206 protein-coding genes and 2 riboswitches (1 of these 208 cut by a window edge) are annotated in these 225,028 nt (G+C 71.5%); of the genes, 104 read left to right on the plus strand and 102 right to left on the minus strand.

The features are described from left to right. The 5 genes from AC2XR2_RS05895 to betA all read right to left on the minus strand — a co-directional run. Positions 1-156: the beginning of an ABC transporter substrate-binding protein gene (locus AC2XR2_RS05895; RefSeq protein WP_381301433.1), read on the minus strand. 810 nt of this gene lie to the left of the window's left edge; only the first 156 of its 966 coding nucleotides appear in the window; the start codon lies at positions 154-156; its stop codon lies off the left edge, out of view. A 17-nt stretch (positions 157-173) separates the two neighbouring features. Beyond that, positions 174-2,183 (minus strand): ABC transporter permease, encoded by a 2,010-nt coding sequence (locus tag AC2XR2_RS05900; RefSeq protein WP_381301432.1) that lies wholly within the window; start codon positions 2,181-2,183, stop codon positions 174-176. Then, positions 2,183-3,271: a quaternary amine ABC transporter ATP-binding protein gene (locus AC2XR2_RS05905; protein WP_381301430.1), complete on the minus strand. Its 1,089-nt coding sequence runs from the start codon at positions 3,269-3,271 to the stop codon at positions 2,183-2,185. The genes AC2XR2_RS05900 and AC2XR2_RS05905 overlap by 1 nt, the downstream gene beginning before the upstream one ends. A 20-nt stretch (positions 3,272-3,291) precedes the next feature. After that, a complete protein-coding gene (locus tag AC2XR2_RS05910; protein ID WP_330268458.1) occupies positions 3,292-4,761 on the minus strand; it encodes an aldehyde dehydrogenase family protein in 1,470 nt (489 codons plus the stop codon). Positions 4,762-4,945: 184 nt separating this feature from the next. Next, positions 4,946-6,616 (minus strand): choline dehydrogenase, encoded by a 1,671-nt coding sequence (gene betA, locus AC2XR2_RS05915; RefSeq protein ID WP_491514499.1) that lies wholly within the window; start codon positions 6,614-6,616, stop codon positions 4,946-4,948. Positions 6,617-6,856: 240 nt separating this feature from the next. Between betA and AC2XR2_RS05920 the strand changes: the two genes are divergently transcribed. Then, complete coding sequence (locus AC2XR2_RS05920) at positions 6,857-7,339, plus strand: MarR family winged helix-turn-helix transcriptional regulator (RefSeq protein WP_491514500.1); 483 nt, start codon at positions 6,857-6,859, stop codon at positions 7,337-7,339. A gap of 24 nt (positions 7,340-7,363) precedes the next feature. Here AC2XR2_RS05920 and AC2XR2_RS05925 read toward each other — a convergent pair whose 3' ends face one another. The 7 genes from AC2XR2_RS05925 to AC2XR2_RS05955 form a co-directional block, all read right to left on the minus strand. Continuing rightward, entirely contained in the window at positions 7,364-8,515 is a 1,152-nt protein-coding gene (locus AC2XR2_RS05925) for a PP2C family protein-serine/threonine phosphatase (protein WP_381301425.1), read from the minus strand. A 142-nt stretch (positions 8,516-8,657) separates the two neighbouring features. After that, positions 8,658-10,403, minus strand: a complete 1,746-nt coding sequence (locus AC2XR2_RS05930) for a PP2C family protein-serine/threonine phosphatase (RefSeq protein WP_491514501.1) — start codon at positions 10,401-10,403, stop codon at positions 8,658-8,660. Further along, positions 10,400-11,833, minus strand: a complete 1,434-nt coding sequence (locus AC2XR2_RS05935; protein ID WP_491514502.1) for a SpoIIE family protein phosphatase — start codon at positions 11,831-11,833, stop codon at positions 10,400-10,402. The genes AC2XR2_RS05930 and AC2XR2_RS05935 overlap by 4 nt, the downstream gene beginning before the upstream one ends. Beyond that, positions 11,830-12,276, minus strand: a complete 447-nt coding sequence (locus tag AC2XR2_RS05940; protein WP_330268453.1) for an ATP-binding protein — start codon at positions 12,274-12,276, stop codon at positions 11,830-11,832. Before AC2XR2_RS05940 ends, AC2XR2_RS05935 begins: the two co-directional genes overlap by 4 nt. Beyond that, positions 12,276-12,695 (minus strand): STAS domain-containing protein, encoded by a 420-nt coding sequence (locus AC2XR2_RS05945; RefSeq protein WP_330268452.1) that lies wholly within the window; start codon positions 12,693-12,695, stop codon positions 12,276-12,278. Before AC2XR2_RS05945 ends, AC2XR2_RS05940 begins: the two co-directional genes overlap by 1 nt. Then, the gene (locus AC2XR2_RS05950) at positions 12,692-13,582 is read right to left on the minus strand and encodes an STAS domain-containing protein (protein ID WP_491514503.1); all 891 of its coding nucleotides are present in this window, start codon (positions 13,580-13,582) and stop codon (positions 12,692-12,694) included. The genes AC2XR2_RS05945 and AC2XR2_RS05950 overlap by 4 nt, the downstream gene beginning before the upstream one ends. Positions 13,583-13,697: 115 nt before the next feature. Then, positions 13,698-14,891 (minus strand): PP2C family protein-serine/threonine phosphatase, encoded by a 1,194-nt coding sequence (locus AC2XR2_RS05955; protein WP_381301422.1) that lies wholly within the window; start codon positions 14,889-14,891, stop codon positions 13,698-13,700. Between the two features lie 198 nt (positions 14,892-15,089). Between AC2XR2_RS05955 and AC2XR2_RS05960 the strand changes: the two genes are divergently transcribed. Beyond that, positions 15,090-15,521 (plus strand): MarR family winged helix-turn-helix transcriptional regulator, encoded by a 432-nt coding sequence (locus AC2XR2_RS05960; protein ID WP_330269796.1) that lies wholly within the window; start codon positions 15,090-15,092, stop codon positions 15,519-15,521. A 344-nt stretch (positions 15,522-15,865) separates the two neighbouring features. Here AC2XR2_RS05960 and AC2XR2_RS05965 read toward each other — a convergent pair whose 3' ends face one another. After that, positions 15,866-16,705 (minus strand): RNA polymerase sigma factor SigF, encoded by an 840-nt coding sequence (locus AC2XR2_RS05965; protein ID WP_381301421.1) that lies wholly within the window; start codon positions 16,703-16,705, stop codon positions 15,866-15,868. Between the two features lie 215 nt (positions 16,706-16,920). On the opposite strand from AC2XR2_RS05965, the gene AC2XR2_RS05970 reads away from it, so the two are divergent. Both AC2XR2_RS05970 and AC2XR2_RS05975 read left to right on the plus strand, forming a co-directional pair. Further along, positions 16,921-18,117, plus strand: a complete 1,197-nt coding sequence (locus AC2XR2_RS05970) for a phospholipase D-like domain-containing protein (protein WP_381301420.1) — start codon at positions 16,921-16,923, stop codon at positions 18,115-18,117. A gap of 137 nt (positions 18,118-18,254) precedes the next feature. Next, positions 18,255-19,001, plus strand: coding sequence for an IclR family transcriptional regulator (locus AC2XR2_RS05975; protein WP_449348654.1), 747 nt, complete (start codon positions 18,255-18,257; stop codon positions 18,999-19,001). On the opposite strand, the gene AC2XR2_RS05980 is transcribed toward AC2XR2_RS05975, so the two are convergent. The 9 genes from AC2XR2_RS05980 to AC2XR2_RS06020 form a co-directional block, all read right to left on the minus strand. Then, positions 18,989-20,116, minus strand: a complete 1,128-nt coding sequence (locus AC2XR2_RS05980) for an aromatic ring-hydroxylating oxygenase subunit alpha (protein WP_491514504.1) — start codon at positions 20,114-20,116, stop codon at positions 18,989-18,991. The genes AC2XR2_RS05975 and AC2XR2_RS05980 overlap by 13 nt on opposite strands. 89 nt (positions 20,117-20,205) lie before the next feature. Further along, a complete protein-coding gene (locus tag AC2XR2_RS05985) occupies positions 20,206-21,366 on the minus strand; it encodes an NAD(P)/FAD-dependent oxidoreductase (RefSeq protein WP_491514505.1) in 1,161 nt (386 codons plus the stop codon). Continuing rightward, positions 21,363-21,725 (minus strand): bifunctional 3-phenylpropionate/cinnamic acid dioxygenase ferredoxin subunit, encoded by a 363-nt coding sequence (locus tag AC2XR2_RS05990; RefSeq protein ID WP_491514506.1) that lies wholly within the window; start codon positions 21,723-21,725, stop codon positions 21,363-21,365. Before AC2XR2_RS05990 ends, AC2XR2_RS05985 begins: the two co-directional genes overlap by 4 nt. 148 nt (positions 21,726-21,873) lie before the next feature. Further along, the gene (locus AC2XR2_RS05995; protein ID WP_491514507.1) at positions 21,874-22,959 is read right to left on the minus strand and encodes an S-(hydroxymethyl)mycothiol dehydrogenase; all 1,086 of its coding nucleotides are present in this window, start codon (positions 22,957-22,959) and stop codon (positions 21,874-21,876) included. A 289-nt stretch (positions 22,960-23,248) separates the two neighbouring features. Continuing rightward, positions 23,249-25,624 carry an ATP-binding cassette domain-containing protein gene (locus tag AC2XR2_RS06000; RefSeq protein ID WP_491514508.1) on the minus strand — a complete coding sequence of 792 codons (2,376 nt, stop codon included), beginning with the start codon at positions 25,622-25,624 and terminating at the stop codon, positions 23,249-23,251. Positions 25,625-25,678: 54 nt separating this feature from the next. Beyond that, positions 25,679-26,026 carry a VOC family protein gene (locus AC2XR2_RS06005; RefSeq protein ID WP_330268442.1) on the minus strand — a complete coding sequence of 116 codons (348 nt, stop codon included), beginning with the start codon at positions 26,024-26,026 and terminating at the stop codon, positions 25,679-25,681. Between the two features lie 53 nt (positions 26,027-26,079). Then, positions 26,080-26,679, minus strand: coding sequence for a TetR/AcrR family transcriptional regulator (locus AC2XR2_RS06010; RefSeq protein ID WP_491514509.1), 600 nt, complete (start codon positions 26,677-26,679; stop codon positions 26,080-26,082). A 24-nt stretch (positions 26,680-26,703) separates the two neighbouring features. Next, entirely contained in the window at positions 26,704-28,755 is a 2,052-nt protein-coding gene (locus AC2XR2_RS06015; protein ID WP_449348628.1) for a galactose-binding domain-containing protein, read from the minus strand. 156 nt (positions 28,756-28,911) lie between these two features. After that, positions 28,912-30,561, minus strand: coding sequence for a cellulase family glycosylhydrolase (locus AC2XR2_RS06020; RefSeq protein WP_491514510.1), 1,650 nt, complete (start codon positions 30,559-30,561; stop codon positions 28,912-28,914). Between the two features lie 204 nt (positions 30,562-30,765). Between AC2XR2_RS06020 and AC2XR2_RS06025 the strand changes: the two genes are divergently transcribed. Beyond that, entirely contained in the window at positions 30,766-31,932 is a 1,167-nt protein-coding gene (locus AC2XR2_RS06025) for a bifunctional class I SAM-dependent methyltransferase/NUDIX hydrolase (RefSeq protein ID WP_491514511.1), read from the plus strand. An 87-nt stretch (positions 31,933-32,019) separates the two neighbouring features. On the opposite strand, the gene AC2XR2_RS06030 is transcribed toward AC2XR2_RS06025, so the two are convergent. Then, on the minus strand, positions 32,020-36,996 hold the full coding sequence (locus tag AC2XR2_RS06030; protein ID WP_491514512.1) for a LamG-like jellyroll fold domain-containing protein: 4,977 nt from the start codon (positions 36,994-36,996) through the stop codon (positions 32,020-32,022). A 349-nt stretch (positions 36,997-37,345) separates the two neighbouring features. On the opposite strand from AC2XR2_RS06030, the gene AC2XR2_RS06035 reads away from it, so the two are divergent. From AC2XR2_RS06035 to AC2XR2_RS06050, 4 genes are all read left to right on the plus strand, one after another. Further along, entirely contained in the window at positions 37,346-43,870 is a 6,525-nt protein-coding gene (locus AC2XR2_RS06035; RefSeq protein ID WP_491514513.1) for an RHS repeat domain-containing protein, read from the plus strand. After that, positions 43,870-44,139, plus strand: coding sequence for a hypothetical protein (locus tag AC2XR2_RS06040; RefSeq protein WP_491514514.1), 270 nt, complete (start codon positions 43,870-43,872; stop codon positions 44,137-44,139). The genes AC2XR2_RS06035 and AC2XR2_RS06040 overlap by 1 nt, the downstream gene beginning before the upstream one ends. Positions 44,140-44,206: 67 nt before the next feature. After that, positions 44,207-44,593 carry a DUF779 domain-containing protein gene (locus tag AC2XR2_RS06045; RefSeq protein WP_381301408.1) on the plus strand — a complete coding sequence of 129 codons (387 nt, stop codon included), beginning with the start codon at positions 44,207-44,209 and terminating at the stop codon, positions 44,591-44,593. Positions 44,594-44,665: 72 nt separating this feature from the next. After that, entirely contained in the window at positions 44,666-45,904 is a 1,239-nt protein-coding gene (locus AC2XR2_RS06050; protein ID WP_491514515.1) for a phosphodiester glycosidase family protein, read from the plus strand. 12 nt (positions 45,905-45,916) lie between these two features. On the opposite strand, the gene AC2XR2_RS06055 is transcribed toward AC2XR2_RS06050, so the two are convergent. The 5 genes from AC2XR2_RS06055 to AC2XR2_RS06075 form a co-directional block, all read right to left on the minus strand. Then, the gene (locus tag AC2XR2_RS06055) at positions 45,917-46,111 is read right to left on the minus strand and encodes a hypothetical protein (protein ID WP_123759253.1); all 195 of its coding nucleotides are present in this window, start codon (positions 46,109-46,111) and stop codon (positions 45,917-45,919) included. A gap of 131 nt (positions 46,112-46,242) precedes the next feature. Continuing rightward, positions 46,243-47,100: a phosphatidylinositol-specific phospholipase C/glycerophosphodiester phosphodiesterase family protein gene (locus tag AC2XR2_RS06060; protein ID WP_491514516.1), complete on the minus strand. Its 858-nt coding sequence runs from the start codon at positions 47,098-47,100 to the stop codon at positions 46,243-46,245. Positions 47,101-47,281: 181 nt separating this feature from the next. Further along, complete coding sequence (locus tag AC2XR2_RS06065; RefSeq protein ID WP_491514517.1) at positions 47,282-48,355, minus strand: acyl-CoA dehydrogenase family protein; 1,074 nt, start codon at positions 48,353-48,355, stop codon at positions 47,282-47,284. Then, a complete protein-coding gene (locus AC2XR2_RS06070; RefSeq protein WP_449348634.1) occupies positions 48,352-49,533 on the minus strand; it encodes an acyl-CoA dehydrogenase family protein in 1,182 nt (393 codons plus the stop codon). The genes AC2XR2_RS06065 and AC2XR2_RS06070 overlap by 4 nt, the downstream gene beginning before the upstream one ends. Beyond that, positions 49,530-50,498, minus strand: coding sequence for an NADPH:quinone oxidoreductase family protein (locus AC2XR2_RS06075; protein WP_491514518.1), 969 nt, complete (start codon positions 50,496-50,498; stop codon positions 49,530-49,532). Before AC2XR2_RS06075 ends, AC2XR2_RS06070 begins: the two co-directional genes overlap by 4 nt. A 204-nt stretch (positions 50,499-50,702) precedes the next feature. On the opposite strand from AC2XR2_RS06075, the gene AC2XR2_RS06080 reads away from it, so the two are divergent. Together AC2XR2_RS06080 and AC2XR2_RS06085 are read left to right on the plus strand one after the other, a co-directional pair. Continuing rightward, complete coding sequence (locus AC2XR2_RS06080; RefSeq protein ID WP_449348636.1) at positions 50,703-51,131, plus strand: SRPBCC family protein; 429 nt, start codon at positions 50,703-50,705, stop codon at positions 51,129-51,131. Positions 51,132-51,216: 85 nt separating this feature from the next. Then, positions 51,217-51,780: a CGNR zinc finger domain-containing protein gene (locus AC2XR2_RS06085; protein ID WP_491514519.1), complete on the plus strand. Its 564-nt coding sequence runs from the start codon at positions 51,217-51,219 to the stop codon at positions 51,778-51,780. Between the two features lie 112 nt (positions 51,781-51,892). Here the strand turns inward: AC2XR2_RS06085 and AC2XR2_RS06090 are convergent, their stop codons facing one another. Further along, a complete protein-coding gene (locus AC2XR2_RS06090; RefSeq protein ID WP_330268426.1) occupies positions 51,893-52,087 on the minus strand; it encodes a hypothetical protein in 195 nt (64 codons plus the stop codon). 198 nt (positions 52,088-52,285) lie between these two features. Here AC2XR2_RS06090 and AC2XR2_RS06095 point away from each other — a divergent pair, with 198 nt between their 5' ends. Both AC2XR2_RS06095 and AC2XR2_RS06100 read left to right on the plus strand, forming a co-directional pair. Then, positions 52,286-52,660, plus strand: coding sequence for a VOC family protein (locus tag AC2XR2_RS06095; RefSeq protein WP_330268425.1), 375 nt, complete (start codon positions 52,286-52,288; stop codon positions 52,658-52,660). Positions 52,661-52,716: 56 nt separating this feature from the next. Beyond that, positions 52,717-53,262: a GNAT family N-acetyltransferase gene (locus tag AC2XR2_RS06100; protein ID WP_491514520.1), complete on the plus strand. Its 546-nt coding sequence runs from the start codon at positions 52,717-52,719 to the stop codon at positions 53,260-53,262. On the opposite strand, the gene AC2XR2_RS06105 is transcribed toward AC2XR2_RS06100, so the two are convergent. After that, positions 53,252-54,694 (minus strand): aldehyde dehydrogenase, encoded by a 1,443-nt coding sequence (locus tag AC2XR2_RS06105; protein ID WP_491518415.1) that lies wholly within the window; start codon positions 54,692-54,694, stop codon positions 53,252-53,254. The genes AC2XR2_RS06100 and AC2XR2_RS06105 overlap by 11 nt on opposite strands. 141 nt (positions 54,695-54,835) lie before the next feature. Here AC2XR2_RS06105 and AC2XR2_RS06110 point away from each other — a divergent pair, with 141 nt between their 5' ends. The 3 genes from AC2XR2_RS06110 (at position 54,836) to AC2XR2_RS06120 (ending at position 57,422) form a co-directional block, all read left to right on the plus strand. Beyond that, positions 54,836-55,882, plus strand: coding sequence for an alpha/beta fold hydrolase (locus tag AC2XR2_RS06110; protein ID WP_449348637.1), 1,047 nt, complete (start codon positions 54,836-54,838; stop codon positions 55,880-55,882). A 73-nt stretch (positions 55,883-55,955) separates the two neighbouring features. Further along, entirely contained in the window at positions 55,956-56,807 is an 852-nt protein-coding gene (locus AC2XR2_RS06115) for an alpha/beta fold hydrolase (RefSeq protein ID WP_491514521.1), read from the plus strand. Positions 56,808-56,933: 126 nt separating this feature from the next. Beyond that, entirely contained in the window at positions 56,934-57,422 is a 489-nt protein-coding gene (locus tag AC2XR2_RS06120) for a TetR/AcrR family transcriptional regulator (RefSeq protein WP_330269793.1), read from the plus strand. Here AC2XR2_RS06120 and AC2XR2_RS06125 read toward each other — a convergent pair. The 3 genes from AC2XR2_RS06125 to AC2XR2_RS06135 all read right to left on the minus strand — a co-directional run bounded on the left by AC2XR2_RS06125 (position 57,339) and on the right by AC2XR2_RS06135 (position 60,669). Further along, positions 57,339-58,268 carry a prephenate dehydratase gene (locus AC2XR2_RS06125; protein ID WP_381301387.1) on the minus strand — a complete coding sequence of 310 codons (930 nt, stop codon included), beginning with the start codon at positions 58,266-58,268 and terminating at the stop codon, positions 57,339-57,341. The genes AC2XR2_RS06120 and AC2XR2_RS06125 overlap by 84 nt on opposite strands. A gap of 61 nt (positions 58,269-58,329) precedes the next feature. Next, positions 58,330-59,997 (minus strand): dolichyl-phosphate-mannose--protein mannosyltransferase, encoded by a 1,668-nt coding sequence (locus tag AC2XR2_RS06130; protein WP_381301385.1) that lies wholly within the window; start codon positions 59,995-59,997, stop codon positions 58,330-58,332. A gap of 99 nt (positions 59,998-60,096) precedes the next feature. Then, complete coding sequence (locus AC2XR2_RS06135; RefSeq protein ID WP_449349713.1) at positions 60,097-60,669, minus strand: helix-turn-helix domain-containing protein; 573 nt, start codon at positions 60,667-60,669, stop codon at positions 60,097-60,099. Positions 60,670-60,733: 64 nt separating this feature from the next. On the opposite strand from AC2XR2_RS06135, the gene AC2XR2_RS06140 reads away from it, so the two are divergent. From AC2XR2_RS06140 to AC2XR2_RS06165, 6 genes are all read left to right on the plus strand, one after another. Next, positions 60,734-61,657, plus strand: coding sequence for an NAD(P)/FAD-dependent oxidoreductase (locus AC2XR2_RS06140; protein ID WP_491514522.1), 924 nt, complete (start codon positions 60,734-60,736; stop codon positions 61,655-61,657). A 29-nt stretch (positions 61,658-61,686) separates the two neighbouring features. Beyond that, a complete protein-coding gene (locus tag AC2XR2_RS06145; protein ID WP_491514523.1) occupies positions 61,687-63,225 on the plus strand; it encodes an ATP-dependent DNA ligase in 1,539 nt (512 codons plus the stop codon). Then, positions 63,222-63,683: an NUDIX hydrolase gene (locus tag AC2XR2_RS06150; protein WP_491514524.1), complete on the plus strand. Its 462-nt coding sequence runs from the start codon at positions 63,222-63,224 to the stop codon at positions 63,681-63,683. The genes AC2XR2_RS06145 and AC2XR2_RS06150 overlap by 4 nt, the downstream gene beginning before the upstream one ends. A gap of 71 nt (positions 63,684-63,754) precedes the next feature. Continuing rightward, entirely contained in the window at positions 63,755-65,140 is a 1,386-nt protein-coding gene (locus AC2XR2_RS06155) for an NADP-dependent succinic semialdehyde dehydrogenase (protein ID WP_491514525.1), read from the plus strand. A gap of 25 nt (positions 65,141-65,165) precedes the next feature. Next, positions 65,166-65,402: a DUF6213 family protein gene (locus AC2XR2_RS06160; RefSeq protein WP_007380390.1), complete on the plus strand. Its 237-nt coding sequence runs from the start codon at positions 65,166-65,168 to the stop codon at positions 65,400-65,402. Positions 65,403-65,591: 189 nt separating this feature from the next. Beyond that, positions 65,592-66,779 carry a cytochrome P450 gene (locus AC2XR2_RS06165; RefSeq protein WP_491514526.1) on the plus strand — a complete coding sequence of 396 codons (1,188 nt, stop codon included), beginning with the start codon at positions 65,592-65,594 and terminating at the stop codon, positions 66,777-66,779. Between the two features lie 34 nt (positions 66,780-66,813). Here AC2XR2_RS06165 and AC2XR2_RS06170 read toward each other — a convergent pair whose 3' ends face one another. Continuing rightward, positions 66,814-68,043 (minus strand): acyl-CoA dehydrogenase family protein, encoded by a 1,230-nt coding sequence (locus AC2XR2_RS06170; protein ID WP_123759272.1) that lies wholly within the window; start codon positions 68,041-68,043, stop codon positions 66,814-66,816. A gap of 171 nt (positions 68,044-68,214) precedes the next feature. On the opposite strand from AC2XR2_RS06170, the gene AC2XR2_RS06175 reads away from it, so the two are divergent. Then, entirely contained in the window at positions 68,215-68,859 is a 645-nt protein-coding gene (locus AC2XR2_RS06175) for a TetR/AcrR family transcriptional regulator (RefSeq protein ID WP_123759273.1), read from the plus strand. An 89-nt stretch (positions 68,860-68,948) separates the two neighbouring features. Here the strand turns inward: AC2XR2_RS06175 and def are convergent, their stop codons facing one another. Next, entirely contained in the window at positions 68,949-69,494 is a 546-nt protein-coding gene (gene def, locus AC2XR2_RS06180) for a peptide deformylase (protein ID WP_491514527.1), read from the minus strand. A gap of 112 nt (positions 69,495-69,606) precedes the next feature. Here def and AC2XR2_RS06185 point away from each other — a divergent pair, with 112 nt between their 5' ends. From AC2XR2_RS06185 to AC2XR2_RS06215, 7 genes are all read left to right on the plus strand, one after another. Next, complete coding sequence (locus AC2XR2_RS06185; protein ID WP_330268412.1) at positions 69,607-70,845, plus strand: MurT ligase domain-containing protein; 1,239 nt, start codon at positions 69,607-69,609, stop codon at positions 70,843-70,845. Between the two features lie 16 nt (positions 70,846-70,861). Then, positions 70,862-71,590: a type 1 glutamine amidotransferase gene (locus tag AC2XR2_RS06190; protein WP_020140434.1), complete on the plus strand. Its 729-nt coding sequence runs from the start codon at positions 70,862-70,864 to the stop codon at positions 71,588-71,590. 191 nt (positions 71,591-71,781) lie between these two features. Next, positions 71,782-72,807, plus strand: coding sequence for a 6-phosphofructokinase (locus AC2XR2_RS06195; RefSeq protein ID WP_330268411.1), 1,026 nt, complete (start codon positions 71,782-71,784; stop codon positions 72,805-72,807). 180 nt (positions 72,808-72,987) lie between these two features. Continuing rightward, complete coding sequence (locus AC2XR2_RS06200) at positions 72,988-73,938, plus strand: cytochrome c oxidase assembly protein (protein ID WP_381301367.1); 951 nt, start codon at positions 72,988-72,990, stop codon at positions 73,936-73,938. 88 nt (positions 73,939-74,026) lie between these two features. Beyond that, positions 74,027-75,400, plus strand: coding sequence for a DUF6777 domain-containing protein (locus AC2XR2_RS06205; RefSeq protein ID WP_491514528.1), 1,374 nt, complete (start codon positions 74,027-74,029; stop codon positions 75,398-75,400). Between the two features lie 43 nt (positions 75,401-75,443). After that, complete coding sequence (locus AC2XR2_RS06210; RefSeq protein ID WP_491514529.1) at positions 75,444-77,327, plus strand: serine/threonine-protein kinase; 1,884 nt, start codon at positions 75,444-75,446, stop codon at positions 77,325-77,327. A 13-nt stretch (positions 77,328-77,340) separates the two neighbouring features. After that, on the plus strand, positions 77,341-77,514 hold the full coding sequence (locus tag AC2XR2_RS06215; protein WP_123759281.1) for a hypothetical protein: 174 nt from the start codon (positions 77,341-77,343) through the stop codon (positions 77,512-77,514). Between the two features lies 1 nt (position 77,515). Here AC2XR2_RS06215 and AC2XR2_RS06220 read toward each other — a convergent pair whose 3' ends face one another. From AC2XR2_RS06220 to AC2XR2_RS06235, 4 genes are read right to left on the minus strand one after another with little or no spacing between them, the layout of a single operon-like run. Then, positions 77,516-78,721: a sensor histidine kinase gene (locus AC2XR2_RS06220; RefSeq protein WP_381301361.1), complete on the minus strand. Its 1,206-nt coding sequence runs from the start codon at positions 78,719-78,721 to the stop codon at positions 77,516-77,518. Further along, the gene (locus tag AC2XR2_RS06225; RefSeq protein WP_491514530.1) at positions 78,718-80,430 is read right to left on the minus strand and encodes a sodium/solute symporter; all 1,713 of its coding nucleotides are present in this window, start codon (positions 80,428-80,430) and stop codon (positions 78,718-78,720) included. Before AC2XR2_RS06225 ends, AC2XR2_RS06220 begins: the two co-directional genes overlap by 4 nt. Next, positions 80,427-80,789, minus strand: a complete 363-nt coding sequence (locus AC2XR2_RS06230; RefSeq protein WP_330268405.1) for a hypothetical protein — start codon at positions 80,787-80,789, stop codon at positions 80,427-80,429. The genes AC2XR2_RS06225 and AC2XR2_RS06230 overlap by 4 nt, the downstream gene beginning before the upstream one ends. A 1-nt stretch (position 80,790) precedes the next feature. Continuing rightward, on the minus strand, positions 80,791-81,540 hold the full coding sequence (locus AC2XR2_RS06235; protein WP_020140443.1) for a LytR/AlgR family response regulator transcription factor: 750 nt from the start codon (positions 81,538-81,540) through the stop codon (positions 80,791-80,793). 78 nt (positions 81,541-81,618) lie between these two features. Here AC2XR2_RS06235 and AC2XR2_RS06240 point away from each other — a divergent pair, with 78 nt between their 5' ends. From AC2XR2_RS06240 to AC2XR2_RS06270, 7 genes are all read left to right on the plus strand, one after another. Then, positions 81,619-82,107 (plus strand): Lrp/AsnC family transcriptional regulator, encoded by a 489-nt coding sequence (locus AC2XR2_RS06240; protein WP_123759286.1) that lies wholly within the window; start codon positions 81,619-81,621, stop codon positions 82,105-82,107. A 150-nt stretch (positions 82,108-82,257) separates the two neighbouring features. Continuing rightward, positions 82,258-83,070 (plus strand): dimethylargininase, encoded by an 813-nt coding sequence (gene ddaH, locus AC2XR2_RS06245; RefSeq protein ID WP_330268403.1) that lies wholly within the window; start codon positions 82,258-82,260, stop codon positions 83,068-83,070. Next, a complete protein-coding gene (gene rocD / locus AC2XR2_RS06250; RefSeq protein ID WP_491514531.1) occupies positions 83,067-84,287 on the plus strand; it encodes an ornithine--oxo-acid transaminase in 1,221 nt (406 codons plus the stop codon). Before ddaH ends, rocD begins: the two co-directional genes overlap by 4 nt. A gap of 155 nt (positions 84,288-84,442) precedes the next feature. Further along, the gene (locus AC2XR2_RS06255; RefSeq protein ID WP_491514532.1) at positions 84,443-86,968 is read left to right on the plus strand and encodes a SpoIIE family protein phosphatase; all 2,526 of its coding nucleotides are present in this window, start codon (positions 84,443-84,445) and stop codon (positions 86,966-86,968) included. A gap of 84 nt (positions 86,969-87,052) precedes the next feature. Beyond that, positions 87,053-88,282, plus strand: a complete 1,230-nt coding sequence (locus AC2XR2_RS06260; protein ID WP_449348645.1) for a PP2C family protein-serine/threonine phosphatase — start codon at positions 87,053-87,055, stop codon at positions 88,280-88,282. Positions 88,283-88,734: 452 nt separating this feature from the next. Next, entirely contained in the window at positions 88,735-89,460 is a 726-nt protein-coding gene (locus AC2XR2_RS06265; RefSeq protein WP_123759291.1) for a lysophospholipid acyltransferase family protein, read from the plus strand. A 74-nt stretch (positions 89,461-89,534) separates the two neighbouring features. Beyond that, the gene (locus AC2XR2_RS06270; RefSeq protein WP_491518416.1) at positions 89,535-90,557 is read left to right on the plus strand and encodes an NAD-dependent epimerase/dehydratase family protein; all 1,023 of its coding nucleotides are present in this window, start codon (positions 89,535-89,537) and stop codon (positions 90,555-90,557) included. Positions 90,558-90,614: 57 nt separating this feature from the next. On the opposite strand, the gene AC2XR2_RS06275 is transcribed toward AC2XR2_RS06270, so the two are convergent. The 8 genes from AC2XR2_RS06275 to AC2XR2_RS06310 all read right to left on the minus strand — a co-directional run bounded on the left by AC2XR2_RS06275 (position 90,615) and on the right by AC2XR2_RS06310 (position 97,795). Beyond that, the gene (locus AC2XR2_RS06275; protein ID WP_381301349.1) at positions 90,615-92,225 is read right to left on the minus strand and encodes an alpha/beta hydrolase; all 1,611 of its coding nucleotides are present in this window, start codon (positions 92,223-92,225) and stop codon (positions 90,615-90,617) included. 129 nt (positions 92,226-92,354) lie between these two features. Continuing rightward, on the minus strand, positions 92,355-93,131 hold the full coding sequence (locus AC2XR2_RS06280) for an urease accessory protein UreD (RefSeq protein WP_491514533.1): 777 nt from the start codon (positions 93,129-93,131) through the stop codon (positions 92,355-92,357). Continuing rightward, the gene (gene ureG, locus AC2XR2_RS06285) at positions 93,119-93,796 is read right to left on the minus strand and encodes an urease accessory protein UreG (protein WP_491514534.1); all 678 of its coding nucleotides are present in this window, start codon (positions 93,794-93,796) and stop codon (positions 93,119-93,121) included. The genes AC2XR2_RS06280 and ureG overlap by 13 nt, the downstream gene beginning before the upstream one ends. A 111-nt stretch (positions 93,797-93,907) precedes the next feature. Beyond that, entirely contained in the window at positions 93,908-94,582 is a 675-nt protein-coding gene (locus tag AC2XR2_RS06290; protein ID WP_491514535.1) for an urease accessory protein UreF, read from the minus strand. Between the two features lie 13 nt (positions 94,583-94,595). Then, complete coding sequence (locus AC2XR2_RS06295) at positions 94,596-96,317, minus strand: urease subunit alpha (protein WP_330268395.1); 1,722 nt, start codon at positions 96,315-96,317, stop codon at positions 94,596-94,598. Beyond that, positions 96,310-96,621, minus strand: a complete 312-nt coding sequence (locus AC2XR2_RS06300) for an urease subunit beta (RefSeq protein WP_123759297.1) — start codon at positions 96,619-96,621, stop codon at positions 96,310-96,312. The genes AC2XR2_RS06295 and AC2XR2_RS06300 overlap by 8 nt, the downstream gene beginning before the upstream one ends. A 9-nt stretch (positions 96,622-96,630) precedes the next feature. After that, positions 96,631-96,933 carry an urease subunit gamma gene (locus AC2XR2_RS06305; RefSeq protein ID WP_351993385.1) on the minus strand — a complete coding sequence of 101 codons (303 nt, stop codon included), beginning with the start codon at positions 96,931-96,933 and terminating at the stop codon, positions 96,631-96,633. A gap of 232 nt (positions 96,934-97,165) precedes the next feature. Further along, positions 97,166-97,795: a TetR/AcrR family transcriptional regulator gene (locus AC2XR2_RS06310; protein WP_491514536.1), complete on the minus strand. Its 630-nt coding sequence runs from the start codon at positions 97,793-97,795 to the stop codon at positions 97,166-97,168. A gap of 100 nt (positions 97,796-97,895) precedes the next feature. Here AC2XR2_RS06310 and AC2XR2_RS06315 point away from each other — a divergent pair, with 100 nt between their 5' ends. Then, positions 97,896-98,882 carry an ABC transporter permease gene (locus AC2XR2_RS06315; protein ID WP_491514537.1) on the plus strand — a complete coding sequence of 329 codons (987 nt, stop codon included), beginning with the start codon at positions 97,896-97,898 and terminating at the stop codon, positions 98,880-98,882. 63 nt (positions 98,883-98,945) lie between these two features. Here AC2XR2_RS06315 and AC2XR2_RS06320 read toward each other — a convergent pair whose 3' ends face one another. Next, the gene (locus AC2XR2_RS06320) at positions 98,946-99,224 is read right to left on the minus strand and encodes a type II toxin-antitoxin system Phd/YefM family antitoxin (RefSeq protein WP_381301339.1); all 279 of its coding nucleotides are present in this window, start codon (positions 99,222-99,224) and stop codon (positions 98,946-98,948) included. Between the two features lie 70 nt (positions 99,225-99,294). Here AC2XR2_RS06320 and AC2XR2_RS06325 point away from each other — a divergent pair, with 70 nt between their 5' ends. The 3 genes from AC2XR2_RS06325 (at position 99,295) to AC2XR2_RS06335 (ending at position 101,232) form a co-directional block, all read left to right on the plus strand. After that, positions 99,295-99,930: an ATP-dependent Clp protease proteolytic subunit gene (locus tag AC2XR2_RS06325; RefSeq protein ID WP_449348651.1), complete on the plus strand. Its 636-nt coding sequence runs from the start codon at positions 99,295-99,297 to the stop codon at positions 99,928-99,930. Between the two features lie 7 nt (positions 99,931-99,937). Continuing rightward, positions 99,938-100,243, plus strand: a complete 306-nt coding sequence (locus AC2XR2_RS06330) for a hypothetical protein (RefSeq protein ID WP_330268390.1) — start codon at positions 99,938-99,940, stop codon at positions 100,241-100,243. A gap of 332 nt (positions 100,244-100,575) precedes the next feature. After that, positions 100,576-100,755, plus strand: a riboswitch (cyclic di-AMP (ydaO/yuaA leader). 3 nt (positions 100,756-100,758) lie between these two features. Next, positions 100,759-101,232: a C40 family peptidase gene (locus AC2XR2_RS06335; RefSeq protein WP_330268389.1), complete on the plus strand. Its 474-nt coding sequence runs from the start codon at positions 100,759-100,761 to the stop codon at positions 101,230-101,232. A 526-nt stretch (positions 101,233-101,758) separates the two neighbouring features. Here the strand turns inward: AC2XR2_RS06335 and AC2XR2_RS06340 are convergent. Next, positions 101,759-102,217: an ATP-binding protein gene (locus tag AC2XR2_RS06340; protein ID WP_330268388.1), complete on the minus strand. Its 459-nt coding sequence runs from the start codon at positions 102,215-102,217 to the stop codon at positions 101,759-101,761. A 213-nt stretch (positions 102,218-102,430) separates the two neighbouring features. Here AC2XR2_RS06340 and AC2XR2_RS06345 point away from each other — a divergent pair, with 213 nt between their 5' ends. Next, positions 102,431-103,294 (plus strand): helix-turn-helix domain-containing protein, encoded by an 864-nt coding sequence (locus tag AC2XR2_RS06345; RefSeq protein WP_330268387.1) that lies wholly within the window; start codon positions 102,431-102,433, stop codon positions 103,292-103,294. A 9-nt stretch (positions 103,295-103,303) separates the two neighbouring features. Further along, on the plus strand, positions 103,304-103,525 hold the full coding sequence (locus tag AC2XR2_RS06350; protein ID WP_330268386.1) for a DUF397 domain-containing protein: 222 nt from the start codon (positions 103,304-103,306) through the stop codon (positions 103,523-103,525). Between the two features lie 39 nt (positions 103,526-103,564). Here the strand turns inward: AC2XR2_RS06350 and AC2XR2_RS06355 are convergent, their stop codons facing one another. Continuing rightward, the gene (locus AC2XR2_RS06355) at positions 103,565-104,692 is read right to left on the minus strand and encodes an 8-amino-7-oxononanoate synthase (protein WP_381307142.1); all 1,128 of its coding nucleotides are present in this window, start codon (positions 104,690-104,692) and stop codon (positions 103,565-103,567) included. Between the two features lie 148 nt (positions 104,693-104,840). Between AC2XR2_RS06355 and bioB the strand changes: the two genes are divergently transcribed. From bioB to bioD, 3 genes are read left to right on the plus strand one after another with little or no spacing between them, the layout of a single operon-like run. Further along, the gene (gene bioB / locus AC2XR2_RS06360) at positions 104,841-106,043 is read left to right on the plus strand and encodes a biotin synthase BioB (RefSeq protein WP_381307140.1); all 1,203 of its coding nucleotides are present in this window, start codon (positions 104,841-104,843) and stop codon (positions 106,041-106,043) included. After that, the gene (locus AC2XR2_RS06365) at positions 106,036-107,319 is read left to right on the plus strand and encodes an adenosylmethionine--8-amino-7-oxononanoate transaminase (protein ID WP_491514538.1); all 1,284 of its coding nucleotides are present in this window, start codon (positions 106,036-106,038) and stop codon (positions 107,317-107,319) included. Before bioB ends, AC2XR2_RS06365 begins: the two co-directional genes overlap by 8 nt. Before the next feature lies 1 nt (position 107,320). After that, a complete protein-coding gene (bioD, locus tag AC2XR2_RS06370; protein WP_491514539.1) occupies positions 107,321-108,037 on the plus strand; it encodes a dethiobiotin synthase in 717 nt (238 codons plus the stop codon). A 377-nt stretch (positions 108,038-108,414) separates the two neighbouring features. Here the strand turns inward: bioD and AC2XR2_RS06375 are convergent, their stop codons facing one another. Continuing rightward, positions 108,415-109,452 (minus strand): LacI family DNA-binding transcriptional regulator, encoded by a 1,038-nt coding sequence (locus AC2XR2_RS06375; protein ID WP_381307133.1) that lies wholly within the window; start codon positions 109,450-109,452, stop codon positions 108,415-108,417. Between the two features lie 469 nt (positions 109,453-109,921). On the opposite strand from AC2XR2_RS06375, the gene AC2XR2_RS06380 reads away from it, so the two are divergent. From AC2XR2_RS06380 to AC2XR2_RS06405, 6 genes are all read left to right on the plus strand, one after another. Next, entirely contained in the window at positions 109,922-111,277 is a 1,356-nt protein-coding gene (locus tag AC2XR2_RS06380; RefSeq protein WP_491514540.1) for an ABC transporter substrate-binding protein, read from the plus strand. A gap of 97 nt (positions 111,278-111,374) precedes the next feature. Next, positions 111,375-112,367, plus strand: a complete 993-nt coding sequence (locus AC2XR2_RS06385) for a carbohydrate ABC transporter permease (protein ID WP_381307128.1) — start codon at positions 111,375-111,377, stop codon at positions 112,365-112,367. Continuing rightward, the gene (locus tag AC2XR2_RS06390; protein WP_449348605.1) at positions 112,364-113,266 is read left to right on the plus strand and encodes a carbohydrate ABC transporter permease; all 903 of its coding nucleotides are present in this window, start codon (positions 112,364-112,366) and stop codon (positions 113,264-113,266) included. The genes AC2XR2_RS06385 and AC2XR2_RS06390 overlap by 4 nt, the downstream gene beginning before the upstream one ends. Before the next feature lie 45 nt (positions 113,267-113,311). Continuing rightward, positions 113,312-114,817, plus strand: coding sequence for an arabinosylfuranosidase ArfA (gene arfA, locus AC2XR2_RS06395; protein WP_491514541.1), 1,506 nt, complete (start codon positions 113,312-113,314; stop codon positions 114,815-114,817). Positions 114,818-114,920: 103 nt separating this feature from the next. Then, positions 114,921-116,966: an RICIN domain-containing protein gene (locus tag AC2XR2_RS06400; protein ID WP_491514542.1), complete on the plus strand. Its 2,046-nt coding sequence runs from the start codon at positions 114,921-114,923 to the stop codon at positions 116,964-116,966. Between the two features lie 129 nt (positions 116,967-117,095). After that, entirely contained in the window at positions 117,096-117,785 is a 690-nt protein-coding gene (locus AC2XR2_RS06405) for a class I SAM-dependent methyltransferase (protein WP_491514543.1), read from the plus strand. A 1-nt stretch (position 117,786) separates the two neighbouring features. Here the strand turns inward: AC2XR2_RS06405 and AC2XR2_RS06410 are convergent, their stop codons facing one another. Further along, positions 117,787-118,161, minus strand: a complete 375-nt coding sequence (locus tag AC2XR2_RS06410) for a fic family toxin-antitoxin system, toxin component (RefSeq protein WP_330268374.1) — start codon at positions 118,159-118,161, stop codon at positions 117,787-117,789. Beyond that, positions 118,158-118,391, minus strand: coding sequence for an antitoxin (locus tag AC2XR2_RS06415; RefSeq protein ID WP_330268373.1), 234 nt, complete (start codon positions 118,389-118,391; stop codon positions 118,158-118,160). The genes AC2XR2_RS06410 and AC2XR2_RS06415 overlap by 4 nt, the downstream gene beginning before the upstream one ends. A gap of 177 nt (positions 118,392-118,568) precedes the next feature. On the opposite strand from AC2XR2_RS06415, the gene AC2XR2_RS06420 reads away from it, so the two are divergent. The 10 genes from AC2XR2_RS06420 to mug all read left to right on the plus strand — a co-directional run bounded on the left by AC2XR2_RS06420 (position 118,569) and on the right by mug (position 129,206). Next, positions 118,569-119,399 (plus strand): ABC transporter ATP-binding protein, encoded by an 831-nt coding sequence (locus AC2XR2_RS06420; RefSeq protein WP_491514544.1) that lies wholly within the window; start codon positions 118,569-118,571, stop codon positions 119,397-119,399. Between the two features lie 4 nt (positions 119,400-119,403). Further along, the gene (locus tag AC2XR2_RS06425; RefSeq protein ID WP_491514545.1) at positions 119,404-121,971 is read left to right on the plus strand and encodes an FtsX-like permease family protein; all 2,568 of its coding nucleotides are present in this window, start codon (positions 119,404-119,406) and stop codon (positions 121,969-121,971) included. Between the two features lie 49 nt (positions 121,972-122,020). Then, positions 122,021-122,950, plus strand: coding sequence for an LLM class F420-dependent oxidoreductase (locus AC2XR2_RS06430; RefSeq protein WP_449348599.1), 930 nt, complete (start codon positions 122,021-122,023; stop codon positions 122,948-122,950). Positions 122,951-123,006: 56 nt separating this feature from the next. Then, the gene (locus tag AC2XR2_RS06435) at positions 123,007-123,432 is read left to right on the plus strand and encodes a GNAT family N-acetyltransferase (protein WP_330268369.1); all 426 of its coding nucleotides are present in this window, start codon (positions 123,007-123,009) and stop codon (positions 123,430-123,432) included. A 49-nt stretch (positions 123,433-123,481) separates the two neighbouring features. After that, the gene (locus tag AC2XR2_RS06440) at positions 123,482-124,948 is read left to right on the plus strand and encodes a hemolysin family protein (RefSeq protein WP_491514546.1); all 1,467 of its coding nucleotides are present in this window, start codon (positions 123,482-123,484) and stop codon (positions 124,946-124,948) included. After that, on the plus strand, positions 124,945-125,958 hold the full coding sequence (locus AC2XR2_RS06445) for a hemolysin family protein (protein ID WP_330268367.1): 1,014 nt from the start codon (positions 124,945-124,947) through the stop codon (positions 125,956-125,958). The genes AC2XR2_RS06440 and AC2XR2_RS06445 overlap by 4 nt, the downstream gene beginning before the upstream one ends. A 68-nt stretch (positions 125,959-126,026) precedes the next feature. Then, entirely contained in the window at positions 126,027-126,800 is a 774-nt protein-coding gene (locus AC2XR2_RS06450) for an SGNH/GDSL hydrolase family protein (protein WP_381307111.1), read from the plus strand. A 6-nt stretch (positions 126,801-126,806) separates the two neighbouring features. Beyond that, complete coding sequence (locus tag AC2XR2_RS06455) at positions 126,807-127,148, plus strand: DUF4326 domain-containing protein (protein ID WP_449348596.1); 342 nt, start codon at positions 126,807-126,809, stop codon at positions 127,146-127,148. 59 nt (positions 127,149-127,207) lie between these two features. Then, the gene (purB, locus tag AC2XR2_RS06460; protein WP_491514547.1) at positions 127,208-128,644 is read left to right on the plus strand and encodes an adenylosuccinate lyase; all 1,437 of its coding nucleotides are present in this window, start codon (positions 127,208-127,210) and stop codon (positions 128,642-128,644) included. A gap of 13 nt (positions 128,645-128,657) precedes the next feature. Continuing rightward, entirely contained in the window at positions 128,658-129,206 is a 549-nt protein-coding gene (gene mug, locus AC2XR2_RS06465) for a G/U mismatch-specific DNA glycosylase (protein WP_449348595.1), read from the plus strand. A 4-nt stretch (positions 129,207-129,210) separates the two neighbouring features. On the opposite strand, the gene AC2XR2_RS06470 is transcribed toward mug, so the two are convergent. Genes AC2XR2_RS06470 through AC2XR2_RS06480 form a run of 3 tightly spaced genes read right to left on the minus strand, consistent with a single transcriptional unit; the run spans position 129,211 to position 131,378 of the window. Further along, complete coding sequence (locus AC2XR2_RS06470; RefSeq protein WP_381307102.1) at positions 129,211-129,657, minus strand: hypothetical protein; 447 nt, start codon at positions 129,655-129,657, stop codon at positions 129,211-129,213. A gap of 58 nt (positions 129,658-129,715) precedes the next feature. Beyond that, on the minus strand, positions 129,716-130,456 hold the full coding sequence (locus AC2XR2_RS06475) for an ABC transporter permease (protein ID WP_491514548.1): 741 nt from the start codon (positions 130,454-130,456) through the stop codon (positions 129,716-129,718). Position 130,457: 1 nt separating this feature from the next. Further along, complete coding sequence (locus tag AC2XR2_RS06480) at positions 130,458-131,378, minus strand: ABC transporter ATP-binding protein (protein WP_491514549.1); 921 nt, start codon at positions 131,376-131,378, stop codon at positions 130,458-130,460. A gap of 108 nt (positions 131,379-131,486) precedes the next feature. Between AC2XR2_RS06480 and AC2XR2_RS06485 the strand changes: the two genes are divergently transcribed. From AC2XR2_RS06485 to AC2XR2_RS06495, 3 genes are all read left to right on the plus strand, one after another. Continuing rightward, the gene (locus AC2XR2_RS06485) at positions 131,487-132,656 is read left to right on the plus strand and encodes a sensor histidine kinase (RefSeq protein ID WP_491514550.1); all 1,170 of its coding nucleotides are present in this window, start codon (positions 131,487-131,489) and stop codon (positions 132,654-132,656) included. 14 nt (positions 132,657-132,670) lie between these two features. After that, positions 132,671-133,333, plus strand: coding sequence for a response regulator transcription factor (locus AC2XR2_RS06490; RefSeq protein ID WP_381307093.1), 663 nt, complete (start codon positions 132,671-132,673; stop codon positions 133,331-133,333). 157 nt (positions 133,334-133,490) lie between these two features. Continuing rightward, positions 133,491-134,648, plus strand: coding sequence for an ROK family transcriptional regulator (locus tag AC2XR2_RS06495; RefSeq protein ID WP_330268357.1), 1,158 nt, complete (start codon positions 133,491-133,493; stop codon positions 134,646-134,648). A 60-nt stretch (positions 134,649-134,708) separates the two neighbouring features. Here AC2XR2_RS06495 and AC2XR2_RS06500 read toward each other — a convergent pair whose 3' ends face one another. Together AC2XR2_RS06500 and AC2XR2_RS06505 are read right to left on the minus strand one after the other, a co-directional pair. Further along, positions 134,709-135,470, minus strand: a complete 762-nt coding sequence (locus AC2XR2_RS06500; RefSeq protein ID WP_381300725.1) for a GntR family transcriptional regulator — start codon at positions 135,468-135,470, stop codon at positions 134,709-134,711. A 239-nt stretch (positions 135,471-135,709) separates the two neighbouring features. Next, a complete protein-coding gene (locus tag AC2XR2_RS06505) occupies positions 135,710-136,594 on the minus strand; it encodes an RNA polymerase sigma-70 factor (RefSeq protein WP_381300726.1) in 885 nt (294 codons plus the stop codon). Between the two features lie 154 nt (positions 136,595-136,748). Between AC2XR2_RS06505 and AC2XR2_RS06510 the strand changes: the two genes are divergently transcribed. From AC2XR2_RS06510 to AC2XR2_RS06530, 5 genes are all read left to right on the plus strand, one after another. After that, positions 136,749-137,579 carry an alpha/beta fold hydrolase gene (locus AC2XR2_RS06510; protein ID WP_330268354.1) on the plus strand — a complete coding sequence of 277 codons (831 nt, stop codon included), beginning with the start codon at positions 136,749-136,751 and terminating at the stop codon, positions 137,577-137,579. A 260-nt stretch (positions 137,580-137,839) separates the two neighbouring features. Next, entirely contained in the window at positions 137,840-139,426 is a 1,587-nt protein-coding gene (locus AC2XR2_RS06515; protein ID WP_491514551.1) for an alkaline phosphatase D family protein, read from the plus strand. Between the two features lie 129 nt (positions 139,427-139,555). After that, positions 139,556-140,995 carry an SWIM zinc finger family protein gene (locus AC2XR2_RS06520; RefSeq protein WP_491514552.1) on the plus strand — a complete coding sequence of 480 codons (1,440 nt, stop codon included), beginning with the start codon at positions 139,556-139,558 and terminating at the stop codon, positions 140,993-140,995. Next, entirely contained in the window at positions 140,992-143,670 is a 2,679-nt protein-coding gene (locus tag AC2XR2_RS06525) for a DUF7824 domain-containing protein (protein WP_491514553.1), read from the plus strand. Before AC2XR2_RS06520 ends, AC2XR2_RS06525 begins: the two co-directional genes overlap by 4 nt. 149 nt (positions 143,671-143,819) lie before the next feature. After that, a complete protein-coding gene (locus tag AC2XR2_RS06530) occupies positions 143,820-145,220 on the plus strand; it encodes a GNAT family N-acetyltransferase (protein ID WP_491514554.1) in 1,401 nt (466 codons plus the stop codon). Here AC2XR2_RS06530 and AC2XR2_RS06535 read toward each other — a convergent pair. After that, positions 145,217-146,377: a trans-sulfuration enzyme family protein gene (locus AC2XR2_RS06535; protein ID WP_391193972.1), complete on the minus strand. Its 1,161-nt coding sequence runs from the start codon at positions 146,375-146,377 to the stop codon at positions 145,217-145,219. The two genes, AC2XR2_RS06530 and AC2XR2_RS06535, sit on opposite strands and share 4 nt — an antisense overlap. Before the next feature lie 60 nt (positions 146,378-146,437). Between AC2XR2_RS06535 and AC2XR2_RS06540 the strand changes: the two genes are divergently transcribed. Further along, on the plus strand, positions 146,438-146,932 hold the full coding sequence (locus tag AC2XR2_RS06540) for an Lrp/AsnC family transcriptional regulator (protein WP_330268350.1): 495 nt from the start codon (positions 146,438-146,440) through the stop codon (positions 146,930-146,932). A 33-nt stretch (positions 146,933-146,965) separates the two neighbouring features. After that, positions 146,966-148,657, plus strand: a complete 1,692-nt coding sequence (locus AC2XR2_RS06545) for a DUF885 domain-containing protein (RefSeq protein WP_491514555.1) — start codon at positions 146,966-146,968, stop codon at positions 148,655-148,657. A 184-nt stretch (positions 148,658-148,841) separates the two neighbouring features. On the opposite strand, the gene AC2XR2_RS06550 is transcribed toward AC2XR2_RS06545, so the two are convergent. Both AC2XR2_RS06550 and AC2XR2_RS06555 read right to left on the minus strand, forming a co-directional pair. Then, positions 148,842-149,357: an immunity 21 family protein gene (locus AC2XR2_RS06550; protein WP_381300736.1), complete on the minus strand. Its 516-nt coding sequence runs from the start codon at positions 149,355-149,357 to the stop codon at positions 148,842-148,844. Positions 149,358-149,428: 71 nt separating this feature from the next. After that, entirely contained in the window at positions 149,429-149,914 is a 486-nt protein-coding gene (locus tag AC2XR2_RS06555; protein ID WP_381300738.1) for a rhodanese-like domain-containing protein, read from the minus strand. 94 nt (positions 149,915-150,008) lie between these two features. On the opposite strand from AC2XR2_RS06555, the gene AC2XR2_RS06560 reads away from it, so the two are divergent. Next, positions 150,009-150,455, plus strand: coding sequence for an Lrp/AsnC family transcriptional regulator (locus AC2XR2_RS06560; protein ID WP_330268346.1), 447 nt, complete (start codon positions 150,009-150,011; stop codon positions 150,453-150,455). Positions 150,456-150,457: 2 nt separating this feature from the next. On the opposite strand, the gene AC2XR2_RS06565 is transcribed toward AC2XR2_RS06560, so the two are convergent. From AC2XR2_RS06565 to AC2XR2_RS06585, 5 genes are all read right to left on the minus strand, one after another. After that, entirely contained in the window at positions 150,458-153,451 is a 2,994-nt protein-coding gene (locus AC2XR2_RS06565; protein ID WP_491514556.1) for an AAA family ATPase, read from the minus strand. Further along, the gene (locus tag AC2XR2_RS06570) at positions 153,448-154,611 is read right to left on the minus strand and encodes an exonuclease SbcCD subunit D (RefSeq protein WP_491514557.1); all 1,164 of its coding nucleotides are present in this window, start codon (positions 154,609-154,611) and stop codon (positions 153,448-153,450) included. Before AC2XR2_RS06570 ends, AC2XR2_RS06565 begins: the two co-directional genes overlap by 4 nt. Before the next feature lie 104 nt (positions 154,612-154,715). Then, positions 154,716-155,342, minus strand: a complete 627-nt coding sequence (locus AC2XR2_RS06575) for a YigZ family protein (protein ID WP_491514558.1) — start codon at positions 155,340-155,342, stop codon at positions 154,716-154,718. Positions 155,343-155,467: 125 nt separating this feature from the next. Continuing rightward, positions 155,468-156,007, minus strand: coding sequence for a SixA phosphatase family protein (locus tag AC2XR2_RS06580; protein ID WP_381300744.1), 540 nt, complete (start codon positions 156,005-156,007; stop codon positions 155,468-155,470). Then, complete coding sequence (locus tag AC2XR2_RS06585) at positions 156,004-156,774, minus strand: hypothetical protein (protein WP_491514559.1); 771 nt, start codon at positions 156,772-156,774, stop codon at positions 156,004-156,006. The genes AC2XR2_RS06580 and AC2XR2_RS06585 overlap by 4 nt, the downstream gene beginning before the upstream one ends. Before the next feature lie 202 nt (positions 156,775-156,976). Between AC2XR2_RS06585 and AC2XR2_RS06590 the strand changes: the two genes are divergently transcribed. From AC2XR2_RS06590 to AC2XR2_RS06600, 3 genes are all read left to right on the plus strand, one after another. Next, positions 156,977-157,384, plus strand: coding sequence for a CoA-binding protein (locus AC2XR2_RS06590; protein WP_449348582.1), 408 nt, complete (start codon positions 156,977-156,979; stop codon positions 157,382-157,384). Between the two features lie 150 nt (positions 157,385-157,534). Then, positions 157,535-159,175: an APC family permease gene (locus AC2XR2_RS06595; RefSeq protein WP_491514560.1), complete on the plus strand. Its 1,641-nt coding sequence runs from the start codon at positions 157,535-157,537 to the stop codon at positions 159,173-159,175. 91 nt (positions 159,176-159,266) lie between these two features. Then, complete coding sequence (locus tag AC2XR2_RS06600; RefSeq protein ID WP_449348580.1) at positions 159,267-160,478, plus strand: 4-hydroxybenzoate 3-monooxygenase; 1,212 nt, start codon at positions 159,267-159,269, stop codon at positions 160,476-160,478. A 4-nt stretch (positions 160,479-160,482) separates the two neighbouring features. Here AC2XR2_RS06600 and AC2XR2_RS06605 read toward each other — a convergent pair whose 3' ends face one another. Beyond that, positions 160,483-160,842 (minus strand): ArsR/SmtB family transcription factor, encoded by a 360-nt coding sequence (locus AC2XR2_RS06605; protein ID WP_391193989.1) that lies wholly within the window; start codon positions 160,840-160,842, stop codon positions 160,483-160,485. Positions 160,843-160,903: 61 nt separating this feature from the next. Here AC2XR2_RS06605 and AC2XR2_RS06610 point away from each other — a divergent pair, with 61 nt between their 5' ends. Beyond that, a complete protein-coding gene (locus tag AC2XR2_RS06610) occupies positions 160,904-161,944 on the plus strand; it encodes a cation diffusion facilitator family transporter (RefSeq protein ID WP_449348579.1) in 1,041 nt (346 codons plus the stop codon). A 2-nt stretch (positions 161,945-161,946) separates the two neighbouring features. On the opposite strand, the gene AC2XR2_RS06615 is transcribed toward AC2XR2_RS06610, so the two are convergent. Further along, a complete protein-coding gene (locus AC2XR2_RS06615; protein WP_449348578.1) occupies positions 161,947-162,504 on the minus strand; it encodes a YbaK/EbsC family protein in 558 nt (185 codons plus the stop codon). 20 nt (positions 162,505-162,524) lie between these two features. Next, a complete protein-coding gene (locus AC2XR2_RS06620; RefSeq protein WP_330268334.1) occupies positions 162,525-163,097 on the minus strand; it encodes a helix-turn-helix domain-containing protein in 573 nt (190 codons plus the stop codon). Between the two features lie 93 nt (positions 163,098-163,190). Here AC2XR2_RS06620 and AC2XR2_RS06625 point away from each other — a divergent pair, with 93 nt between their 5' ends. Then, the gene (locus AC2XR2_RS06625) at positions 163,191-164,048 is read left to right on the plus strand and encodes an EamA family transporter (protein ID WP_491514561.1); all 858 of its coding nucleotides are present in this window, start codon (positions 163,191-163,193) and stop codon (positions 164,046-164,048) included. Positions 164,049-164,151: 103 nt separating this feature from the next. Here AC2XR2_RS06625 and AC2XR2_RS06630 read toward each other — a convergent pair whose 3' ends face one another. After that, a complete protein-coding gene (locus AC2XR2_RS06630) occupies positions 164,152-164,907 on the minus strand; it encodes an acyltransferase (RefSeq protein ID WP_330268332.1) in 756 nt (251 codons plus the stop codon). A 106-nt stretch (positions 164,908-165,013) separates the two neighbouring features. On the opposite strand from AC2XR2_RS06630, the gene AC2XR2_RS06635 reads away from it, so the two are divergent. Next, entirely contained in the window at positions 165,014-165,547 is a 534-nt protein-coding gene (locus AC2XR2_RS06635) for a gamma carbonic anhydrase family protein (protein ID WP_491514562.1), read from the plus strand. Between the two features lie 3 nt (positions 165,548-165,550). Here the strand turns inward: AC2XR2_RS06635 and AC2XR2_RS06640 are convergent, their stop codons facing one another. Next, complete coding sequence (locus AC2XR2_RS06640) at positions 165,551-166,213, minus strand: DedA family protein (RefSeq protein WP_381300765.1); 663 nt, start codon at positions 166,211-166,213, stop codon at positions 165,551-165,553. 169 nt (positions 166,214-166,382) lie between these two features. Beyond that, on the minus strand, positions 166,383-168,230 hold the full coding sequence (locus tag AC2XR2_RS06645) for an RICIN domain-containing protein (protein WP_491514563.1): 1,848 nt from the start codon (positions 168,228-168,230) through the stop codon (positions 166,383-166,385). 505 nt (positions 168,231-168,735) lie between these two features. Between AC2XR2_RS06645 and galU the strand changes: the two genes are divergently transcribed. After that, entirely contained in the window at positions 168,736-169,704 is a 969-nt protein-coding gene (gene galU / locus AC2XR2_RS06650; RefSeq protein ID WP_491514564.1) for a UTP--glucose-1-phosphate uridylyltransferase GalU, read from the plus strand. 43 nt (positions 169,705-169,747) lie between these two features. Here the strand turns inward: galU and AC2XR2_RS06655 are convergent, their stop codons facing one another. After that, positions 169,748-170,185, minus strand: a complete 438-nt coding sequence (locus AC2XR2_RS06655) for a DUF4442 domain-containing protein (RefSeq protein WP_330269791.1) — start codon at positions 170,183-170,185, stop codon at positions 169,748-169,750. 142 nt (positions 170,186-170,327) lie between these two features. On the opposite strand from AC2XR2_RS06655, the gene AC2XR2_RS06660 reads away from it, so the two are divergent. Further along, on the plus strand, positions 170,328-171,626 hold the full coding sequence (locus AC2XR2_RS06660; RefSeq protein WP_449348573.1) for an MFS transporter: 1,299 nt from the start codon (positions 170,328-170,330) through the stop codon (positions 171,624-171,626). On the opposite strand, the gene AC2XR2_RS06665 is transcribed toward AC2XR2_RS06660, so the two are convergent. Both AC2XR2_RS06665 and tuf read right to left on the minus strand, forming a co-directional pair. Next, a complete protein-coding gene (locus AC2XR2_RS06665) occupies positions 171,588-172,433 on the minus strand; it encodes a spermidine synthase (protein WP_491514565.1) in 846 nt (281 codons plus the stop codon). The two genes, AC2XR2_RS06660 and AC2XR2_RS06665, sit on opposite strands and share 39 nt — an antisense overlap. Before the next feature lie 110 nt (positions 172,434-172,543). Further along, positions 172,544-173,713, minus strand: coding sequence for an elongation factor Tu (tuf, locus tag AC2XR2_RS06670; RefSeq protein ID WP_330268325.1), 1,170 nt, complete (start codon positions 173,711-173,713; stop codon positions 172,544-172,546). A gap of 328 nt (positions 173,714-174,041) precedes the next feature. On the opposite strand from tuf, the gene AC2XR2_RS06675 reads away from it, so the two are divergent. Then, complete coding sequence (locus tag AC2XR2_RS06675; protein WP_330268324.1) at positions 174,042-174,806, plus strand: TVP38/TMEM64 family protein; 765 nt, start codon at positions 174,042-174,044, stop codon at positions 174,804-174,806. 80 nt (positions 174,807-174,886) lie between these two features. On the opposite strand, the gene AC2XR2_RS06680 is transcribed toward AC2XR2_RS06675, so the two are convergent. Further along, the gene (locus tag AC2XR2_RS06680) at positions 174,887-176,056 is read right to left on the minus strand and encodes a thiolase family protein (RefSeq protein WP_491514566.1); all 1,170 of its coding nucleotides are present in this window, start codon (positions 176,054-176,056) and stop codon (positions 174,887-174,889) included. A 93-nt stretch (positions 176,057-176,149) separates the two neighbouring features. On the opposite strand from AC2XR2_RS06680, the gene AC2XR2_RS06685 reads away from it, so the two are divergent. The 6 genes from AC2XR2_RS06685 (at position 176,150) to lnt (ending at position 181,375) form a co-directional block, all read left to right on the plus strand. Further along, a complete protein-coding gene (locus AC2XR2_RS06685) occupies positions 176,150-176,620 on the plus strand; it encodes a winged helix-turn-helix transcriptional regulator (protein ID WP_491514567.1) in 471 nt (156 codons plus the stop codon). Between the two features lie 123 nt (positions 176,621-176,743). Then, on the plus strand, positions 176,744-177,619 hold the full coding sequence (locus AC2XR2_RS06690) for an undecaprenyl-diphosphate phosphatase (protein WP_330268321.1): 876 nt from the start codon (positions 176,744-176,746) through the stop codon (positions 177,617-177,619). Positions 177,620-177,734: 115 nt separating this feature from the next. Further along, positions 177,735-177,914, plus strand: coding sequence for a hypothetical protein (locus AC2XR2_RS06695; RefSeq protein ID WP_491514568.1), 180 nt, complete (start codon positions 177,735-177,737; stop codon positions 177,912-177,914). A 102-nt stretch (positions 177,915-178,016) separates the two neighbouring features. Further along, complete coding sequence (locus AC2XR2_RS06700) at positions 178,017-179,189, plus strand: FAD-dependent monooxygenase (RefSeq protein ID WP_491514569.1); 1,173 nt, start codon at positions 178,017-178,019, stop codon at positions 179,187-179,189. A 79-nt stretch (positions 179,190-179,268) separates the two neighbouring features. After that, the gene (locus AC2XR2_RS06705) at positions 179,269-179,748 is read left to right on the plus strand and encodes a nuclear transport factor 2 family protein (RefSeq protein WP_449348570.1); all 480 of its coding nucleotides are present in this window, start codon (positions 179,269-179,271) and stop codon (positions 179,746-179,748) included. Positions 179,749-179,809: 61 nt separating this feature from the next. Then, on the plus strand, positions 179,810-181,375 hold the full coding sequence (gene lnt / locus AC2XR2_RS06710) for an apolipoprotein N-acyltransferase (protein ID WP_491514570.1): 1,566 nt from the start codon (positions 179,810-179,812) through the stop codon (positions 181,373-181,375). On the opposite strand, the gene AC2XR2_RS06715 is transcribed toward lnt, so the two are convergent. Continuing rightward, positions 181,299-182,204, minus strand: a complete 906-nt coding sequence (locus tag AC2XR2_RS06715) for a Gfo/Idh/MocA family protein (protein ID WP_381300785.1) — start codon at positions 182,202-182,204, stop codon at positions 181,299-181,301. The genes lnt and AC2XR2_RS06715 overlap by 77 nt on opposite strands. Before the next feature lie 100 nt (positions 182,205-182,304). Here AC2XR2_RS06715 and AC2XR2_RS06720 point away from each other — a divergent pair, with 100 nt between their 5' ends. Together AC2XR2_RS06720 and AC2XR2_RS06725 are read left to right on the plus strand one after the other, a co-directional pair. Then, positions 182,305-182,817 carry a DinB family protein gene (locus AC2XR2_RS06720; RefSeq protein ID WP_381300786.1) on the plus strand — a complete coding sequence of 171 codons (513 nt, stop codon included), beginning with the start codon at positions 182,305-182,307 and terminating at the stop codon, positions 182,815-182,817. A gap of 198 nt (positions 182,818-183,015) precedes the next feature. After that, positions 183,016-183,507, plus strand: a complete 492-nt coding sequence (locus AC2XR2_RS06725; protein WP_449348567.1) for a hypothetical protein — start codon at positions 183,016-183,018, stop codon at positions 183,505-183,507. A gap of 49 nt (positions 183,508-183,556) precedes the next feature. Here the strand turns inward: AC2XR2_RS06725 and AC2XR2_RS06730 are convergent, their stop codons facing one another. From AC2XR2_RS06730 to AC2XR2_RS06760, 7 genes are all read right to left on the minus strand, one after another. Further along, on the minus strand, positions 183,557-184,078 hold the full coding sequence (locus AC2XR2_RS06730; RefSeq protein WP_491514571.1) for a hypothetical protein: 522 nt from the start codon (positions 184,076-184,078) through the stop codon (positions 183,557-183,559). A 610-nt stretch (positions 184,079-184,688) separates the two neighbouring features. Next, positions 184,689-185,372, minus strand: a complete 684-nt coding sequence (locus AC2XR2_RS06735; protein ID WP_381300790.1) for a uracil-DNA glycosylase — start codon at positions 185,370-185,372, stop codon at positions 184,689-184,691. A gap of 91 nt (positions 185,373-185,463) precedes the next feature. Next, positions 185,464-187,044, minus strand: coding sequence for an ABC transporter substrate-binding protein (locus AC2XR2_RS06740; RefSeq protein ID WP_381300791.1), 1,581 nt, complete (start codon positions 187,042-187,044; stop codon positions 185,464-185,466). Positions 187,045-187,235: 191 nt separating this feature from the next. Continuing rightward, positions 187,236-188,000, minus strand: coding sequence for an SDR family oxidoreductase (locus AC2XR2_RS06745; RefSeq protein WP_381300792.1), 765 nt, complete (start codon positions 187,998-188,000; stop codon positions 187,236-187,238). A 12-nt stretch (positions 188,001-188,012) separates the two neighbouring features. Next, positions 188,013-188,774 carry a 3-oxoacyl-ACP reductase FabG gene (gene fabG / locus AC2XR2_RS06750; RefSeq protein WP_330268310.1) on the minus strand — a complete coding sequence of 254 codons (762 nt, stop codon included), beginning with the start codon at positions 188,772-188,774 and terminating at the stop codon, positions 188,013-188,015. Between the two features lie 132 nt (positions 188,775-188,906). After that, a complete protein-coding gene (locus AC2XR2_RS06755; protein ID WP_381300796.1) occupies positions 188,907-189,356 on the minus strand; it encodes a DUF3037 domain-containing protein in 450 nt (149 codons plus the stop codon). Beyond that, complete coding sequence (locus AC2XR2_RS06760) at positions 189,353-190,117, minus strand: HipA family kinase (RefSeq protein ID WP_491514572.1); 765 nt, start codon at positions 190,115-190,117, stop codon at positions 189,353-189,355. The genes AC2XR2_RS06755 and AC2XR2_RS06760 overlap by 4 nt, the downstream gene beginning before the upstream one ends. 155 nt (positions 190,118-190,272) lie before the next feature. Between AC2XR2_RS06760 and AC2XR2_RS06765 the strand changes: the two genes are divergently transcribed. Beyond that, a complete protein-coding gene (locus tag AC2XR2_RS06765) occupies positions 190,273-190,761 on the plus strand; it encodes a Rieske (2Fe-2S) protein (RefSeq protein WP_449348565.1) in 489 nt (162 codons plus the stop codon). Here AC2XR2_RS06765 and AC2XR2_RS06770 read toward each other — a convergent pair. Beyond that, a complete protein-coding gene (locus tag AC2XR2_RS06770) occupies positions 190,748-191,404 on the minus strand; it encodes a cysteine hydrolase family protein (protein ID WP_381300801.1) in 657 nt (218 codons plus the stop codon). The two genes, AC2XR2_RS06765 and AC2XR2_RS06770, sit on opposite strands and share 14 nt — an antisense overlap. A 135-nt stretch (positions 191,405-191,539) precedes the next feature. Between AC2XR2_RS06770 and AC2XR2_RS06775 the strand changes: the two genes are divergently transcribed. Then, complete coding sequence (locus AC2XR2_RS06775; RefSeq protein ID WP_330268305.1) at positions 191,540-192,007, plus strand: pyridoxamine 5'-phosphate oxidase family protein; 468 nt, start codon at positions 191,540-191,542, stop codon at positions 192,005-192,007. Positions 192,008-192,080: 73 nt separating this feature from the next. Here AC2XR2_RS06775 and AC2XR2_RS06780 read toward each other — a convergent pair whose 3' ends face one another. Both AC2XR2_RS06780 and AC2XR2_RS06785 read right to left on the minus strand, forming a co-directional pair. After that, entirely contained in the window at positions 192,081-192,983 is a 903-nt protein-coding gene (locus AC2XR2_RS06780) for a LysR family transcriptional regulator (protein ID WP_491514573.1), read from the minus strand. Positions 192,984-192,988: 5 nt separating this feature from the next. After that, on the minus strand, positions 192,989-194,338 hold the full coding sequence (locus AC2XR2_RS06785; protein WP_449348562.1) for an aminotransferase class I/II-fold pyridoxal phosphate-dependent enzyme: 1,350 nt from the start codon (positions 194,336-194,338) through the stop codon (positions 192,989-192,991). A gap of 35 nt (positions 194,339-194,373) precedes the next feature. Between AC2XR2_RS06785 and AC2XR2_RS06790 the strand changes: the two genes are divergently transcribed. Both AC2XR2_RS06790 and AC2XR2_RS06795 read left to right on the plus strand, forming a co-directional pair. Then, a complete protein-coding gene (locus AC2XR2_RS06790) occupies positions 194,374-195,057 on the plus strand; it encodes a pyridoxamine 5'-phosphate oxidase family protein (protein WP_491514574.1) in 684 nt (227 codons plus the stop codon). Then, on the plus strand, positions 195,057-195,689 hold the full coding sequence (locus AC2XR2_RS06795; RefSeq protein WP_491514575.1) for an FMN-binding negative transcriptional regulator: 633 nt from the start codon (positions 195,057-195,059) through the stop codon (positions 195,687-195,689). Before AC2XR2_RS06790 ends, AC2XR2_RS06795 begins: the two co-directional genes overlap by 1 nt. A gap of 38 nt (positions 195,690-195,727) precedes the next feature. Here AC2XR2_RS06795 and AC2XR2_RS06800 read toward each other — a convergent pair whose 3' ends face one another. From AC2XR2_RS06800 to AC2XR2_RS06810, 3 genes are all read right to left on the minus strand, one after another. After that, a complete protein-coding gene (locus AC2XR2_RS06800; RefSeq protein WP_449348559.1) occupies positions 195,728-196,666 on the minus strand; it encodes a DMT family transporter in 939 nt (312 codons plus the stop codon). A 191-nt stretch (positions 196,667-196,857) separates the two neighbouring features. Further along, the gene (locus AC2XR2_RS06805; RefSeq protein WP_491514576.1) at positions 196,858-197,856 is read right to left on the minus strand and encodes an EamA family transporter; all 999 of its coding nucleotides are present in this window, start codon (positions 197,854-197,856) and stop codon (positions 196,858-196,860) included. Between the two features lie 77 nt (positions 197,857-197,933). Continuing rightward, positions 197,934-198,536, minus strand: a complete 603-nt coding sequence (locus AC2XR2_RS06810; RefSeq protein ID WP_491514577.1) for a Clp protease N-terminal domain-containing protein — start codon at positions 198,534-198,536, stop codon at positions 197,934-197,936. Positions 198,537-198,734: 198 nt separating this feature from the next. Between AC2XR2_RS06810 and AC2XR2_RS06815 the strand changes: the two genes are divergently transcribed. Together AC2XR2_RS06815 and AC2XR2_RS06820 are read left to right on the plus strand one after the other, a co-directional pair. Beyond that, positions 198,735-198,923, plus strand: a complete 189-nt coding sequence (locus AC2XR2_RS06815; RefSeq protein ID WP_381300858.1) for a hypothetical protein — start codon at positions 198,735-198,737, stop codon at positions 198,921-198,923. Between the two features lie 98 nt (positions 198,924-199,021). After that, complete coding sequence (locus AC2XR2_RS06820) at positions 199,022-199,450, plus strand: type II toxin-antitoxin system Rv0910 family toxin (RefSeq protein WP_381300813.1); 429 nt, start codon at positions 199,022-199,024, stop codon at positions 199,448-199,450. A 78-nt stretch (positions 199,451-199,528) separates the two neighbouring features. Here AC2XR2_RS06820 and AC2XR2_RS06825 read toward each other — a convergent pair whose 3' ends face one another. Beyond that, entirely contained in the window at positions 199,529-200,158 is a 630-nt protein-coding gene (locus tag AC2XR2_RS06825; protein ID WP_028810074.1) for a PadR family transcriptional regulator, read from the minus strand. A gap of 160 nt (positions 200,159-200,318) precedes the next feature. On the opposite strand from AC2XR2_RS06825, the gene AC2XR2_RS06830 reads away from it, so the two are divergent. Continuing rightward, positions 200,319-201,215: an aminoglycoside phosphotransferase family protein gene (locus tag AC2XR2_RS06830; protein WP_491514578.1), complete on the plus strand. Its 897-nt coding sequence runs from the start codon at positions 200,319-200,321 to the stop codon at positions 201,213-201,215. Positions 201,216-201,227: 12 nt separating this feature from the next. On the opposite strand, the gene AC2XR2_RS06835 is transcribed toward AC2XR2_RS06830, so the two are convergent. From AC2XR2_RS06835 to AC2XR2_RS06850, 4 genes are all read right to left on the minus strand, one after another. Next, entirely contained in the window at positions 201,228-202,193 is a 966-nt protein-coding gene (locus AC2XR2_RS06835) for a DUF1152 domain-containing protein (RefSeq protein ID WP_491514579.1), read from the minus strand. A 125-nt stretch (positions 202,194-202,318) separates the two neighbouring features. Beyond that, a complete protein-coding gene (locus tag AC2XR2_RS06840) occupies positions 202,319-203,215 on the minus strand; it encodes an alpha/beta hydrolase (RefSeq protein WP_491514580.1) in 897 nt (298 codons plus the stop codon). A gap of 82 nt (positions 203,216-203,297) precedes the next feature. Then, positions 203,298-204,200, minus strand: a complete 903-nt coding sequence (locus tag AC2XR2_RS06845) for an RNA polymerase sigma-70 factor (protein ID WP_330268293.1) — start codon at positions 204,198-204,200, stop codon at positions 203,298-203,300. Between the two features lie 30 nt (positions 204,201-204,230). Further along, positions 204,231-205,430, minus strand: a complete 1,200-nt coding sequence (locus AC2XR2_RS06850; RefSeq protein ID WP_491514581.1) for an NAD(P)/FAD-dependent oxidoreductase — start codon at positions 205,428-205,430, stop codon at positions 204,231-204,233. Positions 205,431-205,618: 188 nt separating this feature from the next. Between AC2XR2_RS06850 and AC2XR2_RS06855 the strand changes: the two genes are divergently transcribed. Further along, positions 205,619-206,431: a PhzF family phenazine biosynthesis protein gene (locus tag AC2XR2_RS06855; RefSeq protein ID WP_491514582.1), complete on the plus strand. Its 813-nt coding sequence runs from the start codon at positions 205,619-205,621 to the stop codon at positions 206,429-206,431. Positions 206,432-206,448: 17 nt separating this feature from the next. On the opposite strand, the gene AC2XR2_RS06860 is transcribed toward AC2XR2_RS06855, so the two are convergent. Next, positions 206,449-207,249, minus strand: a complete 801-nt coding sequence (locus AC2XR2_RS06860) for a CPBP family intramembrane glutamic endopeptidase (protein ID WP_381300825.1) — start codon at positions 207,247-207,249, stop codon at positions 206,449-206,451. A gap of 189 nt (positions 207,250-207,438) precedes the next feature. On the opposite strand from AC2XR2_RS06860, the gene AC2XR2_RS06865 reads away from it, so the two are divergent. Then, positions 207,439-209,223: a substrate-binding and VWA domain-containing protein gene (locus tag AC2XR2_RS06865; protein ID WP_491514583.1), complete on the plus strand. Its 1,785-nt coding sequence runs from the start codon at positions 207,439-207,441 to the stop codon at positions 209,221-209,223. Between the two features lie 39 nt (positions 209,224-209,262). Here the strand turns inward: AC2XR2_RS06865 and AC2XR2_RS06870 are convergent, their stop codons facing one another. Further along, positions 209,263-210,780 carry a glutamate-cysteine ligase family protein gene (locus tag AC2XR2_RS06870; protein WP_491514584.1) on the minus strand — a complete coding sequence of 506 codons (1,518 nt, stop codon included), beginning with the start codon at positions 210,778-210,780 and terminating at the stop codon, positions 209,263-209,265. 526 nt (positions 210,781-211,306) lie between these two features. Here AC2XR2_RS06870 and AC2XR2_RS06875 point away from each other — a divergent pair. The 3 genes from AC2XR2_RS06875 (at position 211,307) to AC2XR2_RS06885 (ending at position 213,668) form a co-directional block, all read left to right on the plus strand. Then, positions 211,307-211,873 carry a hypothetical protein gene (locus AC2XR2_RS06875; protein WP_330268287.1) on the plus strand — a complete coding sequence of 189 codons (567 nt, stop codon included), beginning with the start codon at positions 211,307-211,309 and terminating at the stop codon, positions 211,871-211,873. Between the two features lie 348 nt (positions 211,874-212,221). After that, positions 212,222-212,419: a DUF5999 family protein gene (locus AC2XR2_RS06880; protein ID WP_330268286.1), complete on the plus strand. Its 198-nt coding sequence runs from the start codon at positions 212,222-212,224 to the stop codon at positions 212,417-212,419. A 211-nt stretch (positions 212,420-212,630) separates the two neighbouring features. Further along, the gene (locus tag AC2XR2_RS06885; RefSeq protein ID WP_491514585.1) at positions 212,631-213,668 is read left to right on the plus strand and encodes a LacI family DNA-binding transcriptional regulator; all 1,038 of its coding nucleotides are present in this window, start codon (positions 212,631-212,633) and stop codon (positions 213,666-213,668) included. 768 nt (positions 213,669-214,436) lie between these two features. On the opposite strand, the gene AC2XR2_RS06890 is transcribed toward AC2XR2_RS06885, so the two are convergent. The 4 genes from AC2XR2_RS06890 to AC2XR2_RS06905 are packed head-to-tail and all read right to left on the minus strand — an operon-like array spanning position 214,437 to position 218,651. Beyond that, positions 214,437-215,477 carry a glycoside hydrolase family 10 protein gene (locus AC2XR2_RS06890; RefSeq protein WP_491514586.1) on the minus strand — a complete coding sequence of 347 codons (1,041 nt, stop codon included), beginning with the start codon at positions 215,475-215,477 and terminating at the stop codon, positions 214,437-214,439. Positions 215,478-215,535: 58 nt separating this feature from the next. Then, on the minus strand, positions 215,536-216,300 hold the full coding sequence (locus tag AC2XR2_RS06895) for a carbohydrate ABC transporter permease (protein ID WP_330269790.1): 765 nt from the start codon (positions 216,298-216,300) through the stop codon (positions 215,536-215,538). 50 nt (positions 216,301-216,350) lie between these two features. Continuing rightward, complete coding sequence (locus tag AC2XR2_RS06900; protein WP_449351163.1) at positions 216,351-217,349, minus strand: carbohydrate ABC transporter permease; 999 nt, start codon at positions 217,347-217,349, stop codon at positions 216,351-216,353. Between the two features lie 6 nt (positions 217,350-217,355). Beyond that, positions 217,356-218,651: an extracellular solute-binding protein gene (locus tag AC2XR2_RS06905; RefSeq protein WP_449351162.1), complete on the minus strand. Its 1,296-nt coding sequence runs from the start codon at positions 218,649-218,651 to the stop codon at positions 217,356-217,358. 615 nt (positions 218,652-219,266) lie between these two features. On the opposite strand from AC2XR2_RS06905, the gene AC2XR2_RS06910 reads away from it, so the two are divergent. After that, positions 219,267-221,219 (plus strand): APC family permease, encoded by a 1,953-nt coding sequence (locus AC2XR2_RS06910; RefSeq protein ID WP_330268281.1) that lies wholly within the window; start codon positions 219,267-219,269, stop codon positions 221,217-221,219. 60 nt (positions 221,220-221,279) lie between these two features. Beyond that, positions 221,280-221,699, plus strand: a complete 420-nt coding sequence (locus AC2XR2_RS06915; RefSeq protein WP_491514587.1) for a TOBE domain-containing protein — start codon at positions 221,280-221,282, stop codon at positions 221,697-221,699. A gap of 58 nt (positions 221,700-221,757) precedes the next feature. On the opposite strand, the gene gcvP is transcribed toward AC2XR2_RS06915, so the two are convergent. Next, positions 221,758-224,643: an aminomethyl-transferring glycine dehydrogenase gene (gene gcvP, locus AC2XR2_RS06920; RefSeq protein ID WP_491514588.1), complete on the minus strand. Its 2,886-nt coding sequence runs from the start codon at positions 224,641-224,643 to the stop codon at positions 221,758-221,760. 178 nt (positions 224,644-224,821) lie between these two features. After that, a riboswitch (glycine riboswitch) is annotated at positions 224,822-224,917 on the minus strand. Between the last annotated feature and the right edge of the window lie 111 nt (positions 224,918-225,028).

Below are 225,028 nucleotides of genomic sequence, written 5' to 3' on the forward strand. Positions count from 1 at the left end.
CCAGGGGTTGACCGCGAGGTTGAAGGTGCCGCACTTGCCGGAGCTGCCCGAACCGCCGGCCTCCGAGGAGTCACCGACCTTCGCGCCTCCGCAGGCCGTGAGGGTGAGGCCGAGGACGGCCAGGCCGGCCGCGCCGGCTCGCCAGTGTCTTGCCATCGTGGAGTGCTCCTTATTCATGCGCTGGTGCGGCGAGCCGCTGCCTGAGTGATCCGGTCGAACATGACGCCCAGCAGGACGATGGCGAGTCCGGCCGCCAGGCCCTTGCCGTACAGCTGTCCCTGCGAGAAGCCGGCCACCACGTCGTAGCCGAGGGCGCCCGCGCCCACCAGGCCGCCGACGACGACCATCGACAGCACGTAGATCAGGCCCTGGTTGGTCGCGAGCGTCAGGGCGCTGCGGGCCATCGGGAGCTGGACCTTGGTGATGATCTGCCAGGTGTTGCACCCGGTGGAGGTGGCCGCCTCGACGGTGGTCGCGGGGACGGTCCGCACCCCGTCCGCGATGATCTTGATGGCGACCGGGGCCGCGTAGACGATCGCGGCCACGATGGCCGTGAACCGGGTCGCGCCGAACAGGGCGAGGAACGGCACGAGGTAGACGAACGGCGGCATGACCTGGGCCGCGTCGAGGGTGGGCCGCACGAGTCGGTCCACCAGCGCGCTGCGGCCCATCCACACCCCGAAGACCACGCCGAGCAGCATGACCAGCACGGTCGCCACGACGGTCGACGCGAGGGTGGTCATGGCGTCCGACCACAGGCCGGTGGCGACCAGCAGGCCCACGCACACGGCCGTGGTGATCCCGGCCCGCCAACCGCCGAGGACCACGGCGATCCCGATCAGAGCGACGCCGACGAGCCACCACGGGGAGTCGGTCAGCAGGGTCTGGAAGGGGTTGAGCAGGCCGTTGGTGAGAGCGTCACGGAAGGCGTTGGTCAGCCCCGACAGGTTGTCCTGCGCCCAGGTCGTCACGTCGTCGGCCGCCTTGGCGATGTTGCTGCCGGTGCTGCCGTCACCCGGGAACTCGGCCGCCCACACATAGGTGTGCGACAGATAGACGAGGACGGCCGCCACCGCTCCCCCGGCCACGAGCAGGTGCCTGCGCCACTTGAGCAGGGGGTTGCCGGACCGCCGGGCCGCCTCCGCGCGTCCGCTCGCCGCGGTGGTGACCCGGTCCAGGACGATCGCCAGGACGACGATCGCGAGGCCCGCGTTGAACGCCGTGCCCACGTCGAGGGACTGGAGGGCCTGGACGACGGTCTTGCCGAGCCCGGGGGCGTCGATCAGGGCGGCGATGGTCACCATGGCGAGGGCGGCCATGATGGTCTGGTTGACGCCCATCACCACGGTCCGCTTGGACATGGGCAGCAGCACCTTGAGCAGCGACTGCCCACGAGTGGCGCCCATGGACTCGGCCGCCTCGACGGTCGTCGGGGGCACCGAGCGGATGGCGTGCGCGGTGATGCGGATGGCCGGTGGCGCCGCGTAGACGACGGTGGCGATGGTCGCGGAAGCGCCGCCGATGAGGAAGAACAGGGTGAGCGGCGCGAGGTAGACCATGGTCGGCATCGTCTGCATGAAGTCCAGGAACGGTGTGACGATCCGGTTGACCCGCTCCGACAGGCCGGCCCACACGCCCAGCGGGATCGCGAACAGCAGCGCGACGAGGACCGCGGAGAGCGTCAGCGCCAGGGTGTCCATGCTCTCCTGCCACAGGCCCTGGAGCCCGAGGAAGGTGAAGCCGGCCACGGCCAGCAGCGCGACCCGCCAGTTGGCCACCGCCCAGGAGACGTATCCGGCCAGGCCGACCACCCCGAGCCAGCCGATCTGCGGCAGCGGACGGTCGCCGGAGGGCTGCGAGATGAGGTCCTGGACGAAGGTCACCAGGTTGTCGATGACCAGCCGGATCTCGTTGAAGAAGTACAGGAAGAGCGGGTTGGAGTTGCGGTCGGCGCCGATGGAGTCGTTGACGTCGTTGAGCCAGCGGTGCAGGTCGGTGAGGTCGGCCGCGGCCAGGGTCAGGGTCTGCTTCCCGCGCAGTACGGCGAACAGGACGAGCCAGACGACCACGATCCCGGCGATCACCATGGACCGGCCGATCCGGCGCTCGGGGGCGACCGGCGGGGGCGCCGGGGTCCGCTGTTCGTCCCCCGATGTCTCGGGTTTCTCCATGGCGACGGTCATCACGCGTCGCCTTCCTGACCGGCGACCACGGCGAGGATCTCCTCGTCGCCGACGATGCCGAGCAGTTCGCCGTTCTCGACCACCTTGACGGGCTTCTCGGCGGCGAGCACCGCCCGGGTGGCTTCCTTGACGACGACGTCCGGGCCCAGCTCGGGCCCGTCCAGCGGGTCTTCGGGGGTCGCCGGGCGCATGATCCAGCGCAGGGTGAGGACGTCGCCGCGGGCCACGTCCTTCACGAAGTCGCGGACGTAGTCGTCGGCGGGGGCGCCCACGAGTTCGTCGCCGGTGCCGCACTGGACCATCTTCCCGTCGCGCATGATGAGGATGCGGTCGCCGAGCTTGAGGGCCTCGGACAGGTCGTGGGTGATGAACACCATGGTCTTGCCGACCTCGTGGTGCAGCCGGATGACCTCGCTCTGCATGTCACGGCGGATCAGCGGGTCCAGCGCGGAGAACGGCTCGTCGAACAGGAGCACGTCCGGATCGCCCGCCAACGCCCTTGCCAGGCCCACGCGTTGCTGCATACCGCCGGAGAGCTGGTCGGGGTAGGAGTTCTCGTAGCCCGCGAGGCCCACGAGTTCGACGACCTCGAGCGCCCGGCGGGTGCGCTCGGCCCTGCCCATGCCGCGGATCTCCAGCCCGAACGCCACGTTGTCGACGACGCGGCGGTGGGGCAGCAGACCGAAGTGCTGGAAGACCATGGAGAACTTGCTGCGCCGCAGTTCGCGCAGCCGCTTCTCGTCGGCGTCCCGGATGTCCTCGCCCTCGAAGACGATCTCGCCGGCGGTGGGCTCGATCAGCCGGGTCAGACAGCGCACCAGGGTGGACTTGCCAGAGCCGGACAGTCCCATGACGACGAAGACCTCGCCGGGCGCGACCTCGAAGTTCACGTCCCTTACGGCGGCGGTGCAGCCGGTGCGCTCCATGAGTTCGCGGCGGCTGAGTCCGCACAGCTCCTCGGATTCCGGCACCCGCTCGGCCTTCGGCCCGAACACCTTCCACAGCCCGCGCACGGAAATCACCGGTGTCGGGGCCGCGTCCTCGGGGGTGCCGCGCCGCGGCGGCACCTCGGTCTTGGTGGGGGTCATGGTCGACCTCTTCTCGGCGTTCAGCCGCGGAACCAGTGCTGCGGCCGGGGTTGGATGTTCTGCCAGACGTGCTTGGGCTCGCGGTACTCGTCGAGGCCGGTCGGTCCCAGTTCCCGGCCCACACCGGAGTGCCCGAAGCCACCCCATTCCGCTTGCGGCACATAGGGGTGGTAGTCGTTGATCCACACCGTGCCGTGCCGCAGCCGCCGGGCGACCCGCTGGGCCTTCCCGGCGTCCTGGGTCCACACGGCGCCGGCGAGTCCGTACTCGGTGTCGTTGGCGATGCGGACGGCGTCGTCCTCACCGGTGAAGCGCTCCACGGTGAGCACGGGCCCGAAGGACTCCTCGTGCACCACCCGCATGTCCTGGGTGCACTCGTCGAGGACGGTGGGCGGGTAGAAGTGGCCGTGCGCGAGGGCCGGGTCGGTGGGCCGCTCGCCGCCGCAGCGCAGCACGGCGCCCTCCGCGAGGCCGGCCGCGACGTACGCCTCGACCTTCTCCAGGTGCTGTGCGGAGATCAGCGCGCCGGTCTCGGCCTCGGGGTCGAAGGGGCCGCCGAGGCGGATCAGGCGGGCGCGCCGGACGACCTCGTCGACGAAGCGGTCGTGCAGCGAGTCCTCGACGATCAGCCGGGCACCGGCCGAGCAGACCTGCCCGGAGTGCAGGAAGACGGCCGTGAGCGCGAAGTCCACGGCCGTCTCGAAGTCGGCGTCGGCGAAGACGACGTTGGGGTTCTTGCCGCCGAGTTCCAGGGCGACCTTCTTCACGGTCGCTGCGGCCGTCGCCATGATCCGTCTGCCGGTGTCCACGCCTCCGGTGAAGGAGACCATGTCGACGCGGGGGTCCTCGGAGAGCGGGGCGCCCACCTCGGGCCCGGCGCCGAGGACGAGGTTGGCGACCCCGGCCGGCAGTCCGGCCTCGGCGAGTGCCCGGATGAGCAGGATCGAGGTGGAAGGGGTGAGCTCGCTGGGCTTGAGGACGATCGTGTTTCCGGCCACAAGGGCCGGGGCGACCTTCCAACTCGCTTGCAGGAGGGGGTAGTTCCAGGGTGTGATCAGTCCGCACACACCGACCGGCTCGTAGCCGACCCGGCTGACGGCGTCGTCCCGGCCGGTGTCGATCACGCGGCCCGCGTCGGTGCCGCCGAGCCCGCCGTAGTAGCGGAGACAGGAGACGACGTCGGCGATGTCGTACTCGCTCTCCACCAGCCGCTTGCCGGTGTCGAGCGACTCGGCGCGGGCGAACTCCTTGGCGTCGCGCTCGATCAGGTCGGCGGTGCGCAGCACCAGGGCGCCGCGCTCCCGCTCGGGGGTGTGCGGCCAGGGCCCCTCGTCGAAGGCCCGGCGGGCGGCGGCGACGGCCGCCTCGGTGTCGGGGCGGGTGCCCTCGGACACGGTCGCGGAGAGCGTGCCGTCGGCGGGACATCGGATCTCCCGGCGGCCACCGGCCACCGGCTCCCGCCATTCACCGTCCACATACAGGTCTGCCACGTCGGGAGCCCTTCGAGCGATTCCGTTGCGCATCGCGCACCGCATTGCTTGTGGTGGAACACTCTGGAGAATGCGTGAACCCACGTCAAGGGGTTGGGGCATGACGGTTTGGGCACGCGGACGCGTGGTGCGCAACCGGCTGGCGGCGGGTTTCCGGGACAAGCGGCCCCGCGAAAAATCCGCGTTACCCAGCCTGTGTCCGGGCGTCGCGATGGCGGTAGTACACGGCCTCGGAGGGGGCCAGTGGCTGCTTGCCGAGGATGAGGTCGGCCGCCTTCTCCGCGATCATCATCACCGGCGCGTAGATGTTGCCGTTGGTGACGTACGGCATCACGGAGGCGTCCACGACCCGCAGCCCCTCGACCCCGTGCACGCGCATGCTCGCGGGGTCCACGACGGCCATGTCGTCGGTGCCCATCTTGCAGGTGCAGGAGGGGTGCAGGGCGGTCTCGCCGTCCTTGGCGACCCAGTCGAGGATCTCCTCGTCGGTCTCCACGGACGGACCCGGTGAGATCTCCCCGCCGTTGAACGGAGCCAGTGCGGGCTGGTTGAGCAGCTTGCGGGCGACCCGGATCGCCTCGACCCACTCCCGGCGGTCCTGTTCGGTGGACAGGTAGTTGAAGCGCAGCGCCGGGTGCTCCTCGGGGTTCTTGCTCCTGATCTTCACCGAGCCGAGGGCGTCGGAGTACATGGGTCCCACGTGCACCTGGTAGCCGTGTCCACCGGCGGGCACGGAGCCGTCGTAGCGGACCGCGATCGGCAGGAAGTGGAACATCAGGTTGGGGTAGTCCACGTCGTCGTTGCTGCGCGCGAAGCCGCCCGCCTCGAAGTGGTTGGTGGCGGCCGGGCCCTTGCGGAAGAGCCATTGCAGGCCGATGAAGGGGGCGCGCCATTTCGCGAGGTACGGCTGCATGGAGACGGGCTGCTTGCAGGCGTACTGGATGTACACCTCCAGGTGGTCCTGGAGGTTCTCGCCGACGCCCGGCAGGTCGTGGACGACGTCGATGCCGAGGGCGCGCAGTTCCCCGGCGTTGCCGACGCCGGAGAGCTGGAGCAGCTGCGGGGAGTTGATGGCGCCGCCGCAGAGGATGACCTCCTTGGCGCGGACCTGCTGGAGCCCGCCCTTGCCGCGCCGGTACTCGACGCCGACGGCCCGCTTGCCCTCGAACAGGACGCGGGTGACGAGCGTGCGGGTGCGGACCGTGAGGTTGGGGCGTCTGCGGACGGGTTTCAGATAGGCCTTGGAGGCGGAGAGCCGGCGACCGCGGTGGACGTTGCGGTCGAACTTGGCGAAGCCTTCCTGCCGGTAGCCGTTGACGTCGTCGGTGGGCGCGTACCCGGCCTCCTCGGTGGCCTTCTGGAAGGCGGTGAAGAGCGGGTTCGTGGCCGGGCCGCGCTCCAGGACGAGGGGGCCGTCGTGACCGCGGAACTCGTCGTCGGGGTCGGCCGCGAGACAGTTCTCCATGCGCTTGAAGTACGGCAGACAGTGCGCGTAGTCCCAGGTCTCCATGCCGGGATCGGCGGCCCAGCGCTCGTAGTCCATGGGGTTGCCGCGCTGGAAGATCATGCCGTTGATGCTGCTGGAGCCGCCCAGCACCTTGCCGCGGGCGTGGTAGACGCGCCGGCCCCCCATGTGCGGCTCGGGCTCGGACTCGTACTTCCAGTCGTAGAAGCGGCTGCCGATGGGGTAGGTCAGCGCCGCGGGCATGTGGATGAAGACGTCCCAGGGATAGTCGGGCCGGCCGGCCTCCAGGACCAGTACCTGGTGGCCCGGGTCGGCGGACAGGCGGTTGGCCAGTGCACTGCCGGCCGATCCACCACCGACGATGACGAAGTCGTACTGCTGAGGAGCCATGGTCCCTCGTCTCGCTCGCGCCGTAGAGATGCGCGGCATGGTAGTACGAGTATCGCTATGCGCACCAGGTTGCGATCGACGCAACCTGGCGGGGTCATCCGGGGCGAAAACGCGTTTCCCGTTCGGCCGGGCTTCCTACGATGGCCCGGTCCGCGGTGCTTGCTCGACGTCGCTTCGGGTACCGCGTTTGAATGAGGGTGGCATCTGTATGGGCAGGCGATTACTGAAAGCGATGTGTTCGTGACGCGTCTCAGTGGCTCCGGGGACGACCAGGCAAGCGGGTCGGCCGAGGATCCCATGGCCCTCGCGCGGGAGATCTCCGACGCGGTGGACCGCCTCACGACCCTCTGGTCCGTCGCAGCCCAGGGAGCGCGCCTTCGTCTGTCACCGCACCAGTTGCGGGCCCTGCGGATCCTGGAGGCCGCGCCGGGCCTCAATCTCACCGCACTGTCCGAGAACATGGACATAGGTCTGCCGACCGCGAGCCGGCTCTGCGACCGGCTGGAGGCCGCGGGGCTGCTGGAGCGGGTGCTGCATCCGCAGAAGCGGCGCGAGGTGCGGCTGAGTCTCACCGGGCACGGCCGGCAGGTGCTCGGCGAGGTGAGCGCCCGCAGATCACAGGCGCTCGCCTCGGTGCTGGCGACGATGGACACGGCCGAGCGCTCGGCCCTGAGCCGGGGCCTGCGGGGGTTCCAGGCAGCCCAGGACACACACGAACACTGACCCGTGTGCCCCGCGGGGGCGCCGTCAGCCCTGGCGTCCTTGCCAGTCCAGGCAGATGACGGCCGCGTCGGACATGAGTTCCCGGCTTCCGTAGTGCTCGACCAGGCCCGCCACGACCGCGCGTGCCGTCTCGTACGTCGGAGTGGACCGGGTCGCGCCGAGGATCTGGCGCAGGGCCCGCTCGCCGAAGAGGTCGCCAGCCGCCGAGCGGGCGCCGTGCACCCCGGTGCTGACCACGATGAGGCGGTCGCCGGGCTCGACCTGGAAGGTCTGCTCGTCGTACGGCGTCTCCTCGAACATGCCTAGCGGCAACTGCGCGTCCAGCTCGACGCGTTCGGTGTGGTCCCCGCGCTGCCGGAACAGCTGCGGGGATCCGGCGTCGACGGCACGGACCGTGCCGGTGGCGAGATGGAACTCCAGCAGCAGCGTGGAGGCGTACACCTTGCCGCCGTACTGGGCGAAGACCGCCTGGTCGGCGAGGCAGGCCTGGTCGGCGAGGCCTATCCCGGCGCGGCGGGCGTTGCGCAGGGCGCCCACCGTCAGGCTGGTGAGCAGGGAGGCGTGGATCCCCTCGCCCATGCCGTCGGTGACGGACAGGACGAGATGGTCGGCGCTGGTGGACCAGTCGAAGTTGTCGCCGCCGATGGAGTAGGCGGGTTCGAGATGGGCGCCGATGGCGTACTCCTCGCGGGCGCACCCCCGGCCGGGCAGCAACTGCCACTGCATCTCGGCGGCCAGGGTGAGCCGGCGGGTGCGGCGGGCCTGGAGGTAGAGGTCGGTGTCGCGTCCGGCGGTGGTGACCTCGTGGCCGAGTGCCGTCGCGAAGTCGCCGAGGCGCAGGACCGTTTCGGGGGCCGCCGTGCCCGCGGGCAGCCGTACGGACAGCACGCCGAGGCGGTCTCCGCGCACGGTGATGGGCAGGTGGACCAGGTGGCCTGCCGGGTCGCGCAGGACCTCGACCACGGGGCTCTGGTGGGTGAAGGCGCTGCCCGCCGGGCCGTCGTGGGCGGACACCGGCTCCTCGGTGTGCGGCAGATGGGAGACCGGCTGGAGCACGGCCAGCCCGTAGTCGGCCAGCAGGAGGGTCACGTCCTGGGCGCCGGCCCGCTCGGCCAGCAGACGGCGGGCGGTGGCGACCAGCGCGTGCGGAGGAGCCGCGCGCAGCTGGGCTTCCATGGATGGAAGCGACTCAAAGGCTTTCACGACATCCACCCTTTCACCCTGGGTCCTCCACGCTATCGCGCCGCCGGCCCGCCCCGGGGGCCAGGTGGTCACAGGGTTCCGTGCTCAGGGGGCGGTTGCCCGGGGGGCTGCGTGCTCAGGAGGTCGGGTGCGTGACGGTGTGGCACAGCAGCAGGCAGACGTCGTCGTCGCGCTCGGAGTCGTGCAGGAGGGGTTTCAGCAGGGCCTCGGCGGCCGCGTCCAGGTCCTGTTCCAGCTCCGGGGCGCTCAGCCCCGCGAGCGCCTGGCGGAGCCGCTCGATGCCGGGGTCGATGCCCTGCGCCCGGCGCTCGACCAGTCCGTCCGTGTACAGCACCAGGGAGGAGCCGGGCGGGAGCTGGGTGACGTGGTCGGCGTAGGTGCAGGCGATGGGGACGCCCAGCATGACGCCGGGAGCGGCGTCCAGTATCCGCACCGAGCCGCCGGTGTCGCGCACCACGGCGGGCGGATGCCCGGCCGACGCCCAGACCACCTCCGGGTCGCCGGGCCGGAAGCGGGCGATCATCGCGGTGGCGTACAGCTGCGGTTGCAGATGGCGGAGCATGCGGTGCAGGTGCGTGAGGATCTCGGCCGGGGTCTGGTTCTCGACGGCGTAGGCCCGCAGTGCCGTGCGCAACTGGCCCATGACGACGGCCGCGTGCATCCCGTGCCCGGTCACGTCCCCTATGACGGCCAGCAGGCTCCCGTCGGGCTGGAGGAAGGCGTCGTACCAGTCGCCGCCGATGTTCATGCCCTGGGTGGCGGGGAGGTAGCGCGCGGCCAGGAGCAGGCCGTCGGGGTCGGGCAGGTCGGTGAGCTGGGCGCGCTGGAGGGCCTCGGCGGTGTCGCGGTGCTGCTCGTAGCGGCGGGCGTTGTCCAGCGCGACCCCCGCCCGGCGACCGAGTTCGACGAGCATCAGACAGGTGTCCGCGTCGAAGCGGGGGCCGGGGGCGATGAGGGTGAGCACGCCCAGCAGACGGTGGGTCATGAGGGGGATGGCGAGCAGCGGCCGGTCCGGCGACATGGCGGCGGGCGGAAGGTCGTCGGTGCCCGGCAGGTTCCCGGGGTGTGCGGCTGCGTGCTGGGGGCGGCCGGTGCGCGCGGCGACCACCGCGGCCCGGGAACGTTCCGGCACGGGACCTGACTCCTCGTCGCCCTCCTCCTCGTCGTCGAGGAGCCAGACGTCGAGACGTGCCGCGTGGTCCGGTACCAGCAGGTCGGTCAGCCGGCGCAGGACCTCGATGGGGCTGAGGGAGGAGGTGATGGCGGCGCTGGCGTCGGCGAGGAAGTTCAGCAGGCGCCGGGCCCGCTCCACCTCGGCCCGCGCGGACCGCTCGGCCTCCAGCAGCTCCCGCTGGGCCAGTGCGGCGGCCTCCAGGTCGGAGTGCAGGGCCAGCACGCCCTGGTTGGTCTGGTGCAGCTCGTCCCGGTGCAGCTGGACGAGTCGTTCCTGCTCGTCCAGGAGGTGCAGTACGGCGGCGGTGTCCTCGTCGGCGGACAGCAGGGCGTGGGACGGCGAGGCGTCGACGGGGGCGCCGTCCCGCGCGGGCGGGTTCGGGAGGGGGCAGCTGAGGGTCGGCTCGGAGGCCGGGGGCCCCTCGCCGGCGGTCGTTCCGTCGAAGGGCCGTAGCCAGACGTCGAGTCGGCACTCCTGGTCGGGAGTGGTCCGACGGGTGAGCAGGTGGAGCTCCCACGTGCCGCCCTGGTCGAGGCGGTCGCGCAGCCGGGCCGACAGGGAGGTGAGGAAGCGGGCGCGGTCCACTGGCGGGGTCCCGGCCGCGACGACGAGGGCGGCGACGGCGGCACGGGCGCCGGCCGCGTCGGCCTCGGACGCGATCTTCCAGATGCCGGTTTTCTCGGTCATCGGGCGGCACCCCCGGTCGCGGGGGTCAGGACGGCCACGCTGGTGTCGTCCCGCAGGGGCCGCGCGGCACTGCCGGAGTCCCGCAGGACGACCGCGGCCACCACGGCGGGATCGTGGGCGAGGAGCAGGGGGTCGAGGGGCGGCACCCAGCGGCTCGGCAGTCCGTCGCTGTGCAGGACCAGCAGGCTGTCCGGCTGCCAGGCAGCCCGGCGCAGCGGCACGGTGGCGGGGAAGTGGGCTCCTACGATGCCCGGGTGCGAGATGAGCGGCTGCCAGCCGGTGCCGGTGCGCAGCCTGGCACCGATGTTGCCGACCCCGGCGAAGGACAACTGGCCGCTGTCCTCGTCGAGTTGGGCGACCCCGACGGCCGCGCCGCGCGTCGTCCGCAGCGCGGTGTGCAGGCGCCGCAGGAGGTCGGCCGGCGGCAGGTCGGCACCGCGGTGCAGTTCCTCCACGGCGACGGTGGACGCCTCGGCCGCCTTCTCCCCGTGGCCGAGGCCGTCGGCGAGCAGCAGGGTGACACGGGCACCGGAGCGCACCCAGCCGAAGGCGTCACCGGAGTGCTCGGCGTGGGCGTAGGAGGCGGTGATCCCCCCGACCCGCACACCGCCCCCTCCGGCCCGGACGCCTTCCCTGGCCCGCCCGCTCTCCCCGACCCGACTGCTCCCCTCGGCCCACACGCCTCCGGCGGCCCGATCACTCGCCCCGCCCCGCCCACTCCCGTCGCCCCAGGTTCCTGGCGCCGCCCGGTCGCCCCCGCGGCCTTGGTCGCTCGCCCCGGTCCATGCGCTCCCCGCAGCCCGATCGCTCCCGCGCTCCTCATCGCTCGCCCCGGCCCACCCGCTCCCCGCGGCCCGGTCGCTCTCCCCGCCGCCCGACACCCCTCGCGCGGCCCCGTCGCTCCCCCGGCCCCGATCGCCCGCCCCGCTCCACACGCTCCCCCCGGCCCGGTCGCTCCTCCCGCCCCGCACACCCCCGTCGGCCGCCCCCGAGCCCGCCGGGCGCGGTGTCCGCTTCGGGCTGATGCGGGCGACCGCGACGGTTCCCTCGCCGGGGCGGCTGTGCAGGTCGAAGTCGTCGGAGACGCGGCGGCAGGTGCCCAGGCCCGCGCCCAGCGAGGAGGCGGCGGTCGTGTAGCCGTCCTGGCTGGCCGCCCGGACGTCGCCGATGCCGGGTCCGTGGTCGAGCGAGACGATCTGGACGCAGGGCGCGGCCCCCGCGCGGGGGTCGGCGGGGCTCACCAGGTTGATGACGACACGGCCGCCGCCCGCGTGCTTGACCAGGTTGGTGGCCAGTTCGGTGGCCACCAGCGCCGCGACCGCCGTCCCGTGGGCGTCGAGCGACACCTCGGCACAGGCGGCCTCCGCCGCCACACGCACGTCCCGGACCCTGGTGCTCTCCTGGACCGGGATGTCCCAGACCCTGCTCACGGCGCCCCCGTGCGGGGCGCGGGCAGCCCGGCGGCGGCCCAGTCGGTGACGGTGACGGTGGTGCCCTCGCCGGGTCTGCTGTCGAGCACGAACTCCTGGACCAGCCGCTTGGCCCCGCTCAGGCCCATGCCCAGGCCGCCCCCGGTGGTGTAGCCGTCGGTCATGGCGAGTTCGACGTCCCGGATGCCGGGGCCGGCGTCGACGAAGGACAGGCGCAGCCCGCGACCGGCGCCGTCCTCCAGCTTCGTCATCTCGACGTGCCCGCCGCCGCCGTGCACCAGGGTGTTGCGGGCGAGTTCGCTGGCCGCGGTCACCAGTTTCGTCTGCTGGACCAGGCCGAAGCCGAGGTCGGCGGCGGCCCGGCGCACCTGCTGGCGCACCCAGGCCAGGTCCGCGTCCGAGGCGATGGGCAGGCGGGCGGTCGGGGCGGGTGGGGCATGCATCAAGCATCCCCTTCCGGGTGTGCGGGGGCGGCCGCCGAGGGGGCACGCCCGAGGAGGGACAGCGCCCTGTCGACGTCCAGGGCGGTCACCAGGTCGGGCAGGGTGAGGCCCAGTTCGACCAGGGTGATGGCCACGGCGGGGCGCATGCCGGCCACGACGGTCCGGGTGGCCAGCAGGCGGGCGTTGGCCGCGATCTCGGCCAGGATGCGGCCGAGGAAGGAGTCGACGATCTCCACCCCGGAGATGTCGATGACGACTCCGCCCACCGGCACCGGGTGGTGCGCGATGCGGTGGGTGATGTGGTCCTGGAGCTGCTCGGCCGTGGCGTCGTGCAGCTCTCCCTGCAGGGTGACCAGCAGGACGTCTCCCAGTGCCAGGACCGGCACCGAGGAGGCGGGGGTGGCGGGGAGGCCGCTCACCGCGGGCTCCCTCCCTGGGCCGGGCCCTGGGAGACGACGATGCCCTGTTCGGTGAGCGCGTAGGCCAGGGCGTCCGCGAGGCCGGCCCGGGTGATGATCGTCCCGAGGTCGATGCCGAGGTGGACGATGGTCTGCGCGATCGCGGGACGGATCCCGGAGACGATGCACTCGGCGCCCATCAGGCGGGCCGCGGCGACCGTCTTCATCAGGTGCTGGGCGACCAGCGAGTCCACGGTCGGCACACCGGTGATGTCGAGGATGGCGTACCGGGCCCGCTGGTCCACGATGGCCTCCAGCAGGCTCTCCATCACGACCTGGCTGCGGGCGCTGTCCAGGGTGCCGATGAGCGGGACGGCGACGATGCCCTCCCACAGCTTGATGACCGGGGTGGCCACCTCGAGGAGCTGGAGCCGCTGCCGGGCGATCAGTTCCTCGCCCGCGCTCACGCTCGTCTCCATGACCACCAGGCGGAGCGTGCCCATCAGGACGGTCAGCGCGAGCAGGCACGCCTCGGTGTGCTCGGCGGACGCCTCCTCCAACTCCGCCCGCAGCAGCGCTGTGGCCGGCTCCCGCAGACCCGCGACCTCGCCGGCGATGTGGGAGGAGCTGAAGCCGGCCCGGGTCCGGGAGGCGGCCATCCGGCCCAGCTGGTCGCGCACGGCGCCGAAGCCCGGTGCCTGCACGTCCTCGAGCCGGCCGGAGCGGGCCACGTCGGCCAGGGCGTCCACCACGGCCTTGCAGGCCTCGACCGCCTCGTCCCGGGAGACGGTGAAGGCGGTACGGAACAGGGGCGCGTCCGCCCAGCGCTGGGCGATCTGCTCGCGCCTGCGTTCCAGGAAGCCCCCGAGCTCCTTCGCCACCTCGTCGGCCGTGTCGTCGTCCGCCACCTGCGTCGTCTCCCTACCGCTGTCCAGTCAACCCACCTCGCCGCGGGTCCATCGAGCAATTATTGCCTTATGACAAACATTATCGTCGCTGTCAGAGGCAACCAACACGCGATCGTCACATTCGCGTCGGCCGGTCGTCCTCGGGGCCGGGCCGGCCGTGCCAGTCCAGGCAGACGATCAGGGCGTCGTCGTCCGCGACGGCCTCGCCGCGATGGCCGGTCAGCTCCCGCAGGATCGCGCGCGGCACCTCGGCGGCGGGCAGCAGCCGGGTGGCGTGGATGGCCCGCGAGAGGGCCGCGTCACCGTACGCCTCGCCGCGCGGGGAGGCCACGGTGTGCACCCCGTCGCTGACGAAGACGAGCCGGTCGCCGGGCTCCACCTGGAAGTCCTGGGCGACGTAGTCGGTCTCCTCGAACATGCCCAGGGGCAACTGGGCGTCGAAGTCGACGCGTTCCACGGTCCCGGCGCGCAGCCGCAGCAACTGGGGTGAGCCCGCGTCCACGACGCTCGCCCGGCCGGTGGCCAGGTCGAAGTCGAACATGAGGACCGACAGATAGCAGCGCCCCCGGTAGTGGGCGTACACGGCCTGGTCCGCCAGCGCGGCCTGGTCGGCGATGGGGATGTCGGCGCGCCGGGCGTTGCGCAGGGCGTTGATGGCCAGGTTCGTCAGCAGGGAGGCCTCTATGCCCTCGCCCATGCCGTTGGTCACGTAGAGCATCAGATGGTCGGCGGTGGCGGACCAGTCGAAGTTGTCGCCGAAGATGGCGTACGCCGGTTCCAGCTGGGCCGCGAGTTCGTACTCGGGGCGCGAGCAGGAGCGCCCGGGCAGCAGCTGCCACTGCATCTCGGCGGCCAGGGTGAGCCGGTCCTTGCGGCGCGCCTGGAGGTAGAGGTCGGTGTCGCGCTCGGCCACGACCACCTCGTGCCCCAGCACGTCGGCGATCTCGGCCAGCTCGGACTCGTACCGGCGGGCCTCGTCGGCCGTGGGCAGCGTCACCGAGAGCACTCCGAGGCGGTCGCCGCGCACGCTGACCGGCAGGTGCAGGCGGGCGCTGCCGTCCCGGAGGTCCTCACGGTACGGCCGCTGGGAACCGAAGGCCCGGCCCGCCGGGCTGTTGTGCACGGACACCGGATCCAGCGTGTGCGGCAGCACCGAGACCGGCTGAAGCACCGTCAGGCCGTAGTCGGCCATGAACAACTCGACGGACCGGGCGCCGTACCTCTCGACGAGCACGGCACGCACGGCGTCGGGGAGCTCGTGGGGAGCCGCTGTCCGCAGGGCGCGTTCAGCGGCCTCGAATCTGTTCACGATGAGCAATACACCAATCTTTCGCAGGGGAACGTAGGGACCTCGCCCGGGAGGCCGACCGTGTGCAAGGACTGTGTCGGTCACGGCGGCCCACCCGGGGGCCGGGCCCGCGCCTAGTACGCTGACAGGCACCCCAGTGCCTGCGAGAGTGTGACCGTGACTGCCTTCCGCCGCCCCGCGCCCGACGAGGTCGCGCGCGTGACCACGACGGCCGCCGAGCTGCTGGAGGTCGTGTGGGGCAGGGCCTCGACCGCGCCCACCTCCGCGTCCCAGCTGCGGGTGCTGCACATCCTCGAGCACCACGACGGCATCAACCTGCGCACGCTCGCCGAGTCCCTCGCCTCGACGCCGCCGTCCACGAGCCGGCTGTGCGACCGGCTGGTGGCCGCCGGGTTCGTCGAGCGGGTGGTGGGCGCCCACGACCGACGGGAGGTGCGGCTGCACCTCAGCGGCCGGGGCCGGACGTTCCTCGCGGATCTGCGGGCGCGCCGGGAGAAGGAGTTGAGCAGGGTGCTGGCGGACATGCCGGCCGCCAAGCGGGTCGCGCTGCTGGAGGGGCTGGAGGCGTTCTGTGCCTCGGCGGCGACGCAGCTGCACGACGCCCCCGGGTCCGACAGCCGGACCGCCTGAACCGCTGTCCGCGGCACCGGTGCCACCGTCACCCCTCGGCGACGGCGCCCCACGCACGGAGCGGTCTCCGTCAACCGGAGCATTCCAGGTCCTTCCCCGCGCACGTCCGACACGGCCACTTTGTTGCCTCCTGACTATTGTTGTCAAACGGCAACAGTGCGCTTTCGCGGCCCTTACTCCGACTCGGTTACCCCGAAACGGCGCGAACTGTGATGGTTGTGTGCCATCTCTCTCGAACGGGGGGTACCGGGTCCCGTCAGGGATCTGGTGTACGACCGCGCACGCCCGCGGCGAGGGGCGTGAAGGCAGGGTGAAGACCCGGAGCGCCGACCGCGCGGCCGGGCTCAGCGGGTGCTGAGCATGCCCTCGCGCAGTCGGCCCAGCAGACGGGCGATCAGCCGGGAGACGTGCATCTGGGAGACCCCGAGGCGTTCGGCGATCTGGGCCTGGGTGAGTTCCTCGACGAAGCGCCAGTGGATGATCCTGCGGTCGCGGTCGTCGAGTTCGGCGATCATCGGCGCGAGGGCGTGGAAGTCCTCGACCAGGCCGAGCGCCGGGTCCTGGCCGCCGATGAAGTCGGCGAGCGCGCTCTCCCCGTCCTCGCTGCCGCCGATCGCCGCGTCCAGGGACGCCGACCGGTAGGCGTTGGAGGCCAGTTGCGCCTCGACGACCTCCTCCTCGGGCAGGCTCATCAGCTCGGACAGCTCCGCGGTGGTCGGCGTACGGCCCAGCCGGCTGCCCAACTCCTCGCTCGCGCGGGCCAGTTGCACCCGGGCCTCCTGCAACCGCCGGGGCACGTGCACCGCCCAGGAGGTGTCGCGGAAGAACCGCTTGATCTCGCCGACTATGTAGGGCACGGCGAAGGAGGTGAACTCCACCTCGCGGGACAGCTCGAACCGGTCGATGGCCTTGATCAGTCCGATCATGCCGACCTGGACGATGTCCTCCTTCTCCTCCGGCCCGCGGCCGCGGAACCGGCCGGCCGCGTAGCGGACCAGGGAGATGTTCATCTCGATCAGCGTGTTGCGCGCGTACTGGTACTCGGGGGTCCCCTCCTCCAGCACCGCGAGCTTCTCGAAGAACAGCTTCGACAGTTCCCGAGCGTCCTTGGGAGCGACCTGGGACGGGTCGGTGATCTCCGGCATGTCCACCGTCTGTCCGGCGGTCCGCACGGTCGTCGCCATGATGTGCCCCTCCCACTGTGTCGCCATTCCTGAGCCGGTCCGGCGACCGACGATCAGCCGTCTACCCCCGCCCCTCACGCATATGCCGGTGCTTTCCGGATCTTGCGCGAACGGGGTACGGCACCCGGGAGTGAGCCCGGGTCGGCCGGGCATCCGCTCTCCGGGCCCGCCCGGCGGCCCGCCACCGACCGACCTACCCCCACGGGAGATCCGGCGTGATCCTCGATGACAGACCCGCGACCCCGGCTTCCGACGCGGAGGCCCGCAAGCGTCGGCTGCGGCGCCGCCTGGAGCGGCTGATCGGCGTCGCCGCCACCGAAGGCAACGAGCTGGTCCCCCTGCGCAACGGCGACCGGATCTTCCCCGCGATGCTCGGGGCGATCCGCTCGGCGCGGCACACGATCGACATGATGACGTTCGTCTACTGGCGCGGCCAGATAGCCCGCGACTTCGCCGCCGCGCTCGCCGACCGCGCCCGCGCGGGCGTCCGGGTCCGGCTGCTGCTCGACGGTTTCGGCGCCAAGGAGATCGAACCGAGTCTGCTGGAGCTCATGGACACCGCCGGTGTGCAGGTGGCCTGGTTCCGCAAGCCGGTCTGGCTGTCGCCGTTCAAGCAGAACCACCGCTGCCACCGCAAGGCCCTCGTGGTCGACGAGCACACCGCCTTCACCGGCGGCGTCGGCATCGCGGAGGAGTGGTGCGGTGACGCCCGCGACCCCGGCGAGTGGCGGGACACCCACGTCCAGGTGCGCGGCCCGGCCGTGGACGGCATAGCCGCCGCGTTCGCCCAGAACTGGGCCGAGTGCCATGACGAACTCTTCGACGACCGCGACCGGTTCACCGAGCACCGCCAGGCCGGCTCGTCGGTCGTGCAGGTGGTGCGCGGCTCCGCCAGCATCGGCTGGCAGGACATGCAGACCCTGATCCGGGTGATGCTCACCTCCGCCGAGGAGCGCTTCCGGCTCGCCACCGCGTACTTCGCGCCCGACACCTACTTCGTCGACCTGCTGTGCGCGACCGCCCGGCGGGGCGTGCGCGTGGAGATCCTGCTGCCGGGCCCCCACACCGACCAGCGCGCCTGCCAGCTCGCCGGTCAGCAGCACTACCGGCGGCTGCTGGAGGCGGGGGTGCGCATCCGGCAGTACCAGCCGACGATGATGCACGCCAAGATCATCACCGTGGACTCGGTGGCCTCCCTCATCGGCTCCACCAACTTCAACCGCCGCTCCATGGACCACGACGAGGAGGTCATGCTCGCCGTCCTGGACGAGACGTTCACCGCCGCACTCGACCAGGACTACGAGGCCGACCTGGAGCACAGCGTGGACATCGAACTCGCCCGGTGGAAAAGGCGGCCGGCCCTTCAGCGCGCCAAGGAGGCCGCCGTCACCCCGATCCGGCGCTTCCTGTGAACGGCCCCGCCGCAGGCCGGGAACCCGGGAGCCGACGGAGTCGCGGTCGCAAACACGCCGTATCGCAGGGTGCGTATAGTTGCGTTGTGAGCAACTACAACCCGGACAACGAATCGACAGGGTCGTCGAGCGGTGGAGTGCAGTCCGTCGACCGGGCCATTCACGTACTGGAGATCCTGGCCCGTCGGGGCGAGGCCGGCGTCAGTGAGGTCGCCGCGGAGATCGACGTCCACAAGTCCACGGCGTTCCGGCTCCTGGGGGCCCTGGAGGCGCGTGGCCTGGTGGAACAGGCGGGCGAGCGCGGGAAGTACCGGCTCGGATTCGGGATCGTGCGGCTCGCCGGCGCGGTCACCGGGCGCATCGACATCACCCAGCAGAGCCGCCCGGTCTGCGAGGACCTGGCCGAGGAACTCGGCGAGACCGTGAACCTCGCGGTGCTCCAGGAGAGCTACGCGGTCAACCTCTACCAGGTGCGCGGCCCCGGCGCCGTCACCGCACAGAACTGGGTCGGCCAGCTGACCCCGCTGCACGCCACGTCGAGCGGCAAGATCCTGCTGGCCCACCTGTCCGAGAAGGAGCGCTCCGCGCTGCTGACGGAGACCGGCCTGAAGAAGGTCACCCCGCGCACCATCACCGCGAAGACCAAGCTCGAGCGGAACCTCGCCGAAGCCCGGGAGCGCGGGTACGCCTGGGCCCTGGAGGAGCTGGAGCTCGGTCTGCACGCCATGGCGGCGCCGGTGCGCGACCGGGACGGCGAGGTCATCGCGGCGCTCAGCGCCTCGGGGCCCGCGTACCGGCTCTCCGAGGAGCGCCTGCACGAGCTCGCCCCGGTCCTGGTCAAGGGCGCGCAGGAGATCAGCCACCGCATGGGTTACCTGGGCTGACCGCCCAGCCGGGCCTGCACCCAGTCGTGGAACTCGCCGATGTGGTGCTCGCTGGGCACGAGGACGCCGCCCTTGGCGTAGAGCCGTGAGCTCATCCCGGGCTGGGTGCGCTCGCAGGCGTCGAAGTCCTGCCGGTTGACCCGGTCGAACAGCTCCACCGACCGGCTGACGTCCTTGCCGCTCTCGACGACGTGCGGAAGGTACAGCCAGTCGCACTCGACGACCGTCCGGTCCACGGCCGTCGGGTACATCCGGTGGACGATCACGTGGTCGGGCACCAGGTTGACGAACACCTGCGGCCGCACCGTGATCGCGTAGTAGCGGCGGTCCTGGTCCTCCGAGACACCGGGCAGCCGGTCCAGGCCCTCCGAGCCGTCCACGGTGAAGCCCCGGACGTCCTCGCCGAACTCGGCGCCGTGTCCCACGTAGTACTGGGCGGCATAGCCGTCGGCGAACTCCGGGAGCACCTCGGTGAGTTCGGGGTGGATCGTCGCGCAGTGGTAGCACTCCATGAAGTTCTCGATGATCAGCTTCCAGTTCGCCTTCACGTCGTAGACGATCCGCCGGCCGACGCTGAGGTGGTCGAGGTCGTAGCGCTCGATCGACTCGGTGTCGCCGAGCCGGGTGATCACGTCCTGGATCACCTCCTCGAAGGGCGGCGGGTCCTCGGCGAGGCACACCCAGACATAGCCGAGCCACTCGCGCACGGCCACGCTCGCCAGGCCGTACTCGGTGCGGCCCACGTCCGGCATCTTCGTCAGGTTCGGCGCCGCGACGAGCTTGCCCGTCAGGTCGTACGTCCAGGCGTGGTACGGGCATTGGAAGGCCCGCTTGACCTCGCCGGACTCCTCGGTGCACAGCTTGGCGCCCCGGTGCCGGCACACGTTGAACCAGGCGCGGATCGAGTTGTCCCGCGCGCGGGCGACGAGAATGCTCTCCCGGCCCACCTGCACGGTCTTGAAAGCGCCGGGTCGGGGCAGGTCGTCGGCGCGGACGGCGCAGAACCACATCGCTTCGAAGATGCGCTCCTGCTCCTGGGCGAAGATCCCGGGATCCGTGTAGGAGGCGCCGGGGAGGGTGGCGATCAGACTGTCCGGCAGGCTGGTCGAGGTCACAGGGCACTCCTCGGGGACGTCGTGGACCGGTGAAGCACGCCGGGGCCGGAGCGGGGCGGCGTTCTGAGCGGAGCGGCGGCGGCGAACTGTCAGGCCACGGCGGCGAGTTGCTTGCGCCAGCGCATGAACAGCCGCGGCTGGTTCATCCCGAGGACGGCGACCGGATGCCCGGCGCGCCGGTAGACGGCCAGGACGTTGCGGTCGTCCCGGGCACCTTCCTCGATCGTCACACTGTCGGCACCGGCCGCGTGACCGGCGAACTGGATCCTGACGCCGTACTGGTCGGACCAGAAGTACGGCGGCCTCGGCGCGGCCGGTTCCACCGCGCCGCCGGCCAGCAGCGCGGCCACGGCCGCGTCGGGCCGCTCCCGGGCGCCGGTCCAGTGCTCGACGCGGCGGTGCAGGCCCGCGCGCGGGTCGTACCAGGAGGCGCAGTCGCCGACCGCGACGACTCCGGCCAGGGCGGTGCGGCCGTCGCTGCCGCAGACGACGCCGTCGGTGAGTTCGATGCCGGAGCCCGCGAGCCACTCGACGCACGGGCGGGCGCCGACGCCCACGACGACGAGGTCGGCGGGCAGGCTGCGGCCGTCCTCCAGCAGGACGGCGTCCACGCGGCTCCCGCCGCTCAGCCCCTTGACCCCGACTCCGCACAACAGCCGTACGCCGTGGTCCGCGTGGAGGGCGGAGACGATCCCGCCCATGGTCGCGCCGAGCGGCCCGGCCAGCGGGGTGGGGGCGGCTTCGACGACGGTCACGTCGAGTCCGAGGGCGTACGCGGTGGAGGCGACCTCGGCGCCGATGAAGCCGCCGCCGATCACCACCAGGCGTCCGCCCAGGGCGAGTTCGTCGCGCAGGGCGCGGGCGTCGTCCAGGGTGCGCAGGGTGTGCACCCCGGCGAGGCCCGCGGTGCCGGGGAGGGTGCGGGCGGCGGCGCCGGTCGCGATGACGACGCCGTCCGCCCGTACCTCGCTGCCGTCGGCGAGCCGTACGGCGCGCTGCGGGCCGTCGAGGCCGGTGGCGCGGACGCCGAGCAGCCAGTCGGCACGCAGGTCCTCGTCGGCCGGCTCCAGTGCGAGGTCCGCCTCGCCCAGGGAGCCGGCCAGGAACTCCTTGGACAACGGCGGTCTGTCGTAGGGGCGGTGGAGTTCGTCGCCGATGACGACGAGCCGTCCGTCGTAGCCCCGCTTGCGCAAGGAGCGCGCCGCCGACAGGCCGGCGAGCGAGGCGCCGACCACGGCGACGGTTTTCACGCGGGTCCCCCGGCGAGCCGGGCGGCCACACAGGGCGGCAGGTTGGGCGCGTCCGTGGAGAGCTGGACGTAGATCATCCCGTCCTCGACCCGGACCTCGTGGGTGCGCACCGGGCGCTTGGCCGGCGGGGCGTCGACGGCACCGGTGCGCAGGTCGAACTTCGAGGCGTGCAGCGGGCATTCGACCTCGCAGCCCTCCAGCCAGCCGTCGGCGAGCGAGGCGTCCTGATGGGTGCAGGTGTCGTCGATGGCGAAGACCTCGCCGTCGTCGGTGTGGAACACCGAGACCGGCGGATCGATGTCGAGCCGGTAGGCCTCGCCTCGGGGGATATCCACGAGACGGCACGCGGGAATCATCATGACACCTCGGTGCGTATAGCGAAACGGATTGCGGTGAACGCAACGTCAGTGTGGGGGCGCCCGCAAACCCTTGTCAAGGAGTCCAGAAGACGGACACATACGGGGTTCGAGGTTGCTTCATGCGCAACGCTGTGCGCGATGGAGAACGTCACAGCACCACCACGGAGCGCAGGACCTCACCGCGGTGCATCTTCTCGAACGCCTTCTCCACGTCCCCGAGGCCGATGGTCTCGGAGACGAAGGCGTCGAGGTCGAAGCGCCCCGACAGATAGAGGTCGATGAGGGCCGGGAAGTCCCGCGAGGGGAGGCAGTCGCCGTACCAGGACGACTTCAGCGCGCCGCCGCGGCCGAAGACGTCGAGCAGCGGGAGTTCCAGCTTCATCTCCGGGGTCGGGACCCCGACGAGGACGACCGTGCCGGCGAGGTCGCGGGCGTAGAAGGCCTGCTGGTACGTCTCCGGGCGGCCGACCGCCTCGACGACGACGTCGGCGCCGAAGCCGCCGGTCAGTTCGCGGATCGCCTCGACGGGGTCGTTCTCGCGGGAGTCGACGGTGTGGGTGGCACCCATCCCCGGGGCCCGCTCCAGCTTCCGCGGGTCGACGTCGACGGCGATGACCTTGGTCGCGCCGGCGAGGCGGGCCCCCGCGACGGCGGCCATGCCGACCCCGCCGCAGCCGATGACGGCGACGGAGTCGCCGCGGCCGACGGCGCCGGTGTTCACGGCGGCGCCGAAGCCCGCCATGACCCCGCAGCCGAGCAGTCCCGCGGCGGTCGCGGGGGCCGCCGGGTCCACCTTGGTGCACTGGCCGGCCGCGACGAGGGTCTTCTCGGCGAAGGCGCCGATGCCGAGGGCGGGGGCGAGCGGGGTGCCGTCGAGCAGGGTCATGGGCTGGGTGGCGTTGTGGGTGGCGAAGCAGTACCAGGGCTTGCCCTTGCTGCACGCCCGGCAGGTGCCGCACACCGCGCGCCAGTTGAGGATGACGAAGTCACCGGGTTCGAGGCCGGTGACGCCTTCCCCGACGACTTCGACGCGTCCGGCCGCCTCGTGCCCGAGCAGGAAGGGGAAGTCGTCGTTGATCCCGCCCTCCCGGTAGTGCAGATCGGTGTGGCAGACCCCGCACGCCTCGACCTTTACCAGCGCCTCGCCGGGGCCGGGGTCGGGGACGACGATCGTCTCGACGGAGACCGGGGCGCCCTTCGCCCGGGCGACGACAGCACGAACCTCATGAGCCATGGGTCACTCCTTCGACTGCACTCTCGGTTGCCTCATTCGCGACACGTACCGCTATGCGCAACCGAGCATCGGGGAGCCCGAGCCGGGGGTCAAGAGGTCGGTTCCGGCCGGGGGAGGGGGACGACGGTGACGGGACCGCGACGGCGCACCGCCCCCGCGAGGGACACCCGCCGTTCCCGGCCCGCCCCCGCCAGGGAGGCAGGCACACCCGCCGTCCCGCAACACGGCCCCGCCGGGGCGGCAAGCACACAGGCCGCCCCTGACCCACCACGGGAGCCGACCCCCGCCGTCACTCCCCCACGTACGCCGCCAGATGCTCCGCCGTCAGCGTGCCGCGCGTGGCCACCAGTTCCGCCGGTGTCCCCTCGAAGACGATGCGGCCGCCGTCGTGGCCCGCGCCCGGGCCGAGGTCGATGATCCAGTCGGCGTGGGCCATGACCGCCTGGTGGTGCTCGACGACGATGACGGACTTGCCGGAGTCGACGAGACGGTCGAGCAGGCCCAGCAACTGCTCCACGTCGGCGAGGTGGAGGCCGGTGGTCGGCTCGTCGAGGACGTAGACGCCGCCCTTGTCCCCCATGTGGGTCGCCAGCTTCAGCCGCTGCCGCTCACCCCCGGACAGCGTGGTGAGCGGCTGGCCGAGGGTGAGGTAGCCGAGCCCGACGTCCGACAGGCGCTCCAGGATCCTGTGCGCGGCCGGCGTCCGCGCCTCACCGGTGCTGAAGAACTCCTCCGCCTCCGTCACCGGCATCGCGAGCACCTCGCTGATGTCCCGCCCGCCGAGGTGGTACTCCAGCACCGAGGCATGGAACCGCTTCCCCTCGCACTCCTCACAGGTCGTCGCGACCCCGGCCATCATCGCGAGGTCGGTGTAGACGACCCCGGCACCGTTGCAGGTCGGACACGCCCCCTCGGAGTTCGCGCTGAACAGCGCCGGCTTCACACCGTTGACCTTCGCGAACGCCTTCCGGATCGGTTCGAGGAGTCCGGTGTACGTCGCCGGGTTGCTGCGCCGCGAGCCACGGATCGCCCCCTGGTCCACGGACACGACCCCCTCCGCGGCCGGGATCGACCCGTGCACCAGCGAGCTCTTGCCGGAGCCCGCGACCCCGGTGATCACGGTCAGCACCCCGAGCGGGATGTCGACGTCGACGTCCTGGAGGTTGTGCGTGTTCGCGCCCCGGATCTCCAGCGCGCCGGTCGCCTTGCGGACCGTGTCCTTGAGGCCGGCCCGGTCGTCGAAGTGCCGCCCGGTGACGGTCCCGCTCCCCCGCAGCCCCTCCACCGTGCCCTCGAAGCAGACCGCACCGCCCGCCGTACCGGCACCGGGGCCGAGGTCGACGACATGGTCGGCGATCACGATCGTCTCCGGCTTGTGCTCCACGACCAGCACCGTGTTGCCCTTGTCCCGCAGGCGCAGCAGCAGGTTGTTCATGCGCTGGATGTCGTGGGGGTGCAGCCCGATCGTCGGCTCGTCGAAGACGTAGGTGACATCGGTGAGCGAGGACCCGAGGTGGCGGATCATCTTGGTGCGCTGCGCCTCACCCCCGGACAGCGTGCCCGAGGGCCGGTCCAGGGAGAGATAGCCGAGCCCGATCTCCACGAACGAGTCGAGGGTCTCCCCCAGCGCCGTCAGCAGCGGCCCGACCGAGGGTTCCTTCAGTGCCCGCACCCACTCGGCGAGATCGCTGATCTGCATCGCGCAGGCGTCGGCGATGCTGATCCCCTTGATCTTCGAGGACCGGGCGCCCTCGTTGAGGCGGGTGCCCTCGCAGTCGGGGCACACCATGAAGGTGATCGCCCGGTCCACGAACTCGCGGATGTGCGGCTGCATCGACTCGCGGTCCTTGGCGAGCATCGACTTCTGGATCCGCGGCACGAGACCCTCGTAGGTCATGTTGATGCCCGCGATCTTCATGCGGGTCGGCTCGCGGTACAGGAAGTCCTGGAGCTCGCGCTTGGTGTACTTCCGGATCGGCTTGTCCGGGTCGTAGAAGCCGGACTCGCTGTAGAGCCGGTACCCCCAGCCGCCGGCCTTGTAGCCGGGGATCGTCAGCGCGCCCTCGTTGAGCGACTTGGAGTCGTCGTAGAGCTGGGTGAGGTCGATGTCGTTGACCGTGCCCCGGCCCTCGCAGCGCGGGCACATGCCGCCGACAATGCTGAAGCTGCGCCGCTCCTTCACGGTCTGCCCGCCGCGCTCCACGCTCACCGCGCCCGCCCCGCTGATGGAGGCGACGTTGAAGGAGAACGCCTTGGGCGAGCCGATGTGCGGGGTGCCGAGTCGGCTGAAGAGGATGCGCAGCATCGCGTTGGTGTCGGTGACGGTGCCGACGGTGGAGCGCGGGTCGCCGCCGAGGCGCTGCTGGTCGACGGTGATCGCGGTGGTCAGCCCGTCGAGGACGTCGACCTCGGGCCGGGCGAGCGTCGGCATGAAGCCCTGCACGAAGGCGCTGTAGGTCTCGTTGATCAGCCGCTGCGACTCGGCGGCGATGGTGTCGAACACCAGCGAGCTCTTGCCGGAGCCGGAGACTCCGGTGAAGACCGTGAGCCGGCGCTTCGGGATCTCGATGCTGACGTCCTTGAGGTTGTTCTCGCGCGCCCCGTGCACGCGGATCAGGTCGTGGCTGTCAGCGGCGTGCCGGTCGCCCGAAGTGGCCTTGCCCATGGTCTTTCGTCCTCCCGTTTCGACGACTTCGAACACTATGTCGAGGCGCGCGTCTCAGCGCAGCTCCTGGACCCGGATCATGTTGCCCGCGGGGTCGAGGAAGGCGCAGTCCCGCACGCCGTACGGCTGCTCGATCGGTTCCTGGATCACCTCGGCGCGGGCCTGGAGCCACTCGAAGACGGCGTCGAGGTCGGGGGTGGTGAGCAGCAGCCCGGGGCCGTCGCCCGCCGGGTGCAGCACCACCGAGGTGTCGGACCGGCCGGCGGGACCGACCGTGATCCGGCGCGTCCCGTCCCGGCCGACGTCACCGCGGACCTCGAAGCCCAGCACGTCCCGGTAGAAGGCCAGGGAGGCCTCCGGGTCGTCGTGCGGGAGGAAGCTCGCCCGAAGGGTGATGTCCATGTGCGCCACGCTAGCCACGGCCCCCGGCCGGCGCTTCTCGAATCCTGACCGGTCTACCCGTCCCGGCGCACCAGCCCAGCGATGTGCGCGGTGACCGTGTCGAGGATGTCCGCCCAGGCCGCCGCGTCGCCGAGGACCAGGTAGTTCAGGGTCAGCCCGTCGGTCATCGCCGCGAGATAGCGGGCCAGGACGGACACGGGCACCCTCAGCTCCAGCTCCATGTCCTTGCGGAGCTGCTCGATGAGCTCGGCGTAGGCCTCGCCGTACAGCTCGTACTGGCGTCGGGCCAGGTGCTCGAAGCCGGGCTCGCGCAACGCGTACTGGGTGAGCTCGTAGGTGAGCATGTGCGCCTCGGGGTTGGCGCGGACGTGGTCCCAGTAGGCCCGGAAACCGGCGGCGACGGTCTCCTCCAGGGTGGCCCTGGGGCGCAGCGCCTCCTGGACCACGCTCACCGAGTGGTCGGTGAGCGTGGTGATCACGGCTTCGAGGAGGGCCTGCTTGGAGTCGAAGCAGTAGTGGAAGACGCTCAGGGACACCTCGGCCTCGGCGGCGATGGACCGGGTCGTCGTCTTCGCGACGCCGTCCCGGGCCATCGCCCTGATCGCCGCTTCCGTCAGCTGTCTGCGCCGCTCGGCCGACGGCATGCGTGCCATGGGTGTTCCTCGCTGTCGAACGGATCAGCCGCTGTGGACGCCGACCTCGTAGAGCGAGTATCCCCAGTCGGTGCCACGCCCCAGGCCGTGCACGCGGACGTAACGGGCCGGTGTCCCCGCGAACTTGGCGGTGTCGAGACCGCCGTCGCCCGAGGTGGTGGACCAGGCGGTGGTCCAGTTGGTGCCGTCCGTCGACAGCTCGATCCGGTACGCCTTGCCGTACGCCCGCTCCCAGTCGAGCGTGACCTTGGAGACCAGGTTGGTGGAGCCCAGGTCGACCTGCCACCACTGGTCGTCGCTCCAGTCGCTCGCCCAGCGGCTGGAGTCGTCGCCGTCCACGGCCCGCCCCGGCTGGTAGCTGGTGAAGGGGTTGGACTCGGACGAACTGGCCGTGGCCGTATGCCCGTTGGCGAGGTTCACGGACGCCTGGTGCCGCTCGGAGGCGCCCCACGTGTCGAGGTAGGACTCGGCGCCCCGGAACAGGTCGTCGACCACGTCCTGACCGCCGACGAGCCGGATGTCCTCGATCCAGTCGGGGATCAGGCCGACGTGCGCGGCCCCGTCGGTGTTGAAGTCGAAGGTGCGCTGCCCGGAGACCTGCTTGTCGATCACCGAGCCGCCGTCGACGCTCTTGAAGGGGTACGTCACCTTGTTCGCGGCGTTCGCCCCGCGCGGTGCCGGGTGGTCGCCGATGCCGTTGAAGTCGGTGCCGTAGCCGTATCCGACGCCGTACTTGTCGCGCAGGGCGTTCGTACGCTTCGCCTCGGCGGCGAACCCCTCGGAGCCGTGCATGTACTGGGCGACGAACCCGCCCAACGAGTAGACCCGCTCGGTCCAGTTGAGGTCCATCCAGCTGTGCGAGGAGAGCACACCCGGGTAGTTGGCGGCCTCGAAGATGTCGAGGACCTGGCCGGTCGCCTTGACGCTCATGTGGTCGATCTCGAGCATCATCTTGCGTTTCATCATGCCCCGCACGGCGTACTCGCCGAGATCGGTGAGCCCGCGGACATTGCACTGCGCGGCCTTGTCGTACGACGGGACCTCGACGCCGGCCGGCAGGTCCTCCTCGGCCTCGGAGGCCGCCGTGCCGATGGGGTTGTCGTGCTGCGGGCCCTTGCATGCCTCGGTCTGCCAGAAGGTGCCGGTGGACAGGAACTGGCCGACGTTGATGGCGGTTCCGAGGCCACCCTCGTCGAAGCGGACCCCGCACAGGGCGTTGTCGAACTTGTGGCACAGGAACATGGAGCGCACACCGAGCCCGTACAGCTCGTCGAGGCCCTTGTCGATGTCCGCCTTGCTGCACTGCCCGATGTCGAGGATCTGCTTGCAGCCGAACGGCTCGGAGGTCTCGACGCCGAGAACGACGGCCAACTTGCCCTGCTGGATGACCTGTCGGGCCTGTGCGCTGTCGGTGACGATCCGGAACCAGCCCTTGCCGGTGCCGCCGTACATCTTGTCGACGTAGGCCTGAAGGTCGTAAGTGAGCTTGGCCTGGAGGCGGATCGAGGTCATCTCGTCACAACCGCGGTCCTTGAACGGGTAGACGGAGCAGATCATCCCGTTGGTGACGAGGTCGTTGACGAGCACCCGCTGGCCGCCGCGCCAGGCGCGCTCCACCCAGGCGTAGTAGTTGGCCTGGTGAGTCATCGAGTCGTACGCCGGCCAGTCCTTGAAGGTGGGCCAGCCGGTCGGGTCGTGCTTGCCGTCGCCGCCGTGGGTGATGTAGTCGAAGATCGCCAGGGTGCCGTCGGGGTAGTGCTCGGGGCAGTCCTTGAGCGCGTCGGCGACCCCGGCCTCGGAGAACACCTTGCCGCAGATCAGCCGCCCGCCGAAGGCCTCGTTGGAGAAGAGGTGGTTGTGCGCGTCGACGAACCCCTTGACCTCACCTGCCGAGTTGGTGCCGGTGAAGGGCGCGCCGGTCACGTTGACCTGGACGTCGGGGGTGGGCCTGGCGGTCGGTGTCCACCAGTCGGTGGCCGCCGAGCTCGGCGTGGGGCCGAGGATCGCGGCCAGCACCAGGAAGAGCACGGAGACGACAGTGAGGTTCTTGCGTCTGCGGCAGGAGCGTCCAGTCACGGCCCACGTCCCTCGGTCGGCGGGGGCGCCGTCGACCGAGGGCGTTTTGACTGCCCTTGGGATTGTCATGACCGGCGCAATATGTGCGTCGAGGATCGCGACTGAGCGCGTTCCGAGTCAAGAGTCCGGGACAGTTGACCTGATACCCGGGGTACATCAACCGTTCACGCAGGCCGCCCCGTTGAGGGTGAACGCGCTCGGCGCGGTGTTCGTGGACCCCTTGCTGCCGATGAAGCCGACGGTCACCGAACCCCCGGCGGGAATGGTGTTGGTGTACGAGGCCGGAGTGACGGTCACCGAGCCACCGCTCTGCGCGGCGGTGCCGCCCCACATGGTGGACACGGTCTGCCCGTCCGCGAAGGAGAAGCCCAGCTTCCAGCCGGTGACGGCGGCCGTACCCGTGTTGCGGATGGCGATCTCGCCCTGGAACCCACCGGGCCAGTCGCCGACGACGCGGTAGCCGACCGAGCAGCTTCCGGCGGGTGTGGCGGTGGTGGTGACGCTCACCGTGGCCGAGCGGGCCGACTTGTTGCCGGCCGCGTCCCGTGCGTAAACGGCAAAGGAGTAGGCGGTGTTGGCGCTCAGGCCGGTCACCGTCACCGAGGTGCCGGTGGCGGAGGCGACCGTGGTCTCGGTACCGCCGCTGACGCGCACGACGTCGTAGCCGGTGACGCCAACGTTGTCAGTGGACGCCGTCCAGGTGAGGTGGGCGGAGGAAGCCGTCACCGCGGACGCGGTCGGCGTGCCGGGCGCGGTCGGGGCCTGGGAGTCGGTGGAGCCGCCGGCGAAGACCGTGGCTTCCTTGGCGGTCTGTGCGATGCCGTTGGCGCCCGTGAAGATGCGCTGACCCCACGCCGTCATCTGTGCCGGGTCGAAGTTGAGGACGAGGTCGAGGATCGGGTCGGTGTTGCCGCTCCAGGACCAGGCGAGGTAGCCGAGCTTGAGCTGTTGGGCGGTCGCCATCATGGTGTCCTCGTCGGGATCGCCCCACTGGTCGGCGGGGCCGCCGAACTCCCCGATGAGGATGGGCAGTTTGGCGCTGACGAAGGCGTTCAGGTAGTCGGTGATCTCGGCCGCGGTGTCGAAGACGCTGTACATGTGGATGGAGAAGATCAGGTTGCCGGTGGTGTCGGCGGCGTACACGGACTGGGCGTTGGTGCGCATGACCTGCTGCCAGTCCTGGCCCCAGTTGGGCGCGTCGACCATGATCGTGTGCTCGAAGCCGGCGTTGCGGAGCTTCTGGATCGCGGCGATGGTCGGGGCGGTCCAGCCCGCGGGGTCGGTGTTGCCCCAGGGCTCGTTGCCGATGTTGATGACGATGTAGTTCTCCTGGCCGGCGAGCACGTTCTTCAGGCCGATCCAGTAGTCGGCGGCCTGGTCGAGGGTGCCGGCGGCGCTCTCCTCGCCGTAGCCGGTGGTGTCGTGCACCTCCAGGACGCAGATGAGCTTGTTCGCCTTGCACTGGGCGATGACGTTGGCCACGTCGGTGGCGCTGTTGGCGGTCCAGCGGTGGCCGTCGGCGAGGACCACGCGGACGGTGTTGGCGCCCTGCGCCTTGATGTCGGCCAGCGAATCCAGCTCGTTGGGGTACCAGGTGTGGGCGTGGTTGACGCCGCGCATGACGAAGTCGTTGCCGTTGCCCTCGACCAGGCGGCCGTTGCTGATGTGCAGACCGGTGGCCTGGGCGCCGGGCTCGACGGCGGCGTGGGCGGTGCCGGGGACGAGGGCGCCGAGCACCACGAGTCCGATGAGGGCCGCCAGCCTGGCCAGGAAGCGGCTCCAGGGGCTCTTTCGTGTTCTTCTCACTGCGGCTCCAGGGGTGGGTGAGGCAGTCGAAAAGGGCATGGGAGCGCTCCCATAGAAGCCACTCTGCCAAGTACACGTCAAGACACGCGACGGCAAAGGGCGGTGCGCGGGGCGGGACATGGGCGGGGCGTTGGGCGGTACGCGGGGTGGGACATGGGCGGGACATAGGGTGGCGAACCTCGATCACCACGCCCTGGAGGCACCTTGACCAGCCGCCCCGTCGACCCCGACGCCGTGAACGCCGAGGCCTGGTACGCCTACGGCGACCACCATCTGCGGCGCGGCACGGTCCTGCCGGAGCCGGAGCGGTTCGACTGGGGCTTCTGGGGCACGGGGCCGGGCGCGGAGATCCTCGGCGAACTCGCCGGGCGACGGGTGCTGGACCTCGGCTGCGGCCCGGCCCGGCACGCGGCGCACCTGGTCCGCACGTACGGCGCCGCGGTGGACGCGGTCGACTCCTCCCCCACCCAGCACGAACGGGCCCGCGCCCGCTACGCCTCGCTGCCCGGCCTGCGCCTGATCAGGGCCGACGCCGTCGAGCACCTCGGCTCGACGGAGCCGTACGACGTCGTCTACTCCGTCAACGCGGTGCCGTACATCGACCCCCGCCGCCTGCTGCCCGCCCTGGCCGGGGCCCTGCGCCCCGGCGGAACGCTCTGCTTCACGGTGCTGCACACCAACTCCCGCGGTAACGGCCCCTCGACGGCCGTCGAGTCCCGCCCCGAGGTGCTGCGGCTCGCCGGGGGCGGCGAGGTGGACGTGCGGATGTGGGTGCTGACACCGGAGCTCTGGACGGACCTGCTCGCGGAGCACGGGCTGCGGGTCGAGGGCATCGACGTCCTCGACGCACCGGAGGAGGGCAACCACGCGTCGTACCGCGTCTTCCGGGCGACCCGCCCGGTCCGGGTCTCCTCCCGCCCGCGCGGCAGCCGCCCTCCCGTCCCGCACGCGGCGATCGGGGTCGGCGCCATCCTCCACGGCCCCCGCGGACTGCTCCTCGGCCGGCACCGGCACGGCACCTGGGAGCTGCCCGGCGGCACGGTGGAGCCCGGGGAGTCGCTGGAGGAGACGGTCGTGCGCGAACTCCGCGAGGAAACGGGGATCGAGTCCCGCCCCACCGACGTACGGCTCCTGGGCACGCTCCTCGACGACGTCGACGGGGTGGTCCGGATGACCGTCGCGACCGAGGTCACCGCCTGGCGGGGCGAACCGTCCGACCAGCCCGACGAACGCGTCGGCGACTGGCGCTGGTTCCCCCTGGACCGCCTCCCGGAGAACCTGTTCGTGTGCAGCGCCCAGGGCCTGACGGCGTGGCGCCCGGAGCTGCCGATCGACCATGCTGCGGCGCACTTCACGCGGTACGCCGGCTAGTCGTGGAGCGGCCCCGGACGGTTGGCGGGCGCGCCGGGAGACGGTCGTCTCCCGGCGCGCCCGCCGCTCAGAGGCGCTCGGCGGACGTCACAGCAGTTGTCTGTTCAGAGCGTCGGCCTCCTCGGGCGTGAGCGCGTAGTTCCAGGCTTGGACGTGGCTGACGGCGCCGGGTGTGAAGTCGGTGGCCGCTCCGTCGTACTTGCCACGGCCGACGGTGAAGGGACCGGATGAGCTCCAGGAGACGGCTCCGGTGGCGGTGGCTGCGAGGGCACCGTTGACATACAACTTCGCCGTCCGGGTGGTGGCGTCGTAGGTGCCGACGAGATCGGTCCAGGTGCCCGCGGTGGCACCGGAGGAGTAGGCGTTCCAGAACCCGGCGTCGGCGGTGTCGCTCTGGCTGAGGCTGAACGACCAGCCGGGGGTGCCGCCGGCGGCGTTGTACTGGAGCATGAAGGGGCTGGTCTGGCTGCCGTCCTGGGCGGCGATCGTGGCGTTGTGGGTGGGCAGGGACGACAGCTTGACCCACGCCGAGACGGAGTAGCTGCGGGTGGTGTCCAGCGCGCCGGCACCGGTCGTGGCGCAGCCGCTGGTCCCGTCGAGGCTCAGCACCTCACCACGGGTCGTGTCGTTGGTCCAGGTCGTGCCTCCGCTCAGGGTCAGCGGATTGTTGCCCACCGTCGTGTCGGGCATCGCGTAGGCGGTGTCGGTGGGCGCGGTGTCGTTGGCGAAGGTGTAGCCGTCGCCGTCGTCCAGGTTCCAGCTGTGGTGCGGTGAGTCGTAGACGCCGACGATGGCCCCGAAGCCCGCGTTCTTGGGGTTGAGGTGGTCCCAGCTGTCGGCGCCCGGCGCGAGCTTTTCCTCACCGTTCGTGGTGTCGATCGTGGCCAGGGTCGCGTCGATGTCGGTGACGAAGACGGGCGGGGTGTCCCACCACCCGCCGAGGTTGTAGCTGCGCAGCCAGTCGTTCACCGCCGAGCGGTACTGGTCGACGGTCGTGGTGCACGGGTCGTTGACCGGGGACGCTGTCGTGGTGCCGCCGCCGGTGTAACCGTCGCAGGGGGTGAGGGTGCTGACCGTCGTGCCGATCCCCCAGCCGGTGAGCTGCTGGACGAGGGCGGTGTAGCCGTTGGTCTCCAGGTCGACGTCGGTGCGGCCGCCTTCCAACACGTCCTCGAGTCCCTCGTAGAGGAGGACGCTGTTCACGCCCGGCTGGTCGAGTACGTCACGGTCGATACGGGACAGGAGCGAGGGGCCGGACGCGGGGAAGGCGCCGTCGGCGTAGTCGCTCATGAGCTGGTTCGCGGAGAGGCTCTCGGAGATCTCGCCGGAGGTTTGGTCGGTGGAAGCGTCTGCGCGTTGCAGCACGTCGTCGATCTGCGTGCCGCTCGGCATGGACTCGGGGCGCGAGGTGTCGAACTCGCCGTCCCCGATGATGGCCCTCGTGGGAGCGCCGGCGGTCGTGACGTCGACGTCGGTGAGCAGATGCGTGACCGGGGTGCCTTCCCACTTGGAGCTGGTGAACGGGTTCCCCGTGGTGTCGGTGGTCTTGTCGCCGGTGCCGGGGTCGGCCAGATACTCCAGGCCGGTGTTGGCAGCGGTGTGCCAGACGATCGCGTTGACCGAGTTCGACAGGAAGTACGAGACGAGCAGGAATCTGTTCCGGGTCACCGGGAAGGGCAGCGGGTCGCTGTAGATCATGCCGCCGGCGGGCACGGTGACACTCTGGCTGCCCGAGAAGGTCAGCGAGGTGGGGGTGCCTGCGGGCACCGAGGAAGGCTCACTGGGATCGGGCACGGTGTCGGACGATGTGGCGACGGTGACGTGTCCGATGGACAGCTTCGATGAGCCCAGTGCGTTGTCCAGCTTGATGCGTACGGTGCTGCCGGACACGGAGGGGCGCAGCGCGACCCGGAAGGTCTGGTTGCCGAAGGGCCCCATGTCGCCGTCCTCGCCCTCGCTCGGGCTGCCCCAGGCGCCGGTCCATGTCTGGCCACTCGGGGCGGCCACATTGGTGCCGTTGGACTCCGTCGTGCGCACGGTGGTGTTGCGCGTGGCCAGGGAGAACACATGCAGCGACGGCGTGTGGTTGCCGATCTTGTTGCCGACGTCGGGCAGGGTGACCGACGCGATGGTCCTGGAGGGGTCCAGGGGGACGGAGAACGCGTACAGCCGCCGCTTGCTGGCGGTCTGGCCGCTCGCGTTGTTGCGGTGCGGGAGGATCACCGCGGCGATCGAATCGTCGGTGACGGTCCAGCCGGGCACCGTCAGGGCGTACGAAGTGGACGTGCCGTCGGTGTAGTTGACCGTGCCGGTGGCGGCGCACGGCCCGTCGGGCGTGGTCCCGGTGAAGCAGTAGGTACCGGTCACGGCGCTGCCGGCGGGCACGTACGGTGCGGTGGCCTGACCGTTGATGGCGCCGGGGTCGGTGAAGTTGGAGTACGACGACGAGGCCAGGAACTCCAGCGCGTTGCCGGAACCGCTGTAGGTGACGGTCTGGTTGGCGGCCAGCACGTTGTCCTTCTGCCCGGCCCCGAAGGCGGGCAGCGTGAAGGTGGCGCCGTCGATGGTGACCTTGCCGCCGGACGTCCAGCCGACGTTGTTCAGGTCGGTGGCGGAGTAGCTGCTGCCGGTGCCGTCCATGTCGGCCTGCGACGGAGTGGCGTCAGCGCTGATGCCGGTGTTGTTGTAGCAGGCGGTCAGGCTCGCGCAGGTGGTCGGGGTGTGACCGGTGGCCAGGAAGCGGTAGGGGTGGGTGGCGGAGAAGTCGCCGGCCGCGTCGATGGCGTAGACGTACAGCGTGTGCGGGCCGGGGGCGTACGGAGTGACGGTCACCTTGCCCGCGTTGCTGGTGGCGGGGACGGTCTGGGAGGCCGGCGGGCTGACGGTGGGGTCGAGGCCGACGTCGAGCGAGTAGACGAACTTCGTGGCACTCGCGCCGCCGCTGGTCGCCACGTCGAAGGTGCCCGCGGTGCCCGCCACCGCACCGGCCGCGCCCCCGTTGTCGGTGTCGGGGTAGAGGCTGTTCTCCGAGCTGACGGTCGGCTCGTCGGGGGCAGTGGGCTGGGCGACGAAGTGGCACGTCGAGGAGTAGGCGGTGGTGTCCTCCCCGTCGGTGACCTTCGCCTGCCAGTCGACGATCTTGCCGTTGGTCAGGGCACTGGTGAAGCTCGAAGGCAGCGAGGCGGTGGCGTAGCTGCCGCTCGCGAGATTGTCGCCGCTGAGCACGGTGGCCTTGGTGGTCGAGCCGTCCACCCAGTACTGGAAGGTGGCCTGAAGCTTGTCGCCGTCACCGTCACTGACCTTGGCCTTGAGCACCGGCGGGGTGGAGGCGATGGTCTTGCCCATGTACGGGTACGGAGCGATGGTGTCGCAGCCCGCCGAGTGCGCGCCGGAGACGGCGGACATGGTGCTCACGGCCGGCACGTTCGGGATGGTGTTGTAGAAGATCTCCAGGCTGGGATTGTCGGCGAAGCGGGAGAAGCCGGACGCGTTGTGGGCGTCCTCGGCCGAGTCCTCCTTGAGCGTGACGGCGAACGTGGAGGAGTGCCCGAGGGCATCGGCCTTGATGGGAGTGAGCACGTTCAGCCCGTGCGTGACGTCACCGTTGGAGGGGCAGTAGGTGGGATTCCAGGCACGGGCGTACGAGGCCGACGTGGAGTAGCTGTTGAAGCCTGGCCGGTTCGACCAGTCGGTGCCCTTGCCGAAGCCGCCGGACCAGTGGAGGTTGACGGTGTAGCTGCTGGAGCAGGAGGCCGAGTAGACCTCGGTGGCGTTCACGGTGGCGGTGTTGATGTGCGCCCCGTAGAGGGTGGACGACAACTTCCACTGGTACAGGGCGTGTTCCAGACCGGCCGCGCAGTCGCCCTCCGACCAGCCGTTGTAGCCCACGCCGAGCCGCCCCGAGTCGGACAGCGCGTCGGTCTTGTCGTAGAACGAGGTGTTGGGGCACCCCTGCTTGATCTCGTCGAAATGCGGGGCGGCCGGGTCGTACGGATGCCAGTTGAAGGTGGGATCCACGTACAGCGGGAACACCGACCCGCGGCTGGTGAGGAGCCGGGTGTCCGGCTTCAGAACGAGTGACTTGGCGGAGGTGCTCAGTCCGACCGGGGCAAGGCGGGCGGCGAGCCCCGGGTGGCCGGCGTCCGAGGCGTCCGCCGCGACCTTGGCGCCTGGGGTCACACGGGCCGCGTGGGCGGGTCGCAGGGTGGTGTTGGAGTCCCACATCTGCGCGGCCGGGGCGTCCAGCACATCGCGGCCGCGGGTGTCCAGCAGGCTCAGCCCGCCGTCCGGGGCACGGCGAAGTCCGCCTCCGGTGACCGTGGTGCCCAGCCTCAGGGACTTCACCGCGGGATCGGCGGCCGCCGCCCTGTTCTTGACCACCAGGGTGTCGGTGAACCCACCGGCCGCGGTGGCCGCCACCACCAGGTCCACGCCGGGAAGTGCGTCACGGTAGGTGGCCGTCGTGTCCTTGACGACCGGGGCCGGCAGCCGCCCGGGCCAGGCGACGGACATGGTCGCGTGCCCGTAACTGGTGCTGACGAGAGGCGCGTTGCCGCCCGCGGAGAACGAGACGCTGCCGTACGCGGTCGCGGCCGGGGCCAGGCGCCCGCCCGCGGCGGGGCGCAGCCGCAGGTCGATCGGCACCCAGCGGCCGTGCTGCCTGGTGCGCACCGGCTTGGGATTGCTGTCCAGTTCGAAGCCGCCCCGGGGCAGCGCCCTCACCTGCTGCACCGGGGTGGTCAGGGCGGCGACCGCGACCTTGTTCCCGGAGCTCCGCGCGGCGGCGCCGGCCCGTTCCATGGCGCGGCGCTCCGCCGGGGTGGGACCGAACCCGTCAGGGAGCGTAGGCAGGTTGGGGTCCTTCACGGGATGACTCGCGCGTGTCTCTGCCGTCTTGCCTGTGGTGGTCGGGGCCGAGGAGTCGCCGGCCCGTCCCTGACCGGCGGTACGCGCCTGCGCGGGCGCGACGCCGACCGCCAGGGCCAACGCCACCAGGCCGGTCAGCGCGGCCCGTCTCGCGCGCCATGACCCGTGACGACCGCCGCGCATGCGGTGAAGGTGCATGAAGAATCCTTTGCTCGCTGCTCCCGGGTGACAGCAGACGAACGTAGGAAGTGCGGCGCCTTCCGACTAGATGGAATGAGGCAGGATTTGAGCGCCCTTGCCAGCAATCCTGCCCATATTCGATCACATAGCTTTCGCAAAGCTATGCCCACGAACTGGTTCTCGCGGCTCGGCCCGTCGTTTCGCCGGGATACGTTCCCGCTCGTTTCGAACACAGCGGCAGCACAGTCAACTTGTGGGGGGCGCGACCGTGGCGGTCACCAGAGCGTGGGCAAGTCGGGTCATGAGACCCGGAGTCGGGACGCGGTGCAGGAGCGGCCGGATCACAGCGCGCTGGCCTGTGCTGCTCGTGCTCGCACTCCTGACACCGGCCCTGCCGGGCGTCGGCCCGGAGGCGATCGCCGCCCCCCTCCGGCACGCTCCGACTCCCGCGCACGGCAAACCCGTTGCTGTGCACGAGGTCGCCTCGCACTACCACGCATCCCGGCGGATGCCGGCCTACAAGACCCCCCATGTCAGCTGGCCCGCCGGCACCGCCTCCCTCACCGTTCCACGGGCGGACGGCAAGACCGCGCGCGCGGGCTCCCTGCCGGTCCGGATCGGGCGAAGCGGCCACAACGGCGCCCCGGACCGGCTCCAAGTACGGCTGCTTCCGCATCGATCCGCCACTGCCGCGGGCGTCCACGGAGTGCTGCTGGACCTCACCGGCACGGCTCCCTCCGGTGCGGCCCCCTCCGGCACGGCTCCCTCCGGCTCAGCGGCCCGAGCGGCCGGCGGCAAGGTCGCGGTCAGCCTGGACTACTCCGCCTACGCGGGGGCCTTCGGCGGTGACTACGCCTCCCGCCTGCACCTCGTGCGGCTGCCCGCCTGCGCCCTGACCACCCCCGGCGTCCGCTCCTGCCGTACCCAGACTCCGCTGGCCTCCCGCAACGACACACACGGTCACACCCTGCACGCCGACGTGCCCCTGCCCGGCACGCAGCCGTCCGTCTCACGGCAGGCCGCCGCGTCCGGCACCAAGCAGGCCATGCTGCAGGCCGCGAGCACGATGGTGGTCGCGGCGACCTCGGACAGCGGCGGCGGAGGCGGCGACTTCTCGGCCACCTCGCTGAGCCCCTCCGGTTCGTGGCAGGCCGGCGGCAGCTCCGACGGCTTCGAGTGGTCGTATCCGATGTCCGTCCCCGGGGTGCCCGGCGGGATGGCGCCGAAGCTCGGGCTCAGCTACAACTCCCAGGCCGTCGACGGTCTCGTCTCCTCCACCAACAACCAGGCGTCCGTCGTCGGCGACGGCTTCGGCCTCCCGGCCAGCTTCGTCGAGCGGTCGTACAAGTCCTGTAACGAGAACCCCGCGGGCACCACCAAGACCCGGGACTACTGCTGGTCGGACGACAACCAGCTGACGCTCTCCCTGAACGGCCAGACGTCCACGCTCGTCAAGGACGACAAGACGGGCACCTACCACCCACTGAGCGACTCCAACGAGAAGGTCGAGTACCTCACCGGCGCCGCCAACGGGGCCCAGAACGGCGAGTACTTCCGGGTCACCACCGACGACGGCACGCAGTACACCTTCGGTCTCGACGAACTGCCGGGCTGGGCCTCGGGCAACACCAAGACGAACTCCGTGCTCACCGAGCCCGTCTACGCCACCGCGTCGGGACAGCCGTGCTACAACGCGACCTTCTCCAACTCCTGGTGCCAGCAGGCCTATCGCTGGAACCTGGACTACGTGAAGGACACGCACGGCGACGTGATGTCCTCCTTCTACACGGTCGACACGGCGTACTACGCGCGTGACCTCGGCACCACCGCGAACACCCCGTACAGCAGGGACTCCCGCCTCACCCGCATCCAGTACGGCCAACGCGACGGTTCCGTCTACTCGACCAGCCCCGCCGCGCAGATCACCTTCAGCTACAACGGCCGCTGCAAGACGTCCGCGACCGGCTGTGCGACCTCCACGCTGTCCTCGTCGACGGCCGCCGACTGGCCGGACGTCCCGTACGACCTGAACTGTGCCAGCGGCGCCTCCTGCAGCGTCACGTCGCCCACCTTCTGGTCCGAGTACGAGCTGAGCACGGTGCAGACGCAGGCGCTGTCCGGCACCACCGAGACCAACGTCGACAAGTGGGACTTCACCTACGCGTTCCCGGCGACGGGTGACTCGACCTCTCCGGCGCTGTGGCTGTCCACCCTGGTGCACACCGGCCAGGACACCACCGGCGGCGGCTCCACATCACCGATCGCCATGAAGCCCGTCACCTTCACCGGCACACCGCTCTCGAACCGGGTGAACGTCACCAACGGCTACCCGCCCATCACGCGCCACCGGCTCAACACGATCACCACCGAGACCGGCGCGATCATCAACGTCAACTACTCGGCGCCCGACTGCGCTTCCGGCACACCGTCCGACCCGAGCACCAACACCAAGCGGTGCTACCCGGAGTACTGGACACCCACCGGGCAGACCAGCCCGATCATGGACTGGTTCAACAAGTTCATCGTCACCGGCGTCACCCAGCAGGACCCCACCGGTGGCGGCGTCAACGACACCGTCTCCACCCACTACACGCCCATCGGCGGCGGTGCCTGGCACTACGACACCAATCCGCTGACGAAGTCCTCGCAGCGCACCTGGAACCAGTGGCGCGGCTACCAGGGCATGACGGTCACCACGGGTACCGCGCCCGATCCGGTCACACAGACCGACACCACGTTCTTCCGCGGGATGGACGGCGACACCCTGCCCGGCGGCGCGACCCGCTCGGTGAGCATCACGGACTCCCGCGGCGACGCCCCGGTCAAGGACTCCAACCAGTTCGCCGGTCAGACGTACGAGTCCATCACGTACAACGGCAGCGGCAGCAACAAGGTGGTCAGCGACGCCGTCACCACCCCGTGGACCTCGGCCGCCACCGCCACCCACGCGGTCTCCGGGCTGCCCGACCAGCAGGCGTTCCTCACCGGCGCCGCGGACAGCAAGGTGTACACCCCGATGGCCGCCGGCGGCACCCGGGTGACCGAGACCGCCTTCACCCATGACACGTACGGTCGCGTCACCAGGACCGACGACCGCGGCGACGTCTCGACCACGGCCGACGACCTGTGCACGACGACCAGTTACGCGGACAACACGGCGAAGTGGATCCTGGACACCGCCGACGAGGTCCGCACGGTGTCCGTCGACTGCGACACCACGCCGACACTGCCGAAGGACGCGGTCTCCGACACCCAGACCTTCTACGACCTCTCCACCACCCTGGGCGCGGCCCCGAGCGTCGGCGACCCGACCTCGACGCAGAAGGCCACCAGCTACAACGGCTCCACGCCGGTCTACACGACGACGGCCAGCACCACCGTCGACCAGTACGGCCGTCCCGCCACCTCGACCGACGCCGACAAGCGCACGGTGAAGACGACGTACTCGCCGACGACCGGCACCGAACCGACGTCCATCACCGAGACCGACCCGCTCGGCTACGCCACCGTCAAGACCTACGACCCGCTGCGCAACGTCCCGCTGTCGGTGACCGACCCGGCGGGCTACAAGGCCTCCGGCACCTATGACGCACTGGGCCGCCTCACCCAGGTCTTCAACCCCGGCATCACCTCGCCGGTCACCAAGTACGTCTACACACTGAGCAACACCGCCCCGTCGACGATCACCACCCAGTCGCTCAACGACGACGGCACCTACCGCAGCGCGACCATGCTCTACGACGCGCTGCTGCGGGTGCGGGAGACCCAGACGCCCGCCCCGGACGGCAGCCGGGAAGTCAGCGACACGGTCTACAACACCATCGGCCAGGTGGCGAAGACGTCCAGCCCGTACAACGCGACCGGTGCCCCGGACAGCACCCTGGTCCAGGCGCAGGACGGCCAGATCCCCTCCGAGACCGGCTACACCTACGACGGAGCGGGCCGCAAGACGGTCGCCACGGCATACAAGCTCGGCTCCGAGACCTGGCACACGACCACGGTCTACGGCGGTGACTTCACCACCACCGTCCCGCCGTCCGGTGCCACGGCCCAGACCCTGCTGACCGACGGCCGCGGCCGCGTGACGCACCTGTACGAGTACCACACCGGTGCGGCCGCCGATCCGGTCAACGACACCGCCTCGGACTACTCGGACACGAAGTACACCTACTACCCGGACGGGAACCGGGCCTCGGAGACCGACGCCGCCGGCAACACCTGGTCCTGGAAGTACGACCTGCTCGGTAGGCAGACCTCCGCCTCCGATCCCGACAGCGGCACGGGCACCACCGCCTACGACGACGCCGGGCTGGTCCTCAACACCACCGACTCGCGCGGCAAGCAGTTGTCGTACAGCTACGACGCCGACGGGCGCAAGACCGGCGCCTACGACACCACCGGTGGTGTCGCCCAGTCGACGGCGAACCAGATCGGCGCATGGACCTACGACACCCTCAAGAAGGGCATGCCCACAGCCAGCACCTCGTACCAGATGGGCACCGGCAGCCCGTCGGTCACGACGGCGGTGCTGGCGTACAACTCCCTGGGCAAGATCGCCGCGGAGAAGACGACCCTGGCGAACCTGCCGACCGACGAAGCGGCGCTGGCTCCCGCGGCCGGCTACACCACCAGCTACACCTACAAGCCGACCGGGGCGCCGGCCACCGAGGCCGATCCCGCGGAAGGCGGTCTGCCGGCGGAAACCCTCACCACCGGCTACGACACGTTCGGGGAACCGACCAGCCTCAGCAGCAGCGGCACGAACGCCTGGACCTACGTGAGCGCCATCGGCTACTCCGCATCCGGTCAGCTGTTGCAGTACACCTTCGGCCCCTCCACCAACTGGGTCGCGCTGTCCCTGGGTTACGACGAGCAGACGGGCGCCCTGACGGACGCGCAGACCACGGACTCCACCAGCAGCACTGTGGTGGACCACGCGCGCTACACCTGGGGCGACACACGCATCTCGAAGGGCGCGGGCCTGCTCACCGCCGTCAGCGACACACAGGACGGCGGAGCCGTCACCGACACGCAGTGCTACAGCTACGACTACGCCGACCATCTCAGCAGCGCCTGGACGGCCACCGACAGCTGTGCCGCCGTTCCCGCCACCGGGGCGAGCAGCACCGTCGGCGGCCCGAACCCGTACTGGCAGAGCTGGACCTACACGGCCGACGGACTGCGCAAGACGCAGACCGACCACGACACGACCGGCAACACCGCCGGTGACACCACGACCACCTACAACTACCCGACCCCCGGCTCGTCCACCGATCAGCCGCACACCCTCACCAGCACCACGGCCACCGGACCGAACGCCGCCGCGAACACCGCCTCGTACACCTACGACGCCGCGGGCAACACCCAGACCATCAGCGGCGGCGCGGCCGGACAGCAGGCCCTGACCTTCAACGACGAGGGCAAGGTCGCCACCGACACCACCAGCAGCGGTACGACCAGCTACCTGTACGACGCCACCGGTGGCCTCGCTCTGCGCACCGATCCCGGCAAAGCCACGCTGTTCGTCGGGAACGCCCAGATCGTCGAGGACACGACGACCCACACGCTCTCGGGCACTCGGTACTACACCGTCGCCGGTCACACCATCGCGCAGCGGAGCAGCTCGGGCGACATCCAGTACCTCATTCCCAACCAGCAGGGGACCGCCACGGTCGCCATCGACTATCAGACGCAGTCGGTGACGCGCCGCCAGTACCTGCCCTTCGGTCAGACACGCGCCGGTTCAGCAAGCGCCTTCCCCAACGGAACGGGCTTCGCAGGCGGCACCCCCGACCCGGCGACCTCGCTGGTCAACCTGGGGGCCCGGGAGTACGACCCGTTCACCGGCCGGTTCCTCTCGGACGACCCGGTCTTCGAGTCCATGGACACCGACCAGCTTCCCGGCTACGACTACGCGGGCAATGACCCCGTGACCTTGTCCGACCCGACCGGCGAGGACAACTGGTGGGCCGACCCCACCATGAATGTGCCGGTGACCCCGGACGCTCCGCCGATCTCGCAGAGCCTCGCCGACGAGCAGGGCTTCGGCAGCCTGTGCAACGCGCACAACTGCTCGAACTATCACCCGCATTCCGTCTTCATCTCGCCCCACTTCGGCTTCAGCGCGAACACCCCGAACATCAAGCAGCTGGCCGCGGCGTTCGCGAAGGAACTGAAGACGCACTACGACAAGATGTTCGACCCCCGTGCGTCGACCTACAAGATGCCTGACAAGGTGCTCGCCTACGGCACCGAGGTCGGCACCTGGGACGACGTGTGCAGCGGGAAACCGGGGTTGTGCTCCAAGTCGTTCGCCGACGAGGTCAGCGGGCTTCATGCGGCCCTCGACAAGCAGGCCAAGGCCAACGAACGCGGCACCATGTGCATCTTCTTCGGTGAGTGCCACTGGTGGAAGGTGACGGCGGCCGGTGCCATCTACTTCCGCACGATGCGCGCGGGCCCGGACGGCAAGCCGATGCTCGGCAACTCCGCCCGCACGTTGGGGGGCCGGGATAGGGACTACGAGGAGAACCTCGACGAGGACGGGAACATCGTCGTCGACGAGGAGGGAGCCACCCCTCCTGGCCTGTCGACCAACACCAATCTGCCGAAGATGTACAGGGTGGCACGACCGAACTGGCTTCCCGGCGGCCAGTCCAAGGATCCGTTGTGGGCCATCAAGGACGACGCGCTCGCTGCGCGGGGCCTCACTGCGCGCCCGGACCCCGACGACAAGTTCCACATCATGCTCGGGCCGGACGAGAACGGCGTCTCACCTGACGGGTACAACGCGAGAATCCAGTCGACCCAGGACGACTGGATCAACACCCAGGCACAATCCATGGAAGACGTCCAGGCGTTTCTCGCCGAGGCTGAGGGAGAGGAGCCCTGATGAAGGCCGGAGAAGCTGTTGAACTCAAGGACATCCTGGCCGACTGGCGGGACTACGACGACGCTGCGTTCCGGCTCGGGATCTTCCTCGGCGTCTTCCCGCCCGACCAGAAGTTCTCCCCGGTGAAGCGGATGTTCTGGGTCGACGGATACCCCCTGGGCGACATGCTCGTGGACATCCTGGACCGGATGGCCGAGGCGGGCGTTCTCCTCAAGGACGAGGACGACGCCCGGTACAAGTGGAATCCGGCGCCCATCGACCTGTCCTGAGGCCGGGCGTCCGGGTGGCGGTCCGTGCAACCCCCTCGCAACCTTCCCCGTGGTGCACTCGACGACCATGGACGAGGATTCCGCACGTGCCGGGTACGACGAGGTGCCGCGTGTCGAGCTGACGGCCGCGGCCGCCGGGCTGTTGCGTCGGCTGCACGAGGCGCACGGGCCGCTGATGTTCCATCAGTCCGGCGGCTGCTGTGACGGCAGCGCGCCGATGTGCTACCCGGAGGGCGAGTTCCGTACCGGCGGCTCGGACGTGCTGCTCGCCGAGTTGGACGTGGCCGGGGTCGAAACGCCCGTGACGTTCTGGATGTCGAGGAGCCAGTACGAGGTGTGGGCGCACACCCGGCTGATTGTCGACGTGGTCGAGGGCCGGGGCAGCGGATTCTCCCTGGAAGCACCCGAGGGGGTGCGTTTCCTCATCCGTTCGCGTGTGGTCGGTGCCGAGTAGGCCCCGCGGCCGCCGTCCTCTGGTGCACTTCCCCCGAGTTCTGGGACAGTTGACGAGACCTCAGGGAGAGCTGTGACGCACCGTCAAGGACGTTTCGGCGCAGGCAGATCAGTACTGACGCTTCTCGCGGCACTCGGCACGCTGGCCGGCACGGCCCTGGTGGGTGCGGCACCGGCCGGCGCCGCACCGGAGTGGACACGGCTCGCGACGGGCGTGCGGTACGGGCAGTTCGACCTCTCCGCGGCCGCGGGGCCCGCGCACGCCCATGTACTGCGCGTGGACCTGCGCGATCCGCGGGTGCGGGTGGGGCTGCTGTATCCGGGGGCGGTGGCCGCGCGGGCCACGGTGTCCCGGCAGGCGACCGCTCAGGGTGCCCTCGCGGGGGTCAACGGCGACTTCTTCAACATCACCGAGACCCAGCACCCGGGCGTGGAGGCGACCGGCGCGAGCGTGGGACCGGCGATCGCACAGGGGCGGGTGCTCAAGGGGGCGGTGCCGGACGGCCAGCGTTTCGGGCCCGCGCTGCCGCCCGGAACCGGCACCGAGGACGTGTTCGGGGTGGGCACCGACCGCCGGGCCCGCCTGGACGACCTGACCCTGGACGGATCGGTCCGCACACCCGAGGGGCGGTTGCCGCTCGGCGGGCTCAACCAGTACGCGCTGCCCGTCGGTTCGGTGGGCGCCTTCACCGCGGACTGGGGCAGCGTGTCCCGGGTGCGGGCGACCTGCGGGACGGACACGGACCGGGCGGCCCCGTGCAGCACCGACACCTACGAGGTGACGGTCCGTGCCGGACGGGTCGTGGCCGCCGCAGACACCCCGGGCAGCGGACCGATCGCCGCGGACACCACCGTGCTCGTGGGCCGGGAGGCGGGCGCGCAGCACCTGCGCAAGCTCGCGGTCGGCTCCGCGGTGACGGTGAAGCACCGCCTGGTCGCCGCCTCGTCGCGCATCCCCTACCGCTTCGCGCTCGGCGGGTATCCCCTGCTGGAGGACGGCCGTCCGCTGCCCGGCCTCGACGACACGACGTCCGCCGTGCGGACGGCCGTGGGGATCGCGGACGGCGGTCGAAGGCTGTATCTCCTCGCGCTGGACGGGGCGCCCGCCTATCGCAGCGGGCTGACGATCGCCGAAGTCGCGGCCACGATGCGGACGTTGGGCTCGGTCGACGCCTTCAGCCTGGACGGCGGCGGTTCGACGACCATGGCGGCGAGGATGCCGGGCACGGGTTCCGTCGCCGCTCTCAACCACCCCTCGGGCGGCGCCGAACGCCCCGTCCCGAACGGCATCGGGGTGTTCTCGAGGAGCTGAGCGCGACCCGGTTCAGGGGCGCAGGCTGCTGACGATGTCGGCTGTCGCCGTCATGCCGCTGTGGATGGTGGGCGCGATGTTCGTGCCGGCGAGGTAGAAGCCGAGCAGCGCGCACACCAGCGCGTGGGAGACCTTGAGTCCGCCGCTGCGCAGGAAGATCACCGCAAGGATCAGCAGCAGCACCAGCACCGAGATGGAAATCGCCATGGACAGCCTCCTCCGCCACGCCGCCGGGACCGTTTCGCGGCGTTCGGCCGCAAGTGTGGCGTAGCGGAGGGTTCGTCCGTGCGGCTGAAGTGTCCTCCGAACGAGTGGTGTCCGCGCCCGTTCGAGGCGGTCTACCGGTGGGCGTCCAGGAAGGCCTCCAGGCCTGCCAGGTCGTCGGTGTTGAAGTAGTCGACGCCGGCGGCGAGGAGTTCGGTCCACAGCGCGTCCCGGGCCGGGCCCGGCAGGTCAGGGGTGGCCCAGAAGCGGACCCGTTGTCCGCGCGTGTGGGCCTGCCGGACGATGCTGCGCAGCTTCTGCCGCTCGGCCTCGGGGAAGGTGCCCGTGCCGAGCCAGGTGAAGTTGAGTGTCCAGTTGTCGCTGATCAGCGGGATGAAGGAGGCGGGTGCCGAGGTGCCGAGGTCGGTGAGCCGGCCGTCGTAGAAGGCCCGCCGGACGGTCTGGGCCGCCATCGGCACCCGGGCGGCGCGGTCGCCGGAGATCACGGCGGTGACCGCGCCGGGTACGACCTTGCCGTGGACGTACGTGGTGAACAGGTGCTTGTACCGCCGGAGATGGCGGTCGAGTTCGAGGTAGGTCGAGGAGCCCTCGGTCTTGATGTCGATGAGCAGTTGGAGGGGGCGGCGGTGTCCCCGGTACACGGAACCGTGGTGGGCCTTCACGATCCCGGCCAGCGGGTCGAGGTAGAGGGATTCGAGGGTGCGCGTCGGGTCCAGGGCGTCCACGGTGTGGCCGATGAGGAGTTGGTCGCCGACGAGGAAGATGTCGGCCTCGACGCTGCCGAAGCGGTGGTCGAGGGCGTCGAGGAGGGGGCGCGGATGCTCGTAGTCGTTGTGGGCGTGGGCGCGCCACAGCGGGCGCGGGCGGTGCTTGCGGTCGGCGGCCCACGCGCTGCCGGCGGGCGGGGCGAGCACCGCGGCGGCCGTGACGCCGAAGGTGGTGAGGGCTCTGCGACGGGTGATGCGGGCCATGTTCTGCCTCCCTGTGGGGTGGGTCGGAACCACAGGGAGTATGGGGCCATCTGCACCTCAATGAACCTGTACGCGCTAGGAGTTGGCCGGACCGCCGCCACCCGTTCACTCCTTGCGCGCGGCCGCACGGAAAAGCCCGCCCCAGGTGGGGCGGGCTGTACCGGACTTGGGGAAAGGATGCTCAGGGCGCCTGGAGGTCGACGAGTTCGGCCAACCGGGCGCGGTGCACGCCCGCCGTGCCGTACGCGATCGAGTCGGACTTGGCCCGCTTCAGATACAGGTGCACGGGGTGCTCCCACGTCATGCCGATCCCGGCGTGGAGTTGGAGCGCCTCCTCGGCGGCGTGCACGGCGACGGACGCCGCGTAGGCCTGGGCCACGGCGACCGCCACGTCGGTGTCCTCGCCGGTGGCGAGCGCGTCGGCCGCGTTGCGCGCGGCGGCACGGAGGTTGACGACCTCCAGCCACAGCTGGGCGAGCCGGTGCTTGAGCGCCTGGAAGCCGCCGACGGGCCGGTTGAACTGCTTGCGCTCCTTGAGGTAGCGCACGGTCTCGGTCAACGTCCATTCGGCCAGGCCGAACTGCTCGGAGGCGAGCAGCCCGGCCCCGGCCCGGAGGGCCCGGTGCACGGCGGCCTCGGCGTCACCGAGCAGGCGGCCCGGCGCTCCGTCGAGCGTGACGGTCGCGAGCGGCCGGGTCAGGTCGAAGGAGATCTGCGGGGTGACGGTCGCGGCGGAGGCGTCCACCGCGTACAGCCCGCCGTCGTCCGCGGGCACCAGCAGCACATCGGCCGCCCGGGCGTCCGCGACCGCCGTCAACTCCCCGTGCAGGGCACCGTTCTCATGGCGTACGACCTTGTAGGCGCCGCCCGGCGCGATGTTCAGGGCGACGGCGAGGGCGCCGATCTTCCGCCCTGTCGCTAGCTCGGCGAGGAGGTCGTCGGCGGCGCAGGCGAGCAGGGCCTCGGTGGCGACGACCGCGCTGGTGAGGTAGGGCACGGGGGCGACCGCGCGGCCCAACTCCTCGAGGACGACGGCGACTTCGCGGTGCGTGGCGCCCTGGCCGCCCTTGTCCTCCGGGACCAGGAGCCCGGCGAGGCCCATGCCGTCGGTGAGCGCCTTCCAGGCCGCGAGGTCGTGCGGGGTGTCCGACTCGGTGCGGGCGATGACGCCGGGCGCGTCGCAGTGGTCGGCGAGCAGGTCGCGCACGGCGGCCCGGAGGGCCTCTTCCTCCTCGGAGTAGAGAAGATCGGTCATCGGGCGAGGTCCTTCCAGGCGACGTCCTTGTCGGTGCGCGGCTCCGCGGGCAGGCCCAGGACGCGCTCGGCGACGATGTTCAGCAGGACCTCGCTGGTCCCGCCCTCGATGCTGTTGCCCTTGGAGCGGAGGTAGCGGTAGCCGGCGTCGCGGCCGGTGAAGTCCACCAGTTCGGGCCGGCGCATGGTCCAGTCGTCGTACAACAGGCCCTCCTCGCCCCGGAGTTCGACTTCCAGGCCGCTGATCTCCTGGTTGAGGCGGGCGAAGGCGAGCTTCATGCCGGCGCCCTCGGGGCCCGGCTGTCCGGCGACGAGCTGCTGGCGCAGGCGCTCGGCGGTGAGGCGGGCGACCTCGGAGTCGACCCAGAGCTTCAGCAGGCGCTGGTGCAGGTCCTGGGTGCGCAGTTCGGGGCGTTCGCGCCAGGTCTTCGAGACCGGGCCGATCATGCCGCCCTCGCGGGGCAGGCGCATGCCGCCGATGGCGACGCGCTCGTTGTTGAGGGTGGTCTGCGCGACCCGCCAGCCGTCGCCGATCGCGCCGAGGCGGCGGGAGTCGGGGATGCGGACGTCGGTGAGGAAGACCTCGTTGAACTCGGCCTCGCCGGTGATCTGCCGGAGCGGGCGCACGTCCACGCCCGGGTCGGTCATGTCGCAGATGAAGTAGGTGATGCCGGCGTGCTTGGGCACGTCCGGGTCGGTGCGGGCGATGAGGATGGCCCAGCGGGAGTTGTGGGCGCCGGAGGTCCACACCTTCTGCCCGTTGACGACCCAGTCGTCACCTTCTCGCACGGCTCGCGTACCGAGTGCGGCGAGGTCGGATCCGGCGCCGGGCTCGCTGAAGAGCTGGCACCAGACCTCCTCCCCCACCCACAGGGGCCGCAGATAGCGCTGCTTCTGCTCCTCGGTGCCGTACTTGAGGATGGTGGGCGCGGCCATGCCGAGGCCGATGCCGTTGCGCCGCGGGTCGTTGTCGGGGGCGCCCGCGGCCTCCAGTTCGGCGTCCACGACGGCCTGGAGGGAGCGGGGCGCGTTCAGCCCGCCGAGCCCCTCCGGGTAGTGCACCCAGGCGAGCCCGGCGTCGAAGCGGGCCTTGAGGAAGTCGAGCCGGTCCGTGCTCGCGGGCGGGTGAGCGGCCAGCAACTCGACTGTACGGCGCTGGAGTTCGGCGGCGTCGGTCATGCCTGGTCTCCCGTGGGTACGACGGCGATCCGGCCGGTGGTGACCCCGTCACCGAGGCGCTGCACGGCGTCGGCGGCACCGGCGAGCGGCACGCGCTCGCTGATCAGCGGCCTGATCGCGCCGCGGGCGGCCAGTTCGGTGAGCTGTTCGTGGCAGTGCTGGACCAGCTTGGGGTTCTTGGTGTTGTACAGGCCCCAGTGCAGGCCCAGGATGGCGTAGTTCTTCACCAGGGCGTGGTTGAGGGCGGGGCTCGGAATGGTCCCGCCGGCGAAGCCGACGACCACGATGCGTCCCTCGAAGGCGACGACCTTGGTCGACTGCGTGTAGGCCTCGCCGCCCACGGGGTCGTAGATCACATCCGCGCCCCGGCCCCCGGTGGCCTCCCTCACGGCGGCGACGACGTCCTCGCTGCGCCGGTCCACCACCACGTCACAGCCCAGTTCCCGGGCCACGGCAGCCTTGGCGGCGCCGCCGACGACCCCGATGACAGTGGCCCCGGCCGCCTTCCCGAGCTGTACGGCCGCGCTGCCGACCCCTCCGGCGGCAGCGTGGACGAGCAGGGTCTCCCCGGCCTCCAGGCGGGCCCGGCGGTGCAGACCGAACCAGCCCGTCTGGTAGCCGATGTGCAGGGCCGCGGCCTCGGCGTCGTCCAGCGAGTCCGGGGCGGGCAGCAGGGCTGCGGCGTCCGCGACGGCGTACTCGGCGAAACCGCCGTGCGGCAGCGCGGGGTTGGCGATCACGCGCCGCCCGTCCTCGGTCTCGCCGCAGATCTCCACGCCCGGCGTGAAGGGCAGTGGCGGACGGACCTGGTAGTGGCCGCGGCACATCAGGACGTCCGGGAAATTGATGTTCGCGGCGCGCACCTTCAGCAGGACCTGGCCGTCGCCGGGCACGGGACGGGCCACGTCCTCGAGGCGCATCACCTCGCTCGGCTCGCCGTTCTCGTGCACTTGCCATGCCTGCATGGGGGGCCTCCACAGGACTGCGTCGTCATGCCGGGGTCTGACCGGGGTTCTTCGCATACTAAGCGGTTGCTTGCCGATCAGGGAACAGCTCGTGGGAGAAAGCGGAACCGACCCACCTTACGAGTAACCGCATTGACAGGTGACACACCTCCATGGGAGGTTCTCGTCACCGGTCAGAACGGTTACTTCTCAGTGAGGAAAGCCATGGCAGTCGTACGGTTCCATCTCGTCTCCACGCTCGGCCCGAAGGACGTGCTGGAGGTGCTGACCGACTTCAGCCCCGCGCGCGCGGAGGTCTGGCCGACCATCGACGCCGAGCACTTCGAGGTGCACGAACTCGGCGACACCTGGGCCGAGGTCACCGAGGGAACCGCCGCCGCCTGGGAGCGGGCCCGCTACGAGTGGGAGCCGAACGGGGACAGGGTCACCGTCACCACGCTCGACTCCAAGCTCTTCGGGGCGGGCGGCGGCTGGGTGTTCCGGATGAGCCCCGAGGGCACCGGCACCCGCATCGACGTCGAACTGACCCGGCAGCCGCACACCCTCAAGGGCCGGATGCTGGCCGCCCTGCTGCCCGCGGTGGCCCCCGGTTCCCTGCGCAGGTCGTTCGCGGGGCCGTTGCGGGCCGAGTGACCAGCCGGCCGGGGCCAGCCGGTTCGTCGGTCGCGGGGGGTGACGATTCTTGCCCCTCCCGGCGGTCACCTGTCAGAATGGTGATGTGAACCTTGACCACGTCTTCGTCTGCGGACATCCGGCCCTCGACTTCGCGGCGACCCTCCGGGCCCGGCGTTCGGCCCGCTTCGAGATGTTCGTGTCACCGGAGCGGCTCAACGCCTGGTACCTGGAGTCCGGCCTGGTGGACGCGATCACTCCCGGCGAGGAGGACGACGTCCGGGCGGCGACGACGGTGCGCGAGGCCGTCTACCGGCTGGTCACCGACCGACGGCTCGGCGAGGAGTTCGACCGGCAGGCGCTCGCCGTGCTCAACGCCGCGGCACGCAAGGCGCCCGCGACGCCGCAGCTCACCCTGGCGGGCCGGCACACCGACGCGACCCCCGAACAGGCGCTCGCGACCGTCGCCCGGCAGGCCGTCGAGCTGCTGAGCGGGCCGGACGTCCCCCTCCTGAAGGAGTGCGGCAACCCGGAGTGCACCCGCGTCTACATCGACCGCTCGCGCGGCATGCGACGGCAGTGGTGCGGCATGGAGTCGTGCGGCAACAAGATCAAGGCGGCGGCGTACCGGGCACGCAAGAAGGACACGTCCGCCGCGGCCGCGCACTGACACACCCACGAGGTCGGCCCGCCGCGCTCCCGCGGCGGGAGGGATGCGCCGAAGGGGCCGTGACCTTGAAGGTCACGGCCCCCCGACATCATGTCCGGCCACTCTCTTGGGCCTACAGCCCGAGATCGAGGGCCAGGCACGAGTAGTACTTCCAGCTGCCCGCCGGGTCGTACGAGGCGTTCGCCCCGCCCGCGGGAGCGGCCTCCACCTCTTCCGTCATGTCCTCGAAGCGAATGCGCTCGGGGAGGCTGCCGTAGCGGGCGTGCCGGGCTGCCGAGTCGGCGTCCATGGTGAGGTCCCTGTTCATGACCGTTCTCCCCTTCACGAAATGCACCCCGATGGGACGACCACCAGCATGCGCATTCACGGCGTCACCTGTCAAGCCGGTGACGCGAGCGGGATCGCCCCTGCGGGGGTGTCCGCACGCATGCCTCCCACAGGCGGGGGTACGAACCCTGCCTGACGGGACGTATCCGAAGTGGTCGTAGGGCAAGGAGTGCCGGAAGTGATTCGAAAGCTGCAGGCGGTCGCGCTGGACTGTGCCGATCCGGTACGGCTCGCCGAGTTCTACGCGGAGCTGCTCGGCGGCCGGGTGGTCGCGGACGCCGAGGATCCCGACTGGGTCGAGGTACACGGGTTCGAGGGCACACCGCTGGCCTGTCAGCGGGTGGACGGTTACCGGCCGCCGCGATGGCCGAGCCAGGACCACCCGCAACAGCTGCACCTGGACTTCGACGTGGACGATCTCGACGGCGAGGAGAAGCGGGCCCTCGCCCTCGGCGCGACCGTGCTGGAACGCACGGACCAGCTCCGCCCGGAGGCCAACTGGCGGGTCTACGCGGACCCGGCCGGCCACCCGTTCTGCCTCTGCTTCCACTGAGCCCGCCGCCCCCTATTCGGTTGCCGCGGGCCAGCCCGGTCCTATAGGAATCTCGCATGCTCAAGGGCGGCAAAGTCGGGCTCAGGGCCCGTCACGAGGACGACATCCCGGTTCTGCGAACCGAGCTCTTCAACGACGTGGTCAACGCGTCGCGCGCGGAGGGCGGGCCGTGGCGGCCGATCACGCCCGGTTCGAAGGACCCGCGGCTCGTGGTGGACGACAAGGAGCAGGGGCACGTTCCGTTCTCCGTGGTGGAACTGGAGGGCGGGACCCTCGTGGGCACCGCGACGCTGTGGGGCATCGACACCCACAACCGGACCGCGCACATCGGCCTCGGACTGCTGCCGTCCTGCCGTGGCAAGGGCTACGGCACCGACGTGGTCGCCGTCCTGTGCCACTACGGCTTCGTCGTGCGCGGTCTGCACCGGCTCCAGATCGAGACCCTGGCGGACAACGCCGCGATGCTGCGGTCCGCCGAGCGCAACGGATTCGTCCGCGAGGGCGTGCTGCGCTCCTCGGCCTGGGTGATGGGCGAGTTCCTGGACGAGGTCCTGCTCGGCCTCCTCGCCCGCGACTGGAACCCCGCCCCGCTCACACCGTGATCGTCTTGTACTCGGTGTAGGTCCCCAGCCCCACCGCCCCGTACTCCCGGCCGACACCGCTCGCCTTGAACCCGCCGAACGGCCCGTCGAAGGCGACCGACGCCCCGTTGACCGTGACGGTGCCGGTGCGGATGCGGCGGGCCACCGCGAGGGCGTGTTCCTCGTCGGCGGACCAGACGCCACCGGAGAGGCCGTACTCCGAGTCGTTGGCGATGCGGACGGCGTCGTCCTCGTCGTCGTAGGCGATGACGACCAGCACCGGACCGAAGATCTCCTCCTGTGCGATCCGCATGGAGTTGTCGACGTCGGCGAAGACGGTGGGCGTGACGTAGTTGCCCTTCTCCAGGCCCTCGGGAATGTGTGGGCCGCCGGTGACCAGGCGGGCGCCCTCGTCGATTCCGAGCCGGATGTAAGCGCGCACCCGCTCCTGCTGGTCGGGGCGGATCATCGGCCCGATGAAGGTGTCGGGGTCCCCCGGGTCCCCCACCCGCAGCGACTCCACCAGCTCCTTCAGCGCGCTCACGACCTCCTCGTACCGGCTGCGCGGGGCCAGGACCCGGGTCTGGGCGATGCACGACTCGCCGTTGTTGAGCAGAGAGGCGAACCTCAGTCCCGCGACCGCCTTCTCGATGTCGGCGTCGGGGAGGATCACCGCGGCGGACTTGCCGCCCAGCTCCAGGCTGACCCGCTTCAGCTGCTCACCGGCGATCGCGGCGATCCGGCGGCCGGCCCGCGTCGAGCCGGTGAAGGCGATCTTGTCGACGTCCCGGTGCGAGATCAGGTACTCGCTGGTCTCCCGGTCCGCCGGCAGCACGCTGACCACACCCTCGGGCAGGCCCACCCGCTCCAGCAGTTCGGCCAGGAAACCCATGCTCAGCGAGTTCTCCGGCGAGACCTTGAGGACCACGGAGTTGCCGGCGAGCAGGGCCGGGATGATCTTCGAAGTGGCCGAGGAGAACGGGGAGTTCCACGGGATCACCGCGGCCACCACGCCGACCGCCTCGCGCCGCACCACGCTGCGCACCGGGGACGCGGGGTCGGAGGGCACGAGCGTCTCCTCCCAGCCGAACTCCTCCGCCGCCTTCAGGTAGGCGTTCGCCTGCCGGGTCAGTCCGGGCTGCCCGGCGCGGGTGAACCACCCCGCCGAGCCGTTCTCCAGCGAGATCAGGTGGGCGATGTGCTCCGCGTGCTCCTCGCGCAGTGCGTTGAACCGCCGCAGGGCCTCGATCCGCTCCGCGGGCGGGGTCAGTCGCCACGCGCCCTCGTCGAACGACCGGCGCGCCGCGGCCACCGCGCGGTCCACGTCGTCCGGCCGCGCCTGCACGGCACGGCCGATCACCGACCGGTCGTGCGGCGAGGGGATGTCCAGGGGTTCCGGGTCGCTCGGTTCGGCCCAGGAGCCGCCGATGAAGAGCCGGTCGTAGGTGAACATGCGCATCCTTCCGAAGTTAACTGTCACATCAATGTAGCACTTATCGAGCGCGTTCCAGCGTCACCGGTTTGACAGGTGACGCGCGCGATGCCAAGGTCATCACAGCGAGAGCCACGGGGGTCTCGCTCGACGGAGGTTCAGATGATCAACAGGCGTACCTTCAGCAAGGCCGTCGGCCTGGGCACCGGGGCGGCAGCCGCCTCATTGACGGGCCTTCAGGCCGGCGCGTCCGCGGCCACACCCGCCGCGGGCGTGGCCACCGCCGGCCCCGGCGCACACGCGGACTTCGGCAGGCTCAGGCACATCAAGGCAGGCGTCCTCGACGTCGCCTACGCGGAGGCGGGTCCCGCCCACGGCCCGGTCGTCATCTGCCTGCACGGCTGGCCGTACGACATCCACAGCTTCGTCGACGTGGCCCCGCTCCTCGCCGACCTGGGGTACCGCGTCATCGTTCCCCACCTGCGCGGTCACGGCGGCACCCGGTTCCTGTCCCGCAACACCCCGCGGACCGCCGAGCAGTCCGCCGTCGCGCTCGACATCGTCGCCCTGATGGACGCCCTGAAGATCGACAAGGCCGTGCTCGCCGGTTTCGACTGGGGCTCCCGCACCGCCGACATCATCGCCGCGCTGTGGCCCGAGCGCGTCAAGGCCCTTGTCTCGACCGGGGGTTACCTGATCACGAACCGCAAGGCGCAGCTGGCGCCCGCCGCCCCGGCCGTCGAGCACAACTGGTGGTACCAGTGGTACTTCGCGACCGAGCGCGGCAAGCAGGCCATGGAGGACGTCGACCAGCGCATCGCCCTGTGCCGTTACGTGTGGACGCTCGTCTCCCCCACCTGGGCCTTCGACGACGCGACGTTCCAGCGCACCGCCGAGGCCTTCAAGAACCCCGACTACGCGGCCGTCGTCCTGTTCAACTACCGCTGGCGCATCGGCCTGGTCGAAGGGGAACGCCGGTACGACCGCTACGAGCGGCTGCTCGCCGCGCAGCCCCCTGTCGGTGTCCCCACGATCACGCTGGACCCGGCCCTCGATCCCTTCACCGCACCCGGCGACGGCTCCGCCTACCGCGACCACTTCACGGGCCCGTACGAGCACCGCGCGATCGCGGGCATCGGCCACAACCTCCCGCAGGAGGCGCCGGCGGTCTTCGCCCGGGCGGTGGCCGACGCGGACCGCCTGGCATAACACCCACATCACCCTTCAAAGCAGTGACGGGCATCGGACGGCCCGTGGTTCGACTACCCGAGAGGAGTTTGCCGTGGTGAGCATCAGAGGTGGACGCAAGCGCGTGGTGACCGGTGTGGTCTCGGCGCTCACGGCAGGGCTCGCGCTGGGCGCGTTCACGCTGGGCGGCACCGCCGAGGGCACGGCGGGGACCGGCGAGGCGGGCCCGCGCCCCCGGCCGACCGTCGTCCTGGAGCACGGCGCCTTCGCCGACGGCTCCAGCTGGAACGGCGTGATCGCCGCACTGCGCGCCGACGGCTACCCGGTCGTCGCCGCCGCGAACCCCCTGCGCGGCCCCGCCTCCGACGCCGCCGCCCTGCGGACCGTCCTGGACCACGTGAAGGGTCCCAAGATCCTGGTCGGTCACTCCTACGGCGGCAACGTCATCAGCGCGGCGGCCACCGACAACTCCCAGGTCAAGGCGCTGGTGTACGTGGCCGCGTTCCTCCCCGCGCCCGGGGAGAGCGCCCTGGAGCTGACCGGCAAGTACCCCGGCTCCACGCTCCCGGACGCCCTGGACCCCGTCACCTACACCCAGGCCGACGGCACCACCGCCACCGACCTGTACATCCGGCAGGACACGTTCCGCCACCAGTTCGCCGCCGACGTCCCGGCCGACCGGGCCGCACTGATGGCCGCCGCACAACGTCCCATCGCGCAGTCGGCGCTGGAGGAGAAGGCCACCTCCGCCGCCTGGCGGGCCATCCCGTCCTGGGACATCGTCACCACCCGTGACCTCAACATCCCCGTGGCGGTGCAGCGTTACATGGCCGAGCGCGCACACGCCCGCACGACCGAGGTCGCCGCCTCCCACTCGGTCGCCGTGTCCCACCCGCGTCTCGTGGCCGACGTCATCGAGCGGGCCGCCCGCGCGACGGTCCGCTGACCCCGCCGAAGCGCCTCACCGGCATGGCACTACCAGAGAGAGCTGTCACACCCGCCCCCTAGACTGGGCCCGGTGAGAGCCGACGCAGCGCGCAATCTGGAAGCCGTCCTGACCACCGGGGCCCGCATGCTCGCCGCCGACCCGGGCACCAGCATCGCCGGTATCGCGGCGGAGGCGGGCGTGGACCGGCGTACCGTCTACCGGCGTTTCGCCTCCCGCGAGGACCTGCTCGCCGCCATCTACGAAGCCCGTCTGACGGCGATCGAGAAGGCCATCGAGGACGCGCGGCTGCGCGAGGCACCGGTGGCCGTCGCCCTGCACCGCTACGTCGAGAACATCATCGCCGTCAACCGCACCTGGCCCGTCGACCTCGCCCGCATGCTCGCCGACGAGTCGGTCCACGCCCGCCGCGACGCCTGCATCGCCGAGGTCGACGCCTTCCTGGACCGCGCCACCGCCGAGGGCCTCCTGCGCCCGGACGTCCCCGGCGGCTGGACCGGCGCTCTCCTGCCCCAGCTCATGCACCTGGTGTCACGTCAACTGCCCCGGCTGAGCCCCGCGCAGGCCGCGGACGTCGTCGTCGACACCCTGCTGAACGGCCTCGGCCGCTCCTGAGGCGGCCACCGCGGTACGGGAGCGGTGCGGGTGGGCGGGGTAGACGCCGAGGATCCGCACCTCGGTGGAGAAGAAGCCCAGTTCGTGCAGGGCGAGGGCGACGTGCCGCTCGTCCGGGTGGCCCTCGATCTCGACGTAGAAGCGGCTGGCGTCGAGCCCCGCGCCGACCTGGTAGCTCTCGATCTTCGTGAGGTTCACGCCGCTGGTGGCGAACCCGCCGAGCGCCTTGAACAGCGCGCTGGGGATGTTGCGCACGGAGAAGAACAGGCTCGTCATCGTAGGCCGCCCGGTGTCCGGGGCCACGACGGCGTCCCGGGACAGGACGACGAACCGGGTGGTGTTGTCGGGGTCGTCCTCGACCCCGGCGCGCAGCACGTCGAGGCCGTACCGCTCGGCCGCCGCGGGCGGGGCGAGCGCCGCGTGCCGCGGGTCGCCGAGCTCGGCCACCTCGCGCGCCGCGCCGGCGGTGTCGTCGCTGACGAGGGTGCGCCAGCCGCCCTCCCGCAGCACCTTGCGGCACTGCCCGAGGGCGTGGACGTGACTGCGTACGCACTCCACCTGGTCCGCGGTCGCCCCGGGCACGCCCATCAGGTCGAAGCGGATGGCCAGGAAGTGCTCGGCGACGATGAACAGCCCCGACTCGGGCAGCAGATGGTGCACGTCGGCCACGCGTCCGGCCGCGGAGTTGTCCACCGGAATGACGGCCACGTCGGCGGTGCCGAGGGTCACCGCGTCCAGGGCCTGCTCGAAGCTCGTGCAGGGCTGCTCGGCACACCCGGGGTACAGGGTGTGCGCGGCGGTCGCCGAGTTGGATCCGGGTTCACCTTGGTACGCGACGGTCGTCACTGTGCTCGGTCTCTTGTCGTGGGGCGGCGGAAGCTCCGTAACGTATCAGGGTTCCGTCCGCTCAGATCCAGGTGTCCAGCCACATCCGGGAGTGCCAGTCGGCGTACGGGATCGTCTGCCCGGTGTAGAGCGGGAAGAAGTAGATGAAGTTCCAGGCGATGAGCAGGACGAGGGTGCCCGCGGCGACCGCGCCCAGGGTGCGCCGCCTGAGGTCGGAGCCGGCCGGGCCGAGGACCGCGCCGACCGTCATCGCCACCGCCAGGCACAGGAACGGCACGAAGACGACGGCGTAGAAGGAGAAGATCGTGCGGTCCTGGTACAGGAACCAGGGCAGGTAGCCGGCGCCCACCCCGCACAGGACCGCCCCGGCCCGCCAGTCGCGGCGCAGCGCCCAGCGGAAGAGCAGGTAGGCGAGGGCGCCGACGGCCGACCACCACAGCAGCGGGGTGCCGAGGGCGAGGACCGTCTGGGAGCAGTCGACCGCCGTACGGCAGCCCTCCTGGCCCGGTTTCGGCGACTGGTAGTCGAACAGCACCGGGCGGCCCTGGACCAGCCAGCTCCAGGGGTTGGAGTCGTACTTGTGCGGGGTGTGCAGGCCCACGTTGAAGTCGTACACGCCCTGTTCGTAGTGCCACAGGCTGCGCAGCGGGGCGGGGATCCAGGACCAGGTGCCGCCGCGGCCGTCGGCCCAGTGGCGTCCGTAGCCGTCGTCGGACAGGAACCAGCCGGTCCAGGTCGCCAGATAGGTCAGCACGGCGACCGGCACCAGGGAGAGCAGGGACCAGCCGAGGTCCTTGTTCAGCACGGCCAGGTACGGGCGGCGGGAGCCGGTCACGCGGCGGGAGCCGACGTCCCACAGCACGGTCAGGACCGCGAAGAACACCAGGACATACAGGCCGTTCCACTTGGTGGAGGCGGCCAGGCCCAGGAAGACGCCCGCGCCGAGCCGCCAGGGGCGCAGTCCCGTTCCGGCGTGGTCGCCGGTGTGCTCGTCCGGGCGGGCGCGGCCGTCCGCGCCGACCGGCAGGGCGGCCGCGAGGCGGGCCCGTGCGTGGTCCCGGTCGACCAGCAGACAGCCGAACGCCGCCAGGACGAAGAACATGACGACGAGGTCCAGCAGGGCGGTCCGGCTCATCACCACGTGCAGCCCGTCCACCGCGAGGAGCGCGCCGGCCAGGCAGCCCAGCAGGGTCGAACGGAACAGCCGGCGTCCGATGCGGCACAGCATCAGCACGGACAGGGTGCCGAGGGCCGCCGTCATGAAGCGCCAGCCGAAGGGGGTGAGGCCGAACATCCACTCGCCGAGGGCGATGACCCACTTGCCGGTCGGCGGGTGCGCGACGAAGACTCCCGTGTCGGAGAGCGAGACGACCTGGGGGTGGGCGAGGAGCTGCGGGTCGGCGATCTTGCGGTCCGGCCAGGTGCCTTCGTAGCCCAGCCGGAGCAGGGACCAGGCGTCCTTGGCGTAGTACGTCTCGTCGAAGATCACCGCCCGGGGCCGGCCGAGGTGCCAGAAGCGGATCACCCCGGCCACGGCGGTGACGAGCACCGGCCCCAGCCAGTCCCACAGCGAAGGCTTCGGGAAGCGCGGGACGAGGCGTTCACGGACCCCGGTCGCCGGGCGGACCGTGTACCCGTGCCGCCGAAGCCGGTCCTGCCAGTTCACGGGCTGCGCCGGCGTGCGGGTGCCCTCGGCGAGGGAGGAGCTGGTCGTGTGGCTGCTCGTCACCGGACACCCTGCCGTGCGGCGGGGTGCGGTCGCCGCGATATCTCGTCCATCCGGTGAACTTACCCGGGCCGTCGGTCAGTTGTCCCGCGGGGCCGTCGCTCACGCCTTCCGGGGCCGCGCGCGGACGTGCATCCGCTCGCCCTGCGGTCCGAAGAGGCTGAGGAACTCCGCGGGTCCCTCTCCCGTCGAGCCGAACCAGTGCGGCACCCGGGTGTCGAACTCCGCCGCCTCCCCCGCCGTCATCACCACGTCGTGCTCCCCGAGCACCACGCGCAGCCGCCCCGCGAGCACATACAGCCACTCGTAGCCCTCGTGGGTGCGCGGCTCCGGCTCCTCATCCCGGCGCGGCACCAGCACCTTGAAGGCCTGGAGGCCGCCCGGCTGCCGGGTGAGCGGCCAGAAGGTGCGCCCGTGCCGTTCGAGCGGCGCGGACCGCACCCGGGGATCGCCGACCTGCGGGGCGCCGACCAGTTCGTCGAGCGGCACCTGATGGGCCTGCGCGATGGGCAGCAGCAGCTCCAGGCTGGGCTTGCGCAGGCCGGACTCCAGGCGGGACAGGGTGCTCACGGAGATCCCCGTCGACTGGGACAGCGCCGCGAGGGTCACCTCCCGGTCCTTCCTCAGCCGCCGCAGCCGGGGCCCGACCTCCGCGAGAACGTCATCGGTAGTCATGGGTCATATTGCAGAATCGGCAAAGACGTTTGTCAATCCCGTGCGTCGGGTCGACGGTGTCGGTATGACCGAGACATACGAAGTGATCGTCATCGGCGGTGGTGCCGCCGGACTGTCCGCCGCACTCGTCCTGGGCCGCTCCCGCCGCCGCACCCTGGTCGTCGACGCGGGCGAGCCGCGCAACGCGCCCGCCGCGCACATGCAGGGCTTCCTCACCCGGGACGGCATGCCGCCCGCCGAGTTCCTGGCGATCGGCCGCGAGGAGATCAAGGCGTACGGCGTCGAGCTGGTCCGCGACAGCGTGGTGGACCTCGCCCCGGGCTTCGCCGTGACCCTGGCGAGCGGACGCGTGCTCCGGGCTCGGCGCCTGGTGGTCGCGACCGGCCTGAAGGACGAGCTGCCCGACGTCCCCGGCCTCGCCGAGCGCTTCGGCAGGGACGTGCTGCACTGCCCGTACTGCCACGGCTGGGAGGTCCGCGACCAGGCCTTCGGCGTGCTCGCCACGAGCCCGCTCAGCGTGCACCAGGCGCTGATGGTCTCCCAGTGGTCGAAGGACGTGACGTTCTTCCTGCACAGGGTCGCCGAGTCCGACCTCTCGGACGACGACCTGCGCAGACTGGCCGCGGCCGGGGTCGATGTCGTGCCCGGTGAGGTCGCCGGGCTGGTGGTGACGGACGACCGGCTGAGCGCCGTACGTCTGAAGGACGGGACCACCCATGCGCGGGAGGTCGTCTTCACCGCGCCTCGGGCCGTCCCACGAAACGGCCTGCTGGAGCGGCTCGGGGTCGAACTGACCGAGACCCCGTTCGGCGCGTACCCGGTCGTCGACGCGACGGGGCAGACCTCCGTGCCGGGTGTGTGGGCCGCGGGCAACGCGATGGGCTTCGGCGAGCAGGTGATCAACGCGGCGGCGGGCGGCTACCGGGCCGGGGCCACGATCAACGGGGATCTGCTGATGGCTGACCTCGACGCGGCCGCCGGGGTGTAGACCCGGCTCCTCCGGTACACCCTGGAGGCATGCTGCTTGCCCGACTGGCACAGGTGTCCCAGGAGGTCGCCGCGACCTCGGCGCGCTCCCAGAAGATCGCGCTGCTCGCGGAGCTGTTCCGGGAGGCCGAGCCGGACGACGCGCCGATCGTCATCCCGTACCTCGCGGGACGGCTCCCGCAGGGCCGGCTCGGCGTCGGCTGGAAGGTGCTGAGCCGCCCGGTCGCGCCGGCCGCCGAGCCGACCCTGACCGTCCGCGAGGTGGACACGCTGCTCGGCGCGCTCGGCAAGGTCGCGGGCACCGGCTCGCAGGCCGAACGGGCCCGGCTGGTCGGGAAGTTGATGGGCGCGGCCACCGAGGACGAGCAGCGGTTCCTGTTCGGGCTGATCAGCGGGGAGGTGCGGCAGGGCGCCCTGGACGCGGTCGCCATCGAGGGGCTCGCCCAGGCGACGGAGGCACCGCCCGCCGACGTCCGCCGTGCCGTGATGCTCGCCGGCTCCCTCCAGACGGTCGCCGAGGCCCTGCTCACCGACGGGCCGCCCGCCCTGGAGCGTTTCCGCCTCACCGTCGGCCGCCCGGTGCTGCCGATGCTGGCGCACAGCGCCTCCTCGGTGGCCGAGGCGGTCGACAAGCTCGGCGTGTGCGCGGTCGAGGAGAAGCTGGACGGCATCCGCGTCCAGATCCACCGCGACGGCGATGTCGTACGGCTGTACACCCGCACCCTCGACGACATCACCGACCGGCTGCCCGAACTGACCGCGGCGGCGCTGGAGTTGAGGGGGGAGCGGTTCATCCTGGACGGTGAGGTGATCGCTTTCGACGAGGCCGGGCGGCCGCGTTCCTTCCAGGAGACGGCGGGCCGGGTCGGCTCCCGGGTGGACGTGTCGACGGCCGCCGAGGCGGTCCCCGTCTCCCCCGTCTTCTTCGACGCGCTGTCGGTCGACGGCCACGACCTCCTCGACCTGCCGTTCGCCGAACGGCACGCGGAGCTGGCCCGGTTGGTGCCGGAGCCGATGCGGGTGCGGCGGGCGCTGGTGTCGGGACCGGACGAGATCCCGGCGGCGGAGGAGTTCCTCGCCGAGACCCTGAAGCGCGGGCACGAGGGTGTGGTCGTGAAGTCCCTCGACGCGCCCTACAGCGCGGGCCGGCGCGGCGCGTCCTGGCTGAAGGTCAAGCCCGTGCACACCCTGGACCTGGTGGTGCTGGCCGCCGAGTGGGGCCACGGCCGCCGCACCGGCAAGCTCTCCAACCTGCACCTCGGCGCCCGCACGGCCGACGGCGGCTTCGCGATGCTCGGCAAGACCTTCAAGGGCATGACCGACGCGATGCTCACCTGGCAGACCGAACGGCTCCAGGAGCTGGCGGTGGACAGCAGCGGCTACGTGGTGACCGTACGGCCCGAACTCGTCGTCGAGATCGCCTACGACGGCCTCCAGCGGTCGACCCGCTATCCGGCCGGGGTCACCCTCAGGTTCGCCCGGGTGGTCCGGTACCGGGAGGACAAGAGGCCCGAGGAGGCCGACACCGTGGAGACGCTGCTGGCCGCGCACCCCGAGGTGAAGCCGTGAGGACGAGCGCGGGGCTGCTGTTGTTCCGGCACACCGGGAACGGTCTGGAGGTGTTGCTGGGCCATATGGGTGGCCCCTTCTTCGCGCGCCGGGACGCCGGCGCGTGGACGGTCCCGAAGGGTGAGTACGAGCCGGACTCGGAGTCGGCCTGGGACGCGGCCCGGCGGGAGTTCCAGGAGGAGCTCGGGCTGCCGCCGCCCGACGGGGAGGCCGTACCCCTGGGCGAGGTGCGGCAGACGAACGGCAAGGTCGTCACGGCGTGGGCGATCGAGGCGGACCTCGATCCGGCGACCGTGGTGCCGGGGGTGTTCAGCATGGAGTGGCCGCCGAAGTCCGGCCGTGTCCAGGAGTTCCCGGAGCTGGACCGGGTGGAGTGGTTCGGGCTGGAGCGGGCCCGGGCCGTGATCGTGAAGGCGCAGGCCGCGTTTCTGGACCGGCTGGCTGAGCACTCGGCCTGACGTCCACGCGTTGCGGTCGCCCCCGCCGCGCGGGAAGGTCGAAGCACAGTCAGCTCTTCAGGAGGTCGGTCATGCCCATCGCGACGGTGAACCCGGCGAACGGCGAGACGCTCAAGACGTACGAGGCCATGGGCGAGGAGGAGATCGAGCGCAGGCTCCAGCTCGCCGAGGCGACGTTCCGCACCTATCGCACGACGTCCTTCGCGGAGCGCGCCCGTCTCCTGAACCGGGCCGCCGAGCTCCTGGACGAGGGACAGCAGGACATCGCCCGGGTCATGACCACCGAGATGGGCAAGCCGGTCAAGCAGGCCCGTGCGGAGGCCGCCAAGTGCGCCAAGGCGATGCGCTGGTACGCCGAGCACGCCGAGGCGCTGCTGGCCGCCGAGGAGCCCTCGGAGTCCGACGTCAAGGACTCCGGCGCCGCACGCGCGCGTGTGCTCTACCGGCCGCTGGGTCCGGTGCTCGCGGTGATGCCGTGGAACTTCCCGCTGTGGCAGGTGGTCCGGTTCGCCGCGCCCGCGCTGATGGCGGGCAACGTCGGTCTGCTCAAGCACGCCTCGAACGTGCCGCAGACCGCGCTGTTCCTGGAGGACCTCTTCCACCAGGCGGGCTACACCCAGGGCTGTTTCCAGACGCTGCTCGTCGGGTCCGGGGCGATCGACGACATCCTGCGCGACGAACGCGTCAAGGCGGCCACGCTCACCGGGAGTGAGCCCGCGGGGCGGGCCGTGGCGTCCACCGCCGGGGACATGGTGAAGAAGACGGTGCTGGAACTCGGCGGCAGCGATCCGTACGTCGTGATGCCGTCCGCGGACATCGACCGGGCCGCCGAGATCGCGGTGACCGCGCGGGTGCAGAACAACGGGCAGTCCTGCATCGCCGCCAAGCGGTTCATCGTGCACACCGACGTCTACGACCGGTTCGCCGAGCGGTTCGTGGAGGGCATGAAGGCGTTGAAGGTCGGGGATCCGCTGGAGGAGGACACCGAGGTCGGGCCCCTGGCGAGCGAGCAGGGCCGGACCGACCTGGAGGAGCTGGTCGACGACGCGAGGCGCAGCGGGGCGAGTGTGCTGTGCGGCGGGGAACGGCCCGACGGGCCCGGCTGGTACTACCCGCCGACCGTCGTCGCCGAGGTGACCCGCGAGATGCGCATCCACCGCGAGGAGACCTTCGGTCCGGTGGCCACGCTGTACCGGGCCGCCGACCTCGACGAGGCGGTGCTGATCGCCAACGACTCGCCGTTCGGGCTGAGTTCGAACGTGTGGACGCGGGACGAGGCCGAGGTCGACCGGTTCGTACGGGATCTGGAGGCCGGCGGGGTGTTCGTCAACGGGATGACCGCCTCGCATCCGGCGTTCCCGTTCGGCGGGGTGAAGCGGTCCGGGTACGGGCGTGAGCTGTCCGGGCACGGAATCAGGGAGTTCTGCAACATCACGACGGTTTGGCACGGAGCGTGACGCTTGCGCGGCTACGATCCCGGGTGTGAACCGCGAAGTGACTCTGCCTCTGATCGTCGATGACCGCGGGACCTTGCAGGTGGCTGCCGCCGACGTGAGCAAGCTGCTCCGCAGTCTTGGCGGGCGGTGGCTGCACTTGGTCGAGGCCGGGGCCGACGGGCTGGACGAGGATACGGTGGCCGCGCTGACGATCGAGCTGGCGAAGCTGGCGGATCGGATCGATGTCGCGTGCATTGCGCACAGTAGCGGTGGGGCGCCGTAGGGGTTGCTCGTTCGCGGCCGGGTGCGGGTTCGATGTGGTTGCTCGCGCCCACGCGGCGAAGCCGCACATCGATACAGCCCCGCGCCCCTGTCGGGCACATACACGCGTTCGGAGTAATCCCGCGCGAGGTCGCCGCCTCTTCGGGTGATCGTGGTCTGGACCACTCCCTGAGGTGAAGGCAGGCGGTTCATGGCGGCCACCGAAGAGACGATCACCGAGATCCTGCCCCCGATCCGACACTGGCCCGCGCTCCGCCTGAACGGCGTCGACTTCGACCCGGTGCTCACCGAGCTGATGCGCGAGGGCCCCCTCACCCGGATCCAGCTGCCCGACGGGGAGGGCTGGGCCTGGCTGGTCACCCGGTACGAGGACGTACGGATGGTGACCGACGACCCGCGCTTCAGCCGCGAGGCCGTCATGGACCAGCCGGTCACCCGGCTCGGCTTCCTCGACCCGCCGGACCACACCCGGCTGCGTGGCGCGGTGGCTGCCGCGTTCACCGCGCAGGGCGTGGAGCGGGTACGGGAGACGTCCCGGCGGATGCTGGACGAACTGGTCGACGAGCTGGTGCAGGACGGGCCGCCCGCGGATCTCACCGCCGCCGTGCTGACGCCGTTTCCCTCCGCCGTGATCTGCGAGCTGATGGGTGTCCCGGCCGCCGACCGGCACGGCATGCACACCTGGACGCGGCTGATCCTGTCCTCCTCGCACGGCGCGAAGGCCGGTGAGCGGGCGCGGGACGAGATGGGCGCCTACTTCGGCGATCTCATCGGGCTCCGGGAGGGCAGCTCCGGCGAGGACGTGACCTCATTGCTCGGGGCCGCCGTGGGCCGGGGCGAGGTGACCCTGGAGGAGGCCGTGGGGCTCGCGGTGCTGGTGCAGCTGGGCGGCGGGGCGGTGACGCACAACAGCGGGCAGATGTTCTACCTGCTGCTGACCCGGCCCGACCTGGCCGAACGCCTGCGCGCCGAGCCGGAGATCCGCCCCCGGGCCATCGACGAACTGCTGCGCTGGATCCCGCACCGCAACGCCGTCGGACTCTCGCGGATCGCCCTGGAGGACGTGGGGATCCGAGGCGTACGGATCCGGGCGGGCGACGCGATCTACGTGTCGTACCTGGCGGCGAACCGGGACCCTGACGTGTTCCCGTACCCGGAGACGATCGACTTCTCCCGCGGCCCCGACCCGCACCTGTCCTTCGGGTCCGGCCCGCACCACTGCCCGGGCCAGATGGTGGCCCGGCTGACGTGCGCGCTCCTGGTGGACGCGCTGCTGGACCGGCTGCCGGGGCTGCGGCTCGCGGTGGAGCCGGAGCGGGTGCCGTTCCGCAGGGGCGCGTCGGTCCGCGGCCCCGAGGCCCTTCCGGTGACGTGGTGACGGCTCCGGAAGGGCTCCTGGCACTCGGACTTCGTCAGCGGATGGACATCCCCGAGAGCGTCCGGGCGATCACCAGTCGCTGGATCTCGCTCGTGCCCTCGAAGATCGTGTAGATCGCCGCGTCGCGGTGCATGCGCTCCACCGGGTACTCCCTGGTGTAGCCGTTGCCGCCGAGGATCTGGACCGCCTGCGCGGTGACCTTCTTCGCGGTCTCGCTCGCGAACAGCTTCGACATCGAGCCCTCGGCGGCGGTGAACTGCTTGCCGTTGATGGCCATCCAGGAGGCACGCCAGACCAGCAGCCGGGCCGCGTCGATGGACGTCCGCATGTCGGCGAGCTGGAAGGCCACGCCCTGGTTGTCGATGATCGGACGCCCGAACTGCTCACGCGTCTTGGCGTAGTCGAGGGCGACTTCGTAGGCCGCACGGGCGGTACCCACGGCCATGGCGCCCACCGCGGGACGGCTGGCCTCGAAGGTCGCCATCGCCGCGTTCTTCACGCGCTCGCCGTTGCCGGCCTTCGCCCGCTCGCGGGCCCGGGCCAGGCGCTGGTCCAGCTTCTCCTTGCCGCCGAGCAGGCAGTGGCCGGGGACGCGGACGTTCTCCAGGACGACCTCGGCGGTGTGCGAGGCGCGGATGCCGTGCTTCTTGAACTTCTGGCCCTGGGACAGGCCCGGGGTGTTCGGCGGCACGATGAAGGACGCGTGGCCCTTGGAGCCGAGCTCGGCGTCCACGACGGCCACGACCACGTGGACGTTGGCGATGCCGCCGTTGGTCGCCCAGGTCTTGGTGCCGTTGAGCACCCACTCGTCCTTGGCCTCGTCGTACACGGCACGCGTGCGCATGGAGGCCACGTCGGAGCCGGCGTCCGGCTCGGAGGAGCAGAACGCGGCGACCTTGACATCGTTGGCGTCGCCGTACATCTGGGGGATCCAGGTGCCGATCTGCTCCTCGGTTCCGTTGGCGAGAACGCCCACGGCGGCGAGTCCGGTGCCTACGATCGACAGGGCGATGCCCGCGTCGCCCCAGAACAGCTCCTCCATCGCCATCGGGATACCGAGCCCGGTGGGGTCGAAGTACTGCTGGGCGTAGAAGTCGAGGGAGTAGATGCCGACCTTCGCGGCCTCCTGGATGACCGGCCAGGGAGTCTCCTCACGCTCGTCCCATTCGGCGGCGGCGGGGCGGATGACGTCGGCGGCGAAGCCGTGCAGCCAGTCCCGCACCTCCTTCTGTTCGTCGTTGAGCTCCATGGTGAACTCGGCCATGTCCCCTCCAGCGGCGGCGCACGTACATGTTACTAGCGGTAACCCGAGTCTGTTACCCACGGGTAGGAAAAGTCAACTCCGATGACCGGTCAGCAGCCTGTTCGATGCGCGCGACCTGCCGAGTGTTAGTTTGCGCAGGCGTCACCGATTAAGCACGGGTGGGGAGAGCTCATGGACACCACACAGCGGACCGATCAGCAGCGGTCCGCCGACCGCCGCCGGCGCGAGCTGTTGGAGGCCGCGGACCGAGTGGTGCTGCGTGACGGGCCGCAGGCCTCTATGAACGCCATCGCCGCGGAAGCGGGTATCACCAAGCCGATTCTGTACCGGCACTTCGGCGACAAGGGGGGACTTTACGCCGCGCTTGCCAAGCGGCACACCGACGCGCTGCTGGATTCACTGCGGGCCGCGCTGGACGCTCCGGCGGATCGGCGGGAGCGGGTCGAGGCGACGCTCGACACGTATCTCGCGGCGATCGAGGCGCGGCCTCAGGTGTACCGGTTCCTGATGCATCCCGCGGAGGGGGGACAGACCGCGGACCAGGGGTTCGACGTCGGTCAGCATTCCGTGCCGCTGCTGCGCAGGATGGGTGAAGAGTTGGCGCAGGTCATCGAGGACCGGCTGGATCTCGGGCCCGGGAGTCAGTTGCTGGCGCGGGTGTGGGGGCACGGGATCGTCGGGATGATGTACGCGGCGGGTGACTGGTGGCTGGGGGAACGGCCGTGTGCGCGGGGGGAGTTGGTGCGGAGTATGGCTGACCTGTTGTGGGGTCGCCTGGCGGCGGCCGGGGACAAAGTCGGAGGTCCGGGGTTCTGACCGTCGAATCCCGGGTGCGGGTGTGTGGGGGCTGGTCGCGCCCACGCGGCGGAGCCGCAAATCGACACAGCCCCGCGCCCCTGACTTGATCACCTACGCCTGCGCCAAGAAGTTCGGGCTGCTTGGCGCATGAGCTTTTTCTTGCGCCAACCTGTCAGATGGTCCGCGTAGACCTTGCCCTCCAAGTGGTCCATCTCGTGTTGCAGGCATCTCGCGAAGAACCCCGTGCCGTGGATCGTCACGGGCTCGCCTGTCATCGTGAACCCCTCCACCACCGCGTGGTCGTGGCGTTCCACCCCCGCCTCCAGGCCCGGCAGGGACAGGCAGCCCTCGGGGCCCCTGAGCACCAGGCCGTCCGTCTCCACCAGGCGGGGGTTGACCACATGGCCCAGGTGGCGGGTCTCCTCGTCGTCGGGGCAGTCGTAGACGAACACGCGCAGGGGGACGCCCACTTGGTTCGCCGCGAGGCCCACCCCCTCGTGCGCGTACATCGTCGCGAACAGGTCTTCCACGAGGGTCGCCAGTTCCGGGCCGAAGTCCGTTACCTCCCCGCAGGGTTCGTGCAGTACGGGGCTGCCGAGCAGGGTGAGGGGCCGGACCCGGCCACGGGTGCCCGGAATGGAGCCGTTTCGCATGGCCGCAAGGGTACGGCGATTCGGGAGTGCCTAAGGATCTCGATAGGCTGAGGTCCACACCACGTGGCCGGAGGCTGAGGCGCGGCGCGTACGCAAGGAGGATCGAGAACTGATGACAGGCAACTCGGACCCGCTCTCGCCGCGGGCCAAGCTCGCCGTGACGGCGGGCAAGGCCGTCGCGGCGGCATCCCGAGCCGCGGGTCGCGGCAGCGGTTCGGTCATCGGCGGCAAGGTGGCCCTCAAACTCGACCCCGACCTCCTCGCCCGGCTCGCCCAGCACCTGGACGTCGTCCTCGTCTCGGCGACCAACGGCAAGACCACCACCACCCGGTTGATCGCGGAGGCGCTCGGTGCCGCCGGGCCCGTCGTCTCCAACGCGCTCGGCGCCAACATGCCCGCCGGCATCACCTCGGCGCTGGCCGGCGGCTCGGACGCCCGGTTCGGCGTGATCGAGGTCGACGAGAAGTACCTCGCGGGCGTCGCCCGGGACACCGACCCCAAGTGCATCGCCCTGCTGAACCTCTCCCGCGACCAGCTCGACCGCGCCGCCGAGACCCGCATGCTCGCCGAGAACTGGCGTGAGGGGCTCGCAGGGAGCAAGGCCGTCGTGGTCGCCAACGCCGACGACCCGCTCGTCGTGTGGGCCGCGTCCTCCTCCCCCAACGTCATCTGGGTCGCCGCCGGACAGATGTGGAAGGACGACGCCTGGTCCTGCCCGTCCTGCGGCGGTGTGATGCAGCGGCCGGGCGACGACTGGTTCTGCGGCGAGTGCGGGTTCCGCCGGCCCACGCCGAGCTGGGCGCTCTCCGGCGACCACGTGCTCGACCCGCACGGCTCCGCCTGGCCCATCCACCTCCAGCTGCCCGGCCGCGCCAACAAGGCCAACGCCGCCTCCTCGGCCGCCGTCGCCGCCGTCTTCGGCGTACCGCCGCAGGTCGCCCTGGAACGCATGTACCAGGTGCAGGCCGTCGCCGGACGCTATGACGTGGTGCAGTTCCAGCAGCGCGACCTGCGCCTGCTGCTCGCGAAGAACCCGGCCGGCTGGCTCGAGACCTTCAGCCTGATCGACCCGCCGCCCACCCCGGTGATCCTCTCCGTCAACGCCCGCGGCGCCGACGGCACCGACACCTCCTGGCTGTGGGACGTCGACTACACCCGCCTGACCGGCCACCCGATCTGCGTGATCGGCGACCGCAAGCTGGACCTCGCGGTGCGCCTCGAGGTCGCGAACCAGAACTTCCAGGTCTGCGACAACCTCGACCAGGCCGTGTCGATGAGCCCGCACGGCCGTATCGAGGTCATCGCGAACTACACCGCCTTCCAGGACCTGCGCCGCCGCGTCGGCAACTGAGACACAGGGGACTTTTGTGAGCGACAACCAACTGCGGATCGTCTGGATCTACCCCGACCTTCTCAGCACCTACGGCGACCAGGGCAACGCCCTCGTCATCGAGCGCCGGGCCCGCCAGCGCGGCCTCGACGTGGCCCGCCTGGACGTGCGCAGCGACCAGGCGATCCCGACCTCCGGCGACATCTACCTGATCGGCGGTGGCGAGGACCGGCCCCAGCGGCTCGCGGCCGAGCGGCTGCGCCGGGACGGCGGACTGCACCGGGCCGTGGGCAACGGCGCGATCGTGTTCTCGGTGTGCGCCGGCTACCAGATCCTCGGCCACGAGTTCATCAACGACCTCGGCCAGCGCGAGCCCGGCCTCGGTCTGCTCGACGTGGTCTCCGTGCGCGGCGAGGGCGCACGGTGCGTCGGTGACGTGCTCGCCGACATCGACCCGCGCCTCGGCCTGCCCCCGCTGACCGGCTTCGAGAACCACCAGGGCGTCACCCACCTCGGGCCCACCGCCCGCCCGTTCGCCAACGTCCGGCTGGGCAACGGCAACGGCACCGGGGACGGTACGGAGGGGGCGTACAACGACACGGTCTTCGGTACGTACATGCACGGCCCCGTCCTGGCGCGCAACCCGCTCATCGCCGACCTGCTGCTGAAGCTGGCCCTCGACGTGAACGCGCTGCCGCCGACCGACGACCGCTGGTACGAGGCCCTGCGCAACGAGCGCATCGCGGCCGCTCAGCAGCCTGCCTGAGCAGGGAGTCCACCGCGGTTCCCGGTATCCGCCGGCAGCCCGTCTGACACGGTGTCCGCACAGGTGAGCGGGGTCGTCCAGCAGGCGGACGCATGCTTCGGCCCCGCCCCCTCCTGCCGCTAGGGTGGCGGGGTTCGAGCCGGACGACGTGGTCCGGATCCGGCCCCTGTCGAGAAGGTTGTAGCGGGCTTATGCGCATTGGTGTCCTCACGTCCGGCGGCGACTGCCCCGGCCTGAACGCCGTCATCCGGTCCGTCGTGCACCGTTCCGTCGTCGACCACGGCGACGAGGTCATCGGTTTCCGGGACGGCTGGCGGGGTCTCCTGGAGTGCGACTACCTCAAGCTCGACCTCGACGCCGTCGGCGGCATCCTCGCCCGCGGCGGCACGATCCTCGGCTCCTCCCGCGTCCAGCCCTCGCATCTGCGGGACGGCGTGGAGCGGGCCAAGGGGCATGTCGAGGAGCTGGGGCTCGACGCGATCATCCCCATCGGCGGCGAGGGCACGCTCAAGGCGGCCCGGCTGATGTCCGACGCCGGCCTGCCGATCGTGGGCGTACCGAAGACGATCGACAACGACATCGCGGTCACCGACGTCACCTTCGGGTTCGACACGGCGGTCGGGGTCGCCACCGAGGCGCTCGACCGGCTCAAGACCACCGCCGAGTCCCACCAGCGGGTGCTCGTCGTCGAGGTCATGGGGCGGCACACCGGGTGGATAGCGCTGCACTCCGGCATGGCGGCGGGCGCGCACGCCATCGTCGTGCCGGAACGGCCCTTCGACATCGAGGAGTTGGCCCGGCGGGTCGGCGAGCGGTTCGAGGCGGGCAAGCGGTTCGCGATCGTCGTGGCGGCGGAGGGGGCCAAGCCGGCCCCCGGCTCCATGGCCTTCGACGAGGGCGGCAAGGACATCTACGGGCACGAGCGGTTCGCCGGGATCGCCCGCCAGCTGTCGATCGAGCTGGAGGAGCGGCTGGGGAAGGAAGCGCGGCCGGTCATCCTCGGGCATGTGCAGCGGGGCGGTACGCCGACGGCCTACGACCGGGTGCTGGCCACGCGGTTCGGGTGGCACGCGGTGGAGGCCGTGCACCGGGGGGAGTTCGGTCACATGACGGCGCTCCGGGGGACCGACATCGTGATGGTGCCGCTGGCGGAGGCCGTGGAGACGCTGAAGACGGTGCCGTCGGCGCGGTACGCGGAAGCGGAGTGTGTGCTTTAGCCGTCCGGCGGGTGCGGCGCCGTTGTGGCTGGTCGCGCCCACGCGGCGGAGCCGCACATCGATACAGCCCCGCGCCCCTAGGTAGATCAATCTGCCCCCGGTCCGAGATGTGACCGGGGGCGGTTCTAGTCTGTAGGGCGGACAGACTTGCACAACCCCCACGAATCAGGAGCCGCCGCGATGGATCACAGCGGGCACGGCATGACCATGGATCTGCCGCCGTTCACGCTGGGGCGGGGACTTGAGTGGTCCGCTGACCCGTTCTTTCTGGTCGCCTGCCTGCTCGGGCTCGCCCTCTACGGCTGGGGCGTGGTGCGGCTGCGGCGGCGGGGGGACTCGTGGTCCGTGGGGCGGACCGTCTCCTTCGTGATCGGTGTGCTGTCCATCGCGCTGATGATGTGCACCGGGCTGAACGACTACGGCATGGTCATGTTCAGCGTGCACATGGTGCAGCACATGGTGATCAGCATGCTGTCGCCGATCCTGCTGCTGCTCGGCGCCCCGGTCACGCTCGCCCTGCGGGCGCTGCCGGTCGCCGGCAAGGGGCGCAAGGGGCCCCGTGAGCTGCTGCTCGCGCTGCTGCACAGCCGGTACATGCGGATCATCACGCATCCGGCGTTCACCATTCCGTTGTTCATCGCGAGCCTGTACGGGCTCTATTTCACGCCGTTGTTCGACTTCCTGATGGGGTCGAAGACCGGGCACATCGCGATGATGGTGCACTTCCTCGCGGTCGGTGTCGTCTTCTTCTGGCCGATCATCGGCGTCGACCCGGGACCGCACCGGCCCGGGTATCTGATGCGGATGCTGGAGCTGTTCGCGGGGATGCCGTTCCACGCGTTCTTCGGCATCGCGTTGATGATGGCGTCCGAGCCGATGGTGGGGACGTTCAAGAACCCGCCCGCCTCGCTCCACGTCGACGCCCTCTCCGACCAGAACTACGCGGGCGGAATCGCCTGGGCGTTCAGTGAGATTCCCTCCGTGCTGGTGCTGATCGCACTGCTGTTCCAGTGGTACGGCTCCGAACAGCGGCAGGCCAAGCGCAAGGACCGGGCCGCCGACCGGGACGGTGACAAGGAACTCGAGGAGTACAACGCATATTTGGCCTCATTGAACGCACGCGGGCGTTAAAGGCTTCGTCTTTCCGGAGCATTCAGTAGCATGAAGCGCGTTGGGGGTACCGCCGCCGGGGGGAGCGGTCATGACACTTCGCGCATTTATGCACAGGATCGCCGTTCTGGCGGTTTTCGCAGTGCTGCTGAGCGGCTGCGACAAGGGAAATCCACTGACCGTGGTCAAGGCGGTCGCCGCCGGTGTGCCCACGCTCGCGCCGTTCTTCGACGAGGGCAGCGGGATCGGCAAGGACACCACCACCGTGCGGTCGCAGGCCGTGCGGGGCAGCCTCCAGCAGGGGGACACTCCTGGCCTCTACGGCGGCAGCAAGCAGCCGACCATCTGTGACGTCGCCAAACTCGAGCGCTTCCTCACCGATCCCGTGAACCACAAAAAGGCACAGGCGTGGGCCGACGTGCTGAACATCGACACGGACGGGATACCGGAATATCTGGATCGGCTCACACCGGTTCTGCTGCGTCACGACACTCTCGTCAAGAACCACGACTACAAGAAGGAAAAAGCCGTCCCGTACAACTCCTTGCTCCAGGCGGGAATCGCGATTCTCGTCGATGAACAAGGGCTTCCGGCTGTGAAGTGCTCGTGCGGAAATCCGTTGCGGCCCTTCGAGGGTGACACCGGCCGGATTTCCGTCCAGTTCGAGGACGGCAACAAGAAGTGGGCCGGATATGAGCGGAAGTCGGTCGTGGCCGTGAAGCCCGCTCCGCGGAAGCTGGAACGGATCGCTCTCGTCGACGTCCATGAGCCCGCCCGCGGGATCGAGCGGCCGGTCGGCACGACCGGTGAGAAGGACGCCACGTTCAACGCCAGGAAGCCGCGCGTCGTGCCGGAACTCGCCGGGGCGACCTTCGCCCAGGCCAGTCGGGAGCTGATCGACGCCGGGCTCGCGGCCGGGTACGCCGGGCAGGGGGCTCCGCCCGACGGCGCGCGGGTCACGGCGACGGACCCGCCCGCGGGGAGCGAGCTGGCGTTCGGGCAGTACGTGATGCTGACCGTGGCCGGGGGCAAGGGGAGCACCTCCGGCGGGGGCACCGGGCCCACCACCACTCCCCCGCCGCCGTCGTCCGGTTCACCCACGCCACCCACGAGCAAGCCGCCCTCGTCCAGTGGGAAGCCCGGTGGCACCTCCTCCGCGCCCCCGTCGTCGTCCGCGTCCCCGTCGAGCGGCAAGCCGAAGCCGCGGGAGTCCTCGTCCCCGCCGCCGTCGAATGCGGCGCCCGACTCACCGTCGCCCTCGCCCTCGCCCCAGAAGTCGAGCAGCCCACCTCCGCCCACCAGCGCCCCGGTGACCAGCAGCGCACCCCCTCCACCCCCGCCACCCCCACCACCGCCGCCCCCGTCGACGAGCAGCGCGCCCACCACCGGCGGACCCCCCACCGTCACCTCGCAACCGGCCACCAGTGGGCCCGCGAGCAGCGAGCCCGCCACCGGCGGGCCGAGCGCCACTGTCGCCGCCTAACAGCCCGGAGAACCGAAGAACCGCAGAACCGGGGAGTCACCGGATGCCTTCAGGATCACCGACGTCGGGAGTGGGCCGGGTCATCGCCGGCCGTTATCTGCTGCTGAACCCGCTCGGCAGCGGCGGCATGGGCCATGTGTGGCTCGCCCACGACCAGAGACTCGCCTGTGAGGTCGCGCTCAAGGAGATCGTGTTCCGCGACCCGGTGGAGGCCGGTCACGAGCGGGAGGCACGGGTGGCGCGGGCCCGCGCGGAGGCCCGGCACGCGGCCGGGCTGCGCGGCCACCCGCACGTCGTGACCGTGCACGACGTGCTGGAGCACGAAGGGCTGCCCTGGATCGTCATGGAGTACGTGGCCGACGCCGTGGACCTGCGCGACCTGGTCGACACGCGCGGCCCCCTCGCCCCGGCCGAGTGCGCCCGCGTCGGGCTCGCCGTGCTGGACGCGCTGACCGCCGGGCACCAGCGGGGCGTGATGCACCGGGACGTGAAACCAGCGAACATCCTGCTGGCGCCGGACCGCTCGGGCTCGCCGTACGGGCGCGTCCTGCTCACCGACTACGGCATCTCCGTGCAGCCGGACGCCGGGGAGACCCGCTACACGCTGGCGTCGGTGCTGGTGGGGACGGCGGGCTATCTGGCTCCGGAGCGGGCCACGGGCGGGACGCCCACCCCGGCCGCCGACCTGTTCTCGCTGGGCTGCACGCTGTACCACGCCGTGGAGGGCGTGGGCCCCTTCGAGCGGGAGTCGCATCTCGCCGAGGTGACCGCCGTGGTCATGGAGGAGCCACGGCCCGCCGTGCGCGCCGGTGCGCTCGGTCCCGTACTGAGTGCGCTGCTCGCGAAGGACCCCGGGCAGCGGCTGTCCGCGGCGGAGGCGGAGGCCGCCCTGTCGCGGATCGTGACGCCGCAGGCCGAGCCGTACGTGCGGACGCAGACCGACCTCGGCTCGCAGCCGCCCTGGGCGGCGGTTCAGGTGCCGCCGCCCGGGCCGCCCCCGAACGGGCACCGGTCCGCCAGCGGGCCGGAGCCGCCCTTCGTGCTGCCGCCTCCGCCGCGGGGCGGCCGTCGGCGACGGGAGCGTTCGCACGCCCTGCGGGCCGTCCTCGCCTGTGGTCTGGGGCTGCTGCTGGCGCTGGGCGGGGTCTGGTACGCCATGGCCGACCGGTCGCCGGGAGGCGGGGGCGGGGGCGGGGGCGGGGGCGGTCAGCAGAGCACCCGGCAGCCGTACGGCGAGACGGTCGGGCTCCGGAAGCCGCTGCGGGACGGCGACTGCGTGATCGCCGACTGGCCGGGGTCGGAGCGGTTCCGGGGGACGCCCCGGCTGCGGCTGGACCCGACGTGCGGGACGGCCCCGGACGGACAGGTGATGGCGTTCGTGCCGGCCGGCTCGGCGGAGGAGGCGCGGCGGACGGGGGCGGCTCGGTGCGAGGAGCGGACGCGGGAGGTACGGGAGCGGCTCGCGGACGTCCGCGGCCTGGCCGTCGTACCGACCGAAGGGGGCTTCGAGGCCGCGGGGCGGCGCACGGCCTGTCTGGTGCTGGGTGCGAGCGGGCCGGTGTACGGGCCGATCGGCCCGCATCGCGCCCTGGGCTCACCGTTCGCGGACACGGCGACCATGCAGCGGCGGGACTGTCTGGACGTGCGCACCAACCGGGACGCCCGGCTGGTCTCCTGTGCGGGCTCCTACGACGAGCAGGTGCTCGGATTCACCCGACTGGCCCCCGACGTCACGCTGCCCGAGGCGCGCACCGCGTCGGACACGGCGTGCGCGCGTGAGGTGCCGCCGGGCGACTACGGCTTCGATCCGTCGGTCTACACGGCCGGTTCCTGGACCAGCGAGGGGCCGTGGAAGAACGGCACTCATTTCGTCGTGTGCACCGTCCGCAAGCAGAACGGGGGCACCATGGAGGGGGACGAATCCTGAGGAGGGTGTCGCGATGGCCGGTACCGGTTCCACGGATGGCTCGACCAGAACGATGGGGGTCCTCACCGTCGGCGGACTCGTCGCGGTGACCGCGTACACGGTGGCGCTCGGCAGCAACGGCTGGCTGTGGTTCGGCTGGGTGGTGCTGGGCCTGATCACCCTCGGGATGGTCGCCACCCGCAGTTGACTCAGCCGCCCGTGAGGCGGCCCGCCGAGTGCACGCCCGGCTGGTACTTGGGCACCCGGGCGGTGATCTTCATGCCCGCGCCCACGGCGGTCTCGATGACGAGGCCGTAGGAGTCGCCGTACACCTGGCGGAGCCGGTCGTCGACGTTGGACAGTCCGATGCCGCCCGATGGGCTGACCTCGCCGGCGAGGATACGGCGGAGCAGGACCGGGTCCATTCCGGCGCCGTCGTCCTCGATGACCACGAGGGCCTCGGCGCCCGCGTCCTGTGCGGTGATCTGGATGTGGCACTTGTCGGTCTTGCCCTCCAGACCGTGCTTGATGGCGTTCTCGACCAGCGGCTGGAGGCACAGGAAGGGCAGGGCGACCGGCAGCACCTCGGGGGCGATCTGGAGGGTGACCGAGAGGCGGTCGCCGAAGCGTGCCCTGACGAGCGCCAAGTAGTGGTCGATGGCGTGGAGTTCGTCGGCGAGGGTGGTGAAGTCGCCGTGCCTGCGGAAGCTGTAGCGGGTGAAGTCGGCGAATTCGAGGAGGAGTTCGCGGGCGCGCTCGGGGTCGGTGCGGACGAAGGACGCGATGACGGCCAGCGAGTTGAAGATGAAGTGCGGGGAGATCTGGGCCCGGAGTGCCTTGATCTCGGCCTCGATCAGCCGGGTGCGGGACTGGTCCAGGTCGGCCAACTCCAGCTGGACGCTGACCCAGCGGGCGACCTCTCCGGCCGCGCGGACCAGGACGGCCGACTCGCGGGGCGCGCAGGCGACGAGGGTGCCGTGGACGCGGTCGTCGACGGTGAGCGGGGCCACGACCGCCCAGCGGACCGGGCAGTCCGGGGCGTCGCAGGTGAGCGGGAAGGCCTCGCCGCGGCCGGTCTCCAGCGGGCCCGCGAGGCGTTCCATGATCTCGCCGCGGTGGTGGCCGCCGACGCCGTCCCAGACGAGGACCCGCTTCTGGTCGGTGAGGCAGAGCGCGTCCGTGCCGAGCAGGGAGCGCAGTCGGCGGGCCGACTTGCGGGCGGTCTCCTCCGTCAGCCCGGCCCGCAGCGGGGGTGCGGCCAGGGAGGCGGTGTGGAGGGTCTCGAAGGTGGCGTGCTCGACGGGGGTGCCGAGGCCGCCCAGGCTCTGGGTGCGGGCCGAGCGCCGGCCGAGCCAGAAGCCGGCGGCGAGCAGCGGCAGGATCGCCACGCACAGCCCGGCCAGGAATCCGCTCACGCCTTCACCTCCGCCCTGAGCTCCTCCGGCAGATGGAAGCGGGCCAGGATCGCCGCCGTGCCCGCCGGTACCCGGCTCGCGGTGGCCAGGGACACCAGCACCATGGTGAGGAAGCCGAGCGGCACCGACCAGAGCGCGGGCCAGGCGAGCAGGGAGTGCAGGGCGCCCGTCGCCGGGAAGCCCGCCATGGTCGCGGCCACGGCGACGAATGCCGAGCCGCCACCGACCAGCATGCCCGCGGCGGCGCCGGGCGGGGTCAGCCGCCGCCACCAGATGCCGAGCACGAGCAGAGGACAGAAGGAGGAGGCCGAGACGGCGAAGGCGAGGCCGACCGCGTCGGCGACGGGCAGTCCGCCGACGATGACGCTCGCGGCGAGCGGGGCGCACATCGCGAGGACCGTGCCGAGCCGGAAGTGCCGTACGCCGCGCGAGGGCAGGACGTCCTGGGTGAGCACACCCGCCACGGCCATGGTGAGCCCGGAGGCCGTGGACAGGAACGCGGCGAAGGCGCCGCCCGCCACCAGCGCGCCCAGCAGGTCGCCGCCGAGGCCGCCGATCATCCGTTCCGGGAGCAGCAGGACGGCCGCGTCGGCGTCCCCGGTGAGGGTGAGTTCGGGGGCGTACAGGCGGCCGAGGGCGCCGTAGACCGGGGGCAGCAGGTAGAAGCAGCCGATCAGGCCGAGGACGGCGACCGTGGTGCGGCGGGCGGCGACGCCGTGCGGGCTGGTGTAGAAGCGGACGACGACGTGCGGCAGGCCCATGGTGCCGAGGAAGGTGGCGAGGATCAGTCCGTACGTGGCGTACAGGGGCCGTTCCTCGCGGCCCGCGGCCAGCGAGGTCGACATGCCGTCGCTGGTGCCGCGGTCGGCGGCGGGGACGGTGGTGTCCTTGGCGAAGGTCAGCTGGGTGCCGCGGTCGATGCGGTGGGTGCCGGCGGGGAGTCGGAGTTCCCGGTCCTCGTGCGGGCGGCCGTCGACCGTGCCGGTGACCGTGACGGTCAGCGGGCTCCGCAGCTCGAGGTCGAGGGTGGAGTCGACGCGCACGACGCGTTGTTCGCGGAAGGTCGCCGGTTCCTCGAAGGCGTGACTGGGGGCGCCGTCGCCCTGCCAGGCGAGGATCAGGAAGAGGGCGGGGACCAGGAGGGCGGTCAGCTTCAGCCAGTACTGGAAGGCCTGCACGAAGGTGATGCTGCGCATGCCGCCCGCGGCGACGGTAGCGACCACGACGGCGGCCACGATGACTCCGCCGAGCCACTGGGGTGCCCCGGTGAGGACCGTCAACGTCAGTCCGGCGCCCTGGAGTTGGGGCAGCAGGTAGAGCCAGCCGACGCCCACGACGAAGGCGCCCGCGAGCCGTCGTACGGCTTGGGAGGCGAGCCGTGCCTCGGCGAAGTCGGGGAGGGTGTAGGCGCCGGAGCGGCGCAGGGGGGCGGCGACGAACAGGAGCAGGACGAGATAGCCGGCGGTGTAGCCGACCGGGTACCAGAGCATGTCGGGGCCCTGGACGAGGACCAGGCCCGCGATGCCGAGGAAGGACGCGGCGGAGAGGTACTCGCCGCTGATGGCGGCCGCGTTGAGGCGGGGGCCGACGGTGCGGGAGGCGACGTAGAAGTCGGAGGTGGTGCGGGAGATGCGCAGGCCGAAGGCGCCGACGAGGACGGTGGCGACCACGACGAGCGCAACGGCCGGTACGGAGTAGCTGGAGTTCATCGGTCCTCGACCAGCCGCACGAAGTCCCGTTCGTTGCGCTCCGCCCGGCGCACGTACCAGCGGGCGAGCAGGACCAGGGGGACGTACAGCCCGAAGCCGAGGACGGCCCATTCGAGGCGGTGGGCGTCGGGCATCGCCGCGAAGAGCAGCGGGAGCGGGCCGATGAGCAGGCCCAGGAACGCGAACACCGCCAGGGCGGCGCGCAGTTGGGTGCGCATCAGGGAGCGGACGTAGGTGTGGCCGAGGGTGGTCTGTTCGTCGATCTCGGTGCGCGGCCGGTAGTAGCCGGAGGCGGGACGGCTGCGCCGGGGCGGCCCGGTGACGACGACGCGCCGCTCGACGGGGTCCTGGTGCGGCACGTCAGGGCCTCCTCATCAGCAGGTCCCGCAGTTCGCGTGTGTGGCGGCGGCTGACCTGGAGCTCCTCGCCGCCGACCAGGACGCTCACCGTGCCCGCGTCCAGGCGGAGTTCGCCGACGTGGCGCAGGGCGACGAGGTGGCGGCGGTGGATCCGGACGAAGCCGCGGGAGCGCCAGCGGTCCTCCAGGGTGGAGAGCGGGATGCGCACGAGGTGGCTGCCCTTGTCGGTGTGCAGACGGGCGTAGTCGCCCTGGGCCTCGACGTGGGTGATGTCGTCGACGGCGACGAACCGGGTCACCCCGCCGAGCTCCACGGGTATGTGGTCGGGGTCGGGTTCGTGCACCGGGATGCGGGGCGCGCTGTCGAGGCGCTCGGCGGCCCGGCGGACGGCCTCGGCGAGGCGTTCCTTGCGGACCGGTTTGAGGACGTAGTCGACGGCCTTGAGGTCGAAGGCCTGGACGGCGAAGTCCTCGTGGGCGGTGACGAACACGACGAGCGGCGGCTTGGCGAACCCGGTCAGCAGCCGGGCGAGGTCCAGGCCGTCGAGGCCGGGCATGTTGATGTCGAGGAAGACGACGTCGATCGCCTCGGGCCCGTGCGGCCCGGACTCCAGCGCGCGGTTGATGCGGCGCAGCGCCTCGGTGGCGTCACCGGCCCCCTCCACACTGCCGATCCGGGGATCGGCGCCGAGGAGGTAGAGCAGTTCCTCCAGCGAGGGGCGTTCGTCGTCGACAGCCAGGGCGCGCAGCATGACCCCGGAGTCTAGGAGTAATTCGTACGACTGGACACGTGCCGAGATGCGGACGCCGCCGCTGGATACAGTGCCGACATGAACAGCAGGACCGCCGCGTTCGACGAGCTCGACCGGAAGATCATCACCGCGCTGATGGCGAACGCGCGGACCTCGTTCGCGGAGATCGGTTCGGCGATCGGGCTGTCGTCCACGGCGGTCAAGCGGCGCGTGGACCGGCTGCGGGACACCGGGGTGATCACCGGGTTCACGGCCACGGTGCAGCCGTCGGCGCTGGGCTGGCGCACCGAGGCGTACGTCGAGGTGTACTGCGAGGGCGCGGCCCCGCCCCGGCGGCTCGCGGAGGTGGTCCGCAACCATCCGGAGATCACCGCGGCGATGACGGTGACCGGGGGCGCGGACGCCCTGCTGCACGTGCGGGCGCGGGACGTGGAGCACTTCGAGGAGGTGCTGGAGCGCATCCGCGTGGAGCCGTTCATCCGGAAGACGATCAGCGTGATGGTGCTGTCCCACCTCCTCCCGGAAAGCCCCGAGGCCGGGGCCAGCCAGCCCGCACCCGAGGCGTAGCGAATAAACGCATCAAGCGTGCGTTTCACCGGATGAACTCGCAGCATTCCTGCGTGGACACGCAATTCCTGTTGCTTGTCGGGCCTGTCGCCCGTTTTCTACCGTGGTGTCACCCTCAGTCGACACCGCAGGAAGCGGAGGAACCCCTCTGTGCCCGACTCCCGTGTGCCGCGCCGGCGGCGATTCCTGGTCTGCGAACCCAGACACTTCGCCGTGCAGTACGCGATCAATCCCTGGATGCATCCCGACACCCACGTCGACGTGGACCTGGCGCAGGAGCAGTGGCGGACGCTGATCAGCGCCTACGAGGCCCATGGCCACAGCGTCGACGCGGTGGAGCCGGTCCCCGGTCTCCCGGACATGGTCTTCGCCGCGAACTCGGCGGTCGTCGTCGGCGGCCGCGTCTTCGGCTCCCTCTTCCACGCGCCCGAGCGGCGCCCCGAGTCGACGCACTACGACCTGTGGTTCAAGACCGCGGGCTACGAGGTCCAGCGCCCCCTGTCGGTCTGCGAGGGCGAGGGCGACCTCGTCTGGACGGGCCGGTACGTGCTGGCCGGGACCGGGTTCCGGACCACCCGCGAGGCGCATCGCGAGGTGCAGGAGTTCTTCGGCCACCCGGTGATCAGCCTGACGCTGGTGGACCCGCACTTCTACCACCTGGACACGGCGCTCTTCGTCCTGGACGACGACAACATCGCGTACTACCCGGAGGCCTTTTCGCCGGGCAGTCGCGAGGTACTCGCACGGCTGTACCCGGACGCGGTGCTCGCGACCCGCGACGACGCGATGGCGTTCGGCCTGAACTCCGTCTCCGACGGCCGTCATGTCTTCATCGCCCCGCAGGCCGAGGCGCTCGCCCTGCGCCTCGACGCCCACGGCTATGTCCCCGTCCCCGTCGACCTCTCCGAGCTCCACAAGGCCGGCGGCGGCATCAAGTGCTGCACCCAGGAGATCCGCTCATGACCGCACCCGTAAGCACGCGTTCCTCCGCCGATCTCATCCGCGCCGAGGAGCCGGTCCTCGCGCACAACTACCACCCGCTGCCCGTGGTCGTCGCCCGTGCCGAAGGCACCTGGGTCGAGGACGTGGAGGGCCGCCGCTACCTGGACATGCTGGCCGGCTACTCCGCCCTGAACTTCGGCCACCGCCACCCCGCGCTGATCGAGGCCGCGCACCGGCAGCTGGACCGGCTGACGCTCACCTCCCGCGCCTTCCACAACGACCGGCTCGCCGAGTTCGCGGAGCGGCTGGCCGCGCTGACCGGCCTGGACATGGTGCTGCCGATGAACACCGGCGCGGAGGCGGTGGAGAGCGGCATCAAGGTGGCCCGCAAGTGGGCGTACGAGGTGAAGGGCGTCCCGGCCGACCGGGCCACGATCGTGGTGGCCGCCGAGAACTTCCACGGCCGTACGACGACGATCGTGTCGTTCTCCACGGACGAGACCGCGCGGGCCGGGTTCGGCCCCTTCACCCCCGGCTTCCGGATCGTGCCGTACAGCGACCTCGCCGCGCTGGAGGAGGCGGTCGACGAGACCACGGCCGCGGTGCTGCTCGAGCCCATCCAGGGCGAGGCGGGTGTCGTCATCCCGGACGAGGGCTATCTGGCGGGTGTGCGCGAGCTGACCCGCCGCAAGGGCTGCCTGTTCATCGCCGACGAGATCCAGTCGGGCCTCGGCCGCACGGGCCGCACGCTCGCGGTCGAGCACGAAGGGGTCGTCCCCGACGTCCTCCTCCTCGGCAAGGCCCTGGGCGGCGGCATCGTCCCGGTCTCCGCGGTCGTCGCCCGCCGGGACGTCCTCGGCGTCCTGCGCCCCGGCGAACACGGCTCGACCTTCGGCGGCAACCCGCTCGCGGCGGCGGTCGGCACGGCGGTGGTCGAACTCCTGGAGACGGGCGAGTTCCAGCGCCGGGCGGCGGAGCTGGGCGTAGTCCTTCGGGACGGCCTGGCCGACCTGGTCGGCAAGGGCGTGGTCGGCTTCCGCGCGAGGGGCCTGTGGGCGGGCGTCGACATCGACCCGGCGATCGGCACGGGCCGTGAGGTCAGCAAGCTGCTGATGCAGGAAGGCATCCTCGTCAAGGACACCCACGGCTCCACGATCAGGCTGGCGCCCCCGCTGACGATCACGGCGGAGGAGTTGGGATCGGCGCTGGGAGTACTGGAAAAGGTGCTGAGGCCCTGACCCACCAAGGGGCGCGGGGAACTGCGCGAACGGCCCCCACCGTCCCGCACCCGCCCCCTACCGCACCGCCCTCCCCCGTAGGCGCACTCCCGCCCCACCGGGTGAAGATGTGACGAAGAGGTGATAGACCACTCTCAGCGACAGAGAGGTCGTCCGTGGGCGCACAGGAGGAACACGACACCGCCCGGCATCGGTTCGACGTGGCCGATGCCGCTCCCCTGCTGCTCGACGCCCACGGGATCGTCACCGGCTGGACGCGGGACGCCGAGCGCCTGCTGGACTACGGCGCCTCGGAGGCCGTGGGGATGACCGCGGCCGCCCTGCTCAGCACCGAGGACGCCGGTCGCCTGCCCGAGCTCGCGGAGCGCTGCCGCGCCGACGGCGGCTGGGCCGGGCTGCTGACCGCCGTGCGCAAGGGAGGCCGGCCCGCCCGGGTCATGGTCCGCATCACCGCGGCCGACGCGGGCGGGTCGGCCCGCTGGCTCGTTTTGCTCTCCGAACTCGCCCAGGCCCCCGGCTGGGACATGAGCCGCCCGGTGCTGGAACAGATGGTCACCCGCTCCCCCATCGGCATCGCGATCGTGGACACCGACCTGCGCTGTGTGTGGTCCAACCCGGCCCTGGAGCAGTTCGGCAGCGCGCCGGCCCCCCAGCGGCTGGGGCTGCGGTTCGGGGAGATCCAGCCGGGCCTGGACGCCGAGGCGATCGAGGCGCAGATGCGGCGGGTGCTGGAGACCGGGGAGCCGGTCGTGGAGTACGAGCACGTCGGCCGGGTCCGGGCCGCCCCGCACCGGGAGACCGCGCACACGATGTCGTTCACCCGGATCGACGACGACCAGGGCCACCCGATGGGCGTGTACTACACGGTCGTCGACATCACCGAGCGGCACCGCGCGCGGCAGCGCCTCGCGCTGCTCGACCGGGCCGGTGAGCACATCGGCCGCGGTCTGGACATCCGGCAGACCGCGCAGGAGCTGGCCGACGTGGCCGTACCGGCGCTGGCCGACTACATCACCGTGGACCTGCTGGAGTCGGTGCTGCGGGGAGCGGAGCCGGCCACGACGCACGTGCCGCTGCTGCGGGCCGGGCAGCAGTCGGTCAACGAGGGCGTGCCGGAGGCCGTCGTCGAGGTCGGCGAGGTGGCCGCCTACCGGCCCGGGTCACCCCCGCTGCGGTGCCTGGCCTCGGGCACCTCCTGGCGGGAGGAGCGGCTCGACCCGCTCGCCGCGGAGTGGGCCACCGACATACCCGGCGGTCGCGAGGCCACCTTCCTGGAGCTGGGCCTGCACAGCGTGATGGTCGTGCCGATCCGCGCGCGGGGCGTCACCCTGGGCGTCACGACCTTCTTCCGCCGGCGCCGGCAGGAACCCTTCGACGAGGACGACCTGAACCTCGCCGAGGACCTCGTCTCCCGGGCCGCCGTCTGTGTGGACAACGCCCGGCGCTACACCCGCGAGCGGGAGGCCGCGCTCGTCCTCCAGCGCAGTCTGCTGCCACACCGGCTGCCCGAGCAGGACGCCGTGGAGGTGACCGCCTGCTACCGGCCCGCCGACGAGCTGACCGGCCTGGGCGGCGACTGGTACGACCTGATCCCGCTCTCCGGCGCGCGGGTCGCCCTCGTGGTCGGCGAGGTCCCCGGGCACGGCATCGCCGCCGCCGCGGCCATGGGCCGGCTGCGGACCGCCGTACGGACGCTGGCGGCCCTGGACCTGCCGCCCGAGGAGGTGCTGGGACACCTCGACGACCTGGTCGCGAGGGCCGCGCGCGAGGAGGGGGCGACTCCGGAGGCGGTGGGAGCCGCGACGGTCGCGGTGGCGGCGGGGACGTCCAAGGGCTCGGGGACCTTTGGCGCTTCTACGACTTCCGGGACTTCGGCTGACGAATCCGACAGTGCGCAGGCGGTGGGGTCCGGGTGTGTGTACGTCGTCTACGACCCGGTCGACGGGCAGTGCACGATGGCCGCCGCCGGTCATCCCGCGCCCGCCGTGATCCTGCCCGACGGCACGGTCGCCTTCGTGGACCTGCCGCAGGGGCCGTCGCTCGGCGTCGGGGGCCCGCCCTTCGAGTCGGTCGAGCTGGCCCTGGCGCCCGGCAGCACGCTCGCGCTGCACACCGACGGGCTGCTCGCCCGGGGCGAGGAGTGGGCGCTCGACACGGGCCGGGACCGGCTGCGCCAGGCCCTGGAGCGGCCCGCAACCACCCTCGACCTGCACTGCCGGACCGTCGTGGACTCCCTCGCCCCGGACCGGCCGCACGACGACGTGGCCCTGCTGATGGCCCGTACCCGGCTGCTGGGGCCCGAGCAGGTCGCGGACTGGGACGTGCCGATGGATCCGGCGCGGGTCGCCGAGGCCCGCAAGACGGCGACCCGGCAGCTGGCGGAGTGGGGCCTGGAGGAGTTCGCGTTCACCACGGAGCTGGTCGTCAGCGAGCTGGTCACCAACGCCATCCGGCACGCCGTCGGACCGATCCGGCTGCGGCTGATCCGCGAGCGGACCCTGGTGTGCGAGGTGCTCGACAGCGGTGCCACCGCGCCTCATCTGCGGCATCCGCGGACCACCGACGAGGGGGGTCGGGGGTTGCTGCTGGTCTCCCAGTTCGCCCAGCGCTGGGGCACCCGGTTCGTGCCCGAGGGGAAGGTCATCTGGGCCGAGCAGTCCCTCCAGGACCCCGGCGACTGAGTTCCGGGGGTCCGTTCCCTCGATTCACTCCTACAACCTCTCATACCGTGGGAAAATGGGTGATCCCGGCGCGAGGCGGCTGCAATGAGCGACAGATCCATCGACTACGCGGCCGTGTTCCAGGCGCTGCCCGGCATGGTCGCGCTGCTCACCCCCGAGCTGGTGTTCGCGGACGTCAACGAGGAGTTCCTGCATGTGGCGGGGCGGCGGCGCGAGGACGTCGTGGGCCGCTATCTCTTCGACGTGTTCCCGGACAACCCGAACGACCCGGCGGCGACCGGCATGCGCAACCTGGCCGCCTCGCTGCGGCGGGTCCTGGACACCGGCGAGCGCGACGCGATGGCGCTCCAGCGGTACGACGTGGAGAACCCCGAGCGGCCCGGTGAGTGGCAGGTGCGCTACTGGAGCCCGGTCAACGCCCCGGTGCTCGGCCCGGACGGCAAGGTCGTGCTGGTGGTGCACCGGGTGGAGGAGGTCACCGAGCTGATGCGGGCCCGCGGCGGGCCGCGCGGCAGCCGGGCCCGGGTCCTGGAGGCCGAGCTGTACACCCGGGCCCGTGAGCTCCAGGAGCTCAACGACCGGCTGCGGCAGGCGCACGCACGCGAGCGGGAGGTCGCGCTGGCCCTCCAGGAGGCGATGCTGCCGGTCAGCCGGCAGTCCCTGCACGACCGGGCCGCCGTCCGCTACCGGCCCGCGATCGGCGCGCTCAACGTCTGCGGGGACTGGTACGACCTGGTCGATCTGGTCGACGGCCGCGGTGTCGGGGTCTCGGTGGGTGACGTGGTGGGCCACGGGCTGGGGGCGGCCTGTGTCATGGGCCAGCTGCGCAGTGCCCTGAGCGCGGCCTCCCGGGTGTCCGCCGGGCCCGCGCAGGCGCTGGACGTGCTGGGCCGGTACGCGCACGTGATCGACGGGGCCGAGTCGGCGACCGCGGTCACCACCTTCATCGACTTCGACCACGGCACGATCACCTACAGCAGTGCCGGGCACCCGCCGCCGATGCTGGTGCACGCCGACGGCCGTGTGGAGTGCCTGGACAAGGCCACCGACCCGCCGCTGGACGCCCGCCCCGACCCGATCCCCCGCCCCCAGGCGACCACCACGTTCCGCGCGGGCGCGACCCTCGCCCTCTACACCGACGGCCTCGTCGAGCGCCGCCACGAGGACGTGGACACCGGCCTCACCCGCCTCGCCGACTCCCTCACCCGCCACCGCCGAGCCGACCCGGAAACCCTGGCCGACGCGGTCCTCGCGGAACTCCTGCCACCGGGCGGGGCTACGGATGACACGGCGCTGGTGATTGTGCGGTTGTGAGGGGGTGGGGCGGGGGTGAGTGGGGGGCGAGGTCGGGGGCGGGGTTGGTGGGGGTGGCCGGCGGCGGAGACAGCGGGTGGCGGGCCGCAGCGGGCACGAGCGGGTACCTGTGCGGCCCCGCGAGGGACCAGCACGGGACCCGTCCAAGCCCCCGAGCAACCCGCACCGCACCCGTCCAAACCCCCAAGTAACCCGCACCGCACCCGCCCATGCCCCCAGGCAACCGGCGTCACGGATGGACGCAAGAGTGGCTCCCCGGCCGTCCTCCCCCGGTTCCCCGCCACTGCGTCTCTTCGAGTTGCCGTGGTCCGCGCGGCGGAGCCAAGCTGGATCGGCGGTCGGGGCTGTTTCGGGCTTCGTCGGCTGCGCCTACACTGACAGCCCCATCTCACGCCGGTTGACCAGCCAGAACGCGGAGTTGAGCCGTCCGCCCGACCGAGGAGCGCCCCCTCTTGTTCTACTACCTGCTCAAATACGTGCTGTTGGGGCCGTTGCTGAGACTGGTCTTCCGGCCCCGAATAGAGGGCCTGGAGCACATCCCGGACTCCGGCGCGGCCATCGTCGCCGGCAACCACCTGTCCTTCTCGGACCACTTCCTGATGCCGGCCGTCCTCAAGCGCCGCATCACCTTCCTCGCCAAGGCCGAGTACTTCACCGGCCCCGGCATCAAGGGCCGGCTCACCGCCTTCTTCTTCCGCAGCGCCGGGCAGATCCCGGTCGACCGCTCCGGCAAGGAGGCCGGCCAGGCCGCCATCCGCGAGGGCCTCGGCGTGCTCCGCAAGGACGAGCTCCTCGGCATCTACCCGGAGGGCACCCGCTCCCACGACGGCCGCCTCTACAAGGGCAAGGTCGGCGTCGCGGTCATGGCCCTCAAGGCGCAGGTCCCGGTCATCCCCTGCGCGATGATCGGCACCTTCGAGGCCCAGCCCCCCGGCAAGGTCATCCCCAACATCCACCCCGTGGTGATCCGCTTCGGCAAGCCCCTCGACTTCTCCCGCTACGCCGGCATGGAGAACGAGAAGGCCATCCTGCGGGCCATCACCGACGAGATCATGTACGCCATCCTGAAGCTGTCCGACCAGGAGTACGTCGACCAGTACGCGGCCGTGGTCAAGGCCGAGGAGGCCGCCGCGCGCTCGGAGAAGGAGCGCAAGTTCCCCCGGATGCCGCTGAGCTGAGCTCTGCCGTCGGCAGAACCCGGTGGAGAAACGGCAGTTGACCGCCGTACGGTCACCGCATGACACGACGTGCTGTGGTGATCGGAGCGACGGGACAGATCGGGCGGGCGGCCGTGACCGCCCTGGCCGGGGACGGCTGGGACGTGACGGCCGTCTCCCGGGGCGGCGGACGGGACGAGGGCTGGCCGGCGGAGGTGCGCACCGCGCGGGCCGACCGCTCCGACGACGCCGCGCTGGCCGCCGCGGTGGGCGACGGTTGTGACGTCCTCGTGGACATGGTCGCCTACGGGCCGGAGCACGCCCGGCAGTTGACGGCGTTGTCCGACCGCGTGGGCTCGGCCGTGGTGGTCTCCAGCATCTCGGTCTACGAGGACGACAAGGGCCGCAACTTCGACACCCAGGGCGAGCCGGACGGCTTCCCGGAGTACCCGGTGCCCCTGACCGAGGGCCAACGGACCGTCACGCCGGGCGAGACGTCGTACAGCAGCCGCAAGGCGGGCCTCGAACGTGAACTCCTCGCGGCGGGCGAGCAGTTGCCGACCACCCTGCTGCGGGCGGGCGCGATCCACGGGCCGTACTGCCAGACACCGCGCGAGCTCTACTTCGTCAAGCGCAACCTGGACGGCCGCCCCCGGCGCGTCCTCCCCTTCGGCGGGCGGAGCCGCTTCCACCCGGCGAGCGTCCACAACATCGCCGAGCTGATCCGGCTCGCGGCCGCGCGGCCCGGCAGCCGGGCGCTCAACGCCGTGGACCCGGACGCCCCGACGGTGGCGGAGATCGCCGCCGCGATCGACGCCGCCATGGGCGTCGAGACCGGCACGGTCCTGCTGGACGGGCCGCCGCCGTCGCCCACCGTGGGCGACACCCCGTGGTCGGTGCCGGTACCGGTCGTGTGCGACATGTCCGCCGCCGAACGGGAGTTGGGCTACCGCGCGGTGGTGCGGTACGCGGACCGGCTGCCGGAGACCGTCGCCTGGATCGAGGAGCGGCTCGCGGGACGGGACTGGCGGGAGGCGTACCCGAAGATGTTCCGGACCTACGGCGACCTCTTCGACTACGCGGCGGAGGACGCGTACCTCGACGCGCTCGGCGCATGAGGAAGGGGCGGCCCGTGGCGCGGGCCGCCCCTCCTTCTTCGTCCTGCCGCCGGAGGCTTACGGCTTCGGCGTGGCGTGCGGGGCGCAGGTCACGTCGGTCTTGTCCAGCTTGCCGGTGAGCAGGTAGGTGTCCACCCGCGTGTTGATGCAGGGGTTGACCAGACCGGTCACGCCGTGGGAGCCCGCGTCCTTCTCGGTGATCAGGCGGGAGCCCTTGAAGCGCTGGTGCAGTTCGACGCCGCCCTCGTACGGGGTGGCCGCGTCACGCTCGGACTGCACGATCAGCACGCCGGGCAGGCCCTTGCCCGTGTGCACCTGGACCGGGGTCTGCTGCTTGACCGGCCAGGTGGCGCAGGGCAGGTTCAGCCAGGCGTTGGCCCAGGTCATGAACGGGTAGTTCTTGTTGAGCGCGGTGTTGTCGCGGTCCCACTTCTTCCAGCTGGTGGGCCACTTGGCGTCGGTGCACTCGACGGCGGTGTAGACGGCGTTGCCGTTCTCCGAGGAGATGTTGCCCGCGGTGTCCGAGAGGTCCGGGGCGGCCGCGTCGACCAGCGCCTGGGTGTCGCCGGCGAAGTACTTGCTGAACACCGTCGCGACCGGCACCCACGAGGAGTCGTAGTACGGGGCGCTCTGGAAGAAGCCGATGAGCTCGGCCGGGCCGACGACCCCGCCGATGGGGTTCTTCTTGGCGGTGGCGCGCAGTTCGAGCCACTTCGCCTGGACGGCGGCGCGGGTGGTGCCGAGGTGGAAGGCGGCGTCGTTGGCGGCGACCCAGTCCTCCCAGTCCTTCCAGCGGCCCTCGAAGGCGATGTCCTGGTCGAGGTTGGCCTCGTACCAGATCTTCTGCCGGGAGGGGTTGACGACGCTGTCGACGACCATGCGGCGCACGTGGTTCGGGTACATCGTGCCGTAGACGGCGCCGATGTAGGTGCCGTAGGAGACGCCCAGGTAGTTGAGCTTCTTCTCGCCGAGCGCGGCACGGATGACGTCCAGGTCACGCACGGTGTTGGGCGTGGTCATCTGCTGGAGCACCGCCTTGCCGGTGCGCTCGGCACAGCCGTCGGCGTACTCACGGGCCAGCTTGCGCTGGGCCAGCTTGTCGGCCTCGGAGTCCGGGACCGGGTCGGCCTTGGGCGCCTTCACGAACTCCTGCGGGTCCATGCAGGAGATGGGCGCGGAGTGGCCGACGCCGCGCGGGTCGAAGCCCACGAAGTCGTACGCCTTGGCCGCGTTGGCCCAGATCGGGTTCTTGTTGACGACACGGAGCGGGAAGCGCATGCCCGAGCCGCCGGGTCCGCCCGGGTTGTAGACGAGGGCGCCCTGGCGCTCCGCCTGGGTGCCGGTGTTGCCGATGCGGTCGACGGCGATCTTGATCTGCTTGCCGTTGGGCTTGGCGTAGTCCAGCGGCACGCTGACCCAACCGCACTGGACCGGCTTCGCGATCCCCCAGTCGGCCGGGCAGTCCGCCCAGTCGATACCGGCCTTCGCGGCGCGGGCGGCGGCGATCTGGGCGCCGACGGCCTCACGGTCCTGGCCGTGCCGGCCGCTGTCGTGCGTGTTGGCGCCGGACGCGGGTGCCGCGACGGCACCGGATATGAGTGTGGCCGTGATGAGCATCCCGGCCGAACCGAGTGCGGTCGTCCGCCACTTCGGTCTCGTCTCCCTCAAGAGGGGTCCCTCCCCGTACGTCGTTTCGAATCGTACGGGGATCCTCCTGGCTATGGAGACCCTGTGAACAGGGGGGTGCGGCTCTTCTTTGCCAATCCGATAAACGGATGGGGTGGTTCGCTGGGCGGACTAGCCACTCAGGGCGGTCAGCGCCTGGTCCAGCACCCGGCGCAGCCGCAGGGCGTCCGGGGCGACGGCGGTCACGAGTGCTGCGGGTCCGGCGAGCGGGACGAGCACAGCATGGTCGGCGAGCCTGCGCGACTGCACCGGGTGCGTGGCGAACTCCGGGCGGGCGAGCAGGAGTTGGCCGACGGCCCGGTGTCCCGCGAGCACGGCGGGTCCGTCCCAGCCGCCCGGAGCGCCCGGGCCGCAGGTGAGTTCCTGGTCCAGCACGGTCCGGTCGGCGACGCGCAGGACGAGCCGGCTGCACAGCCGCCCGGGTTCCTCCCCCACCCGCCCGAGGACCTGTTCCTCGCGCAGCACCAGCCGACCGGTCCGCGCGAGGTCGATCCGCGTGGTGACGTACAGGTCGCTGCCGCCCGCGGAGATCAACTGCTCGGGCAGCCAGTGCAGTTCGGCGCCCTCGGCGACGGCGAGCCGTACGTCGTAGTGCGCCTCGCCCTTGGTCTGTCCCGGCAGCGCGATGGTGGCGGCGGCCGAGCCGACGTGCAGCCGGGCGCCCTCCTGGACCTCGGCCGCCACGCTGAAGTGGTCGCCGCCGAGGGGGCCGCTCATGGCGCCGACCAGCATGACCCGGGCCTCGGCACCGCTGCTCCGGGTGCGCCGCAGGGCGAGCGGTCCGTCGCTCTCCAGCACGGGCAGGGCGGTGCCGCCGCGCCCGTCGTCCCGGGCGACCAGCCGCGCGGCGGCCCGCACCCCCGTCACGGCCGTGGTCACGCGGTCCACGCGGCGAGCTGCGACCGCACCCAGTCGGCGACGTCCTTGACGCCGGCCTCGCTGCGCAGCGACTGGAAGACGACCGGGAGTTCGGCGCGCTGGGCCTTGGCGTCGGCGGCCATCCGCGCGAGGTCGGAGCCGACGTACGGGGCCAGGTCGGTCTTGTTGACGATGAGCAGGTCGGCGGTGGTGACGCCGGGGCCGCCCTTCCTCGGGATGTCGTCCCCGCCGGCCACGTCGATGACGAAGATCTGGGCGTCGACCAGGCCCCTGGAGAAGGTGGCGGTGAGGTTGTCGCCGCCGCTCTCGACGAGGATCAGGTCCAGGGGGCCGACCTCGTCCTCCAGGTCCTCGACGGCTTCCAGGTTGGCGGAGATGTCGTCGCGGATCGCGGTGTGGGGGCAGGCGCCGGTCTCGACGGCGGTGATGCGCTCGGGAGGGAGGACGGCTTCCCTGAGGAGGAACTCGGCGTCCTCGCGGGTGTAGATGTCGTTGGTGACGACGGCGAGGGACAGTTCGTCGCGCAGGGCGCGGCAGAGGGCGGCGACGGTAGCGGTCTTGCCGGAGCCGACGGGGCCGCCGAGGCCGATGCGGAGGGCTCTGCGGGTGCCGTCTGTGTGGTGGGCGTCGGCGCTCAGGGCTGCGGGGCCGTCGTGGGAGTGATCGAGGTGCATGTGCGGCTCCTGTAGGGGGTTTCGAAGGTTCGTGGCCGGGTGCGGGTTCGTGGGGGCTGGTCGCGCAGTTCCCCGCGCCCCTCAATGCAGGTGGGTTCGCTCAGACCCCTCCTAAGAGGCGAACAGGCGTACTGGCCAGGCCGCATGCAGCTCTGCTCCGATTTCCAGCAACGGTGCCGAGGCCGCGGGCAACGCGTCGGATCCCTGGTCGACGGCGCTACGCGCGGCTTCCACCGCTCGGTCCGCCACGCCGTCCAACTCCGGTGCCAGCCTTGCCAGTACGGCCGTCGCGTCGAAGGGGTCCAGGCTCAGGAGTCTGACCGTCGCCGAGGCCGGGCCGCTCACGCTCTCGTACGTCGCGCAGTACGCGGCATCCAGGGGGGCGAGGCCGGCAGCGCGGGCGGCCAGGCCCAGCACCACCGGTTGGTGGGCTCCCTTGGGGAAGTCCCTTGCCAGTGCGTCGAGTTCGGGCGAGGGCCAGGTCGCCCTGGCCGCTCTCATCAGCTGTCGGCCCAGCTTGCGGGCGGCCGCCCGCAGCGCGGGAGACGGCGTGCGGGCGTCCGCCGCCGCGTCCAACTCCCCTGGGCTCACGCCGAGTACGGCCGCCGCGGCGAGGGCCGCCGACACGAGCCCGACCGTGTGCAGCCGCCCCCGGCAGAAGGACTCCAGGCTCGCCGCGTCCGTGATCCGTCCTGCCTTGACCGCCTCCTCCGCCCCGCCGGAGTGCGCGTGCCCCCCGGCGGGAAAGCGGCCGTCGGCCAGGACCAGAAGTGCGGCCCGTGACATCACAACCCCGCCATCAGAAGAGGAAGTAACGCTGGGCCATGGGCAGTTCGGCCGCCGGGGTGGCCTCCACGAGTTCGCCGTCGATGTGCACGGCGAAGCTGTCGGGGTCGACCCGGACATCGGGGCGGGCATCGTTCTCGCGCATGTCGGCCTTGGTGACCCCGCGCGTCGACTCGATCGCCACGAACCGCTTGCCGAGCTGGAGCCGCTCCGGCAGCCCGTCCTCGAGGGCGAGCGGTGCCACGAAGTTGAAGGAGTTCGAGGCGGGAGCCCGGCCGATCGCCCCGTACATCGGCCGGGGCAGGATCGGCTGCGGGGTGGGGATGGACGCGTTGGCGTCGCCCATCTGCGCGTAGGCGATCTGGCCGCCCTTGATCACCAGATGGGGCTTGACGCCGAAGAACGCCGGCTCCCACAGGACCAGGTCGGCCAGCTTGCCCGTCTCGACCGACCCGATCTCGTGCGCGAGACCCTGGGCGACGGCGGGGTTGATCGTGTACTTGGCGACATAGCGCCGTACGCGATGGTTGTCCGCGCGGCCGTCGCCCGGCAGGGCGCCCCGGCGGCGCTTCATGACGTGCGCGGTCTGCCAGGTCCGCATGACGACCTCGCCGACGCGGCCCATGGCCTGGGCGTCGGAGGAGATGATCGAGATCGCGCCCAGGTCGTGGAGGATGTCCTCGGCGCCGATGGTCGTCGGGCGGATGCGGGACTCGGCGAAGGCGAGGTCCTCCGGGACCGCCGCGTTCAGGTGGTGGCAGACCATCAGCATGTCGAGGTGTTCCTCGGCGGTGTTGACGGTGAAGGGCCGGGTCGGGTTGGTCGAGCTGGGCAGCACGTGCGGCTGGGAGACCACGGTCATGATGTCCGGCGCGTGCCCGCCGCCCGCACCCTCGGTGTGGTAGGCGTGGATGCCCCGCCCGCCGATCGCGGCGAGCGTGTCGCCCACGAAACCGGCCTCGTTGAGGGTGTCGGTGTGGATGGCGACCTGGATGCCGGTGCGGTCGGCGACGGTCAGCGAGGCGTCGATGACGGCCGGGGTCGAACCCCAGTCCTCGTGCAGCTTCAGGCCGAGGGCGCCGCCGCGGATCTGGGACAGCATCGCCTCGTGCGAGACGGTGTTGCCCTTGCCGAGGAAGCCGATGTTGAGCGGGTACTGCTCCATCGCCTCCAGCATCCGGGCGAGGTGCCAGGGGCCGGGCGTGACGGTGGTGGCCTTGGAGCCCTCGGCGGGGCCGGTGCCGCCGCCGACCAGGGTGGTGACGCCCGCGGACAGCGCCTCGTCGGCGATCTGCGGGCAGATGAAGTGGACGTGCGCGTCGATGGCGCCGGCGGTCAAGATCCGGCCGTTGCCCGCGATGACCTCGGTCTCGGGGCCGATCACCAGGTCCGGGTGGACCCCGTCCATGGTGTCGGGGTTGCCCGCCTTGCCGATGCCGGTGATACGGCCGTCGCGGATGCCGATGTCGGCCTTGACGACACCCCAGTGGTCGACGACGACCGCGCCCGTGATGACGGTGTCCGGGGTGCCCTCCGCGCGGGTGGCCCGCGACTGGCCCATGGACTCGCGGATGACCTTTCCGCCGCCGAACACGGCCTCGTCACCGGCGAGTCCCGGACCGCCGGAACGATCCTCCTCGACCTCGATCAGCAGGTCGGTGTCGGCGAGCCGGATGCGGTCGCCGGTGGTGGGGCCGAACAGGTCGGCGTAGGCGGCACGAGAGATCTCAGGCATCGAGGGCACCTCCGGTCTCCCCGCGCAGCCCCGGCACCACACGGGCGCCGGCGAGCGGGACGAGTTCCACGTCGACCGGGATGCCGGGCTCGAAGCGCACGGCGGTGCCGGCGGCGATGTTCAGCCGCTTGCCGCGCGCCGCGGCGCGGTCGAACTCCAGGCCGGGGTTGGTCTCGGCGAAGTGGTAGTGGGAGCCGACCTGGACGGGCCGGTCGGCGGCGTTGAGGACGGTCAGACGGGTGACCTCGCGGCCCTCGTTGTAGGCAATCGGGCCGTCGGCGAAGAGGATCTCTCCGGGGATCATCGGGGCCCCTCAGACGATCGGGTCGTGGACGGTGACGAGCTTGGTGCCGTCCGGGAAGGTGGCCTCGACCTGCACGTCGTGGATCATCTCGGGGATACCCTCCATGACGTCGTCGCGGGTCAGCAACGTCCGCCCGGAGGACATGAGTTCGGCGACGGTACGGCCGTCACGGGCGCCTTCGAGGATGTGCGAGGTGATGAGCGCGACCGCCTCGGGGTGGTTGAGCCTCAGCCCCCGGGCCCGGCGCTTCTCGGCGACGTCGGCCGCCACATGGATCAGCAGCCTCTCTTGCTCGTGCGGGGTCAGTTGCACGTCCCACCTCACAGTCCTCGCTCCGGACCGTGCGGGGTCCGGTTGCCTCAGCCCCGGGGCAAAGTCCCTGGTGGCGTGGACCGCAGGCTAGTTGGATCCGGTTTCAGGCAAGTTAACCGAGCTGTGATCCATCAGCGCGTGTCGGCGTAGCCCCCCGCATGCTCGTCGCGCGTGTCGGCGTAGCCCCTCGCATGCTCGTCGGCGCGCGTGGGCGTCGCCTCCCGCATGCTCGTCAGCGCGTGTCGGCGTCGCCCCCCATGCTCATCAACGCCCGTAGACCCGCCGCCAGCTCGTCGGCGGACGTCGGCCCGAACAACGCCTGCTGCGCGAGGAAGCCCATCGCGGCCGCCATCATGGTGCGGGCCACGTGCTCAGGGGGGACGTCCGAGCGCATCATCCCGGCGTCCTGGTACTCCCCGACGATCCGCGCCCAGGCCCCGCGCACCGCGCCGTAGCCCTCCCGCAGGACGGCCGAGAGCTCCTCGTTGCGGATCGTCTCCGCCCACACCTGGACGACCAGGCCGGGGAAGGCGGGCCGGCCGTCCACCGTCAGGGATTCCTTGGCGGCGAGGACGCGGCCGAGCACCGACGCGACGAGGACGTCCGGCGAGGGGGGCGGGGTGGCGCGGGCCGCCTCCTCGAAGCCGTCGCGGACCTGACCGAGCACCTCGCCGACGATGGCGGCGATCAGCTCCTCCTTGCCGCTGAAGTAGCGGTAGACGGCCCCCGCCGAGAGGTCCACCTCCTTGAGGACGTCCTGCATGGACGTGGCGTGGAAGCCGTTGCGGGCGAAACAGAGCGCGGCGCCGTCGAGGATCTGACGGCGGCGGGCGTCGAGGTGTGCCTGGGATACGCGGGCCATGCCCACAAAGTAAAACGAACATTCCTTCTTGACAAGCGACGGCGACCGCGGGACGGTGGTGACGAACTTAAAACGAACGATCCTTCTTTTTGGAGTCCCCATGTCCACCCGCCGCCTGCTCGCGGTCGTCGTCCTCGTGCCACTCCTCGCCGCCCTGGCGCTGTGGGCCTTCGCCTGGCCCGCCGCCCGCACCGCACCCCGTGAGCTGCCCCTGGGCGTGGCGGGGCCGGCCGCCGCGACCGCCCAGGTGGAGAAGGAGCTCCAGCGGCACGAGGGCGCCTTCGAGCTCCACCGCTACGCCGACGAGGCCGCCGCCCGGTCCGCCATCGAGGACCGGGACGTGTTCGGCGCGGTCGTCGTCACCCCGCAGGGCCCCGAGCTGCTCACCGCGTCGGCCGCGAGCCCGGTCGTGGCCCAGCTCCTCCAGCAGGCGGTGGCCCAGCAGGCCGCCGCGAGCGGCGCGGAGGTGAGGACCGTGGACGTCGTCGCCACTCCCGCGTCCGACCCGAGGGGCGCGGCGCTGAGCTCGTCGGTACTGCCGCTGGCGCTGGCCGGCATCATCGCGGGCGCGGTCGTGACCCTGCTCGGACTGCGGGGGCTGCGCGCGGTGACCGCACTGGTCGTCAGCGCGGCGCTGGTCGGCGTCATCGCGGCCGCGCTGGCGCACAGCTGGCTCGGCGCCCTCACCGGCAACTGGTGGGCGGAGGCGGGCGCGCTCGGCCTGGCGACGCTGGCGGTGAGCTCGGCGGTCGCGGGACTCGCGGCTCTGGTGGGCCCGGCGGGGATCGGTGCCGTCGCGTTCCTGGTGATGTTCCTGGGCAACCCGTTCTCGGGGGCGGCCACGGCCCCACAGCTGCTGCCGGACCCGGTCGGCACGATCGGTCAGTGGCTGCCGCCGGGCGCGAGCGCGACCCTGCTGCGCTCGGTGTCGTTCTTCGACGGCGCGGCGGCGACCGGGCCCGCGCTGACCCTCACCTGGTGGGCGGCGCTCGGTCTGGGTGCCGTCGTCCTGGGGGACGCGCTGAAGAAGCGGACGAAGACCACCACGCCCGCCTCCGCCGAGCCCGCCCTCACTCCGGTCGGCTGACCGGACCCCCACCACCGAACCCCGGCCCCGCGGCCGGGGTTCACGCGTGACCGCGACGCCTCCCTACGACGGCCCGGTCCCCCGGTGATGGGCCGCGATCCCGAACCGCTGGTGTTCGCGAGGAGCGGACGCGACCTCCCGCACGGTGGAGACCGCGCTGACCACCTGGTCCTCGACGGGTTCCCGGAGCTCCTCCAGCCGTTCGAGGTCGGCGGCGGAGACCAGGGCGACCAGCGGCTTTCCGTGCCGTGTCACGACGACGCGCTCACCGCCGTACACCACCCGGTTGATCAGGTCGGCGAGCTCAGCCCTGGCTTGCGTCACCGGAATCTCGTAGGCCATACCCCCATCATAACGTCACGTACGTCCTGTACATTTTTTACAGACAGCCTGCCGCGAGGAGGGGTACGCCATGACCCGACCGACCGCCCGTCACGTGTTGCCCGAGTTCCATGAGCGCACGAGCTCCGGGCACACGACGACGGATCCGTACTCGAAGCTGCTGGAGGAGCGGATCGTCTTCCTCGGGACGCCGGTCGACGACATCTCGGCGAACGATCTGATGGCGCAGTTCATGTACCTCGAGTACCAGGCCCCGGACCGGGACATCTCGCTCTACATCAACTCCCCCGGCGGCTCGTTCAGCGCGATGTCGGCGATCTACGACACCATGCAGTACGTCAGTTGCGACGTGGCGACGACCTGCCTCGGCCAGGCCGGCTCCTCCGCGGCGGTGCTGCTGGCGGCCGGCACGCCGGGCAAGCGCTCCGTGCTCCCGGGCGCGCGGGTCGTGATCCACCAGCCCGCCCTGACCGAGCCGGTGCAGGGGCAGGCCAGTGATCTGGCCATCCAGGCCGACGAGTTGATCCGGGTCCGGGCCCGCCTGGAGGAGCTGCTCGTGCGGCACACCGGGCGCGACCCCGAGCAGGTGAGCGCGGACATCGAGCGGGACAGGATCCTCGACGCGCAGGGCGCCCTGGACTACGGCCTCGCGGACGCGATCGTCCCGAGCCGCAAGTCCTCGCGCACCACGCCGGGCGCGAGGTGAGCCGTAGATGATCCCGGACCTGCCACCGCTGCCCGCGCTCACGCGTGCCGAGGGCGAGCTGATCGACCGTTATCTCGACGTCGTCGACCTGCTGGGCCGGATCAACCCGGCGCGGCACGAGGACACCTACGGCGGACTGCGCGCGGCGCAGGCGCTGGTGAGCAGGGCGGCCGAGCTGCGTGACGCCCTGGTCGTGATGCACGCCCGGGGTGAGCGCGAGCTGCACACCGCGACGCTGGCCCGGGCCCTGCGGGTGCTGGACGGGGAGCGGCGCACGGCCCGGGTCACCGTGCCGCCCGCCGACGACAGTTGACGAGGCGTCCGCGGCTGAGCTGAAACGGGCCGAACGACGTACCCCCTATTGGAGGAGGCGCGGCTCCTTTTTCGCGACCGTCAGGGTCGCGCAACGCGTGTGACACGAGAGCGGAATGAGGAGTTTCTGTGCTGGTCGGAGGCTCCTCGGGCGCTCGACACCCCTGCGTTCGAAGGGGTGTTCACCCAAACGGGTGAGTGGTGAGTAACAACACAAATCCACGGTTCCGTTGGGTTTTTCGCACTTCCGTGCGCCAAGATCCCTGTCTGACGACAAGACCCCGCCGCAGCGGCGGGGCGATCCGGGCGGACGCCGAGTCCTGCCGCCGCCTGGATGACCGGTCGACAGAAGTGGATCGGCAGGAGTGGAGGACCCAAGCACGACGGGTCGCCGGGACGGTCACGCCATGACCGGGCCGAGCAGCCCTTGGGGTGAAGCCGCGTCAGCGGCCGGGCAACTTCGCCAGCCCGAATCCGACAGGTCATCCTTCACAGGCGGCTGACGAAGGGTTGCGCATGACTGCGCTCAATCGTGTCCCGTCGCTGATGGTCCGGGCCGGTACGGTCTCGGCGTTCGCCATGGCCGCTGTGGGCGGCTCCGTCGTGGTTCCGGGCGTCGCAGCCGACGCCGCCGCCGCGACGCCGGCGACGAAGGCGCTTCAGGTCGCGGCGTCCAAGAAGGGATCGCCGTACAAGTACGGCGCCACGGGGCCACGCCGCTTCGACTGCTCAGGGCTCACGCTGTACTCGTTCAAGAAGGCGGGCAAGAAGCTCCCGCGGACGGCGGCCCAGCAGTACAACAAGACCCGCCACATCGGCGCCGGTAGCCGCAAGGCCGGTGACCTGGTGTTCTTCCACTCGGGCTCGAACGTCTACCACGTCGGCATCTACGCCGGGAAGGGAAAGATCTGGCACGCCCCCAAGACCGGGGACGTGGTGCGACTGCAGAAGATCTGGACGAAGAGCGTCTGGTACGGCCGGGTCAAGTGACGCCCCGAGGGGCCGGCGGCAACCTGACCTGCCGCCGGCCCCTCGGGTCTCCCGGAGGCTGGGCCGGCGGCAGCACACCGAGAGCCGTGAGCGCGCCTCCGGTGCCGCCGGTCCACGAAGTACGACCACGATCAGCGCGGCTTTGGGGTTGAGCGCATTGGCGACGACCCCCCGCCGCAGCGGGCGCGCGACTGCGCCGACGCCGACGACGGCCCCCGGACGCGTCTCCAGAACACCGCCAGGGTGGCGCCGCCCCCAGGTACAACACACAGCGCCCGGAACAGCCCCTGAAAGGCCGTGAGCACCTCCGCGCCCCGGCCACCGCGAGCGCGGTGTGCAGCAGTAGTCCGGCCACGAGGCCCAGCGCCGGGTGAAGGCGAGCAGCTGCGCATCCATGCGCCCTGAGTTCGCCAGTTCGTCGTACGAACTCGGTCGTTCATCGGGCCGGGAGGCGGCGGCCGCCACGGACGCCTACCGATGCCTCCTGCCGGGCCCCGGGCGTCGCGCTCGGTCCCCGTCGTGGGTTCTACGGCTCCTGCTGGCCCGCCGCCGGGACCGGCTGGGCCGGGACCGTCCACGGGAGTTCGATGGAGACGGTCTTGCCGCCCTCCCGTGTGGGCCTGACTCTCAGTTTTCCGCCGCACTCCGCGGTGAGCCAGCGGATGATCACCATCCCGCGTCCGTTGTCCTGCTGGACCGCGGCCGGAAGGCGCTTGGGGAAGCGGGGGTGGCTGTCGGTCACCCCGATGCGCAGTTGTTCGTCACGGTCCAGCTCGATGTCCACCGTGAAGGTGGGTGACTGACCGAAGGTGTGCTGTACGGCGTTGGTGGCGAGTTCGGAGACGATGAGCCGGACGGTCTCGGCGGTGTCCGTGGACGAGGGCAGCCCCCACTCTGCGAGTGTGCTCAGGACGTAGGTGCGGGCCGCGGAGACCGAGGCGGGTTCGCTCGGCAGAGTGACGGATGCTTCCAGGTGATCTGCCATGGCGACGTCGTCCCTTTCCCACGGGACCGGAGTCCGACACGGTGCGGATGGTTCGAGTACGGTCCCGGACTGGTGGTTCTTCGCCAGAGTGCCATTACCGAGGCGGCGACGGGTGCCGATCCACCAAGATATGCATATATCTGTCGCTCGAAGCGGTGAACTCTGCGACGCGAGACCGTATTTGGGCGGCTCGTAGGGAGTAAGGAGTAGCGCATGCAGCACGGTCCCGCGGTGCGCCGTCGAAAGCTGGGCGCCGAACTGCGTGCGCTGCGCGCGAGTGCGGGCCTCACCAGCGGTGAGGCGGCCCGGCTCGTGGGCTGGCACCAGTCGAAGGTGAGCCGGATCGAGACGGGTGCCAGCGGGGTGAAACCGGCCGATGTGCGGTTACTCCTCGACGCCTTCGGCGTGACGGACGCGGATCTGCGGGAGCTGTTGCTGGTATTGGCGGGTTCCGACGAGGGCGGCGGCGGCCGGCACCACTGGTGGCACGCCTATCGTGGCGTACTCCCGCCGACCTACCGGGACTTCATCAGTCTGGAGTCCCAGGCGAGCGCGATGCGCACCCTGGAGACCTCGGTGGTGCCCGGGCTGCTCCAGACGCCCGAGTACGCCCGCGCGGTGACCCGGGCCGCGGTGGACGGGCTCGACGACGAGCGGCTCGACGCGCTGGTCGAGGTGCGGCTGGCCCGTCAGGACGTCCTGCGCGCCGAGCGGCCACTGGAGTTGAGCGCCGTCCTGGACGAGGCGGTGCTGCGCCGGGAGGTCGGCGGCCCCGAGGTGATGACCCGGCAGCTGCGCAGACTCCTCGAGGCGGCCCGGCTGCCACAAGTGCGCCTGCAGGTACTGCCGTTCACGGCCGGGGCGCATGTGGGTATCACCGGCCCTTTCGTAATCTTCTCATTTTCGAGCACTTCTGATCTGGACGTGGTTGTTCTCGACCACTTGACGAGTAGCCTCTACCTCGAACGGAAAGAAGACCTGGAGGCCTACACCGAGGCCTTCAACACCCTTCAGGGCCACGCCCTTTCGCCCGAGGACTCGTTGGATTACATCGCCGGATTAGGTGACGGCGCGTAAGGAGGCACCATGTCTGCACTGCCTCGGCACGTTCCTTCCAGTACCGAACTGTGTGAAGTGCGGTGGCTGCGCAGCAGTTACAGCACCGGAGCGAACAACTGCGTCGAGACGGCGAGGCCGTCGGCCGGGCCCTGGGCCGGGCTGCTCGCCGTACGCGACTCCAAGGACCCGGACGGACCCGCGCTGCTCTTCTCCCCCGAGAGCTGGGCGGGCTTCACAGCCGCGTTCTGACCGTCGGTCCACCCAGGCGCACGGCCGTGTCACGCCGACTCATGGTCGTGTCTCGCCGATCACCCGTACAGCGCGTTCGATCTGCTCCTCGGAGAGGTCCGCGCGGGCGGTCAGCCTGAGCCGTGAGATGCCGTCGGGCACGGACGGGGGCCGGAAACAGCCCACGAAGAGCCCGGCGGCCCGGCAGTCGGCCGCCCACTGCACGGCCTCCTCCGGGGAGGGCGCGCGCACCGAGACCACCGCGGCGTCCGGACGTACCGCTTCCAGACCCGCGGCGGTCAGACGTGCGTGCAGTCCGGTCGCCACCTCACGCGCGCGTGCGGCCCGCTCGGGCTCACGGCCGAGCAGGCGCAGTGCCGCGAGGGCGGCTCCCGCCGCCGCGGGGGCCAGACCGGTGTCGAAGATGAACGTCCGTGCCGCGTTGACCAGGTGCTCGATCACCCGTGCGGGGCCGAGCACGGCACCGCCCTGGCTGCCGAGCGACTTGGACAGCGTGACCGTGACGACCACGTCGTCGGCGCCCGCGAGCCCCGCCGCGTGCGGGGCCCCGCGGCCGCCGGCGCCGAGCACGCCCAGGCCGTGCGCGTCGTCGACGACCAGGCCCGCGCCGTACTCCCGGCAGGCCGCGGCGAGACCGGCCAGCGGTGCCGCGTCCCCGTCGACGGAGAACACGGTGTCGGACACGGCGACCGCGGGCCCGTCATGCGTACCGAGCGCCTTGCGGACGGCCTGCGGGTCGGCGTGCGCGACGACCTGGGTCGTCCCGCGGGCCAGCCGGCAGCCGTCGATGAGGGAGGCGTGGTTGCCCGCGTCGGAGACGATCAGCGAGCCGTGCGGCGCGAGCGCGGTGACGGCGGCGAGGTTGGCCGCGTAACCGGAGGAGAAGACGAGCGCCGCCTCGAAGCCGCAGAAGTCGGCGAGCTCGCGCTCGAGTTCGGTGTGCAGCTCGGTGGTGCCGGTGACGAGCCGCGACCCGGTGGCGCCGCCGCCCCAGGTCCGGACGGCCGCCTCCGCTCCCGCCACGACCTCGGGGTGGCGGGCCAGGCCCAGGTAGTCGTTGCTCGCGAGATCGAGCAGCGGCGAGTCGGCCGGCCGGGGCCGCAGGGTCCGTACGAGTCCGGCCCGCCGGCGCGCGGCCGCCTGCTCGTCGATCCAGCCGAACGCCATGGGTCCTCCGGTGCTTTTGTAGACAACGGACAGACCCTAGCGGCAGCAAACGCTACCCACGGTGTGGCAATACCCACACGTCAAAGCGGGTGAGTTGTTCGGTCCCTACCTTGGCCGAAGGCGGGTCCGTAGGACAGGATCGGCTCTCATGGACCTGCTGAACACGCTGGTGGACAAGGGGCTTCGGCGCGAGCTGCCGACCCGCGAGGAGGCGCTGGCCGTACTGGCCACGTCCGACGACGAGCTGCTCGATGTGGTGGCCGCGGCCGGGAAGGTGCGCCGGCACTGGTTCGGGCGGCGGGTGAAACTCAACTATCTCGTCAACCTGAAGTCCGGGCTGTGCCCCGAGGACTGCTCGTACTGCTCCCAGCGGCTCGGCTCGTCGACCGGCATCCTCAAGTACACCTGGCTCAAGCCCGAGCAGGCCTCCCAGGCCGCGGCGGCCGGTCTCGCCGGTGGCGCCAAGCGGGTCTGTCTGGTGGCCTCCGGGCGCGGGCCGACCGACCGGGACGTGGACCGGGTGGCGGGCACCATCAAGGCGATCAAGGAGCAGAACGAGGGCGTGGAGGTGTGCGCCTGCCTCGGTCTGCTCTCCGACGGCCAGGCCGAGCGGCTGCGCGAGGCGGGCGCGGACGCCTACAACCACAACCTCAACACGTCCGAGTCGACCTACGGCGACATCACGACCACCCACACCTACGCCGACCGGGTGGACACCGTGAACAAGGCCCACGCGGCCGGCCTGTCCGCCTGCTCGGGTCTGATCGCCGGCATGGGCGAGTCCGACGAGGATCTCGTCGACGTCGTCTACTCGCTGCGCGAGCTGGACCCCGACTCGGTGCCGGTCAACTTCCTGATCCCGGTCGAGGGCACCCCGCTGGCCAAGGAGTGGAACCTCACCCCGCAGCGCTGCCTGCGCATCCTGGCGATGGTCCGGTTCGTCTGCCCGGACGTGGAGGTCCGCATCGCCGGCGGCCGCGAGGTCCACCTGCGCACCATGCAGCCCCTCGCCCTGCACCTCGCCAACTCGATCTTCCTCGGCGACTACCTCACCACGGAGGGCCAGGCCGGCAAGGCCGACCTGGAGATGATCGCCGACGCCGGGTTCGAGGTGGAGGGCGCGGGCGAGGTGACGCTGCCGGAGCACCGGGTGACGACCGGGGGCGGCTGCGGGTCGCACGAGGGCGGTGGCTGCGGCTCGGAGGCGGCCGAGAGCGCCGGGTGCGGGTCGCACGCGGGCGGCGGCGTCTGCGGTACGGCAGCCTCGGCGCCGGCGGTGAGCGAGCCCCGTACCGACCTGGTGGCCGTACGCCGTCGAGGCGCCGGAACGGATCTCGCGCCCAATGCCTGATCTGCCCGGCCTGCCGGTGACGGAGCTGCTGGCGCTCGACCGGCGGCACGTGTGGCATCCGTACGGTCCGATGCCCGGCCGGGTCGACCCGCTCGTCGTGGAGTCGGCGAGCGGGGTGCGGTTGCGCACCTCCTCCGGTGACCTCGTGGACGGCATGTCGTCCTGGTGGTCGGCGATCCACGGCTACAACCACCCGGTGCTGAACGAGGCCGCGCGCGAGCAGCTCGGGCGGATGAGCCATGTGATGTTCGGCGGACTCACCCACGAGCCCGCCGTACGGTTGTCAAAGCTCCTTGTCGACATGTCTCCCGAGGGCCTGGAGCATGTGTTCCTCGCCGACTCGGGGTCGGTGTCGGTCGAGGTCGCGGTGAAGATGTGCCTCCAGTACTGGCGCTCGCTGGGCCGTCCCGGCAAGCGGCGGCTGCTGACCTGGCGGGGCGGCTACCACGGCGACACCTGGCAGCCCATGTCGGTGTGCGACCCCGAGGGCGGGATGCACGAACTGTGGTCCGGGGTGCTGCCCCGCCAGGTGTTCGTGGACGCGCCCCCGGCCGCGTACGAGGAGTCGTACGCCGACCAGCTGCGTGCGGCGATCGAGCGGCACGCGGACGAACTGGCCGCGGTGATCGTGGAGCCGGTGGTGCAGGGCGCGGGCGGGATGCGGTTCCACTCCCCCGCGTATCTGCGGGTGCTCCGCGAGGCGTGCGACGCGCACGACGTGCTGCTGGTGTTCGACGAGATCGCGACCGGGTTCGGGCGCACGGGCGCGCTGTTCGCGGCGGAGCACGCGGCGGTGACGCCGGACGTGATGTGCGTGGGCAAGGCACTGACCGGCGGCTACCTGACGATGGCGGCCACCCTGTGCACGCCCCGGGTGGCCGACGGGATCTCGCGGGGCGAGGTCCCGGTGCTCGCGCATGGTCCGACCTTCATGGGCAACCCGCTGGCCGCGTCGGTGGCCTGCGCCTCGATCGGGCTGCTGCTCGGGCAGGACTGGCTCGCGGAGGTCAAGCGGATCGAGGCGGGACTGCGGGACGGGCTGGCCCCCGCGCGTGAGCTCCCAGGGGTGAAGGACGTACGGGTGCTCGGCGCGATCGGGGTCGTGCAGCTGGACCACGAGGTCGACATGAGGGCCGCGACGGAGGCCGCCGTACGCGAGGGCGTGTGGCTGCGGCCGTTCCGCGACCTCGTCTACACCATGCCGCCGTACGTCACCGGCGACGAGGACGTGGCACGGATCGCGCGCGCGGTGCGCGCCGCGGCGAAGGAGGGATGACATGCCGGTCCTGGTGATCACGGGCACGGGCACGGAGGTCGGCAAGACGGTGACCACGGCCGCCGTCGCCGCGGCGGCGCTCGCGGCGGGGCGGACGGTCGCCGTCCTGAAGGCCGCGCAGACCGGTGTACGGCCGGACGAGCCGGGGGACGCCGAGGAGGTGGCCCGGCTCGCGGGTGCCGTGACGAAGGGTGAACTGGCCCGTTTTCCCGAGCCGTTGGCCCCGGCGACGGCCGCGCGCCGGGCCGCACTCGAGCCGGTGCACCCTGACGGCGTCGCCGAGGCCGCCGCCAAGCTGGCCACCGAGCACGACCTGGTGCTGGTGGAGGGGGCGGGCGGGCTGCTCGTGCGCTTCGACGAGGAGGGCGGGACGCTGGCCGACGCGGCCCAGCTGCTGCGGGCGCCGGTCCTGGTCGTGGCGTCGGCCGGGCTGGGCACCCTGAACACCACGGAGCTGACGGCCCGTGAACTGCGCCGCCGTGAGCTGGACTTGGCGGGTGTGGTGATCGGCAGCTGGCCCGACTCCCCCGATCTCGCCTCGCGTTGCAATGTCGCGGACCTCCCGGACGTGGCCGGGGCCCCACTGCTGGGCGCACTGCCGGCCGGGGCGGGCCGACTCGCACCGGCCGACTTCCGTACCACGGCCCCGAGTTGGCTGGCACCACGACTGGACGGGACCTGGGACGCGGCGGAGTTCGGCGCACGCGAGGCACCGTAAGGAGCCTGGCCGTCTGCGATGGGCCCCGTCCCACCGACCCGACCGGATGGCCGCGTCCCGCAGGCGTGGTCCCTCCGCGCGGGTCGGGCGTCGGGCGGACGGCGGCCTCACACCCGGTGGCGCCCTCGGCGACCGTACAGGCGCCCACCGACTGCCGACCGGGATCGTTCGGCGCGGTCGGCCACGTCACGGAAGGCCGCGTCTCGCTTCCCGCGACCAGCCTCTGTGGCGATCGGACCTGCGTACGGCCGCCACGGCGGGACGTCGTCCTTGAGAGCTGCGTGCTGGTCGAACCCGCCGTCGGCCGCCCGTCGAAGTCACCGTCCCGCCGCGACGGCGAGGAAGGCGTCGACGCGGGACATGTCGGCGCGGCCGGGTCACCCGTCGGCCGCGTGCCGGCTGCCCATGGTGCTGGCCCTCGGGATGAGTCGGTGCGGGGCCCGGATTTCCATGCCGGGGACAGGGGTTGAGCTGCCGATGCGCTTGAGGAGTCGCTCCACCGCCGTCTCGGCGATCATTTTCTTGTCCGGCGAGATGGTGGTGACCGGCGGATTCGAGTACCGGCCGTCCTCGATGTCGTCGTAGCCGACCACGGCGACGTCCTCGGGGACGCGCAGCCCGCGGGCGGCCAGCGTGTGCAGGGCGCCCAGGGCCACCAGGTCGCTGTAGCAGAAGACCGCGTCGGGCGGCTCCTCCAGGTCGAGCAGGTGGGCCATGGCGCTCGCGCCGTCGGAGCGGTTGAAGCGAGGGGTGGAGATGATCAGTTCCTCGCGGACCGGGATCCCGGCCCGCTCATGCGCCAACCGGTAGCCCTGCGTGCGCAGTTGGGCGGCCTCGCCGGTGCGGTAGGGCTGATCGCCGATCGCGGCGACGCGGCGCCGGCCGAGATCGAGCAGATGCTCGGTGGCCTCCCGGGAGGCGGTGACGTCGTCGATGCCGATGTGGTCGAAGCCCCCGTCGCTCACCCGCTCTCCGAGCACGACCAGCGGCAGGTTCGCGTCGCGCTCGCCGAGGTCGGACTGGGCCAGCCCCAGCGGGCTGAAGATGACGCCGTCGAACAGCAGCTGCTGGGAGCCACGGGTGAGGAACAGCTTCTCGTGCTCCGCGTCCCCGTCGGTCTGGTCGATCAGCACGTTGTAGCCCCGCACCCGGGCCGCCCGGATGATGCCCTGGGCCAGCTCGGCGAAGTAGGGCGTGTCCAGGTACGGCACCACGACGGCGATCTGGCCGGACCGGCCGGAGGCGAGATTGCGGGCCAGGACGTTGGGCTGGTAGCCGAGCTCGTCGACGGCCTTCTGCACCCGGGCGCGCATGGCCTCGGAGACCGGTGCGTAGCCGTTGACGACATTGGAGACCGTCCGGCTGGAGACGCCGGCGAGCGCCGCGACGTCGCGGAGTGTGACGCCATTTGCCATATGCCACCTTCGTCCCGGATGTCGTTTGCAGCGCTGAAAGTTTCCTCCGAGTTACCTCTTGCAGCGCGGCAAGTTCTCGGTTAACACTTTTGCAGCGCTGCAGAGCGTAGCAGAAGGGGGCCTGATCCAGCCGGGTCGGGAACCCAGGGATCGTGACGTCACCGCGTCGCGGACCGGACCGTAGGAGCCGCAGTGGGAACAGCCACTCAGGAGCCGGGAGCCGCACCGGCCATGACAGGGCTCGACTCTTTACTCACGGTGGTCTGACAGCGCCCGTGCGCTGACCAGCCGTCTCTCACCTTCACCGACGTCACCCGCACCCACCCCTCCCGCGCCGGCCGACGTCCGCCCCCTCACCGGTGCCGCGGTGCCGCACGCCCTCGGCCCACCTCACCGGACCCCCGTGTCCGGCGTAGCTCCGCCTTGCCACCCTCGCCTGCCCTCGGGCACCACATCCAGGAGATTGCACATGTCCTCCACCAGAAGGCCCACGTCCCGTTCCGTCCGGCGCACCGCGGTCGCGGCGACCTCCGCCGCCCTCGCCGGCGTGCTCCTCGCGGCCTGCGGGTCGGGCGGCGACAGCGGCAGCGGCACCACGGGCAGCGGCCCGGTGCACATCAAGGTGTGGGCCTGGTACCCCCAGTTCAAGCAGGTCGTGGCCGAGTTCAACAAGACCCACAAGGACGTCCAGGTCGACTGGGTGCAGGCGGGCGTCGGCCAGGACGAGTACACCAAGCTGAAGACCGCGCTCAAGGCGGGCCAGGGCGCCCCCGACGTCGTCATGCTGGAGTTCCAGGAGCTGCCCACCATCCAGCTCACCAAGGGCCTGCTCGACATGGGCAAGTACGGCGCCAACGACGACAAGGGCAACTACGTCGACTGGGCGTGGAAGCAGGCCTCCGACGGCGACCACGTCTACGCGATCCCGGTCGACGGCGGCCCGATGGCGATGATGTACCGCGCCGACCTCTTCAAAAAGTACAACCTGAAGGTCCCGACGACCTGGGCGGAGTACAAGGAGGAGGCCGCCAAGCTGCACAAGGCGGACCCCAACGCGTACATGACCGACTTCGGCAGCGACGAGACCGCGGCCGGCTGGCGCCAGGGCCTGACCTGGCAGGCGGGCTCCCGTCCCTACACCTACTCGGCGAGCAAGCTGCCGGACATCGGGGTCAAGCTCAACGACGACAACGCCAAGAAGGTGTACGAGTACTGGGGCGACCTGGTCAAGAACAAGCTGGTCGACACCCAGTCGTACGCCACCACGGACTTCTACAACGGCCTCAGCAGCGGCAAGTACGCCACCTACATCGCGGCCGGCTGGGGTCCGGGCTACCTCTCCAGCGTCGCCGCGAAGACCTCCGGCAAGTGGCGGGTGGCCCCGCTGCCGCAGTGGACGGCGGGCGGCAACGCCCAGGGCGACTGGGGCGGTTCGAGCTTCTCGGTGACCTCGCAGACCAAGCACCCCAAGGAGGCCACCGAGGTCGCCCGGGAGCTGTTCGGCACCTCCCAGGCCGCCTGGAAGATCGGCATCGACCAGGCCTACCTGTTCCCGCTGGTCAACCCGATCCTCAACGGGGCGTACTTCCAGGACAAGAAGTACGACTTCTTCGGCGGCCAGCAGATCAACAAGGTGTTCGTGCCCGCGGCGAACGGCATCGGGACCTTCGACTGGAGCCCGTTCCAGGACTTCGCCTACAACACCGACACCAGTGAGGTGGGCAAGGCCCTCCAGGGCCAGACCGACTGGTCGTCCGTCAACGACAACGTCCAGGACCAGGTGACCTCCTACGCGAGCAAGCAGGGATTCAAGGTCAGCGAGTAACCGACCCGAAGTCCCCGCCCCCCCCACTGCCCCCGCCGGCGGCCGCGCGTCGCACCGCCCGCCGGCGGGGGCTCCGCAAGACGCGCAAGGAGATGTGATGAGCCTGCTCCGACAGCAGGGGCCCGCGCCGGCCGTGACCCCGAGTACCGTCCCCGCCGAGGGAGTCGGCACTCCGGCCACCGGCAGGGGCCGCCGCCGGACCGGACGCCAGTCCGCCCACACCCGCCACCAGGCCATGGGCCTGCTGCTGGTCACCCCGTTCGGCCTGCTCTTCGCGGCCTTCCTGGTGGCCCCGCTGGCGTACGCCTTCTGGCTGAGCCTCAGGACCTCCACCCTGGTCGGCGGTGACCACTTCAGCTGGTTCGCCAACTACCAGCAGACCTTCACCGACCCGCACTTCCTGGCCGGTGTGCGCCGCGTGGTGGTCTTCGGCCTGGTGCAGGTGCCGATCATGCTGGGGCTCGCGCTGCTCGGCGCCCTCATCATCGACGAGGTCTCCAGCAAGCTCGCCAAGGTCTTCCGGATGACGCTGTTCATGCCGTACGCCGTCCCCGCGGTGATCGGCGCCCTGATGTGGGGCTTCCTGTACAGCCCCACCTTCGGCCCGGTGAACTCCCTCAGCCACGCCCTGGGCACGGGGAAGATCGACCTGCTCGGCCACAGCCTGATGCTGACCTCCCTCGGCAACATCGTGACGTGGCAGTGGACCGGCTACAACATGATCGTCCTGTACGCCGCCCTCCAGGGCCTGCCCCGCGAGGTGTACGAGGCCGCGAAGCTCGACGGCGCGGGACAGATCCAGACGGCCCTGCGCATCAAGGTCCCGATGATCTCCTCGGCCATGGTGCTCACGCTGATGTTCACCATCATCGGCACCCTGCAGTTCTTCACCGAGCCGCGCGTGCTTGAGCCGACGGCGTCCTCCGTGATCACCCCGGACTACACGCCCAACCTCTACGCCTACAACCTCGCCTTCCAGTACTCGGAGTTCAACTACTCCGCCGCCATCTCCTTCTCCCTGGGAGCGGTGGTCTTCATCGGCTCCTACCTCTTCCTGTTCGCCACGCGCAAAAGGAGCGGACTGAAGTGACCACCGCCGCTGTCCCCGCCCCCGCCGTCGCCGCCCCTGCGCCCCGCCGTACGTCCTCCACGCGAGGCCGCGTCACCGTCAACGCGGTGATGGTGGCGATGATCCTGTACTTCCTGATGCCGTTCTGGTGGCTGGTCGTCGCCGCCACCAAGGACAACGACGCCCTGTTCTCCACGGCCGCCCTGTGGTTCCACTCGCCGGGCGCCTTCTTCACCAACCTCCAGCAGCTGTTCACCTACAACGACGGTGAATACCTGCGCTGGATGGGCAACACCGCGATCTACGCGGGCGTCAGCGGCGTCGGCGCCACCGCCGTGGCCACCTTCGCCGGGTACGCCTTCGCCAAGTACCGCTTCCCCGGCCGCAACCTGCTCTTCTCCAGCCTGCTCGGCGCCATCATGGTCCCGGCGACCGCGCTGGCCATCCCCACCTATCTGCTGCTGAGCAAGGTGGCGCTGACCAACACCATGTGGGCGGTCATCCTGCCCTCGCTGCTCAACCCGTTCGGCGTCTACCTGGTCCGGGTGTACGTGCAGGAGTCGCTGCCCGACGAGCTGCTGGAGGCGGCCCGGGTCGACGGCGCCGGCGAGCTGCGGGTGCTGTTCAACGTGGCGCTGCCGACGCTGAAGCCGGCCCTCGTGACCGTGCTGCTGTTCTCCATGGTCGGCACCTGGAACAACTTCTTCCTGCCGCTGGTGATGCTGAACAACGACAAGCTGTTCCCGCTGACCGTCGGCCTCCAGTCCTGGTACCAGGGCGCGCTGATCCAGTCCGGCGCCAACGCCCTGTTCACCCTCGTCATCGCGGGTTCCCTCGTGGCGATCCTCCCGCTGATCGTCGCCTTCCTCCTCCTCCAGCGGTACTGGCGCGGCGGGTTGACCGTCGGAAGCCTCAAGTAGCCCCCGCCCCCCTCTTCTTCCCGCGCACCTCCCGGAGCGACCTCCATGCTGCACGCCTCCCTGACCGTCGACCCCGCCTTCCGCGTCGCCGACGTGAGCCCCCGGACCTTCGGCTCGTTCGTCGAGCACATGGGCCGCTGCGTCTACACCGGCATCTACGAGCCCGGCCATCCCCTTGCGGACGAGGACGGCCTGCGCCGTGACGTCCTGGACCTGGTGCGCGAGCTGGGGGTGACCGCCGTGCGCTATCCCGGCGGCAACTTCGTCTCCGGCTTCCGCTGGGAGGACAGCGTCGGCCCGGTCGCCGACCGCCCCACCCGCCTGGACCTCGCCTGGCACAGCACCGAGACCAACGCGTTCGGTCTGCACGAGTTCCAGCGCTGGGCCGATAAGGCCGGCGTCGAACCGATGATGGCCGTCAACCTCGGCACCCGGGGCGTGGCCGAGGCCCTGGACCTGCTGGAGTACTGCAACCACCCGGGCGGCACCACCTGGTCGGACCAACGGATCAAGAACGGCGCCACCGACCCCTTCGGCATCCGCATGTGGTGCCTGGGCAACGAGATGGACGGCCCCTGGCAGACCGGCCACAAGACGGCCCAGGAGTACGGCCGGATCGCCGCCGAGACCGCCCGGGCCATGCGGATGATCGACCCCAGGCTGGAACTGGTGGCGTGCGGCAGCTCCAGCTCCTCGATGCCGACCTTCGGCGCCTGGGAGGCCACCGTCCTGGAGGAGGCGTACGACCAGGTCGACTACATCTCCTGCCACGCCTACTACGAGGAGCTCGACGGCGACCTCGGCAGCTTCCTGGCCTCCGGCGTCGACATGGACCACTTCGTCGAGTCGGTGGTCGCCACCGCCGACCACATCCGGGCCAAGCTGGGCCGGAAGAAGCGGATCAACCTCTCCTTCGACGAGTGGAACGTCTGGTACAACACCCGTTTCGAGGCGCAGGACAAGCCCACCGACTGGGCCGTGGCGCCCCGGGTGATCGAGGACGAGTACAACGTCGCCGACGCCGTCGTGGTCGGCGGACTGCTGATCAGTCTGCTGCGCAACAGCGACCGGGTCACCGCCGCCTGCCTCGCCCAGCTCGTCAACGTCATCGCGCCCATCCGCAGCGAGCCCGGCGGCCCGAGCTGGCGGCAGACCACCTTCCACCCCTTCGCCCAGGCCGCCCGGCACGCCCGCGGCACGGTCCTGCGGGTGGAGCCGGTCGCGCCGACCTATGAGACGAAGCGTTTCGGCGAGGTCTCCGTCGTGGACGCCGTGGCCACCCACGACGGCGACGAGCTCACCGTCTTCGCGATCAACCGGCACCAGAGCGACAACGTCGAACTCGCCCTGGACCTGCGGGCGTTCACCGGTTACGTCCCGGTGGAGCACGCCGTGCTGAGCGACCCCGACGTGCGCGCCGTCAACACCCAGGACGACCCCGACCGGGTCCGCCCGTACACCGCCGACACCGGTTCGGTCACCGACGGACGGCTCACCGTGAGCCTGCCGCCCGTCTCCTGGAACGTCGTCCGGCTGCGCCGCGCCGGCTGACACTCCCCCTCAGACACCCGCCGTTCCCGTCTCCCCCCGATTTCCCGGGAGCGGCGGGCCCCCGCACCACCCCCTCTTCCCGGACATCCCTTGGGAGCCGCCCATGTCCACCATCAGGGAAGGCGCCGGACACCGCGCCGCACCCCGCATCCAGGCGATCACCGTGCTGCTGGCCCTGCTCGCAGCCGCCGTCGCCCTCGTCCTGCCCTCCTCCGGCCCGGCGCACGCGATCTCGCGCGCCTCGCAGACCATGTACACCCCGCCGTCGGGCGCTCCCTCGCCCGGCTCGCTCTACCCGCGCGCCATCCGCCTCCAGAACAGCGGATCGTCCAACGGCACGCTGCTCGCCACGTTCGAGCAGTACAGCTCGGGCACCCCCGTCTTCCCGATCTACCGCAGCACGGACAACGGCAACAGCTGGAGCCAGATCTCCAGCATCAGCGACACCCACAACGGCTTCGGCAACCGCTACCAGCCGTTCCTCTACGAACTGCCCACCGCCATAGGCAACTTCCCGGCCGGCACGATCCTCGCCGCCGGCAACTCCATCCCGAACGACCTCTCCACGACCGAACTGGACCTGTACGCCAGCACCGACCACGGCGTCAGCTGGTCGTACGTCAGCACCATCGCGCAGGGCGGCGAGGCCGACCCCACCAACGGCAAGACCCCGGTGTGGGAGCCGTTCCTGATGGTGTCCGGCTCGAAGCTGATCGTGTACTACTCCGACCAGCGTGACCCGAGCTACGGCCAGAAGATCGTCCACCAGACCTCCACGGACGGCCTGACCTGGGGCTCCGTGGTCAACGACGTCGCCACCTCGACGTACGGCGACCGCCCGGGCATGCCCGTCGTCGCCAAGCTGCCCAACGGCAACTACGTGATGACGTACGAGTTCTGGGGTGCCCCCGAGGGCGGCTTCGCCGTCTACTACAAGATCTCCTCCAACCCGGAGGCGTTCGGCTCCGCCACCGGTATCGCCCTCAAGGCGACCGACGGCACCCAGCCCAAGAGCTCCCCGTACATCACCTGGCTGCCGACCGGCGGCGCCAACGGCACCCTCGTGGTCAGCGCCAACAGCAGCGACGACCTGTTCCTGAACACGCAGAACGGCGCCGCGAACACCTGGACGCGGATCGCCTCCACCGTCCCCGGCGGCTACAGCCGCGGCCTGCTCCCGCTGGCCGACGGCCACAGCCTGCTGGTCCTCAGCGGCGGCCACCTCACCAGCACCGGCCTGAACCCGATCACCTACGGGACGATCGACCTGGGCGGCGGTGTCTCGGACGGCGCCACCTACACGATGTCCAACGCCAACAGCCACCTGATGCTGACCATCGCGGGCGGCTCCACCACCAACGGCGTGAACGCGACCCAGCAGAACGCCGACAACGCCACCGACCAGCAGTGGAAGTTCGTCCAGCAGACCTCCGGCTACTTCAAGATCTTCAACGTCGCCAGCGGCAAGGTCCTGGGCGTGACCAACCAGTCCACCGCCAACGGCGCCAAGGTCGTCCAGTGGGACGACAACGGCACCCTGGACCACGAGTGGGCGATCGCCCCGAACCCGGCGGGCGGCTTCACCGCCACCAACCGGATCAGCGGCAAGTACCTGGAGATCCCCAGCGCCTCCACCACCGTCGGCACCGCCGCCGGACAGTGGGCCGACACCGGCTGCGCCTGCCAGCGCTGGAACCTCACCCAGACCGCGCTGCCCACGCTGTCCACCGGCCAGTACCGCCTCGTCAACAAGAACAGCGGCAAGTTCCTGGAGATCCCCGGCGCCTCCACCGCGACGGGCAAGCAGGCGGGCCAGTGGGTGAACACCGCCAACAACTGCCAGCTGTGGACCTTCCAGGCCCAGAGCGGCGGGGCGTGGACCGTGAAGAACGTCAACAGCGGTCTGTACCTCGACAGCAACGGCTCGACCTCGGCCGGGGCGGCCGTCGTCCAGAACGCCTCGTCCACCGCGAGTTCCCAGAAGTGGACGCTCACGAGCGCGGGCGGCGGCTACTACAAGCTCGTCAACTCCGGCAGCGGCCTGGTGGCGGACGTCGCCTCGGCCTCCACCGCCAACGGCGCGCTGATCGTCCAGTCGGCGGACAACGGCGCCGACGACGAGCTGTGGCAGGTCGTCCGGGTCAACTGATCCACCCAGGGGGCCCGGTTCCGGCCGGGCCCCCGCTCTTCTGCCCAAGCGGCACCGCGATCCGGGGGTGCGTCGGGGGCCCACGGGGGACAATCGCGGTAGGACCCGTCCTCGGCGAGGGAGGCTGTCATGCCGCTACGGTCCGCCGGCACCGGCAAGGTGTCCCGGGATCCCGTCCACCACCCGCTCTTCGCCCGGTACTACGCGCGGGTCAGCGTCGCCGCCGAGACCAGGATGGGCATGGCCGGCGTGCGGGAGCGGTTGCTCGCCGGCCTGTCCGGGCGGGTGATCGAGATCGGCGCGGGCAACGGTCTGAACTTCGCGCACTACCCGGGCACGGTCTCCGAGGTCGTGGCCATCGAACCGGAGCGCCGGCTGCGGCAGTTGGCGGTGGAGTCCGCGCTGCGCTCGGAGGTGCCGGTCGACGTGGTGCCCGGCGCCGCGGAGGCGCTGCCGGTCAAGAGCGAGGCCTTCGACGCCGTGGTGATCTCGCTGGTGCTGTGCAGTGTGCGCGATGTGCCGCGCGCGCTGGGCGAGGTACGGCGGGTGCTGCGGCCGGGCGGGACCGTGCGGTTCTTCGAGCACGGCAGCGGCGGCGGCCCCGCGATGCGCTTCACCCAGCGCGCCCTGGACCGCACGGTGTGGCCGCCGCTGAGCGGCGGCTGCCATCTGGGCCGGGACCCGGTCGGGGCGCTGCGGGACGCCGGGTTCGAACTGGGCCCTTATCGGCGGGTGTTGATGCCGGAGAAGGGGCCGACGCTGCCCACGTCCTTCTGTGTGCTGGGCACCGCGTGGCGGCCCTCGCCGGCGGACGGCTGATTCACAGGGTCCATTTCCTCAGCTCACGCGCGATGTCGTGCACCGACGCCTCGCCCTTCTTGGCCACCTTGGCGAGATCACGGACGAGCACCGGCGAGGTGACGACCCTGAGGCCGCTCGCGACGAGGTAGGCGTAGGCGACCGCGCAGGCGAAGAGCGCGTTGGTGCGCTCCAGGGCCGGGACGTGGATGAGGAGTTGCAGCAGCGCGGCGGCGCGCAGATGCGGGTTGTCATAGACGGGGATGTCGAAGATCTCGGCCTGGTGCCGTGCCACGGCAGCGACCAGAGCGCCCCAGTCGGTGACCTGGGGGTCACCCGGGGTCTTCTGCTCGGCGAGCATGAGCAGCCAGGCGAGATCGATGTGCAGATCGCTCAACGACCCTCGTCTTCCTTGCCGTCCTTGCCGAACTCCTCCGCGAAGACGGATTCGTACTGCTTCATGAAGTCGGCCGCGGCCTCGACGAAGGTCTGGCCGGCCTCCCCGCTGTCCTTCATGACCAGCTCCTCGATGTAGCGGTTGACGCTCACGCCGCGGGCGAGGGCACGTTCACGGGCGGCGCGGGCGGTGCCCTCGTCCACCCGCACGTTCAACTGAGTCTTCGCCATACCTAGAAGCTAGCGCCGATGCGCTAGCACTGGCAAGAGGCGTCCGGCACGGACAGGAGGATGCCCTTTACACGGGGTGCCCCTTACACCGGTGTCAGGGGCCCGACCTGGGAGGGAGGGCGCCTCGGCCGGAAGGGGGATATCGGGTGTGGGGCGGATCACATTACCCTCGGCCCCATGGCCACTGCTGCGGAGGACGCCCTCGACACCGCTCCGACCGAAGGGATCGCGGCCCGCGCCCGCGGTCTGACCAAGGCGTACGGCTCCGGCGAGACGGCCGTGCTCGCGCTGGACGCGGTGGACGTGGACATCGCGCGCGGTCGCTTCACCGCGGTCATGGGGCCCTCGGGTTCCGGAAAGTCCACGTTGATGCACTGCCTGGCGGGGCTCGACACCGTCTCGGCCGGACAGGTGTGGCTCGGCGACACCGAGATCACGGGACTGAAGGAACGCGAGCTGACCCGACTGCGCCGGGACCGGATCGGGTTCATGTTCCAGTCGTTCAATCTGATCCCCACGCTGAACGCGGCCGAGAACATCACCCTGCCCATGGACATCGCGGGCAAGAAGCCCGACGAGAAGTGGCTGGACCAGGTCATCGACACCCTGGGGCTGCGGGACCGCCTCAAGCACCGTCCCTCGCAGCTGTCCGGCGGTCAGCAGCAGCGGGTCGCGTGCGCCCGGGCGCTGGTCTCCCGGCCCGAGCTGATCTTCGCCGACGAACCGACCGGCAACCTCGACTCGCGGGCGGGCCTGGAGGTGCTCGGCTTCCTGCGCGAGGCCGTCGACCAGCTCGGGCAGACGGTCGTGATGGTCACCCACGACCCCGGCGCCGCCGCCCACTCCGACCTGGTGCTCTTCCTCGGGGACGGACGGATCGTGGACGGTATGGAGCGGCCCTCGGCGGAGGCGGTGCTGGAGCGCATGAAGCGGTTCGACGTGATCCGGAGTCAGGTCGCGCCCGGCGACGACAGCGGCTCGGGCGACGTGCCCCTCGGCAAGGACTGAACCCGTGCTGAAGGCGACGCTCCGCAGTTTCCTCGCCCACAAGGGGCGGCTGCTGCTCTCCGCGCTGGCCGTCGTCCTGTCCGTGGCGTTCGTCTCGGGCAGCCTGATCTTCTCCGACACCCTGAGCCGCACCTTCGACCGGCTCTTCGCCTCGTCCGCGCCCGACCTCACCGTCAGCCCGAAGGAAGACCTCAAGGAGGCCATCCCGTCCGGGACCACGGCCACCCTGCCGGCCGCGCTCGCGGACCGGGTGGCCCGGGTCGACGGGGTAGCCGCCGCGCGCTTCGACGCCGAGGACGACGGGATCACCGTCGCCGACTCCGAGAACGAGTCGGTGGGCTCCACCACCGGCGCCCCCACCATCGGCACCGACTGGAACCCGACCTCGCGCAGCCCCGTCGAGCTCACCTCGGGTCACGCGCCGCACGGCGCCGGCGAGGCCCTGCTCGACTCGGAGACCGCGGACCGCAAGGACCTGCGCATCGGCGACCCGCTCACCGTGATCGCGGGCCCCGGCTCGTTCAAGGTGCGGATCGTCGGCATCGTCACCTTCACCACCACCAACCCCGGTGCCTCGCTGCTGTTCCTGGACCCGCCGACCGCGCAGACGAAGCTGCTCGGCTCCGCCTCCGCCGCCACCACCATCTCCGTGGACGCCGCCGAGGGGGTGAGCAACGACCAGCTCAAGCAGCGGGTGGCCGCCGCGCTCGGCACGGGCAGCTACGAGTACCGGACCGCCGAGGAACAGGCGAAGTCGGACATCGACCAACTGGGCGGATTCCTCGACGTCATCAAGTACGTGATGCTGGGATTCGCCGGGATCGCGGTCCTGGTCGGTGTCTTCCTCATCGTCAACACCTTCTCGATGCTGATCGCCCAACGCACCCGCGAACTGGGCCTGTTGCGCGCCCTGGGCGCCGACCGGCGCCAGGTCCGCCGCTCGGTGCTCACCGAGGCCACCCTGCTCGGCCTGGTCGCCTCGACGGTCGGCCTGGGCGCGGGCATCGGGCTGGCGCTCGGCCTCATCGCCCTGATGAACGCCTTCGGCATGAACATCGACTCGGGCGAGATGGTGGTCGGTTGGGGCACCCCCGTGGCCGCGTACGTCGTCGGCGTGGGCGTCACCTTCGTCGCGGCCTATCTCCCGGCCCGGCGGGCGGCGGGCGTCTCCCCCATGGCGGCCCTCTCGGACGCCGAGATCGCCGGGATCGGACGGCCGCTGAAGGTCCGCGCGATCGTGGGCGGCCTGGTGGGCGCGGCGGGCGCCGCCGCACTCGTCGGGTGCGTGCTCTCGTCGAGGACGGCGACGGCGGCCTCCCTGCTCGGCCTCGGTGTGGTCCTGACGCTCCTGGCGACCGTGATCGCGGGGCCGCTCCTGGTGCGGCCGGTGATCCGGGTGCTGGGCGGAGCCTTCCCGGCCCTGTTCGGCCCGGTCGGACGGATGAGCCAGCGCAACGCCCTGCGCAACCCCCGCCGCACCGGCGCCACCGCGGCCGCCCTCATGGTCGGCCTCGCCCTGGTCGGCGGGATGTCGGTGGCCAGCGCCTCCATGTCCAAGTCCTTCGACGACCAGATCGACAAGACCCTGGGCGCCGACTTCGTCGTGCAGAACGGCAACTTCCTGCCGTTCCCGCAGGAGGTCACGGACGCGGTCCGCAAGACCGAGGGCGCCGGTCTCGTCGTACGGTCGAGGTTCGCGCCGATCGCCGTACGCCTGCCGGACGGCAAGCGGGTCGAGACGACCGCCGCCGGCTACGACCCGCAGCTCGACGAGGTCGCCCACATCACCTACGCGCGGGGCGGCACCGCGGCCGCGCTCGCGCCCGGGCATCTGGGCATGGACGTCGACTTCGCGCGCGACCACGGCGTGAAGGTCGGCAGCAAGGTGCCCGTCGAGTTCCAGGGCGGGCGCCGGACCGAGTTGACCGTGGGCGCCCTCACCGACCAGGACCAGGCGGACGGGTTCGGGACGCAGGGCGGGATCTACTTCGGCCTCGACACGCTGGAGCGGTTCGCCCCGGGCGGCCAGGAGTCCGCGCTGTACGTCAACGCCGCCTCCGGCACGAGCGCCGACCGGCTGCGCGCGGACCTGGAGAAGACCCTCGACCCGTATCCGCAGGTCCAGGTCCGCGACCTCGCCGACTACAAGGACCTGGTGCACGACCAGATCGCGGTCCTGCTGTATCTCGTGTACGCGCTGCTCGGCCTGGCGATCGTCATCGCGGTGCTCGGCGTGGTCAACACGCTCGCCCTGTCGGTCGTGGAGCGCACCCGGGAGATCGGGCTGCTGCGCGCCATCGGGCTCGCCCGGCGTCAGCTGCGCCGGATGATCCGCCTGGAGTCGGTGGTCATCGCGGTGTTCGGCGCGGTGCTGGGACTGGCGCTCGGGCTGGTGTGGGGGGTGTGCACCCAACAGGTGCTGGCGCTCCAGGGCATGAACGCGCTGGCGATCCCCTGGGGCACGATCGTGGCGGTGGTCGTCGGTTCCGCGGTGGTGGGCATCGTCGCCGCGCTGCTGCCGGCGTTGCGCGCGTCGCGCATGAACGTACTGGCGGCGATCGCGCACGAATGATGGAATCGCGGGGCAGACAACTCAAGTCGCTTGCAGCTGAGGAGAGTTCATGCCCCCCACCGTTCAGCCCCTCGGGTCGCGTGCCGCCCGGTCCCGCCCCTTCCGCTTCGCCGTCAACCTGACCGCCGCCGCCACCGACGAGGACTGGCGCTCCAAGTGCCGACGGGCCGAGGAACTCGGGTACGACGTGATCCTGGTCCCGGACCACCTCGGCAAGGTAGCGCCCTTCCCGGCGCTGGTCGCGGCGGCGGAGGTCACCGAGCGGCCGCGCCTGGGCACCTTCGTCCTCAACGCGGGCTTCTGGAACCCGGCGTTGCTCGCCCGTGAGGTGGCCACGGTGGACGCCCTCACCGGTGGCCGTCTCGAACTCGGCCTGGGCACGGGCTATGTGCAGTCCGAGCACGACCGGGCGGGGCTGCCCTTCGGCTCGCCCGGCGAGCGGGTCGACCATCTCCGGCACCTCATCGAGGAGTTGGAGCGGCTGCTGTCGGCGGAGGACCATGTGCCGCGGCCGGTGCAGCGGCCCCGGGTGCCGTTGCTGATCGGCGGGATCGGCAACCGGATGCTGCGACTGTCCGCCGAGCACGCCGACATCGCGGCCTTCACCGGGGCGACCCTGGTGCCGGGGAACACGACCGGCAAGCTGATCCCGACCACCGCCGAGCAGCTCGACGAACGGGTCGCGAGGTATGCGGAACTGGCCGCGGGCCGCAAGGAACCGGCCGAGTTGAACCTGCTCATCCAGACGGTGGTCGTCACCGACGACCGTGAGGCGGTGGCCACCCCGTTCCTGCACCGGGTGCCGGACCTGACCCTCCAGCAGGCCCTGGAGCTGCCCATCATGCTCATCGGCACGGTCGAACAGATCGTCGCGCAGGTCCTGGCCCAGCGCGAGCGGTACGGCTTCACCTATCTGACGGTCCTGGAGGCGTCCATGGAGGCCTTCGCGCCGGTGATGGCGCAGGTGCGGGGGCGGTAGCCGTCCGCATGGTGGAAACCCGGGTGCCGGCCGGTCCCGCGTGATGGGATCGCCGTATGACCGACCTGCGGATACGGGCCGCGACGCCCGACGACCTCGACACCGTGCTGGCGTTCTGGAAGCAGGCCGCCGAGGGCACGAGCATCAGCGACGACCGGGACGGCGTGGAGCGGCTGGTGTCCCGCGACCCCGAGGCACTGATCCTCGCCGAGCTCGACGGCGAACTGGTCGGCACGGTGATCGCCGGCTTCGACGGCTGGCGGTGCCATCTGTACCGGCTCGCGGTGCACCCCGGGCGCCGGCGGCGCGGCATCGGGTCGGCGCTGCTCACCGCCGCGGAGGAACGCTTCGTACGGCTCGGCGGGCGCCGCGGGGACGCGATGGTGCTGGTGCGCAACGAAACGGCGCAGCACGCTTGGCGCGCCGCGGGGTATGCGCCCGAGGAAAAGTGGCGGCGCTGGGTGAAGCCTTTCGCCGGCTAGGACGGGCGATCCTGGGGACCCTGTCCGATCATGGGACGGAGGTGACCCGATGACCGAAGTGCTCCTCCTGCTGGTGGCGATCCTGCTCTCGCTGGCCTGCGGTGCCTTCGTGGCCGCGGAGTTCTCGCTGACCACGGTCGAGCGCGGAGAGCTGGAAGGCGCGGTGGAGCGCGGCGAGCGGGGTGCGTCCGGTGCCCTGAAGGCCGTACGGAATCTGACGTTCCAGCTGTCCGGGGCGCAGCTCGGGATCACCGTCACCAACCTGGTCGTCGGCATGCTCGCCGAGCCGTCGATCGCGGCGCTGATCGCCGGGCCGCTGGAGTCGCTCGGGATCTCGGAGTCCACGTCGAGGTCGCTGGCCCTGGTGCTGGGCACCGCGCTGTCGACCGTCTTCCTGATGGTGGTCGGCGAGCTGGTGCCGAAGAACTGGGCGATCTCCTCCCCGCTGGCGGTGGCCAAACGGGTGGGCACCGCGCAGAGCTGGTTCAGCGCGACCTTCCGCCCCTTCATCACGCATCTCAACAACACCGCCAACCGGGTCGTACGGCTCTTCGGCCTGGAGCCCGCCGAGGAGCTGGCCTCGGCGCGCGGGCCGCAGGAGCTGGCCGCGCTCGCCCGGCACTCCGCACGCGAGGGCGCGCTGGAGGCGGACACCGCCGAGCTGTTCGTGCGCACGCTGAACCTCGCCGACCTGACCGCGGAGAACGTGATGACCCCGCGCGTGCAGGTGGTCGCCCTCGACGTCCAGGCGACCTGCGAGGACGTGGCGAACGTGACGCGCGCGACCGGGCTGTCCCGGTTCCCCGTGTACCGCGGCAGCCTGGACTCGGTGGTGGGCATCGCGCACATCAAGGACGTCCTCGCGGTGCCGGCCGAGCGGCGGCCCCGGGCCTCCGTCGCCGAGCTGCTGCGGGAGCCGCTGCTGGTGCCCGAGTCGCTCACCGTGGACCGGCTGCTGGACCGGCTGTCCGGCAAGCGCACGATGGCGGTCGTCATCGACGAGTACGGCGGGACCGCGGGCGTGGCCACGCTGGAGGACATCGTGGAGGAGGTCGTCGGCGAGGTGCGGGACGAGCACGATCCGCACGAGACACCGGACCTCGCGCCCGCCGGTACCGACGACGAGGGCAGGGGGCTGTTCCACGCGGACGGCTCGGCCCGGACGGACCAGCTCGCGCGCGTGGGGCTGCGGCCGCCCGAGGGGCCGTACGAGACGCTGGCCGGGCTGATCGCGACCGAGCTCGGGCGGATCCCGGCGGTCGGTGACTCGGTCGAGGTCGTCGGCTGGCGGCTGGACGTGGTGGACGCGCAGGGGCGGCGGGCCGCACGGGTGCTGCTGCACGCACCGCCGACCGACGCGTCCGGGGAGTACGAAGAGGGCCGGGAGTCCGGAGAGCACCGGGATTCCAGGGAGAGCCGGGACGCCAGGGAGAGCCGGGAATCCGGGAAGGGCCGGGAAGCCGGGAAGGGTCCGGAAGCCGGGAAGGGTCCGGAAGCCGGGGAGGGGGCCGAATGACCGTCGTCCAGTTGTTGATCGGTCTGGCGACCCTCGTCGTCAACGCCTTCTTCGTGGGCGCCGAGTTCGCGCTGATCTCGGTGCGGCGCAGCCAGATCGAGACGTACGCCGAGCAGGGCGACCGGCGGGCGAAGAGCGTGCTGTGGGGTCTTGAGCACGTCTCCGCGCTGATGGCGGCGGCGCAGCTCGGGATCACCCTGTGCACGCTGGTCCTGGGTGTGGTCGCGGAGCCGGCGATCGCGCATCTGCTGGAGCCGGTGTTCCACGCGGTCGGCGTTCCGAAGGGCGCGGGGCACGCGGTGTCCTTCGTGATCGCGCTGACGCTGGCGACCTATCTGCACATGCTGCTCGGCGAGATGGTCCCGAAGAACATCGCGCTCGCCGAGCCGGTGCGCAGCGCCCTGCTGCTGGGCCCGCCGCTGGTCGCGCTGGCGCGGGGACTGCGCCCGGTGATCTTCGCGGTCAACGCCTTCGCCAACGCCCTGCTGAAGCTGCTGCGCGTGGAGACCAGGAACGAGGTCGCGGCGACCTTCTCGGACGCCGAGCTGGCCCGGATCGTCCGGGACTCCGGCGAGGCGGGGCTGATCGACGAACGGGCGCGGGAGCGGCTGCACGACGCGCTGGAACTGGGGCGGCGACCGGTGCGGGACGTGGTGATGCCGCTGGAACGGGTCGTCTACGCGCGCGTGGGCGTCACCCCGGAGCAGCTGGAGGCGCTGTCGGCCGAGTCCGGGTTCTCGCGCTTCCCGGTGGTGGACGAGGGCCGGCGCATCGTCGGCTATCTGCACGTCAAGGACGCGTTGGACGCCATGCCCCGGGACCTGCGGTTCCCGGTGCGCGACATGCGCCCGATCGCCCGGATCCGGGAGAGCACGCCGCTGGACGACGTCCTGACGGCGATGCGGCGCAGCCGGACGCACCTGGCGGCGGTGCTGGGCGCGGACGGCCGGCTGGCGGGCCTGGTGACGATGGAGGACGTGCTGCGGGAGCTGTTCGGCCGACAGGTGTGAGGGGCGGGTCGGGATCGCCGAGGGCGACCGACCGTCGGGTATGTGCACCGGATACCATTTCTTCCGCCATGCAGACGAATCCCACTTACTCCAGCCTGGTCGCGGTCGGCGACTCCTTCACCGAGGGCATGTCGGACCTGCTCCCGGACGGCTCCTACCGGGGCTGGGCCGACCTCCTCGCCGGCCGGATGGCGGCCGTGACGCCCGGCTTCCGCTACGCCAACCTCGCGGTGCGCGGCAAGCTGATCCAGCAGATCGTCGAGGAGCAGGTCGACGTGGCCGCGGCGATGCAGGCGGACGTGATCACGCTGGTGGGCGGGCTCAACGACACCCTGCGGCCCAAGTGCGACATGGTCCGGGTGCGCGATCTGCTGACGGAAGCCGTGGAGCGGCTCGCGCCGTCCTGCAAGCAGCTCGTCCTGATGCGCAGCCCCGGCCGCCAGGGCCCGGTCCTGGAGCGTTTCCGGCCGCGCATGGAGGAGCTGTTCGAGGTCGTCGACGAGCTGGCGTCCCGGCACGGGGCCGTGGTCGTCGACCTGTACGGCGCGGCGTCGCTCTCCGACCCCCGGATGTGGGACGTGGACCGGCTGCACCTGACGGCCGAGGGCCACGTCCGGGTCGCGGAGGCCGTGTGGCAGACCCTCGGCTACGACCCCGAGGACACGGAGTGGCGTACCCCGCTGCCGGCCACGGTGCCGCCGAAGTGGCTGGCCCGCCGGATCGCGGACGTCCGCTTCACCCGGCAGCACCTCCTGCCCTGGATCGGCCGGCGCCTGACGGGCCGCTCCTCGGGCGACGGCCTGCCGCCGAAGCGTCCCGACCTGCTGCCCTACGAGCGGTAGGACCCCGTGCACACGCGCGTGGTCAACGTCCGGGGCCGGCTGCACGAGTACGGCCCCCGGCTGGAACACGCGCCCGCCGACCTCGTCTACGTCGGCCGCCGCTGGACGATGGGCGGCTGGGACCTGCCGAGACACCCGCTCCACAACCCCTTCGCCTACGACACCGCCACGCGCCGTCGGGACGGCACGCGGGCCGAGGTGATGGCGAAGTACCGGGCGTATCTGCTGGAGCGGCCGGATCTGCTCGCTCTGCTGCCCGGGCTGCGCGGCAGGGCGCTGGCCTGCTGGTGCGCGCCCGAGCCGTGCCACGCCGATGTCCTGGCGGAGCTCGCGGACCGGCTCTCGTAGCTTCCGACGAACGGGGCCCCGGCGCTGGCCTGCACGAATCGCCAGTAGAATCTGCACACGTGACTCCCGCCAAGCCCCGCATCCCGAACGTTCTCGCCGGCCGCTACGCCTCCGCCGAGCTCGCCACGCTCTGGTCGCCCGAGCAGAAGGTGAGGCTGGAGCGTCAGCTCTGGCTCGCCGTGCTGCGGGCCCAGAAGGACCTCGGGATCGAGGTGCCGGAGCAGGCGCTCGCGGACTACGAGCGGGTCCTCGACACCGTCGACCTGGCGTCGATCGCCGAGCGTGAGAAGGTCACGCGGCACGACGTGAAGGCGCGGATCGAGGAGTTCAACGACCTCGCCGGGCACGAGCAGGTCCACAAGGGCATGACCTCCCGTGACCTCACGGAGAACGTCGAGCAGCTCCAGATCCGGCTCTCCCTGGAGCTGATCCGCGACCGCAGCGTGGCCGTCCTGGCCCGCCTCGGCAAGCTGGCGGGCGAGTACGGCGAGCTGGTCATGGCCGGCCGCTCGCACAACGTCGCCGCCCAGGCCACCACCCTCGGCAAGCGCTTCGCGACGGCGGCCGACGAGCTGCTCGTGGCGTACGGCCGGGTCGAGGAACTCCTCGCCCGTTACCCGCTGCGCGGCATCAAGGGCCCGGTCGGCACCGCGCAGGACATGCTGGACCTGCTGGGTGGGGACGCGTCGAAGCTGGCCGAGCTGGAGGACCGGATCGCGGGCCACCTGGGCTTCTCGCGGGCGTTCACCTCGGTCGGCCAGGTCTACCCGCGCTCGCTGGACTACGAGGTCGTCACCGCGCTGGTGCAGCTGGCCGCGGCCCCCTCCTCGCTCGCCAAGACGATCCGGCTGATGGCCGGGCACGAGCTGGTCACCGAGGGCTTCAAGCCCGGTCAGGTCGGCTCCTCGGCGATGCCGCACAAGATGAACACGCGGTCCTGCGAGCGCGTGAACGGCCTCATGGTCATCCTGCGCGGCTACGCGTCGATGACGGGCGAGCTGGCGGGCGACCAGTGGAACGAGGGCGACGTGTCGTGCTCGGTGGTGCGCCGGGTCGCGCTGCCGGACGCGTTCTTCGCGCTGGACGGCCTCCTGGAGACCTTCCTCACCGTGCTCGACGAGTTCGGCGCCTTCCCGGCCGTCGTGGCCCGCGAGCTGGACCGCTACCTGCCGTTCCTCGCCACCACCAAGGTGCTGATGGGCGCGGTGCGCGCGGGCGTCGGCCGTGAGGTCGCGCACGAGGCGATCAAGGAGAACGCGGTCGCCTCCGCGCTCGCGATGCGCGAGCAGGGTGCCGAGCGCAACGAACTCCTCGACAAGCTGGCCGCCGACGAGCGCATCCCGCTCGACCGCGCCCAGCTCGACGAGCTGATGGCCGACAAGCTGTCCTTCACGGGTGCCGCGGCCGACCAGGTCGCCGTCGTGGTCGGCCGGATCGAGGAGATCGTCAAGCAGCACCCGGCGGCCGCGGGGTACACGCCGGGGGCGATCCTCTGACACGCTCCTCGTCATGACGCGCTTCACCCCCGAGGAGTTGGAGGCCGCCCGCGACCGGCTCGTGCCGGACGTGGTCGCGGACGGTCTCCGCGTGCTGTTCTGCGGCATCAACCCCGGGCTGATGACGGCGGCCACGGGCCATCACTTCGCCCGTCCCGGAAACCGGTTCTGGCCGGTGCTGCATCTGTCCGGGTTCACGCCGCGGCTCCTGAAGCCGTCGGAGCAGGGGGAGTTGCTGTCGTACGGGCTCGGGATCACCAATGTGGTGGCCAGGGCGTCCGCGCGGGCCGACGAGCTGAGCGCGGAGGAGTACCGCGAGGGCGGGCGTCTGCTGGCGGCGAAGGTGGCCCGGCTCAAGCCGCGTTGGCTGGCCGTGGTGGGGGTGACGGCGTATCGCGCGGCCTTCGACGACCGCAAGGCACAGGTGGGGCCGCAGGAGCGGACCATCGGGGACACGCGCGTGTGGGTGCTGCCGAATCCGAGCGGCCTCAACGCGCACTGGACGGCGGCGACGATGGCGGAGGAGTTCGCCCGGCTGCGGGTGGCGGCGGAGGACGCCTAGCCGGTCAGACCGGGTCGATGTCGGAGGCCACCGCGAGCACGTGGATCTCGTCGGACGCGTCCCGGTAGGCCACTCCGAGGGCTATCCAGCGGTCCGACCCGGGAGGCTGCCACAGGCTCAGATCGTCCGTCAGGATGCTCGTCAGGCGCCACGGCTCGGGTATCTCCTCGCCGCGTTCGAGACGCGCCGTCAGCGTGCACATCCCCCAGGGCTCGTGCTGTCGGCCCCAGCGGTCGTCCAACTCCTGGGCTATACGGCTCTTGAGGGCGTAGAAGTCCCCCACGGCCGCCATGCGCGGCGCCGCGTCGCCGTCCCGCAGACCATGGCTCACCTCTAACGACTCGACGCGGTAACCGGGTCCCGACCGGTAGGCGCCCGACTCGCCGTCCGCCGCGGTCAGATCGCGGACGCACAGCGAGTCGATCGCGGCGCGGTACTTCGCACTGTCCATGTGATCCAGTAAAGCGCTCGCCACTGACAATTGGCGGGGCGTCAGGGGACTCGTGGGGTCAGGCGTCCCTGCGGCGTATGCTCCAGGCCCCCGCGGCGACGGCCGCCGCCGTCCACAGGGCGGTCACCCCGAGTCCGGTCCACGGCCCGAGGGTGCCGTCGGGGCTCTCGTACAGCACGCTCTGGCCCGCCCGGTCGGGCAGGAAGTCCACTGCGGTCCCCGCCGCGTCCCCGATCACGAACGACACGACGAGGATGAACGGGATGATGAGGGAGAGCGCGCCCGCACCACTGCGCAACAGGGCCGTGATCCCCGCCGCGAACAGCGCCATCAGCGTGAGGTAGAGGGCACAGCCGACCACACCGCGTACCTGCTCGCCCGGGGAGAGACCGCTCGCCGCGTCGCCGAGTCCGGCCCGGGCCACGAGGAGCGCGGCGAACGCGGTGACCAGTCCGACGACCAGGGTCGGCACGGCGATCGCCACCAGCTTCGCCGCGAACCAGCGCCCGCGCCGCGGCACCGCGGCCAGTGTCAGCCGGAGCCCACCCCCGTGGAACTCCGAGGACACCGCCATGGCGCCGAAGGAGATGGCGGCGATCTGGCCCGGCGCGACCCCGGACAGCGCCATGAACAGCGGGTCGAACTCGGGGTCGGAGGTCTCGGAGACCCCGGCGATCGCGGAGAACGCGGTGGTCGCGGCGAACAGGGCGAGCAGCGCGCCGAGGAGCGAGCGGAGGGTACGGATCTTCAGCCACTCGGAGTGGAGGACGGGCGCGAAGGAAGTGGACGGGGACGGCATGTCAGGCCTCCTGCGGCTGTGCGGTGAACTCTGTCTCGGTGGCCGTGAGATCAAGGTAGGCGTCCTCCAAGGTGCCTTCCTGCGGGGCCAGTTCGAGGATCGGTACGCGCGCCGCGGAGACGATGGCGCCGATCTCCTCCACGCGTGCGTGCTGCACGCTCCAGTGCCCGTCCTCGTGCTGGACGGCGTCATGGCCGTGCCGGGCCAGGGCCTCCGTGAGCGCGGTGGGGTCGGTCGTGCGGATCCGCACGCTCGGCTGCACACGCGCGTGGATGAAGCTCCGCATCGGGGTGTCGGCGAGGAGGCGGCCCCGGCCGAGGACGACGAGGTGGTCGGCGAAGGACGCGGTCTCGTTCATGAGGTGGCTGGAGACCAGGACCGTGCGTCCCTCGCCGGCCAGCCGGCGCAGCAACTCGCGGATCCAGATGATGCCTTCGGGGTCGAGTCCGTTCGAGGGCTCGTCGAGCATGACCACCGGAGGGTCGCCGAGCAGCGCGGCGGCGATGCCGAGCCGTTGCCTCATGCCCAGGGAGTACGTCCGCACCCGGCGTCGGGCGGCCGACGCCAGTCCCGTCGCCTCCAGCACCTCGTCGACCCGGTGGCCGGGGATGCGGTTGCTCGTCGCCAGCGTGCGCAGGTGGTCGCGGCCGGTGCGGGAGCCGTGCGCGGCCTGGGCGTCGAGCAGCGCGCCCACGTGGCGCAGGGGTTCGGCAAGGGCCGTGTACGGGCGGCCACCGATCGTCGCCGTGCCGGAGGTGGGCCGGTCGAGGCCGAGGACGAGCCGCATGGTGGTGGACTTCCCGGCACCGTTGGGACCGAGGAAGCCGGTGACCCGGCCCGGGAGGACCCGGAAGGTGAGGTCGTCCACGGCGCGTCGGCTGCCGAACTCCTTGGTGAGGGACTGGACTTCGATGCTGGTCATGGCAGCAGCCTGGCCGGTGCGGCAGGGCGGGGGCCTCCCCCGCGCGTGGAGATCGTCTCCCCCGTGCGGGGGAGGGCTGCTGTCAGTGGCGGCTGGCACGATGGCCGAATGGTCCGCTTGCTGCGCCCGTTCGGTCGGGCGGTGACGTACACACGGTGGCTGCATCTGTTCATCGCCACCGTGTGGCCGGCCATGTGGATGTTCGTCGAGGAGGCGTGGTGGACCTGGCTGGTGGCGGCCGCGACGCTCGCGCCCGTCGGGCTGGTGCCCGCGATGCGCACCGTGGAGGGGTTGCAGGCCAGGCTCCTGCTGACGGGGCATCGGCACGACAGTGAGAGCCTCGCCATCGTCGTCGCCCCGTCCGCTTCCTGGGGCGACCGGGGCCGGCTCGTGGTGTGGCTGGAGACGCGGCTGCTGCTCGGCTACGCGACGGCGTTCCTCTCCGTCCAGCTGCTGACCAGCACGGTGGACCTGGTGGCGTCGGCGTTCGGCCGGGACGTGGACGAAGGCGTGCTCGTCGTGCTCGACGGCCACCAGTGGTGGCACGTCCTGCTCGCGCCGCTCTCCCTGGCCGCGCTGGCGGCGACCGTCCTCGGCGCGGGCCGTCTCGTCACCGCGCTCGCGCTGCGGCTGCTGGGCCCCTCCCCCGCCGACCGCCTCGCCGCCCTGGAGGAACGCACCGAGCAGCTCCTGGAGCGCACCCGCATCGCGCGCGAGCTGCACGATTCGATAGGCCACGCCCTGACCGTCGCCGTGGTCCAGGCGGGAGCGGCCCGCGCGGCGGACGACCCCGCCTTCACGGAGCGCGCCCTGAGCGCCATCGAGGAGACGGGCCGGGCCGCGCTGGAGGACCTGGAGCGGGTGCTGGGCGTCCTGCGCGAGTCCGGGCGGCCGGTGAGCGGCCGTCCGACGCTGACGGAGTCCGACCGGCTGCTGGAGTCGGCCCGCGCGTCCGGCGCGAAGGTGGACGCCGAGGTCACCGGGCCGCTGGACACCGTGCCGGGCCCGGTCTCGCGCGAGGGCTACCGCATCCTCCAGGAGTCGCTCACCAATGTGCTGCGGCACGCGGGTGCCGTCCCGGTCCGGGTCCGGGTCGAGGTCACGCACGAGACACTCGCCCTCGAGGTCCGCAATCCCCTGACGGCCGACGTGCCCGGCCCCGGCCGGGGCAGCGGCCTGCGGGGCATACGTGAGCGCGCGGCCCTGCTCGGCGGCCGCGCGCACACCGGCCCCGACCAGGGCGACTGGCAGGTGCATGTCGAGCTGCCGCTGCGCTGATCTAGGCTGACCGGATGCCGGTCACCGTTCTCCTCGTCGACGACGAACCCCTCGTACGCGCCGGTCTGCGGGCCGTGCTGGAGGCGCAGCCCGACATCGAGGTGGTCGGTGAGGCGGCCGACGGGGCGGCGGTGATCCCTCTCGTACGGCAGCTGCGGCCCGACGTGGTCGCCATGGACGTACGGATGCCGCTGCTGGACGGGATCGAGGCCACGCGCGCGGTGCTGCGGACCGTCGAGGAGCCGCCGAAGATCCTGGTGGTGACGACGTTCGAGAACGACGAGTACGTGTACGAGGCGCTGCGGGCCGGCGCCGACGGGTTCCTGCTGAAGCGGGCCCGGCCCGCCGAGATCGTGCACGCGGTGCGGCTGGTGGCCGAGGGCGAGTCGCTGCTGTTCCCGGCGTCCGTACGGCAGCTCGCCGCCCGGTACGGGGACGACGGCGGCAACCGGGCGGCCCGCGCGGCGATGGAACGGGCCCGGTTGACCGACCGGGAGGCGGAGGTGCTGCGGCTGATGGCGCGCGGGCTGTCCAACGCGGAGATCGCCGAGCGGATGATCGTCGGCACGGAGACCGTGAAGTCGCACGTGAGCGGGGTGCTGGCGAAGCTGGGGGCGCGCGATCGCACACAGGCCGTGATCGCGGCGTACGAATCGGGGTTCGTGGCACCGGGCTGAACACAGGTCGAGAGGGGCATGACCTCAGGGGCCGCGCAGCGCCGCGCGAGCGGTCAGGACGTCGCCCCGGACGAAAAACGGCCGAGCGCCCGGCGCAACCCGGCCGAGCGGCCTGTACGATCCGCCCCAACACGCGCACGAGCTGGGAGGACGGACGTTGGGGCGGCTGACCGGCGGGGATCCCTCGCTGCTGCGGAGGATCAATTCCGCGGTGGTGCTGCACGCGCTGCGTGCCACGGACTGCGCGACGCTGACCGAGATCACCCGGGTGACGGGCCTGTCCCGGCCGACGGTCGAGGGGGTCGTCGAGGGGCTCATCGAGGGCGGCCTGGTGGTCGAGAAGGCGGCGGACGAGAGCGTCGCCCGGCGCCAGGGGCGGCCCGCGCGGCGGTTCCGGTTCCGGGCCGAGGCGGGCCATCTGCTGGGCCTCGACATCGGGCCGCACCGGGTGGCCGCGCTCCTGTCCGACCTCGACGGCCGGGTGCTCGGAGCGGTGGCCAAGGACGTCGACGAGACGGCGTCCGCCGACGAACGCCTGGAGCGGCTGCGCACCGCGGTCGCCGAACTGCTGCGCAGGGCCGGGGTCGCGCGCGACTCGCTGTGGGCCGTGGGGGTCGCCTCGCCGGGCATCGTGGAGGCGGACGGCACGATACGGCTGTGCGCCGCGCTGCCGGAGTGGACGGGCCTGCGCCTCGGGGAACGGCTCAGCCGCTCCTTCAAGTGCCCGGTGCTCGTCGAGAACGACGCCAACGCGGCCACCGTCGCCGAGCACTGGAAGGGCGCCGCCACCGAGTCCGACGACGTGGTGTTCGTGCTGGCCGGGCTGAGCCCGGGCGCGGGCTCGCTGATCGGCGGTCGGCTGCACCGGGGGTACGGCGGGGCGGCCGGCGAGATCGGCGCGCTGCACCTGCTGGGCCGCGAGGTCACCCCTGAGACCCTGCTGTCGACCACGGACGAACCCCTGCACCCGCTCGACGAACAGGCGGTCGCGGAAGTCTTCGCACAGGCCCGTGAGGGTGACCAGCGGGCCCGGGCGGCCGTGGACCGCTTCATCCAGCGGCTCGTCCACGACGTGGCCGCACTCGTCCTGGCCGTCGACCCGGAACTCGTCGTGGTCGGCGGCTGGGCCGCCGGTCTGGACGGCGTACTGGAGCCGCTGCGGCGCGAGTTGGCCCGCTACTGCCTGCGCCCGCCGAAGGTGACGCTGTCGCTCCTCGGGGAGGCCGCCGTGGCCACCGGCGCGCTGCGGCTCGCCCTCGACCATGTGGAGGAGCAGCTGTTCGCGGTGGAGGGCACGGTGACCGCGCGGCGCTGAGCGCGCCCGGACGTCATGCGGCGGTGCCCCGGACGAGGGTCCGGGGCACCGCCGTACGGCTCAGGAGGCCTGTCGCTCCGGCCCCTCGTGGATCTCCACCGCTCCGGAGTCGCCGAAGGTCAGCCGGCAGGTGTCGGCGCGGTAGGTGGCCACCGAGACGGCGGCGGTGCGGCCCCCGGCCAGGTAGCGGGTGGTGACGACGAGCACCGGGGCGCCGGGCAGGCGGTCCAGTTCCTTGGCGTCGTCCGCACGGGCCGAGCCGAGCTCGACCGCGTTCTCCCGGCTGTCCAGCTCCAGCCGCTGGAGTTCGCGCAGCACGGCACGCGCGCGTGCGGCGCCCGACGGCGCGTCTATGGCGGAGAGTTCCGGCACGGAGGCCTCGGGGATGTAGAGCAGTTCGGCGGCGACTGGCTGGCCGTGGGTCACCCGGGAGCGGCGCACGATGTGCACCGGCTGCTCGCGGACGGTCTCCAGGGCGTCGGCCACGGCGGCGGGCGGCACCGCCTCGGCGCAGTCGACGGTCTGCCAGTCGTCACCGGCGGCCCCGGGCCACGCCTGCTGCTCGGTGCCGACGGCCACGCCCACGCGCGGCGGCGCCACGGTCGTCCCGACACCGCGGCGGCGCTGCAGCCTGCCCTCCAGCTCCAGTTGCTCCAGGGCCTGCCGGAGCGTGGCGCGGGCGACGCCGAAGCGGGCGGCGAGATCGCGCTCGTTGGGCAGGATCTCGCCCACGGAGAATTCGGAGTCCAGTGCCTCACTGAGCACGGTCTTGAGGTGCCAGTACTTCGGTTCCGGCACCGATTCGAGCTGCGTGGTCCCCACCCTTGCCTCCGCAATCGCCGTGGTCCGGCGGCGTTTTAGCGCCCTTGTTTATTAAAGGTTGTTGCACTTCTCTGCGACCATAGGGCGGCCCCCACCCTTGGTCAAGACCAATCCTCGATCCTCGGACCAACTCCCGTGCACGGTGCCGTGAACGTTCACGCGCCGTTCGCGCGGAAGCGTGTCCGTGACGGCACGGCAAAGCCCCCGTCATGAACGGGGGCCTCGTCGTGCACGGACCGTCAGATGTCCATCAGGGAGTGCAGCTTGTCGGGGTTGCGGATGATGTAGACGGACTGGATACGACCGTCGACGATCTCGAGCTGGAACACCGAGTCGGGCTTGCCGCCGGACAGGGCGATCGCGGCCGGTCCGCCGTTGAGCTCCAGGAAGCGCCAGGTGAGGTCCTGGACGCCCTTCTCGGCGACGCCGACGATGAAGCGGCCCACGTGGTCGGCGGACTCCAGCACCCGCAGCGGCGCCTTGGTCTTGCCGCCGCTGTCCCCGACGAGCCGTACGTCCGGCGCCAGCAGTGACATCAGTGCCTCCAGGTCGCCGCCGCCCGCGGCGACGAGGAAACGCTCCGTCAGGTCCCGGCGCTTGACCGGGTCGACCTCGTAGCGCGGCCGTCGCTCGTCGACGTGCTTGCGGGCCCGCCCGGCGAGCTGGCGTACGGCGGGCTCGCCGCGGTCGAGCATGGCGGCGATCTCGGCGTAGGGGTAGCCGAAGGCCTCCCGGAGGACGAAGACCGCCCGCTCCAGCGGTGACAGCGACTCCATCACGACCAGGACGGCGAGGGAGACCGAGTCCGCGAGGACGGCCTGCTCGGCGGTGTCGGGCACGGTGTCCCCGAAATCGGTGACATAGGGCTCGGGCAGCCACGGGCCGACGTAGGTCTCCCCGCGCGCCTTGACCTGCCGCAGCCGGTCGATCGCCAGGCGCGTGGTGACGCGGACCAGGTAGGCGCGCGGTTCGCGCACCTCGCTGCGGTCCGCCGCCGACCAGCGCAGCCAGGCTTCCTGCACCACGTCCTCGGCGTCGCTGACGCGTCCGAGCATGCGGTAGGCGACGCCCAGGAGGACGGGACGGTGTTCTTCGAAGACATCGGTTCCGGTGTCAGTGGCCACGGGTTCATCCCAACCCACCCGCAGGTCGGTGTCCAGGCGATATCGAAGCGGCACCGGCAGGGTCTACCCGCGAGTAGCAATTGCTGACAAGCTGTCTACGGCCTGACCGCCGTGCGTTCCCGCCCAGCCCGTGAGTCGCCGTCAAGGAGCCTTCATGTCCACCACCGTCTCCTTCAAAGTCCCCTCACCCGGGGGGCCGCAGCCCGTGACCGTCTCCTACGCGCGCGTGGGCCGCGGGGAGCCGCTGCTCCTGCTGCACGGCATAGGTCACCACCGGCAGGCCTGGGACCCGGTGGTGGACATCCTCGCGACGGAGCGCGACGTGATCTCCGTGGACCTGCCCGGCTTCGGCGCCTCGCCCGGACTGCCGGAGGGACTCGCGTACGACCTGGCCACGACGACGAAGGTGTTCGGGGCGTTCTGCGAGGCACTGGAACTGGACCGTCCGCATGTGGCGGGCAACTCCCTGGGCGGTCTGCTGGCCCTGGAGCTGGGCCGCGAGAAGCTCGTACGGTCCGTCACCGCCCTGTCCCCCGCGGGGTTCTGGTCGCAGGCCGAACGGCGGTACGCGTTCGGCGTACTGCTCGCGATGCGGCACATCGCCCGGCGGCTGCCCCTGCCGCTGGTCGAGCGGCTGTCGCGCACCGCGGCCGGCCGCACGATGCTGACCAGCACGATCTACGCCCGTCCCGGCCTGCGCGCTCCCGAGGCCGTGGTGGCCGAGACGCTGGCCCTCGCGCTGGCCACCGGCTTCGACGAGACGCTGCGGGCCGGTACCGCCGTCCAGTTCACCGAGGACGTCCCCGGACTGCCGGTGACCGTGGCCTGGGGCACCAGGGACATGCTGCTCGTGCGCCGCCAGGGTGTGCGGGCCAAGCGGATCATCCCCAAGGCCCGTCTCGTACGGCTGCCCGGGTGCGGCCACTGCCCGATGAACGACGACCCGGCCCTGGTGGCCCGCGTCATCCTGGACGGCAGCCGCTGAGCGCTCTCCGGGAGGACGTGCGTCCGACGGGCGGGACCGGGCGGCGATCGACCACGCCGTACCTCTGAAGCAGCTGCGGCAGCAGAGCTCGGTACCTCTGGACATCCGACGCGGGCCCGGCCGTGAGCGACCGTGCTTTTCGCACACGGGTTCCCTTGTTCCCGCGGTCGGTTGTTCACTTCCGGTTTCCGTACGCGCTGCGGCGCCCCAGTAGTTGTGGCTGCGCACACTGTCCGGATCCCGTCCCTGGAGGCGCCTCCATGTCACACCGTCCGCTCCCCGGACGCCGCAGCGTTCTGCGCGGCTCCCTCGCCGCGTCGGCGGCCCTCACCCTGCCCGCGGCGGCCGGAGCCGCGCCGGCCTTCGCCCTCTCCGGGCGCCCAGGGGCGGGCTGGGGCGTCCAGACGGGAGACGTGACCTCCGACTCCGGTCTGGTCTGGGTGCGTTCCGACCGCCCGGCCCGGATGATCGTGGAGACGTCGGCGACCGAGTCGTTCCGCAACCCGCGCCGGTGGCACGGCCCGCTGCTCGGCCCGGACACCGACTTCACCGGTACGACCCGGCTGCGCGGGCTGCCGTCGGGCGAGCAGATCCACTACCGGGTGCTGCTGGCCGACCCGGACGACCCGCGCCGCACCGGAGAGCCGGTCGCGGGCACGTTCCGCACGGTGTCCGGCAAACGGAGGGACGGCATGCGGTTCCTGTGGTCCGGCGACCTCGCGGGCCAGGGCTGGGGCATCAACCCCGACTTCGGCGGCTACACGATCTACCGGGCGATGGCGGGGCTCGACCCCGACTTCTTCCTGTGCAGCGGCGACAACATCTACGCCGACGGTCCGATCGCGGCGACCGCCGCCCTGCCCGACGGCGGCACCTGGCGGAACATCACCACCGAGGAGAAGTCCAAGGTCGCCGAGACGCTGGCCGAGTTCCGCGGCAACTTCCGCTACAACCTGCTCGACCACAACCTCAGGGCGTTCAACGCGCAGGTCCCGTCCATCATCCAGTGGGACGACCACGAGGTCCGCAACAACTGGTACCCGGGCCAGACGATCATCGACTCCGACACGCGCTACACCGAGAAGCGTGTCGACGTGCTGGCGGGCCGGGCCCGGCGCGCGTTCAGCGAGTACTTCCCCCTCTCCACGCTCCGCCCGGGCGCGCGGGACGGCCGGGTCCACCGGGTGCTGCACCAGGGCCCGCTGCTCGACGTGTTCGTGCTGGACATGCGGACGTACCGCAACGCCAACTCGCCCGACGACCAGACGGTGGACCCGCAGGGCATCCTCGGCCGGGAACAGCTGGAGTGGCTCAAGCGCGAGCTGGCGTGCTCGCGGGCGGTGTGGAAGGTGATCGCCTCCGACATGCCGCTCGGCCTGGTCGTGCCCGACGCCACGGAGGGCAAGCCGAACATCGAGGCGGTGGCCCAGGGCGACCCGGGGGCGCCGCTCGGGCGTGAGCTCCAGATCGCCGAGCTGCTGCGGTACATCAAGCACCGCCGGATCACCGGCACGGTGTGGCTGACCGCCGACGTCCACCACACCTCGGCGCAGCACTACCAGCCCTCGCGAGCCGCGTTCACCGACTTCGAGCCGTTCTGGGAGTTCGTCTCGGGGCCGCTGAACGCGGGCGCCTTCCCGGCGAGCGCACTCGACAACACCTTCGGACCGGAGCGGGTGTTCGTGAAGGCGCCGACCGCCTCGAACGTCTCCCCCGCGGGCGGCTACCAGTTCTTCGGCGAGGTCGACATCGACGGCCACAGCGGCGAGCTGACGGTACGCCTGCGCGAGGCGGACGGCACCGTGCTGTTCACCCAGGTCCTCCAGCCGGGCCGGGTGGGCCAGTAACTCCCGTACCCTCGACGGCGGGTCGCGCATCGGCGTCATCCCCCGGTGCGCGGCCTGCGAACTCCCCGTCGAGGACGGCGTCTTCGCAGGTCAGAGCCGATTGTCAGTGGTCGCCTCTACGGTTTTTCCATGACGCGATCTTTGCAGGCCGTGGCCTACCGCCGACCCTCCGTGCTGGAGTCCGCGGCGGGCGGACAGCGCCTGGGACTGGAGACCTCCCGGGGCGCGACGCCCGTCGGCACCGTGGACCATCCGCGCTTCTTCGCGGGCTTCCTGACCTCCCCCCAGGTGGCCTCGGCGGCGCTGCTCGCGGTCGCGGACGTGGCGGCGGCCCGGTACCACCAGCGGCAGCTCCCCTCCGCCCTGGACCCGGTGGTGACGGGCAACGGCGACCGGCTGCGCTTCGAGTCCTTCTCCGGCTGCGGCGGGGTCTACGCCCGCCTGGACGTGCTGACACCGGGCCTGGACGGCGGCGAGGTGGGGCACGGCACGACCAACGTCGACGTCAACAACCCCTTGCGTGAGGCGCTGTCCAGGATCGGCGCCGACGACCCCCTCCATCTGCGGGTCGGTCCCGAGGAGCTGGCGGTGACCACGCTGGACGGCCCGGTCGTGGAGAAGAAGGTGCCGCTCCCGGACCGCTGGCTGCGCGGCTTCGCGGAGGCCCAGGTGATCGCGGCCGGCTTCGACCTGCGCGCCGAGCTGTCCGCGGCGGAGGCGGTCCGGTTCCTGCGCGCGCTGCCGCGCGGTGGGGCGCGGGGTGCGGTGGGCGGCCCGCGGTGGGTGGTGCCCGCCGGCCGCGGCCTCGTGCCCACGACCAGGGCGGTGCCCGGCGCGGTGTGCCTGCCCGGCCCGGAGCGGCTGGTCGCGCTCCAGCGGGTGCTGCGGCACGCGACCTCCCTCCGGGTGTACGGCCCCGCGGTCGCGTCGGCCACGGGGGCGCCGGCGGCGAGCGCCTGGGAGATCGTCCTGCCGGGCATGCGGCTGACGCTCACCCTGTCGCCCGACGCCTCACGCGGTTTCTCCGGCGAGGGCGGTGTCCTCGACGCGCTCGCCACCGAGGAGGCCGCCGGGGACGCCGAGTTGGTCTCGGTGCTCCTGGCCTGGGAGCCCCGCATCGACATCACCGACCTCGCCGCGGCCGCCGGGCTCACCGCCGAGCGCGTCCGGGCCGCGCTGGTGCACCTGGGCACGTCGGGACGCGTCGGGTACGACACCGCGGAGGCGGCCTACTTCCACCGGGAGCTGCCGTACGACGCCGGGCGCGTCGAGCGCCACAATCCGCGGTTGCGCTCGGCCCGGGCCCTGCTCGCCGCGGGCGCGGTGACTCTCGACGGCTCCGTGGCCACGGTGACGGCGGAGGACGGCCATGTGCACCGGGTGCGGGAGAAGGCGGGCGCGCTCAGTTGCAGCTGCCTGTGGTGGGCGAAGTACCGGGGCGACCGGGGCCCGTGCAAGCACGCGCTGGCCGTCCGGATGGCTCGGCGGGGTGGGTCGGTGGAGGCTGCCGCGGTGGCGCGGGGCCCGGTGGAGCAGAAGATCGCAGGGGTCGACGGGGGTGTGCGGTGAGTGCGTTGCTGGACGCGGTGCGGGCGGGGCGGACCGCCGAGGTGGTGGGTCTGCTCGACGGGATGACGGATGCCGAACGGCGGGCGGTGTTCCCGGAGTTGAAGGCGCTCCGCAAAGAGCTCCGGGCCGACCGGTGGAGTTCCCAGGCCACCCGCGCCCACCCGGCCCTGCACGCCGCGGGCGCGGCCTGCCAGACCGGCGCCGCGGCCGTGGCGAGTTGGCTCGCGGCCACCGACATGCGCTGGTCGCAGGCGTCACCGGGGCTGCTGCTCCACCTGCTGCGCGACCGTGACCCCGAATGGCTGGCGGACGTCGTCCACCGCCTCGCCCAGCGCCCGAGCAGTACGAACGCGTCCTATGAGCTGATGGCCGGCCTGGTCCGCCTCGCGGACTGCCCGGTGCCGACCACGGAGACGTACGTCCAGGGCTGGGTGTGGCACATGGGCAGCACCTGGAAGGAGGCGGACACCCTCGTCGAGCGCCTGCGTGCGGAACCCCATCTCCGTGCGCTCGTCCCCGCGTTGTTCGAGACGGGTGAGGTCGGCGGCTCTCTGTGGTGGCTCGGCACGGAGGGGCCCAACAGCTGGCCGGGCGCCCTGTCCCAGCTCGCCGACGAAGGCGTTCTGGAGCGCAAGACCCTGATCGACGTCTGTCTGGCCCGGCTGCTGCGCGGCGGGCAGACCAATGGCCTGAGGGTGTGCCTGCGGCTGCTGAAGACCCTCTCCCTCACCCGTGCCGAGGAGCGGGAGCGCACGGCCGACTGGCTGGCCTTGTCCTCGGACGCGCTCTCGGTGGTCGCCGCGTACGCCCAGTCCGTGCTGTCCGCCCTGGCCCTGGACGGCGAGCTGCTCCCCCGGCAACTGGCTCAGATGTCCGAGGCCGTGCTGTTCCGCACGGAGAAGAAGCTCGTCCGGGCCCAGCTGGTGCTCCTCGGCAAGGTGCTGGCGCGCGATCCGGCAGCCGCCGACGTGCTGTTGCCCGCCGCCGCGCAGGCCTTCGGGCATCCGGACGCGGAGGTGCAGGAGCGGGCGCTCAAACTCGTGGAGCGCCATGCCGGGAAGGTCACCGCCACGCAGGCGCGGGAAGAACTGGCGCTGGTGGCAACGCAGTTGATCCCCGCGCTGCGTTCCCGCGCGGCTGAGACGTTCGGCACGGCGGCACCTGCTCCGGAGCCGCTCGCCTACGAGGAGATGCTTCCGCCCGCCCCGGAACCGACCCGCCTCCCCCACGCGCCCGAGTCGGTCACCGAGCTCGCCGAGGAGATCGGCGCGGTGCTGGCGTCGGACGGCGACGTGGCCGCCTTCGAACGCGCGCTGGACGGACTCGTCCGACAGGCACACGGCAACCGGGAGGCCCTGGTGGAGGCCCTGAACCCGGTGGCCCGACGTCACTGGTGGGACGGCGAGGGGGAGCCCGGCGGCCCGTCGCGCGCCGAGACCCGCTTCAGCGGACACCAGACACTGGTCAGTCCGTCCGACGCTCTCGCCCTTCTGCTGGCGACGGTCCGGGGGAAGGTGCTCACGGCCACGCTCCAAGCCTCCCTGCAGCGTTCGACGGTGAGCACCGGCTGCCCGCACGGCCCGCTCGAGGCCGCCTTCGACGCCCGCTTCTGGGAGATCTCCTTCCGCCTGCGCACCGACCCCCTGCCCTTCCTGCTCTCCACACCCACCTGGAGCACCGGCCTGCTGGACCCGGACGAGCTGGTGAACCGACTCGACACCTACCGGCGTCTGGGCGCACGCCCCGGCGAGTGCGACTTCGCGCTGGCGTTGCTCCGGGTGGGGCGCGAGGACCGGTCGGCCGCCGGTGCCGCCGCCGGGCGGGCGAGGGGACTCGGTACGGCGGAAGGCACCCGGCTGGCGCAGTGGCTCACCTCCGAGGGTCCGCCCCTGCTCACGGACCGGCAGCAGACCTCGGACATCCGCATCCTGCTCGAGTGCGGTGAAGTCGAGGAGCTCCAGGCGGACTTCCCGCGGGAGTTCCGGCATCTGGGCCGCCGTCTGGACGCCCCACGGGACGGCTGGTGCTACCGGCACTGGGACATCAACCTGCGCCGGCACTGGCTGGCCCTGCTGCCCGAGCGCCGCGAGCTGGTGGCGGCGCGGCTGCTCCGCGACCTCTCCAGCGTCGCCGTGGACGACGAGAGGGGTGTCGCCGCGATACTCCCCCCGCTCGCCGAGTCGGGCGGAGAGGCGGGCGAGGCCGTACACCTCTGCCTCGCGTACGGGCTCGGCGCCCGGCATCCGGAGGACCGGCTCGCGGCGGTGGACGCTCTGTTGGTGCTGGCTTCACGGGGACAGCTGGACGCGGACCGGCTGGGCGCCGACCTCGGGCAACTGGTGCGGCGCGGGGCTGTGAAGCCGACGCGGCTCGCCGAGTCCGCCCGGACGGCGGCGGCGACGGGGGCCGAAGCCACGGTCTGGCGGGTGCTCCGGCACGCTCTGCCCGACCTGCTGGCCGATCTCACGACCGGCGGCACACCGGCCACCGGATCCACGGCGGCCGCCCGTGGCCTCGGCGAGCTGCTGGGCGTGGCCGCGGAGTGTGTCGAGCGGTCGGGGGCCCGCGGTGAACTCCCGCATCTGGCCGGGGTGTCGGACCGGCGGGGAGCGTCCCGGCTGGTGGCCGAGGCCCGACGGCTGCGCGACGCCCTGAACAGGGAGGCGGCTGCATGACGTAGTTCGGGGTACCGGAGTCCGTCAGGACTCCGGTACCGAACCGTTGAAAAGGGGACGAAAGTGCGGAATCACACTTTACCGATCAGTCACAATGCGTTCGTGATCACGCAACACCGTTCCTCCACAGTGGCTGCATGACTCGAGACATGTCTGATGTGACCCGTGCGAAACACGGTCGCCCCGTCCACCACTGGCGGCGCGACGTGATCGAACTCGCGGCCCTGTTCACGGCCGTCGCGGTGGCGGACACCGTGGCGAACCTGATCGGGCACGGCCCGGACGGTACGGCGCTGCTGGTGATCTCGGCGGTCGCCCTGGTCGCCACGGCGGGGTTCCACTTGTGGTGGTCACGCCGCCACGGCCACGCGCCCCCGACGAGCGATACCGGCGCCCGGCCACTGCCCGAGGGGGACCTGGCCGGGCCCTCCGAGCAGCCGGCGCCGGGCACGGACACCGTGGCCACGGAGACCACGCTGTGGCGGATGCGGACGACGGTGAAGGACGAACCGGGTTCCCTGGCCGCCCTGTGCACGGCCCTGGCCGGACACCGGGTGGACATCCTCAGCCTCCAGACCCATCCGCTGGCCGAGGGCACGGTCGACGAGTTCCTGCTGCGGGCTCCCGGCTCGCTGGAGGGGTCCGAGATCACCCGGGCCGTCGCCCGGGCCGGTGGTGGCGACACCTGGATCGAGCGGGCCGACACCCATGACCTGGTGGACGCCCCGACCCGGGTGCTCGGCCTGGCCACCCGCACCGCGCTGGACGCGGCGGAGCTCCCGCTGGCCCTGCGGCAGTTGCTGGGCCGCTGCACCATCCGGTCGCTGCCCGCCGCACCGGTGGGAGGCGGACGCGGACCGGAGGGCGTGCCCGTGGAGGGAGTCCTCGAGGACACGGTGATGCGGCTGCGGGCGCCGGAAGGCGGAGTGATCACCGTGGAGCGGCCGTATCTGCCGTTCACGCCGACCGAGTTCGCCCGGGCCCGCGCCCTGGTCGAGCTGGACGCCCGGCTCGGGCCGCGGATCCCGCACAGCCAGGACGTGCTGACGCTGCCCGAGGGCCACGACATCACCGTGCGCCGGGCCGACACAAGTGATCTCGAGGCCGCGCGGGAGATGCACGAGCGGTGCTCCGCGCGGACGTTGAGCATGCGGTACCACGGGCCCGTCGGTGACGCCGACCGGTATCTCAACCACCTGCTCAGTCCGCGCTACGGCCGCACCCTCGCCGTACAGACCGCGTCGGGGCGGATCGTGGGGCTCGGGCACCTGCTGTGGGACGGGGACGAGACGGAGGTCGCGCTGCTCGTCGAGGACGCGTGGCAGCGGCGGGGTGTCGGCGCCGAGCTGTTGGAGCGGCTGGTCGCCATGGCGGCCGAGGCCGGGTGCGAGAGCGTGTACGCGGTGACGCAGTCGTCCAACACGGGCATGGTGGCGGCGATGCGAGGTCTCGAGCTGCCCCTCGACTACCAGATCGAGGAGGGCACCTTGGTGATCACCGCGCGGCTCGCCGCCGTGGAGCCGCATGTCAACAGCAGCCCGCGCCCCTAGAGGACGCCGTCCAGTGCCGTGGTCAGATCCGTCCACAGGTCGTCCACGTCCTCCAGCCCCACCGACAGCCGGAGCAGCCGGTCGCTCACCCCTGCGCCTCGGCGGTCGTCCGCGTCCACGATGCGGTGGCTGATGGAGGCCGGGTGCTGGATGAGGGTGTCCACGCTGCCGAGACTCACCGCCGGGGTGATCAGGCGGACTCCCGCGATCACTTCGTGGGGGTCGCCGGCGACCTCGAAAGCGATCATGGCGCCGCCGATGCGCGGGTAGTGGACCCGGGTGACGCGGGGGTCCGCCGTGAGGCGCCGGGCGAGTTCGGCGGCGCTCGCGGCGGCCGCCCGCACCCGGACGGGGAGGGTGGCGAGGCCTCGCAGCAGGAGGTAGCCGGCCAGCGGGTGCAGGACCGCTCCCGTGGCGAACCGGATCTGCCGGAGCCGGCCCGCGAACTCCTCGTCGCAGGCCACCACGCCCGCCATCACGTCTCCGTGGCCGCCGAGGTACTTGGTGGCGCTGTGCAGGATCAGCCGGGCGCCGTGTTCCGCGGGGCGCTGGAGCACGGGTGTGGCGAAGGTGTTGTCGGCGAGGAGGGGCACGGAGCCGCAGGAGTGGGCCAGGGCCCGCAGGTCGATCTCGGCCAGGGTGGGGTTGGCCGGGGACTCCACCAGGACCAGGCCGGTGTCCGGGCGCAGCGCGTCGGCCACTCCCGCCGGATCGGTCCAGGTGACCTCCGTGCCGAGGAGCCCGGCGGTGAGCAGGTGGTCGCTGCACCCGTACAGCGGGCGTACGGCGACGACGTGGCGCAGGCCCAGGGAGGCCCGTACGAGAAGGACCGCGGTGAGCGCGGCCATGCCGCTGGCGAAGGCGACCGCGGACTCGGTGCCCTCCAGGCGGGCCAGCGCGGTCTCGAAGCGGGCGACGGTCGGGTTGCCGAGCCGGCCGTAGACGGGCGGTCCGTCCGGTTCGGCGCCGGTGGTGGCGAAGGCGTCGATGCGGTTCGCCTCGTCGCGGCTGTCGTAGGACGGGTAGGTCGTCGACAGGTCGATGGGCGGGGCGTGCAGTCCCTGCCGGGCGAGATCGTCGCGGCCGGCGTGGACGGCCTCGGTGGCCAGTGCTCTGAGCGGCGTACGGGACGCGGTGGGTGTGCGCGCTGAGTCCATGGCCGCAAGAGTGAACACCGGCCGGTGTTCATGGGTGGAACCCCGTGCTACGTTCGGCGGATGGCCGAATCCGTCGTACTGGATCCGGTGGACCTGCATCTGTTGCGGTTGCTCCAGAACGACGCACGGACCACCTACCGCGATCTCGCCGCGCAGGTCGGCGTCGCCCCGTCGACCTGTCTGGACCGGGTGACCCGGCTGCGCCGCTCGGGCGTGATCCTGGGCCATCAGCTGCGGCTGGATCCGGCGAAGCTCGGCCGGGGCCTCGAAGCGCTGCTGTCGGTGCAGGTCAGGCCGCATCGGCGGGAGCTGGTGGGGCCGTTCGTGGAGCGGATCCGGGCGCTGCCGGAGTCACGGACCGTGTTCCATCTGACCGGTCCTGACGACTACCTGGTGCATGTGGCCGTCGCGGACATGACGGACCTCCAGCGGCTGGTGCTCGACGAGTTCACGGCACACCGTGAGGTGGCCCGGGTGGAGACACGGTTGATCTTCCAGCAGTGGGACTGCGGGCCGCTCCTTCCGCCTGCCACGCCGACAGCGGAATCGGGGTGACTCCCGCGCGGTCCGCGTATGAGGATGGACCGCATGTCTGAGACCCAGATCCCGCTGCCCCGTCAGGTCGCCGACGCCTACGTCGACGAGCTCATCGCCCTCGATCCGGTCACCGGTACCTATCTCGGTGTGAAGGAGAGTTCGAGCAAGCTTCCCGATACCTCACCGGCGGGCCAGGAGGCGCTCGCGGAGCTTGCGCGGGCCACCCTCGCCAAGCTCGACGAGGCCGAGCGGCAGCCCGGCGCCGACAGTGACATCGAGCGCCGGTGCGGCCGGCTGCTGCGGGAGCGGCTGACCGCCGAACTCGCCGTGCACGAGGCCGAGGAGGGGCTGCGCTCGGTCGGCAACATGGCCACGGCCGCGCACTCGATCCGCGAGGTCTTCACCGTCACCCCTACGGAGACGGAGGAGGACTGGGCGGCGATCGCCGAGCGGCTGCGGGCGGTGCCGGCCGCGTACGCCGGTTACCGCGAGTCCCTCGCGCTCGGCCTGGAGCGCAAGCTGTACGCGGCCCCCCGTCCGACCGCCACGTTCGTCGAGCAGCTCACCGAGTGGGCGGACACCGACGGCCACGGCCGGAGCTGGTTCGAGGACTTCGCGGCGGCGGGCCCCGACGCGCTGCGCACCGAGCTGGACGAGGCCGCCCGCGCCGCGACCGCCTCCGTGGCGGAGCTGCGCGACTGGATGCGGGACGTGTACGCGCCGACGATCGCGGGCGCCCCGAACACGGTGGGCCGCGAGCGGTACGCCCGCTGGGCGCGCTACTTCAACGGCACCGACCTCGACCTGGACGAGGCGTACGCGTACGGCTGGTCCGAGTACCACCGGCTGCTCGGCGAGATGAAGCAGGAGGCCGAGAAGATCCTGCCCGGCGCCGCGACGCCGTGGGCGGCGCTCGCCCACCTCGACGAGCACGGCAAGCACATCGACGGCGTCGACGAGGTCCGCGACTGGCTCCAGGGCCTGATGGACCAGGCGATCGACTCGCTCGACGGCACCCATTTCGAACTCGCCGAGCGGGTGCGGAGGGTGGAGTCGTGCATCGCCCCGCCCGGTAGTGCGGCGGCGCCCTACTACACGCCTCCGTCGGAGGACTTCTCGCGTCCCGGCCGCACCTGGCTGCCGACGATGGGCCAGACCCGTTTCCCGGTCTACGACCTCGTCTCGACCTGGTACCACGAGGGTGTCCCCGGCCATCACCTCCAGCTCGCGCAGTGGGCCCATGTCGCGGAGAACCTGTCCCGCTACCAGGCCGCGGTGGGCGGGGTCAGCGCCAACGCCGAGGGCTGGGCGCTGTACGCGGAGCGGCTGATGGACGAACTGGGCTTCCTCACGGATCCGGAGCAGCGGCTCGGCTATCTCGACGCGCAGATGATGCGGGCCACCCGGGTCATCGTCGACATCGGCATGCACCTGGAGCTGGAGATCCCGGCGGACTCCCCCTTCCACCCGGGCGAGCGCTGGACTCCCGAGCTGGCACAGGAGTTCTTCGGCGCGCACAGCAGCCGTCCGGCGGACTTCGTGGAGAGCGAGCTGACCCGCTACCTCACGATCCCCGGCCAGGCCATCGGCTACAAGCTCGGTGAGCGGGCCTGGCTGCTCGGCCGGGAGAAGGCGCGGCAGCGGCACGGCGACGCCTTCGACCTCAAGGCCTGGCACATGGCGGCGCTGTCGCAGGGCTCGCTCGGCCTGGACGACCTGGTCGACGAGCTGGCGCGGCTCTGACGCACCTCGCGGGGCGCTCCCGGGGTCGGTGACCCGGGGTGCGCCCCGTCAGCCGCACGCCGAGGCGGGCCGGTCCTCCGGCCCGCCTCGGTGGCGTGCGGGCGGTTCGGTCCTCCGGCCCGCCTCGGTAGCGTGCGGGCGGTTCGGTCCTCCCGGCCGCCTCGGTAGCGTGCGTGAACGGTCCTCAGTCGGGCAGTCGCCGCAACTGGACGAGCCCCAGCCAGGTCTCGGGGCCGGGGCGCACGTTGGCCGCGCGCACCGCGTACCGGCCGGGGGCGAGCGAGACCTTCAAGTGGTCGGTGTTCACCGAGTCGTTGCCGGGCCAGGCCGCGTCGAAGAGGACGACCGGGCCGGGTACCGCCCAGCTCACCTCCTCCTCCCAGGCGGCCGTGGCGAGGGCGTTGGGCACCTCGGCGAGGAGTTCGTCCTCGGAGTCGGCGGCGCACCACCGTACGAAGGTGTCGTGGTCGGGGAGGTAGGAGGTCGAGGCGGGCTCGTCGCCGAGCACCAGGGCGGCCGCGTCGCCGACCGGCAACAGGCCCACGCAGCCGTCGACTTCGCAGGCCCGGTCGTAGTCGGAGGCCGTCTCGTCGCCGTCGGCGCCCGCCCAGAACGGCAGCACCGTCTCCGGTACCGCTATCAGCGGGCCGCCGCCCGACTCCACCCACTCCACCGCGCCCGGCTCCGCGTATCGCACCATGGGCCAGAACCTACACGCACCGGAACCTCAGGGTTGCACCTGCACAGGAACCCCACTGAATTCCACGAGGCTCAGCAGCCGCAGTCCTCGGCGTCGGTCGGTGCGGTCAACGGGTCGGCGGCGCGCCGCTCACGGCCCTCCCAGGTCTCGAACTCGAAGCCCTCGCGCACCCAGTACTCGAAGCCGCCGAGCATCTCCTTGACCTGGTAGCCGAGTTCGGCGAGGGCGAGCGCGGCGCGGGTGGCGCCGTTGCAGCCCGGGCCCCAGCAGTACGTCACCACCGGCACGGATCTGTCGAGGAGTTGCTCGGCCTGTTCCGGGATGAGGGCGGTGGGCAGGTGGACCGCGCCCGGGACGTGGCCCTGGTCCCAGGCGGCGGTGGAGCGGGAGTCGAGGACGACGAAGCCGGGGTCCCCGTCGGCCCCGAGCGCGGCGGCGACGTCGGAGACGTCCGCGTGGAAGACCAGGCTGGCCCGGAAGTAGGCGGCGGCCTCGGCCGGGGCGGCGGGGGCGACACGCAGGACGGGGTTCGCGGTGAGGGTCTGGGTTGTCGTCATGGCAGGAAATCTACGGTCCATGATCGCGGCCGGGAAGGGGGATTCCCCGGCGTGGACCTTGCCGCGCCGGGGATTCCCCTGCTATCTCTCGGGCATGACCGCGTATTCCCCGGACGCCACCGACTGGCGCATCCTCGATGTCCTCCAGCGGGAGGGCCGGGCCAGTTTCGCCGAGCTGGCCCGCGCCGTCTCGATGTCGCCGAGCGCGGTCACCGAGCGGGTGCGACGGCTGGAGGAGGCGGGCGTCATCCAGGGGTACGCCGCCGTCGTGGACCCCGACCGGCTCGGCCTTCCGATCCTGGCGTTCGTCCGCCTCAGGTACCCCAACGGCAACTACAAGCCCTTCCACGACCTGGTCGCGGTGACGCCGGAGATCCTGGAAGCGCACCACGTCACGGGTGACGACTGCTTCGTCATCAAGGTCGCCGCCCGCTCGATGCGCCACCTGGAGGAGGTGTCGGGCCGGATCGGCACGCTGGGCTCGGTGACCACGAGCGTGGTGTACTCCTCGCCGCTGCCCCGGCGGCCGCTGGGCCGCTGACCTCAGCCCCCGCCGCACTGTCTGAGCGCCGACCCCGTCCGCCCCTTCACGACCTCCAGCTGGGCGTGGATCCGCCGCCGCAGATCCGCCACGTGACTCACGATGCCGACACTGCGATCGCGCTCCCGCAGGGAGTCCAGCACGTCGAGGACCTCGTCCAGCGTCTGGTCGTCGAGGCTGCCGAAGCCCTCGTCGATGAAGAGGGTGTCCAGCCGGACCCCGCCCGCCTCGTCCGTGACCACGTCCGCGAGGCCGAGGGCCAGGGCGAGCGAGGCGAAGAACGTCTCGCCGCCCGACAGCGTGGCCGTGTCCCGCTCCCGCCCGGTCCAGGCGTCGACCACATGCAGCCCGAGCCCGCTGCGGCCGCGCCCGGAGCGGTCGTCGGAGTGGACGAGGGTGTAGCGGCCGGACGACATCCGTTGCAGGCGTACGGTCGCGGCGGCCGCCACCTGCTCCAGTCGGGCCGCGAGGACATAGGACTCCAGGCGCATCTTGCGTTCGTTGTCCGCGGAGGTGCCGGCGGCGAGGGCGGACAGCCGGGCCACCCGGTCGTACTCCTCACGCAGCGGGGCGAGCTGTCTGAGACCGGTGGCCGCACGGGCGGAGAGCCGGTCGAGCTCGGCGCAGCGCCGGGCGGCGGCGTCGCACTCGGAGGCGGCTTCGCGGACCCGGCGGGCCGCCTCGGCAGCGGCCCGCTCCGCCCCCGGCACGTCGGCGGCCGGTCGCCGGGCCGCCTCGGCCGTGTCGGTCTCGGCGAGTACGGCCCGGACGGCGGCCTCCTCGGCCTGCCAGGCGTCCAGCCGCTGCTGGAGGTCGCGGTGGGCCGCGTCGTCGAGGAGGGCGGCGGCCGCGGCCCGCGGGGTGTCGAAGCCGGCCCGGAAGGCGGCGTCGGCGAGCCGGGCGTCGGCGTCCTTGAGCCGCTGGGCGGTGTCCTCGGCGACGCGCGCGGTGTCGGCGGCATCGGTGAGCAGCGCGGCCTGCCGCTCCAGCTGGGCTGCGCGCACGGCCACGCTGGCGGCCGCACCCCGCGCCTCGGCCAACTCGGCTTCCAGGGTGGTCCGTTCCCGGTCCAGCGCGTCCCGGCGGGCGCCGCGCGAGGCGGTGCGTACGGCGGCCTCCTGCTGGGCGGTCAGGCGTCGCTCGCGTTCCCGTTCGGCCTGCCGCAGCTGTTCCGTCGCGGTGTGCAGGGCGGAGGCGAGGCCACGCGCCTGGGTGTACTCGCGCTCCAACTCCTCGACCTGGACGGCGAGTTCCTCGGTGGAGGTGTCACCGGCCTCGCCCTGGGCGGCGGCCAGGGCCCGCTGCACGAAGGCCAGGCGCCGCTCCGCCTCGGCGCGCTGTTCGTCGGCGCGCTGCGAGGCGGCGAGGGCTCGCTCCTCGGTCTCCCGGTCGACGTGGCCGGCGTCCTTGCGGGCGGGCGCGGGATGCTCGACGGCGCCGCAGACCGCGCACGGCTCGCCGTCGGTGAGTTGCGCGGCCAGTTCGGCGGCGATGCCGTTCAGCCGCTGTTCCTTGACCTCCAGCCACTCGGCGCGGGCCTTCAGGGCGCGCTCCGTCGCCTCGATCACCTGCCGCTGTGCGTCGTCGGTGTCCCGGGCGAACTCGTCGCGCTGCCGTGCGGCGGCGAGCCGCTTGCGGGCGGGTTCCCGCTGTACGGCGAGCTGTTCGGCGCGGGTGGCCGCCTCCTGGGCGGACTCGACGCCCTGCTGGAGTCCCGCGCGGGACTCCTCCCACCCGGCGAGCCAGGTCTCGGCCTCCTGGAGGACGTCCTCGTCGGACCGCTCCTCGTGCTCCAGGTCGGCGCGTTCCGCGACGAGCTGGGCGAGCCGCTGCTCGGCACGCCGGGCCGAGTCCAACCCGCCGAGTTCCTCGGCGGCCCGGCGTGCGGCGGCGGCGAGTCCGGGGGCACCGGCCTCCGCGAAGGTCTCCGGCAGCAGCCCACGCGCGCGTGCCTCGGCCGCGGCGGCATTCCGGTGCTCGTCCTCGGCGGCCTCCCGCAGCTCCAGCGCGGGCGCCACCGCCTCCGCCTTGCGCGCCCGCTCCATCCGGGCCTGCGCCTGGTGGTAGCCGTCGGCGCGCTCCTCCAGCAGCGCGGCACGCTCGCGTGCCTGGGCGAACCGCCGCTGGAGCCGGTCGACTTCGCGTACGTCCGCCAGGTCGCGCTCGGCGGCGGCCTGACGGGACTCGGCGGCGGCGAGCCCGCAGTGGGCGATCGTCAGCCGCTCCCGGGCGGTGACGCGGGCGACGGCGGCCGCGCTCAGGACGGCCTCGGCGAGCCCGGGCTCGCCGGGGGCCAGCTCGGGCAGCTCCATGGCGTCACCGGCGGCCTGCTGCATGCGGTGCGCGTCGGCCAGCAGGGCGGCGTCGCCCTCCCGCACCTGCGCCTCGGCCGTGCGGCGGCGCTCCGCCAGCCGCTTCTCGACCTCGGCGAAGCGGTGGGTGTCGAAGAGCCGGCCCAGCAGCTTGCCGCGGGCCTCGGCGTCGGCCCGCAGGAAGCGCGCGAAGTCGCCCTGGGGCAACAGCACGACCTGGCAGAACTGCTCGCGGCTCATGCCGAGCAACTGGGTGATCTCCTCGCCGATCTCCTGATGGGACCGGCTCAGGTCCTTCCAGGTCCCGGCCGTGCCGTCGTACTCGCGGAGCCAGCTCTGGGCCTTGTCGAGGGTGGAGCCGGTGCCACGCTTCTTGGGGCGCTCCCAGGGCGGCTGCCGGGTGATCTCCAACCGCCGTCCGGCGACGGTGAGTTCCAGGGTGACCGAGGTGCGGGTGCCCGGCGTGGCGTGGTCGCTGCGCAGGGTCAGGCCCTGACCGCTCTGCCGGGCGCCCGGTACGGCGCCGTAGAGGGCGTAGCAGACCCCGTCGAGCACGGAGGTCTTGCCCGCGCCCGTCGGGCCGTGCAGCAGGAACAGTCCGGCCGCGGACAGTTCGTCGAAGTCGACCGTCTGGGAGTCGCCGAAGGGGCCGAAGGCGGTGATGTCGAGCCGGTGCAGCCTCACCGCGCCACCTCCCGGACGGCCTCGTCGGCGCGCACGGTGTCGAACGCCTCGCGCAGCACGGCCTGTTCGCGCTCGTCGGGTCCGGCGCCGCGCACATGGGCCACGAAGTCCTCTGCGATCTCCTGGTCGCTGCGTCCGGCCAGCCGCCGCGCGTACGACACGTCGGGGTCGTCCGGCGCCCGTTCGGGATCGAAGACGAGGCTGAGGGTGTGCGGGAACCGCTCGCTGAGCCGGGCCATGGGTTCGGCGGGGCGGACCGGGTCGGTGAGGGTGGCCTCGACCCACGCCTCCTCCTGGTGCACGAGCCGGGGATCGGCGAGCAGTTCCTCGAGCGTGCCCCGGATCCGGGCCAGCGCGCGCGGCACGGGGCAGTCGACCCGCTCGGCGGTGACGGCGCCCTCGGCGTCCAGGTCGACCAGCCACATGCTCTTGCGGTGGTCGGCCTCCGAGAAGGAGTACGGCAGCGGCGAGCCGGAGTAGCGCACGCGCTCGGTGATGGTCTGGCTGCCGTGCAGGTGACCGAGGGCGGTGTAGTCGACCCCGTCGAAGACGCCGGCGGGCACGGCGGCGACCCCGCCGACGGTGATGTCCCGCTCGCTGTCACTGGCCTCGCCGCCGGTGACGAAGGCGTGGGCGAGGACGACGGACCGGGTGCCCCGCGCGCGGGTGGCGAGCTCGGCGCGGACACGGTCCATGGCGGCGGCGAGCACGGTCTCGTGCCCCGCCTTCTCCACCCCGAACTCGTCCTTCACGAGGGCGGGTTCGAGATAGGGAAGGCCGTAGAACGCCACGTCACCGTACGCGTCGGTCAGCACGACCGGCGTCCCGCACGCGGCGGGCTCCGTGCGCAGATGGACACCGGCGCGCCCGATCAGTCCGGCACCGACGCCCAGGCGACGGGCCGAGTCGTGGTTCCCGGAGATCATCACGGTGGGCACGCCGAGGTCGGCGAGCCGGTGCAGCGCGTCGTCGAACAGCTCGACCGCGGCCAGCGGCGGCACCGCGCGGTCGTACACGTCCCCCGACACGACCACCGCGTCCACCCCGCGCTCCCGCACGGTCGCGACGAGGTGACCGATGAACTCGGCCTGGGCCCCGAGCATGGAGACCCGGTGGAAGGCCCGGCCGAGATGCCAGTCGGAAGTGTGCAGCAGCCTCATGATCCCCGACCCTAACGGCCGGGTCTGACATCACGAGCGGTTACTCCCGTATCGACCCGTCATGACCACACTCCGCCAGGCCCGTTATGCCCGAAAAAGCACAACTAGGCGTCTCCGTACGCCTCTCCTCCGAGCTCGAACCGAGCCGTCCCCGCCGTCGCGTCCGCGAGCCAGCCGCGGAACGTCTCCACGTCCGCGTCGGGAAGTCCGATCTCGATGGTGACGGCCTCGCCGTAGCGGACGTCCCGTACCTCGCGGCCGGTCGACCGGAGGTCGTTCTGCACCTTGCCCGCGCGCTGGTGGTCGACGGTGACGGTCGCGAGGCGGAAGCGGCGGCGGGTGAGGGTGCCGAGGGTGTCCAGGGCCTCGCCGACCGCGCCGCCGTACGCCCTGATGAGGCCGCCCGCGCCGAGCTTGACGCCGCCGTAGTAACGGGTGACGACGGCGACGACGTAACGCATGTCGCGACGCAGCAGCATCTGGAGCATGGGGACGCCTGCGGTGCCGCCGGGTTCGCCGTCGTCGCTCGCCTTCTGGATCGCGGCGTCGGCGCCGATGACGTACGCGTAGCAGTTGTGGCTGGCGTCGGCGTGCTCCTTGCGGACGGCCGCGACGAAGTCCTGCGCCTCCTCTTCGGTGGCCGCCGGAGCGAGGGCGCACAGGAAGCGGGAGCGGTTGACCTCGGTCTCGTGCACACCCGCGCGGGCCACTGTGCGGTACTCGTCCTGCATCCGGCCAGCCTAGTCCGTGGTCAGGGGCGGCCCGGGGCCTCCGGCCGGGGGGGGCTGCGGCCGGCCGCACCTCCCCCGGCAGCCGGGCCGGCCGGGACCGCGCTACGACGCCCGCGCCGCCGGGGTCACTTCCTCCCCCGCGCCACCATCACCGACGTGAGCAGCGCCGACCCCGGGTCCAGGGCCCGCCAGGTGGTCCCGTGCCACGCCAGTACCGCGATCGCCGACGTCGGGAACTTCACCCGCACCTCCTCCAGCGAGTCGTCGAGTCCGTCCCCTGCCAGTGTCAGGACCAGTTCCTCCAGGCCGGGGTTGTGCCCGACGAGCAGGAGCGTGACGATCTCGGGCGGCGTCGCGCGCACGGCCGCCAGCAGTTCCGGTACGTCGGCCCCGTACAGCTCCGGGTCGAACCGCACCGGCGGCGGGGTGCCCCACTGCGCGGAGGCCAGCTCCCAGGTGTGCCGGGCGCGCACGGCGGTGGAGCACAGGGCGAGGTCGGGGAGCAGATCGGACGCGGCGAGGACACGGCCCGCCTCCGGCGCGTCCCGGTGCCCGCGCGGTCCGAGCGGTCGCTCGTGGTCGGCGACCCCCGCGGGCCAGGCGGACTTGGCGTGTCTGAGGACGACGAGGCGGCGCAGCGGGCCCGCTCCGGCACGCTCGATCATGACGGGCATCCCAGGTCACGGGTGAGTTCGAGGCCGAGCAGCCGGTCCGCGTAGGCGTACGTCTCGAAACGGGCGCCCTCCGGCAGCTCCGACTCCTCGACCCACCGCAGCACGCGCAGCACTTCGGGTACGTCCAAGTCGTCCTCCCAGGCGGTCCGGAGCCGTCCGCGCACCTCGTCCGGGACGGGCCGCGACGGCTGCCGCGCCCACGCGGCGACGCCCCGACGCCAGCGTACGAGGGTCTCCTGGGCCTGGCCCAGGGCGCTCGCGTCGAGCCGCGCGGGCGTGCTCCGGGGCGGGGTGAGCAGGGCCAGCCGGACCACGGCGGGCTCGGTGCCGGCCACCTTGCCCGAGGCCTCGACGGACGCGACGACGCCCGCTGGGCCGGTGCCCCCGGCGAGCCCCGGCGGCTCGACGGGCGCGACGACGACCCGTACGCCGTCCGGCGTCGCGCCGCCCTCCCCCACCACGTGGACGACCTGCGACTCGCCCCACACGGGGCCGACCTCCCACAGGTCCTCGAAGGGCCGGATACCGAGGGCGGAGGCACCCGCGTGCAGTTCGGCCTGGTCCCGGTCCGCGGTGAGCAGTGCCCACACGGGGGTGCCGCCGAGTTCCAGGGCGCGCAGGAGGACGTCGGCGACGAGCAGGACACGGAGGGCGGAGGCGTCGTAGCCCGGTACGTGGACCTCGACTCGGGTCAGGCCCCTGCGGGCGGGGACGGCGTCGACGGACTCGCCGGTTCGGGCGTCGATGATGCGCAGCACGGGGCGAGCGTAGGCGGGCGGCGGGCCCGGCGGGGGCAGGTGGCGCGGATTCGGACACGGAAACCGACACGACCGGGCGGCCCGGACCCGGCGGTACGGTCCTCCCCCGCCCGTGAACTACCGCGGGGGCGAGGAATCACCGGGCCCGACGCGCTGTTGTCGGCCACAGCGAACCCCCGCACGAATCCCAAGGAGGCCGAGCGTGTACGGCGACCCGGCAACGATCCGCAAGATCCTCACCGAGCTCGGTGACACCTGGGCCATCGTGGGCCTGTCCTCGAACCAGCGGCGCGCGGCCTACGGCGTCGCCGACGTCCTGCAGCGGTACGGCAAGCGCATCGTGCCGGTGCACCCGAAGGCCGAGACGGTGCACGGCGAGCAGGGCTACCCGTCCCTGGCCGCGATCCCCTTCGACGTCGACGTGGTCGACGTGTTCGTCAACAGCGACCTCGCCGGACCCGTCGCCGACGAGGCGGTCGCCAAGGGCGCCAAGGCCGTGTGGTTCCAGCTGGACGTCATCGACGAGCCGGCATACGACCGCACCCGCGCCGCGGGCCTGGAGATGGTCATGGACAAGTGCCCGGCGATCGAGATCCCCCGCCTGGGCTGATTCCCTCCCGAATTCCTGAAACGCTCGCAAGGAATTCATAGCAAAGAAGTCAAATATGCGACAACCGCCTTTAACCCAAAGGCGGTTGATTCGTAATCTGGGGCCGCCCGCACAGCAAATATGTGTAATTCGTGAGAGGCGCCCTAAATTATGGTAAGCGTCGATTCGGCACCTGAGACAAAGGGGACGCCCGGCGGCGGCCTGCGGCGGGACATAGGGCTGATCGGGCTCATGTGGGCCTCGGTCGGTTCCATCATCGGGTCCGGCTGGCTGTACGGCGCCCAGGAGGCGGTCGTCGTGGCCGGACCCGCGGCCATGATCTCGTGGATCATCGGCGCGGTGGCGATCGTGCTGCTCGCCCTCGTGCACGCGGAACTCGGCGGAATGTTCCCGGTGGCGGGCGGCACCGCCCGATATCCGCATTACGCTTTCGGCGGCCTCGCCGGAATGTCGTTCGGCTGGTTCTCCTGGCTCCAGGCGGCGACCGTCGCGCCGATCGAGGTCGAGGCGATGATCGGCTATGCGGGGCACTGGTCGTGGGCGCGGGGATTCCAGCACGCCGACAAGACGCTCACCACGAGCGGATTCCTCGTCGCCATCGTCCTCATGGCCGTCTTCGTGGTGGTCAACTTCCTCGGCGTACGGGTGCTCGCGCACACCAACAGCGCCGCCACCTGGTGGAAGATCGCCGTGCCCCTGGCGACCATCTTCATCATCGCGGTCGGCAACTTCCACCCGGGCAACTTCCACTCCGAGGGCTTCGCGCCGTTCGGCGCCAAGGGTGTGCTGAGCGCGATCAGCACCAGCGGCATCATCTTCGCCCTGCTGGGCTTCGAGCAGGCGATCCAACTGGCCGGCGAGAGCCGCAACCCGGAGCGTGACCTGCCGCGCGCGACCATCGGCTCGGTCGCCATCGGCGCCGTCATCTACGTACTCCTCCAGGTCGTGTTCATCGGCGCGCTGCCGCACAGCTCCTTCGCGCACGGCTGGGCGAAGCTGGACTACCCCGGCATCAGCGGCCCCTGGGCCGGTCTCGCGACGCTCGTGGGCCTCGGCTGGCTGGGCGTGGTCCTCTACCTGGACGCCGTGATCTCACCGGGCGGCACCGGCCTCATCTACACGACCGCGACCTCCCGGGTCTCCTACGGCCTGTCCAGGAACGGTTACGCGCCCAAGCTGTTCGAGCGCACCGACCACCGGGGCGTTCCGTGGTTCGGTCTCGCCATCTCCTTCGTGACCGGCGTGGTCTGCTTCCTGCCCTTCCCGAGCTGGCAGCAGCTGGTCAGCTTCATCACCTCGGCGAGCGTCCTGATGTACGCGGGCGCCCCGCTGGCGTACGGCGTCTTCACCGACCGACTGCCCCGGTACGAGCGGCCCTACCGGCTGCCCGCGGGCTCGATCCTGTCCCCGGTGTCGTTCGTGGTCGCCAACCTCATCATCTACTGGGCGGGTTGGCACACGCTGTGGCGGCTCGGCATCGCGATCGTGCTCGGTTACCTGCTGCTCGGCGGCTACGCCCTGTACGCCCTCGCCAAGGAGCTGCCGGGCGCGCCGCGCATGAACTGGAAGGCCGCCCAGTGGCTGCCGGTCTACCTGGTGGGCATGGGCCTGATCTCGTGGCAGGGCGGTTTCGGCGGCGGCTCGGGCCGGATCGCGCTGTGGTGGGACATCCTGCTCATCGCGGTGTTCTCCCTGGTGATCTACTACTGGGCCCGGGCCACCGCGTCCCCGGCGGCGGAGATCGAGCGCAGCATCGAGGAGGTCGTCGTCACGGACGCGCCCGCGCACTGAGACCCGAGGGGGGTGCGGACCGGGTGTCTCCGCGTGGGGAGGCACCCGGTCCTCCCTGCCCGGTGCCGTGGGCCGCCGACATAATGTGCGGGTGACCTCCCACCCCAACTCCGGTGCGCCACAGCGCTTTCCGGTCGTCATCGTCGGCGCCGGGCCCGCCGGACTCACGATCGGCAACATCCTTCGGGCCGCGGGCACGGACTGCCTCGTCCTGGAGGTGGAGACCCGCGCGTTCATAGAGCAGCGGCCGCGTGCCGGGGTCATCGAGGAGTGGGCCGTCCGCGGTCTGGAGCGGCGCGGTCTCGCCGACACCCTGCTGGAGCGGGCCCAGTTGCACACCGAGTGCGAGTTCCGCTTCGCCGGCGACCGCTTCCGCTTCGCCTACGGCGAGCTGACGGGACAGCACCACTTCGTCTATCCGCAGCCGCTGTTGGTGACGGACCTGGTGCGCGAGTACGCCGACGTGCGGGGCGGCGAGATCCGGTTCGGGGTCCGGGACATCGAGCTGCACGACCTGGAGACGGCCCGGCCCTCCGTGTCGTACACCGATCCCGAGACGGGTCAACGGCAGCTGGTGGAGTGCGAGTTCGTGGCGGGCTGCGACGGCGCGCGCGGGGTGACCCGCACGGTCCTGCCGCCGACCACCACCGTCTCCCGGCACGACTACGGCATCGGCTGGCTGGCACTGCTCGCGGAGGCGCCGCCGTCCTCCGACTGCGTCCTGTTCGGCATCCACCCGCACGGTTTCGCCGGGCACATGGCCCGCAGCCCCGAGGTCACCCGCTACTACCTGGAGTGCCCGCCCGGCGACGACCCGGAGAACTGGTCCCACGAACGGGTCTGGAGCGAGCTCCAGTTGCGACTCGGGGCGGACGGCACCCCGCCGCTCACCGAGGGCCGACTGATCGAGAAGCGCGTCCTCGACATGCACAACTACGTCGTGGAACCCATGACGTTCGGCCGCCTCTTCCTCGCCGGCGACGCCGCGCACCTGACCGCGCCGATCGCGGCGAAGGGCATGAACCTCGCCCTGCACGACGCCTTCCTGCTGGGCGACGCCCTGGTCGCCTACCTCGGCGAGGGCGACGGCAGCGGCCTCGACGGCTACTCGGAGGCCTGTCTGCGGCGCGTGTGGGACTACCAGGAGTTCTCCCAGTGGCTCTCGGAGGTCTACCACGGCACCTCCTCGGGCGACGAGTACCGCGCGGGCACCACCTTCGCCCGCCTCCGCCGCCTGTTCACCTCCCCCGCGGCGGCCGCCGCGTTCGCGGAGCAGTACCTCGGTACGGCGGCCACGTACTGAGCCCTCAGTCGTGCACGGGCCGGTCGCTGAGCCGGTGGTCGGCCACGTTCAGCGCCTCGTCGACCAGTCGGCGCAGATGGCCGTCGCGCAGGGCGTAGATCACCCGGCGCCCCTCTTTCCGCGTGGTCACCAGACCGGCGAGCCTGAGCCGCGCGAGGTGCTGGCTGACGGCGGGCCGGGCCGCCCCGCACGCCTCCGTGAGGGTCGTGACATCGGCCTCTCCCCCGGTCAGCGCGTGCAGCAGGGTGAGGCGGGTGCGGTCGCCGAGCAGGGCGAGGAGCTCGGCGGCGAGGGCGAACTGCTCCTCGCCGGGGGTGCGCGGGTGCGCATCGTGCGCAGGTGACAGGTGCATGCGTGCGCTCATACGCACATAATGGTCCCGTGGGCGCGGTCCGTCCACTCCCGCACACAGGAAGGGGCACCACGTGAGCGACCACGACCACCCTCACCATCACGCTCATCCGCACGAACACGCGCGTCCCGGCATCCGCCACCGCCTCTCCCACCTCCTCACCCCCCACTCCCACGAGACCGCCGACAAGCTCGACGCCGCCCTGGAGTCCTCGGCGCGCGGCATGCGCGCGCTGTGGGTCTCCCTGGCGGTGCTCGGTGCGACGGCCCTCGCGCAGGCGGCGGTGGTGGCCGTGTCGGGGTCCGTCGCGCTGCTCGGTGACACCGTGCACAACGCGGCGGACGCGCTGACCGCCGTACCGCTGGGCATCGCCTTCGTCCTCGGCCGGCGCGCCGCCACCCGCCGCTTCACCTACGGCTACGGCCGCGCCGAGGACCTCGCGGGCATCGCGATCGTGCTGACCATCGCGGCGAGCGCGGCCTTCGCGGGGTGGGCGGCGATCGACCGGCTGCTCGACCCGCGTCCCGTGGCCCATGTCCCGGTGGTCGCCGCGGCCGCGCTGGTCGGCTTCGCGGGCAACGAATGGGTGGCCCGCCACCGCATCCGGGTGGGCCGGGAGATCGGCTCGGCGGCGCTGGTGGCGGACGGACTGCACGCCCGCACCGACGGGTTCACCTCACTGGCCGTGCTCGTCGGCGCCGGCGGCTCCGCCCTCGGTTGGCAACTCGCCGATCCCATCGTGGGGTTGGCGATCACGGCAGCTATCGCCCTCGTTCTGCGGGACGCGGCACGCGAGGTGTTCCGGCGGGTGCTGGACGCCGTCGATCCGGCCCTGGTGGACCGGGCCGAGAGTGCGCTGCGGACCGTCGAAGGGGTGCGCGGAGTGGGCGAGTTGAGGCTGCGCTGGATCGGGCACCGGCTGCGCGCGGAGGTGGCGGTCGTGGTGGACGGGGAGATGACGGTACGTCAGTCGCATGCCGTCGCCGTCGAGGCCGAGCACGCCCTGCTGCACGCCGTGCCACGCCTCACCGCGGCACTGGTGCACGCCGATCCGGCCCCGGTACCGGGCGAGACGGACCCGCACCACGCCCTCGCCCACCATGCCCACGTGTGAGGTCAGGCGACGCCCAGCCCCTCCAGCACCACCGCGCCGGGCAGTTCGGCGAACGCCTTCCCCGGCACCAGCAGCTTCCCGCGCCGGCGCCCGCTGCCGACGAGGACGTACGGCAGGTCCACCACGGCCGGGTCGACCAACACCGGCCAGTCGGCGGGGAGTCCGAGCGGGGTGATGCCGCCGTACTCCATGCCGGTCTCCCCCGTCGCGGTGTCCATGGCGGCGAACGAGGCCTTGCGGACGCCGAGTTGGCGGCGGACGGCACCGTTGACGTCGACCCGGGTGGTGGAGAGCGCCACGCACGCCGCGAGCGTGGTCTCGCCGCCCCGCCTGCCCGCGACGACCACGCAGTTCGCCGACCGCTCCAGGAGCTCCCGGCCGTAGTGCTCCACGAAGACCGCGGTGTCGGCCCACCGGGGGTCGGTGTCGACGTACACGATCTGCTCGGCGGGGACGCTGCCGCTCCAGTGGCGTACGGCGTCGGCGACCGGGCCGATCAGCTCGTCGAGGGCGTCCGGGGCGGGGGCGGCGTGGTCGAAGTGTCCGAGGGGTGCGTCCATGGCGGCACGCTAACAGCCGCTCAGGACACGCCCGGCACCGAGACGGCGAGCATCCAGCGAGCCGGGACATCGCCCTGGTTGGCGTACACGTGCTCGGCGTTGGCCTCGAAGGTGACGCTGGCCCCGGCCGGGACCCGGTGCTCGACCCCGTCGACGGTCAGGGTCATCTCGCCCTCCGTGACATGCAGGATCTCGACGGTCCCGACGGGGTGCGGATCCGACCGGCTGCTCTCGCCCGGCATCATCCGCCACTCCCACATCTCCAGCGGGCCGGGCGCCTCCGTGCCCGCGAGGAGCCGGCTCCAGCTGCCCGCCTCGGTGCTCCACAGCCGCACCACCTGCTCGGCCGGGACGACCCGCACCTTCGGGCCCTGCTCGTAGTCGAGCAGGGTGGTGATGCTGATGCCGAGGGCGTCGCCGATCTTCACGACGGTTCCGAGGCTGGGGTTGGTGCGGGCCTGCTCGATCTGGATCAGCATGCCGCGGCTGACCCCGGCTCGGGCCGCGAGGGCGTCCAGGGTGAAGCCGCGCTCGGTCCGCCAGCGCTTGACGTTGCGCGCCAGGGACTGGGTCAGCAGGTCGAGGTCCGACACGTCACGTCCAATATTCTGTATGACTTAGTGCAGCCGAATGAACTACGGTGGGGTGCACCCGATCGTTCACCGAACTGTACTGCGAGGCAACCCGTGACGGCATTCTTCGCCCTGGCCACCAGCCTGCTGTGGGGCCTGGCCGACTTCGGCGGCGGCGTGCTGACCCGACGGCTCCCGGCGCTCACGGTGGTGGTCGTGTCGCAGGGGATCGCGGCGGCCGTCCTCGGGGCGGTCGTGGTGGTGACGGGCGGCTGGAGCGAGGCCGGACCGCGCCTCTGGTTCGCCTTCGCCGCGGGTCTGGCGGGACCGGTCGCCCTGATCTGCTTCTACAAGGCGCTCGCCCTGGGCCCGATGGGTGTCGTCTCCCCGCTGGGCACGTTGAGCGTGGCGGTCCCGGTCGGCGTCGGACTCTTCCTCGGCGAACGTCCCGGGATGATGCAGGCCGCGGGGATCACGGTCGCCGTCACGGGAGTGGTCCTCGCGGGCGGGCCCCAGCTGCGCGGCGCCCCGGTACAACGTCAGGCCATCGTCCTGACCCTGATCGCGGCCCTCGGCTTCGGCACGGTGTTCGCCCTGATCGCGGAGGCGTCCACGACCGTCACCGGCCTGTTCCTGGCCCTGTTCGTGCAGCGCCTGGTCAATGTGGGCGTCGGCGGGGCGGCCCTGTACGTCTCGGTGAGGCGCGGCACCCCCGCTCTCCCTCCGACCGGCTTCCCCTGGCACTCCCTCCCCGCACTGGCCTTCGTCGGCCTGGCGGACGTCGCGGCCAACGGCACCTACGCGATCGCCGCCCAGCACGGCCCGATCACGGTGGCCGCGGTCCTGGCCTCCCTCTACCCGGTGGTAACGGCCCTGGCAGCCCGCGGCCTCCTGAACGAACGCCTACGGACGCTCCAAGCGGCGGGTGCGGGCTTGGCCTTGCTGGGCACGGTCCTCCTGGCAACAGGCTGACACGGCAACCCACTCAGGGGCGCGGGGAACTGCGCGACCAGCCCCCACCACCCGCAGCCGCCCCACGACCGACCCGGCACCCCCTTGGGCGCTCCACAAGCCCTCAGTCCAGCTCCGCCAACCTCGCCACAGCCTCCTCGTCCAACCCCGCCAACGCGTTCAACTCATCCGCGGTAGCCCCCGGAGGGATCGGTACCGGAGCCGGAGTCCGCAGCGGCGGCTGCCACCCCTCCCCCTCCGTCCACCGCCGTACGACCCGCGCCGGCGCCCCCGCCACCACGGCATGGTCCGGCACCACACCCCGCACCACCGCCCCCGCGGCGACCACGACGTTCCGTCCGATCCGCGCGCCCGGCAGGATCACCGCCCCGGTCCCGATCCAGCACCCCGGCCCGATCTCCACCGGCTCCATCCGCGGCCACTGCTTGCCGATGGGCTCGTGGGGATCGTCGTAGGAGTGATTCGTCGAGGTCACGTAGACGTAGGGCCCGAAGTAGCAGTCGCTGCCGATGGTCACCGTGGTGTCGGCGATGACATGGCTGCCGCGCCCCAGCACGACCCCGTCGCCGATGCGCAGGATCGGCTCCGGGCCGAGGTCGAGGTCGGGCATGAGGCCCGCGGTCAGGGTGACCTGCTCGCCGACGATGCAGTGGGAGCCGACATGGATCCAGGGCTCGCCGAAGACCGTGCCGAGCGGGAAGGCCAGCCGGCTGTGCGCACCCAGCGCGCCGAAGCGGAAGCCTCCCGGGCGCTCGGCGGTGACGGAGCCGGTGCGCTGCACCCAGGCCCAGCCCGCGTGGACGGCACGCTGGACGAGGCGGCCCCGCCAGGATGAGAACGTGTTCTTGCTCTTCGGCACGAGCTCACCGTACTGAGCACCGGGCGCCCGGATGAGAGGCGGGGCTTGTGATCTTCGCCCCACCGGATGGCGTACGGTTCGGGATATCCCGAAACCAGGAGGCGAAATGGCGCACAAGGCTTTGATCACGGGCATCGGCGGAAGGGAACCGGCGATCGACGAAGCGGCCTTCGTGGCGCCCACCGCTTCGGTGATCGGGGACGTGACGCTCCAGGCGGGGGCCAGCCTCTGGTACGGCGCGGTGGCCCGCGGCGACGTAGAACACATCTCAGTCGGCGCCCGGAGCAACATCCAGGACAACTGCACGCTGCACGCCGACCCCGGCTTCCCGGTGACGATCGGCGAGCGCGTCTCCGTCGGCCACAACGCGGTCGTGCACGGCGCGACGGTCGAGGACGACTGCCTGATCGGCATGGGCGCGACCGTGCTGAACGGCGCGGTGATCGGCGCGGGTTCCCTGGTGGCGGCCCAGGCGCTGGTGCCGCAGGGCATGCGGGTGCCGCCCGGTTCACTGGTGGCGGGCGTGCCCGCGAAGGTCCGGCGGGAGCTGACGGAGGAGGAGCGTCAGGGGGTCACCCTGAACGGCACGCTGTACGCGGATCTGGCCAAGGCGCACCACGAGGTGCACGAGACGCCGTGAGGATCAGTCGGCGGCCGGGACGGTCTCCGGTTCGGCCGCCTGCTTCTGGGCCGCCGCCGTCGCCGTGGCCTTGGCCGCCTTGCGCTTGAGCACCAGCATCGAGGTGAGCCCGATCAGCACGGCCAGCACCAGCCCGAGCCAGGAGAACTTCTTCAGCCAGGACTCGGCGACGATGCCGACGTAGTAGATGACGGCGGTCGTGCCGCCCGCCCAGACGATCCCGCCGAGCACATTGGCGATCAGGAACTTCCAGTACGGCATCCGCAGCACACCGGCGAGCGGTCCGGCGAAGATCCGCAGCAGGGCGACGAAGCGGCCGAAGAACACCGCCCACATGCCCCACTTCTCGAAGGACCGCTCCGCCGTGGCGACATGGCCCTCGCTGAAGTGCTTCGGGAACTTGTTGCCGAGCCAGGCGAGCAGGGGTCGTCCGCCCTTGCGCCCGATCGCGTACCCGATGGAGTCACCGACCACCGCCCCGACGCTGGCGCACGCGCCGAGCACCACGGGGTTGATGCCCGCGTGCTGCGAGGAGAGCAGCGCGGCGGAGACCAGGATGATCTCGCCGGGGAGCGGAATGCCCAGGCTTTCCAGGCCGATGACCAGGCCCACCAGGGCGTAGACGGCGGCCGGGGGCACGGTGTCGAGCCATTCCTGGACGTGCAACGCCGGTTCCTCCTGAGTCACGTTCCGGCACGCGCCACGTTCCGGCGCGCGCCGTGGCAGCCTACCGGGTCACGTGAACCGCCGTCCGGAGCAACGGCTCACCGGACCTCGGCGCGCACCCGCCGGGGCCGCCTCCGGCAGGGCGGCCCCGATGCCGGTGTCGCGTGCGCTACGGCAGCGCGTCCCGCACGGCCGAGGTGACGGCTACCGGCCCCGACGAGAGGGGTGCCGTCACCGACGTCACGGTGTCCACGACCGCGCCGACCGCGGCCTCCGCCCCGGCGGCCGCCGTCCCCGAACCGGAGTTGCCGCCGGCGTCGGAGCGGGGGCCGGAGTCGCTGTCGTCGACCTGCGCCACGCGGGTCTCGTAGTGACCCGGAGGCGTGCCCTGCTGGTCCGAAGGGGGCGCCTGGTCCTGGTCGGTCCCCTTGTCGGGGTGCCCGTCGGCGCCGGGGGGCGTGGCGAGAGGCGGAGCGAGCGGCTTCCCGTCCGGCCCCACCGGCTTCCCGTCCGGCCCCAGCGGTTTCCCGTCCGGCCCCAGCCGCTCCCCGTCCGGGCCCACCGGCTTCCCGTCCGGCCCGACGGAGGGACCGCCCGTCTCCGCGTCCTTCGGCAGCCGGGTCTCCTGCCCCGTCGGCCCGCTCCCGTCGGCGAACTCCAGGGCCCACCGCTGCTTCTTCGAGCCGTCCCGTTCGGTGACGACCACGGTGTCGCCCTTGCCCGGCGCGACCAGCAGCCCCTTGCCCCGGCGCAGCAGCAGTTCGCCGCGCACGGTGAGGTCGTAGTGCACCTCGCCCACCTGCCCCTGGCAGTCCGCGACCACGACGGACCCCTTCCCGGCGTCCGAGTCGAGGCAGAGCCTCGGATCGGCGGCGCTGCGCAGCAGGCCGTCGTCCTGGTACGACCACTGCTGGGACCCGGCGGTGGAGCACGTGGCGAGCACGGCCTCGACGCCGTCGGCGGTCCGGCCGTCGGAGGTGTCGAGGCACAGCCCGGCGTCGATGGTGCGGAGCCGGCCGTGGCCGACCTCGACGGGATCGCCCACGGAGGCGGGGGACGGGGAGCCGGCGGAGCGCGAGTTCTCCACGGGGCTCGGCCGCACGGTGTTTCCGGTCGCCGCGCCCCAGGTGACGTTGGACGTGGGCACGCCGTCGTCGGACCAGCCCTTGGCCACGAGCACCGTCGCCAGCAGGGCGAGGGAGGTCAGGCCGGCGCCCACGAGCACGGTCTTGGTGTGGCGGCGCGGCTGCCCCCCGTTCGCGGGGCGGTGGCGTCCGCCGGGCCGGGGGCGGGCCGCGCCGTGCAGCGCGGGGGCCGGGCGGTCGGCGGCCCGGGCGGGCCGGGATTCGAGATACCGGTGGGCGCCCCAGCCGAGCACCGTCTCGGCGAGCAGCACCTCCAGACCGCCCTCGAAATGGCTGAGCTGTTCGGCGGCATGACGGCAGTACCGGCACTCCGACAGATGTTTACGGACATCGGGCAGAAGGTCTCCGCCCCGGCGAATCGGGACATCCAGGAGACGGTTGTAGAAACGGCATTCACTGGTGGGCGCGAGTTCCCGGTGGGCGCGGACGCAACCGGCGCGGAATTGCTCGCGCGCCTGCTCCAGGGCGGCGGCCGCACGGGCCGTGTCCACACCCAGCAGACCGGCCGGTACGGATATGGGTTCGGCCTCGACCTCGGCATGCCACAACAGGCATTGGGAGGCACCGGGAAGAGCCCGGAATGCGCGTTCGGCGAGTTGCCGCCTTTCCGGGGTGACGGACCTCGCCGCGCGTAGACCACGGCCACCGATCGTCTTGCGGAGTTCCGGCAGTACGGCGGAGATATCGTCGTCCGCGGCCCACTCCTTGACGAACTCCCTCACCGCTACGAGAAGTTGGGGACGCAGTGCGCCCTGACCCGGTCGGCTCAGCACCCGGTCGAAAGCCGCGGCGGCCGCCATGGAGGCCGAAGGCGACCAGGAGGCGAGACAGATGACCGAGTACGCGTAGGTCGCCTGCCAGTGCCGCGCCATCAACAGGGCGACGGCGTGACCGTCCGTGCTCTTCTCACCGAGCCGGGCCAGAAGAGTGCGGTCGGACTCTCCCGGGCTCGATCCGGGGCGTGGGGGGTAAGGGGGTCGGGGTGGGTGAGCGGATTGCACGGGACCAATTCCTTCCAAGCCGCAGGACGGCATGGAATATGCGCGTCCCCGGAAAGCAGGTGCCTGATTGGTGCGTACCTATGCCGCGTCAGAAAACGACTCGGCCGTCGGAGGGGCGCTCACCTTCGCACAATTGATGCAGGGGTAACAAGAAGTTCGAGTGACCCATGTTCAAAAAGAGGCCGCTTCAGAAAAGTTACCGCGGGTATCCGCACCCGTTTTCGAAAACAAGTGGGGCGTCGGCCTCAAGTTGTGTACGCCGCCGGATCCTTGGCACACGAAATCTCCAAGTCCCCAAAGCCTCCACGCGCGGTCCACAGGGAGCTCCCAGGCCGCTCCGGGTGCGCTCTCATCCCGGTACCGCAGCATGATCCGCATGATCGTCCCCCACCCGACCACCACGCCCCCGCCCACTACGGCCGCCGCCACCGCCCGCACGGTCCGCAAGGCGGTCGTCCCAGCCGCCGGGCTCGGCACCCGGTTCCTGCCGGCGACCAAGGCGACGCCCAAGGAGATGCTCCCGGTCGTCGACAAGCCGGCCATCCAGTACGTCGTCGAGGAGGCCGCGGCGGCCGGGCTCGACGACGTACTGATGGTCACCGGCCGCCACAAGCGGGCCATCGAGGACCACTTCGACAACGCCTTCGAGCTGGAGCAGGCCCTCGCGGCCAAGGGCGACGCGATACGCCTGGACGCGGTGCGCGACCCGGCCCGTCTCGCCGACATCCACCACATCCGGCAGGGCGAACCGCTCGGCCTCGGCCACGCGGTGCTCTGCGCCCGCCGGCACGTCGGCGACCAGCCCTTCGCCGTCCTGCTCGGGGACGACCTGATCGACCCGCGCGAGACGCTGCTCAGCACGATGCTCGACGTCCGCGCGCGGTACGCCGGGAGTGTGGTCGCGCTCATGGAGGTGCCGCGCGAGCAGATCCGGCTCTACGGCTGTGCGGCCGTGGAGCCGACGGCCGAGGAGGGCCTGGTCCGGGTGACCGGGCTCGTGGAGAAGCCGTCCCCCGACACCGCGCCCAGTGCCTACGCGGTCATCGGCCGCTATGTCCTCGACCCGGCGGTCTTCGACGTCCTGGAGCGCACCCCGCCGGGCCGCGGCGGCGAGATCCAGCTCACCGACGCCCTCCAGACCCTCGCGACCACCGGCACGGTCCACGGCGTCGTCTTCGACGGCCTGCGCTACGACACCGGCGACAAGGCGGACTACCTCCGCACCGTGGTCCGCCTGGCCTGCGCCCGCGACGACCTGGGCCCGGGGTTCATCGCCTGGCTGAAGGAGTTCGCGGCCGGGCTGGAGGACGGCGAAGGGGTCGGACGCGGGCGGACGGCGGCCTGAGCGAGGGGTGCGGGAGACCCCGCGCTCACCCGCCGGACGGGACTCAGCCGTTGGGCCGCAGGGTCCACACCACCGTCATCTCACCGGTGACCGCCCCGTCCGCGCGGCGGATCTCGATCGTGACCGGGAACTCGGGGCGCTGCCCGGCGTCCAGTTCGGCGACGACCTCCTCAGCCGGGCGCCCCAGGGTCGCCGTGGCGGTCACCGCGCCCATCGCGAGCTTGCGGTAGGCGATCTCCGCGTTGACGGCGAGCGGTACCGCGCGCGAGAGCTGGTCGCCGAACGCGGCCAGGACGACGGCCCCGCTGGCCGACTCGGCGAGCGTGAACATCGCCCCGGCGTGCGGTCCGCCGACATGGTTGTGGAACTCGCCCTGGTCGGGGAGGGCCACCACGACCTTCTCCGGGCCGGTCTCCAGGAACTCGAGGTTCAGGGTCCGCACCATGGGCACGGTGGCGGCGAGCATCTCGCCGACGGACATCTGGTCTGCGCTCATGCCGCGATGTTACCCATGGGTAGCCATCGCGGACAGCGCCGGTCCCCGTGATCGCCGTCTCTTCTCCTGCGGCATCCGAACCGCAAAAGGTTTGGCAAGGCGGGCCCCCGGCGGCGATAGTCGGCCGGTGACCCCCTCCGCCGACTCCTCCCGCACCCGCGGTCCCGCCTGGGCGAGCCGCAACTACGGCCTGCTGACCGTCGCCGCGTTCGTGACGAACCTCGGCAGCAACGGCGCCCTGATCGCCGCCGCGTTCGCCGTACTGGAGGCGGGCGGCGACGGCGGTGACGTGGGACTGGTGGCCGCCGCCCGCACCCTGCCGCTGGTGGTGTTCCTGCTGATCGGCGGCGCGGTGGCCGACCGGCTGCCCCGGCACCGTGTGATGGTCGCGGCCAACACCCTCAACTGCCTCTCCCAGGGCGCGTTCGCCGTCCTGGTCCTGGCCGGCGAGCCCCGGCTGTGGCAGATGATGCTGCTGACCGCGCTGGGCGGCACCGGGCAGGCGTTCTTCAGCCCGGCGGCCGAGGGCATGCTGCTGTCCTCGGTGAGCGGCGAACAGGCCGGCCGTGCCTTCGCGGTCTTCCGGATGGCGATGCAGGGCGCGGCACTGGGCGGTGCCGCGCTCGGCGGCGCGATGGTCGCCGCGGTCGGCCCGGGCTGGGTCCTCGCGGCCGACGCCGTCGCTTTCGCGCTCGCCGGTTCCCTGCGTTCCTTCCTCGACGTCAGTCACATCCCGGCCCGCGTGCCGGGCGCGGGCATGCTCGCCGACCTGCGCGACGGCTGGCGCGAGGTCGCGGGGCGGCCGTGGCTGTGGGGCATCGTCCTCCAGTTCTCCGTGGCCAACGCGGTCCTGGGCGCGGCCGACGCGGTCTACGGGCCGCTCGTCGCCCGGGACCACCTGGGCGGGGCGGGCCCCTGGGGCGTGGCGCTCGGCTTCTTCGGCGCGGGCACGGTCGTCGGCGCCCTCCTGATGACCCGCTGGAAGCCGCGGCGGCTGCTGTTCGTCGGCATCCTGTGCGTGTTCCCGCTGGCGCTGCCCTCCGCCGCGCTGGCCGTACCGGTTTCGGTGCCCCTGCTGTGCACGGCGATGTTCGTGGCGGGCGCGACCGTCGAGGTGTTCGGCGTCTCCTGGATGACCGCCCTCCACCAGGAGATACCCGAGGACAAGCTCTCCCGTGTCTCGGCCTACGACTGGTTCGGCTCGGTCGCCCTCATGCCGCTCGCGGCGGCGCTGGCCGGCCCCGCGGAGTCGGCGTTCGGACGCACCGCGGCCCTGTGGGGCTGCTCGGGCCTGATCGCGGCGGTCACCGCGGCCGTGCTGTGCGTACCGGACGTCCGCGACCTGCGCCGGAACACCAAGCAGGTCACCCAGGTCACGCCCAGCGACTCAGCCGATGCCGAACGCCCCGTCGGGGGGCTCGGGTGAGGCCACGGCGTCCGCGTCCGACACCGGCCGCGCCCCCACCATGAACGTCCGCAGCCCGTCCCCGTGTTCGACCCGCGCGGGAAAGGCGTCGGCCGCCGTACGCCGAGCCAGCGCCGCCGTGTCGAACGGCCGGCGCGCGGCGACGAGCACCGCGTTCCCGAACCGCCGCCCCCGCAGCACCGCGGGCTCGGCGATCAGCACGAGCTCCTCGAAGACCTCGGCGAAATTGGCGAGTTGGGACCGCAGGAACGCGAAGGGCGCGGAGTCGGCGAGGTTCGCGAGATAGACCCCGTCGCCCCGGAGCACCCGCGCGGCCTCACGGGCGTACTCCAGGGACGTCAGCTGCGCGGGAACCCGCGACCCCCCGAAGACGTCGGCGACGAGTACGTCGGCGGAGTCGGCCGGAGCCTTTTCCAGCCACCTCCGGGCGTCGGCGGCGTGCACCGCGATTCCCGCCCCGTCCGGAAGCGGCAGCTGCTCGACGACCAGTTCCAGCAGGCCCCGGTCGAACTCGACGACGTCCTGCCGCGACCCCGGCCGGGTGGCCGCCAGATACCGCGGGAGCGTCATCGCACCCCCGCCGAGGTGCACGACGTCCAGCGCCCGCCCCGCCTCCCCGACGAGGTCCAGCACATGCCCGAGCCGCCGGGCGTACTCGAACTCCAGATGCGTGGGCTCATCGAGGTCCACGTACGACTGCGGAGCCCCGTCCACGGTCAACAACCAGGCCCGCTCCCGGTCCACGTCGGGCATGAGCTTGGCGAAGCCGAAATCGGTGGCCTTGGCGACGGGTATCGAGTCATTCACAGGTCCAGTGTGCCGACTGAGGGGCGCGGGGCTGTATCGATCTGCGGCTCCGCCGCGCGGGCGCGACCAGCCACAACAGGCCCGCAGCCCCCCACGCACACCAGCCACCCCTACGAGACGGCGGTCACGGTCCCCGCCCCCACGGTCCGTCCACCCTCACGGATGGCGAACCCGAGACCCGCCTCGAGCGGCACGTCCCGACCCAGCTCCACGGTCATGACGACCCGCTCCCCGGGCCGCGCGACGGCGACCTCACCGAGGTCGACGTCCCCCACCACATCCGCCGTACGGATGTAGAACTGCGGCCGGTACCCGGTGGAGACGGGCGTCGTACGCCCGCCCTCCCGCGCCGACAGCACATACACCTGCGCGGTGAAGCGACGACTCGGCACCACACTGCCCGGCGCGGCCACGACATGCCCACGGCGTACGGCGTCCCGCGGAACGCCCCGCAGCAGCAGCGCCACGTTGTCCCCGGCCTGCGCCTCCTCCATCGGCTTGCCGAAGGTCTCGACCCCGGTCACCACCGTCTCCACGGCGGCCCCCAGCACTTCGACCCGGTCACCCACCCGCACGGTGCCCCGCTCGATCGCCCCGGTCACCACGGTCCCCCGGCCGGTGATGGTCAGCACGTTCTCGACGGGCAGCAGGAACGGCGCGTCCACATACCGCTCCGGCATCGGGACGTACGTGTCCACCGCGTCGAGCAGCGCCTCGATCGACGCCGTCCAACGCGGGTCCCCCTCCAGGGCCTTGAGCCCCGATACCCGTACGACGGGCACGGCGTCGCCGCCGTAGCCGTGCGCGGTGAGCAGTTCACGGACCTCCAGCTCGACGAGCTCGACCAGCTCCTCGTCGGCGCCGTCCGCCTTGTTGAGGGCGACCACGATGTGGTCGACGCCCACCTGCCGGGCGAGCAGCACGTGTTCGGCGGTCTGCGGCATGATCCCGTCGAGCGCGGAGACGACGAGGATCGCCCCGTCGAGCTGCGCCGCCCCGGTGACCATGTTCTTGACGTAGTCGGCGTGGCCGGGCATGTCGACGTGCGCGTAGTGCCGGGTGTCGGTCTCGTACTCGACGTGCGCGATGTTGATGGTGATGCCGCGCGCGGCCTCCTCCGGGGCCCGGTCGATGCGGTCGAACGGCACGAACGTGCCGCTGCCGCGCTCGGCGAGGACCTTGGTGATGGCGGCGGTCAGGGTGGTCTTGCCGTGGTCGACGTGACCCATCGTGCCGATGTTCAGGTGCGGCTTGGTGCGCACGTAAGCGGTTTTGGACATGGCGATACCTCGAAGCCTCTTCGTGTTCGTGGAAGAACGGGGACCCCGAGGACTCGCCGACCCTCCCCCTGCGGGGTCCGCCGGACTGTCCGGGAAGGGTCAGCTTCGGGCGCCGTCGGCGGCGGCCGGGAAAACGGGAACGGCAGCCTTCGGCGCATCCGCGACTGCGGATGCTGCGAGAGCGAAGGCGTACCGGAACATGACGCAGATCATGTCCGATGCGTCGTCCCACGTCGAACGGTTTTTTGCGACCTCCCGTCGCCGTTCGTCCGCACAACCGACGGCATCCGTACGGCGATCACCCCTCGGTGTCGGTTACCGTCACTGGATGCTCGATGCCACCACCCGCTCTGGGGGCACCGCCACGGCCACTCCCCCGGCCATCGCCACGGAGCTCGCTCTCCCCGTCCCCGCTCCGGTGGGTCTCACCGCCCGCTGCACGAGAGTGCTGCTGTCGCCGTGGTCCCGGCTCTCCCTGCTGGTCGCCCTGCTCGCGGGCGCCGCCACCACGGTTCTGCTCTTCGAGCCGCAGAGACTGCTCTCGGACGGCTGGCCGCCCCAGCTCGGCGGGATCGCGGCCGCGGTCGTGTTCGGGGTGGCGTACGGGCTGTGCACGGTCGCGTTCGTGCCGCGCCCGCTGCTGAACCTCGCCGCGGGCGCGCTCTTCGGATCACAGCTCGGGCTCGCCTCGGCGCTCGCCGGCACGGTGCTCGGCGCGGGGCTCGCCTTCGGTCTCGGCCGGGTGCTCGGGCAGGACGCGCTGCGGCCGCTGCTGCGGGGGCGGTGGCTGAAGGCCGCGGACGGGCAGCTCAGCCGGCACGGGTTCCGGTCGATGCTGGCGGCCCGGCTGTTTCCCGGGGTGCCGTTCTGGGCGGCGAACTACTGCGCCGCGGTGTCCCGGATGGGGTACGTGCCGTTCCTGGCCGCGACGGCGCTCGGGTCCATACCGAACACCGCCGCGTACGTCGTGGCGGGCGCGCGGGCTTCGGCGCCCACGTCACCGGCGTTTCTGATCGCCATGGCGGCGATTGCCCTGCCGGGGCTGGCGGGGGTCGTGGTGGCCTGGCGCAAGCGGCACGCGTTGCGCGGCTGAGACTGCCTCGGACGGCCGTCCGGCGAGTGCGGCGGCGTCGTGGCTGGTCGCGCAGTCCCCCGCGCCCCTAAGGGCGCTGATCAGAGCCTCTCCAGGATCATCGCGTTGGCCAGGCCGCCCGCCTCGCACATGGTCTGGAGCCCGTAGCGCGCCCCTCGCTCCCGCATCGCGTGCACCAGCGTCGTCGTCAGGCGGGTGCCGCTCGCGCCCAGGGGGTGCCCCAGCGCGATCGCGCCCCCGTGCACGTTCACCTTGGACAGGTCCGCCCCCGTCTCCTGCTGCCAGGCCAGGACCACGCTGGAGAAGGCCTCGTTGACCTCGAAGAGGTCGATGTCGTCGATCGTGAGGTTCGCGCGGCGCAGGACCTTCTCCGTGGCCGGGACGACACCGGTGAGCATGAGGATCGGGTCGGAGCCGGTGACGGCGAAGCTGTGGAGCCGGGCCAGGGGGCGCAGGCCCAGACGTTCGGCGGTCTCGCCGGACATGATCAGGACCGCCGAGGCGCCGTCGTTGATCGGGCTCGCGTTGCCCGCCGTGACGCTCCAGTCGATCTGGGGGAAGCGCTCGGCGAAGTTCGGGTCGTAGTAGGCGGGCTTGAGCCCGGCGAGGATCTCGGGAGTGCTGCCCGGGCGGACGCACTCGTCGCGGGAGACACCGTCCAGAGGTGCCACCTCGGCGTCGAAGAGGCCCTTCTCCCAGGCCGCGGCGGCCTTGTGGTGGGAGGAGACGGCGAACGCGTCCATCTGCTCGCGGGTGATCGACCACTTGGCGGCGATGAGCTCCGCGCTGATGCCCTGGGGGACCAGGCCCTCCTTGTAGCGTTCGGCGATCCCGGGGCCGAAGGGGTCCTTGCCCTCGGGGACGTTCGACCACATCGGCACCCGGCTCATCGACTCGACCCCGCAGGCCACGACGATGTCGTACGCGCCCGCGATGACGCCCTGGGCGGCGAAGTGCACGGCCTGCTGGGAGGAACCGCACTGCCGGTCCACGGTGGTCGCCGGGACGGTCTCCGGGAAGCCGGCCGACAGGGCCGCGTAGCGGGTGGTGTTCATGGCCTGCTCGCCGACCTGGTCGACGGTGCCGCCGATGACGTCGTCGATGAGCGCCGGGTCGACGCCGGAGCGCTCCACGAGGGTGCGCAGGGTGTGGGCGAGGAGTTCGACGGGGTGCACGTGTGCGAGGGCGCCGTTCGGCTTGCCCTTGCCGATGGGAGTGCGTACGGCTTCGACGATCACTGCGTCACGCATGCTGGGGCCCTCCACGGCTACCAGTGAGTAGGAAATCCAAACTCACCATAACTCGGTGAGTTGGAAAAACAAACCCTCCCCTAGACTGGGCGCATGCCCGCCACCAAGGACCCGCGACCCTGCTCGATCGCCGACGCCCTGACGCTCGTCGGCGAGAAGTACTCCCTGCTCGTGTTGCGGGAGGTCTGCCTGGGCAACGGCCGCTTCGACCAGCTCGTCCGCAACATCGGGGCCCCGCGCGACATCCTGGCCACCCGGCTGCGCCGGCTCGTGGACGCCGGGATCCTCACCAAGCGGGTCTACAGCGAGCGGCCGCAGCGCTTCGAGTACCGGCCCACGCAGGCGGGTCTGGAGCTGGAGCCGGTACTGCTGACCCTCATGGCGTGGGGCGACCGGCACCTGCGCGGGGAGGACGACCGGCCCATGGTCGTCGAGCACAGCTGCGGCCACGAACTGCTGCCGGTGGTCTGCTGCTCGGTCTGCGGGAGCGTGGTGGCCCACGAGGACCTGACGTCCCATCCGCAGGCCCCCGGCTGGACGGTGAGCGGGCCGACGGCCGCCTGACCGCCCCTGTGCCGGAGCCGTCACCGCGGGACGCTACGCTGCCCTCGCACCCCGATCACCGCTCCCGGTGATGTGGCGCGCCCGACTCCCCTCACACGACCAGCACTTGGACGCCGTAACTTCATGTCTTGGTTCGAATCACTCATCCTCGGACTCGTCCAGGGGCTGACCGAGTTCCTTCCCGTCTCCTCCAGCGCGCACCTGCGCCTGACCGCGGCCTTCTCGGGCTGGAAGGACCCCGGGGCGGCCTTCACCGCGATCACGCAGATCGGCACCGAGGCCGCCGTGCTGATCTACTTCCGCAAGGACATCGGGCGGATCATCTCGACATGGAGCCGCTCCCTGGTGAACAAGGAGCTGCGGAGCGACCACGACGCCCAGATGGGCTGGCTGGTGATCGTGGGCTCGATCCCGATCGGTGTGCTGGGGCTGCTGTTCAAGGACCAGATCGAGGGGCCGTTCCGCGATCTGCGCATCACCGCCACGATGTTGATCGTCGTCGGCATCGTGATCGGCGTCGCCGACCGGCTCGCGGCGCGGGACGAGACCGGGGGCAAGCACCGGGCGCCCAAGCAGCGCAAGGGACTTGAGGACCTCGGCGTCAAGGACGGCCTGATCTACGGCTTCTGCCAGTCCATGGCCCTCATCCCCGGTGTCTCCCGCTCCGGCGCGACCATCAGCGGCGGCCTCTTCATGGGCTACAAGCGCGAGTCCGCGGCCCGTTACTCCTTCCTCCTCGCCATCCCGGCCGTCCTCGCATCCGGTCTCTTCGAGTTGAAGGACGCGATGGAGAGCGACCACGTCTCGTGGGGCCCCACGATCTTCGCCACGGTGATCGCCTTCGCGACGGGATATGCGGTCATCGCGTGGTTCATGAAGTGGATCTCCCACAAGAGCTTCATGCCCTTCGTCTGGTACCGCATCGCCCTCGGCATCGTCATCATCGCCCTGGTCACGGCGGGCGTTCTGAGCCCCCACGCGGCGGAGTCGGCGGGCTGAGGCACACGGGGACCGAACACCTCCCTCACAGCCCTTGGTTCCCGTGACGCATCGCATACGTTCTGCGTAGCCGTCCGGTAGCGGACTGTCAGTTCTTGCGCCTAGGCTGGTGCGCATGTCCCCCGATTCCGTGACCCCTGGTTCCGTGCGGTCCGCTGCTGACGTGAACGAGCAGATCCGCGCGCTCTGGATGCGCGCCGGCGGCACCCTGTCCCCCCAGGAGCGCGCGGAGTACGAGCTGTTGGTGGTCGAATGGGCGGCCGCCATCCGCGCCGACATCATCGAAGCGGCCTGAACCGGGCCGCACCCAGGCCGAAACACTGTGTACAGCCCCGGAGTTCTCTCGGATACCCTGCCCGGACCCACCCTCGAGTCCCCCTCGAAGTGAGGTCCCGCCATGAGAGCGATCGTCGTGGGCGCCGGTATCGGAGGACTGACCGCGACACTGAGCCTGCGCCGGGCCGGCCATGACGTGACGCTCGTCGAGCAGTCACGGCGGCTCACCGAGATCGGCGCCGGCATCCAGCTCGCCCCCAACGCCACCCGCGTACTGCGCCGGTTGGACCTCCTCGACGCCGTCGCGCGGCAGTCCACCCGCCCCGCCCACGTGAGCTTCCGCACCTGGTCCGACGGCTCCGAGATCTGCCGCTACGTCATCGGCCGTGCGGCGGAGGAGGAGTTCGGGGCGCCCTACCTCCAGGTCCACCGCTCCGACCTCCAACAGGCCCTCGTCGCCGCCGTACCGCCCGGATCTCTGCGCCTGGGCACCGCCGTGGTGGGGATCGATCAGGACGAGAGGTCGGCCCGGGTGACCACGGCGACCGGCGAACACCTGGACGCCGACCTCGTCGTGGCCGCCGACGGCATCCGCTCCGCCGCCCGCCAGTGGCTCTTCGGCGCGGACGAGGCGCTGTTCTCGCACACCGCCGCCTACCGGGCCCTGCTGCCCGCCGCCGAGGTCGCCGACCTGGACCTGCCGGAGTACGCCGGCTGGCTCGGCCCGGGACGGCACGTCGTCCACTACTGGCTGCGCCGCGGCGAACTCCTCAACGTCGTCGCCGTGTTCGTGACCGACCGGGCGGCCCGGGAGTCGTGGACCGCGCAGGCGGAACCCGGCGAGCAGCTGCGCACCTTCGCCGGCTGGGACCCCCGCCTGCTGACCGTCCTCGAACGCGCGGGCCAGGTCTTCCGCTACGGCATCCACACCCGCGCCCCGCTCCCCCGCTGGCACCTCGGCCGAGTCACCCTGCTCGGCGACAGCGCCCACGCCATGGTGCCGTTCCAGGCCCAGGGCGCCGCCCAGGCCATCATGGACGCGGCCGTCCTCGGCGACTGCCTCACCGGCGCGGCACCCGACGACGTCCCCGACGCCCTCGACCGGTACGTCCGCAGACGGGTCCCGGCCGCCACGGCCGTGCAGGCCAGTTCCGCCCGCGCGGGCCACGACTACCACGTGCCCGACGGCCCCGAGGCGGACGCCCGCAACGCCCGCCTGGTCGCCCTCGCGGCCGAGAACCGATTCGGCCCGCACTCGGCCGCGTGGCCGGTGGACGTCCTGGCCGACCGCTGACCCAGGTCCACCGCACCGCCCCTCCGAATGTCCCCGCACGCCCCTAGCCGCCGCTCGTCGCATGCCCAACACTGAGCCGATGACGCAGCGTGTGGAGCTCGCGACCGTGATGGACCGGCTGGCCGTGGACGCACTCGTCACCGACTACGCCGTGGCAGTGGACGACGGCGACTGGGAGGCGTACCGGGGACTCTTCACCTCCGACGGACGGGCCGACTACCGCTCCGCGGGCGGGGTCGAAGGGGACGCGCACAACGTCGCCGCATGGCTCGCGGACAGCATGGGGCTGTTCTCGATGCGGCAGCACCTGATCGTCAACCGCCGCGTCCGCTTCGGCACCCTCGACCAGGACACCGGCGACACCGCCCGCGTCCAGGCCGACTACATCAACCCGATGCGCCTCGCCGGCACGGACGCCACCGCCCCGGACTTCGTCTGCGGCGGCCGCTACGCCTTCGCCCTCACCCGCACCGACGAGGGCTGGCGGCTGCGCGAGGTCGTCGTACAGGAGAAATGGCGGCGTCTGCCCGACCCGCGGCCGGCACCTGTGATCAACTGAGACGCCCGCCGGGTGGTCAACCCCACGATCACCGTGACACTCACGGGGTAGGAGGCGCCGTATGAAGACGTTCGGCCACTGGCTCGCCTCCCCGTGGCGGCGCACGACCGTCGCCGTGCTGGCGGGCGCCCTGCCCCTCCTCGCGTTCCCCGCCCCTTCCCTGTGGTGGTTCGCCTACGTCGCCCTCGTCCCGTGGATCGCGCTGATCCGCTCGGCGCCGACGGCGAAACGGGCGGCCTACGACGGCTGGGCCGGCGGTTTCGGCTTCATGGTGGGGATGCACCACTGGCTGCTGCCGAGCCTGAGCGTGTTCATCTTCGTCATCGGCGCCCTGCTGGGCGCGCTGTGGGCCCCGTGGGGCGCGCTGGTCCGGCACTTCCTGGCCGGGACGCCCGCACGCGGCCGGACCGCCGCCGCCCTCGTCGTGCTGCCGTCGGGCTGGCTCGGCATCGAACTCGTCCGCTCCTGGCAGGGCCTCGGCGGCCCGTGGGGCGTCCTCGGCGCCAGCCAGTGGCAGGTCGAACCGGCGCTCAGGCTGGCCTCGGTCGGCGGGGTGTGGCTGATCAGCTTCCTGGTCGTGGCCGTCAACGTCTGTGTCGCCGTCCTGGTGACGATCCGTGCGTCCCGGGTCCCCGCCGTGGCGGGCCTGGTCGCGACGGCCGCGGTGACCTCGGCGGCCTGGGTGGGGGCGCCGCGCCCCGACTCCGGCGGCGGCACCCGGATCGCGGTCGTCCAGCCCGGTGTCATCAGCGGCCCCGACCAGCGCTTCGCCCGCGAGGAGCAGTTGACCCGCGACCTCGCCGGGCAGGGCGTCGACCTGGTCGTCTGGGGCGAGAGCAGTGTCGGCTTCGACCTCGGGGACCGCCCCGACCTGGCGCAGCGGATCGCGGCGCTCTCCCAGGAGACCGGCGCCGACATCCTGGTCAACGTGGACGCCCGCCGCTCCGACAAGCCGGGCATCTACAAGAGTTCGGTGCTCGTCGGCCCCGACGGGCTCACCGGCGACCGCTACGACAAGATGCGCCTCGTCCCCTTCGGCGAGTACATCCCGGCCCGCTCGCTGCTCGGCTGGGCCACCTCGGTCGGCAAGGCGGCCGGCGAGAACCGCAGGCACGGCTCCCAGCAGGTCGTGATGGATGTCGGCCACGATCTGAAGGTCGGCCCGATGGTGTGCTTCGAGTCGGCGTTCCCCGACATGAGCCGCCATCTCGCGGAGGACGGCGCCCAGGTGCTGATCGCCCAGTCGGCGACCTCGTCCTTCCAGAACAGCTGGGCTCCCGAACAGCACGCCTCGCTCGCCGCCCTGCGCGCCGCCGAGACGGGCCGCCCCATGGTCCACTCGACCCTGACCGGGGTCTCCGCCGTCTACGACGCGAGCGGCCGGCGCGTCGGCCGGTGGGTCGGCACCGACGCCAGCACCTCGCGCGTCTACGACGTACCGCTGGCCACCGGCACCACGCCGTACGTCCGCTTCGGCGACTGGACCGTGCACGCGGCCCTGCTGGTCCTCCTGGCGTGGTGCGCCACCGACGGGCTGCGCACGCTCAGGCTCAGGCGGAGCGCTCCTGAACCGCGTGTACCACCCGCTCGCACAGCTCATGGGTCGCCAGCGCGTCCCGGGCGCTGAGCACCTTTCCCGCGCGCACGGCGTCGAGGAAGGCGAACACCACCTGCTCGATGCCGCGCTGCCGGGCCACCGGCACCCAGTCGCCGCGCCGCCGCACGGTCGGCTGGCCCTTGTGGTCGATCACCTCGGCGAGGTTGAGCACCTGCCGCTTGGTGTCCTGCCCGGACACCTCCAGGATCTCCTCGGCCGAACCGCTGAGCCGGTTCATCACGCCGAGCGCGGTGAAGCCGTCCCCGGCGAGCTGGAGCACGACGTGGTGCAGCAGCCCGTCCTGCACGCGCGCGCGTACCGTCACGTCGTCGACCGGACCGGGCACCAGGAAGCGCAGGGTGTCGACGACGTGGATGAAGTCGTCGAGGATCATCCGGCGCGGCTCCTCCGGGAGCCCGATCCGGTTCTTCTGCATGAGGATCAGCTCGCGCGGGTGCTCGGCGCACTGCGCGTACCCGGGCGCGAACCGCCGGTTGAACCCGACCGCCAGCGAGACGTTCCGCTCCTCGGCGAGCGCCACCAACCGTGCCGAGTCGGCGAGTTCGTAGGCGAGCGGCTTGTCGACGTAGGTCGGTACGCCCGCCTCCAGGAGCCGCGTGACGATGTCGGGGTGCACGTTCGTCGGCGCGTGCACGAAGGCCGCGTCGAGATCCTGGGCGAGCAGCGCGTCCAGGTCGGCGTGGCGCCGGGCGTCCGGGAGGTGCAGGGCGTCGGCGACCCGGGCGAGGGTGGCCGGCGTCCGGGTCTGGAGGTGCAGTTCGACCTCCGGCCGGCCGCCGAGCACCGGCAGATAGGCCTTCTGCGCGATGTCGCCGAGTCCGATGCAGCCGACCTTCACGTGGACTCCCCCAACGGTTGTCTGCCGACGTCTTGCCGGAAGCATACGGCGGCCCGGAAATCGTTGGTCGGCGTGGTTTCACCGGGAGAGGATTGCGGCCATGACGATCGAGCGCCGCGAACCCGCCACCACCGCCGACGAACGCAGCAGCCTGGAAGGCTGGCTGGACTACCACCGCACCACCCTTGCCCAGAAGTGCGAGGGACTGACCGACGCCCAGCTCAGGACCGCCTCCGTGGAGCCCTCGACGCTCTCCCTGATGGGCCTGGTGCGGCACATGGCGGAGGTGGAGCGCAACTGGTTCCGCCGGGTGCTGGCCGACGAGGACGCGGGACCGATCTACTACAGCGAGGCCGACCCGGACGGCGAGTTCCATGTCACCGGGGCCGACACCTGGGAGGAGGCGTACGGCACCTGGCAGGCCGAGATCGGCAGGGCCCGGGAGAACACCGCTCGCTTCGGCCTGGACGACATCACCGTGGGCAAGCACCGCCGGACCGGCGAGCGCTTCAACCTGCGCTGGCTCTACACGCACATGATCGAGGAGTACGCCCGCCACAACGGCCACGCCGACCTGCTCCGCGAGCGCATCGACGGTGCCACCGGCGAGTGAGGCCGACGCCGGGAGGCGAACGCGTCAGCACCGGAGACGACGGGTGCCGTCAGCACCGGGAGGCATGAGCACGCCGTATGGGCACGGAGATCACCCGTGCGGGGCAACCTCCGCTTGTCCGCTGTCGCCCGGGTCGCCCGAACCAGCAGAGTGACGCGGGTGCATCGAACCACGACTACCGCAACGCTCCTGGTCACCGTGGCTGTCTCGGCCCTCACCGGCTGTGTGACGATCCAGCGTCCACCGGTGACCGGGCCGCCGCCCACCATGGCGCCTTCGCAGCTGCCGGGCCCGGGGGACGCCCGTCCGGACGGTCAGGCGGAGCCGCAGATCGTGCAGGCTCCGGCGCAGGAGGCCCTGTCCATGATCGAAGCGTCCCGGTCGGCGAAGCCGGCCGGAACCGCACCACGCACCGCACCGGGGACGACTGCGGCCCCCGCACGACCGGAGCGCCACCAGCCGGACCACTCCCGTCCGGAACACCCCGCGCACCCGGCGCCTCCCGAGCGGCGGCACCCGGACGTACGCCATCCCCGGCAGCCGCGCGTGGAGATCCCGGACGTGGCCCGGTCGATCCCCAAGTCGGTCCCCAGGAGCCAGCAGGACGTCTGCGCGCTGGGCAGGAAGTACGGCCGCTGGCAGGAGGGCAGCCCCGAGACGGTCATCTGCGAGCAGACCTACGGCCGCTGAGGAACCGGGTGCGGTCGGTCGGGCTCCGGGGCGTCCGGTCGCCGGGGTGTCAGGGCTGCTGTCGCGGCGGCCCCCAGCCTCCGTCACCGGCCGCTCCCCCTTCGCCGAGCCGCAGCTCGAGTCTGCTGATCTCGGCCCGTACCCCGTCGCTGTAGCCGTCCTCGCCGAGGTGGGCCGAGGCCCTGCGGGCCCGGCGTACGTGCGAGCGGGCGGCGTCGGTACGGCCGAGGCGCACATAGTCCGCGGCCAGATTCAGATGCAGCGCGGGATACAGGGCGCGTACGGCGAGCGCGCCCTCGTGACGGGTGAGGCGGTCGTCGGTGAGCTCCTCGGCGGCCGTCAGCGCCCTGAGATCCCAGGCGAGCTCGTCGCAGGGGTCGTCCTGGGCGTCGGCCATGTAGTGCGCGAGGGTGCAGCGGTGCAGCGGGTCGCCGTCCTCGCCGAGCTCCGCCCACAGGGCCAGGAAGCGGTGCCGGGCCTCCTCGCGGTCCCCCGCGTGGCACAGCATGACGACCTGCCCGATCCGCGTCATCACGGCATCCGGCGCCGCCATCTCCTGTCGCTCCGTCAAAGCGTCCTCCGGCCTCGTTCGGCTGTGTCGCTGTCCCTTTCGACGCTAGGCCCTGGGCACCGGTTCACGTCGGCGGCGCGTGGCCCGTTACGCCCATCTGCGACACGGCGACCACCGACTCCGGCAGAATCGGCCGCGCCCGCGCAGAGCGCGAGATCGCGTCACTCCCCACGGACCAGGCATCACCGCTCCCCCGAGCCGGCCCACGTGCCCCGCTACGACCACCTCACCAGCCCACGCTCCCCTTGCACCCGGGCCAAGCCGGCTGGCACCGGCCCGATCCGCGGGGACCGACCACCACCGACGTCATGTCGGCGGCGCGTGGTCAGCCGCACCCGCGCAGAGCCCCTGATCGCATCGCTCCCCACGGGTCGGCATCACCGCTTTCCCCCCGGGCCGGACCCCGCTACGGCCACCTCACCAGCCCACGCTCGCCCGCGCCGGACACGTCCGACCGGCACCGAGCCAATCCGCCGACGCCGGCCCCGACCACCGACGACATCGGCCACCCACGAGGTCACGGCCACCGCAATCCACACCCCGGCCCGCCGAACGCCCCCCATCAGAATCTCCCGGCCGGTCCCCCGTCGCTTCGGCCCGCCGGCGGGCGTCAGCCGAGGTTCGGGATCGTCCAGTCGATCGGATCGTGGCCCTGCGCCGCGACCGCCTCGTTGATCTGGGTGAACGGGCGGGAGCCGAAGAACTTCTTGGCCGAGAGCGGGGAGGGGTGCGCGCCCTTGACCACCACGTGCCGGCTCTCGTCGATCAGGGGGAGCTTCTTCTGGGCGTAGTTGCCCCACAGTACGAAGACCGCCGGGTCGGGCCGCTCGGCCACCGCCCGGATCACCGCGTCGGTGAACTTCTCCCAGCCCTTGCCCTTGTGGGAGTTGGCCTCACCGGAACGGACCGTGAGCACCGCGTTGAGCAGCAGGACGCCCTGCTGGGCCCACGGCATGAGATAGCCGTTGTCCGGGATCTCCAGGCCCAGCTCCTCCTTCATCTCCTTGTAGATGTTCCGGAGGGAGGGCGGGGTCTTGACGCCCGGGCGGACCGAGAAGCACAGCCCGTGTCCCTGGCCCTCGCCGTGGTACGGGTCCTGGCCGAGGACCAGGACCTTCACCTGGTCGTAGGGCGTCGCGTCGAGCGCGGCGAAGACCTCCTCGCGCGGCGGGTAGACGGGACCCTTCGCCCGCTCGTCCTCGACGAACTCCGTCAGCTCCTTGAAGTACGGCTGCTGGAGCTCGTCACCCAGAACCCCGCGCCAGGACTCGGGCAGCATGGCGATGTCGGTCACGTCAATTCCTCACGATGTGCGGTCACTTGCAGGCTTCAGAACCTACAGGCGCCCACTGACAATCGCCGCCGCCCGTCCCGGAATCCGGGACCTACCAGCTGGTCTTCCAGTACAGCTCCCACATCGTCATCATCGTCGCCGGGTCGATGACCTTCTCGAGGCCCGCGATCTCCTCGTTCGCGGCCACGTACTGCTTGCCCTGCCACAGCGGCACCAGCCGTGCGTCGTCCACGAAGACCTGCTGGGCCTCCTCGATCTGCGGCCCCACGGCCCCGCGGTCGCTCTCCGCGCGGGACTCCGGCAGCAGCTTGCCGGTGATCTCGGGGGCGTCGTACGGAGTGCCGAGGGCGTTCTGCTTGCCCACGAAGGGGGCGATGAAGTTGTCGGCGTCGTGGAAGTCGGGGAACCAGCCGCGCCCGAACACGGGGTACTCGCCGTTCTGGTAGCCCTCGACGTAGGTCTTCCACGGGCGGCTCTTGAGGGTGATCCGGAACAGCCCGGAGGCCTCCAGCTGCTTCTTCAGCTCCTCGAAGGCGGGCTTGGTCGTCGAGCCGTAGCGGTCGCTGGTGTACCAGAGGGTCAGCGGGACACGCTCGGTGATGCCGGCGTCCGTGAGGAGCTTCTTGGCCTTGGGCACGCTGGGGTCCCCGAAGTCGTCGAAGAAGCTGGTGGTGTGGCCGGTCAGTCCGGCCGGGACCATCGAGTAGAGCGGTTCGACGGTGTCCTTGTAGACGTAGTGCACGAGCGCGGGACGGTCGACGATCTGGGCGACGGCCTTGCGGACGGCGGGCTTGGCGGACCACGGGTCGCTGGGGTTGAAGACCAGGTAACTGATCTCGGTGGTGGGGTTCTCGATGAGCTGGAGCCCCTCCTTCTGCTGGTTGACCTCGATGTCGACGGTGTCGGAGGCGCCGAGTCCGCGGTAGACGACCGCGATCTCCTTGTCCTTGAGGGCCTTGACCATCTCGTCGGACCGCGGGAAGTAGCGGATGGTGACGGCGTTGTTCTTGAGGTCCGCTATGCCCTTGTAGTTGTTGTTGCGGACGAGCTCGGCCTTCTCGCCCTCCTGGTAGGAGTCGAGGCTGTAGGGCCCGGAGCCGCTGATCTTGCCGTCCTTGCGGATCGCGGTCGCGGAGTACTCCTCGGGATCCACGATCGACATGGCGGGTGTGGTGAGCACCAGGGGGAAGGTGGCGTCGGGCTGGCTGAGGTGGAAGACGACCTCGCGGTCGCCCTTGACCTGCACGCGGGACAGGGTGCCCAGAAGGCCCGCGGGGCCGCCGTTGACGTTGATCTTCTTGATCCGGTCGAACGAGTACTTGACGGCCTTGGCGTCCAGGGTGTGCCCGTTGGAGAACTCCAGCCCCTCGCGCAGCGTGCAGCTGTACTCGGTGCTCGACGAGTCGGTGAACTCGCAGTGCTCGGCGGCGTCGGGTTCGGGGTCGGAGCCGCCGGGCGAGTAGTTCAGGAGTGTCTGGTAGACGTTGCGGAACAGCTCCCAGGAGTTGTCCCAGGAGGCCGCCGGGTCCAGCGTGGCCGGGGCACTGGTGGTTCCCACGACGATCGTCTTGCCGTCGTCGGAGGAGTCCGAGGAGAACACACCGCATCCGGCCACCGTGGAAAGGGACACGAGGGCCGCGAAAGGCGGCAGGTATCGGTTCCGCATGAACACGCGCTCGCTCCTCGAAATGCCGTGCCGAGAGTCGGCAAAACATACCGCAGGGCCACGCACACTCAACCGGTTCGTCCACAGGCGGCCTGATCATCTCATCGGTGATGACCCTGTGATGCCTTTGTGCGGCTTTTGTGCGTCGACACGGGCGCCGTCGGTGTCAACGGACGCCCGTGCCGAGGTGACGACGATCAGCCCACGCCGGCGTTGAGGAAGATGCCGCCGTCGACGACGAGCGTCTGGCCGGTGACCCAGTCGGACTGCGCCGAGGTGAGGAAGGCCGCGGCACCGCCGATGTCGGAGGGCACCCCGAGCCGCGCCAGCGGGTAGGACGCGGCGGCCTCGGCCTCGCGGCCCTCGTACAGGGCGGAGGCGAACTTGGTCTTCACGACGGCCGGGGCGATCGCGTTGACCCGCACGCCCGGCGCGAACTCGTGGGCGAGCTGCTGGGTGAGGTTGATCAGCGCGGCCTTGCTGACGCCGTACGCGGCGATGAAGGGCGAGGGCGCGATGCCCGCGACGGAGGCGATGTTGACGATCGCGCCGCCGTTGTCCTTCTGCCAGGCGTGCCAGGTCTTCTGGGCGAAGCCGAGCGCGGAGATCACGTTGGTCTCGAAGACCTTGCGCGCCACATTGAGGTCGAGGTCGGCGATCGGCCCGAACACCGGGTTGGTGCCGGCGTTGTTGACGAGGAAGTCGACCCGGCCGAAGGCCTCCATGGCGCGCTCGACGGCGACGGCCTGGTGCGCCTCGTCGTGCGCCTTGCCCGCGACACCGATGGCCCGGTCGGAGCCGAGCTGTTCGACGGCCTCCTTGAGGGCGTCCTCGTTGCGGCCGGTGATGACCACCCGGTCGCCGCGCGCGACGAGCGCCTCGGCGACGCCGTAACCGATACCGCGGCTGGCGCCCGTGATGAGCGCGACCTTGCCCGAGAGCTCGGGGAGTTGCGAAGTCATGGTTCCGTTTCCCTAGTCGAGCGGTCCGCCGGCGACGTACAGCACCTGGCCGGATACGAACCCGGCCGCCTCGCCGGTGAAGAAGGCGATGGCGTTGGCGATGTCGTCGGGCTCGCCCACGCGCGCCACCGGGATCTGGGTGGCGGCCGCGGCCTTGAACTCCTCGAAGCCCATGCCCACGCGCTCGGCGGTCGCGGCGGTCATGTCGGTGGCGATGAAGCCGGGCGCGACGGCGTTGGCGGTGATGCCGAACTTGCCGAGCTCGATGGCGAGGGTCTTGGTGAAGCCCTGGAGACCGGCCTTGGCGGCGGAGTAGTTGGCCTGGCCGCGGTTGCCGAGCGCCGAGGAGGAGGACAGGTTGACCACGCGGCCGAAGCCGGCGTCGACCATGTGCTTCTGGACGGCCTTGGTCATCAGGAAGGAGCCGCGCAGGTGGACGTTCAGGACGGTGTCCCAGTCCGAGACGCTCATCTTGAACAGCAGGTTGTCGCGGAGCACGCCCGCGTTGTTGACGAGGATCGTCGGCGCGCCGAGCTCCTCGACCACGCGTGCGACGGCCGCCTCGACCTGGGCCTCGTCGGAGACGTCGGCGCCGACGGCGATGGCCCGGCCACCGGCCGCGGTGATCTTCTCCACGGTGTCCTTGCAGGCGGCCTCGTCGAGGTCGATCACGGCGACCGCGCGGCCCTCGGCCGCCAGTCGTACGGCGGTGGCGGCACCGATGCCGCGCGCGGCACCGGTGACGACGGCTACCCGCTGCTCAGTGGTGGACATTGCTGATTCTCCTCGCCCTTGAGAACGTTCGGCCCGACCCGGTCGGTGAGCGACCGCTTAGTACCTTCGGCAGACGTGACGCTAGAAGCCCTGGCACGCGGTGTCAACGTCCCACGGGACCGGTGTGATCCATTACCTCACCAGCAGGTCGAGCAGGCGGTCCGGCTCGGCCGCCGGATCCAGGGTGAGTCCGGTGTGCACGGGGCCTGGCTGGACGATCGTGGAGCGGGGCGCGACGAGCCACCGGAAGCGGCGTCCGGCGTCGTCGCGCGCGGCCGGTCCGGCGTCCTCCCGGCCCGCACAGACCGCCTCGACGGCCCGCAGCGCGGCCCGCACCCCGGCCACGTCGGCCTCCGGGTCGAGCGCCCGCAGCCGCTCCTCGTCGAGGTGGGTGCGCACGCCGACGTAGGCCTTGGCGCGGCAGTACACGAGCACACCGGCGTTGATGCACTCGCCGCGCTCGATCCGGGGGACGACCCGCAGCAGGACGTACTCGAAGACGTCCCGTTCACTGGTCCGCCCACCCCTGATGACATGGCGTTCGACCACACTGCCGGCCATGTGGATGTGCCGCTCGGTCACTTGTCCCCCTCGATTCCCGTGATGCGTTCGTGGACCGCGGCGGCCCGCAGGAGCAGTGGCCGGGCGTAGGCCCTTCTGAGCTCGTCCGGGGTGTCGAAGCCGGGCTCGTCCGCCAGCCAGGCGTCCGGGATCTCGGCGGTGACCTCGGCGAGCAGCTCCTCGGTGACCCGGGGGGCCAGTGCGGCGGCGGCCGCGGCGACATCCGGCGCGAACGGCTTCAGGACGTGGTCCGAGGCGTCGTAGGGACGCGCGGCGGACTTCTCGGCGCCGGGCCAGTTGTGCTGCCAGATCATGGTCGCGCCGTGGTCGATGAGCCACACCTCGCCCCGCCACCACAGCAGGTTGGGGTTGCGCCAGGAGCGGTCGACGTTGTTGACCAGGGCGTCGAACCAGAGGATCCGGCCGGCCTCCTCGGGGCCGACCGGGAAGGCGAGCGGATCGAAGCCGAGGGCGCCGGAGAGGAAGTCCATGCCGAGGTTGGTGCCGCCGCTGGACCTCAGCAGTTCCTGCACCCGCTCGTCGGGTTCACCGAGCCCCAGGTCGGGGTCGAGGTCGAGGGTCAGCAGCCGCGGCACCCGGAAGCCGAGCCGCCGCGCGAGCTCACCGGCCACCACTTCGGCGACCAGCGTCTTACGGCCCTGGCCCGCGCCGGTGAACTTGATCACGTACGTCCCGTGGTCGTCGGCCTCGACGAGACCCGGCAGCGAGCCGCCCTCCCGCAGGGGCGTGATGAAGCGGGTCGCGATGGCTTCCTTGAGCATCGCCCCAGGTTACTGGCCGACAGCGAAGCGACAGCTCTGGCTTATGGGCGTCTGATCTCGAACACGTTTAGATCTCGACATCGTCTGAACAGGGGACGGCGACCGGCCGTACCACTGGACAGTTCCATGAATTCCGCACTGGAAGGACGTTCAGCATGACCAGCGAACTGCCTCAATCCGTTCCGGCACCTGCCCGCCGTACCGTCGTGGCGGCGGTGGGCGCGGCGGGGCTCGCCGTCGCGCTGACCGCCTGCGGATCGGACAGCGACTCCTCGGACTCGTCCACCAGCCAGGCCGACCAGAACGCGGGCAGCGGCGGGGCGAGCTCCGACAGCGGCGCCTCGTCCGGCTCCGGGGGCACCGCCCTGGCCAAGACCAGTGACATCCCCGAGGGCGGTGGCACGATCTTCAAGGACAAGGGCGTGGTGGTCACCCAGCCGACGGCGGGCACCTTCAAGGCCTTCTCGTCCAAGTGCACCCACCAGGGCTGCGCGGTGGGCAGCGTGGCCAAGGGCGTCATCGTCTGCCCCTGTCACAACAGTGAGTTCTCGGTCGAGGACGGCAGCGTCAAGAAGGGGCCCGCGACCCAGCCGCTGCCCGCCGCGCAGATCACCGTGAGCGGGGACTCGATCACGCTGGCCTGACCCGCGTGCGCCGGTGCCGGCCGAGTCCGCCCAGCACCTCGTCGGTGGTCGCGACCGTGGCGACCAGGGCGAGGGTGTGGCGGATCATCACGGGGGTGTAGTCGGAGGGCACCCCCGCGATGGCGTCGCTCGGCACGACCACCGTGTAACCGCGGTTCACGGCGTCGAAGACGGCGTTCGGCACGGCCACGTTGGCGGACACCCCGGTCACCACCAGGGTGCGGCAGCCGAGGTTGCGCAGCAGCGCGTCGACCTCGGTGCCCTGGATCGGCGACAGCCCGTGCAGCCGCCGTACGACGAAGTCCTCCTCGCCGACCTCGATCGGGGCCGCCACCCGCACCGCGGTGGTCCCGGACAGCTGCTGGACGGGCAGGCGTTCGGCGGCGCGGAAGAGGCGGGCGTTGCGGTTCGCGCCGCGCCCGTCCGGGCGGCGTTCGGCGATCGCGTGGATCACCTGCACCCCGCTCTCGTGGGCGGCGGCGACTAGCCGGGCGATGTTGGCGAGCGCGCCCGACTTCCGTGCCTCCTGGGCGAGTTCGGGCAGCGCGCTGTCCGGTCCGACGACGCCCTGCTGACACTCGACGGTGAGCAGGACGGTGCTCTCGGGAGCGAGGAGCTCGCTGAGTTGTTCGTACGACGGCACGGTTCCCCCTAGTCACGGGTGGCCGGAGCCGGTGACAGTAGCCACCATTGCGTGGGGACGGAAGACGACCCATCCTTTTCTGACGTGATGTCAGAGGATCTCCTCTGACACGACGTGAGAGAAAGAGGGGGATCCATGACCGTCACTCAGCGCCGGGGCCGGAAGATCATGATGACGCCGGGCGAGCTGGACGAGTTCCTCACCAGCCAGCGCACCTGCCGGGTCGCCACGGTCTCCGCCGACGGTGCCCCGCACGTGAGCACTCTGTGGTTCGCCTGGGACGGCACCTCGATGTGGCTGTACTCCGTCGTGCGCAGCAAGCGCTGGACGGATCTGCGGCGCGATCCGCGGGTGGCGATCGTGGTCGACACGGGTGAGGAGTACGACGAGCTCCAGGGCGTCGAGCTGTCCGGGACCGTGGAGTTCGTGGGCGAGGCCCCGCGCACCGGCGAGCTGTGCGCCGAACTCGACGTCCCCGAAACGCTGTTCGCCCGCAAGAACTTCCGCCTGGAGGAGATGCCGCACGACGGGCGGCACGCGTGGATACGGCTGACCCCGGAGAAGATCGTGTCCTGGGACTTCCGCAAGCTGGGGTCCGTGTAGCCCGCACGGCCGACCGCCCGCCAAGGGCTGCCGCGCTCAAGGGACTTGCCGCGCTCAACCGGAATGCCGGCGCTCAAACAGCCTGCCGCGCGGCCGACTTCAGCGCCTCGACCGCCGCCCGGATCGACGGGCGGCGGTCGGCGTCCGTACGCCACACCGCGTAGACGTGCCGGCTGACCGACTGCCGCACCGGCACGGTCCGCACCCCGTCCGGGACCGGGCCGCGGCCGAGCCGGGGCGCCACGCACACACCGAGTCCCGCGCCGACCAGGGCGAGTTGGGTCGCGTGTTCCTCCGCGCGGTGCGCGACGCGCGGTTCGATGCCCTTGGCGCGCAGGGTGTGCATCAGCCACTCGTGACAGAACTCGTTCTCACCCCAGGTGACCCAGTCGTCGTCGGCGAAGTCCTCCAGGTCGACCTCGGCGCGGTGCGCGTGGCGGTGGGTCGCGGGCATCGCCACGTCGGCGGTGTCGTCGACGATCGACGCCTTCATCAGCCCGTCCGGCACGGGCAGCGGCTTGTTGTACCAGTCCAGGACGACCGCGAGGTCGTAACCGCCGCGGAGGACCGCCAGCATCGCGGGTTCGGGCTCCGTCTCGCGCGAGCTGATCCGCAGTCCCGGATGCGTCGAGCGCAGGGCGGCCAGCGCGACGGGGAACAGACCGCGCGCGGCCGTCGGGAAGGCTGCGAGCCGCAACTCACCCACCACCTGGCCGCGTTGGGCCTCCAGATCGGACTGGGCGAGTTCGACCTGGGACAGGATGCGGGCCGCGTGCTCGGCCAGCAGGCGGCCCGCGTCGGTGAGCCGCACGCCCCGGCCGTTCTTGGCGAGGAGTCGCTGGCCGACCTCGCGCTCCAGCTTGGACAGCTGCTGCGAGACCGCCGACGTCGTGATGTGCAGCCCCTCGGCGGCACCGCTGACCGAGCCGAGCCGGGCCAGCGCGTCGAGGGTGCGAAGGCGCTCCAGGTTCAGCATGCGGGTCACCTCTCCACGCGGTGGTGCGAGCGGATATGCGCGGGCGCCGGGCCCACGGCCCTGGCGACGGCGTCCGCCAAGGGGGCAACCTCATCGGCCTGCAGGCTCGCGACCGTCACCCGGATTCCCTGGGGCGCGCCCATTCTGAAGCGGGCTCCCGGGGCGACCGCCCAGCCGGCGTGCAGGAGCCGGGCCACCGCGCCGGTCTCGTCCGGGACCGGGATCCAGACGTTCAGTCCGCTGCGGCCGTGGGCCTCGACGCCGTGGGCCGCCAGTGCGCCGATCAGCCGGTCCCTGCGTTCGCGATAGGCCGCCGCGACCTTCGCCGTGTCCAGCACACCGTCCGCCCACAGGTTCACCACGGCCCGCTGGGTGATCCGGCTGACCCAGCCGGGGCCGAGGCGGTGCCGGCCGTGGACGCGGTCGACGGTGGTCTCGTCGCCGGTGAGGACGGCCAGCCGCAGGTCGGGGCCGTAGGCCTTGGCCGCCGAGCGGACGAAGGCCCAGTGCCGGGTGACACCGGCGAGGGGGTGCAGCGGGAGGTCGACGATGCCGTGGCCGTGGTCGTCCTCGATCAGGAGGGTGTCCGGGTGGTCCGCGAGGACCGCGCGCAGGGCACGCGCGCGTGCGGCGGTCACCGAGGCGCCGGTCGGGTTCTGGGCGCGGTCCGTCACGATCAGGGCCCGGGCGCCCGACTCCAGGGCTCGGCGCACGTCCTCGGCGTGCGGGCCGTCGTCGTCGACGCCCACCGGGGCGATGCGCAGGCCGAGGGCCGGGATCAGGTCGAGGAGGCTGCCCCAGCCGGGGTCCTCCACGGCGACGGTGTCGCCCGGTCTGAGGTGGGCGGCCAGGACGCGTTCGATGACGTCGAGGGACCCGGAGGCCACGGCGAGCGGACCGGCCGGGACGCCGTCCGCGTCCAGTGCCGCGCGGGCGAGCCGCGCCAGCTCGGGATCCACGGTCGCCTCCCCGTACAGGACCGGCTCCCGGTCGCCCTGTGCGGCGGCGGCCGCGAAGGCGGGGCCGAGCGGGGGCAGCAGCGCCGGGTCCGGGTTGCCGTTCGCCACGTCCCGCACGCCGTCCGGGACCTCCACGCGGATGTACTCGCGCCCCGTGGTCGCCGGCTTCGACCGCACCCGGCTGCCCCGACGCCCGGCGGTCTCGATGACCCCGCGCTCGCGCAGGGTCCGGTACGCGGCCGCGACCGTATTGGGATTCACGCCCAGCTCCAGGGCCAACTCCCGCATGGGCGGCAGCAGTTGACCGGGCTCCAGCTCTCCCGCACCCACCGCGCCCTCGACGCTCGCTGCAATCTCCGCTGCGCGTCGGCCTGAGATCCGATATCCTCCTAGCACAAAGCAGATTATGCACTAGTGCAATGGAGAACGCAATGCAGGGGACCACCGCGACCACGCCGGAGCCGACCGCATACGCGCCGACCGACCGCACCGTCCCGACGCGCTCCCCCGACCGGGCCTCCTACGACCGGGAACTGGTGCACTCGATACTCGACGAGGGCTACGTCTGCCACCTCGGCTTCGTCCGGGACGGCGCCCCGGTGGTGCTGCCCACGCTGTACGGCCGGGTCGGCGAGCGGCTCTACGTCCACGGCTCGACGGGTTCGCGCCCGCTGCGGATGACCGGCAAGGCGGACCCCGGCCTGCCGGTGTGCCTGACGGTCACGCATGTCGACGCGCTGATCCTGGCCCGCTCGGCCTTCCACCACTCGATCAACTACCGGTCGGTGGTGGTGCACGGACTCGCCTACGACGTCACCGACCCCGAGGAGAAGCGCCTCGCCCTCGACGCCCTGGTCGACCACGTCGTCCCGGGCCGCGCCCGGGACTCCCGCCCCGCCAACAAGAAGGAGCTGGCCGCCACCGCCGTCATCCGCCTCGACCTCGACGAGGTCTCCGCCAAGCTCCGCACCGGCGGGGTCAACGACGAGCCCGAGGACCTCTCACTCCCCCACTGGGCCGGCGTCCTCCCCCTGCAGAAGGGCTACGGCACCCCCGTCGCCGACGCCGAACTCGCCCCCGGCACCGAGGTTCCCGACTACCTGACGGCCCTGTGATGCTGATCCACCCCTGGGACGCGGCCCGCTCGGACGCCGAGTGGCAACAGTGGCTCGCCGTCCACGACTTCGGCCAGCTGGCCGTCAACGGGCTTTCCGGCGAGCCCCCGTTCGTCCAGCCGCTCCACTTCTTCTACGACCCCGAGCGCGGCGAGGCCCTGACCCACCTGGCGCGCCCCAACCCGCTGTGGGGCGCCCTGGAGGCGAACCCGGAGGTCGTGCTGAGCGTGGTCGACGACTACGCCTACGTCCCCGGTCCCTGGCAGGCCGACCCGGGAGTCCCCTCCACCCACGGCACACCCACGAGCTTCTACGCGGCCGTCCAACTCCGTTGCCGGGCCCATGTGGTGGACGACCCGGGCGAGAAGGCCGCGCTGCTGAACCTCCAGGTCGGCCACTTCCAGCCGGAGGGCGGCTCCGCTCCGGTCGCGGTGGGCGAGGTGCCGTACGGTCGGATGCTGTCGGGCATCCGGGGACTGCGGCTGGAAGTGACCGCCGTGCGGGCGAAGTTCAAGTACGCCGGCAAGCGGACCGCGGAGGTGCGGGAGCGGATCGCACAGGCGCTGGCGGACCGGGACGGCCCGGGGGACGCGGCGGCGCGCGAGCATCTGCTGCGGCGGCAGCACTCCTGACCGAGGGGGCCCCTCACCGAGAAGGGCCCCCTCGCCTGTCAGGCGGGCACGCGCGTCTCCGTCACCGCGAGCCCCGCGACCGCGCCCAGCATCAGCAGGGTGCCGAGGAGGACGGCCGGGGTGAGGCGCTCACCGAACAGCACGACGGCCAGGACCGCCGCGCTCACCGGTTCGAGCAGCATGATCACGGAGACGGTGGTGGAGCGGACGACCGCCGCGGCCGCGAAGTAGAGGCCATAGGCGAGGGCGGTCGGGACGATCGCCAGGTAGACCAACAGGCCGATGAACAGGGCGGGTCGAGCGGTGTGCGGCAGCAGGCCCTCCGCCGCCGCGAACGGCAGCAGACAGACGCTGGTGACCGCGAACACGCCGACGGACGTACCGCTGGAGTCGGCCTTGGCGGCGCGCGTGATCAGGGTCATCACACAGCATCCGGCCGCCGAGAGCAGCCCGAGGAACACGCCCAGTGGCCGTACGGCCGCCCCCGGGCCACCGAGCGTCAGCACCCCGAGTCCGGCGAGCGCGCCGGCGACGGCGACGGCTCCGCTCCGGCCGAGCCGCTCCCCCAGCACCAGCCGTGCGCCGAGTGCGATGAGGACGGGGCCCGCGCCGAGGGTGACGACGGTGGCCACGGCCAGCCCGGTGGACCGTACGGCGGCGAAGTAGGCGGTCTGGAACACCGCGAGCCCGAGGCCCGTGGCACCGACGCGCAGTGCCCGGTGGAGGAGGGGTTCCGAGACGGCCGTACGCATGGATGGCCTTGTGGGGCGGACGGCGTCGCGTGAGCGTGCGAGGCGGACGGTGAGCAGCACCGCCAGGCCGGTCGCGCAGCGCCAGAAGGACAGGGCCGCCGGGCCCAGGTCAGTGGTGCGGTAGACGAGGGAGGCGACCGCTCCCGCGGTGCCCCAGGCGGTACCGGCGATGATCAGGTAGACGAGGCCTCGCCCGATGGGCAGGCCTGAGGAAGCATGCGACACGTGTTCTCTCCGCAGATGCGCCGAGGCGCGGAAGTTCGGAAGAGGACGCCCGCTCGGTGGCGGGGTCCGCGGACTTCGTCTGCGGGCAGCACCGTCACGCCCGGCGGTCTGCCGGGCGTGGACTCCGGAGGGCCCGCCTCAGGCGGCCGGCGGAGGGGTGACGAGCAGCGGCGTGTGCATGGTCCCGGAGCCTAGGCGGCGTTCTCCCGGGCGGACAACCGACTTTCGGCGCCGCCGGTGGCGACCGGCTCCACGGAGCCCTTGGCCGGGGTCGAGGACTGCGCGATGAAGGCGCCGAGAAGCACGACCGCACCGCCCACGATCTGCGGTGCCGAGAGGTGTTCGCCGAGCAGCACCCACGCCAGGACGGTCGCGACGACCGCTTCGAGACAGGCCACGACCCCGGCTATCGCCGGGGAGAGCCTGCGCACCGAGACCACGCCGGTGATGTACGCGACGACGGTGGCCACGAGCACGGTCCAGCCGAGCAGCAGTCCGGCCGCGACCGGGGTGCCGTTCATGTCGGCATGGTGCGTGAGGACGGAGAAGTCCATGGTCCACGGGCGGGCGACGACGGTCAGGACGACGGTGCCGACGAGCAGTCCGTACGCGATGACGCCGAGCGGGTCGGGGGCCTGCTCGCCGCTGTCGCTGCCCTGGTCGGACAGGACGAAGTAGCAGACCTGGCAGCAGGCGGCGCCGAGCGCGAGGAGCAGTCCGAGGGCGTCGAAGCTCAGCCCCGACCAGACCTCGACGACGCAGGCGAGCCCGCCGACCGCGAGGACCACGCCGAGTGCGGCGGCACGCGTGACCGGGCGCCGCTGCACGAACCGCACCCAGCCGAGCACCAGGGCGGGCGCGAGGTACTCGACGAGCAGGGCGACACCGACGGGGATGCGGGAGATCGAGGCGAAGTAGAAGGCCTGGACACCGGCCACCCCCAGCAGGCCGAACCCGGCGAGCAGGGCGGGCCGGCCGCGCAGCAGCGCGCGGTGGCGCACGGCGAGCGGCAGCATCACGAGGGCGGCGCCGGCCACCCGCAGCCACACCACGTGGAGCGGGTCGAGGCCCGCCTCGATCAACGGCTTGGCCGCGACCCCGGATCCACCGAAGGCGAGCGCGGAGACCAGCGCGAGACCGAGCCCCGTGCCCCTGCCGTCACCGGCCCTGCTGCTCTCAGAGGTATGCACCGACCCATGATGACAGGGGACGACATGAGCGTCACCCCCGTTGACTCCTGTCTCATCGGCTGGACCGCGGGACTCCCCTAGCGATCCCTTCGCCACGGGTGGCCCCACAGGCCTCCCGGCAGGAGGTCGTCGAGCCGTGCGCGCACGTCCCCGGCGTCGATTCCGGCGCGGGCCAGCACCTCAACGGCCCGGGACTCGGGGTTCACCAGGATCGCCGTGAGCAGGTCGACTCCACGGGCCGGGCCGCCGTCACGATGCCCGGCACGGACCCGGGCGTACCGCATCGCCTCGGCGGCGAGCGGCGAGTAGCCCTCGTCCGCGGCCGGGGCGGAGTCAGCGCCGAGGTCCCCGGCCGCGGGCACGACCGGGACCGCTCCGGAGTCCTCGACCGTGCCCTGCCAGCGCAGTCCGTAGCCGATGCTGCGCTGCACGAGGTAGCCGAGCAGCCGGGGCAGTTGGGGCTCACTCTCGAAGACGGCGTAGGCCTCCGGGTCGGCGTCCAGCAGGGAGTGCAGCAGATGGGCCGTGTCGATCTGCCGGTCCCCGTCCCGGAGCGCGCGCCTGCGGGCGCCGGACACGACCGCCGCCAGTTCCGCGCTGAGCCTGGCATCGTCGTCCGGAGCGACCTGCGGCGGGCGGCCCTGGTCGCGGGCCGACTGCCGGGGGATACGGGGGTGCACATCCCCCACCTCATCAGTCCCACCGTGGCGCGTCATCCCCGAGGGGAAGCATCTTCGCGTCCCACGCAGTGCGGACCCCGGGGGCGGGAATCTCCTCCTTACGGAGGAGATCAGGCCGTTCCGCCCCGGTGGGCGCGCGCCGCCTTGCCGCGCGCCCCTCGCGCAACCGCGGTACGACGTCGTTCGTCCCACACAGGCGTGGAGAGCGGGAGCTGGCTGGTGGCCCTGCCGGCCGTGGACGGCAGGCAGTACGTGTACCGGGTGTACGCCCCGGAGGACGCGCGGCTCGCGGACCTGTTCTGGGATGCCTGGCACTGCCACGACGAGAGCGCGTTCCCGCGCGCGTGGGACCTGTTCGACGCGGCGACGATACGGCCGGTCGGCTGAGCCGCGTCCACATTTTCTGACGGTTCATCAGTATTGAATGTTGCGATGCCTGCGGCTACTTTCCGCGACACCACAGCCCGACACGAAGAGGTGGCCGCATGGCGGAAATCAGCGCGGAGGCACGCGTCCAGGCACCCGCGGAGAGGGTCTGGGCCCAGCTCACGGACTGGTCCTCGTACGGGGAGTGGAACGCGACCCACACCAGCTTCCCCAAGGGCGGCCCGGCGGTGCTGGAAGTGGGCGCGACCTTCCAGGAGAACATGAAGCTGATGGGCTTCCCCGCCGAGGTCGAGTGGACCGTCGACCAGGTGGAGCCGGCCCGGCTGTTCGCCATCCGGGGCAAGGGCCCGATGGCGGTGAGCGTGGCCACGCGCTACACCCTGACCCCCGACGGCGACGCCACCGACGTCCGCATCGACGGCGAGTTCACGGGCGCCGCCGTGTCCCTGATGGCGGGCAAGCTCAAGGACTCGGGGACGGCCGCGCTGAACGAGTCCCTGCGGAAGCTGGCCGGACTGGTGGAGTGAGCAGGCCGTGAGCCGGCCGCACGCGTTGGGCGCCCCGCGGATTGCTCCACGGGGCGCCCTTTCACGGCCGTACGACCGTCAGTCCTCGTCGGCGAGGATGAGGTACAGCTTCTTGCGGGCCTCGTTGATGACGGCCACCGCCTTGTCGCGCTGTTCCTTGTTGCCGGTCTTCCAGACCTGGCCGAAGGCCTCCATCAGGCCGAAGCCGGCCTGGCGGATCTCGCCGAGCGCCTCGAAGTCGATGCCGCGGGAGGCCTCCTCCCAGGGCGCGTCGGGGCCCTCGTCGGCCGCAGTACGGCCGGCCTCGGTGAGGGAGAACAGCTTCTTGCCGCCCTCGCTCTCACTGGCGATCAGCCCCTCGTCCTCCAGCAGCTGGAGGGTGGGGTACACCGAGCCGGGGCTGGGCTTCCACGCCCCGCCGCTGCGCTCGGCGATCTCCTGGATCATCTCGTAACCGTGCATGGGCCGGTCCTTCAGCAGGGCCAGGATCGATGCCCGCACGTCACCGCGCCGGGCCCGCCCCCGGGGTCCACCCCTGCCCCTCGGCCCCCAGGGCCCGGGACCGAACCCGGGTCCACCGAACGGCCCGCCGGGACCACCCGGCCCACCGGGGCCGAACGGCCCGAAGGCACCACGCCGTCCCTCAAAGCCACCACGACCCTGACGACCGGCTCCACCATGTCCACGCTCGAATCCGTGGGAACGCATCGCAATCACTCCATTCCATCGTTGATCTGTCGCGATGCCTCAACGATATATCGGAACTGTTCGCATGGCAAGGGCCGCCGGAAAACCCGGTCGATCCGGCTCCCGGCCGCATGAATACTGGCTGGCGTCTCAGCTGATCCGGTCCAGGGAGCTTCCGGGAATGACCATGCACGACGACCAGGTGGACGTGACCACCGACACCGTTGCGGCCTTGGTCAGGGAGCAGTTCCCTCATTGGAGCGGCGAGGAGATCCGACGCCTGCCGTCGACCGGGACGGTCCACGCCATCTTCCGTATCGGGAGCGGCCTCTCCGCACGTTTCCCGCTGCGCCTGGCCGACGCCGACGAGACGCTGGCGGTTCTGGAACGGGAGGCCCGGGCGAGCGCGGAGTTGGCGCAGGTCTCCCGGTTCCCCGTCCCGGAACCCGTCGCCCTGGGAAAGCCCGGGGCGGGTCACCCCATGCCGTGGGCGGTCCAGACATGGCTGCCGGGAACGGTCGCCACGGACGCCGACCCGAGCGGCTCGGACGCCTTTGCCGAGGACCTCGCGGCCTTCATCGCGGCCCTGCGGGGCGCCGGGACACAAGGGCGGTTGTTCAGCGGCGACAACCGCGGTGGCGTCATCTCCGACCACGACGCCTGGATGGCGAAGTGCTTCGAGGAGAGCGAAGGGCTGCTCGACGTGCCGCGGCTGCGCCGGCTGTGGGGCCGCTTCCGTGAGCTGCCCCGCACGAGTGCCGACGTGATGAGCCACGGCGACCTGATCCCCGGCAACGTGCTGGTCACGGGAGACCGGCTCAGCGGTGTGCTCGACACCGGCGGCTTCGGTCCGGCCGACCCCGCACTGGACCTGGTCAGCGCCTGGCACCTGCTGGAGCCGGGCCCGCGGGACGTGCTCCGGCGGGCCCTGGCCTGCGACGACCTGGAGTGGGAGCGCGGCAAGGCATGGGCGTTCGAGCAGGCGATGGGCCTCGTCTGGTACTACGTCGAGAGCAATCCGGCGATGAGCCGCTTGGGGCGCCGGACGCTCGACCGCATTCTTGAGTCGACGGAGTGACGTGACCCCGGCTCAGTGCGGGAAGGCCCGCGGCGGACGCTGCCGGGGCAGCGTGGCGCGGAACTCCTCGATCACGGAACTCACCTGCCGCATCAGCGCGGTCCGCTCGAGCAGACCGAGGTAGAGGTTGCGCCGGGCCAGTCCCGGCAGGTCCACACAGAAGTACAGCGCCATCAGCGGGTTGACGAACAACTCGCCGCCCTTGGTCCTCTCCGTGAAGCGGACGTCGCCGAAGTCACCGCGCACGGCGGCGGCGACGGATCCGTTCACGATGCTCGGGTGGCCCGCGGTGTGGCGCTGGGCGTGTGCCACCGCGTCGAGGTAGAGGGCGCCCTCCCGCGTGGCCCCGAGCAGCGAGAACGCGCCGAGATAGGCACCGTCCCGGTCCAGCGCGGCCAGGTTCTCCAGTACGAGCGAGTGGTTCACGCCGTGATAGGCGTCCACACCGAAGCCGAGGCAGGCCACCAGCCGGTGCGGGACCTCGTCGAGCCCGTTCACGGCGGCCAGGCTCGCCATGTCCTCCTCGGGGGTGCCGAGACCGTGTTCGTCACCGCGCATCAGGATGTCGGTCCCGCCGTCCACCAGCACGACCGCGTCGACACCGCCGAGATGTGTGATCAACGTCCGGTAGGCCGCCCGCAGCGGACCGACCCCGACGGTCGGGAACGCGTACACGGTCGACGGCAGGTCCTGCGCCGCGAGCCACCGGGCGAGGGTCCGTTCGGGAAAGTAGTCGCCGCGCAGTGGAGTGTCGGGCCCGACGGCCGCGACGTCCTGGTCCACCCACACATCGAGGTCCAGGCCGTACAGATCGGCGAAGGACAGGTTGGCGAGGTACACCTCCTTGCCCGCGGACCGCAAGGCGAGTGCCAGCGGCAGCCCGGCGTACACGTCGAAACCACCGCCCGCACCGGCGACAAGCACCCGCCGCGCATCGCGCAGGCGGGTGAAGAACGCGGGCTCCCCCAGAGAGATCACCGCACGACGCTAGCAGGAGAGCGAGCGGGTACCGGGGCGATGTCGGTCGCCTGGGGCGCGGCCAGATGCGGACGAGCACTCGGGCCACCACCTCCGCCACTCCCCGGCACCCGCCTCGCCTCCCCTCAGTCGCTCAACGCCTCCCGCAAGCTGCTCGCCATCAGGTCGATCGCCGCCTTCCCCGTCGGCACCGGCCCCGTGTGGGTGAAGTAGTGGTCGACGCCCTCGAAGACGCGGTGGGTGACCGGGACCCCCGCGGCCTCCAGGGCCTTGGCGTAGGCGTCGCCCTCGTCGCGCAGGCGGTCGTTCTCCGCCGTGATGACCAGCGCGGGCGGGAGCCCGGCGAGGTCCTCGGCGAGCGCGGGCGAGACCAGGGGGTGGGCGCGGTCCGCGGGGTCCGGGACGTAGGCCGCCGTGAAGATCCGCATGAGCTGGGGAGTCAGCAGCGGCTTGGCGACGAGGGACCGCTTGGTGGCCGGGTCCGCCTGCTGGTCCAGCGGTGCCGAGTCGATGATCTGGAGGCGCGGCGTGAAGGTGCCGCGCTCCCTGGCCAGCCGGCACACCGCGGCGGTCAGGTTGGCCCCGGCGCTGTGTCCGCCGACGGCGAGGCGCGAGCCGTCCCAGCCACCCACGGCACCGTTCTCGGCGACCCACGCGGTCACGTCGTAGGCCTGGGTGACGGGTGCCGGATACGGCCGCTGCGGCGCGACGGCGTAGTCGACGTTGATCACGACACAGCCGGCCGTGGCCGCGATGTACCGGCAGATGTGATCGTCCTGCTCGGCGCGGGCCACCACGAACCCGCCCCCGTGGAAGTTGACGTACACGGGGGCGGGAGTGTCGGAGGTGCCGGCCGTCGGGCGGTAGACGGTGCAGGTCACCGGACCGGCGCCGGTCTCCACCCGCAGGGTCTCGGTGTGCGCCGGGATCTCGGTGAAGCGCAGGTCCTGGTGGACACGGGACATGACCCGGCTCAGCAGGAGCTGGATCCCTCTGGCCTGGATTCGGGAGCTGAACGGCATGGCTTGGCACCCATCGCTGCAAGGTTAAAATAACAGGTTTCCTGATGATGGATGCCGCACCGCGATCGCGCAATGGGCAGCGTCACTCCACCGTCGGCGCCGGCCCCAGGGTCAGCGGGGTCTCCGCCCCCACCCGCGTCAGCTTCTCCGGGTTGCGGACGTAGTACATGCCGCTGATCCGCCCGTCCTCGACCCGTACCGCGAGGACGCCGTCCATCTCGCCGTTGACGTGGAGGACGAGCGCCGGGCTGCCGTTGACCACCGTCGGCTCGCAGGTGAAGGTGACGGTGAACTTGGCGATGCCGCCGAAGATGAAGCGCGCGACCTTGTCGGCGGTGAGGACCGGTCGCATCGCCGCCTGCTTGATGCCGCCGCCGTCGCTGACCAGGACGACATCGGGCGCGAGCACGTCGAGCAGCCCTTGCAGGTCCCCGGTCTCCAACGCCAGCCGGAACGACTCCACGGCCGCACGGGTCTCGCTCGCGGAGGCCGTTCTGCGCGGCCGTCGGGCGTCGACGTGCCGGCGGGCGCGGTGCGCGATCTGGCGCACCGCGTCGGGGCTCTTCTCCACGGCGGCCGCGATCTCGTCGTAGTCGACGTCGAACACCTCGCGCAGCACGAACACCGCGCGCTCCGTCGGTGACAGCGTCTCCAGGACGCACATCAACGCCATCGAGAGACTCTCGGACAGTTCCACGTCCTCGGCCACGTCCGGCGCGGTGACCAGCGGCTCGGGCAGCCACTGGCCGACGTACGCCTCCTTGCGGCGCGTCAGGGAGCGCAGCCGGTTGAGTGCCTGCCGGGTGGTGATGCGGACCAGGTAGGCGCGCGGGTCCTGCACCCGCTCCAGGTCCACCTTGACCCACCGCAGCCAGGTCTCCTGCAGGACGTCCTCCGCGTCGGCCGCCGAGCCGAGCATCTCGTAGGCGACGGTGAAGAGCAGGTTGCGGTGGGCGACGAACGTGTCGGTGGCGTGATCAGTCATGATCCGGTCCCTCCCCCGATCGTGGGCGGATTAGGCAACCTGTTCGACATCGGCCGGGGCCTGGTTCTCGGCACTCCGGGCCGCCAGCAGCTCCTGCCGCTTGGGGCCGCCCGAGACCTGGTGCAGACGGTACGAACCGGGCTTGCCCGCCTCGCCCGCGAGGTGCTTGACGATCCCCTGGCACACGAACTCCTTGACCCGCGCGCCCGGTCGGCCGCCGATGTGGAAGCCCACCGCGACGTCGTTGCGGCGCGCGAACTGGAAGATCCCGGCACCGCGGCCGAGGCTGATGCACTGACCGGCGAACGCCTCGTTGAGGGGCGCCGGCTGCTCCCCCGCGATCCGGCTGAGCACGGTGTCGGCGGCCCGCGCGCCCAGCGGGATCGCGGCCTGGCAGCTCATGCGCAGCGGCAGGCCCGAGGGCGCCGCCGAGTCGCCGGCCGCGACGATGCGGTCGTCGTCCACGCTGGTCAGGGTCTCGTCCGTGAGCAGCCGGCCCAGGGCGTCGGTGGTCAGCCCGCTGCGCACGGCCAGGTCGGGTACGCCGAAGCCGACGGTCCACACGGTCAGCGCGCTGGGGATCGTACGGCCGTCGGAGAGCCGTACGGCATCGCCGGTCACGGCCGCCACGCGGACCCCTTCGAGCACGGTCACCCCGAGACCGGCCAGTCGCCCCGCGACCGAGCGGCGGCCCTTGGGGTGCAGGTACGGGCCGAGCACCCCACCGCAGACCAGGGTCACGGCGTGGCCCTGCTCCGCCAGTTCGGCGGCGGTCTCGATGCCGGTCGGACCGGCCCCGACGATCGTCACCGGGGCGTCGGCGGAGACCTCCTCGACGAGCGGCCGCAGCCGCTGGGCGTCCTCCAGGGTGGCGATCGGGTGGGCGAACTCGGCCGCTCCGGGAACGCTCGGGTCGGCGCTGCCGCTGCCCACCGCGTAGACCAGGTAGTCGTAGCCGAGCGTGCCGCCGCTCGCCAGCGCGACCTCGCGCCCGTCGGCGTCGATCCGGGACACGGTGTCGACGACCAGTCGGACCCCCTCGGCCAGGACCTTCCGGTACTCGACGACCGCCGGGTGCGTCCCGCCCACCAGCTGGTGCAGCCGGATCCGCTCGACGAAGGTCGGGCGCGGGTTGATGAGGGTCACCGTCACGTCGTCGCGCCGGGTCAGCCGGTTGGCCGCCATGACGCCCGCGTAGCCGCCGCCGATCACGAGGATCTCGGTGTTCATGATGTCTCCTTCGTCCGTCCTACCGGGCCGTCTCAGCGGTCCGTCCCAAGGGGTTCGACCTCAAGACACCGGGCGGCGGACCACCGTGACACCTTGTGAGCCAGATCACTTCACTCGCCGCGAAAATCGGTCCAGTGACACTGGATTGGCCTTGTTCCGAAGGCCAATCCGCCCTCTACCGTCGCCTCATGCGCATGCGAATCGTCGACGCCTTCACCGACCGTCCCTTCGCCGGCAACCCGGCCGGGGTACTGCTCCTGGACGACGCCTTCCCGGACGACGAGCGGCTCCAGAACATCGCCCTGGAGGTCAACCACGCCGAGACGGCCTTCGCCCACCGGCTTCCCGGGGGCGGCGAGGCCGACTGGGCGCTGCGCTGGTTCACGCCCGCCACCGAGGTGAACATGTGCGGTCACGCGACCCTCGCCACGGCCCACGTCCTGCACACCACCGGCGCCCACGAGGGCCCGGTGCGGTTCGCCACCCGCAGCGGGGTGCTCACGGCCACACCTGACGAGGACGGCTCGATCACCCTGGACTTCCCCACGGCCCCGCTCACCCCGGTCGCGCTTCCCGAGGGGGTCGCCGAGGCGCTGGGCGCCGAGCCGCTCAGCGCCTTCGACACCGGCCCGAACATCGGCGACCTGCTGCTCGAACTCGCCGACGAGAAGACCGTCCACGCCCTGCGCCCCGACCTCAAGGCCCTGGCCGGCTACTCGGAGCGCGGTGTCATCGCCACCGCTCGCGCCGAGAACCCCGAGCTCGGCTACGACTTCGTCTCCCGCTGCTTCTTCCCGAACGTCGGCATCGACGAGGACCCGGTCACCGGCAGCGCCCACACCGCCCTGGCCCCCTACTGGTCCGAGCGCCTCGGCCGTACGACCCTCACAGGTCTCCAGGCCTCACGCCGCTCCGGCCGGGTGCGCACGCACCTGCGCGGCGGGCGCACCCTGCTGACGGGCCGCGCGGTCACGGTCATCGAGGGCGAGCTGCTCACCTGAGGGGATCACGCGGGGGATCACGCGGTGGGCAGCCAGCCGACCTTCCCCGCGAGCAGCGCGTATCCCACGAACGCCCCGATGTCGAGCAGGGAATGCGCCACCACCAGGGGACCCACGCGCCCCCACCGGCGGTACAGGTAGACGAACACCACGCCCATCACCATGTTGCCGATGAAGCCGCCGATGCCCTGGTAGAGGTGGTAGCTGCCGCGCAGCACGGAACTGGCCACCAGCGCCGTGCCCGGGGTCCAGCCCAGCTGGCCGAGCCGGCGCAGGAGGTACCCGACGACGATCACTTCTTCGAGGATCGCGTTCTGCATCGCCGAGAGGATCAGCACCGGGTACTTCCACCAGACGTCGGGCAGCGCCTCGGGCACCACGGTGAGGTTGAAGCCGAGACCGCGCGCGGCCAGGTAGAAGGCGATCCCGGTGCTGCCGATCACGGCCGCGATCCCGGCCCCGCGCAGCAGGTCCGGCCCCGGCCGGGTGCGGTCGAAGCCGAGGGTCCTGAGGCTCTCGCCCTCACGCAGCAGGAAGTGCGCGACCAGCAGGACGGGCACCAGGGCCGAGGCGATCCCGAAGAGCTGCCAGGCGAGATCCAGCCATGGACGGCCGGGCGCGGCCGAGGCGTTGAGGGTCGCCGCCTGGTCCTTGAGACCCCCCGGTTTGGTGACCGATCCGACAAAACTGATCAGCGCGGACACACCGCTCGCACCGAGCGAAAGCCCCAGAACGAGCAGCGTCTCGTCACGGAAGAACTTCCGTGAGAGCGCCTTCTGCGGAAAAGAATCGGCCACTGCCCCTTCCTCCGCCTGCACACCTGCCTCCAGTTGAGTAATCCAGCCTCATCCCCATCGCCGCCCCGCTAGGGTCCTTCGAAAGAAGTTACGAAGATCGTGCGCAAGGCCGTTGGGGGGGACGGACGCCGTACGGGGCGTACCTCCCCCTTTCCTGCCATACACGGCCGCGCCGGCACGGAGAGAGCGACAGGGGAGGGCACCACCGCCATGGGACGTCACAGCTTGCCCGATCAGTATGGGGCGGGCGGCAGCGACCCCCGTCCCCGCGCGCGCCGCAGGACCGTGGCCATCGCGACGGTGCTCGTCCTGACCGTCGCCGGCGGCACGGCCGCGGCCGTCCAGGGCGGTCTGCTCTCCTTCGGCTCCTCCTGCCGGGACGAGGCGGTACGGCTCGAGGTCGCCGCCTCCCCCGACGTGGCCCCGGCACTGCGCGCCGCCGCCGAGCGGGCCCACGACGAGAACCTCACCTCCGACGGGCGCTGCGTCGACATCACGGTGACCGCGCGCGAGTCGTACAAGGTCCGGGACACCCTCGCGGCCGGCAAGGACCCCGGCGTCCAGGTGTGGGTGCCGGACTCGGACGTGTGGGTCGAGCAGATCGACGCGGACGGCGGCGCGACGGAGGTGGCCCGGGTCGGCAACGTGGCCTCCAGCCCGGTCGGGGTGGCGATGGTGCCGGCCGCCGCGCAGTCGCTGGGCTGGCCGAAGAAGACGTACGGCTGGCTGGAGCTGGCGGGTGCCACCCTCCGGGACGACTCCCTCAAGCTGGGTGCCGCCGATCCCGCCCGCAGCGCGACCGGGCTCCTCGCGCTCACTCAGCTCAGCGGCGCGGCCGGGCGGGTCAAGGGCGGGGAGACCCAGGCCGCGGCGATGATGAAGTCGCTCTCGCAGCGCATCTCGGACAGCGACGGACAGGTCGTGGAGACCCTCCCGCGGGACGCCTCCGGCACCGAGCAGGGCAACCCGAAGCGCAATCAGGCGCTGGTCCTGTCCGAACAGGCGGCCTTCGCGCACAACTCCTCGGCGGACTCCGCGGACGATCTGCGTCTCTTCTACCCGAAGGACGGTTCACCGCGGCTCGACTACCCCTACGCGCTCGTCGACGAGACCCGGCTGTCCACGGACGAGAGCCGGGCGGCGATCCGGTTCATGACGTATCTGCGCAAGCCCGAGCAGGAACAGCTGCTGACGGACCTGGGGTTCAGGACGTCCGACGACCAGGTGTCGGCCTCCCTGGTCGCGAAGGCCGGCGGCAGGGTGCCGCAGCCGTACACGGCGGCGGCCGGTGAGCCCGCCTCGGCGGCGGCGCTCCAGGAGGCCCTCGGCACCTGGACGATCACCGTGCAGAGCGCGCGGATCACCACGGTCGTGGACGCGTCGTCGTCCATGTCGGAGACGGTTCCGGGCACCGGCCGCTCCCGGATGGACGTCACCAAGGAGTCCCTGCTCCAGGCCCTCGCGACCTTCACCCAGGAGGACGAGATCGGCCTGTGGGAGTTCTCCACCAAGCTCGACGGCGACAAGGACTACAAGGTCCTGGTGCCGACGGAACGCCTGGGCGACAGCGGGGGCGGAAGCGGGACCGGCACCCAGCGCGAGCGGCTCTCGGCGGCGTTCGGCGGCCTCCAGCCGGTGGCGGGCGGGGCGACCGGGTTGTACGACACCACGCTCGCCGCGTACCGGGCGGCCACCTCTTCCTACGCGCAGGGCAAGTTCAACGCGCTGGTGGTCCTGACGGACGGTGTGAACCAGGACCCGGGCAGCATCTCGCGCGGAAAGCTGATCTCCGAACTCGAGAGGCTCTCCGACCCCGAACGCCCGGTCCCCCTCATCGTCATCGCGGTGGGCCCCGACGCCGACCGTGCCGAGGCCCAGCAACTGGCCGAGGCCACCCGCGGCTCAGGCCAACAGGTCAACGACCCGTCCCAGATCCACACGGTGATCCTGAAGGCGATCGTGGCAGCGGGGGCACAGGGCAGCAGCGGCGGCTGACCCTGGCACCGACTTCTCCCGGTCCCGCCTTCCTGACCGTCACCCCATTGGCACCGGCTCCGGCAACCCCACCGGCCACGTGTGCACCGGCTCGCCCTGATGCATCAGCTCCCCGTACCGCCGGGTCGTCGCGGCGAGCGCCGCGTCCCGGGAGAGCCCCGCCTCCAGGGCCCGGTGGAAGGTCGCCGCCTGCCAGGACGCCCCGTTGGCCCGCCGCCGGCACCGCTCCTCGATCACCCCGAGATACAGGTCCCGGTCGGCGGGCTCGACGCCCCACCCCGCGAGCCCCGTCTCGGCCAGCGGCAGCAGTTCGTCGCGTACGAGGCTCACCGCGTCGACCTCCACGGTGCCGCCGTACCGCCCGCGCCGGGGCCAGGTCATCCGCGCGTCGATCCCGTACCGGCACGCCGCGTCGAAGTTGGCCGCGGCCGCCTCGAACGGCATCCGGGTCCACACCGGCTTCGACTCCTCGGCGAGGGCGCGGACGAGGCCGTAGTAGAAGGCCGCGTTGGCGATGACGTCCGTGACGGTGGGCCCGGCCGGCAGCACACGGTTCTCCACCCGCAGGTGCGGGACCCCGTCGGCGATCCCGTACACGGGCCGGTTCCAGCGGTACACCGTGCCGTTGTGCAGGACGAGTTCGGCGAGCGAGGGCACCCCGCCCGCGTCGAGGACCTCCAGCGGGTCCTCCTCGTCGCAGATCGGCAGCAGCGCCGGGAAGTAGCGCAGGTTCTCCTCGAAGAGGTCGTACGCCGAGGAGATCCACCGCTCCCCGAACCAGGTCCGCGGCCGCACCCCCTGCGCCTGGAGCTCCGGCGGACGCGTGTCCGTGGACTGCTGGAAGAGCGGCGGCCGGGACTCGCACCACAGCTCACGGCCGAACAGGAAGGGCGAGTTGGCTCCCACGGCTATCTGCACGCCGGCCACCGCCTGCGCGGCGTTCCACACGTCGGCGAAGCGGCCCGGCGTGACCTGGAGGTGCAGCTGGACCGAGGTGCAGGCGGCCTCCGGGGCGATGGACTTCGAGGTGCAGGTGAGCCGTTCCACCCCGTCGATGTCGAGGACGAAGTCCTCACCGCGCGCGGCCACGATCTGGTCGTTGAGCAGCGTGTACCGGTCGACGTCGGAAAGGTTGGAGGAGACCAGGTCGTCCCGGTCGAGGGTCGGCAGAATGCCGATCATCACGATTCCCGCGTCGAGCTCGCCGGCTTTACGGTCGGCGTATGCCAGCGAGGTCCGGAGTTCCTCCGCGAGCCGATCGAATACCCGCCCGCCCAGCTTGTGTGGGGCTATGTTGACTTCCAGATTGAACATGGCGAGTTCTGTTTGGAAATCTCGGCTTGCGATGCGTTCGAGGACCTCCCCGTTCAGCATTCTCGGCATACCGTCCGCGCCGACCAGATTCAATTCGATCTCCAGCCCCATCAGGTTCCTGGGGCGATCGAACCGCTGCTCCGCCAGGAGCCGCTCCAGCCCCGTCAGGCACCTGCGGAGCTTGTCGCGGTAGTTCTGGCGATCGGACAGGTCGAACCGGCCTGCCACGACCTTCTCCCCCATCGGAGAGTCCCTCCTCGATGCGTCATGAGTCAGGTGGGATGATGCCCAGCCGGAACGATCGGTAACGTCCCCGCGGCGGCCCCGAGCCCGCTACCCTGTTGGATGTGACCGGTGGCACATTCACTCGGCATGAAGCGCTCAGCAGTTTCGAGTGCCCCGAAGAACTCGTGAAAAACGCCGACGAGAATTGGCCGACCGCTTCGGGAGGATTCCCCGAGGTCACCGCCGTGAAGTAGTCACGGTTTCGGGAGGATTCCCGCGTATCGCCGACCGAATGACTCCTTGCCCCGCGCGCAGGAAACGGCTAGACGAAACACCGTGTGAACATATGTCGTATAAACTCCGCGAACAAGGCAGAGGGTTGGCACCCGCGGTCCTGGATCCTGCCGTCAGGTGACGTACGGCAGTCCTCACCCGCCCCCGCGTCACCGGACCCCGGCCCCCGCCTCTCTGACCCCGTGAGCTGACAGCGCCGTCCGCCCCCGCCCTCGCGCCATCGTGCCTGTCGAATGAGAGGCGACCCACCATGCCGCTGCATGTCCCCCCGGCTCCCGCGCCCGCACTTCGCTCCGTCCTCACCGCACTCGCCTCGCCCACCGCGGTCCGCGAGGCCCGGACCCCCTCCCTGTTGCGTGCCCAGGGACCCGTCACACCCGAGCTCCCCCTGCCCGTGCACGTACTGGACGGCACCGCCACCCGGCTGACCGGGTGGCGTTTCCTGATCCGCTGCGGTGAACGCTCGGTGGCGGCGGCGGAGACCATGCTGACCGCGGACGGCTGGGCGTTCTCGCACTTCTTCGAGGGCCCCTACATCCCGTCCACCGAACGCGCGCTGCGTCAGGCGGAGGTGATGCAGCAGCCCTACCAGCCGCGCCTGCTGTCGATCCCGGCCCTGTACATGCTCGCGCTGTGGCTGCACGGCGACTGCGCGGCGGACGCCGCCACCGGCCGCCTCGCCGCTACCGACCTGCTCGTCCCGCTCGCCCCGGCCCCGCCCGGCATCGCGGCTCACCGTCCGCACCGGGCCGCCGAACTGCTCCCGGTGCTCACCCACCGACTGACCCCGGCTCCCCTGCTGAGCTCGCCGGCCTGAAGATCTCAGCCCGACCCCTCGTACCCCGCCCCGAATTCCGGGTAGCGGGGTACGACTGCGTTTACGTACGTCATTAGGGTCACCATTTGCTCGTACGAGCACACAATTGCTCGGAAGAGCCGAACGCGGGGCTGACTCCAGGTGGACTAGCCCTTTCCGGCCCCCTCGAACCACCCGAAGGGACAGTGCAGTTGGGATGAACCGTCCGGCCGGGTGACGCGTCTCCAACCTGTGAAGAAGTGGTGATGCGAAATACCTGCGGATTGACGCCCGTGGGGCAACACTGGGTTCAGACTGAGCAATCACACGGGGGACATCATGACCACAACACAGCGAAAGATCCCACCAATGTGCCAGCACCAGCCACCGTGTCCCACCGCCGACTCCGCCGACCGGGAATCCGCCCGCCTTCTGGCGCACCACCCGGAGCAGGGCTGGAGCCTGCTGTGCAACGGCGTCCTGCTCTTCGAGGACACCGGTGAGCTCCTGCCCGACGGCCGGGTCATCGCCCCGCACCGCCCGCTCGCGGGGGCCACGGCGGCCTGAGTACGGCCGGGCGGCCGCGCCGCCGTACGGCCGTACCGTCCGGAGACCTTGAGGGGCCGGCTCGCAGCGACAGTCTGCGCACCGGCCCCGACGCATGTCCGAGGCCGATCACTCCCTGTGATGCCTTGTATATGGACCCACTTTTCCGGAAGACTCCTGGAAGTTTTCGAGGCTCGGAAGCCTTCGGGGGCTACGACGCGGAGGTGGGCAAGTGACAGCAGGCGAGGCCGGTGCCGAGCCCCGGGGCAGGGTCACCATCACGGAGATCGCCCGGCAGGCCGGAGTCTCGGTGCCGACGGTGTCCCGGGTGGTCAACGGCCGCTCGGACGTCTCCCCGCGGACCCGCGCCCGGGTCGAGGAGCTGCTCCAGCGGTACGGCTACCGCAAGCGCCCGGCGGCCCCCGGCACCCGTGCCGCCCTGCTCGACCTGGTCTTCAACGACCTCGACAGCCCCTGGGCCGTGGAGATCATCCGGGGAGTCGAGGAGATCGCCCACGCCGAGGGCGTCGGCACAGTGGTCTCCGCGATCCACGGCCGCTCCGGCGCGGCCCGCGAGTGGATGCGCAACCTGCGCGCCCGGGCCTCCGACGGGGTCATCCTGGTCACCTCGGCCCTGGACACGGACCTCCACGACGAACTCCGCGCCCTCGGTGTCCCCCTGGTCGTCGTGGACCCGGCCGGCTCCCCCTCGCTCGACGCTCCCACCATCGGAGCCGCCAACTGGTCGGGCGGACTGGCGGCCACCGAGCACCTGCTGTCGCTGGGCCACCGCAGGATCGGCCTGATCGCCGGACCGCCCCGACTGCTGTGCTCCCGGGCCCGCTTCGACGGCTACCGGGCCGCCCTGGAAGGCGCCGGCCTCACCCTCGACGAGTCGCTGGTCGTCCCCGGCGACTTCCACCCGGAGTCCGGCTTCGCCGGCTGCGAGAAACTCCTCGGCCTCCCCGAGCCGCCGACCGCGGTCTTCGCGGCCAGCGACCAGATGGCCCTGGGCGCGATCGAGGCCCTGCGGCGGCGCGGCCTCAGGGTCCCGGAGGACATGAGCCTGGTCGGTTTCGACGACCTTCCGGAAGTCCGCTGGTCTGCACCCCCCTTGACCACGATCCGCCAGCCCTTGGCCGACATGGGCAAACTGGCCGTCCGCACAGTCCTCAAACTGGCCCGCAACGAAGTCCCCGACACCCCCCGAGTCGAACTGGGCACAGAACTGATACACCGCGCAAGCACGGCCCCTCCAAGGCCCCACTGACGAAGCCACGGGCACGGTGCAGGTCGTACACCCCAACTGTCCGAGCCGCGCGCCCAGGACCGGCCGTAAAGCCACCGCCCCTCCAGCACCCACCGTCCAACCCGCCACAGACGAAAGCCGCCGAGCGGGAGCGCCACCAGTGCGCCCGCCGACACCCCGTGGTGCACTGGGGGGACCGCCCTCCGGCCACGCCACGGACGGGTCATCGATACCCCGGAGCCACCGCACCTCCCGTCAACGAACCCGCGGCCCGAAGGCCAGCGCACCCCCACGCCCCACCGGCGAACGCGCCACGGCGACCATCCAGGCGGGCGACTTCGACGGGACAGCTGGCCGGGCCTGGTCCCGTTCCGCGGCAGCCGGGCCCCGGGCGACGACGACCCGCTCGCACCGAGGCCACCATCTGGCGGGGGCCGATCTCCCGGGACGGGAAGCCGACCGCGACGCAGGACTTCGGCTCCTGTGCACGGGTACCACCAACCGCTCCCCGACGACGCCCGGGGCGGAGCCACCGCACCGACCTCACGAGGTGTCCCCGCCCCGAGATCGATCACCCCCGCCGCGGCCCGCCCCCAGCCGCTCTGCCGGACCACCCGAGGGTGCGACCCACCCTCAGATCGCACCCCCATCCCCGCGGCGGTCAGGCGTACCGATGGCCGCGCCCAGATGTCCGCCCAAACGGCGAAGACGGGACCCCCGCCCCGGACTTCCCCCACCCCCGTCACTCATCGCCGCCCTGCACCCCCCCGGCCGGGACCCGCACCGCCCTTACTTCAGCGCCCCCCTGATCGCGAAGTACGCCGGCTTCGGCTGGAGTTGCTCGTCCCACGGCAGCGCGGCGCCCTGGCCCTCGAAGAAGGCCGGGATCCAGCTGTACTTGTCGGTGTAGTCCCACACCGTGATGCCGACACACCGCCGCACCGCGAGGCACGCGTCGGTCAAGTCGGCGTACCACTCGGCCTGTTGGGCCAGTTTCTCCTCTGTCGCCGGAAGGATCATCCGGATGTCGACCTCGGTGAGCGCGGTGTCGAGGCCCAGCTTGCCGAAGCGGCGGAGGTTGTCCTCCAGGGTGGTGGGATAGCCGTACTGGAGCGCCAGATGCGCCTGGAGCCCGATGCCGTCGAGCGGGACACCCTGCGCCTTCAACTCCTTGGCGAGGTTGTAGTACGCGTCGCTCTTCGCCCCGATCCCCTCGATGTTGTAGTCGTTGAGGTACAGCTTGACCTTCGGGTCGGCCTGCCGCGCCCAGCGCAGCGCGTCCGCGATGTACCCCGGACCGAGCGTCTTGTAGAAGACGGTCTCGCGGTACGTGCCGTCCTCGTTGAACGCCTCGTTGACGACGTCCCAGGCGAACACCTTGCCCCGGTAGTGCCGCACCTCGGTCTGGATGTGCTTCTTCAGTACGGCCCTCAGCTCCCCCGCCGTCCACTCCCGCGAGGTGATCCAGTCGGGCAACTGGCTGTGCCAGACGAGCGTGTGGCCGCGCACCTTCTGGTGGTTCGCGCGAGCCAGCCGCACGATCTCGTCTCCCTTGGAGAAGTCGAAGACCCCCTGCTGCGGCTCGGTCGCGTACCACTTCATGCCGTTGCCCGGCGTGATCTGGTCGAACTCGCTGCCCAGGATCTCCTTGTACGGCTCGTCGACGAGCTCGGGATTGTCGGTGGCGCTGCCGAAGTACCGGCCGTGGCGCTCGGCGAGATCGGCGAGCGTGGCCGGCTTGCCGTGGGCCTCGGCGGCGGGTGCGCCGAGCCCGGCGACGACCAGGCCCGCGACCAGGACTCCGACGAGTCTGAGACGGTTCTTGCGCATGGGGCGACTCCTCACGTGCGGGGGTGGGTGAGCCGTACTTTTCTCGTAGGCGCCGGTGTCAGCCCTTCGTGGCACCGGCGGTCAGGCCGCCGACGAGCTGGCGCTCGGCGACCGAGTAGAAGGCGAGGGCGGGCACCATCGCCAGGACGAGATAGGCGAAGACACGGGCGTACTCCGCGGAGTACTGCCCCTGGAACTGCTGCACACCGACGGGCAGCGTCCACCACGTGTTGTCGGTGAACACCAGCAGCGGCAGCATGAAGTTGTTCCAGCTGGTGACGACGGCGAGCACCGACACCGTGCCGAGCGCCGGCCGTGCCATGGGCAGCAGCACCCGCCAGAAGAAGCCGAAGGAGGAGCACCCGTCGAGGGTGGCCGCCTCCTCCAGCTCGCCGGGGATCTCCCGGAAGAAGGCCCGCAGGATGATGATCGTCATCGGCAGCCCGAACGCGGCCTGCGGCAGGATCACGCCGAGCGGGTTGTCCAGCAGGTCGAGCGAGCGCAGCAGCAGGAAGAGCGGGAGCACCGCCACCGCGAAGGGGAACATCAGCCCCATCGTGAAGAGCGTGAACAGCGCCTCCCGGCCGCGGAAGGCGAAGCGCGCGAACGAGAACGCGGCCAGCGCGGACAGCGCGACCACCAGCACCGTCGTACCGACGGCGATCAGCGTGCTGCTGCCGAGCAGCCGCCAGAAGTCACCGCCGCCGAGGATGTCGGTGTAGTTGCTGGTCAGCCATCGCTTCGGCAGCCCGAAGGGGTTGCTGGAGAGCTCGTCGGTGGACTTGAAGCCGGACAGGACGGCGTAGACGAGGGGGACGACCATGACGGCCCCGACGAGCAGCAGGATCGCGTGCAACGGCAGGTTCTTGCGGATCACTTCCCGTCCCCCCTCATCGTCGTGGTGGCCCCTTCGAGGTCGCGGCGGAGCACGAACCGCTGGTAGGCGAGGGCGAAGACGAGGCAGATGCCGAACATGACCACGCTGATCGCGCTGGCGTAGCCGACCTGGTAGCGCTTGAAGCCGTACTGGAACATGGTCACGGCCATCGTCTCGGAGTGGTGGTCGGGCCCGCCCTGGGTGATCACCCAGACCAGGTCGAACAGCTGGATCGCCCCGATGACGGACAGGAAGACGCTGATCCTGAGGGTGGGCGCGAGCAGCGGCAGGGTGACGTTGCGGAACCGCTGCCAGGCACTGGCCCCGTCGATGAGCGCGGCCTCGGTCAACTCCCGTGGGATGGACTGGAGTCCGGCCAGGTAGAGCATCATGTGGAAGCCGAAGTACTTCCAGGTCATGACGAGGAAGAGCGTCGCCATGACGTACGACGGGTCGGCGAACCACAGCCCGCCCACGCCGTCGAGCCCGACCGCGCCCAGGACGTGGTCGGCGAGACCGTCGTCCGGCGCGAAGACCATGCTGAACAGCACGCCCGTGATCGCCTCGGACAGGACGTAGGGCGCGAAGAACAGCATCCGGTAGACGGCCCGGCCGCGGAACTTCTGGTTGAGCAGGACCGCCATGGCGAGCGCGAACGGCAGCTGGAGCACGAGGGAGAGCAGGACCAGGACCAGGCAGCGCCACAGGTCACCCAGGAACACCGGGTTGTCGAACAGGTCCGTGAAGTTGTCCGTGCCGACGTAGTCCGAGGGCATGCCGAAGCCGCCCCAGCGGAAGAAGGCCGCGTACAGCGCGAACAGCATCGGCAGCAGGACCATGCCGATGAACAGCACCAGGGCGGGCAGTTGGAAGCCGACCGCGGTGAGCCAGTGCAGCACCCGCCGCCGGCCCCGCCCCCGGGCCCTGACTGATTCCGGGGGCGGGAGTTCGGTGCCCGGACCGCTCCGCTTGTCTGCGAGGAACGTGGAGGTCATCGCGGGCTACTGCTCTTCCTTCGCGGTCTGCGTGATCGACTGGGCGACCTGTTCGGGGGACTTGGACCCGGCGATCAGCGCGGCCACGCTGTCGTTGACCTCCTGGCCGACGGCGGGCGCGTACGCCTGGTCGAGGTAGAGCTGGAAGCCGGTGGCGGCCTTCAACTGGGCCTGTACGAGCTTGAGGTTGGGGTCGGTCATGGCCTTCTCCGCGTTCGGCAGCACGGGAAGGACGCTGGTCTTCTTGACCAGTTCGAGTTCGGTGGCCTCGGAGGCGAAGAACTTCAGGAAGTCGACGGCCGCCTGCGGGGCGCCCCGGCGCAGGGCGTGTCCGCCGCCGCCGCCGAACACCTCGGTGATGGCACCCTTGCCGCCCTCGACCGCGGGGAACGGGAAGAACCCGAGGTCGGCGCCGAGTCCCTTGCCGGAGTCGGCCTCCACGGACGGGGCCCACTGGCCCATCAGTTCCATGGCCGCCTTGCCGTTGCCCACGGCGGCCGCCTGGCCGGTCGGGGTGGAGTAGGCGGCGTTGAGGAAGCCCTTCTGGAAGGGCTGGAGGTCCACGAGCTCCTTGAGGTGCCGCCCGGCCTCGATGAACCCGGCACCGGTGAAGTCCTTGTCCTCGCTGGCCTTCTGGAGGGCGTCGATACCGGCGGTGCGCATCGCGAGGTAGGCCCAATAGTACATGCCGGGCCACTTCTCCTTGCCCGCGAGGGCTATGGGCGTGATGTTCTTCGACTTCAGCTTGCTCACGGCCTCCAGGAAGCCGCCCCAGGTGGTGGGGGGTTCGCTGACACCGGCCTGCTTGAAGAGCTTCTTGTTGTACCAGAAGCCGATCATGCCCATGTCGAACGGAATGCCGTAGACCTTGTCGTCGAAGATGTACGGCTCCTTGGTGACCTTCAGCAGACCGTCCGCCCACGGCTTGGTCCGGTCGGTCAGGTCCTCGACGAGCCCCGCGTCGACCTGCTGCTTGAGCACGCCCCCGCCCCAGGTGTGGAAGATGTCGGGGAGCTTCCCGGAGGCGGTCAGCGCCGTCATCTTCGACTTGTAGGCGTCGTTCTCCAGCTGGACGATCTTTATCTTCACCTTGGGGTTCTGAGCCTCGAACTTCTTGGCGAGGCTCGCCCAGACACTCTTCGCCGGCTCGGTGGTGGAGATGTTCCACCACTCCACCGTGGTCGTCCCGTCGGACGAACCTCCGTCCGAGTCGCCGCCACAGCCGGTCAGTGCCGTCATACCGATACCGGCCGCGGCGGACGCCGCCAGAAAGCCACGGCGGGACAGTGCCGGGTCGCCCATTTTGCGCTCCTTGGGTACGGGACGGAGACGTCCTTGTCCGTCCTGCGTTTCGAAAGTTTCGGAAGAGATCCAGAAAGCTTCGCTGCTGCCGCACCCTAGAGACAGCTACTGAAAGGTGGCAACCCCCTGTGCACAGGGAATGTTCGGAGGGCGGGCCCTCAACTCGTCCCACAAGGCGTCCGCTTCAGCGGCCGGAGGGTTCTTGCGATCGGTCCGGCCGACCCGGCACCCCCGATGCCGTACACGGCGACCATCCGGCCGACGACAAACCGAAGTCGCCCCCAGGGAACGCCACCGGACCCGAAACATTCGGCTACGTCAGCGATCCTTACGAAGAAACGGAGCGAGCCCCCCTCGCGAGCCGCACATCCCGCCGCCTCACGGACCCCCTTCTCCATGACGCTGCGTATCCGCCCGGGGTGGTTCCCCGTTGTCCGAGGTCGTCGGAGGTCCTTCGAGGTGGACGGTGGGATGGGCGAAGAGGGCCCGAGTCTTAACGGAAGCTTGACGCCCATACGCCCTCCATCCGGGGGCCCAAACGTCACTCTCCGCTTACGCTGGTCCCGCCGTCAGCAGGGCGGCCGCAACTGAGCCGCACCTCTGGAGCACCCCCCGATGGCCACCACCGAACAGCCACCCGCCAGTCGCCTGCGCTCCTGGATGCTGGAGGGCTTGTCCGACATGGGCAAGCCGGGCGGCCACACGGGCCCGCACGCCGATCCGGAACCCGCGCACCGGGGCCAGCGCTGGTGGCGGGTGATGTGCCTGACCGGCGTCGACTACTTCTCCACCCTCGGCTACCAGCCCGGCATCGCCGCGCTCGCGGCCGGCCTCCTCTCCCCCATCGCGACCATCGTCCTCGTGATCGTCACCCTGGCCGGCGCCCTGCCCGTCTACCGCCGGGTCGCCGAGGAGAGCCCCCGCGGCGAGGGCTCCATCGCGATGCTGGAGCGCCTGCTGTCGTTCTGGCAGGGCAAGCTGTTCGTCCTGACCCTGCTCGGCTTCGCCGCCACCGACTTCCTGATCACCATCACCCTGTCCGCGGCCGACGCCTCCACCCACCTCGTCGAGAACCCGCACCTGACCAGCACCCTGCACAACCAGCAGATGCTCATCACCCTGGTCCTGGTCGCCCTGCTCGGCGCGGTCTTCCTCAAGGGCTTCTTGGAGGCGATCGGCGTCGCGGTCGTCCTGGTGGGCATCTACCTCGCCCTGAACGTCGTCGTCGTGATCGTCGGCCTGTGGCACGTGATCACCGCCGGCCATGTCGTCACCGACTGGTCCAGCGCCCTGACCGCCGAACACGGCAACGTCTTCGTGATGATCGGCATGGCCCTGATCGTCTTCCCCAAGCTCGCGCTGGGCCTGTCCGGCTTCGAGACCGGCGTCGCCGTCATGCCGCACGTCCAGGGCGACGACGGCGACACCGAGGAACGCCCCACGGGCCGTATCCGCGACACCAAGAAGCTGCTCACCACCGCCGCCGTGATCATGAGCTGCTTCCTGATCGCCACCAGCTTCATCACCACCCTGCTCATCCCGGAGAAGGACTTCGAGTCCGGCGGTCCGGCCAACGGCCGCGCGCTGGCCTACCTCGCCCACGACTACCTCGGTGGCGTCTTCGGCACGGTCTACGACGTCTCGACCATCGCGATCCTGTGGTTCGCCGGCGCCTCCGCCATGGCCGGCCTGCTCAACCTCATGCCCCGTTACCTGCCCCGCTACGGCATGGCCCCGCACTGGGCCCGCGCCGTGCGCCCCATGGTCATCGTCTTCACCCTGATCGCCTTCCTGGTCACCTGGCTCTTCGACGCCGACGTCGACGCCCAGGGCGGCGCCTACGCCACCGGCGTGCTGGTCCTGATCAGCTCGGCGGCGATCGCGGTGACCATCGCCGCCCGCAAGGCCGGACAGCGTGGCTGGACGATCGGCTTCGCGGTCATCTCCGCGGTGTTCCTCTACACGACCGTCGTCAACGTCATCGAGCGCCCCGACGGCGTGAAGATCGGCGCCTGTTTCATCGCCGGCATCATCCTGGTCTCCCTGCTGTCCCGCCTCGCCCGCGCCTTCGAGCTGCGCGTGACCAGCGTGACCCTCGACGACATGGCGGAACGTTTCGTCCGGGACATGGCCAGCCGCAAGATGCGCTTCATCGCCAACGAGCCCGACTCACGCGACAAGGCCGAGTACCGGGACAAGATCGAGCAGATCCGCGAGGACAACGACATCCCCGGCGAGGACTTCGTCTTCGTCGAGGTCACGGTCCTGGACCCCTCCGAGTTCGAGGCGGGCCTGACCGTCCGCGGCGAGGTCCTGCACAACCGCTACCGCGTGCTGACCCTGGAGTCCTCCTCCATCCCCAACGCCCTGGCGGCCCTGCTCCTGCACGTCCGGGACATGACCCGCTGCACCCCCCACATCTACTTCGAGTGGACCGAGGGCAACCCCTTCCACAACTTCCTGCGCTTCTTCCTCTTCGGCCAGGGCGAGGTCGCCCCGGTCACCCGCGAGGTCCTGCGCGAAGCGGAACCGGACCGCGCCCGCCGCCCCCGCGTCCACACCGGCTGACCCGCCACGCGCGGACTCCGCTCCCCGCCGCGCCCCCGCGCACGCCCTACGTTGATGCCCATGACCCTGAGCATCCGCAACCAGCTCCCCGGCACCGTCACCACCGTCACCCGGGGCGAGGCCATGGCGACCGTCAAGATCCGCCTCGACGGCGGCCAGGAACTGACGGCCGCGATCACCCTGGACGCCGTCGAGGACCTCGGCCTCGCCCAGGGCTCAGCCGTCCGCGCCCTGGTGAAGTCGACGGAGGTCTCCCTCGCCACGGCCCTGGTCCGGGGTGTGTCCATCCGCAACCAGCTCCCCGGCACGGTCACCGCCGTGGCCACGGGAGCCGCCATGGCCACCGTCAAGGTCGCCGTGGAGGGAGGCGAGCTCACCTCCGCGGTCACCGCGGACTCCGCGACCGAGCTCGCCCTCACCGCCGGCACCCCGGTCGTCGCCCTGATCAAGTCGACCGACGTGTCCCTGGCGACGGTCTAGAAGCGACGCGAACGCAAAGAGGGCCCCGCCGGAACGGGGCCCCCTCCGCACCTCGACCTCAGTCCTCGTACGCGTCCAACGGCGGGCACGAGCACACCAGGTTCCGGTCGCCGAACGCCTGGTCGATCCGCCGTACCGGCGGCCAGTACTTGTCCGCGACCGAGACACCGCCCGGGAAGACGGCCTCCTCACGCGTGTACGCGTGCTCCCACGCCCCGCCCAGCGCCCCGGCGGTGTGCGGAGCGTTCCGCAGCGGGTTGTCGTCCGCGTCCCACTCCCCCGAGCCGACCTTCTCGATCTCCGCGCGAATGGCGATCATCGCCTCGCAGAACCGGTCGAGCTCGGTCAGGTCCTCGGACTCGGTCGGCTCGATCATCAGCGTCCCGGCCACCGGGAACGACATGGTCGGCGCGTGGAAGCCGTAGTCGATGAGCCGCTTGGCCACATCGTCCACGCTGACGCCGGTCGCCTTCGTCAGCGGCCGCAGATCGATGATGCACTCGTGCGCGACGAGCCCGCCCGGTCCGGTGTAGAGCACGGGGTAGTGCGGCTCGAGCCGCTTGGCGATGTAGTTGGCGGAGAGCACGGCCACCTGCGTGGCCCGCTTAAGGCCCTCACCGCCCATGAGCCGCACGTACGCCCACGAGATCGGCAGGATGCCCGCGGAGCCCCAGGGGGCCGCGGAGATGGGCCCCACGCCCGTCTCAGGACCGGCGGCGGGCTGCATCGGGTGGTTCGGCAGGTACGGCGCCAGGTGGGCCCGCACGCCCACGGGACCCACGCCCGGGCCACCGCCGCCGTGCGGGATGCAGAAGGTCTTGTGCAGGTTCAGGTGCGAGACGTCACCGCCGAAGTGCCCCGGCTTGGCCAGTCCCACCAGCGCGTTGAGGTTGGCCCCGTCGACGTACACCTGACCGCCGGCCTCGTGCACCTGCGCGCAGATGTCGGCGACGTGCTCCTCGAACACGCCGTGCGTCGAGGGGTAGGTGATCATCAGCACGGCGAGCTCGTCGCGGTGCTGCTCGATCTTGGCCCGCAGGTCCTCGACGTCGATCTCGCCGTCCTCGGCGGTCTTCACGACGACGACCTTCATCCCCGCCATCACGGCGCTCGCGGCGTTGGTCCCGTGCGCGGACGACGGGATCAGACACACGGTCCGCTGCTCGTCACCGTTGGCCCGGTGGTACCCGCGCACGGCGAGCAGCCCGGCCAGCTCACCCTGCGACCCGGCGTTCGGCTGGAGGGACACGTTGTCGTACCCGGTGACCTCGGCGAGCCGCTCCTCCAGCTCCCGGATCAGGGTCAGGTAGCCCTCGGCCTGCTCGGCGGGCGCGAAGGGGTGCAGCTGCCCGAACTCGGGCCAGGTGACCGGCTCCATCTCGGTGGTCGCGTTGAGCTTCATGGTGCAGGAGCCCAGCGGGATCATGCCGCGGTCGAGCGCGTAGTCGCGGTCGGCGAGCCGGCGCAGGTAGCGCAGCATCGCGGTCTCGGAGCGGTACTGGTGGAAGACGGGGTGGGCGAGGAAGTCGTCGCCGCGCAGCAGCGCGTCCGGCAGCGCCTCCTCGGTGGCCGCGTCCAGCGCCTCGATGTCACCCTCGACCCCGAACGCGTTCCACACGGCGCCCACCTGGGCCCGCGCGGTGGTCTCGTCACAGGCGACGGAGACGTGGTCGGCGTCGACGAGGTGCAGGTTGACCCCGTTCCGCCGTGCGGCGGAGACGACCTCGGCCGCCTTCCCGGGCACGCGCACGGTGAGGGTGTCGAAGTAGGCGCCGTGCACGACCTCGACCCCGCCGGCGGTGAGCCCCGCGGCGAGGAGGTTCGCGTACCGGTGCGTCCGCCGCGCGATCGCCTTCAGCCCGTCGGGCCCGTGGTAGACCGCGTACATCCCGGCCATGACCGCGAGCAGCACCTGCGCGGTGCAGATGTTGCTGGTCGCCTTCTCCCGCCGGATGTGCTGCTCACGCGTCTGGAGAGCGAGCCGGTACGCCTTGTTGCCGTCGGCGTCCACGGACACGCCCACCAGCCGCCCGGGCAGGCTGCGCGCGAACTTCTCGTGTACGGCCATGTAGCCCGCGTGCGGCCCGCCGAAGCCCATCGGCACCCCGAACCGCTGCGTGGTCCCGACCGCGATGTCCGCCCCGAGCTCCCCCGGCGACTTCAGCAGCGTCAGCGCGAGCAGGTCGGCGGCGACGGTCACGAGCGCGCCGAGCTCATGAGCCTGGTCGATGACCGGCTTGATGTCGCGTACGGCCCCGGAGGCACCGGGGTACTGGAGGAGCACGCCGTTGATCTCACGCGCGGCGATCTCGGCCGGGATGCCCCGGCTCAGGTCCGCGACGACGACCTCGACCCCGGTCGGCTCGGCGCGGGTCTCGATGACGGCGATGGTCTGCGGAAGGGCGTCCGCGTCGATGAGGAAGAGCCCCTTCTTGTTCTTCCCCATGCGCCGGGACAGGGCCACGGCCTCCGCGGCCGCGGTTCCCTCGTCGAGCAGCGAGGCACCGGAGGTCGGCAGCCCGGTGAGGTCGGCGACCATGGTCTGGAAGTTCAGCAGCGCCTCCAGGCGCCCCTGCGAGATCTCCGGCTGGTACGGCGTGTAGGCGGTGTACCAGGCCGGGTTCTCCATCACATTCCGCAGGATGACGGGCGGCGTGAAGGTCCCGTAGTACCCGAGTCCGATCATGGAGTCGAGGACCTGGTTCCGGTCGGCCAGCGACCGCAGCTCGGCCAGCACCTCGGCCTCGGTGCGCGCACCGGGCAGCTCCAGGGCATCGGCGTTCTTGATCACGTCGGGCACCGCGGCGGCGGTCAGCTCGTCGAGCGAGCCGTATCCGACCTGGGCGAGCATCTTGGCCCGCGCTTCGTGGTCAGGACCGATGTGACGCTGCTCGAACGGGATCCCCTGCTCGAGCTCTGCGAGCGGAATGCGGTGGGCGGTCATTGCGGAGGCCTCCTGGTCTGACGCGACCTTCGAGGGGTACCCCGGCGCGGGTACCCCGACGGCCTCCCCCTCTGTCATCTCAACCTGAGAGCTTCACCGGTCGCCCGAGGGCCACCGGCTTTCACCGTCGGTGAGAGCGGAAGCCGCCGTCGACACCCGCCCTGCTTTCCAGAGTGACCTCGTCCGTGCGGTACGTGAGCCTGAGAGATTCCGGGGAGGATTTGCTCCTTCGGCGCCTCCGATGTTGTCTGGAGGACTCTCCCGCACGGGGTCGACAGCCGCCTGCAAGCCTACCAGCGAGGTTCAGGTCGGGCGTTCGAGTGGCCGCCCACTCCAATGTGCTCTTTCGTAGTGCTTACGACCGCTTCGGATGAGTTGCGACCAA

It is taken from the genome of Streptomyces sp. LS-MS-L19, assembly GCF_058382285.1.

What these genes read in the sequence shown, in the direction of transcription:
- AC2XR2_RS05900 (WP_381301432.1), bottom strand. Translation starts at nt 2,183, where the DNA reads ATGACCGTCGCCATGGAGAAACCCGAGACATCGGGGGACGAACAGCGG.
- AC2XR2_RS05905 (WP_381301430.1), bottom strand. Translation starts at nt 3,271, where the DNA reads ATGACCCCCACCAAGACCGAGGTGCCGCCGCGGCGCGGCACCCCCGAG.
- betA (WP_491514499.1), bottom strand. Translation starts at nt 6,616, where the DNA reads ATGGCTCCTCAGCAGTACGACTTCGTCATCGTCGGTGGTGGATCGGCC.
- AC2XR2_RS05925 (WP_381301425.1), bottom strand. Translation starts at nt 8,515, where the DNA reads ATGGAAGCCCAGCTGCGCGCGGCTCCTCCGCACGCGCTGGTCGCCACC.
- AC2XR2_RS05930 (WP_491514501.1), bottom strand. Translation starts at nt 10,403, where the DNA reads ATGACCGAGAAAACCGGCATCTGGAAGATCGCGTCCGAGGCCGACGCG.
- AC2XR2_RS05940 (WP_330268453.1), bottom strand. Translation starts at nt 12,276, where the DNA reads ATGCATGCCCCACCCGCCCCGACCGCCCGCCTGCCCATCGCCTCGGAC.
- AC2XR2_RS05965 (WP_381301421.1), bottom strand. Translation starts at nt 16,705, where the DNA reads ATGGCGACGACCGTGCGGACCGCCGGACAGACGGTGGACATGCCGGAG.
- AC2XR2_RS05990 (WP_491514506.1), bottom strand. Translation starts at nt 21,725, where the DNA reads ATGATGATTCCCGCGTGCCGTCTCGTGGATATCCCCCGAGGCGAGGCC.
- AC2XR2_RS05995 (WP_491514507.1), bottom strand. Translation starts at nt 22,959, where the DNA reads ATGGCTCATGAGGTTCGTGCTGTCGTCGCCCGGGCGAAGGGCGCCCCG.
- AC2XR2_RS06000 (WP_491514508.1), bottom strand. Translation starts at nt 25,624, where the DNA reads ATGGGCAAGGCCACTTCGGGCGACCGGCACGCCGCTGACAGCCACGAC.
- AC2XR2_RS06005 (WP_330268442.1), bottom strand. Translation starts at nt 26,026, where the DNA reads ATGGACATCACCCTTCGGGCGAGCTTCCTCCCGCACGACGACCCGGAG.
- AC2XR2_RS06010 (WP_491514509.1), bottom strand. Translation starts at nt 26,679, where the DNA reads ATGGCACGCATGCCGTCGGCCGAGCGGCGCAGACAGCTGACGGAAGCG.
- AC2XR2_RS06030 (WP_491514512.1), bottom strand. Translation starts at nt 36,996, where the DNA reads ATGCACCTTCACCGCATGCGCGGCGGTCGTCACGGGTCATGGCGCGCG.
- AC2XR2_RS06040 (WP_491514514.1), top strand. Translation starts at nt 43,870, where the DNA reads ATGAAGGCCGGAGAAGCTGTTGAACTCAAGGACATCCTGGCCGACTGG.
- AC2XR2_RS06045 (WP_381301408.1), top strand. Translation starts at nt 44,207, where the DNA reads ATGGACGAGGATTCCGCACGTGCCGGGTACGACGAGGTGCCGCGTGTC.
- AC2XR2_RS06055 (WP_123759253.1), bottom strand. Translation starts at nt 46,111, where the DNA reads ATGGCGATTTCCATCTCGGTGCTGGTGCTGCTGCTGATCCTTGCGGTG.
- AC2XR2_RS06060 (WP_491514516.1), bottom strand. Translation starts at nt 47,100, where the DNA reads ATGGCCCGCATCACCCGTCGCAGAGCCCTCACCACCTTCGGCGTCACG.
- AC2XR2_RS06065 (WP_491514517.1), bottom strand. Translation starts at nt 48,355, where the DNA reads ATGACCGATCTTCTCTACTCCGAGGAGGAAGAGGCCCTCCGGGCCGCC.
- AC2XR2_RS06070 (WP_449348634.1), bottom strand. Translation starts at nt 49,533, where the DNA reads ATGACCGACGCCGCCGAACTCCAGCGCCGTACAGTCGAGTTGCTGGCC.
- AC2XR2_RS06075 (WP_491514518.1), bottom strand. Translation starts at nt 50,498, where the DNA reads ATGCAGGCATGGCAAGTGCACGAGAACGGCGAGCCGAGCGAGGTGATG.
- AC2XR2_RS06080 (WP_449348636.1), top strand. Translation starts at nt 50,703, where the DNA reads ATGGCAGTCGTACGGTTCCATCTCGTCTCCACGCTCGGCCCGAAGGAC.
- AC2XR2_RS06090 (WP_330268426.1), bottom strand. Translation starts at nt 52,087, where the DNA reads ATGAACAGGGACCTCACCATGGACGCCGACTCGGCAGCCCGGCACGCC.
- AC2XR2_RS06100 (WP_491514520.1), top strand. Translation starts at nt 52,717, where the DNA reads ATGCTCAAGGGCGGCAAAGTCGGGCTCAGGGCCCGTCACGAGGACGAC.
- AC2XR2_RS06105 (WP_491518415.1), bottom strand. Translation starts at nt 54,694, where the DNA reads ATGTTCACCTACGACCGGCTCTTCATCGGCGGCTCCTGGGCCGAACCG.
- AC2XR2_RS06110 (WP_449348637.1), top strand. Translation starts at nt 54,836, where the DNA reads ATGATCAACAGGCGTACCTTCAGCAAGGCCGTCGGCCTGGGCACCGGG.
- AC2XR2_RS06120 (WP_330269793.1), top strand. Translation starts at nt 56,934, where the DNA reads ATGCTCGCCGCCGACCCGGGCACCAGCATCGCCGGTATCGCGGCGGAG.
- AC2XR2_RS06135 (WP_449349713.1), bottom strand. Translation starts at nt 60,669, where the DNA reads ATGACTACCGATGACGTTCTCGCGGAGGTCGGGCCCCGGCTGCGGCGG.
- AC2XR2_RS06140 (WP_491514522.1), top strand. Translation starts at nt 60,734, where the DNA reads ATGACCGAGACATACGAAGTGATCGTCATCGGCGGTGGTGCCGCCGGA.
- AC2XR2_RS06145 (WP_491514523.1), top strand. Translation starts at nt 61,687, where the DNA reads ATGCTGCTTGCCCGACTGGCACAGGTGTCCCAGGAGGTCGCCGCGACC.
- AC2XR2_RS06155 (WP_491514525.1), top strand. Translation starts at nt 63,755, where the DNA reads ATGCCCATCGCGACGGTGAACCCGGCGAACGGCGAGACGCTCAAGACG.
- AC2XR2_RS06165 (WP_491514526.1), top strand. Translation starts at nt 65,592, where the DNA reads ATGGCGGCCACCGAAGAGACGATCACCGAGATCCTGCCCCCGATCCGA.
- AC2XR2_RS06170 (WP_123759272.1), bottom strand. Translation starts at nt 68,043, where the DNA reads ATGGCCGAGTTCACCATGGAGCTCAACGACGAACAGAAGGAGGTGCGG.
- AC2XR2_RS06175 (WP_123759273.1), top strand. Translation starts at nt 68,215, where the DNA reads ATGGACACCACACAGCGGACCGATCAGCAGCGGTCCGCCGACCGCCGC.
- def (WP_491514527.1), bottom strand. Translation starts at nt 69,494, where the DNA reads ATGCGAAACGGCTCCATTCCGGGCACCCGTGGCCGGGTCCGGCCCCTC.
- AC2XR2_RS06185 (WP_330268412.1), top strand. Translation starts at nt 69,607, where the DNA reads ATGACAGGCAACTCGGACCCGCTCTCGCCGCGGGCCAAGCTCGCCGTG.
- AC2XR2_RS06195 (WP_330268411.1), top strand. Translation starts at nt 71,782, where the DNA reads ATGCGCATTGGTGTCCTCACGTCCGGCGGCGACTGCCCCGGCCTGAAC.
- AC2XR2_RS06200 (WP_381301367.1), top strand. Translation starts at nt 72,988, where the DNA reads ATGGATCACAGCGGGCACGGCATGACCATGGATCTGCCGCCGTTCACG.
- AC2XR2_RS06205 (WP_491514528.1), top strand. Translation starts at nt 74,027, where the DNA reads ATGCACAGGATCGCCGTTCTGGCGGTTTTCGCAGTGCTGCTGAGCGGC.
- AC2XR2_RS06210 (WP_491514529.1), top strand. Translation starts at nt 75,444, where the DNA reads ATGCCTTCAGGATCACCGACGTCGGGAGTGGGCCGGGTCATCGCCGGC.
- AC2XR2_RS06215 (WP_123759281.1), top strand. Translation starts at nt 77,341, where the DNA reads ATGGCCGGTACCGGTTCCACGGATGGCTCGACCAGAACGATGGGGGTC.
- AC2XR2_RS06225 (WP_491514530.1), bottom strand. Translation starts at nt 80,430, where the DNA reads ATGAACTCCAGCTACTCCGTACCGGCCGTTGCGCTCGTCGTGGTCGCC.
- AC2XR2_RS06235 (WP_020140443.1), bottom strand. Translation starts at nt 81,540, where the DNA reads ATGCTGCGCGCCCTGGCTGTCGACGACGAACGCCCCTCGCTGGAGGAA.
- AC2XR2_RS06240 (WP_123759286.1), top strand. Translation starts at nt 81,619, where the DNA reads ATGAACAGCAGGACCGCCGCGTTCGACGAGCTCGACCGGAAGATCATC.
- rocD (WP_491514531.1), top strand. Translation starts at nt 83,067, where the DNA reads ATGACCGCACCCGTAAGCACGCGTTCCTCCGCCGATCTCATCCGCGCC.
- AC2XR2_RS06260 (WP_449348645.1), top strand. Translation starts at nt 87,053, where the DNA reads ATGAGCGACAGATCCATCGACTACGCGGCCGTGTTCCAGGCGCTGCCC.
- ureG (WP_491514534.1), bottom strand. Translation starts at nt 93,796, where the DNA reads ATGCACCTCGATCACTCCCACGACGGCCCCGCAGCCCTGAGCGCCGAC.
- AC2XR2_RS06290 (WP_491514535.1), bottom strand. Translation starts at nt 94,582, where the DNA reads ATGTCACGGGCCGCACTTCTGGTCCTGGCCGACGGCCGCTTTCCCGCC.
- AC2XR2_RS06295 (WP_330268395.1), bottom strand. Translation starts at nt 96,317, where the DNA reads ATGCCTGAGATCTCTCGTGCCGCCTACGCCGACCTGTTCGGCCCCACC.
- AC2XR2_RS06300 (WP_123759297.1), bottom strand. Translation starts at nt 96,621, where the DNA reads ATGATCCCCGGAGAGATCCTCTTCGCCGACGGCCCGATTGCCTACAAC.
- AC2XR2_RS06310 (WP_491514536.1), bottom strand. Translation starts at nt 97,795, where the DNA reads ATGGCCCGCGTATCCCAGGCACACCTCGACGCCCGCCGCCGTCAGATC.
- AC2XR2_RS06315 (WP_491514537.1), top strand. Translation starts at nt 97,896, where the DNA reads ATGTCCACCCGCCGCCTGCTCGCGGTCGTCGTCCTCGTGCCACTCCTC.
- AC2XR2_RS06320 (WP_381301339.1), bottom strand. Translation starts at nt 99,224, where the DNA reads ATGGCCTACGAGATTCCGGTGACGCAAGCCAGGGCTGAGCTCGCCGAC.
- AC2XR2_RS06325 (WP_449348651.1), top strand. Translation starts at nt 99,295, where the DNA reads ATGACCCGACCGACCGCCCGTCACGTGTTGCCCGAGTTCCATGAGCGC.
- AC2XR2_RS06330 (WP_330268390.1), top strand. Translation starts at nt 99,938, where the DNA reads ATGATCCCGGACCTGCCACCGCTGCCCGCGCTCACGCGTGCCGAGGGC.
- AC2XR2_RS06335 (WP_330268389.1), top strand. Translation starts at nt 100,759, where the DNA reads ATGACTGCGCTCAATCGTGTCCCGTCGCTGATGGTCCGGGCCGGTACG.
- AC2XR2_RS06340 (WP_330268388.1), bottom strand. Translation starts at nt 102,217, where the DNA reads ATGGCAGATCACCTGGAAGCATCCGTCACTCTGCCGAGCGAACCCGCC.
- AC2XR2_RS06345 (WP_330268387.1), top strand. Translation starts at nt 102,431, where the DNA reads ATGCAGCACGGTCCCGCGGTGCGCCGTCGAAAGCTGGGCGCCGAACTG.
- AC2XR2_RS06350 (WP_330268386.1), top strand. Translation starts at nt 103,304, where the DNA reads ATGTCTGCACTGCCTCGGCACGTTCCTTCCAGTACCGAACTGTGTGAA.
- AC2XR2_RS06355 (WP_381307142.1), bottom strand. Translation starts at nt 104,692, where the DNA reads ATGGCGTTCGGCTGGATCGACGAGCAGGCGGCCGCGCGCCGGCGGGCC.
- bioB (WP_381307140.1), top strand. Translation starts at nt 104,841, where the DNA reads ATGGACCTGCTGAACACGCTGGTGGACAAGGGGCTTCGGCGCGAGCTG.
- AC2XR2_RS06365 (WP_491514538.1), top strand. Translation starts at nt 106,036, where the DNA reads ATGCCTGATCTGCCCGGCCTGCCGGTGACGGAGCTGCTGGCGCTCGAC.
- bioD (WP_491514539.1), top strand. Translation starts at nt 107,321, where the DNA reads ATGCCGGTCCTGGTGATCACGGGCACGGGCACGGAGGTCGGCAAGACG.
- AC2XR2_RS06375 (WP_381307133.1), bottom strand. Translation starts at nt 109,452, where the DNA reads ATGGCAAATGGCGTCACACTCCGCGACGTCGCGGCGCTCGCCGGCGTC.
- AC2XR2_RS06380 (WP_491514540.1), top strand. Translation starts at nt 109,922, where the DNA reads ATGTCCTCCACCAGAAGGCCCACGTCCCGTTCCGTCCGGCGCACCGCG.
- AC2XR2_RS06385 (WP_381307128.1), top strand. Translation starts at nt 111,375, where the DNA reads ATGAGCCTGCTCCGACAGCAGGGGCCCGCGCCGGCCGTGACCCCGAGT.
- arfA (WP_491514541.1), top strand. Translation starts at nt 113,312, where the DNA reads ATGCTGCACGCCTCCCTGACCGTCGACCCCGCCTTCCGCGTCGCCGAC.
- AC2XR2_RS06400 (WP_491514542.1), top strand. Translation starts at nt 114,921, where the DNA reads ATGTCCACCATCAGGGAAGGCGCCGGACACCGCGCCGCACCCCGCATC.
- AC2XR2_RS06405 (WP_491514543.1), top strand. Translation starts at nt 117,096, where the DNA reads ATGCCGCTACGGTCCGCCGGCACCGGCAAGGTGTCCCGGGATCCCGTC.
- AC2XR2_RS06415 (WP_330268373.1), bottom strand. Translation starts at nt 118,391, where the DNA reads ATGGCGAAGACTCAGTTGAACGTGCGGGTGGACGAGGGCACCGCCCGC.
- AC2XR2_RS06420 (WP_491514544.1), top strand. Translation starts at nt 118,569, where the DNA reads ATGGCCACTGCTGCGGAGGACGCCCTCGACACCGCTCCGACCGAAGGG.
- AC2XR2_RS06430 (WP_449348599.1), top strand. Translation starts at nt 122,021, where the DNA reads ATGCCCCCCACCGTTCAGCCCCTCGGGTCGCGTGCCGCCCGGTCCCGC.
- AC2XR2_RS06435 (WP_330268369.1), top strand. Translation starts at nt 123,007, where the DNA reads ATGACCGACCTGCGGATACGGGCCGCGACGCCCGACGACCTCGACACC.
- AC2XR2_RS06440 (WP_491514546.1), top strand. Translation starts at nt 123,482, where the DNA reads ATGACCGAAGTGCTCCTCCTGCTGGTGGCGATCCTGCTCTCGCTGGCC.
- AC2XR2_RS06445 (WP_330268367.1), top strand. Translation starts at nt 124,945, where the DNA reads ATGACCGTCGTCCAGTTGTTGATCGGTCTGGCGACCCTCGTCGTCAAC.
- AC2XR2_RS06450 (WP_381307111.1), top strand. Translation starts at nt 126,027, where the DNA reads ATGCAGACGAATCCCACTTACTCCAGCCTGGTCGCGGTCGGCGACTCC.
- mug (WP_449348595.1), top strand. Translation starts at nt 128,658, where the DNA reads ATGACGCGCTTCACCCCCGAGGAGTTGGAGGCCGCCCGCGACCGGCTC.
- AC2XR2_RS06470 (WP_381307102.1), bottom strand. Translation starts at nt 129,657, where the DNA reads ATGGACAGTGCGAAGTACCGCGCCGCGATCGACTCGCTGTGCGTCCGC.
- AC2XR2_RS06475 (WP_491514548.1), bottom strand. Translation starts at nt 130,456, where the DNA reads ATGCCGTCCCCGTCCACTTCCTTCGCGCCCGTCCTCCACTCCGAGTGG.
- AC2XR2_RS06480 (WP_491514549.1), bottom strand. Translation starts at nt 131,378, where the DNA reads ATGACCAGCATCGAAGTCCAGTCCCTCACCAAGGAGTTCGGCAGCCGA.
- AC2XR2_RS06485 (WP_491514550.1), top strand. Translation starts at nt 131,487, where the DNA reads ATGGTCCGCTTGCTGCGCCCGTTCGGTCGGGCGGTGACGTACACACGG.
- AC2XR2_RS06490 (WP_381307093.1), top strand. Translation starts at nt 132,671, where the DNA reads ATGCCGGTCACCGTTCTCCTCGTCGACGACGAACCCCTCGTACGCGCC.
- AC2XR2_RS06510 (WP_330268354.1), top strand. Translation starts at nt 136,749, where the DNA reads ATGTCCACCACCGTCTCCTTCAAAGTCCCCTCACCCGGGGGGCCGCAG.
- AC2XR2_RS06515 (WP_491514551.1), top strand. Translation starts at nt 137,840, where the DNA reads ATGTCACACCGTCCGCTCCCCGGACGCCGCAGCGTTCTGCGCGGCTCC.
- AC2XR2_RS06520 (WP_491514552.1), top strand. Translation starts at nt 139,556, where the DNA reads ATGACGCGATCTTTGCAGGCCGTGGCCTACCGCCGACCCTCCGTGCTG.
- AC2XR2_RS06530 (WP_491514554.1), top strand. Translation starts at nt 143,820, where the DNA reads ATGTCTGATGTGACCCGTGCGAAACACGGTCGCCCCGTCCACCACTGG.
- AC2XR2_RS06535 (WP_391193972.1), bottom strand. Translation starts at nt 146,377, where the DNA reads ATGGACTCAGCGCGCACACCCACCGCGTCCCGTACGCCGCTCAGAGCA.
- AC2XR2_RS06540 (WP_330268350.1), top strand. Translation starts at nt 146,438, where the DNA reads ATGGCCGAATCCGTCGTACTGGATCCGGTGGACCTGCATCTGTTGCGG.
- AC2XR2_RS06545 (WP_491514555.1), top strand. Translation starts at nt 146,966, where the DNA reads ATGTCTGAGACCCAGATCCCGCTGCCCCGTCAGGTCGCCGACGCCTAC.
- AC2XR2_RS06550 (WP_381300736.1), bottom strand. Translation starts at nt 149,357, where the DNA reads ATGGTGCGATACGCGGAGCCGGGCGCGGTGGAGTGGGTGGAGTCGGGC.
- AC2XR2_RS06555 (WP_381300738.1), bottom strand. Translation starts at nt 149,914, where the DNA reads ATGACGACAACCCAGACCCTCACCGCGAACCCCGTCCTGCGTGTCGCC.
- AC2XR2_RS06560 (WP_330268346.1), top strand. Translation starts at nt 150,009, where the DNA reads ATGACCGCGTATTCCCCGGACGCCACCGACTGGCGCATCCTCGATGTC.
- AC2XR2_RS06570 (WP_491514557.1), bottom strand. Translation starts at nt 154,611, where the DNA reads ATGAGGCTGCTGCACACTTCCGACTGGCATCTCGGCCGGGCCTTCCAC.
- AC2XR2_RS06575 (WP_491514558.1), bottom strand. Translation starts at nt 155,342, where the DNA reads ATGCAGGACGAGTACCGCACAGTGGCCCGCGCGGGTGTGCACGAGACC.
- AC2XR2_RS06580 (WP_381300744.1), bottom strand. Translation starts at nt 156,007, where the DNA reads ATGATCGAGCGTGCCGGAGCGGGCCCGCTGCGCCGCCTCGTCGTCCTC.
- AC2XR2_RS06595 (WP_491514560.1), top strand. Translation starts at nt 157,535, where the DNA reads ATGGTAAGCGTCGATTCGGCACCTGAGACAAAGGGGACGCCCGGCGGC.
- AC2XR2_RS06605 (WP_391193989.1), bottom strand. Translation starts at nt 160,842, where the DNA reads ATGAGCGCACGCATGCACCTGTCACCTGCGCACGATGCGCACCCGCGC.
- AC2XR2_RS06615 (WP_449348578.1), bottom strand. Translation starts at nt 162,504, where the DNA reads ATGGACGCACCCCTCGGACACTTCGACCACGCCGCCCCCGCCCCGGAC.
- AC2XR2_RS06635 (WP_491514562.1), top strand. Translation starts at nt 165,014, where the DNA reads ATGGCGCACAAGGCTTTGATCACGGGCATCGGCGGAAGGGAACCGGCG.
- AC2XR2_RS06645 (WP_491514563.1), bottom strand. Translation starts at nt 168,230, where the DNA reads ATGGCGCGGCACTGGCAGGCGACCTACGCGTACTCGGTCATCTGTCTC.
- galU (WP_491514564.1), top strand. Translation starts at nt 168,736, where the DNA reads ATGATCGTCCCCCACCCGACCACCACGCCCCCGCCCACTACGGCCGCC.
- AC2XR2_RS06655 (WP_330269791.1), bottom strand. Translation starts at nt 170,185, where the DNA reads ATGTCCGTCGGCGAGATGCTCGCCGCCACCGTGCCCATGGTGCGGACC.
- tuf (WP_330268325.1), bottom strand. Translation starts at nt 173,713, where the DNA reads ATGTCCAAAACCGCTTACGTGCGCACCAAGCCGCACCTGAACATCGGC.
- AC2XR2_RS06675 (WP_330268324.1), top strand. Translation starts at nt 174,042, where the DNA reads ATGCTCGATGCCACCACCCGCTCTGGGGGCACCGCCACGGCCACTCCC.
- AC2XR2_RS06680 (WP_491514566.1), bottom strand. Translation starts at nt 176,056, where the DNA reads ATGCGTGACGCAGTGATCGTCGAAGCCGTACGCACTCCCATCGGCAAG.
- AC2XR2_RS06685 (WP_491514567.1), top strand. Translation starts at nt 176,150, where the DNA reads ATGCCCGCCACCAAGGACCCGCGACCCTGCTCGATCGCCGACGCCCTG.
- AC2XR2_RS06690 (WP_330268321.1), top strand. Translation starts at nt 176,744, where the DNA reads ATGTCTTGGTTCGAATCACTCATCCTCGGACTCGTCCAGGGGCTGACC.
- AC2XR2_RS06695 (WP_491514568.1), top strand. Translation starts at nt 177,735, where the DNA reads ATGTCCCCCGATTCCGTGACCCCTGGTTCCGTGCGGTCCGCTGCTGAC.
- AC2XR2_RS06700 (WP_491514569.1), top strand. Translation starts at nt 178,017, where the DNA reads ATGAGAGCGATCGTCGTGGGCGCCGGTATCGGAGGACTGACCGCGACA.
- AC2XR2_RS06705 (WP_449348570.1), top strand. Translation starts at nt 179,269, where the DNA reads ATGACGCAGCGTGTGGAGCTCGCGACCGTGATGGACCGGCTGGCCGTG.
- lnt (WP_491514570.1), top strand. Translation starts at nt 179,810, where the DNA reads ATGAAGACGTTCGGCCACTGGCTCGCCTCCCCGTGGCGGCGCACGACC.
- AC2XR2_RS06720 (WP_381300786.1), top strand. Translation starts at nt 182,305, where the DNA reads ATGACGATCGAGCGCCGCGAACCCGCCACCACCGCCGACGAACGCAGC.
- AC2XR2_RS06745 (WP_381300792.1), bottom strand. Translation starts at nt 188,000, where the DNA reads ATGACTTCGCAACTCCCCGAGCTCTCGGGCAAGGTCGCGCTCATCACG.
- fabG (WP_330268310.1), bottom strand. Translation starts at nt 188,774, where the DNA reads ATGTCCACCACTGAGCAGCGGGTAGCCGTCGTCACCGGTGCCGCGCGC.
- AC2XR2_RS06760 (WP_491514572.1), bottom strand. Translation starts at nt 190,117, where the DNA reads ATGCTCAAGGAAGCCATCGCGACCCGCTTCATCACGCCCCTGCGGGAG.
- AC2XR2_RS06765 (WP_449348565.1), top strand. Translation starts at nt 190,273, where the DNA reads ATGACCAGCGAACTGCCTCAATCCGTTCCGGCACCTGCCCGCCGTACC.
- AC2XR2_RS06775 (WP_330268305.1), top strand. Translation starts at nt 191,540, where the DNA reads ATGACCGTCACTCAGCGCCGGGGCCGGAAGATCATGATGACGCCGGGC.
- AC2XR2_RS06780 (WP_491514573.1), bottom strand. Translation starts at nt 192,983, where the DNA reads ATGCTGAACCTGGAGCGCCTTCGCACCCTCGACGCGCTGGCCCGGCTC.
- AC2XR2_RS06790 (WP_491514574.1), top strand. Translation starts at nt 194,374, where the DNA reads ATGCAGGGGACCACCGCGACCACGCCGGAGCCGACCGCATACGCGCCG.
- AC2XR2_RS06795 (WP_491514575.1), top strand. Translation starts at nt 195,057, where the DNA reads ATGCTGATCCACCCCTGGGACGCGGCCCGCTCGGACGCCGAGTGGCAA.
- AC2XR2_RS06820 (WP_381300813.1), top strand. Translation starts at nt 199,022, where the DNA reads ATGGCGGAAATCAGCGCGGAGGCACGCGTCCAGGCACCCGCGGAGAGG.
- AC2XR2_RS06825 (WP_028810074.1), bottom strand. Translation starts at nt 200,158, where the DNA reads ATGCGTTCCCACGGATTCGAGCGTGGACATGGTGGAGCCGGTCGTCAG.
- AC2XR2_RS06830 (WP_491514578.1), top strand. Translation starts at nt 200,319, where the DNA reads ATGACCATGCACGACGACCAGGTGGACGTGACCACCGACACCGTTGCG.
- AC2XR2_RS06840 (WP_491514580.1), bottom strand. Translation starts at nt 203,215, where the DNA reads ATGCCGTTCAGCTCCCGAATCCAGGCCAGAGGGATCCAGCTCCTGCTG.
- AC2XR2_RS06845 (WP_330268293.1), bottom strand. Translation starts at nt 204,200, where the DNA reads ATGACTGATCACGCCACCGACACGTTCGTCGCCCACCGCAACCTGCTC.
- AC2XR2_RS06850 (WP_491514581.1), bottom strand. Translation starts at nt 205,430, where the DNA reads ATGAACACCGAGATCCTCGTGATCGGCGGCGGCTACGCGGGCGTCATG.
- AC2XR2_RS06855 (WP_491514582.1), top strand. Translation starts at nt 205,619, where the DNA reads ATGCGCATGCGAATCGTCGACGCCTTCACCGACCGTCCCTTCGCCGGC.
- AC2XR2_RS06865 (WP_491514583.1), top strand. Translation starts at nt 207,439, where the DNA reads ATGGGACGTCACAGCTTGCCCGATCAGTATGGGGCGGGCGGCAGCGAC.
- AC2XR2_RS06870 (WP_491514584.1), bottom strand. Translation starts at nt 210,780, where the DNA reads ATGGGGGAGAAGGTCGTGGCAGGCCGGTTCGACCTGTCCGATCGCCAG.
- AC2XR2_RS06875 (WP_330268287.1), top strand. Translation starts at nt 211,307, where the DNA reads ATGCCGCTGCATGTCCCCCCGGCTCCCGCGCCCGCACTTCGCTCCGTC.
- AC2XR2_RS06880 (WP_330268286.1), top strand. Translation starts at nt 212,222, where the DNA reads ATGTGCCAGCACCAGCCACCGTGTCCCACCGCCGACTCCGCCGACCGG.
- AC2XR2_RS06890 (WP_491514586.1), bottom strand. Translation starts at nt 215,477, where the DNA reads ATGCGCAAGAACCGTCTCAGACTCGTCGGAGTCCTGGTCGCGGGCCTG.
- AC2XR2_RS06895 (WP_330269790.1), bottom strand. Translation starts at nt 216,300, where the DNA reads ATGGTCGTCCCCCTCGTCTACGCCGTCCTGTCCGGCTTCAAGTCCACC.
- AC2XR2_RS06900 (WP_449351163.1), bottom strand. Translation starts at nt 217,349, where the DNA reads ATGACCTCCACGTTCCTCGCAGACAAGCGGAGCGGTCCGGGCACCGAA.
- AC2XR2_RS06905 (WP_449351162.1), bottom strand. Translation starts at nt 218,651, where the DNA reads ATGGGCGACCCGGCACTGTCCCGCCGTGGCTTTCTGGCGGCGTCCGCC.
- AC2XR2_RS06910 (WP_330268281.1), top strand. Translation starts at nt 219,267, where the DNA reads ATGGCCACCACCGAACAGCCACCCGCCAGTCGCCTGCGCTCCTGGATG.
- AC2XR2_RS06915 (WP_491514587.1), top strand. Translation starts at nt 221,280, where the DNA reads ATGACCCTGAGCATCCGCAACCAGCTCCCCGGCACCGTCACCACCGTC.
- gcvP (WP_491514588.1), bottom strand. Translation starts at nt 224,643, where the DNA reads ATGACCGCCCACCGCATTCCGCTCGCAGAGCTCGAGCAGGGGATCCCG.